Origin of the sequence: Anditalea andensis (assembly GCF_000714815.1) — a bacterium.
Lineage (GTDB): Bacteria > Bacteroidota > Bacteroidia > Cytophagales > Cyclobacteriaceae > Anditalea > Anditalea andensis.
This window is the reverse complement of record NZ_JMIH01000024.1, coordinates 1-230,686: the sequence shown is the minus strand read 5'-3', so window position 1 is coordinate 230,686 and position 230,686 is coordinate 1. Positions and strand designations below refer to the sequence as shown.

At 38.3% G+C, this 230,686-nt stretch carries 174 protein-coding genes, 1 tRNA gene and 1 pseudogene (1 of these 176 cut by a window edge); 77 read left to right on the top strand and 99 right to left on the bottom strand.

What is annotated here, in order from left to right:
* Positions 1–1,275: the 3' portion of a DUF4394 domain-containing protein gene (locus tag EL17_RS17385; RefSeq protein ID WP_035076964.1), read on the top strand. 249 nt of this gene lie to the left of the window's left edge; 1,275 of the gene's 1,524 nt are visible here — the last part of the coding sequence; its start codon lies beyond the left edge, outside the window; the stop codon is at positions 1,273–1,275.
* A gap of 184 nt (positions 1,276–1,459) precedes the next feature.
* Here EL17_RS17385 and EL17_RS17380 read toward each other — a convergent pair whose 3' ends face one another.
* The gene (locus tag EL17_RS17380; RefSeq protein ID WP_035076962.1) at positions 1,460–3,118 is read right to left on the bottom strand and encodes a M28 family metallopeptidase; all 1,659 of its coding nucleotides are present in this window, start codon (positions 3,116–3,118) and stop codon (positions 1,460–1,462) included.
* A gap of 347 nt (positions 3,119–3,465) precedes the next feature.
* Here EL17_RS17380 and EL17_RS17375 point away from each other — a divergent pair, with 347 nt between their 5' ends.
* The 3 genes from EL17_RS17375 to EL17_RS17365 all read left to right on the top strand — a co-directional run bounded on the left by EL17_RS17375 (position 3,466) and on the right by EL17_RS17365 (position 5,233).
* Positions 3,466–4,494 (top strand): alpha/beta hydrolase, encoded by a 1,029-nt coding sequence (locus tag EL17_RS17375; protein WP_035077649.1) that lies wholly within the window; start codon positions 3,466–3,468, stop codon positions 4,492–4,494.
* A 111-nt stretch (positions 4,495–4,605) separates the two neighbouring features.
* Positions 4,606–4,687, top strand: a tRNA-Leu gene (locus EL17_RS17370).
* Positions 4,688–4,849: 162 nt separating this feature from the next.
* Positions 4,850–5,233 carry a methionine-R-sulfoxide reductase gene (locus EL17_RS17365; protein ID WP_240486013.1) on the top strand — a complete coding sequence of 128 codons (384 nt, stop codon included), beginning with the start codon at positions 4,850–4,852 and terminating at the stop codon, positions 5,231–5,233.
* A 165-nt stretch (positions 5,234–5,398) separates the two neighbouring features.
* Here EL17_RS17365 and EL17_RS17360 read toward each other — a convergent pair whose 3' ends face one another.
* The 4 genes from EL17_RS17360 to EL17_RS17345 all read right to left on the bottom strand — a co-directional run bounded on the left by EL17_RS17360 (position 5,399) and on the right by EL17_RS17345 (position 11,763).
* Positions 5,399–6,001 carry a ribonuclease HII gene (locus EL17_RS17360; protein ID WP_035076958.1) on the bottom strand — a complete coding sequence of 201 codons (603 nt, stop codon included), beginning with the start codon at positions 5,999–6,001 and terminating at the stop codon, positions 5,399–5,401.
* Entirely contained in the window at positions 5,973–8,642 is a 2,670-nt protein-coding gene (locus EL17_RS17355) for an MGH1-like glycoside hydrolase domain-containing protein (RefSeq protein WP_035076956.1), read from the bottom strand. Before EL17_RS17355 ends, EL17_RS17360 begins: the two co-directional genes overlap by 29 nt.
* A gap of 405 nt (positions 8,643–9,047) precedes the next feature.
* Positions 9,048–10,391, bottom strand: coding sequence for a sensor histidine kinase (locus EL17_RS17350; RefSeq protein WP_035076954.1), 1,344 nt, complete (start codon positions 10,389–10,391; stop codon positions 9,048–9,050).
* Positions 10,381–11,763: a sigma-54-dependent transcriptional regulator gene (locus tag EL17_RS17345; RefSeq protein WP_035076952.1), complete on the bottom strand. Its 1,383-nt coding sequence runs from the start codon at positions 11,761–11,763 to the stop codon at positions 10,381–10,383. The genes EL17_RS17350 and EL17_RS17345 overlap by 11 nt, the downstream gene beginning before the upstream one ends.
* 219 nt (positions 11,764–11,982) lie before the next feature.
* On the opposite strand from EL17_RS17345, the gene EL17_RS17340 reads away from it, so the two are divergent.
* A complete protein-coding gene (locus EL17_RS17340) occupies positions 11,983–12,411 on the top strand; it encodes an FKBP-type peptidyl-prolyl cis-trans isomerase (RefSeq protein WP_035076950.1) in 429 nt (142 codons plus the stop codon).
* A gap of 49 nt (positions 12,412–12,460) precedes the next feature.
* Here EL17_RS17340 and EL17_RS17335 read toward each other — a convergent pair whose 3' ends face one another.
* The 5 genes from EL17_RS17335 to EL17_RS22740 all read right to left on the bottom strand — a co-directional run bounded on the left by EL17_RS17335 (position 12,461) and on the right by EL17_RS22740 (position 16,007).
* Positions 12,461–12,889: a hypothetical protein gene (locus EL17_RS17335; protein WP_035076948.1), complete on the bottom strand. Its 429-nt coding sequence runs from the start codon at positions 12,887–12,889 to the stop codon at positions 12,461–12,463.
* A 73-nt stretch (positions 12,890–12,962) separates the two neighbouring features.
* On the bottom strand, positions 12,963–13,784 hold the full coding sequence (locus tag EL17_RS17330) for a hypothetical protein (RefSeq protein WP_035076946.1): 822 nt from the start codon (positions 13,782–13,784) through the stop codon (positions 12,963–12,965).
* A 32-nt stretch (positions 13,785–13,816) separates the two neighbouring features.
* Positions 13,817–14,581, bottom strand: coding sequence for a UDP-2,3-diacylglucosamine diphosphatase (locus EL17_RS17325; protein WP_035076944.1), 765 nt, complete (start codon positions 14,579–14,581; stop codon positions 13,817–13,819).
* Between the two features lie 174 nt (positions 14,582–14,755).
* Positions 14,756–15,241 carry a methylated-DNA--[protein]-cysteine S-methyltransferase gene (locus EL17_RS17320; protein ID WP_051720085.1) on the bottom strand — a complete coding sequence of 162 codons (486 nt, stop codon included), beginning with the start codon at positions 15,239–15,241 and terminating at the stop codon, positions 14,756–14,758.
* A 193-nt stretch (positions 15,242–15,434) separates the two neighbouring features.
* Positions 15,435–16,007 carry a DUF3244 domain-containing protein gene (locus EL17_RS22740; protein WP_051720083.1) on the bottom strand — a complete coding sequence of 191 codons (573 nt, stop codon included), beginning with the start codon at positions 16,005–16,007 and terminating at the stop codon, positions 15,435–15,437.
* A 610-nt stretch (positions 16,008–16,617) separates the two neighbouring features.
* On the opposite strand from EL17_RS22740, the gene EL17_RS17305 reads away from it, so the two are divergent.
* Positions 16,618–17,088: a hypothetical protein gene (locus EL17_RS17305; protein WP_035076940.1), complete on the top strand. Its 471-nt coding sequence runs from the start codon at positions 16,618–16,620 to the stop codon at positions 17,086–17,088.
* A gap of 273 nt (positions 17,089–17,361) precedes the next feature.
* Entirely contained in the window at positions 17,362–18,369 is a 1,008-nt protein-coding gene (locus EL17_RS17300; protein ID WP_084166255.1) for a polysaccharide deacetylase family protein, read from the top strand.
* 9 nt (positions 18,370–18,378) lie between these two features.
* Here the strand turns inward: EL17_RS17300 and EL17_RS17295 are convergent, their stop codons facing one another.
* The 7 genes from EL17_RS17295 to EL17_RS17265 form a co-directional block, all read right to left on the bottom strand.
* The gene (locus EL17_RS17295) at positions 18,379–20,469 is read right to left on the bottom strand and encodes a S9 family peptidase (protein ID WP_035076939.1); all 2,091 of its coding nucleotides are present in this window, start codon (positions 20,467–20,469) and stop codon (positions 18,379–18,381) included.
* A complete protein-coding gene (locus EL17_RS17290) occupies positions 20,466–21,374 on the bottom strand; it encodes a serine hydrolase (protein WP_035076935.1) in 909 nt (302 codons plus the stop codon). The genes EL17_RS17295 and EL17_RS17290 overlap by 4 nt, the downstream gene beginning before the upstream one ends.
* A 59-nt stretch (positions 21,375–21,433) precedes the next feature.
* On the bottom strand, positions 21,434–22,951 hold the full coding sequence (locus tag EL17_RS17285) for an N-acyl-D-amino-acid deacylase family protein (protein ID WP_035076933.1): 1,518 nt from the start codon (positions 22,949–22,951) through the stop codon (positions 21,434–21,436).
* A gap of 8 nt (positions 22,952–22,959) precedes the next feature.
* Positions 22,960–24,189, bottom strand: a complete 1,230-nt coding sequence (locus EL17_RS17280) for a D-alanyl-D-alanine carboxypeptidase/D-alanyl-D-alanine-endopeptidase (protein WP_240486012.1) — start codon at positions 24,187–24,189, stop codon at positions 22,960–22,962.
* 164 nt (positions 24,190–24,353) lie between these two features.
* Positions 24,354–25,778 carry a SusD/RagB family nutrient-binding outer membrane lipoprotein gene (locus tag EL17_RS17275; RefSeq protein WP_035076929.1) on the bottom strand — a complete coding sequence of 475 codons (1,425 nt, stop codon included), beginning with the start codon at positions 25,776–25,778 and terminating at the stop codon, positions 24,354–24,356.
* A 13-nt stretch (positions 25,779–25,791) separates the two neighbouring features.
* The gene (locus EL17_RS17270) at positions 25,792–28,935 is read right to left on the bottom strand and encodes a SusC/RagA family TonB-linked outer membrane protein (RefSeq protein WP_240486011.1); all 3,144 of its coding nucleotides are present in this window, start codon (positions 28,933–28,935) and stop codon (positions 25,792–25,794) included.
* A 432-nt stretch (positions 28,936–29,367) separates the two neighbouring features.
* Entirely contained in the window at positions 29,368–31,581 is a 2,214-nt protein-coding gene (locus EL17_RS17265) for a sodium-translocating pyrophosphatase (RefSeq protein ID WP_035076925.1), read from the bottom strand.
* 389 nt (positions 31,582–31,970) lie between these two features.
* Between EL17_RS17265 and EL17_RS17260 the strand changes: the two genes are divergently transcribed.
* Both EL17_RS17260 and EL17_RS17255 read left to right on the top strand, forming a co-directional pair.
* Positions 31,971–32,951: an NAD(P)H-quinone oxidoreductase gene (locus tag EL17_RS17260; protein ID WP_035077627.1), complete on the top strand. Its 981-nt coding sequence runs from the start codon at positions 31,971–31,973 to the stop codon at positions 32,949–32,951.
* Positions 32,952–32,961: 10 nt separating this feature from the next.
* Entirely contained in the window at positions 32,962–33,396 is a 435-nt protein-coding gene (locus EL17_RS17255; RefSeq protein ID WP_084166254.1) for a nuclear transport factor 2 family protein, read from the top strand.
* Positions 33,397–33,476: 80 nt separating this feature from the next.
* On the opposite strand, the gene EL17_RS17250 is transcribed toward EL17_RS17255, so the two are convergent.
* Together EL17_RS17250 and EL17_RS17245 are read right to left on the bottom strand one after the other, a co-directional pair.
* A complete protein-coding gene (locus EL17_RS17250; RefSeq protein WP_035076923.1) occupies positions 33,477–34,568 on the bottom strand; it encodes a glycerate kinase family protein in 1,092 nt (363 codons plus the stop codon).
* The gene (locus tag EL17_RS17245; RefSeq protein ID WP_035076921.1) at positions 34,565–35,920 is read right to left on the bottom strand and encodes an alanine/glycine:cation symporter family protein; all 1,356 of its coding nucleotides are present in this window, start codon (positions 35,918–35,920) and stop codon (positions 34,565–34,567) included. Before EL17_RS17245 ends, EL17_RS17250 begins: the two co-directional genes overlap by 4 nt.
* Before the next feature lie 209 nt (positions 35,921–36,129).
* Here EL17_RS17245 and EL17_RS17240 point away from each other — a divergent pair, with 209 nt between their 5' ends.
* A complete protein-coding gene (locus EL17_RS17240) occupies positions 36,130–36,903 on the top strand; it encodes an ion transporter (protein WP_035076920.1) in 774 nt (257 codons plus the stop codon).
* A 197-nt stretch (positions 36,904–37,100) separates the two neighbouring features.
* Here the strand turns inward: EL17_RS17240 and pgi are convergent, their stop codons facing one another.
* From pgi to EL17_RS17165, 14 genes are all read right to left on the bottom strand, one after another.
* Entirely contained in the window at positions 37,101–38,741 is a 1,641-nt protein-coding gene (pgi, locus tag EL17_RS17235) for a glucose-6-phosphate isomerase (RefSeq protein ID WP_035076919.1), read from the bottom strand.
* A gap of 326 nt (positions 38,742–39,067) precedes the next feature.
* A complete protein-coding gene (gene acnA, locus EL17_RS17225; RefSeq protein ID WP_035076917.1) occupies positions 39,068–41,848 on the bottom strand; it encodes an aconitate hydratase AcnA in 2,781 nt (926 codons plus the stop codon).
* Positions 41,849–42,022: 174 nt separating this feature from the next.
* Positions 42,023–42,835, bottom strand: a complete 813-nt coding sequence (locus EL17_RS17220) for a carbonic anhydrase (RefSeq protein ID WP_240486010.1) — start codon at positions 42,833–42,835, stop codon at positions 42,023–42,025.
* Between the two features lie 198 nt (positions 42,836–43,033).
* Positions 43,034–44,008 (bottom strand): MlaD family protein, encoded by a 975-nt coding sequence (locus EL17_RS17215; RefSeq protein ID WP_035076916.1) that lies wholly within the window; start codon positions 44,006–44,008, stop codon positions 43,034–43,036.
* Positions 44,005–44,757, bottom strand: coding sequence for an ABC transporter ATP-binding protein (locus EL17_RS17210; RefSeq protein ID WP_035076915.1), 753 nt, complete (start codon positions 44,755–44,757; stop codon positions 44,005–44,007). Before EL17_RS17210 ends, EL17_RS17215 begins: the two co-directional genes overlap by 4 nt.
* Positions 44,758–44,759: 2 nt before the next feature.
* On the bottom strand, positions 44,760–45,560 hold the full coding sequence (locus tag EL17_RS17205) for an MlaE family ABC transporter permease (protein WP_035076913.1): 801 nt from the start codon (positions 45,558–45,560) through the stop codon (positions 44,760–44,762).
* A gap of 72 nt (positions 45,561–45,632) precedes the next feature.
* The gene (locus EL17_RS17200) at positions 45,633–46,001 is read right to left on the bottom strand and encodes a response regulator (protein ID WP_205623575.1); all 369 of its coding nucleotides are present in this window, start codon (positions 45,999–46,001) and stop codon (positions 45,633–45,635) included.
* Between the two features lie 828 nt (positions 46,002–46,829).
* Positions 46,830–49,706, bottom strand: a complete 2,877-nt coding sequence (locus EL17_RS17195; protein WP_316932674.1) for a PD-(D/E)XK nuclease family protein — start codon at positions 49,704–49,706, stop codon at positions 46,830–46,832.
* Positions 49,707–49,883: 177 nt separating this feature from the next.
* Entirely contained in the window at positions 49,884–51,197 is a 1,314-nt protein-coding gene (locus tag EL17_RS17190) for an MFS transporter (RefSeq protein ID WP_035076911.1), read from the bottom strand.
* A 188-nt stretch (positions 51,198–51,385) separates the two neighbouring features.
* Positions 51,386–52,102, bottom strand: coding sequence for a hypothetical protein (locus tag EL17_RS17185; protein ID WP_164675136.1), 717 nt, complete (start codon positions 52,100–52,102; stop codon positions 51,386–51,388).
* Positions 52,103–52,224: 122 nt separating this feature from the next.
* Positions 52,225–55,425 carry a UvrD-helicase domain-containing protein gene (locus EL17_RS17180; protein WP_035076907.1) on the bottom strand — a complete coding sequence of 1,067 codons (3,201 nt, stop codon included), beginning with the start codon at positions 55,423–55,425 and terminating at the stop codon, positions 52,225–52,227.
* A 540-nt stretch (positions 55,426–55,965) separates the two neighbouring features.
* Positions 55,966–58,914 (bottom strand): FAD-binding and (Fe-S)-binding domain-containing protein, encoded by a 2,949-nt coding sequence (locus tag EL17_RS17175; RefSeq protein ID WP_035076905.1) that lies wholly within the window; start codon positions 58,912–58,914, stop codon positions 55,966–55,968.
* Positions 58,915–59,019: 105 nt separating this feature from the next.
* Entirely contained in the window at positions 59,020–60,159 is a 1,140-nt protein-coding gene (locus EL17_RS17170; RefSeq protein ID WP_164675135.1) for a DUF4221 family protein, read from the bottom strand.
* 403 nt (positions 60,160–60,562) lie between these two features.
* Positions 60,563–60,772 (bottom strand): PLDc N-terminal domain-containing protein, encoded by a 210-nt coding sequence (locus EL17_RS17165; protein WP_035076900.1) that lies wholly within the window; start codon positions 60,770–60,772, stop codon positions 60,563–60,565.
* A gap of 250 nt (positions 60,773–61,022) precedes the next feature.
* Between EL17_RS17165 and EL17_RS17160 the strand changes: the two genes are divergently transcribed.
* The gene (locus EL17_RS17160; protein WP_035076898.1) at positions 61,023–61,793 is read left to right on the top strand and encodes a YdcF family protein; all 771 of its coding nucleotides are present in this window, start codon (positions 61,023–61,025) and stop codon (positions 61,791–61,793) included.
* Positions 61,794–61,799: 6 nt separating this feature from the next.
* Here EL17_RS17160 and EL17_RS17155 read toward each other — a convergent pair whose 3' ends face one another.
* Positions 61,800–62,261, bottom strand: a complete 462-nt coding sequence (locus EL17_RS17155; RefSeq protein WP_035076896.1) for a CBS domain-containing protein — start codon at positions 62,259–62,261, stop codon at positions 61,800–61,802.
* A gap of 181 nt (positions 62,262–62,442) precedes the next feature.
* On the bottom strand, positions 62,443–64,257 hold the full coding sequence (locus EL17_RS17150; RefSeq protein ID WP_051720078.1) for an OmpA family protein: 1,815 nt from the start codon (positions 64,255–64,257) through the stop codon (positions 62,443–62,445).
* 80 nt (positions 64,258–64,337) lie between these two features.
* Between EL17_RS17150 and EL17_RS17145 the strand changes: the two genes are divergently transcribed.
* Positions 64,338–64,556, top strand: a complete 219-nt coding sequence (locus tag EL17_RS17145; RefSeq protein WP_035076892.1) for a PspC family transcriptional regulator — start codon at positions 64,338–64,340, stop codon at positions 64,554–64,556.
* 1 nt (position 64,557) lies between these two features.
* On the opposite strand, the gene EL17_RS17140 is transcribed toward EL17_RS17145, so the two are convergent.
* Positions 64,558–65,562 (bottom strand): glycosyltransferase family 2 protein, encoded by a 1,005-nt coding sequence (locus tag EL17_RS17140; RefSeq protein WP_035076890.1) that lies wholly within the window; start codon positions 65,560–65,562, stop codon positions 64,558–64,560.
* A 79-nt stretch (positions 65,563–65,641) separates the two neighbouring features.
* The gene (locus EL17_RS17135) at positions 65,642–65,977 is read right to left on the bottom strand and encodes a YbaB/EbfC family nucleoid-associated protein (protein ID WP_035076888.1); all 336 of its coding nucleotides are present in this window, start codon (positions 65,975–65,977) and stop codon (positions 65,642–65,644) included.
* Positions 65,978–66,178: 201 nt separating this feature from the next.
* Here EL17_RS17135 and EL17_RS17130 point away from each other — a divergent pair, with 201 nt between their 5' ends.
* Positions 66,179–66,466: a hypothetical protein gene (locus EL17_RS17130; RefSeq protein WP_240486009.1), complete on the top strand. Its 288-nt coding sequence runs from the start codon at positions 66,179–66,181 to the stop codon at positions 66,464–66,466.
* A gap of 62 nt (positions 66,467–66,528) precedes the next feature.
* On the opposite strand, the gene hisS is transcribed toward EL17_RS17130, so the two are convergent.
* Entirely contained in the window at positions 66,529–67,893 is a 1,365-nt protein-coding gene (gene hisS, locus EL17_RS17125; RefSeq protein WP_035076886.1) for a histidine--tRNA ligase, read from the bottom strand.
* Between the two features lie 451 nt (positions 67,894–68,344).
* Between hisS and EL17_RS23595 the strand changes: the two genes are divergently transcribed.
* A complete protein-coding gene (locus EL17_RS23595) occupies positions 68,345–68,491 on the top strand; it encodes a hypothetical protein (RefSeq protein WP_164675134.1) in 147 nt (48 codons plus the stop codon).
* Positions 68,492–68,545: 54 nt separating this feature from the next.
* On the opposite strand, the gene EL17_RS17120 is transcribed toward EL17_RS23595, so the two are convergent.
* A complete protein-coding gene (locus EL17_RS17120; protein WP_035076884.1) occupies positions 68,546–69,046 on the bottom strand; it encodes a metallophosphoesterase family protein in 501 nt (166 codons plus the stop codon).
* Positions 69,047–69,118: 72 nt separating this feature from the next.
* Between EL17_RS17120 and EL17_RS17115 the strand changes: the two genes are divergently transcribed.
* The 3 genes from EL17_RS17115 (at position 69,119) to EL17_RS17105 (ending at position 71,989) form a co-directional block, all read left to right on the top strand.
* Complete coding sequence (locus EL17_RS17115) at positions 69,119–69,523, top strand: rhodanese-like domain-containing protein (RefSeq protein WP_051720076.1); 405 nt, start codon at positions 69,119–69,121, stop codon at positions 69,521–69,523.
* A 1-nt stretch (position 69,524) separates the two neighbouring features.
* Positions 69,525–70,892: an NAD-dependent succinate-semialdehyde dehydrogenase gene (locus EL17_RS17110; protein WP_316932673.1), complete on the top strand. Its 1,368-nt coding sequence runs from the start codon at positions 69,525–69,527 to the stop codon at positions 70,890–70,892.
* Positions 70,893–71,008: 116 nt separating this feature from the next.
* A complete protein-coding gene (locus EL17_RS17105) occupies positions 71,009–71,989 on the top strand; it encodes a pyruvate dehydrogenase complex E1 component subunit beta (RefSeq protein WP_035076882.1) in 981 nt (326 codons plus the stop codon).
* Positions 71,990–72,169: 180 nt separating this feature from the next.
* Here EL17_RS17105 and EL17_RS17100 read toward each other — a convergent pair whose 3' ends face one another.
* Entirely contained in the window at positions 72,170–73,909 is a 1,740-nt protein-coding gene (locus tag EL17_RS17100; protein WP_035076880.1) for an L-aspartate oxidase, read from the bottom strand.
* A 365-nt stretch (positions 73,910–74,274) separates the two neighbouring features.
* Here EL17_RS17100 and EL17_RS17095 point away from each other — a divergent pair, with 365 nt between their 5' ends.
* From EL17_RS17095 to EL17_RS17085, 3 genes are all read left to right on the top strand, one after another.
* On the top strand, positions 74,275–75,699 hold the full coding sequence (locus EL17_RS17095) for a phytoene desaturase family protein (protein ID WP_035076878.1): 1,425 nt from the start codon (positions 74,275–74,277) through the stop codon (positions 75,697–75,699).
* Positions 75,700–75,794: 95 nt separating this feature from the next.
* Positions 75,795–76,271 carry a nucleoside deaminase gene (locus EL17_RS17090; protein ID WP_035076876.1) on the top strand — a complete coding sequence of 159 codons (477 nt, stop codon included), beginning with the start codon at positions 75,795–75,797 and terminating at the stop codon, positions 76,269–76,271.
* Positions 76,272–76,288: 17 nt separating this feature from the next.
* Complete coding sequence (locus tag EL17_RS17085; protein ID WP_035076874.1) at positions 76,289–76,834, top strand: hypothetical protein; 546 nt, start codon at positions 76,289–76,291, stop codon at positions 76,832–76,834.
* A gap of 59 nt (positions 76,835–76,893) precedes the next feature.
* Here EL17_RS17085 and ffh read toward each other — a convergent pair whose 3' ends face one another.
* The gene (ffh, locus tag EL17_RS17080) at positions 76,894–78,234 is read right to left on the bottom strand and encodes a signal recognition particle protein (RefSeq protein WP_035076872.1); all 1,341 of its coding nucleotides are present in this window, start codon (positions 78,232–78,234) and stop codon (positions 76,894–76,896) included.
* Between the two features lie 360 nt (positions 78,235–78,594).
* A complete protein-coding gene (locus EL17_RS17075; RefSeq protein ID WP_164675132.1) occupies positions 78,595–79,008 on the bottom strand; it encodes a hypothetical protein in 414 nt (137 codons plus the stop codon).
* Positions 79,009–79,586: 578 nt separating this feature from the next.
* Between EL17_RS17075 and EL17_RS17060 the strand changes: the two genes are divergently transcribed.
* The 5 genes from EL17_RS17060 to EL17_RS17040 all read left to right on the top strand — a co-directional run bounded on the left by EL17_RS17060 (position 79,587) and on the right by EL17_RS17040 (position 86,435).
* On the top strand, positions 79,587–80,195 hold the full coding sequence (locus EL17_RS17060) for a hypothetical protein (RefSeq protein ID WP_035076864.1): 609 nt from the start codon (positions 79,587–79,589) through the stop codon (positions 80,193–80,195).
* A 556-nt stretch (positions 80,196–80,751) separates the two neighbouring features.
* Positions 80,752–83,187, top strand: a complete 2,436-nt coding sequence (locus tag EL17_RS17055; protein WP_035076862.1) for a YfhO family protein — start codon at positions 80,752–80,754, stop codon at positions 83,185–83,187.
* A complete protein-coding gene (locus EL17_RS17050; RefSeq protein WP_035076860.1) occupies positions 83,171–83,887 on the top strand; it encodes a class I SAM-dependent methyltransferase in 717 nt (238 codons plus the stop codon). The genes EL17_RS17055 and EL17_RS17050 overlap by 17 nt, the downstream gene beginning before the upstream one ends.
* A gap of 19 nt (positions 83,888–83,906) precedes the next feature.
* Positions 83,907–84,929 (top strand): glycosyltransferase family 4 protein, encoded by a 1,023-nt coding sequence (locus EL17_RS17045; protein ID WP_035076858.1) that lies wholly within the window; start codon positions 83,907–83,909, stop codon positions 84,927–84,929.
* A 27-nt stretch (positions 84,930–84,956) separates the two neighbouring features.
* Positions 84,957–86,435, top strand: coding sequence for an oligosaccharide flippase family protein (locus tag EL17_RS17040; RefSeq protein WP_035076855.1), 1,479 nt, complete (start codon positions 84,957–84,959; stop codon positions 86,433–86,435).
* A 2-nt stretch (positions 86,436–86,437) separates the two neighbouring features.
* On the opposite strand, the gene EL17_RS17035 is transcribed toward EL17_RS17040, so the two are convergent.
* Positions 86,438–87,724, bottom strand: a complete 1,287-nt coding sequence (locus EL17_RS17035) for a glycosyltransferase family 4 protein (protein WP_035076853.1) — start codon at positions 87,722–87,724, stop codon at positions 86,438–86,440.
* Positions 87,725–87,854: 130 nt separating this feature from the next.
* Here EL17_RS17035 and pfkA point away from each other — a divergent pair, with 130 nt between their 5' ends.
* Together pfkA and EL17_RS17025 are read left to right on the top strand one after the other, a co-directional pair.
* The gene (pfkA, locus tag EL17_RS17030) at positions 87,855–88,829 is read left to right on the top strand and encodes a 6-phosphofructokinase (protein ID WP_035076851.1); all 975 of its coding nucleotides are present in this window, start codon (positions 87,855–87,857) and stop codon (positions 88,827–88,829) included.
* Positions 88,830–88,841: 12 nt separating this feature from the next.
* Positions 88,842–89,171 (top strand): hypothetical protein, encoded by a 330-nt coding sequence (locus EL17_RS17025; RefSeq protein WP_035076849.1) that lies wholly within the window; start codon positions 88,842–88,844, stop codon positions 89,169–89,171.
* On the opposite strand, the gene miaA is transcribed toward EL17_RS17025, so the two are convergent.
* Entirely contained in the window at positions 89,159–90,070 is a 912-nt protein-coding gene (miaA, locus tag EL17_RS17020) for a tRNA (adenosine(37)-N6)-dimethylallyltransferase MiaA (protein WP_035077604.1), read from the bottom strand. The two genes, EL17_RS17025 and miaA, sit on opposite strands and share 13 nt — an antisense overlap.
* A gap of 54 nt (positions 90,071–90,124) precedes the next feature.
* Between miaA and EL17_RS17015 the strand changes: the two genes are divergently transcribed.
* Genes EL17_RS17015 through EL17_RS16995 form a run of 5 tightly spaced genes read left to right on the top strand, consistent with a single transcriptional unit; the run spans position 90,125 to position 93,877 of the window.
* Positions 90,125–90,883, top strand: coding sequence for an Hpt domain-containing response regulator (locus EL17_RS17015; protein WP_316932672.1), 759 nt, complete (start codon positions 90,125–90,127; stop codon positions 90,881–90,883).
* Between the two features lie 5 nt (positions 90,884–90,888).
* Positions 90,889–91,269 (top strand): response regulator, encoded by a 381-nt coding sequence (locus EL17_RS17010; RefSeq protein ID WP_035076845.1) that lies wholly within the window; start codon positions 90,889–90,891, stop codon positions 91,267–91,269.
* Positions 91,270–91,272: 3 nt separating this feature from the next.
* Entirely contained in the window at positions 91,273–91,551 is a 279-nt protein-coding gene (locus EL17_RS17005; RefSeq protein ID WP_035076843.1) for a hypothetical protein, read from the top strand.
* On the top strand, positions 91,548–92,309 hold the full coding sequence (locus EL17_RS17000) for an MBL fold metallo-hydrolase (protein ID WP_035076841.1): 762 nt from the start codon (positions 91,548–91,550) through the stop codon (positions 92,307–92,309). Before EL17_RS17005 ends, EL17_RS17000 begins: the two co-directional genes overlap by 4 nt.
* A gap of 2 nt (positions 92,310–92,311) precedes the next feature.
* Positions 92,312–93,877, top strand: a complete 1,566-nt coding sequence (locus EL17_RS16995) for an NFACT RNA binding domain-containing protein (protein ID WP_035076839.1) — start codon at positions 92,312–92,314, stop codon at positions 93,875–93,877.
* Positions 93,878–94,133: 256 nt separating this feature from the next.
* Here the strand turns inward: EL17_RS16995 and pyk are convergent, their stop codons facing one another.
* Together pyk and EL17_RS16985 are read right to left on the bottom strand one after the other, a co-directional pair.
* On the bottom strand, positions 94,134–95,570 hold the full coding sequence (gene pyk, locus EL17_RS16990) for a pyruvate kinase (protein ID WP_035076837.1): 1,437 nt from the start codon (positions 95,568–95,570) through the stop codon (positions 94,134–94,136).
* Between the two features lie 12 nt (positions 95,571–95,582).
* Complete coding sequence (locus EL17_RS16985) at positions 95,583–96,011, bottom strand: IPExxxVDY family protein (protein WP_035076834.1); 429 nt, start codon at positions 96,009–96,011, stop codon at positions 95,583–95,585.
* A gap of 149 nt (positions 96,012–96,160) precedes the next feature.
* Here EL17_RS16985 and EL17_RS16980 point away from each other — a divergent pair, with 149 nt between their 5' ends.
* The 5 genes from EL17_RS16980 to EL17_RS16960 are packed head-to-tail and all read left to right on the top strand — an operon-like array spanning position 96,161 to position 101,463.
* Positions 96,161–96,397: an acyl carrier protein gene (locus EL17_RS16980; protein ID WP_010855324.1), complete on the top strand. Its 237-nt coding sequence runs from the start codon at positions 96,161–96,163 to the stop codon at positions 96,395–96,397.
* A 23-nt stretch (positions 96,398–96,420) separates the two neighbouring features.
* Positions 96,421–97,674, top strand: a complete 1,254-nt coding sequence (fabF, locus tag EL17_RS16975; RefSeq protein ID WP_035076831.1) for a beta-ketoacyl-ACP synthase II — start codon at positions 96,421–96,423, stop codon at positions 97,672–97,674.
* A 2-nt stretch (positions 97,675–97,676) separates the two neighbouring features.
* Positions 97,677–98,417 carry a ribonuclease III gene (gene rnc / locus EL17_RS16970; protein ID WP_035076830.1) on the top strand — a complete coding sequence of 247 codons (741 nt, stop codon included), beginning with the start codon at positions 97,677–97,679 and terminating at the stop codon, positions 98,415–98,417.
* Positions 98,418–98,468: 51 nt separating this feature from the next.
* Complete coding sequence (gene nadE / locus EL17_RS16965; RefSeq protein ID WP_035076828.1) at positions 98,469–100,322, top strand: NAD(+) synthase; 1,854 nt, start codon at positions 98,469–98,471, stop codon at positions 100,320–100,322.
* Between the two features lie 34 nt (positions 100,323–100,356).
* Complete coding sequence (locus EL17_RS16960) at positions 100,357–101,463, top strand: prolipoprotein diacylglyceryl transferase (RefSeq protein ID WP_035076826.1); 1,107 nt, start codon at positions 100,357–100,359, stop codon at positions 101,461–101,463.
* Here the strand turns inward: EL17_RS16960 and yidD are convergent.
* Positions 101,460–101,681 (bottom strand): membrane protein insertion efficiency factor YidD, encoded by a 222-nt coding sequence (gene yidD, locus EL17_RS24075; RefSeq protein WP_035077601.1) that lies wholly within the window; start codon positions 101,679–101,681, stop codon positions 101,460–101,462. The genes EL17_RS16960 and yidD overlap by 4 nt on opposite strands.
* A gap of 148 nt (positions 101,682–101,829) precedes the next feature.
* Between yidD and EL17_RS16950 the strand changes: the two genes are divergently transcribed.
* The 3 genes from EL17_RS16950 to EL17_RS16940 all read left to right on the top strand — a co-directional run bounded on the left by EL17_RS16950 (position 101,830) and on the right by EL17_RS16940 (position 106,376).
* Positions 101,830–103,281: a BamA/TamA family outer membrane protein gene (locus tag EL17_RS16950; RefSeq protein ID WP_035076824.1), complete on the top strand. Its 1,452-nt coding sequence runs from the start codon at positions 101,830–101,832 to the stop codon at positions 103,279–103,281.
* Between the two features lie 168 nt (positions 103,282–103,449).
* Positions 103,450–104,274: a PorV/PorQ family protein gene (locus EL17_RS16945; RefSeq protein WP_035076822.1), complete on the top strand. Its 825-nt coding sequence runs from the start codon at positions 103,450–103,452 to the stop codon at positions 104,272–104,274.
* Positions 104,271–106,376, top strand: coding sequence for a ComEA family DNA-binding protein (locus tag EL17_RS16940; RefSeq protein ID WP_035076820.1), 2,106 nt, complete (start codon positions 104,271–104,273; stop codon positions 106,374–106,376). The genes EL17_RS16945 and EL17_RS16940 overlap by 4 nt, the downstream gene beginning before the upstream one ends.
* 117 nt (positions 106,377–106,493) lie before the next feature.
* Here EL17_RS16940 and mscL read toward each other — a convergent pair whose 3' ends face one another.
* On the bottom strand, positions 106,494–106,910 hold the full coding sequence (mscL, locus tag EL17_RS16935; protein ID WP_035076811.1) for a large-conductance mechanosensitive channel protein MscL: 417 nt from the start codon (positions 106,908–106,910) through the stop codon (positions 106,494–106,496).
* Positions 106,911–107,175: 265 nt separating this feature from the next.
* Here mscL and EL17_RS16930 point away from each other — a divergent pair, with 265 nt between their 5' ends.
* The 3 genes from EL17_RS16930 to EL17_RS16920 all read left to right on the top strand — a co-directional run bounded on the left by EL17_RS16930 (position 107,176) and on the right by EL17_RS16920 (position 113,521).
* A complete protein-coding gene (locus EL17_RS16930) occupies positions 107,176–109,245 on the top strand; it encodes a S9 family peptidase (RefSeq protein ID WP_035076808.1) in 2,070 nt (689 codons plus the stop codon).
* A 292-nt stretch (positions 109,246–109,537) separates the two neighbouring features.
* The gene (locus tag EL17_RS16925) at positions 109,538–110,815 is read left to right on the top strand and encodes a serine hydrolase domain-containing protein (protein WP_035076805.1); all 1,278 of its coding nucleotides are present in this window, start codon (positions 109,538–109,540) and stop codon (positions 110,813–110,815) included.
* Between the two features lie 261 nt (positions 110,816–111,076).
* Positions 111,077–113,521 carry a zinc-dependent metalloprotease gene (locus tag EL17_RS16920; protein ID WP_035077598.1) on the top strand — a complete coding sequence of 815 codons (2,445 nt, stop codon included), beginning with the start codon at positions 111,077–111,079 and terminating at the stop codon, positions 113,519–113,521.
* A 204-nt stretch (positions 113,522–113,725) separates the two neighbouring features.
* Here the strand turns inward: EL17_RS16920 and EL17_RS16915 are convergent, their stop codons facing one another.
* Positions 113,726–115,363 (bottom strand): S8 family peptidase, encoded by a 1,638-nt coding sequence (locus tag EL17_RS16915; protein ID WP_035076788.1) that lies wholly within the window; start codon positions 115,361–115,363, stop codon positions 113,726–113,728.
* 164 nt (positions 115,364–115,527) lie between these two features.
* Positions 115,528–118,689, bottom strand: a complete 3,162-nt coding sequence (locus tag EL17_RS16910) for an AsmA-like C-terminal region-containing protein (RefSeq protein ID WP_035076776.1) — start codon at positions 118,687–118,689, stop codon at positions 115,528–115,530.
* Positions 118,690–119,088: 399 nt separating this feature from the next.
* On the opposite strand from EL17_RS16910, the gene EL17_RS16905 reads away from it, so the two are divergent.
* Positions 119,089–120,198: an alanine racemase gene (locus EL17_RS16905; protein WP_035076774.1), complete on the top strand. Its 1,110-nt coding sequence runs from the start codon at positions 119,089–119,091 to the stop codon at positions 120,196–120,198.
* A 209-nt stretch (positions 120,199–120,407) separates the two neighbouring features.
* Here the strand turns inward: EL17_RS16905 and EL17_RS16900 are convergent, their stop codons facing one another.
* The 3 genes from EL17_RS16900 to sdaAB are packed head-to-tail and all read right to left on the bottom strand — an operon-like array spanning position 120,408 to position 123,763.
* Positions 120,408–121,733: an efflux RND transporter periplasmic adaptor subunit gene (locus EL17_RS16900; RefSeq protein WP_035076770.1), complete on the bottom strand. Its 1,326-nt coding sequence runs from the start codon at positions 121,731–121,733 to the stop codon at positions 120,408–120,410.
* A gap of 4 nt (positions 121,734–121,737) precedes the next feature.
* Positions 121,738–123,084, bottom strand: a complete 1,347-nt coding sequence (locus EL17_RS16895) for a TolC family protein (protein ID WP_035076767.1) — start codon at positions 123,082–123,084, stop codon at positions 121,738–121,740.
* Between the two features lies 1 nt (position 123,085).
* On the bottom strand, positions 123,086–123,763 hold the full coding sequence (gene sdaAB / locus EL17_RS16890; RefSeq protein ID WP_035076764.1) for an L-serine ammonia-lyase, iron-sulfur-dependent subunit beta: 678 nt from the start codon (positions 123,761–123,763) through the stop codon (positions 123,086–123,088).
* Between the two features lie 168 nt (positions 123,764–123,931).
* On the opposite strand from sdaAB, the gene EL17_RS16885 reads away from it, so the two are divergent.
* Positions 123,932–124,747 carry an aminotransferase class IV gene (locus tag EL17_RS16885; protein ID WP_035077595.1) on the top strand — a complete coding sequence of 272 codons (816 nt, stop codon included), beginning with the start codon at positions 123,932–123,934 and terminating at the stop codon, positions 124,745–124,747.
* 149 nt (positions 124,748–124,896) lie between these two features.
* On the opposite strand, the gene EL17_RS16880 is transcribed toward EL17_RS16885, so the two are convergent.
* Positions 124,897–125,691: a thymidylate synthase gene (locus EL17_RS16880; RefSeq protein ID WP_035076761.1), complete on the bottom strand. Its 795-nt coding sequence runs from the start codon at positions 125,689–125,691 to the stop codon at positions 124,897–124,899.
* Between the two features lie 350 nt (positions 125,692–126,041).
* On the opposite strand from EL17_RS16880, the gene EL17_RS16875 reads away from it, so the two are divergent.
* Positions 126,042–127,055 carry an endonuclease/exonuclease/phosphatase family protein gene (locus EL17_RS16875; protein ID WP_316932671.1) on the top strand — a complete coding sequence of 338 codons (1,014 nt, stop codon included), beginning with the start codon at positions 126,042–126,044 and terminating at the stop codon, positions 127,053–127,055.
* 98 nt (positions 127,056–127,153) lie between these two features.
* Here EL17_RS16875 and EL17_RS16870 read toward each other — a convergent pair whose 3' ends face one another.
* From EL17_RS16870 to EL17_RS16850, 5 genes are all read right to left on the bottom strand, one after another.
* Positions 127,154–128,446, bottom strand: a complete 1,293-nt coding sequence (locus tag EL17_RS16870) for a nucleotide sugar dehydrogenase (protein ID WP_035076755.1) — start codon at positions 128,444–128,446, stop codon at positions 127,154–127,156.
* Positions 128,447–130,909, bottom strand: a complete 2,463-nt coding sequence (locus EL17_RS16865) for a GumC family protein (RefSeq protein WP_035076753.1) — start codon at positions 130,907–130,909, stop codon at positions 128,447–128,449. It abuts the gene before it with no gap.
* A gap of 600 nt (positions 130,910–131,509) precedes the next feature.
* Positions 131,510–132,094 (bottom strand): acetyltransferase, encoded by a 585-nt coding sequence (locus EL17_RS16860; protein WP_035076750.1) that lies wholly within the window; start codon positions 132,092–132,094, stop codon positions 131,510–131,512.
* 9 nt (positions 132,095–132,103) lie between these two features.
* The gene (locus tag EL17_RS16855) at positions 132,104–133,264 is read right to left on the bottom strand and encodes a glycosyltransferase family 4 protein (RefSeq protein ID WP_035076748.1); all 1,161 of its coding nucleotides are present in this window, start codon (positions 133,262–133,264) and stop codon (positions 132,104–132,106) included.
* 218 nt (positions 133,265–133,482) lie between these two features.
* On the bottom strand, positions 133,483–134,388 hold the full coding sequence (locus EL17_RS16850; RefSeq protein ID WP_035077592.1) for a mechanosensitive ion channel family protein: 906 nt from the start codon (positions 134,386–134,388) through the stop codon (positions 133,483–133,485).
* Positions 134,389–134,573: 185 nt separating this feature from the next.
* Between EL17_RS16850 and EL17_RS16845 the strand changes: the two genes are divergently transcribed.
* Positions 134,574–134,921, top strand: coding sequence for a hypothetical protein (locus EL17_RS16845; RefSeq protein WP_035076746.1), 348 nt, complete (start codon positions 134,574–134,576; stop codon positions 134,919–134,921).
* 649 nt (positions 134,922–135,570) lie between these two features.
* Here the strand turns inward: EL17_RS16845 and EL17_RS16840 are convergent.
* The 4 genes from EL17_RS16840 to EL17_RS16825 all read right to left on the bottom strand — a co-directional run bounded on the left by EL17_RS16840 (position 135,571) and on the right by EL17_RS16825 (position 139,566).
* Positions 135,571–136,710, bottom strand: coding sequence for a 1-acyl-sn-glycerol-3-phosphate acyltransferase (locus EL17_RS16840; RefSeq protein WP_035076744.1), 1,140 nt, complete (start codon positions 136,708–136,710; stop codon positions 135,571–135,573).
* Positions 136,711–136,847: 137 nt separating this feature from the next.
* Positions 136,848–137,459, bottom strand: coding sequence for a 3-keto-disaccharide hydrolase (locus EL17_RS16835; RefSeq protein WP_035076741.1), 612 nt, complete (start codon positions 137,457–137,459; stop codon positions 136,848–136,850).
* Positions 137,456–138,223, bottom strand: coding sequence for a 3-keto-disaccharide hydrolase (locus tag EL17_RS16830; protein ID WP_084166273.1), 768 nt, complete (start codon positions 138,221–138,223; stop codon positions 137,456–137,458). Before EL17_RS16830 ends, EL17_RS16835 begins: the two co-directional genes overlap by 4 nt.
* Entirely contained in the window at positions 138,220–139,566 is a 1,347-nt protein-coding gene (locus tag EL17_RS16825) for a Gfo/Idh/MocA family protein (protein WP_035076739.1), read from the bottom strand. Before EL17_RS16825 ends, EL17_RS16830 begins: the two co-directional genes overlap by 4 nt.
* Before the next feature lie 406 nt (positions 139,567–139,972).
* Here EL17_RS16825 and EL17_RS16820 point away from each other — a divergent pair, with 406 nt between their 5' ends.
* Positions 139,973–140,734, top strand: coding sequence for an NIPSNAP family protein (locus EL17_RS16820; RefSeq protein ID WP_035076736.1), 762 nt, complete (start codon positions 139,973–139,975; stop codon positions 140,732–140,734).
* 127 nt (positions 140,735–140,861) lie between these two features.
* Here the strand turns inward: EL17_RS16820 and EL17_RS16815 are convergent, their stop codons facing one another.
* The gene (locus tag EL17_RS16815; RefSeq protein ID WP_035076733.1) at positions 140,862–141,434 is read right to left on the bottom strand and encodes a sugar O-acetyltransferase; all 573 of its coding nucleotides are present in this window, start codon (positions 141,432–141,434) and stop codon (positions 140,862–140,864) included.
* Between the two features lie 178 nt (positions 141,435–141,612).
* On the opposite strand from EL17_RS16815, the gene EL17_RS16810 reads away from it, so the two are divergent.
* The gene (locus tag EL17_RS16810) at positions 141,613–142,377 is read left to right on the top strand and encodes an Ig-like domain-containing protein (RefSeq protein ID WP_084166251.1); all 765 of its coding nucleotides are present in this window, start codon (positions 141,613–141,615) and stop codon (positions 142,375–142,377) included.
* Positions 142,378–142,424: 47 nt separating this feature from the next.
* Here EL17_RS16810 and EL17_RS16805 read toward each other — a convergent pair whose 3' ends face one another.
* Entirely contained in the window at positions 142,425–144,779 is a 2,355-nt protein-coding gene (locus tag EL17_RS16805; protein WP_051720070.1) for a penicillin acylase family protein, read from the bottom strand.
* A 460-nt stretch (positions 144,780–145,239) separates the two neighbouring features.
* Between EL17_RS16805 and EL17_RS16800 the strand changes: the two genes are divergently transcribed.
* The 4 genes from EL17_RS16800 to EL17_RS16785 all read left to right on the top strand — a co-directional run bounded on the left by EL17_RS16800 (position 145,240) and on the right by EL17_RS16785 (position 149,930).
* Positions 145,240–145,914, top strand: a complete 675-nt coding sequence (locus EL17_RS16800; RefSeq protein ID WP_035076726.1) for a hypothetical protein — start codon at positions 145,240–145,242, stop codon at positions 145,912–145,914.
* 1,135 nt (positions 145,915–147,049) lie between these two features.
* Positions 147,050–147,646: a hypothetical protein gene (locus EL17_RS16795; protein WP_164675130.1), complete on the top strand. Its 597-nt coding sequence runs from the start codon at positions 147,050–147,052 to the stop codon at positions 147,644–147,646.
* Positions 147,647–147,844: 198 nt separating this feature from the next.
* Positions 147,845–148,609, top strand: coding sequence for a hypothetical protein (locus EL17_RS16790; protein WP_035076722.1), 765 nt, complete (start codon positions 147,845–147,847; stop codon positions 148,607–148,609).
* 424 nt (positions 148,610–149,033) lie between these two features.
* A complete protein-coding gene (locus EL17_RS16785) occupies positions 149,034–149,930 on the top strand; it encodes an SDR family oxidoreductase (RefSeq protein WP_035076719.1) in 897 nt (298 codons plus the stop codon).
* A gap of 260 nt (positions 149,931–150,190) precedes the next feature.
* Here the strand turns inward: EL17_RS16785 and EL17_RS16780 are convergent, their stop codons facing one another.
* From EL17_RS16780 to nirB, 4 genes are all read right to left on the bottom strand, one after another.
* A complete protein-coding gene (locus EL17_RS16780; RefSeq protein ID WP_035076717.1) occupies positions 150,191–150,850 on the bottom strand; it encodes a response regulator transcription factor in 660 nt (219 codons plus the stop codon).
* 14 nt (positions 150,851–150,864) lie between these two features.
* Positions 150,865–152,682 carry an ATP-binding protein gene (locus EL17_RS16775; RefSeq protein WP_035076714.1) on the bottom strand — a complete coding sequence of 606 codons (1,818 nt, stop codon included), beginning with the start codon at positions 152,680–152,682 and terminating at the stop codon, positions 150,865–150,867.
* A 201-nt stretch (positions 152,683–152,883) separates the two neighbouring features.
* The gene (gene nirD, locus EL17_RS16770) at positions 152,884–153,267 is read right to left on the bottom strand and encodes a nitrite reductase small subunit NirD (protein ID WP_035076712.1); all 384 of its coding nucleotides are present in this window, start codon (positions 153,265–153,267) and stop codon (positions 152,884–152,886) included.
* A 245-nt stretch (positions 153,268–153,512) separates the two neighbouring features.
* Positions 153,513–156,014: a nitrite reductase large subunit NirB gene (gene nirB, locus EL17_RS16765; protein WP_035077585.1), complete on the bottom strand. Its 2,502-nt coding sequence runs from the start codon at positions 156,012–156,014 to the stop codon at positions 153,513–153,515.
* Positions 156,015–156,163: 149 nt separating this feature from the next.
* Here nirB and cobA point away from each other — a divergent pair, with 149 nt between their 5' ends.
* Entirely contained in the window at positions 156,164–156,928 is a 765-nt protein-coding gene (gene cobA / locus EL17_RS16760; RefSeq protein WP_035076709.1) for a uroporphyrinogen-III C-methyltransferase, read from the top strand.
* A gap of 202 nt (positions 156,929–157,130) precedes the next feature.
* Positions 157,131–157,727: a DUF4202 domain-containing protein gene (locus EL17_RS16755; protein WP_035076707.1), complete on the top strand. Its 597-nt coding sequence runs from the start codon at positions 157,131–157,133 to the stop codon at positions 157,725–157,727.
* 1 nt (position 157,728) lies between these two features.
* Here the strand turns inward: EL17_RS16755 and EL17_RS16750 are convergent, their stop codons facing one another.
* The 9 genes from EL17_RS16750 to EL17_RS16715 form a co-directional block, all read right to left on the bottom strand.
* Entirely contained in the window at positions 157,729–158,190 is a 462-nt protein-coding gene (locus EL17_RS16750; protein WP_035076705.1) for a YehS family protein, read from the bottom strand.
* Positions 158,191–158,319: 129 nt separating this feature from the next.
* Positions 158,320–159,777, bottom strand: a complete 1,458-nt coding sequence (locus EL17_RS16745; protein WP_051720068.1) for a rubredoxin — start codon at positions 159,775–159,777, stop codon at positions 158,320–158,322.
* A complete protein-coding gene (locus tag EL17_RS16740) occupies positions 159,774–163,289 on the bottom strand; it encodes a nitrate reductase (RefSeq protein WP_035076702.1) in 3,516 nt (1,171 codons plus the stop codon). Before EL17_RS16740 ends, EL17_RS16745 begins: the two co-directional genes overlap by 4 nt.
* Positions 163,290–163,328: 39 nt before the next feature.
* Complete coding sequence (locus tag EL17_RS16735) at positions 163,329–164,663, bottom strand: NarK family nitrate/nitrite MFS transporter (protein WP_051720066.1); 1,335 nt, start codon at positions 164,661–164,663, stop codon at positions 163,329–163,331.
* A gap of 56 nt (positions 164,664–164,719) precedes the next feature.
* Complete coding sequence (locus EL17_RS24070) at positions 164,720–164,944, bottom strand: hypothetical protein (RefSeq protein WP_051720064.1); 225 nt, start codon at positions 164,942–164,944, stop codon at positions 164,720–164,722.
* Positions 164,941–166,038 (bottom strand): alginate export family protein, encoded by a 1,098-nt coding sequence (locus EL17_RS16730; protein WP_051720063.1) that lies wholly within the window; start codon positions 166,036–166,038, stop codon positions 164,941–164,943. Before EL17_RS16730 ends, EL17_RS24070 begins: the two co-directional genes overlap by 4 nt.
* A gap of 320 nt (positions 166,039–166,358) precedes the next feature.
* Positions 166,359–167,696, bottom strand: a complete 1,338-nt coding sequence (locus tag EL17_RS16725; RefSeq protein WP_035076700.1) for a TolC family protein — start codon at positions 167,694–167,696, stop codon at positions 166,359–166,361.
* Positions 167,693–168,376, bottom strand: a complete 684-nt coding sequence (locus EL17_RS16720) for an ABC transporter ATP-binding protein (protein WP_035076698.1) — start codon at positions 168,374–168,376, stop codon at positions 167,693–167,695. Before EL17_RS16720 ends, EL17_RS16725 begins: the two co-directional genes overlap by 4 nt.
* Positions 168,377–168,844: 468 nt before the next feature.
* Complete coding sequence (locus tag EL17_RS16715; protein WP_051720062.1) at positions 168,845–170,422, bottom strand: S8 family peptidase; 1,578 nt, start codon at positions 170,420–170,422, stop codon at positions 168,845–168,847.
* A gap of 553 nt (positions 170,423–170,975) precedes the next feature.
* On the opposite strand from EL17_RS16715, the gene EL17_RS16710 reads away from it, so the two are divergent.
* Positions 170,976–171,611: a sugar transferase gene (locus EL17_RS16710; RefSeq protein ID WP_051720061.1), complete on the top strand. Its 636-nt coding sequence runs from the start codon at positions 170,976–170,978 to the stop codon at positions 171,609–171,611.
* A 336-nt stretch (positions 171,612–171,947) separates the two neighbouring features.
* Here the strand turns inward: EL17_RS16710 and EL17_RS16705 are convergent, their stop codons facing one another.
* Both EL17_RS16705 and EL17_RS22730 read right to left on the bottom strand, forming a co-directional pair.
* A complete protein-coding gene (locus EL17_RS16705; RefSeq protein WP_316932670.1) occupies positions 171,948–172,460 on the bottom strand; it encodes a response regulator in 513 nt (170 codons plus the stop codon).
* A gap of 93 nt (positions 172,461–172,553) precedes the next feature.
* Positions 172,554–174,803, bottom strand: coding sequence for a PAS domain S-box protein (locus EL17_RS22730; RefSeq protein ID WP_051720060.1), 2,250 nt, complete (start codon positions 174,801–174,803; stop codon positions 172,554–172,556).
* Positions 174,804–175,610: 807 nt separating this feature from the next.
* On the opposite strand from EL17_RS22730, the gene EL17_RS16690 reads away from it, so the two are divergent.
* Positions 175,611–176,564: an alpha/beta hydrolase gene (locus EL17_RS16690; RefSeq protein ID WP_035076691.1), complete on the top strand. Its 954-nt coding sequence runs from the start codon at positions 175,611–175,613 to the stop codon at positions 176,562–176,564.
* 131 nt (positions 176,565–176,695) lie between these two features.
* Complete coding sequence (locus EL17_RS16685) at positions 176,696–177,415, top strand: DUF3784 domain-containing protein (RefSeq protein ID WP_035076689.1); 720 nt, start codon at positions 176,696–176,698, stop codon at positions 177,413–177,415.
* Positions 177,416–177,485: 70 nt separating this feature from the next.
* On the opposite strand, the gene EL17_RS16680 is transcribed toward EL17_RS16685, so the two are convergent.
* A complete protein-coding gene (locus EL17_RS16680) occupies positions 177,486–178,229 on the bottom strand; it encodes a WecB/TagA/CpsF family glycosyltransferase (protein WP_164675128.1) in 744 nt (247 codons plus the stop codon).
* Between the two features lie 963 nt (positions 178,230–179,192).
* Between EL17_RS16680 and EL17_RS16675 the strand changes: the two genes are divergently transcribed.
* The 14 genes from EL17_RS16675 to EL17_RS16610 all read left to right on the top strand — a co-directional run bounded on the left by EL17_RS16675 (position 179,193) and on the right by EL17_RS16610 (position 202,253).
* Positions 179,193–180,515: a polysaccharide biosynthesis protein gene (locus tag EL17_RS16675; protein WP_051720059.1), complete on the top strand. Its 1,323-nt coding sequence runs from the start codon at positions 179,193–179,195 to the stop codon at positions 180,513–180,515.
* Positions 180,516–180,620: 105 nt separating this feature from the next.
* Positions 180,621–181,568, top strand: a complete 948-nt coding sequence (locus EL17_RS16670) for a glycosyltransferase family 2 protein (RefSeq protein WP_051720058.1) — start codon at positions 180,621–180,623, stop codon at positions 181,566–181,568.
* Positions 181,552–182,598, top strand: coding sequence for a glycosyltransferase (locus tag EL17_RS16665; RefSeq protein ID WP_035076685.1), 1,047 nt, complete (start codon positions 181,552–181,554; stop codon positions 182,596–182,598). The genes EL17_RS16670 and EL17_RS16665 overlap by 17 nt, the downstream gene beginning before the upstream one ends.
* 53 nt (positions 182,599–182,651) lie before the next feature.
* Positions 182,652–183,734 carry a hypothetical protein gene (locus EL17_RS16660; RefSeq protein WP_035076682.1) on the top strand — a complete coding sequence of 361 codons (1,083 nt, stop codon included), beginning with the start codon at positions 182,652–182,654 and terminating at the stop codon, positions 183,732–183,734.
* Between the two features lie 46 nt (positions 183,735–183,780).
* Complete coding sequence (locus EL17_RS16655; RefSeq protein WP_035076680.1) at positions 183,781–185,031, top strand: glycosyltransferase family 4 protein; 1,251 nt, start codon at positions 183,781–183,783, stop codon at positions 185,029–185,031.
* A 5-nt stretch (positions 185,032–185,036) separates the two neighbouring features.
* A complete protein-coding gene (locus tag EL17_RS16650) occupies positions 185,037–186,398 on the top strand; it encodes a hypothetical protein (protein WP_240486008.1) in 1,362 nt (453 codons plus the stop codon).
* Between the two features lie 78 nt (positions 186,399–186,476).
* A complete protein-coding gene (locus EL17_RS16645) occupies positions 186,477–187,625 on the top strand; it encodes a glycosyltransferase (protein ID WP_035076678.1) in 1,149 nt (382 codons plus the stop codon).
* 4 nt (positions 187,626–187,629) lie between these two features.
* Positions 187,630–188,292, top strand: coding sequence for an acyltransferase (locus tag EL17_RS16640; RefSeq protein ID WP_035076676.1), 663 nt, complete (start codon positions 187,630–187,632; stop codon positions 188,290–188,292).
* Positions 188,293–188,302: 10 nt separating this feature from the next.
* Positions 188,303–189,448: a glycosyltransferase gene (locus EL17_RS16635; RefSeq protein ID WP_035077562.1), complete on the top strand. Its 1,146-nt coding sequence runs from the start codon at positions 188,303–188,305 to the stop codon at positions 189,446–189,448.
* Positions 189,449–189,813: 365 nt separating this feature from the next.
* Positions 189,814–190,629 carry a glycosyltransferase family 2 protein gene (locus tag EL17_RS16630; RefSeq protein ID WP_035076674.1) on the top strand — a complete coding sequence of 272 codons (816 nt, stop codon included), beginning with the start codon at positions 189,814–189,816 and terminating at the stop codon, positions 190,627–190,629.
* A gap of 245 nt (positions 190,630–190,874) precedes the next feature.
* Positions 190,875–191,645 (top strand): polysaccharide biosynthesis/export family protein, encoded by a 771-nt coding sequence (locus EL17_RS16625; RefSeq protein WP_035076672.1) that lies wholly within the window; start codon positions 190,875–190,877, stop codon positions 191,643–191,645.
* Between the two features lie 34 nt (positions 191,646–191,679).
* Complete coding sequence (locus EL17_RS16620) at positions 191,680–194,034, top strand: GumC family protein (RefSeq protein WP_051720057.1); 2,355 nt, start codon at positions 191,680–191,682, stop codon at positions 194,032–194,034.
* On the top strand, positions 194,027–194,599 hold the full coding sequence (locus EL17_RS16615) for an LbetaH domain-containing protein (RefSeq protein ID WP_035076669.1): 573 nt from the start codon (positions 194,027–194,029) through the stop codon (positions 194,597–194,599). Before EL17_RS16620 ends, EL17_RS16615 begins: the two co-directional genes overlap by 8 nt.
* Before the next feature lie 1,045 nt (positions 194,600–195,644).
* Positions 195,645–202,253, top strand: a complete 6,609-nt coding sequence (locus EL17_RS16610) for a malectin domain-containing carbohydrate-binding protein (protein ID WP_051720056.1) — start codon at positions 195,645–195,647, stop codon at positions 202,251–202,253.
* A gap of 214 nt (positions 202,254–202,467) precedes the next feature.
* On the opposite strand, the gene EL17_RS16605 is transcribed toward EL17_RS16610, so the two are convergent.
* From EL17_RS16605 to EL17_RS16595, 3 genes are all read right to left on the bottom strand, one after another.
* Positions 202,468–203,445 (bottom strand): phytanoyl-CoA dioxygenase family protein, encoded by a 978-nt coding sequence (locus EL17_RS16605; RefSeq protein ID WP_051720055.1) that lies wholly within the window; start codon positions 203,443–203,445, stop codon positions 202,468–202,470.
* 116 nt (positions 203,446–203,561) lie between these two features.
* Positions 203,562–204,272, bottom strand: a complete 711-nt coding sequence (locus EL17_RS16600; RefSeq protein ID WP_035076667.1) for a LytR/AlgR family response regulator transcription factor — start codon at positions 204,270–204,272, stop codon at positions 203,562–203,564.
* Positions 204,273–204,328: 56 nt separating this feature from the next.
* Positions 204,329–205,090 (bottom strand): response regulator, encoded by a 762-nt coding sequence (locus EL17_RS16595; protein WP_164675127.1) that lies wholly within the window; start codon positions 205,088–205,090, stop codon positions 204,329–204,331.
* Between the two features lie 602 nt (positions 205,091–205,692).
* Between EL17_RS16595 and EL17_RS16590 the strand changes: the two genes are divergently transcribed.
* Positions 205,693–208,428 (top strand): ATP-binding protein, encoded by a 2,736-nt coding sequence (locus tag EL17_RS16590; RefSeq protein ID WP_164675125.1) that lies wholly within the window; start codon positions 205,693–205,695, stop codon positions 208,426–208,428.
* Between the two features lie 23 nt (positions 208,429–208,451).
* Here EL17_RS16590 and EL17_RS16585 read toward each other — a convergent pair whose 3' ends face one another.
* Positions 208,452–209,930 carry an amidohydrolase family protein gene (locus EL17_RS16585; protein WP_084166248.1) on the bottom strand — a complete coding sequence of 493 codons (1,479 nt, stop codon included), beginning with the start codon at positions 209,928–209,930 and terminating at the stop codon, positions 208,452–208,454.
* Positions 209,931–210,171: 241 nt separating this feature from the next.
* Here EL17_RS16585 and EL17_RS16580 point away from each other — a divergent pair, with 241 nt between their 5' ends.
* Entirely contained in the window at positions 210,172–211,920 is a 1,749-nt protein-coding gene (locus tag EL17_RS16580) for an ABC transporter ATP-binding protein (RefSeq protein WP_035076661.1), read from the top strand.
* Between the two features lie 385 nt (positions 211,921–212,305).
* Here EL17_RS16580 and EL17_RS16575 read toward each other — a convergent pair whose 3' ends face one another.
* The 5 genes from EL17_RS16575 to EL17_RS16555 form a co-directional block, all read right to left on the bottom strand.
* The gene (locus EL17_RS16575; RefSeq protein WP_035076659.1) at positions 212,306–212,998 is read right to left on the bottom strand and encodes a head GIN domain-containing protein; all 693 of its coding nucleotides are present in this window, start codon (positions 212,996–212,998) and stop codon (positions 212,306–212,308) included.
* Positions 212,999–213,147: 149 nt separating this feature from the next.
* Positions 213,148–213,504, bottom strand: a complete 357-nt coding sequence (locus EL17_RS16570; RefSeq protein ID WP_035076657.1) for a nuclear transport factor 2 family protein — start codon at positions 213,502–213,504, stop codon at positions 213,148–213,150.
* 436 nt (positions 213,505–213,940) lie between these two features.
* Complete coding sequence (locus EL17_RS16565) at positions 213,941–214,369, bottom strand: VOC family protein (protein ID WP_035076654.1); 429 nt, start codon at positions 214,367–214,369, stop codon at positions 213,941–213,943.
* Positions 214,370–214,566: 197 nt separating this feature from the next.
* Complete coding sequence (locus tag EL17_RS16560) at positions 214,567–215,301, bottom strand: DUF72 domain-containing protein (RefSeq protein WP_035076651.1); 735 nt, start codon at positions 215,299–215,301, stop codon at positions 214,567–214,569.
* Between the two features lie 3 nt (positions 215,302–215,304).
* Complete coding sequence (locus EL17_RS16555; RefSeq protein WP_035076648.1) at positions 215,305–216,084, bottom strand: DNA-formamidopyrimidine glycosylase family protein; 780 nt, start codon at positions 216,082–216,084, stop codon at positions 215,305–215,307.
* An 855-nt stretch (positions 216,085–216,939) separates the two neighbouring features.
* Between EL17_RS16555 and EL17_RS16550 the strand changes: the two genes are divergently transcribed.
* Positions 216,940–217,554, top strand: coding sequence for a DUF1566 domain-containing protein (locus EL17_RS16550; RefSeq protein ID WP_035076645.1), 615 nt, complete (start codon positions 216,940–216,942; stop codon positions 217,552–217,554).
* Positions 217,555–217,580: 26 nt separating this feature from the next.
* Here the strand turns inward: EL17_RS16550 and EL17_RS16545 are convergent, their stop codons facing one another.
* The 7 genes from EL17_RS16545 to EL17_RS16520 all read right to left on the bottom strand — a co-directional run bounded on the left by EL17_RS16545 (position 217,581) and on the right by EL17_RS16520 (position 226,096).
* The gene (locus tag EL17_RS16545; RefSeq protein ID WP_035076643.1) at positions 217,581–219,962 is read right to left on the bottom strand and encodes an ABC transporter permease; all 2,382 of its coding nucleotides are present in this window, start codon (positions 219,960–219,962) and stop codon (positions 217,581–217,583) included.
* 589 nt (positions 219,963–220,551) lie between these two features.
* Positions 220,552–220,818, bottom strand: coding sequence for a hypothetical protein (locus tag EL17_RS16540; protein ID WP_164675124.1), 267 nt, complete (start codon positions 220,816–220,818; stop codon positions 220,552–220,554).
* A 7-nt stretch (positions 220,819–220,825) separates the two neighbouring features.
* Entirely contained in the window at positions 220,826–221,149 is a 324-nt protein-coding gene (locus EL17_RS16535) for a hypothetical protein (protein WP_035076637.1), read from the bottom strand.
* 153 nt (positions 221,150–221,302) lie between these two features.
* Positions 221,303–223,669, bottom strand: coding sequence for an ABC transporter permease (locus EL17_RS16530; protein WP_035076634.1), 2,367 nt, complete (start codon positions 223,667–223,669; stop codon positions 221,303–221,305).
* Positions 223,670–223,695: 26 nt separating this feature from the next.
* Positions 223,696–224,394 carry an ABC transporter ATP-binding protein gene (locus EL17_RS16525; RefSeq protein ID WP_035076631.1) on the bottom strand — a complete coding sequence of 233 codons (699 nt, stop codon included), beginning with the start codon at positions 224,392–224,394 and terminating at the stop codon, positions 223,696–223,698.
* A 163-nt stretch (positions 224,395–224,557) separates the two neighbouring features.
* Positions 224,558–224,659, bottom strand: a complete 102-nt coding sequence (locus tag EL17_RS24375; protein ID WP_394332176.1) for a hypothetical protein — start codon at positions 224,657–224,659, stop codon at positions 224,558–224,560.
* 186 nt (positions 224,660–224,845) lie between these two features.
* Complete coding sequence (locus tag EL17_RS16520; protein ID WP_035076628.1) at positions 224,846–226,096, bottom strand: efflux RND transporter periplasmic adaptor subunit; 1,251 nt, start codon at positions 226,094–226,096, stop codon at positions 224,846–224,848.
* A gap of 334 nt (positions 226,097–226,430) precedes the next feature.
* Between EL17_RS16520 and EL17_RS16515 the strand changes: the two genes are divergently transcribed.
* Positions 226,431–227,819 carry a sigma-54-dependent transcriptional regulator gene (locus EL17_RS16515; protein ID WP_035076624.1) on the top strand — a complete coding sequence of 463 codons (1,389 nt, stop codon included), beginning with the start codon at positions 226,431–226,433 and terminating at the stop codon, positions 227,817–227,819.
* Positions 227,767–229,161, top strand: coding sequence for a sensor histidine kinase (locus tag EL17_RS16510; protein ID WP_240486007.1), 1,395 nt, complete (start codon positions 227,767–227,769; stop codon positions 229,159–229,161). Before EL17_RS16515 ends, EL17_RS16510 begins: the two co-directional genes overlap by 53 nt.
* Before the next feature lie 55 nt (positions 229,162–229,216).
* On the opposite strand, the pseudogene EL17_RS16505 reads toward EL17_RS16510, so the two are convergent.
* Positions 229,217–229,828 (bottom strand): annotated as a pseudogene (locus EL17_RS16505) (ISAon1 family transposase).
* 367 nt (positions 229,829–230,195) lie between these two features.
* Positions 230,196–230,525 (bottom strand): ISAon1 family transposase N-terminal region protein, encoded by a 330-nt coding sequence (locus tag EL17_RS16500; RefSeq protein WP_035076620.1) that lies wholly within the window; start codon positions 230,523–230,525, stop codon positions 230,196–230,198.
* Positions 230,526–230,686 lie beyond the last annotated feature (161 nt).

Genomic DNA, 230,686 nt, shown 5'->3' with positions numbered 1-230,686 from the left:
GATTATCGTCCTGCGACCGGCCAACTGTATGGATTAGGAGAAACAAGCAGGATATACATTATTAATGAACAAACAGGAGCCGCAACGGCTTTAGGGGTATCAAGTTTTAGCCCTGCCCTACAAGGGGAAAATGCTTCCTTGGATTTTAATCCTACTGTAGATAGAATAAGAGTAGTAACCGCTTCGGGACAAAATTTAAGACTTCATCCAGAACTAGGTACAGTAGTGGCCACAGATGGAAATATTTCAGGAGGTGACCTGCCTATGATCGGAGCTGTTGCCTATACCAACAGTGTATCCGGTGCTTCTGAAACACAGTTATATGATATTGATTTTAGTAAGAATAAACTTTTTATCCAAACACCGCCGAATGAAGGCGGACTTCAGGAAGTAGGAGATCTGGGGGTAAATTTTGAAGGATCAGGTAATTTTGACATCAACCCGGATAATGCTGTTTCTTTAGCTGTGACTTATCATGATAAACAGTCCAAACTGTACATGATAGATCTTAATACGGGCAAGGCATCTTTTGTGAATAGGTTTGATCTGCCTATTATAGGTTTGGCTTTTAAAACCAATCCTGTGGCATATGCAACGGATGCTCAAAACAAATTATATAGATTTAACCCTGATGCTCCCAATATGAATGCTGTCGATCTGCAAGGTTTGGAAGCAGGTGAAACTATCGTGGGGCTAGATTTTCGACCAGCAAATGGGGCTCTATATGCTATCAGCGACAAAAGCCGATTATTGACTGTAAATACTGCCAATGGTATGGTGACTGCCATAGGGTCAGGGTTATTCCCGATGCTTACCGGATCTACTTTTGGATTTGACTTTAATCCTACAGTAGATAGAATTAGATTGGTCAGTAATCAAGGCCAAAACCTAAGACTTCATCCGGACTTAGGTACTGTGGTATTTGTAGATGGGATACTCAATCCTCACCAACCAGTAGTAAATGCAGCGGCATATACGAATAATTTCCCAGGTGCGGAAACAACAACACTCTATGTATTAGATTCCGATAACTATAAACTATTCAAACAGGATCCACCAAATGATGGTGTTTTGGTAGCTATAGGCAATACTAATATTGCCTTTGACTGTAACAATGGCTTTGATATTGGAGGACATTCAAATATGGGCTATGCCCTTCTACAAACAAACGGTAAAACAGCAGTTTATACCATCAATCTAGAAACAGGTGCTGCCACAAAAGGAAAAGAATTTAACATTAATCCAACGGCCCTGGCTGTAGGTTTGGGATTCTAATTTAGAATTACAGATTATATCTCGTTCAAATACTTTTCAATTAATTTGATTTTATATGATAAGGCGGCCAGAATCGGCAGCCTTTTTTTCTGTTTAAATCATTATTCCTAACTTGAAGGAGTTTAATCCTTATTTAAGATTTATAGGTTTTGTTCATTGCTAATCAATATTTTTTAAAAGAGTGCTATTTCCCACCTTCCATATAAGCATTACGGGTTGCTTTAAACTCCGAACCGGCTTTCCAGGTTGGCCATCTATCACTAAATGCCAATATTTTACCCACCTGATATAATAACTGCACATCATCTACTGCTCCCTCAAGATCCCACCGTGCGGCATCATACTGGTCAGAAGGCTTGTGGTAAAAATCAGCCGTATACTGCAACTGTAAAACCTTTCCATGCTCTATACCCTTCTCCATATGGTCTACCCCAGTATTGGTATAAAGTGCCGGTATTCCTATTTTTGCAAAATTAAAATGATCAGATCTAAAATAATATCCTGCAGAAGGTGTGGGTTCGGGTGAGGTATATCGCCCTACTTTCTTTGCCTCTTCTTCCAGAATTTCCTCCAATTCAGACTGTCCTTTCCCTACTAATACGATATCCTTCATTTTACCATAGGGGTTAATACCATCCATATTGATATTAGCCACTGTTTTTTCTTTTGGATATATAGGATTTGCTGCATAATAAGCAGAACCCCAAAGACCCTGCTCTTCTGCTGTTACTGCCAAAAACACAATTGTTCTTTCCGGCCGGTTCTCTGATTGGTTGAATGCTCTTGCCAGTTCCAGTAAAGCTGCAGTACCACTGGCATTATCAAGTGCCCCATTATAAATACTGTCCCCAGTTTCATCAGGTTTACCTATGCCCAAATGATCCCAGTGAGCTGTATAGATGATATATTCATCAGGCCGTTTAGATCCTTCTATCATGGCGATGGCGTTTTTACTCACATTATATTTGGTGGTGACTTCAATACCAGATGATGCATAAAGTCCCATAGAAACCGGTATAAATTCCTGTTTCCTTGCTTTGGCAAGCATTTCCCGCTCATTCAAACCTGCCAGTCCAAAAAGTTTATTGGCAGCAGGAAGGGTAAGCCAACCTTCAAAGGCAAGTTTGTAGGGTTCGTTTTCGCCTTCATCCAGATAAAGCTTGGAAGCCTCCCAGCTATTTTGAACAACATTGAATCCATATCCTGCCGGAATGGTATTGTGAACAATCAGGCAACCTAAGGCTCCCTGACGTGAAGCTTCTTCATATTTATAAGTCCATCTGCCATAATAAGTCATTGTATTTCCTTTAAAAAGACTTTCGTCATCGGTACCAAATCCAGGGTCATTGACTAATACTACTACAATTTTACCTTTTACATCAATATCCTTATAATCATCCCATCCATATTCCGGCGCCACTATTCCAAAGCCAGCAAAAATCATCTCCGCATCATCAAATGTTACTTTCGCTTCCCTTCGCTGTGTCCACAGCACATAGTCCTTAAGCCCTGCGATATCTAACTGGCCATTAGGATGCTTAATTGTCATTTTATCTGCAGGATGAGTAGTAATTTCCACCATGGGTACATCCTGAAAAAAGCTGTCATCATTCCCTGGTGTCAATCCTATAGCTTTAAATTCAGTTTCGAGATAATCCAGCGTTTTCTCTTCACCAACTGTAAAAGGCATCCTGCCCATAAATTCGTCCGAAGAAAGCATCACGATATGCCTTTCCAGTTCTGTGAGTTTTATTTTATCACTTTCAGACTTTATGTAGCTTTCCTGGCATGAGACGGTAACCAGAATGGCCAATGACAAACAAATCTTCAATATGGTCTTCATACTTTTATTATATTTCTGATGCAAAATAAATAAAAAGATTTAATTCAAAAATCTGCCCATTAATTCATCCGTCTTTTAAAACGCTAATACATAATGTGATCATTATTATCATCAATATCCTAGGTAAAAGGACCTGCTCTAATGAAATTTTGTGGGGATATGGTATAGAGCCGACCTATTGAATATAAATAAACTAATCATTATTGACGCTTGATAATAATAAAATAAACAAGATGTTCCCCCTCCTTTAAAAAAGCATTTTTATATTTACTGTGGGCTAAAGGAAATCTGATCCGTTGGATACTGTGGTAAAAGCCTTTAGTTTTGATCTTTCAAATACTGATTACATGCTTAAGAAAATAGGGATCGTTTCGATGGTCATTGCCATCCTTCTGGCAATAGGTTATATGCTGGGTCCTCGGGAACGGACAGCAGATCTGGCTGGGGAATATCCGGAAGTGCCTTTTAATCTTACAGAACTTGAAAATTACGTAAGGTTGCGGGAAGATACTGTCCGTGGGTTAAAACCTGACAATGAGGCCAAGATCGTCTGGTTGGATAGTCTCAATAAACAAAAGACAGAATATGCATTTGTTTACATTCATGGATTTGGCGCCAGTGAGAAGGAAGGCCATCCTATACATAGGGAATTAGCTCAATATTATGGAGCAAATCTTTACCTGGCAAGGCTGCCTGAACATGGTATAAAAAGAGAAGATGCCTTAAAGCACCTAACCGCTCAGGATCTTGCGGATAGTGCCAGAGAAGCATTTTCAATTGGGAAATCTCTGGGGGAAAAGGTCGTGATCATAGGAACCTCTATGGGCGGTGCGCTGTCACTCATGCTGGCATCAGAGCAGGCAGATATAGCAGCTATCGTGCTCTATTCACCTGCCATCAGGGATTTTGGTGGCAGATTAGATCTTTTTTTCAATCCATGGATCAAAAATATAATGGAAAACTATTACACCGATAATGGAGTCGTCCGAATACCACGCGAAGGGGATATGGCTAAATATTGGATGGAGGAGCAACATGTGAATGGTTTTACGAGCTTGGCTGTATTATTAAAAAGCAAAATGACTCCAGAAACTTTTAGTAAAATAACACAACCATTGTTCATGGGATATTATTATGAAGATGATGAGCACCAAGACTTTGTGGTGTCAGTTCCCGCTATGCTGGAGATGTTTGAATCTATCGAAACTCCTGAACATCTTAAGATGAAAATGAGCTTTGAGCAGGCTGATAATCATGTGATCGGCTCACAGATAACATCTGAAGAATGGGAAAATGTACTGGAAGCCACCAAATACTTTCTTTCCAATACCGTAGGCATAACAGTACCTATAGAACAAATCATTTTAACCGATTGATTCATAACACTAAAGGTGTCACCTTTCATAAAAAGGTAATATAGCCAGATATTTTTCCTAAAAGAGATTTGGACTGAAACCTATAACTTTATACTTTTGCTATCCCTTACTGCGCACGTGGTGAAATTGGTAGACACGCCATCTTGAGGGGGTGGTGCCTTCGGGTGTGGAAGTTCGAATCTTCTCGTGCGCACATACGGCCTTTAGATCTTTCTAGAGGTTTTTTTTTACCAAAACCCTTACCTCTTCTACAAAAAAAATTTGCATCAAACTTTATATAAATCTGCTTGTTATACTCATCAATGGATATGCCTTTAAATTCAGTGCTTTTTCATGAATCAATATTTGATTTTGTTTGTTAAGAACACATATGATGGACAATTACAACTCACTCACTCCCGAAGAGGAAAGGATCATAGTACATAAAGGAACAGAATATCCCGGTACGGGCAAGTACTACCTACATTCAGAAAAAGGAACATATATCTGCAAAAGATGTAATGCACCCCTTTATACCTCCCAGCACAAGTTTGAAAGTAGCTGTGGCTGGCCAAGTTTTGATGATGAAATAGAAGGTGCAGTAAAAAGATTCCCCGATGCTGATGGCAGACGAATAGAAATAGTCTGTGCCAACTGCCAAGGACATTTGGGTCACGTCTTTGAAGGAGAATATCTGACCAATAAAAACCTAAGGCACTGTGTGAATTCTATATCACTGAAATTCATACCGGGGTCTTAGCAGGCTGAATAATATAATAGCCAAGATTTTTACTGGAAATTATTTTAGGATACAGATCTTTGAAAATGGGGAGGTTACTATATTCTGTGAGTACAACGGACTTTGATTAAATTCTTTTTTTGTTTTGAAAAGCCTTATGGCTGTGGTAATTTTTGGCAATTATATTTAAAAAGGAAACTCAAGCTGCTCCGGAAGTAGCCGAAATGATTTTCGGTGCAGTGGTGTGATCCCCATTTTACCTATGCCTTCTCTATGAGCCTGTGTGGGATATCCCACATTGGTCTCCCAGCCATAGCCCGGATAGTCGATGGCATGTCTGCACATCAGTTCATCACGGTAAACTTTTGCCAATATAGAAGCCGCTGCGATGCTGGCAAATTTGCCATCTCCCTTCACTATACAGTCAAAAGGAATCCCCAGATCAGTTTTGAATCTATTGCCATCTATCAATAGATGTTGCGGTCTCTGCGCCAGTCTTTCTACTGCCCTGTTCATGGCAAGATAAGAAGCTTCAAGTATATTTATCCTATCTATTTCCTCCACGCTGGCCTGAGCGATAGACCAGGCCAGTGCATTGGATTTGATGACATCTACCAGTTCTTCCCGGTTTCCTTTGGTCAATTTTTTTGAATCATTGATAAACGCATTGGCAAAACCAATAGGAAGGATAACTGCCGCCGCAACTACTGGTCCGCATAAACATCCCCTTCCCACCTCATCACAGCCCGCTTCAATTCTATCAATTTCTAAATAAGGTAAGAGACTCATCTTCTTTCTCAGGTTCTTTGTAATACTTATGTATCATTTCTGCCACAAGGCCTGTCCAGCCTGTCTGATGGGAAGCGCCCAGTCCCTGACCTGTATCACCATGAAAATACTCATAAAATAATATGTAGTCGTTGAAATAAGGATCATGCTGCATCGCATGACAGTCACCGTACACAGGTCGCTTGCCAAATTTATCCTTTTTAAAGATACTGATCAATCTGTATGACAATTCTCTAGCGACCATGTCCAGGGTTACATATTTTCCTGACCCTGTAGGATATTCTATGGCAAAACTTCCCCCGTAGTAAAAATTAAATTTCTTCAGCGACTCAATGATCAGGAAATTAATAGGGAACCATATGGGCCCACGCCAGTTGGAATTGCCCCCAAACATAGAGGTATCAGCTTCTCCAGGTGTATATTTGATACTATAATTATGACCGTTAAGCACCAGGGAATAAGGATTGCGTTCGTGATCCTTGGAGAGTGAACGGATGCCATAAGGAGAAAGAAATTCCTTTGAATCCAACAGTTTGGTCAAAATACTCTTCATCCTATGCCCCCTTAACAATGAAAACAGACGGCGTTTATCTTTACCAGGCTGAATCCAGCTAGAGACCAGAGCAGCCAATTTGGGCTTTTCTTTTAAGAAAAAATCCAAACGTTTCTTAAATTCCGGGAGGTTTTCAAACATTTCTTCCCTTATCGCCTCCACAGCAAAAAGTGGTATGATCCCCACGATAGACTTTACCTTCATCATCTCGGGCTTCTGCCCATCCATGTGAAGCACATCGTAAAAGAAATTATCATTGTCATCCCAAAGTGTAATGTGCTCTCCAGCTATATTGGCCATTGCACCTGCTATATAAAGGAAGTGTTCCATAAATTTGGTAGCAGTATGCTGATAGACTTTATTATGATCGCATAGATCAAGGGAAATCCTCAGCATGTTCAGTGCAAACATGGCCATCCAGGAGGTGGCATCAGCCTGTTCCAGTTTACCTGCAAATTTTTCCGGATTACTCCTGTCAAAAATACTGATATTATCAAGACCTAGAAATCCCCCTTCAAAAATGTTTTTACCTTCATTATCTTTCTGATTTACCCACCAGGTAAAATTCAGCATAAGTTTATGCAGGCATCTTTCGAGAAATTCGTAATCACCTCCGTCATTCCGCATCCCCTTATCTATCTGAAAAACCCGCAGTACAGCATAGGCGTGCACCGGTGGGTTTACATCACTGAAATTCCATTCGTATGCCGGTATCTGTCCATTGGGATGCATGTACCAATCGTTCAGCAGAAGCAAAAGCTGGGCTTTGGCAAAATCAGGATCCAGCCTGGCCAGCGGAATGCAGTGAAAGGCCAAATCCCAGGCTGCATACCATGGATATTCCCACTTATCCGGCATAGATATGATATCATAGTTCTGTATATGACGCCAATGCTTATTCCTTCCCTGCTTTCTTTGCAAAGGAGGCACATATCTACCAGGGTCTCCTTCCAGCCAGCGCTCTACATTATAATAATAGAACTGCTTACTCCATAGCATACCTCCATATGCCTGCCGCTGGATGCTTTTCAGTTCTGGATCCGTCACGTTTTTCTGGATATCACTGTAAAACTCATCTGCATCCGCCTTCCTATCATCGATAATGTCTTTTACCTGCTGTACGTCCTGGGCAGATTTCTGATGTTGCATCCTAAAATCTACTTCTGAAGATCCACCAGCTGGGATAGTTATTTTATATATGGCAGCAGCCTTCGTACCTATGAAATTGGGATTTAAATGCCGATCATCTCCTGATACTACGTAGTCATTCACAGCATCTTTAAGATATTTTTTCTGATTTTCTATATTGTAAAGTTTTTCCCTATTGGTCTCATTATCGCAAAAGACCAGTTCAGGTTCATCCGAAAAAGTAAAAGTATACCTTCCAGATTTAGGCATAAAGGCCGATATTTTATTATCCCCTTCTTTGCTCATTCTAGGAATATAGGGTTCATTACCTGAAAACCAATTTTTGCGGAACCATATCGTAGGCATCACCCATATGGTAGCCTCTTCGGCACCTCTATTATGGATTGTGGCCCGCCCTACTATATCTTCTACATCATGTTTGGCATATTCTATAAAAATATCAAAATAGGCATCTTCATCAAATATGCCGGTATCCATCAATTCGTACTCGGGATCATTTTTAGTTCTTCTTCTATTCTCTTCTACCAGTTCACGGTATGGAAATTCATTTTGAGGATACTTATATAGCATCTTCATGTAACTGTGCGTGGGACTAGAATCCAGATAATAATAGACTTCTTTTACATCTTCTCCATGATTCCCCTGGTTTCCTGTCAGTCCAAAAAGGCGTTCTTTAATCAAAGGATCTTTGCCATTCCAAAATGCCCAAGCTATACAAAGCTTCTGTTTATGGTCACTAATACCTGCTATTCCTTCCTCTCCCCACCGATAGGCTTTACTGCGTGCATCTTCATGGGTGACGTTTTCCCAGGCAGATCCATTAGGACTATAGTCTTCTCGGACGGTGCCCCATTGCCGGTCTGTCAGGTAGGGGCCCCATTTTTTCCAATGTTTTTTTTTCTCCCGTTCCTCCTTAAGCTTTAATTTTTCAACAATCATGAATTAAATATTTCAAGTTAAGTAGTTCGAATTTAAGGTATTTGAAATCAAATTATACCTATTCCAAAAAATAAAAAACCAGTAAATTCACCGAAATCGATTGTTATATGAGTATATAAAGGTTTCATTTTACCGGTGGTACCCATCTTGACATAAAACTTTTTCAATATGAATATCAAAAAAAAGTTTATCAATTACATTAAAATGTTATGATTTGAATTCCTATAAAACCCGATTCTCATTATTCACTGATCATTTGCTGTATCCATATTGGCCAAGTTAAAAAATAATAATTTAAGTATAAAAACATTATCATTAATCAAGATATGCTTTCTTTTAGCTTCAAAAAGAGTTTAATTTTCAGCTGTCTGAGCTTAGGTTTTTACTACGAAAAAGCGTCCTCTGTTATCCATTAAATATCAATTTGAATACTGTACCCTCACCCAGGGCGGAACGGACCTGAATGTTGCCTTTATGCCTCCGCATGATCTGTTTGGACAAGCTCAGACCGATTCCGGAGCCTTTCTTTTTAGTGGTGAAAAATGGTATAAAGATTTTGCTCATGGCTTCTTCCTCTATGCCTTTTCCCGAATCCATAATTTCCAGAATGATCTTACCGTTTTCATCTATAAAAGCAGTAAGGGTAATTTTCTTATCCTGAATATCTTCCAAAGCGTGAATACCATTTTGAATAATATTGATAAGTACCTGTTCTATCATATTGCAATCAGCAAAAAACAGGAGATCAGCTGGATCGATATGTTTCTCAAGTTTAATCTGATTTTCATCCAGTTGATGTTGAAAGAGTATTTCCATTCTTTCAAAGAGGTCCGAGATGGATATAGCCGTAAATTTAGGTAACGGTATATGGGCCAAGCTTCTAAAATCACTTACAAAGTTTATCAGGCCTTCACTTCTTTTTTCTATGGTACTTATGCCCATAAGATAATCATCTACCTCATCTATATTGACTTCCTGATGATGCTCGATTTTATGCTGGATATCAGAACGAATGGTTGCGGCAAGAGAAGAGATGGGTGCTATAGAATTCATAATTTCATGGGTGAGTACTTTTACCAGGTTTTGCCATGCTTCCATTTCTTTTTCTTCCAGCTCACTTTGGATATTTTGCAAAGAAACCAGTTTAAATTTAACATCCCTGAGAACCAGTTCTATTACATACACAGAAAGCTGCATGATACCATCCGGATGTGCTATTTTGATCAGTTCACTTCCTCCTGTCCTGAGGCTTTGAATGGCATGGTGGAGTTCTTTGTTCACATGCTGGATTTCTCCTATATGATGCAGCTGATTGATATTGAGCATTCGTTTAGCTGCGGTATTAAGTATCTGAATGCTCCCGTCCTCCTCAAAAGTTATAAGTCCTATACTTAAATGTTGAAATACAGACCGAAAGTAATGATAGTTGGCTTCTTTTTCCGCCTGGTCTTCTTTTAATTTTGCCAAAATGGCGTTAAATTCAATATGTAGATCATCCGTCTCCGTGCCGTCAAACTTTACAGGATATGTAGTGGCATAATCGCTTTGCTTAATGTTATTAAGAAACTCACGCACCTTTTTAAAGCTGGATTCAGCGTACTTTATTAAAAAAATCAACTGGGAAATGACCAATATAATAAGCAGTGAAATGGCAAAGACGCCTCCACTGCTGAAAATCAAATATGCAGATAAAAACAAGGTGACCGATAATAAGACCACCCTGCCCATCAGTCCGATCTTATAATCCATATTTTTCTAACCTTCTGTATAAAGAAGCTCGGGTAAGCCCCAGCTCTTTAGCCGCTTTGGAGATATTCCCTCCATTTTTATCTATTGCTTTTTGGATGACGTTTTTCTCCACATCATCTAGGTTCAATGTGTTGGCATTACTGATTTTATCATTGGTAGGTTTAGAGGAAAGAAAGAAAAAGTCCCTGCTGTCCAGTTCATCTCCCTCTGCCATAATGATAGCCCGCTCTATGGCATGCTGAAGTTCCCTGATATTTCCTGGCCAGTTATAACGCTGTAACAGCTGCATGGCCGAACCTTTAAAGCCTTTAAAGCTTTTCCTGTATTTTTGAGAATATGACTTTAAAAAATGTTCTGCCAGCAATGGTATGTCTTCCTGACGGTCTCTCAGGGGCGGCAAAAAAATTTCTACGGTATTGATTCTATATAACAAATCCTGACGGAAGGCATTATCCCCTATCATTTCATGAATAGGCATATTGGTGGCGCAGATTAATCTTATATCTACGGGTATGGATTTATTGGTCCCTATCCTGGTGACTTCCCTTTTTTGAAGTACAGTCAATAGTTTGGACTGTAAGGGAAGGGAAAGATTCCCTATTTCATCCAGAAAAAGACTCCCCTTATCAGCTATCTCAAAACGGCCGGCCCTGTCTTCCTTTGCATCCGTATAAGCACCTCTTTTATGACCAAATAGCTCACTTTCAAAAAGGCTTTCAGTAATGGATCCCATATCTACGCCAACAAATATCTCTTCATTTCTATGGGACCTATCGTGTATAGCGCGGGCAATGAGCTCTTTTCCAGTGCCGTTTTCACCTAATATCAATACATTGGCATCAGTCTGGGCCACTTTATCGATGATAGAAAATACATTTTTCATGACTGAACTGCTACCAATGATGTCCGTGAAAGACTTTTTCAGATCTGCCTGCAACTGTTTTTGTTTTTTGGAAAGTTTGTCTACCTGGTTGTAACTTTCTTTTAATTTAATTGCCGAATTTAAGGTAGCCAAAAGCTTCTCATTTTGCCACGGCTTTAGGATAAAATCCGTAGCTCCCTCTTTAAGCGCCCTGACTGCCATTTCAACATCCCCAAATCCCGTAATCAATATTACAACTGCATTTGGATCTATTTCTTTTATCTGTTTTAACCAATGAAAGCCTTCTTTACCGGAAGTAGTATCTTCCGTAAAATTCATATCCAATAGAATAACATCGTAAGTGTTATTATTGACCAAAAAAGGAATCCTGCGTGGATCTTTTTCGATCATGACTTCTTTTGCATGCTTTTTTAATAACATTTTAGCAGCAAATAATAGGTCTTCATTATCATCTACTATTAGAATTCTTCCAAGATTATGCTCTTCCATAATATAAAACGTTTAATAAAAGGTTGGCTGAAATGATGCCACAAAAATATTGGGTCAATTTAGTGAAAAAAGGGCATAAACTAAGCATTACATGTCCATTAGTGAACAAATTACGCACATGATCGGACATAATATCAAATAGGTTGGGTAGGACTTTTTATCCTTTTATTATTTTGTTAACTTTGCTTTAATCATATAAATAACACAAAACATACAAAAATGTCTGTAGCAACTAAAGGAAACACCGTAAAAGTACACTACACTGGAAAATTGAAAGATGGGACTATTTTCGATAGCTCAGAAAGTAGAGAACCGCTTGAATTCACCCTTGGAGATGGAAACATGATAAAAGGTTTCGATGCAGCAGTGCACGGAATGAATATAGGTGAGGATAAAAGTATCACCATACCTTCTGAAGAGGCCTACGGCGAGAAGAAGGATGAAATGATGGTCGACATTCCACGCACCCAGGTACCTGCAGATATAAACCCAGAAGTGGGTATGGACCTATCTATCCAAAATCAAGAAGGGCAGCCTATGCCGGTAAAAGTGGTTCATGTAGATGATGAAAAAATCACTTTGGATGCTAACCATCCTCTAGCAGGCCAGGATTTGATCTTTGATATCAAGTTAGTCGAAATAGCTTAAATAAACATATCTAAAAATATAACCCGCTATTGGCGGGTTATATTTTTTATTATTCACTTTCCTCTGATTTTTGTTTTTTACCCTGAGGGGTTGCGTATATGCTTTTGGTCTTATTATATTTAGAATTACCGATTTCTACCACAAATATTTCTGAACTGGTCTGGCTCAGGTCGTAACTTTTGCGTTTACCATCAGCAGGGGATATAAAATCCTCGAGAATTAAATTTCCCAGAAAATCATAAATTTTAATTTTGGTATTGTTAATAGGTTTTTTCTCCAGATTAACATCAAATTTTTTAATACCCGTAGATTTAAGTTGGAAATCTACTTCCGGAACATTTATTTCTGTCGGAAAAGAAACCCTCGTTTCTTTATTTCTGCTAAATATCTGGGAGTAGCTGGGGTAGCTCGTACCCAATATGAGAACAAATCCTATAAAAATAAATAAGTACTGTAATGTAAGTAGAGGTTTTTCCATTAAACGGCTATTTTGCAAAAATTATAGAAGATAAAAATTAAATAGCTTTTATCTTCAGTTTGAACTTTATATCTTATCTATTGGTAGAAAATGGATTTTCATATATAGCGAATACCTGCTGATCATAAAATACTATTTGGTCAGATTGTAAGGCTATATTACCATATTTAATTCCTGATGGCAGATTAAACGCAGTTTTCATGCCCGTGTTCCATTTATATTCAATTATTTTTCCATCTTCTATATTATATATACATTCGCCCAGCACTCCAAGAGGATTTTTTCCAGGAATAGAAAGTTGTTTCAACAAATTGCCTTGTTCATCAAATATGAATACCAGATCCGGTGTTCGTAAAAAAACCATATTCTGGAAAGCTTTAATATCCATTATGTCCCATTCCTGATTTGGCAATACTAAATTTAGTACCTGATGCTGTAATAGGGCCTGTCTTCGCAAATCATATTTTTTAAGAGACATATCACTTTCATCAAATAGCCATAGCCCATAATTATTGCCCAGGGTAGCCATCGATGCCATCCCAATATCGAGATCTATCAAAGATACCTGGATAACCGGCGCTAGAAATCTATCGAATAATACAATGCGCTGAAGATCTTTATAAAAGGCAAAAATATTCATTGTTCTACCGGCTTCTAGATGTGAAATTTTTGCTTGGGATGCGACAGATACATGGTTTATACTTGCTCCTTTGGAAGAAGTCTGATAAATACTGCCATCTAACTGGGTATAGAAAATCATTCCTCTATTATCTATAGACACCAGATCGGCACCTTTTATGGAAAGGTCAGATTTCAAATCCCAAGTTATCTCCTGCGCAAAAGAAAAATGACCTATCAAACAGAGCGAAAACAAAACCCAAATCCTCCTATCCATCTGAGAGCATCTTCTATAAACCTTACAAATATCTAATACTTAAAATGCTTTAATTGAAAATTCTGACCATCAAAAACCCCATAAGTATACTGACTTACCCACTCCCCTAAATTGATATAATGAGCGCTATCTCCTACCGGCAACTCCAGCGGAAGATGCCTATGACCAAAGATGTAATAATCAAAATGCATCTGCTGCTCTACATGTTTGCAGTATTGCCATAACCATTCTTGGTCACCCTTAAAAAAGTCTTCCTGCTTTTTCTGATTGGTAATCCGGCTGTTTCCCGACCAATTTTGGGCAATACGAATTCCGATATCTGGATGTACCCATTTAAAAAGCAACTGACAGGTTTTATTGGTAAAAAATGTTTTTAAAAATTTATATTTCTTATCTCCGGGCCCCAATCCATCACCATGCCCCACTAAGAATTTTTTCCTATTGACTACTATTTGGAGGGGATGTGGGTAAACTGGAATATCCAACTCTTCAGTGAAATAATCATTCATCCATAAATCGTGGTTTCCGGTAAAAAAAATAATTGGAATACCTCTATCTCTGAGGCTGGCGATTTTGCCCAGAAATCTGATGAATCCTTTAGGAATCACTTTGTCATATTCAAACCAAAAATCAAATATATCACCTACCAAAAATATAGCGCCTGCTTCATCTTTAATAGTATCAAGCCAACGGATGATTTTTTCTTCTCTCTTTTTACTGCTAGATACATCTGGGGCACCCAAATGAAAGTCTGATGCAAAGAATATTTTCTGGTTTTCTTTAAGAATGATTTTCATAACGGCAGATCAGCTCCAAATTTAGATAAAAAAGAGCTAAGACGAAAATCATTCTAATAGGCACCTTTTATAACACCAATATGATATGGTCTTAAATACAGCCTATTACACAGTATATTAAAACAGTTTGATTAGATAAGGTAAATTTATGGGAAGCTAAAATATTCTCTGGGTTTAAAAACCCAGAGAATATTGATTGCCCGGCTGATCTCTCGCCTCGAGTTGTAGTAATTTAAGTTTTCTCCACAGCCCGCCCGCATACCCGGTTAGTTGGCCTGATTTGGCTATGATGCGGTGACACGGAATAACGATCAGAATAGGATTGGCACCATTGGCCGCACCCACTGCCCTGACTGCTTTAGGTTTGTCCAGCGAATGGGCGATGGTATGGTAAGAGGTGGTTTCCCCAAAAGGCACTTTATTGGCTTCCATCCAAACTTTCTGTTGGAAAGTACTGCCAATCAATCCTACAGGAATGTCAAACAATTTTAGCTTACCTTCAAAATAAAGTTCGAGCTGTTCTTTTACATTTAAAAGGAAAGGACTTGGGGGATTAAGTGTAATTTCTTCCTCCGTAAACTGTAAAGAAAGCAAATAGTCATCTTCGGCGATTAGTTTGATGTTTCCCAAAGGTGATTCCATTATCATTAATTCTACCATAATACTCCGGATTTAAATGAAACTACCTTTTTTTAACTTATATGCTTAAGATTTAAATGATGATTGAGTGTATAAACAGTGAACAATAAAATTTGTTGGTTAATATATATAAAAAAACGTTAATCTGTTAAAAAAAAAGGCAAAAAAAAATCCACCTCTATATTTAAAAATAGAGGTGGATTAAGGGAATAGATCAAAGTTGATATGTCTCAACATATCCATTTTTATCCGTTAAAGTAAAGTACAAACCCTGTATAGCTATATGGTTAAATTCATACTTTCTGGCAAATACGCCTCCTTCAACATATTCTTTTAATAATAGACGGTGAGATTTGTCATATACTTTCACAGTGACAGGACCGTCTTCAATCATTTCGTAGAGAGATACCTTTACAAATTTATCTCCCAATGTCTTCACATTAGCTTTAAAACTGGCCTTATTTTTTTTCTTGGCGATAGTTTCTATAGGGTATTCTATACTGGAATCTTTACTTTTGATCTGGATCGTATATTTCCCAGCTGGAAGTTCTTCCAAATTAATAGGCAATACTACATTTTCTTTCACTTTATGAGAAGTAAAATATATAGTAGAACCCTTTTCATCTTTTATTAATATTTTGACTCTCCCAAGTCCTTCCATTAGGGTGATTTTGGCCTTTTGTTCTTTAAGAGAAATACTGGACATGGTGGCTAATTCGTTTTTTGGTCCAGCGAAACTTGACAATGTGATGCCCATGGCTACTGCGAATGTTAATAAAGTTTTCATATGATGATAGGTTAAAGATGTATAATTATTTGATTTTAAGCTTTTAATCCTTATACCATCTTATATTCATAACCTGTACCACTACATTTCTTAAATTCAGATATCATTATATCAAAAGGTGCAATACCTCTTTCACTGATAATTGGCATGACCGGTAAAGTGTATCTTTTTAATACATTTTTAAAGTATTTTTGTATAAGCTGTATACTTACCGTACAGTATTTATCAGATTTTAACTATCCAAACAGTTGCATCACTACTAGTAAAAAATAAAATAATAAAAATAAAAATTTTTATTAAAAGGATGATATAAGATTTTGCAGTACACTATCGGACAGTTATTGCTCGCAAACGGATGATACAGACTTATATACCAGTAATTTTTGATGCATTGGTCAATGATGGGGCATAAATTGAAAGGGATATTTTTAAAGCTGATATAAAAGAGGAAATGAAAATTTAAGCCTTTCATCATATTTGCACCTTGGAATGATTCTACTCAGGCAAAAAAACAGTTAGCCGTAATACTTCCATATAAATTTAGAGAATAAAACTATACTGGTTTTATTTTTGCATCATACACATTTAATGACTCTTAATACTCTATCCAATGAATAATATAAAGTATATCTTTTTCCTGGCTGTTCTGTTTTTGACTTTTTCCTCATGTGAAACGGATGATGATCCTATACCAGAACAATTTGAAACCACTTTTCCAATAGAGCAAATAGAAAATTCAGGGGTTTTTGGAGAGATTACATTTTTAAAAACCGATGAAAACAGTACTTTAATCACTGTAAGGTTAAATGGTACTCAAGATGGAAATGTATATCCTGTAAGAATCCACAGTACATCCCCAGAGCAGGATGGTCCCGTAGTAAGAGAACTAAACGCTATAAATGGGGCTACAGGCATAAGCGAAACTATTGTTACCGATTTGGCTGACGGTACTTCCACTACTTATGAAGATTGGGTGGGATTTGACGGATATGTGCTAATATTAGAGAGTGAAGAAAATTTGGATGTTCAGATCGCAATTGGCCTATTAGGAGATAATATTCCAAATATACCAGGAGGATAATGCTGAAGTACATACTTAAACTGTCATATATTATATTAAAAAGAAATAAACTCCAAAAAAACCAGGTATTAGTTTTGGGTTAAATTATTTGTTATATATATTCATGAGTCTATAGTTAGTATTTATATATAAACCGGATTGTTATCGAGGAGAAAAAATCTGTTTTGATAGGACTCGGAAAGTCATAGTGGCTTACGCTATATGAAGAAATTTCATATATCAGAATTCATTTATTTTTCCATTTTATCTCAAAGGTTAACCATATAAAGTTGAATGCCACACCCACCAATCTTCATCATATCTATTGATTTTGAACTGCATTGGGGGAGGTTTGATAAAGCAGATCCTTTGAAACCAAAAAACTTTTATAAAACTACCCAAAAAGTAATTCCTAAAATCCTCTCTGTTTTTGAAAAATACCATATAGATGCTACTTGGGCCATAGTAGGTATGATTATGGCTAAAAATAAAAAAGAATGGAAAACATATGCCCCTAAAATAGTACCAGGATATGCCAACAGTGCCTTGTCTGCCTATAATTGGTATGAAAATAGGAGCATACATAAAAAAAGCCTTTTTGCTCCGGGTCTCGTCACCCAAATATTAAACACCCCAGGGCAGGAATTAGGTAGCCATACTTTCGGACATTTTTATACCATGGAAAAAGGTCAGACACTACCTGATTTTATGGCTGATTTAGAAGCTGCAAAATCAATAAGCCTGAAAAAATTTAATATACTTCCTATCTCCCTGGTTTTTCCTCGTAACCAATATAATGCTTCCTATTTAAAAAGCTGTAAAGAAGCTGGGTTTTTAGTGATACGTAGTAATCCTAAAAACTGGTTTTGGCAGAATCCGGAAAAGGAAACCCTCTTAAAGAAAATTTTTAGGACTGCTGACACCCTTTTTCCTGTTGGTAAAAAAACTTCTTTTCCACATTCCCATCTCACCATCCAGAAGGATTTACCCTTAGAAATTCCTTTCTCCAGACTATTAAGGCCAAAAATCCAATACCCGCTGTTAAATAATATCCGGCTAAACAGAATTAAAAGCGAAATGACGGAGGCTGCCAAAACAGGGGAAATATATCATCTATGGTGGCACCCTCATAACTTTGGAATTCATCCAAAGCAAAACCTCGCTGATCTGCAAACCATTTTAGACCATTTCATAACTTTAAAGTCCACCTACGGAATGATTTCCAAAAACATGGCGGGAATGGCTAAAATGATAATGAACGATCAAAATATTTTTGCATCGATCCATACTTATAATAAATAATATAGGCCTTTATTGGATTAAATGTTTGATGAGAAAATCGGCTGTGGCTTGATTTACTTTTACCATATTGGAATACTTCATCCAGTGGTGGCTATCATCTGGTATGACTAGATATTCGAATGGAAGGCCTCTTTGTTCAAACCTTCGGACCATATCTACTGTTTGAGAAAAAGACACATTTCGGTCATCATCTGCATGGATAAACAATACAGGCGATTTCCATGAGTCCAACATCGAAGCCGGAGAGGATTCCCATGCTACACGCCGGGCATCTTCCAGATCCTCTGCCTGCTCAATCCCATCGGCAGCCCTGATATACCCATCTCTTTTATGCACACCATGTATATCCACTCCTACGGCAAATAGATCTGAATCTTTTCCCAACGCTATAGCGGTAAGGTAGCCACCATAAGATCCTCCATAAATACCAATCTTACGGGAATCCACCTGAGGTAAACCTGCCAAGTATTCTCCAGCTGCTTTGACATCCCGATATTCAGAAGCACCTGCTATGCCCGCTCCCTCCGGCTTGTGAAACTGATGACCATATCCTATGCCCATCCTAAAATTCACAGATAAAACCACAAATCCCAGGTTGGCCAGATATTGGTTTAATGCATAGGTATTGGAATAATAATCCATATAACTCCAGCCTAACAGCATCTGTCTCTGAGGCCCTCCGTGCACAAAAACCACGGCAGGTTTATCCTTTCCACCGCCTGATTTTTCAAACAATTGACCATATACCAGCACACCGTCTGCTGCTGTAAAGCTTACCTGTACCGGCTTCACAAAATACTCAGCAGGAAAATCACCCGGTATTATATCTTTTGACAATACCTCTATATCCTTATTCCTTCCCAATAATACTGCGGGCAACAAAGGCTGCTTTGCATCACCGGAAAATAGGGCAAGCCGCTCTCCTTTTCCTATAAAAGTAGGGTAAGCTTCAATACCTTCTCCATCAGTGAGCAGCTGCATGTCTGCACGGTCTATTGAGACCATACCTATATGTCTTCTATCCAGATCTTCAGGCGAGGAACCTGTATTAAGCGCAAATACAGCTTTATCACCAGCTGAATTTAAAGAAATGTGTTCTAGCATAAAATTTCCTGAAGTGAGCTGTGTTGGCTTTCCTCCTTTGGAAGATATAGAATATAGATGGGGCCAGCCATCTTCATAGCTGAGATATACTATTCTTTCATTTGCTCCCCAGTTTAAATTAAAACCACCATGGGTGGTAGGAACAGATCCTGCCAAGGTCTGGGGTGCACTCCAAATTTTTTCTGCGGTACCTGAAACGACATCGGCTACCCATATTGCCCAGGGATTATGGCTTTGCCCTAATAACTTTTCCGGTGATCCTCCTCCTCCTGGAGTTCTGACAAAAACGATCTTCCTACCATCCTGTGACCATCTTGGAGAATGGTCTCTGGAAAAAGAGGGCGCTATATATTGTATTGGGGTGACCTGATCTTGATATATCCCCACAAAAGAATGATCCCCACGCAATGATACAAACAATAGTTTACGGCCATCGGGAGACCATTCGAGTGATGTTGTATTCCCTTTTGATGAGAATAAAATTTTTGCAGGTTCATTCCCATCCACGGAAGCTATCCATGCTTGGTTATTTTTAATGAAAGCTACTCTTTTGCTGTCTGGCGAAATCAAAGGTTCATCTCCTTCTGAAACCAACTGTGGAGTTCCTCCTGCGAAAGCTACTTTCCATACCTCCACTTTTGGGGGGATAGGATCACTTGCTGCATTTACTGGTACATTGGCACTTCCCCCGCCGTGATCTCCTCCCCTAACATAAACTATCCATTTACCATCTTTTGATATAGAAAGGCCGGAGATTTCTTGTCCATCGTCCCTGGTATATGCAGTAAGTGGTCTGGGATTGAAATCAGGGCCTTCTGCTACATATATGTTTCTTTTACCTTGTTCATTAAATGCCCAGGCTATCTTTTCGCTACCCTCAGAGGCTGTCAGTTCAGATGGAAAAGGATAGGAAGTGACTTGTTCCATAGAAAAATCCTGGCCACTACCAGTAAAATGAAAACCAAGTAGCAATATTAATAGTATGAATATTCTCATGATGATAGGGAATTGATATAATCGTAAATTTTTCTTGAAACTTTGGCAATAACTTGTTTACCCTGGGTGCTATCATTTAGGTTTTTTGAAAGGATAACTAATACATACTGACGGCCATCCGGCAAGCGGACTATACCAGAATCATGCTGTACACCTGTAATAAAGCCTGTTTTATGTGCTACAGTAATCTCTTCAGGTAGATCTGCAGGAATAAGGTCTCTAAAATGCTGATCAGCTAACACTTTAAACATTTCCTGATCAGCATGAGGGTCTACGGCAGTTTGGGTAGCGATAGCTTCCATGATTACCAATAGGTCATATGCGGTGGTTGTATTGTTTTTCCCTGCATCATAGGCTTTCTGATCCTCCACTCCCCTAAGTACCTGAATGTCTTTAGCTCCTAGATCACGCATAGTGTTGGTGGTGTTTTCAGCACCCACCATATCAATGAGGATGTTAGTGGCCAGATTAGAGCTTCGGGTGATCATAGGGTACACTATATCGTAAATGGTAGTCTTATTGCCTATCTGGTGATATAGCTCTTCCTCGCTATCTACTCCCAGTTCCATACTATAGGGGCTGCCATCTATGATGCTTTTAAATTCATTGTGCACTAATATTGAATCCGTTAGCATAAATTTACCCGCTGCAGCTTGTTTGTAAACTTCTATCATCACAGGGGTTTTCATGGTACTGGCCGCATGAAAATTTTCTCTTTCGTTTATATATAGGGAATGGTTGTCATTTCCCAGGTATTTGAATGCTAATCCAAAATCTCCTTCTACCTCAGAAAATGCTTGTTGGATTTCTGTTCTGAGAACTTCTAAATCATCCATTTGATTTGAAGTGTGGGAACATCCCATTATTCCCAATATCAATGAGGAAAGGAATAAAAACTGTTTCATAAGAATGCTGATTTAGAAGATAGTATATAATAACCCAGATACATCGCACCAACTATTTTCTATTTTTTTAAAATTTTACCTGCCCTTTCTTTAAAATCGGACTTTTCTTTAGCTAATTGTCCATTTACAATGACATACTTAAAGCCTTCAGCCAGCTGGTCCGGATGCTCATAGGTAGCTTTGGCCTTTACTTCATAAGGATTGAATACGACGAGATCCGCAGCCATACCCACTTCGATCAATCCTCTTCCTGTAAGCCCTACGTGTTTTGCTGCCAAACCTGTCATTTTATGAATGGCCTCAGGGAGGGTAAGGAGTGGTTCATTTATGACATATGACTCTATTATTTTGGCAAATGTGCCAAAGCTTCTGGGGTGGTTGGATGTGGGGCTTCCATCAGAGCAAATATTGACATATGGATCTTTTAAGAATTCCTTCATCACCATTTCATCCATTACAAAATAGGCGGCGCTGGTGCCGGATGGCCCTATATCATCGACTAATACTTTTTCAAATGGCTTATTTTTGACGGCAGCTATTTCGGCTAAGGTTTTTCCTTTAAATGGTCCTGTTCCGATTAATGTAGCTTCAGGACCATTTCGATGAATTACCTTATTGCGTAAATAGTCTTCCAGCTCTTTTCTTCTATCAGCTACCACTTCTTTATAATTAGCAGGTGGTTTGGCCCAGTCGGGGAAAAGAATGGATATACTCGTATAACTGGCTTCGTATGGATACAAATCAGCAGTAACAACCTTTCCAGCCCTCCTTTCATTTTCCAGTTTTCGAAGGATTTCGTGGGCACGCTCTGTCCCTTTGCCATACACTATTTTAATATGTGAAACGTGCACAGGGGAATATTCCCCTTGTGCCAGAAGTTCATCCAATGATGCTAATATATATCCATCGTCCTCGTTGCGCATGTGGCTCATCACTATTCCACCTTTTTCCCCTACTACCTTTGCCATGCGGTTTAGTTCTGCCTGATCTGCTACGTAACCAGGGTTATATTCCAACCCTGTGGTCATCCCAAAGCTTCCTGCATCCATGGCTGCTCTTAATATTTTATCCATAGCTGATAAAGCCTGTTCAGAAGGGGTTTTATCATATTTGACTCCAGATAACATTCTGACAGTGCCATGCCCGGCAAACATCCCAATGTTTACCCCAGGATGTATCTGATCTACACTGTCCATCCATTTAGATAGGTTGGTAGTGCTGGGACTAGACCCATCCTGTCCCAGAAAGATGGTCGTCACTCCCATGGCCAGAAAATTCTGAAATTCCGGGGTGTTTAGAGGATCCCCATGGGTATGCGTATCGATGAATCCCGGAGAGACTACACTGCCATATGCATTTATTATCTTTTTGGCTTTATATGAAGCAAGGGTGTCTTTTTCAATGAGTACTATTTTACCGTCTTGAACCAGTATCTGAGCAAAGTAGGGCTCTTCACCACTGCCATCTATAACCTGTGCATTTTTGATAAAAAGGTCATATTCCTGATCAGAAGAGGTTTGCTGACAGGAGAAATTTAATAAAACAAGACTGTATAATAAACCTATAATATACTTCATTTTTACACTTAATAGGTATGGTGAATCTGATATAATACTTTTTCCATTTCCTGTTTTAGCTCATTTGCGTTAAGGGTATAATTATTAAGTAAAAAACTAAAAAGGAGTGTTTTGCCACTTTTGGTAATCAGGTACCCACTGAGTGCATTACTCATAGTCAAGGTACCTGTTTTAGCATATATATAGGCAGGCATTCCCTCATCGGGTTTATAAAAATTACGGATGGTACCGGACTCCCCTCCGGCAGGAAAATACGATTTGATTTTCTCCATAGGGACCTCCTCCCGTATTTTGGCCAGTAAAGCTATGACTGTTCTGGGCGTAAACATATTTTTTGAAGACAAACCAGAGCCATCCACCCATCTAGGTTCATCTGGTAAATCCTTTAAATAGTTAGTTTTTGAATATGCAATAGCAGCTCTCATATCCAAAGAATCAAATAAGGTATCAGATACCAAATACATTAACTGCTCGGCCAAAAAATTATCCGAGATTTTCATCATTTGAGCATAAACAGAATCGACTTTCGCAGTGGGTAATTTTTTAAATGGCAATTTATGGTATCCTTTGTTATCAATAGTCTTGACAGGCTTCCCTACCTCCTTCGCCATCATATCAGCCACTATATCCGGTGAGGTGATGAATGGTTTGTCTGTAGTAATACTGAGATTATCATCTTCCCTATTGATGCCAAAATGATAAATATTGTCTTTATGCTCTCTGTATATGGAAAATTTACCTGTGGATATGTCTTCGATGATAGCCTCATCAAAATAAGCAGGATAAATACCATGTTGCTCGTTAGGTGATTTACTTAACCTTAAAACATTGCCATATACAGGAAAAGCAGATCTTTCTGTGGCATAGTAATTATTATACCAATCCCAGGACCATCCCTCACCGAAGGCGGGCACCTGAGCAAAAGTATTGACCATATAAAGCTCCTGAGGAACATTTTTCAAAAATTCGATTATAGTAGTATCTTTAAAATCCGGATGAAGAAACGTGGGATCACCTGTACCCCAAAAGATGAGAGAATCCTCTTTTTGAATATAATTCAGTCCCGAGATCAACCCATCACCTAAAGCTTTATAGCTCGTATAGAAGGTAAACAGTTTGGTATTAGAAGCAGGTATAAAATATTTATCCTCATTATGGGCATATAATGTCTTCTTCTTATCAGGATCTACCAACATAAAGCCCATATGTCCCTGGGAAAATACTCCAGAGTTATTCACTGATTTTTTTATCTTATGAACTGTACAAGAGCATAAGCTTAATAAAAAAATGCCTATTAAAAGTTTATTCATAATACAAAGGAAAAAAAGTCCCCTATAAAAGACAGGGGACTTATATAAAGTTGTTATGTTTTTATTTTGATTATCATTTAATAAAGAAATTATTATGGCCTGTCCCACCACAGGTTAGTAGATAAAGGTACCTCTGCAGGAACATTTGTTCCATTCTTAGAAATCTCACCTACTGGGTAAGCCATTCTTCTTATGAATGTATCAAGCTGGGCATTCATGGGCATCCTGAAATTTTCATACTGGTAATCATGTCTTCTGACATCATTCCAAGCCTCTGCGTTTAAATATGTAGTCACATATTTTTCTTTGAAGATCAGATTCAATGTCAAAGCATTTGCCCCTACACTTACTACAGGATTATTGATATACTCTTGGGCAGCCGCTTGGGGTACCTGCAGTTTATTCATATTTGCAGCTATACCATCAAGATAGGCCTGGTAGGCACGGGGTATATCATTTGTTCTAAAAGCTGCTTCTGCCTCAATGAATTTTGTTTCAGCATAGGTAACTATCCATAAGGGGGACTCCTCACTAGTCCAAGGTGAATTCACACTTATATATGATTCATCTCTCACGGTATTGGCTGCTGGTCCCAAATTACCCTGCCCATTACGCGTACCTTTAAATACTCCGTGAATGGTTCTATCTGTAATTTGCTCGATTCTAGGATCGAATACTCCATACGTTGTACCATTGAGATGGTTAACAAAGTTATCTGATAACCATCCTCCCAACAGGGCATTGGCATTACTGATCGCCACCTGGGCCCATGGGTTGTTACCCTGAAACACACCCATTCCTGCATCATCAGCATTAGAGGTATAAGCATTATCTAAGGCTGATAAAACTGCGTTTGGATCATATATGCTTTTTTTACTTACTTTGTTCAAAAACCTGGCCTTGATGGCATTGGCTGTTTTTAACCAAGCTAATCTGTTCCCTCCATGGATTAAATCCTGATTGACGCCTAATACTACCGCTGAATTGTCCTGGTTAAGTAAATCTATAGCTTCATTAAGTAAGTTTAAACATTCATTATATAAAGCTTCCTCACCATCATAAACAGGATTAAGCACAGAACCCCCAAACGCCTGACTATAGGGAGCAGCACCAAAAATATCAGTTATAAGCCCTAAATTATAGGCCATTAATACATTCGCCACGCCTAAATGCTCTGTGGAATTTACAGACCTGGCTAACACCTGCATGTCATAAATATCAGACATAGCCCTATATACTGAGTCCCATTGAGATGTTTGATCAGTTATCTCGTACGTATCCAAAGCACTCGATTCCACCGGACTGGCAATATACTGAGAATAATTATTCACAATATTTGCCATATTCCTACTAAATATACCTGTCTTATGTGTAACAGTAGATAGCAGTGAATTTAGAGGGGGGGCTTGAACAAAATTAGGATTTTCATTCAAATCAAAATATTCCTTACATCCAGATATCATGGAAGTAACCCCTATAAATAAAAGAAGTATGTAAATATATTTTATGTGTTTCATCTTTCAATTTTATTTAAAATCCAACATTCAAGGTGACCAAATAACTTCTTACACCAGGATAAGTAAACCCGGCAAATCCGTCTACATTCGTGCCGGCAGCAAATGAACTACTTTCCGGATCAAACCCTGAGTACTTAGTCCATAACCATAAATTATTACCCGTAAAACTGATACTTGCATTCTTTAAAGCTCTGGCTGGTATTAAAGATTGAGGCAATCTATACATTAATGAAAGCGACCTTAACCTGACCCATGACGCATCTTCAATGAAATTTTCTGAAACTCCCCGGTAATGTAACCGGTAATAACCGTCACCATAATCCCTGTTATGTATTGGATCCACCCCTTGTCCTAGCCACACTTGTTGTTCATTACGTGAGCCATCCGCTAGTACACCATCAAAAACCACATAATCATTCCTGTTTTCGGTAATAGAAGATATACCAAAAGCAGAATAAAAATTTGCAAGTTGATTATACCTATCCTGGCCTACCCTCGCATCAAAAAGAATATTTAAAGAAAAATTTCTGTAATTAAAAGTGTTATTCCATCCTGCGATCCAGTCCGGCTGTGAATCACCTATCTTTTTCTGCACCGATATAGGTTCTCGAACAGGGAAGCCGTTAGCTCCAATTACAATTGGCCTAGAAGTATCCACCTCTATAGGATCTGGTGTATCATCACCATAATCTCTCTGAAAGACTGTTCCAAATAAAGCACCATATGGCTGTCCAGGTATCAACTTCATAGTAACGGTGGCGCCTACATAACCAGATTGGGAAGCTATGTTGATTTCAGATAGATCATCCCTTATCTCCAATACTTTATTCCTGTTAGCTGACCAATTAAATGAGGTATTCCATGAAAAATCCGTAGATACTACAGGAGTTCCTGATACTGTAATTTCAAGTCCCCGATTTCTCATGGAGCCGGCATTTACCGCAGCTGTTATATATCCAGTGGCAGCAGAAACTGGTACTCTAATGATTTGATCTTTGCTGACTGCATCATATACGGTAACATCTAAATTTAATCTGTTTTTTAAGAAAGCCAGCTCTATACCAGATTCGAAAGTCTGCGTGAATTCAGGTCTTAGATTCGGATCTCCCAATAATGCCGGCCTGGTAAATCCTGTGAATCCAGTAGGTAATTGAGTATAAGATGCAAAACCTCCGCTTGTAGAATATTCTGCCGCATCCTTACCTATTTCAGCATATGAGAATTTAAATCTACCACTTTCAAATACGGATGGAAGATCAAAAGTCTCTGAAAACACATAACTCAAGCTGGCAGATGGATAGAAAAAGGAATTATTTGGCGCCATCAGAGATGACGTAATATCATTCCTTCCAGTAAAGGTCAGGTATAGAAAATCTTTGTAATCCAATGCCAATTCAGCAAATGTTCCCAACAATCTGTATTGACTATTGTTTTGAATTGCATTTAGAATATTTGCATTGCCCAGATTAAACCATTCAGGCACTGTCAGGTCAGCTCCTTCTATTCCGCTATTATCAATTCTCCTATCATACAATTCATTTCCAAGTCTCAAGGTAGCATTAAGGCCATTATTGAATGAATGGTTACCACTTACTATAAATGTGGTATTGAAAGTTCTGAATCTGGTATTGTAATCAAATAAAAGTCCTTGCCCAGGGGCGCCAAATGCTCCATTTTCATTTACTAACCTTTCTCCTTCCAAACCTCTAAAGCCTGGTGCAGTACGTAACCTGTTCTCTGTATAAGTATCTACACCTGCTCTAAAAGAGAAATCCAGCCAACTGGTAGGCTGATAAGATAAATTGGCACTGGCTATAAAACGGTTTACATCATCTTTTAGTCTATTCGTATTAGCTACATACATTGGATTGGTAGTGCCTCCATAGGATCTCATTGTTCCGTCAGGTTCTCTATAATCCCGAATATTATGCCTCGGAGACCAGTAAGTCAATTGTTCATTATATCGGATGGCATTATACCTATATCCACCGGAATTGGTAAAACTAGTATTCAAACCACCAGACAATACCTCACTTATTTTAAAAGTGGTATTTAATCTCGCTTGATACCTACTAAAATCAGTGCCAGGTAGCATACCTTTTTGGTCTAATTGGCTTAAAGAGGCTAAGAAGGTAACAGCTTTACCTCCACCTGTAACAGAAACATTATTCCTGATCTGCGTACCAGTAGTAAAGGCATCCTCCACATGTCTGTACAATCGTTCGGGATGGGTTGGATCTATTTGTCTTGCTTCAGCCACAGTAGGTCCCCATGAAGGCCAAAAACTTTCCGGATCATATTCATTTTTCCAACCTTGCGTATAGGTATCTTGGATATCAGGATATTTATTTACGGTTTCAAAGCCAACTGTACTTGAAAGGTTTACTCTCAGCTCTCCTTCCTGGCCGCTTTTAGTAGTAATCACTACTACACCATTTGCTCCACGAAGGCCATATAAAGCTGTAGCGGCCCCTCCTTTCAATACGTTTATTGATTCTATATCATCTGGATTGATATCTGCACCTCTATTTGACATACCTCTTAATTCTGCCCCACTTCCAAAAGTTGATGTACTATTATCCATTAATACGCCATCTATGACGAATAATGGTTGGTTATTCCTTCCTGGGTCAATGGAATTGACACCCCTGATTTGAATATTTGATCCTTGACCGGGAGCTCCTCCTGTAGCATTAATGGAAACCCCGGCTATTTTCCCCTGCAATGCATTTACTACATTTACTTCTCTATTGACATTTAGTTCTTCAGACCCTACCCTTTGGGTGGAATACCCTAATGATTTCTCATTTCTCTCAATACCCAAGGCTGTTACCACAACTTCTCCAAGTTGAGAAGCATCTGGTTCCATTATTATATTTATTGTGTTTCTATTCCGCACTGAAACTCTTTGCCTCGCAAAGCCCATAAAAGAAAATTCCAATGTCTGGTTTCCCGGTGGTACCTCTATACTATAATTACCATCTAAATCTGTCACGGTACCCGTGGTGGTTCCCTGTATGACCACATTCACACCAGGTAGTGGTCCTCCGTCCTCTTGGGATGTAACTGTTCCCCTTACGCTTTGCTGAGCCATAAGCGGCACCGATATCAGTAACATCAACAGTAGAAGGACTGAATTTGTAAAGTTTTTCATCATGTATTTCTTGTTTTAGCGTACAACATATATTATTGATTAGAAAGATATTAGTATAGGTAATAGTATCAGTGGTATTAGGTTATTGAGGGCGTGTAAGGCTTAAAGGCCTGTATTAATAAGCATTTGACTTCTACTAAATTTTTAAGAAACTTTAAGAAGATAATCTCAAATTTGGTTATTTTTTTTTAATATCAAAGTACTCCTTTAAAAATATGTATTCTAAAAAATACCTACTATAGGAACTAAATAAAGATACTAAGCATATCAAGCCAAATTATATATTAAAAATAACCTTAATTAAAAATTAAAAACTATCTTTAGATCTATAGCTTATTTTTATGAAAATAAGGACAATTATTGTTGCTTTAAAAAATTTATCATTAAAAAACCAGTTTCTATTATAACAACTGGTTTTTATTTAAATCTGCCTCTTTACTTAACTTCAATTATTTCCACATTTAAATCATGCCGTTTTAGCTCTACTTTATTAACCTGCACTATACCTTCTTCAGGCAAGTTATGTGTAGGATTAACAGAAATATGCGGTGCAATCACCAAAGCCACAATGGACATCAGTTTGATAAGGATGTTCATGGAAGGACCTGATGTATCTTTAAATGGGTCCCCTACTGTATCTCCGGTAACCGACGCTTTATGTGCCTCGGAACCTTTATACTGCATCACACCATCAATCATGACTCCTTTTTCGAATGATTTTTTAGCATTGTCCCAAGCACCTCCAGCATTGTTTTGGAATATACCCATCAGTACCCCTGACACCGTCACCCCAGCCAGTACGCCACCCAGAACCTCTGGCCCAAAAATGAATCCTACAAGAATAGGAACCAACAAAGCTATAGCACCTGGGGCAATCATTTCACGGATAGAGGCCTTGGTGGAAATCTCCACACACTTATCATATTCTGGCTTGCCGGTATAATCCATAATCCCTGGTATCTCTTTAAACTGCCTCCTTACTTCATTCACCATATCCATAGCAGCCCTTCCCACGGCAGCTATACATAGTGAGGAAAATATAAAGGGTATCATGGCCCCTACAAAAAGCCCCGCCAAGACATCAGCTTTATATATATCTATAGACGTAATACCTGCCAGCCCCACATAAGCAGCAAAGAGGGCCAGTGCCGTCAATGCTGCAGATGCTATAGCAAACCCTTTGCCCGCAGCTGCAGTTGTATTCCCTACTGCATCCAGGATATCTGTTCTTTCTCTTACTTCTTTTGGTAGCCCGGACATTTCTGCGATACCTCCTGCATTATCTGCTATAGGGCCAAATGCATCTATGGCCAGCTGCATAGCGGTAGTAGCCATCATTCCCGCTGCAGCTATGGCCACTCCATATAATCCCGCAGCCATAAAAGAGGTATAAATACCTGCCGCCAATACCAATATGGGAAGCACAGTGGACTCCATCCCTACTGAAAGTCCGCCGATGATATTGGTGGCATGGCCTGTACCCGATTGTTTGATAATAGAATTCACTGGCATCTTTCCCATCGCGGTATAATATTCAGTAATAATGCTCATTAATGCTCCTACCACCAGACCTATAAATACCGCTCCAAATATTCCCATCTTTGTAAAAGTAACCGCAGGATCACGCACCAGACTCAGATTACCCTCTGGAAACATGTAATCAATAAGAAAAAAAGAGGCTCCTACTGTCAATAGGATTGAAATCCAATTTCCCATATTGAGCGCATTTTGTACGCTGTCGGTATCCTTAGTGATTTTAACAAAAAAAGTCCCCAAAATGGAAAACATTAGTCCCAATCCCGCTATAACCAGAGGAAGTAGGATCGGGGCCAGACCTCCCATATTGTCATTGGAAATAATCTCTCTCCCTAAAACCATGGATGCTAATATAGTCGCTACATATGACCCAAAAAGATCAGCTCCCATTCCGGCCACATCTCCCACATTGTCTCCTACATTATCTGCTATCGTAGCTGGGTTGCGGACATCATCTTCAGGTATGCCCGCCTCTACTTTTCCTACCAAATCAGCACCTACATCTGCAGCTTTGGTATAGATACCACCACCCACCCTGGCAAATAATGCTATAGATTCTGCCCCTAAAGAAAATCCAGCCAATACTTCAAGAGCAGTTTCCATTTCTATCCCGTTGATATCGCCACCTGCTGATACCACAAACATATTATAAAACACTATAAATAAAGATCCCATGCCCAGGACGGCTAGACCTGCCACACCCAGTCCCATGACAGATCCTCCTGTAAAAGAAACATGCAATGCCTGCCTTAAACTTGTTTTGGCAGCCTGGGTAGTCCGCACATTGGCCTTTGTGGCGATGTTCATTCCTATATAGCCTGCAAATGCGGAAAGTACCGCCCCGATGACAAATGAAACAGCAATGATCCAAGATGAATTCGGCACCAGGGTTCCTGACCAAGCAAGGATCAATCCTGCTATAATGACGAAATAAATCAATACTTTCCATTCAGCTTTTAAAAATGCCATGGCTCCCTTAGCGATATGTTCTGCCAATTCCACCATATTCGGATCACCTGTTTCCTGTCTGATTACCCACCGTGATTTGATGGCCATGACAATAAGCCCCAAAATCCCAAATACTGGGACCAAGTAAATAAATACATCTTCCATATGTCAGCTATTTTGAGTAAAAATTTATATAACAAATATATTATTATTGACGGTTTTGACAATATTTTTTTCTGTCAAAACAACTTATACCAATAGTTAAGCATTGCTATATATTAATTAAAAGAATATATTTTGATAAATTGATATTAAAAGTTTCATTTTACTGACAGAAATCCTCCATTACTTCCTACTTATTATCAATTATTAAAAGGATGATTTTTATCAAAAGATTAAAATATATTTCATTAAAATAGTTTTAAACTTAGTTTTGGACACTAGATTTTTACAATATGTTATCTTTCGATTAACCAAAGGATACCTTATACGTCGGGTACTAAATACTTTCTAGAACAAAAAGAAGATGTTTTACTATATATATGATACCTATCATGAAAGCCATTGTAATAAACGAACCTGGGGATCCAGGAGTATTACAGTTAAGAGAAGTAAAAATGCCCCTCCCAGGGACTGGGGAAGTTTTGATTGAAGTAGTAGCAGCCGGAGTGAATAGACCGGATATAGCACAAAGAAAGGGTAAATATCCTGCACCAATAGGTGTCCCACCCGACATTCCAGGATTAGAGGTAGCCGGAATCGTCTCCCAATTAGGTCCAAATACTAAAGGTTTTAATGTGGGGGATGAGGTGTGTGCACTATTAGCAGGAGGAGGTTATGCTGAATATGTAGTAGCACCATACCAACAGTGCTTATTGGTTCCAAAAGGAATCAGCCTTCAGGAAGCAGCTTCACTGCCCGAAACATTTTTTACAGTGTGGAACAATGTTTTTGATATTGCGAAGTTTTCATCAGGTGAGACAGTACTCATCCATGGAGGCAGCAGCGGTATTGGTGTGACAGGTATTCAAATGATAAAAGCCATGGGAGGTAATGTATATGTCACAGCAGGAACTGATGAAAAATGTAGGGCATGTCTTGATCTCGGTGCAGATATTGCTATAAATTACAAGAAAAAAGATTTTAAACAAGAGTTGAGTAAATTAACCGAAAGTCAGGGAATCGATATTGTATTGGATATGGTTGGAGGTGAATACACTGGCAAGAATTTGAATTTACTTAAACCCTTTGGAAGATTGGTCATGATAAATGCTATGAAAGGTAAAATAGCAGAGGTAGATCTAGTTCATATCATGAAAAATAGGTTGACCCTAACTGGCTCAACGCTTAGGGCACAGTCAGCCGACTATAAGGGACATATAGCCCAATCGCTGAAAGACCAAATATGGCCTTTGTTCCCAAAAAAGATCAAACCTGTCATATATAAGTCATTTCCCTTGGCCGATGCGCCTAAAGCCCATCTTTTAATGGAAAGCTCTGAACATATCGGAAAAATATTATTGCTGCTAAAATAAATTTAGGATTATGAAAAAGTTAATATTTTTGCTCGCTATGGGCATAGCTTCATTTGATACCATCGCCCAGCAGGCTGAGGTTATAGGGCTTTCGGATCAGGAAAAGACTGCCAGAAGCCTTGCACAAGAGCAGTTGGATGCTTATAATAACAGGGACATTGATGCTTTTATGATTCCATATAGCGATGATGTAAAAGTTTATCAATTTCCGGATAGACTGCTTTATGAAGGTAAGGCCCCCATGAGAGACCAGTATGCCAGATATTTTGGAATGACACCCGATCTGCATGTGACCCTAGTAAACAGAATAGTACAGGGCAATACGGTCATAGATCAAGAGGAAGTGACCAGGGTGACCGGTGAAGAACCTGCTAAAGCTATAGCCATATATAAAATCAAAGGAGATAAGATAGCAGAGGTATATTTCATCAAACCTCTGGATTGAATTCAATACATTTAAAAGGAAAATGGAGGGGGGTAATTATCTTACCCCTTTCATTGTTACTGCATTCCGGCTGTTTAATCTTACTTTTTATTAAAATAATCACGGACTGCAGTATAAAGCAAATTTTTAGCTGATCGTATTACATCTCTTTCATCCAAAGAAGGTAAGCGTATGATGTCGTCAAAACCTTCTGCCCCATCATTACCAGAAGTAATAAGAATAATTTGTTTTTGCCATTTAGCTGCTAACTGCATGAGTTTAAAGCACCCTTTACCTTCGTCAGACTGAGTATCGTACCTACCTTCTCCTGTGATGATCAAGTCAGCCTTCCTTACTTTATCAGCCATGCCTACTTGATGGAAAAAGAATTCAGAGCCGTTCTTAATTTCTACTGGATAAAATGCACTGAGTCCAAACGCTATCCCACCTGCCGCCCCATACCCCGGAAGATCATCCAGCTTCTTACCTGATTTTTTCTGTAGCAAATGATAAAATTCCATACAGTTTTTTTCCATTTGTAAGGTTTGATCTGCCTGCAGACCTTTCTGAGGACCAAAAACAGCAATAGCTCCATTATCCCCAAAAAATGAATGATGTACATCACAAAGCAGTGTAAATTTAACTGAATGTTTCTTTATGGGCCTTTGGATGTACCTGATCTTATTCATAAAAAACGGAGAAAACATGGGAATTTCACGTCCATGATCATCTAAGAACAAAAAACCTAGGCCTCGTAAAATACCAGCTCCCATATCAATACTGGCTGTCCCTCCCAGTCCCAACACTATTTCAGCCGCTCCTTTGCTAATGGCAGCAGCTATCATCTCCCCTGTACCATAAGTTCCAGCCAAAAAAGGATCTCTGTGATCTAAGGCAAGATGCCTTATCCCTGATACAGTCGATACATCCATGATGGCCCTAGATCCATCTTTGCTTATGACAAGATATCCAGGCAATGGTCTACCAATGGCATCTAGCGCCATGAGATGAATGAGTGGCATGTCCATAGCTTTGGCCAATAAAAAACTTGTCCCATCACCTCCGTCGGCAATGGGACATAGTATAAAATCATCATCTGGAAGAATTTGACAAATGGCTTCCTTTATGATCTGAGCGGCTTCCTCCGCAGTCATCGTGCCTTTAAAAGCATTGGGAGCGATCAAAATGTTCATTTATCCTGTTCTTTCATCCTTATAAAATAATCCTTAGTGGCTGCCCTTACTCTGGGTGATAAATAAAGCGCAGATATCATAGTAGGAATGGCCATAATAGCATACATTCCATCTACAAAACTCACTACGACTTCCAGCGAAGCCACCGCTCCAGCTACGATAGTGACCAGATAGAAATAATTATAATAATCCGCCTTGTCAGCTCCAAAGAGGTAATTAAAGCACTTGTGTCCATAGTAAGAATAGGTGAACATGGTGGAAAAGGCAAAAACGAGAACCGCCAGCATCAACAGATATTTACCTAACCCAGGAAGTGCCATTTCAAAGGCAGATAAGGTAAGCCTTACCCCGTCATTTTCTGTTGATTGCCATACTCCTGTCAATAGGATGACCAGGGCGGTAAGTGTACAGACAACAATGGTATCTATAAAGGGACCTAGCATAGCGATTAAACCTTCTCGGACCGGTTCATTATTTCTGGACGCACCATGCACCATGGGTGCTGTACCTATACCGGCCTCATTTGAAAAAGCTGCCCTTCTTGCTCCGATTACTATTACGGCACCCACGGCTCCACCCATCACGGCATCGCCAGTAAACGCATCTTCTATGATCAGCAACAGCATAGCAGGTACATCTCCCATGTATTTAAACACAATGATAAATACCGTAACAAAATATAAAGCTACCATGAAAGGCACCAGCTTGGATGCTACACCTGCTATCCGTTGTATACCCCCCAAAATCACAACTGCCACTATGACCATCATAGAAATGCCCAGTATCCACCTGGTGGAGGCACCATGGTCAAGTCCATATGGCTCCAACATCACAAACCTAAATACATCAGTCAGCTGATTGGCCTGAAAGATAGCCAATAAGCCAAGAATACCAGCCACAGAGAACAAAATAGCAAGGGGCTTCCATTTTTTGCCCATGCCCTCTTCTATTACATACATAGGCCCTCCCTGTACTTCACCTGAGGAATCTTTTCCTCGATACATGATAGCAAGGCTACAGGTGAAAAATTTTGTGGCCATCCCCACAAAGGCAGACATCCACATCCAAAAGATAGCCCCCGGGCCCCCCATATTAATGGCGATGGCAACACCACTGATATTTCCAAGTCCCACTGTAGCAGCTATAGCTGCAGACAGTGCCTGAAAAGAAGTGATCTGACCGGGAATATTGGAATCATCATACTTACCCCTTACCACTTTCATGGCATGTCCCAAATGCCTGAACGGCAAAAACCGTGAATAAACCAAAAGTATCAACCCTCCCCCCATCAGCAGGATCAACATAGGGGTATCCCAAATCCAATTACTAAAACTTACTATTAAATCACCCACAATAATTAATTGATTTTCTTTAAGAAATGACTACTAAATTCAAGCAGGCTATATACTAGGATTTGAAAAATAAAACCTTTTAACTATATACTGCTTTATAATAAAAGGAATATTAACAGCTATTTTCTGTAATTGCAAATAATCTTATCTAAGGGTAGACATTATTTTATAAAAATTCCAGTACCCCTTACTTTACTATTAGAAAGCCAATGAATTCACTGCGGAAAAAAATTTTCATACTATTATCCTCACCTGATGAAGATCATACTGCCAGCTGGTATGTAAACCTTTTCCTGATACTGCTCATTTTCTTTAATGTACTTTCGATTATCCTTAGGTCTGTACGTACCTATTACGAACTGTATCCAGATTTCTTTCACTGGTTTGAAATTTTCTCGGTGGTCATATTTACCATCGAATATTTACTTAGGATCTGGACTGCTGATCTTCATGAAGATCATGGAAATGCTCCAAAAGGTAACATCCGTTTTGCCTTTACCCCTTTGATGATCATTGATTTGCTCGCCATCCTACCTTTTTATCTGCCTTTTCTCGGCATAGATCTCCGGTTTATGAGGATCCTTCGGCTGTTCAGGGTATTCAGATTGGTGAGACTAATCCGTTTTACTCAGGCTTTGCACCTGATCTACCGGGTATATGCCAAGAGGATAGAATTGTTGATAATTTTTTCAATAGCGGCGGTATTTGCCCTTGTAATGGGATCTGTGATGCTTTATTATGTAGAGCATCCACTTCAGCCGGAGGCGTTTCAGGACATCCCGAAGACGATGTGGTGGGTGATGGGCATATTGACTACTGTAGGCTTTGGTGAGATCTCACCTATCAGTCCATGGGGCAGATTTATCGTAATGATGCTCGCTTTTTTTGGTGTTTTGCTTTTTGCCTTCGCGGCGGCGGTGATTTCATCAGGGTTTACAGAGGTCATGGATGAGGTGAGGCAGGATAAGACTGAGGTCTTGTGAATAGAAGCTATTCACAACTACACTTCATCATCTAATCTTGGATTTAATGACATACGGTAAATGGTCGTGGCTAGAATGCTATTATTCAACCTAATGAATAGTACATTATTATTAAGAATAGAAAGCCAATAGTCCATAGGCCATATTATTAGATAATTTTAAAATGGCCTATGCACTATTGGCTATACATATTGAAATCAGCTCCTCATCTTTTTATAAGCATTGATCAAACCATTCGTTGATGCATCATGGCTGTTTATCTCTTCCTCATTTTCCAGCTCTGGCAAGATGCCTTTGGCCAGTACTTTACCCAGTTCTACACCCCATTGGTCAAAGCTGAATATGTTCCAGATTACCCCCTGTACAAATATCTTGTGCTCATACATAGCTATCAATGCTCCCAAGGTGTAAGGATCAATTTTCTTTACCAATATAGAATTGGTAGGCCTATTGCCTTCAAAAACCCTATGTGGGGCCAAAGTAGAAATTTCCTCTTTAGGTTTTCCAGCTTTTTCCATCTCTGACATCACTTTTTCCAAAGTCTGTCCATTCATCAGCGCTTCTGTCTGGGCAAAGAAATTGGATAGCAGCTTAACATGGTGATCACCTACTTGATTATGGGATATTGCCGGCGCAATAAAATCACAGGGTATCAAGTGAGTACCTTGATGGATAAGCTGATAAAAAGCATGCTGCCCATTGGTACCTGGTTCGCCCCAGATGATCGGCCCGGTACTGTAATTTACCTTTTCCCCATTTCTGGTAACATATTTTCCGTTACTTTCCATGTTTCCCTGTTGGAAATAAGCAGCAAAACGATGCATGTACTGGTCATAAGGCAGAATGGCTTCAGAAGTGGCTCCTAGGAAGTTGGTGTTCCAAATTCCTATCAAAGCCAGGATGACAGGGATATTTTTTTCAAAAGATTCCTGCCGAAAATGGTTGTCCATGGCATGGGCCCCTTCCAGTAGCTTTTCAAAATTATCAAATCCAATAGTACACGCAATAGGAAGACCTATGGCAGACCATAGTGAATACCTGCCCCCTACCCAATCCCAAAAGGCAAACATATTTTCGGTATCGATTCCAAATTCACTTACCGCTTGACCGTTGGTCGAAAGTGCCACAAAATGCTTAGCTACTGCAGTTTCATCCTTCGCATGTTTTAAAAACCAATCTCGCGCCGAATGGGCATTGGTCATTGTCTCCTGGGTGGTGAAAGTCTTTGAAGCAATAAAGAACAACGTTGTTTCCGGATCTACTTTTTTAAGTGTTTCAGCTATGTGCGTCCCGTCCACATTGGACACGAAATACACTCGGATATTTTCTTTTTGATACGGTTTAAGTGCTTCCGTAACCATAACTGGCCCCAGGTCACTTCCCCCTATTCCAATATTGACCAAAGAAGTAATAGGTTTGCCGGTAAAACCCAACCACTGTCCGTTGGATATTTTATCCGCAAAAGCTTTCATTTGCTCCAAAACAGAATTCACATCTGGCATTACATCTTTTCCATCTACCTGTACAGGGGTGTTTGATTTATTTCTTAGCGCTGTATGAAGCACAGCTCTGTTTTCAGTTCTGTTGATAGGCTTGCCGGAAAACATATCCGAAATAGCCTCCCCCACACCACTTTCTTTGGCCAGTTGGATAAGAGTCTGGAAAGTTTCATGGTTTACCCTGTTTTTTGAAAAATCCACAAGCATATCACCAAAACGGATATGGAATTCTTCAAAGCGGTTCTTGTTTTCAAAAAGTGACTGTATCGTCTGGTCATTAGTAGCTAGACTTTCTAATTTTTTCCAGGCTATGGTCTCACTGGGATTTATGTGCTGCATATCTAAAATTGGTTTATCTGGTTCAATAAGTAAAAATAAGATTTATATCCGTAGGTAAAAATATTAACCATATAAGGTTTGGTGCTATTCTTAAATTTATCTCCATCCTCCAAAATCAAGAACCATTCATTCTGAATTATTGATTTTGACTGATAGTCAAAACCGCCTCTCTTGATTATCCCACTAATAACAGCATCAGGTTTAAAATTAATTTCTATCCTATAATACTCCATGTCATAAATAACTGTCATTCCCAGGTGAAAAAAAATCACCCATAAAATTTATAGAAGTCATGGGTGATTTAAATGAATGATGAATATATATATCTAATCTTTCTTCAAAAACTCCCTCAAAACATAATGGAGGATGCCCCCGTTCCGGTAATATTCTACTTCTATAGCAGAGTCCAGCTTACATATTAATTCGAAGTTTTTCTTCGTACCGTCTGCAGCTATTGACTCGGCTGCAAGTAGCTTTCCGGGATGCAATCCATCGGCTATTCCACGGATGCTGAATTTTTCCATACCGGACAGCCCTAGGGATCCTGCTGTTTCTCCATTGGCATACATGAGGGGAAGTACACCCATACCTACCAGATTGCTCCTGTGAATACGTTCATAGCTTTCAGCTATTACAGCTTTTATTCCCAGCAGGCTGGTACCTTTGGCAGCCCAATCTCTAGAAGAGCCACTACCATACTCTTTGCCTGCCAACACTATCAGAGGAGTTTCTTCTTTTTTATATTTTTGTGCAGCATCATAGATGCTCATTTCTTCTTTACTGGGAATGTGGGTTGTATATCCTCCCTCTTTAGATGCCAATTGATTTTTTATTCTCACATTGGCAAAGGTACCTCTAACCATAAGCTCATCATTTCCACGACGGGACCCATAGGAATTAAAGTTTTCTTTGGGCACACCTCTTTCGATTAGATATTTACCCGCTGTGGAAATTTCAGAGAAGGATCCAGCCGGAGAAATATGATCCGTAGTAATACTGTCTCCCAGTTTTAACAGTACGTTGGCTTCTATTATGTCCTGAGAAGCAGCAAGGTCAATATTCATAGATTCAAAGAAAGGAGCTTCTTTAATATATGTAGAAGCATCATTCCATTGATAAATCAGATCCTTGGGAGCCTCCAGATTTTTCCATTGTTCATTGCCTTCAAAGATTTCTCCATAATTTTTGGCAAAATCATTAGGGGAAAGCACTTTATTAACTAGCCCAAATATTTCTTCATTGCTTGGCCATATGTCCTGTAAGTAGACAGGCTCTAGATTGGGGTCATACCCTATAGGTTCGTTGATCAAATCTATGTCTATACGGCCAGCAAGCGCGTATGCCACCACTAACATAGGGGACATCAGATAGTTCATCTTTACCTGAGGGTGTACCCTAGCTTCAAAATTTCGGTTACCTGATAACACAGAAGCTACTATGAGATCATTTTCTTCCACTGCTTTGGCGATATGCCTTGGAAGCGGACCGCTGTTCCCTATGCAGGACGTACATCCATAACCCACCAAATGGAACCTTAATGCCTCGAGATCATCCATCACCCCGGCCTTTTCTAGATAATCAGTGACTACTTTTGAACCTGGTGCCAGGGATGTTTTAACCCATGGTTTCACATCCAATCCTCGTTCACGGGCCTTTCGGGCTACCAGTCCTGCTCCGACCATTACGTTTGGATTGGAGGTATTGGTGCAGGAGGTTATGGCCGCTATCACTATTGATCCATCATGTAAGTTGAATTTCTCATTATGAAGTTTTACCGCTACCGTCTTTAACCCCCCTTTCGTCTTGGTCTCAATTTCTACCTCATCAGAAACATCTTTTTTATCTTCTGTAGGCTGGCTGGAGCCTCCTTCTTCATACCATCTGCTTACATCCCGTTTATCCATGGGGATATATTCCCTTCCATGAGCTTCCCTTAATATTTCGCTGAACTTATCTTTAAATTCCCTAAGCAAAATCTTGTCCTGTGGACGTTTGGGCCCTGCTACGGTAGGTTCTATGCTATCAAGATCGAGCTCCACCACACTACTGTAAGTAACCTGGTCTTCATCCTTTCTCCATAGCAGATTTTCCCTGGCATATTCTTCCACCAGCTTTATCTGATCTTCAGATCTATTGGTTTTTTCCATATAATCCAGTGTCCGCTGGTCTATGGGAAAATAAGTCACCGTACATCCGAATTCAGGAGACATATTGGATATCGTGGCCCTATCGGGAACAGAGAGATGGTCCAGTCCAGGTCCAAATACTTCTACAAACTTACCTACTACCCCATGACTTCTGAGCAATTGGGTAATGGTCAATACCATGTCAGTAGCCGTAGTGCCAAGCGGAAGTGAACCAGTCAATTTTAGACCGACCACTTCCGGCATGATAAAGTTTATAGGCTGTCCTAGAATAGCTGCTTCAGCTTCTATTCCTCCTACCCCCCATCCTACTACACCTATACCATTGACCATAGGTGTATGAGAATCAGTACCAACCAAGGTATCAGGGAACACCATTCCATCCCTGGTTATCACCCCTTGGGCAAGATACTCTAAGTTAACCTGATGGCAGATCCCCATGCCAGGAGGTACTACGGAAAAATTATCAAATGATTTTTGGGCCCACTTTAGTAACTGGTACCGCTCTTCATTCCGCCCATACTCCACATCCACGTTTTTCTTATAGGAATAATTAGTTCCAAAATAATCTACCTGCACTGAATGGTCTATCACCAGATCTACCGGAATAAGCGGATTTATCTTTTGTCCATCCTTTCCCTGTCTTACTGCTTCAGCCCGTAGGGAAGCGATATCTACTACAGCAGGCACTCCTGTGAAGTCCTGCATCAATACCCTGGCAGGTTTAAAGGGTATATCTTTATCAGAACCTTGGGGAACCCAGTTTAAAAGGGTTTCAATATCTTTTTTGGTTATGGCAAAATCATCAAAATTACGCAGGGTATTTTCTAATAATATACGGATCGAGAAAGGTAATTTTAAGATATTTCTACCTTTCAAATTCAACTCATTTAAACTCCAGTAGGTCATCTCCCCCTTGGGAGTATTCAACGTTTTCTTTATCTGATATGGATCAAGTGACATGTTATATTATTTATGTAAAAAAGAAATTTATTTGATATTTATGAAGATTTATTCCTAGAAAGTAGCATTCTAGCAAAATGATAGATTGCCTATTTAAATTATTGATTATATATGCATTAAGTCCTTCCATCTATACTAAAATACAGGTCTTAAATAAACAATAAAATATTTACTTTATCTCCCTGTAATATTTTCTTTACTATAGCTGGTATTGGGGAGATCTTGTAAAGTTTCTTCTAGAAATACTACCTCTCCCAAGCTCAAATCATATACTGCGCCTACTATTAAAATTTCTCCACTCTGATATTTTCTGCTTAATACCGGTTCCAGATCCCTTAGATGATTAACTTGATTAACCACATTCTTTCTTACGGCCCCTTCAAGTTTATCTTCTTCACTGCCTTCCACTGCCTGGGCAGTCCGGGCAGCGTCCTTGATGGCATTTATAAGAGTGACTACGTGCCCAGGAGGATTATCGGGTAGCTTGATAGCCGCTTGGACTGCTCCGCATTTAGAGTGTCCCAGAACTACTATCAATTTTGTACCTAACTCCAATATGGCGTATTCCATAGTACCATAAGATGACTGAGCGGTAACTTGTCCAGCAGTTCTACTGATAAACAAATCTCCAAACCCCTGGTCAAATAATATTTCAGAAGTTACACGGGAATCAGAACATCCTATTATAGTAGCAAAAGGTGTCTGGCCTTTTGCGAGGCTATATATGGCTTCTCTTTCTTGGCGTGGATAAATACTTCTATTTTCTATAAATCGTTTGTTTCCGCCCTTGAGTTTTTGTAAAGCATAATAGGGATTCGCATATGCGGAATCTCTATCAACAATATAATTGGCTTTCTTCCATGCTTCCAGATCATCTCCTTCTTCTAAGTTATCGATCCTTTTTTGATTTGAAGCGTCCTGGGCCATGGCAGGTATATAAAAATTAATGGAGATAATTAGGATCAGCGGTAATATATATCGACTCATATTATGTTGATAAGTAAGGGTTATCTATACTATTTCAACATATTTAAGCTATGAGTTGTTTATTTTATAAAAAATGAACCTATTAAATGGGATGGGAAAAATATAGCAGTAATTTACAAAAAATGGTATTGAACTGTTTGCTTTTATATCTAAACTGTAGAGGAAATCATATTAACTGAAATCCTCTACAGGTTAATTTTAATCTTGCTGGGCTTCTTCCCTAGCTTGTCTACGGAAATATCTTCTTAAAAGCCAGCTATCTTGCAAAGCCCTTAAATTTTCGTCCAGTCTTTCTGATCCTGATTCCAAATTATTCATAGTAGATCGGATATAGGAAGCAAATTCTTCATCATTTAACATCATACCAAGGGCATTGTCAGTGCTTTTAAGTTTTTCACTTGCCACATTAAAATTAGAGACTGCTTCAGAAGCTTCTTTGGTGGTATTTTCTAGCCCTTCCGCTGTGGCTCTTAAGCTTCTGAATACTGTCGTATCAGTAACTAACTGATCTAATAAAGTACCTTCCCTGTTCAAATTGGAAGAAAACCGGGAGAGGTTAGCAGTCATTCTGTTAGCATTAATGGTAGTACTTTCTAAATTGCTCAGCATATGCCTGAAATTTTCTGCTATAGCAGTATCAGTTAGTACTGCACCTATAATACCTTCTCCTTCAGTGATCCTACCGGTAAGGTGTTTCAGGTCATTGGTGATGGAGACCAGGTTTCTATTGTTTTCCTGCAAGGTTTCCATCATCTTGTCCGTATCCAGCGGCATGACTGCCTGAAGCCTGTCCTGATCTTCTATAGGAGGTGCCTGGGTGGTCCCACCATATATGACGATGATCCTATTGCCTATAAGCCCATCGGAGCTGATAGTAGCTTTAGAATCTTTTCTGATAAATTCCCTTGTCTTAGCATCGATATTCATTTCAATCTCCACTTGGGAATCGCCATAGAAGTTGATCCTTCTTACGGTACCAATTTTCACACCGGAAAACCATACATTATTACCTGTCTGAAGTCCGGACACGTCATCAAAAACAGCCCTTAGTTTAAATGTGTTGGTAAAAGCCTGGCGCTGGGCTCCCAGGGTCATGATGCCTGCTACCAGGATGATGATGCCTACTAGGGTAAATATCCCTACAATTACTGATTTTTTATTGTCGTCTCTCATTTTGTTATGAAATTATAGTCATAAAATGCCTGGATTCTTTCTTCAGAAGCTTCTTTAAATACTTCTTCAAATGTACCCACAGCACCAAACTGGCCGTCTAATAGGACAGCTACTCTATCCCCGGTATCTTTAGCACAGGTAAGGTCATGCGTAATCACTATCGATGATGTACGGTATTCATCCCTGACTTGGTTAATAAGGTCATTAATATCTTTACAGGTAATGGGATCCAAACCGGCAGTAGGCTCATCATAAAGCATAATTTCTGGCTCCAGGATCAGTGTCCTGGCTATCCCAATTCTTTTTCTCTGACCTCCTGACAATTCCGAAGGCATCTGGTTGATCGCTTGGGAAAGCCCTACAGATTCCAATACCATTTCTATTTTTTTGTCTCTTTGAGCTTTACTTAGGCTTTTTACATTCCGGATCAAAGGAAAATCCAGATTGTCCCTTACACTCATACTATCATAAAGTGCACTGTTTTGAAAAGAAAAACCTATTTTAAGCCTGAGGTCCAAAAGTTCCTTATTTGAAAGTGTACTTACTTCTTTACCAAAAACTTTTAAAGTTCCTTCATCTTGTGTAAGCAGGCCAACAATGATTTTAATAAGTACCGATTTACCAGTACCGGATTTGCCCAGCACTACTAAATTTTCTCCCTTGAATAAATCCAAATCCACACCCCTCAATACATGAAGATCGCCAAATGATTTGGTCAGTTTTCTGATTTCTATTACTGCTTCCGCCATATCTATACTCCTCTTATAAAATTAACTATTTGAAGAGAAAGCAGCTCTTCTATAAATATAAGAAACATCGCTGCCACTACAGCAGCATTAGCAGCTTTTCCCACTCCTTCTGTACCTTTTGAGGAATGATAGCCTTTATAGCAGCCGACTATACCTATTGTAAAACCGAATATCAATGATTTTACAATAGAGGAAGTCACATCCAAGAAAGTAAGTGAATCAAATACTTGGACAAAAAAGGCAATAAGACTCACACTTTCATTTTGGTTTACATTGACAAAAGCCCCCATAAGCGCTACAAAATCAACATACATTACCAATATAGGTATCATGAATGTGGCTGCAAGCACCCTTGTCACCACCAGAAATTTAAAGGGATTGGTTGCAGATACCTCCATAGCATCAATCTGTTCACTTACTTTCATCGAAGCGATCTCTGCACCTATACTAGACCCTACTTTACCGGCTGCAATAAGGGCAGTAACCAAAGGCCCCATTGCCCGCACGATGGCTATCGCTATAAGCGCAGGAAGCCAGCTTTCAGCTCCAAATTCAGAAAGAGATGGTCTGGACTGGTTAGTAAATACTATCCCCACTATGAACCCCGTAAGTGAAAGAAGTGGTAAAGATTTCACCCCTATCTGGTAACATTGCCGGAGTACTTCCTGAAACTCATAAGGAGGTACAAAAACCTCAACAAAAAACCGCTTTATGAACCTAAAAACATTCGCTAAGTCTAAAAAGAACTTATCAACTTTCTTGGATATCAGATGGTCTTTTTCTTCAACCTTGATTTTAGCCATATATTATTTAATTCTAAAATGCGAAGCTAATCAATAATCTTTGACTAACTGAAAATAAGTAATAAAAACCCTTCAATTCAAAAGCTCATCTATCACTGTATTGTTTAAAGGCTTAACCAAAAAACCACTTACCAGTTTATATTTTTTACTTTTATCTATATCTCTTGGATCAATACTCGAAGACAACATTTTTACTTCCATATTTATTCCACGTTCTGTCATAATTTCTAAAAATTCCCATCCTTTCATCTCTGGCATATTTATATCCAATAGCAAAATATCCGCTGAATTATCCTTTAGCCATTCCAATGCTTCAAGTGGATTATCGAAAAAATAAAGATTTAATGTAGGATCAAATCTGTGCAGAATTTTACGGTTGATCATATGCTGTACCTTATCATCATCCACTATCAATATAGAGCTGGTCTTCTTTAAAATCATAATCAATTATTCGGGTGGTATTCTAAAAACAAAAATCATTCTAAAATATGAAAAATCATCATGAGACTACAGAATAGATATAGGAATGCCGATTTAGACTTAACTAATATATTTAGGCTAGACTAATTTAGCCTTGCCTAATAATTAATTATATGTCTTTAAATCAATTATTTATGTTACCTGACTTAAAAGTTTATTTAAGTACCTTTAAACTAAAATGAAAAGTGGCAATTTCTTATAGATAACCTACTGCTCAGCCTTTATTACCTTTATTTATTCTGTGCTAGAGTGGTAATTGGTAGCTCAGTAGGCTCTTGGAACTCATCTGGCATGTACTCACCCAGCACTTACGCCATTATCCGGGCAACCTATTTATTGCTGTTGTAACCAGTTCAACGGGACGAAAAAAGACTGTTTAATGATACACCTATAAGATAGCATCTCCCTTTTATGCCGAAACATACAGTATGAAAAACATATCCCCTATTATAACCCAGCCCTTCCTATTCTAGGATGCTAGGCCAACAGTAGGGAATAGAATCTAATATGAATAACAACCTACCTACCGCCTTCCATAAGGCCGGCGCCTGAATAAAAATCATAAAAAATCAGAACATGGGGACATATTTGCAACTATGTATGGGCTGAAAAAATAAGGGGATATTTACCCTAAGTCTGAGACATATTTATAGCGTATCCTTTATCAAAAGGTACAATTTTATACACTACTTAGTTCTATATATTAAATCTCACATCCCTTTTTTACTGTCCAATACAATTTGGAAAAGGGAAATACAAGCAATAAAAAATACCAATAAAAAACTCTAATTACCTTCCACATATCTCACTAAAACTACAGGATTTACATTTTTCAATTTTGGCAGTCTGATCAAAGGGCACTTTTGGATCAAAAATTTCTTCCAACAAACCCTTTAGACCTAGCACAAATTCCCCATGAAATTCCATGTAATCTTCCAGCTCCATGGAAGGTTTATATTGCTCGGGTTTATGGTGTAAATAAGGGTTAAAATCATCTTTGAAAATTTCTCTTAGATTAAAAATAGCCGGCTTTAATCTGAGAGAGTTATCTGGAAACGTAGCCTGATAAAGAAATCCATAAAGCAAAGTCTGCATTGCAGCCTTATTGCGCTTGTTTGACTCTCTGTCAAAAAGTGACGCTATATCCGGAAAATTTTTCGTATCTATACCAGACTTGTAATCGATAAGTCTGATGATATCCCCTACTTTATCCACCCTATCTATAATCCCGCCCACAGCTACCTCCACATTACCAGAAGCTGTATTTATAGCCATTGAAGTTTTGTATCTTTTCTGTGCCTCAAGGGAGATGATTTCAAAAGGAGCGGTATCCTCATCTATTTTTAGTACACCTAATATATACTTCTGCAAAACATCCCTGGCAATAGCCAGCTGACCGTTCAGCTTTACCTCTACATGCTCTTCCAGATGATACTGCTCTCTGATGGCCTTTTCAATAGAAGGAAAAACATATGAGGTGAGTTCTTTAAAATCCTCTTTGTGAATAACCGTTCTTTTTTTTCTTTCCATATAGCCCCCATATAGTTTTTCTAGACTCAAATGGGCCAGATTTCCAAATACAGCAGGGTCCACCTCTTCATTTACTTCTTCTTTTTCTACTATGCCGGCAATGTACTTCATATAAAACTTCAGTCTACAGTCCAGCCATAGGTTAAGGGCTGAGGGTGAAAATGCAGTAGTATGCGCCAGCTCTCCTTTCACTACATATCGCTCCAACTGGATCATAATCTCCGGTGACTTGGGTATGCTGATCTCCCGTGCCGATGTCAGATCCACCGGCACGTAGATCACCTCCTCATTCTTATCTTCTTCCGGTAGATCCATCTCTTCCATGATCTGATGGACGTACCGGCTCCTCTCCCCCGCTTTGCCCTGATCAGCTGCCGTCGTATAGATCATATGAACCTCCTCTGCACTGTGCAGCAGCCTGTAGAAGGTGTAGGCATATATCGCGTCGTTTTGTTCCTGTACGGGCAGATTGAAAGCCCTGCGGAGGTTGAATGGTATCATTGAATTAAGCTTGCCCGCCGGGGGGAAACTTTCTTCATTCATATTACAGATGATCACCCGACGGAAATCAAGGTTTCTTGTTTCCAGTACCCCCATTACCTGAAGTCCCTCCAGCGGTTCCCCTTCAAAGGGCAACTTTACTTCCCTGAAAATTTTTCGGAATAAACTCAGAAAAAAATCCATATTCACCTGCACCTCATCCTGATTATCAAGAATAGCCTGTAGGCGGTTCAGCTGTTTAAAGGTCTGGAACAGATAACTTCGCTGAAGCGGTTCCTCTTTCTGCTGTTCTGCCAGTGCTTTGATCAGATTCCCGAGATAGGGAAAAAGTTCAGTGAGGGAGAGTTTATGAAAAATCAATTTAAAAAATGGCCCTCCCTCATGCAACCTTTCCTGGGAAACATAGACCATATTGGATTCCTGTATATCGATCAACAGTTTATTTACAAAGGCTTCATTACTGTTTTTAAGATAGACTGATGTAAGTAGGTCTATCAAGGGCTTATGGTAATAAAGGGTTTTGGTCTCTTCTGCCTTGATATATTGCTGCATATCCAGCACCGCCTCCAGAAAGGCGTATACAGGTGCATTCTTCACCGGATATCCCATAGTCACATTGACTTTATCAATACCATGTGGCAAGGTATGTAAAACCGGAAATAGTAATTGTTCATCGGGAAGTACTACTACGGTCTCTTCCATTTTTTCTTCTGGAGATATGGAATTGAGGAGTTCGCCCACCAGGTTTGCCTGGTTTACTTTTAGCGGGATAGAATAAGTTTTGATCCTGGCCCTTTTCTTCCCGATATTGGCCGGTAAAAATTCAGGAAAGGTCGGGCCAAAGATAGGATCCTTGACATAATCTCTAAAAAATAAGCCGGCTTCCTGGATTTTATCGTTTAGATAGTATTTATCAACATCCCAATAAACCTTTGCCCCAAATTGGCTGATGAAGTGTTTTAGAAGCAATTCTTCCGTTTTGGTAAAAGCATTAAAGCCGATAAATATATATTGCTTATCAGGTCTTTTTATTCTAGCTAGATTTTCAACCACCTGACGGTACAACATTCCCGAATAAGCCATCCTACTTTCATTCAGTCTTGCCTTGAAATTGCTGTAAAGAGCAATAAGCATTTGCCAAAAGTGAAGAAATTTCTCCTGATGTCCTTTATCCTGCTTTTCAAATGACTTCCAAAATTCCTTGATAAGCTGAACCTGACTTTCAGTCAAGTAACTTAAATCAGTTTCAAATTCTTTTATTTCCGAAAGGTGGTGGTAAAGTTTTTCGGCATTGACCATAAACTGATCCACATCATTGAAGTCTTTCAAAATCATTTCTCCCCAATAATAAAATTTGTCAAAATTTTCAGGATCGGGATGTAAAGATTTGTATACCTTATAAAGTTCAAAGATCAAGGTGAGGTTATCTGCCGGACGTGCTCCTGCATAACCGTAGAAAATGTCCTCTACCGTTTTGACCTCCGGCAGCCACTGTGGCTTGTCGATAAGGTTGCCCAGATGCTTAGTAAAAAATAACCCAGCCCGTCTATTGGGCAGTACGATCACCAGATCTTTAAGAAAGGGGTATATGGCTAAAATGTCTTTCGCGGTATTCTCTAAAAAGCTATTCATCATTATTTTTCTAGTGCATCAGGATAAGCAAATCACGGATTTTTTAACATGTAAAAAAAATTAATGACAGGAGATGACGCAAAAAAATCAGAATTGATCATTTGGGATAAGTAAGGAGTTACTAATAAGAATGAATAAATGCTCAGATTAAATGATAGTCAATTTGTTATGTTTAAAATTCTATCCCTGGTCATGTCTGAGATGACTCTCTGTCCTTTGTGGTTGGGGAAGTTTTAGACTGATGAGGAAAATCAGTCCCAACAGGAAAAAAATACCAAGGAATAAAGCGCTGTACCTCATGTTTCCGGTAAGATGTTCGATGAAGCCGTAGGTAAAAGTACCCAACACGATGGCAACTTTCTCTGTCACATCAAAGAAGCTGAAGAAAGACGCATTATCAGTCGTTTCCACCGGTATCATTTTTGAATAAGTTGATCTGGACTGTGACTGTATGCCCCCCATCACCAGCCCTACAACAAAGGCCAGGGAATAAAATTCATATTCGCTTTGGACAAAATAGGCTGATACGCAAATCATGACCCATATCATGATCATTATTACCAGAGAGATCCTATTGCCCAATGACTTTGAAAGATAGGCAAAAAGATAACTACCAAATATTGCGACGATCTGGATGATCAGAATGGTAATGATCAGTTTATCCCCCGGCAGACCCAGCTCTTTATCGCCAAAGGAAGCCGCGAGATACATTACCGTCTGTACTCCCATGCTGTAAAATAGGAAGGCTGCCAAAAAACGGGTCATCGCAGTAGATGATCTTACTACTTTGTAAACTTTACTGATTTCATCATACCCTTTCAACAGAAGCCTGTTTTTGACTTTTTTGCCATGGGGATTATCAGGGAGATACCGAAAGGGAATCTGCGAAAAACCGGCCCACCATATCCCGGTGATGAGAAATGACCAGCGCGCTGCCTGGCCACCATCAGATAAACCAAAGAAGCCGGGCATTTCTATCATAAAAAGATTTAATACCAATAAGACCACACTACCGATATATCCTAGGCTGAAACCTTTGGCACTTAGGACGTCCACTTCGTCATCGGTGGCTATCTCCGGAAGAAAAGCATTATAAAACACAATACTGCCGGCATACCCTATACTCGCCAACATGGCACAGATGATGCCATACTCCAGGTTATCCCCCTCAAAAAAGAAAAGACCTACACAGGAAACTGATCCCAGATAGGCAAATATTTTCATATACAATAATTTCTTGCCACTGGAATCCGCCATGCCGGAAAGCAGTGGTGATATGATGGCAATTACCAGAAAAGAAAAAGAAATAGAATACGAATAGAGGACCGTATTTATGATCTCAATTCCAAAGAACCTTACCCTGTCCCCCCACGCTTCGGAAGTCGTAACACTATTGAAATAAACCGGAAAAATGGTAGACGTGATCACAAGACTGTATACCGAATTGGCCCAGTCGTACATGGCCCATGCTGTCTGCGTTTTCTTCCTGCTCATTATGTTATGAATAATTTTCCAAAGCTAAATAATCTTTTGAAACATTTAAGAGGAAGAAAAAAATTTAAGGAAATATGCCCGAGTATTAAAAACGGAGATTGAGCTATTTGAATATCAGTAAAGAATTAAGGATGATTGGGAATATACATTCACACATAACGGATATCATACACATATACTCCACCTGATCAGTTTTTTCCCAAAAGCACCATTACACCAAAATGAACGATGGTACGATCAGTCAGGAACGAAAATCCACTTCCTTCCTGCTCAACCGGCCTTGTTATTTCTGTTTGTGGTGCATCAACATAGGTATTCCTATAATTTTCGTACTGTAATAAATTGATATTGGTTTGTATAATCCATCTATCAGTGATAAAATAACTGCCACCAAATTCCAGCCCTGCGAAGAAGTTTCTTTCCCGAAAAGTATTGTTCTCTATAAGATGTGGAGGTAGTAAAACACCCACCATTATGCCATTTGAAGCATTAGCACCTGTACCAAGACTAGTGTTTTGGTAAGTTCCCTTTCCCTGCTCAACCTGCAGATAAGCTGTAGTCTGTAAATGTAAGCGGGGGGCAATATGGTAATACTGAGTAAGGAATGATCCTATACCCAAAAGGTGGTTATTAAGCTGGTATTCATATCCAATAGGTAACTCTATAACTTCTTTCAAGCTATAATGCCGATAACTAGCAGAAAGCCCCATCATGGTCTGTTCGCCAAGCTTGAACCCGACCCTATTTCTCCATTCCATGTTTAATCCTGAGGGATTATTAAGTACCCGCTCATTTCCTGATCTCGACAGAGGAGAAATCTCGGAGGAAATCATCCAGTTGTTTGTTTGGCTATAAACCTGCAAGGTTATCATTAATGTAAGGCAAAGCAGTAGATGTTTTTTCATAAAAAATATTAAGGTGTTATAACTGTACGTAAATGTTCTCCGTTATGCGACAATTATAGTTTTTGAACATAAAAAAATGTACGCAATTAAATAATAATTAGTTTTATATTTAAGTATCCACCTTATACCTCCACTATATTCCCGCTCTCCAAATAACATAGGTATCCCTTTACAGGCTTTTGGGTAAGCCCTTCTACCAAGTACATGTATTCCTTCACTTGACTAGCATAATGGCTCCGCTCCTCACCTGTTTTAAAATCAACTACTGTAGCTTTATGATCATCTAACACCACTCGGTCTGGCCGCTTATGTTTTCCCCCTGGCAAAAGGATACCTTGTTCTGATAAGAGAATTCCCTCTCCTTCAAACCAGCTTTTGAATAGCTCCTGTTCGAATAATTTTTTTAACTGAAGCACTACTTCCTGTTGTTCAGTTTCATTGATCCTGCCTTCAAAATAAAAGGCTTCGATGTTTAAAAGCGCATCCTCTAAAGATTTGGAATGCTCCAGCACTTCATGTATGAGAAGACCGAAAGCTCTCTTGGAAATCACTGCCCCTTCTGAAAAATCACCTGCATATTTCCTTACCTGCAGCAGCTCTTTCCAATTTTTATATTCCCAACGAAGACTCTTTGGACTACTATCCTGCTTTGAAGATAATTTAGATTCCGGCCATTCCCCCAAATCCAAAGTCCTGGTTCCGGGATCAAAGAATTTGTTCAAGTTGAGCTGATCAGCAGCAAAATCCCCAGACTCGAATAACCTTTGAAGATTGATCGCCAGGTAATTATACGACTGATCTTTTTTAAAAGGCTTGTATGGACATAAACCCCAAAACACTTCTTCTGCTCTGGTAAGGGCTACATATAACATGTTCAACGCATCCAGATAGGCCATAACCACTTCATTTCCAAATGTTTCCTTAAAGACTGAATCTGCCAATTCTTTCTTTAAGGAAAGTGGCACCACTGCCGGAGGCAGGCCCTGTGCACTATAGGGTGACCAGATAACATTGTCTTTGCCCGTATCAAATATAGTCCATTCCAAAAATGGCATTAAAACCACTTTAAACTGAAGTCCTTTAGATTTATGGATTGTTAATATCCTCATGGCGTCATGGCCTTCCGGGATCTTTACTGTCCTTTTGGTTTTGTGCTCTTCCCACCAGTTGAGAAACCCAGCCAGGTCGGCCCTGTTCTTACTGATAAATTCATATACTGCCTCTTTAAAGCCGGATACATAGGCTAGTTCCTGACCTGTCTTGGCAATGTCTAAGAGATCAAGCATTTCCTCCAACATCTCCATTAAAGGCATTTGAAGCAGCGTTCCGATTTGAGTCTCCATCTGCAGAGCCTTTTCCTGCAAGTGAACAGGCAGAGAATTGATTTCAAAAAGCTCGTGGCTGATCTCTTCATCAAAGATCACTGCCCTATAATACCACATGGCTTTGTACTGGACCTTATCTTCCTGATCCAACAGGTATTTGAATGCCGCTACCAGGGCTTTGACAGAGGGTGCCACCTCCAAGAGCATGGCCTCATCAGATAGCACATCAAAGCGATAACCGGGATATAGCCCTACAGTAGCCATCATGATATCGGCTATCAGTTGACCTTCTTTTTTATTTCTGACCAGAAAGGCGATATCCTTCAGCGCATATCCTTTGTCCTGAAGATCCATAACCATAGCAGGAAGCTTCAGGGGTACCTGCTCTTTATACTTTCCCTCTTCTTCATCCTTGTCTTCCTCCAAAAATTCGATCCTCACCTTACCTTTAAATACTGATTCCGCTTTTTTTGGTGCTATTTTTTGATGCACATCTAAATAGGCTCTTGATAACACATCTGTTCCCGTTGCCTTATACGTAGTTTCCACTACCTGTTGTAATTGTGAAGGAAGCGCTGAAAAGACTGCATTATTAAAGTCCACGACATTCGGTAAACTTCGAAAATTAGTATCCAGATTACGCACATCTATTCTTTCCGTACCGATCTGGTTTTCCACTTCTTCTAAAAGTAGGTTCATTTCCCCTCCCCTCCAGCGATAGATGGATTGCTTTACATCCCCCACCAGCAGGTTGGTATGTCCATATCCAAGTGAATTCTCCAATAGGGGTTTAAAGCTGGCCCATTGAAAGCCGCTGGTGTCCTGAAACTCATCTATCAGAAAGTTCTGATATTTATTCCCTACCTTTTCATAAACAAATGGGGCGTCATTCTCCTGGGTAATTTCTTTTAGGAAATCATTGGCGTCAGATATCATCAGGATATTCTCCTCATCCTTTAATTCGGATAGTTCGTCCAGAAGATTCCTGAAAATCCCATAGACATAAAAGTTTTTTCTTATGGCATCTATGGAATTCCAATCAGTTCTTAGCAATTGAAAATTACCTAAAATCTCCCTCAAACCTTCATGGTACGCGGCAGTAATTTTATCTATTTTTTTACAGCTTTTAGAATACCATCCATTTATATCCAAACAAAGCAATTGCTGTTTTTCTGTTAAATCGGGAATTGGATATACTGGATCTCCCAGCTTATCAAACTTCTTCGCAAAAGTATTACTGGAACCCGAAAAGTCCGTCCACTCCAAACCGTGCTTTACCCTGATCTCGTTGGCCCAAATTTTTAGCTTTTCAGCCTTTAAGATAATCAATTTCCTATTGGCCTCAATAAATTTTCGCAGCTCTGCCACATTTTCTCTGTCCTTGAGGAAAATTTTAATTTCTTTCTGGTATTTTTTAAAATCCTCTTGAAATATCTGTTTACCCAGACTTTTAATGCTGCTCCGGATGTCCCAGCTTTTTCCTTCCTGAATTTTCTCCTGGGCATAATCGACCAACCATTTGTGAAGATAGGGATCATCCATTGTTTTCATAATAATGCGGTCCACTACCCTATCCAATACACCATCCTGATCCAACTCTACATCAAATTTTGCAGGCAGGTCCATCTCTCTGGCAAATGCCCGGACTACCTTTTGAAAAAAACTGTCAATGGTACTGATCGAAAAACTGGAATAATCATGTAGGATCGCAGAAAGTACTGTCGAAGCTTTAAATTTTAACTGCTCGGGAGATATAGAAAAATGCTTCAGCAGCTCATCATCCATAAAATCCCCTACAATCACTTGACGCTTCAATCTCGATAATTCATGAAGTATCCTTTCTTTCATCTCCTTTGTGGCTTTATTCGTAAATGTTACGGCAAGGATAGACTTATAGGCGTGCGGATGGGCCAGTGCCAGTTTAAGGTATTCGAGGGTAAGGGTATAGGTCTTTCCCGAACCGGCGGCTGATTTATAGATGATAAAAGGTTTCTCCATGGGGTGATTATTGAGGGTAGATTTCAGATTTATGATTTAAAGCTAACCAGCAATCATAATTAATAATGGCAAAGCAAAGGGATTTTGCTGATTTTAAAAATTAAGTGACAGAGGATGTCGGGAAAATTGATTGATGAATGAAGTTCTAACATTTCAGATTGTGGCTGGTCTTGTCCCTTCTAATAATAAATGTAACCATAGATCCAACATCAAATATTGGATTTTCCTTTGAGAGATAACTCTTTCAATTTATGCCGGAAAGCTTCCATTAAGCCATGTCAAAGAGATCTAAATCAAATTTGTCACTCCTGATATCTCTCTTGTAGAGTTCAGGAAAGCCAATATTATATGTTTAAGGCTATTTTCCTGATTTTATCCATTAAAATTGTTTTCCTGTTGAAAATTATACCCAAATCCAATTAGCTGAATAATATTGTTAAACCAGAGAAATAATGAAACTAATATGAACTTAAAATGATGGCTACGTCTGATTATAATTCTTGAAAGCGCTAACCTAAAACTAAAATAATAAATCTGAATTCATATCAAAGCTTCCCATAGTATCTCAACCGGATGCTTGGCCTTCCTGCCAGTCCCATCAGCAATCTGGTGCCTACAAGAAGTACCGGGTGCGGCTATCAATGTTTCCGCTGCAGCAGCCCTCACCGATGGGAAAAGTACCATCTCCCCTATCTGCATGCTGACGTCATAATGCTCTGCTTCATACCCGAACGAACCCGCCATTCCGCAGCAGCCTGATGGGATGATTTCAACAGTGTAGTTTTTTGGTAAAGACAACAACTTTTGAGTCCAGCTGAGGGGTGACAGGGCCTTTTGATGGCAGTGGCCATGAAGTTTTATATGCTCGCTTTTATCTGTAAAACTTTCCGCCTTAATATTACCCGAGGCTATCTCCCTGCCGATAAATTCATCGATCAAGAGGGTATGGAATTTAAGGTGCTTGGCTTTCTCTATCAGATCCTCCCCTACCAGGCGGGGATATTCGTCCCTAAAACTAAGAATGGCTGATGGTTCTATCCCGATCAATGGTGTATCCCCATCTATGAGGTCACCAAATGCCCGAATATTGGCTTCTGCATGTCTTTTAGCTTTTGGCAGTAAACCTTTGGATAAGGCTGATCTGCCGCTTTCCTCATGCTGGATTACTTTGACATCATATCCCAAGTGGACCAGTAGCTTAATAGCTTTTATACCGATTTCGGTATCGTTATAATTGGTAAATTCATCTATAAAAAGGTAGACGGGTTTAAGAACATTAGCTTTTCCAGATAAGAAAGCATAATTTTTTGCATACCATTTTCTTAAGCTTACCTTGCTGATCTTTGGCAGGTTTCGCAGCTGAGCCACCCTTAGACCGGACTTCATAATCCCTCCACTCAGTTTCCCACCTAGGAAAAAATTCGAGATGCCACTGACTTTGGAACCCATTTCATTCAATTCATTGATATAGGCAAATGCTTTTGACCTTAATGGGACACCATTGGACTTCTGGTATTGGTAAAGAAACTCCGCCTTCATAGTGGACATGTCCACATTGGAGGGGCACTCGGCTGTACAGCCTTTACAGGAAAGACATAGATCCAAAGCCTCTTTTATTTCTTTATGGTCAAACGCATTGGGCTGGATGTCACTGCTTAAAAACTCACGCAGGGTATTTGCCCTGCCTCGGGTGGAGTCTCTTTCATTTCTGGTCGCCTGATAACTCGGGCACATGGTGCCCCCACCCGAAGTAGGCAGCTTTCGGCAGTCCCCTGAGCCGTTACATTTCTCTGCCATACGCAGTATCCCTCCTACTTGACCAAAGTTCAAGATAGTGTCGTGTACCGGAGTTACCATATCCGGCTCATAGCGCAGCGATGTATTCATAGGCGCTGTATCAACGATTTTACCGGGATTGAAAATGTTTTCAGGATCCCATGTATACTTAATACGTCGAAATAACTGGTAATTTTCCTCTCCTACCATCAGCGGTATGAACGGAGCTCTCACCCTTCCATCGCCATGCTCTCCACTTAGAGAACCATTATATTTCTTTACAAGTCTGGCTGTGTCTTCAGATATTTTATAAAACTCCTCCTGGTCCGCCTTCTTTTTCAGATCAAGTATCGGCCTTAAGTGTATTTCCCCTGCACCGGCATGGGCATAATGGACAGGCTCCTGGCCATATGCCTTCATCATCTCATCAAACTCATCTATATAGTCAGCCAGGTCCACTATATCCACCGCGGTATCTTCGATACAGGCCACCGCTTTTCTGTCGCCGGGTATATTGGCCAGCAGTCCAAGACCCGCACTCCTAAGTGACCAGGCAGATTTGACAAGTGCCGGGGCTATTATTGGATACGCATATCCCAACTCGGCTTTTTTGAGATCTTCTATCAGCAGTTCACCTTTTGCCCTTGCCTCCTCTTCAGTTTTACCGGTGAACTCCACCATGAGCAGGGCCATGGGATCCCCTTCTACGAAGTATCGGTTTTTACTGTACTCCAGGCTCTCCTTAGTGCAGTCCAGGATAATCTTATCCATCAGCTCCACTGCGGTAGCAGGATGCTTCATCGCTACCTGGGCGGCTTTCATACTTCTGTGGATAGATACAAAGTGGGCCGCTACCACTACTTCCACCGGATCCGGCAGCGGGTCCAGATTAAGCTTAATTTCAGTGGTAAAGGCCAAAGTTCCTTCTGATCCTGCTAATAGCTTGCAGAAATTGAAAGGTTTGCCTACTTCGGAAAATATATCTGAATCCAGAAGATAGTCTACTGCATACCCCGTATTTCTTCTATGGATGGACTTTTTGGGAAAATGCTCGTTTATATTTTTCTGATTTTCAGCAGCTGAAAGTTCCTCCTTTACTTGGCGGTAAAGTTTACCTTCCAATGAATCAGATTTACACTTTGACTCAAATTCAGCTTTGGTCAATTCTTCAAAAACTGCTTCTGAACCATCGCTTAAGAGGACATCCAATTTGATTACTTTTTCTCGGGTGGTACCATAGACTATAGAGGTGGTTCCACAGGAATTATTGCCTACCATCCCTCCTATCATTGCCCGGTTAGCCGTAGAAGTTATTGGGCTGAAGAATAGGCCATGTGGTTTTAGGAATGCATTCAGTTCATCCCGTACTACACCCGGCTGTACCCTTACCCACTTCTCCTCTTTATTGAACTCCAGAATTTTGGTAAAATATTTGGATACGTCCACTACTATACCATTACCCACACACTGGCCGGCCAGAGAGGTTCCTGCCGTCCTGGGGATCAGTGAGGTTTTATTTTCTCTGGCAAAGTGAATGAGTTTTTTCAGATCCGAATCTGATCTGGGAAAGGCCACTGCCAGCGGCATTTCCCGATAAACAGAAGCATCTGTGGCATAAAGCGTCTTGGTCAGTGAATCATATTTTAGCTCCCCTTCCAACCGGGCCGCTAAACTATCCAGCAAAGGTAATAGGTTAGGCATCATATTAGGCATAATCCAAAAATAAGCAATTGATGCTATGCATGCCTAAATTTTTCGAAAGAATAATTACCGATTTTACAATTATCGTGTATTCCCTTTCTTTATTATCCTTAAAGTTTAATTTTTGGATAATAATCTAAATTGCAATTTGTCTTCATCCATTTGAGGATTGTCTGGGTGATCTGTAGAAAACCAAAGACCTTCGGGTGTGTCAAAAATATAATCCCCGTTAGCACCTTTTTCTGGAAGGCTTATTTCACCTAATTTATTATATTGCTCATCCAGAATGATAAGCGCCCATTTGGAAGCTACATCAGAATTCATATTATCGGATGCAGCCTCCGGAATTTCCTCGAATTTAGCTGTACGGACATAAATATGGTGCTTTGGAAAATAAGAAAATGCCATATAACTGTCCGTATGATGCATTATCCGCATTATTTCTTCCATATCATCAAACATATCCCTCTCTGATACCGGAGGAGACGGGGAAAATTCGGATAATGAAGCTTCAATTTTATCTACTTCGCCATGATGATATACATAGATATCTTTATAGTTATGATTGATTATAATTTCATCTGACTTCCCTCTTCCCAGAAAGGGCATTATAAACTTATTTAGGTTATTCCCCAGATAGGCTCTGTCATAAAAATTTAATTTTTCATAAGTCTGGTCTTGAAGATTATAGGATACAAGATTGGGTAGTTTACTGAGCTCATCCACAGAAAGGTCTGTCCACTTAAAAACCATAGGAAATGCCGGGAAATAGAATACATCCCCCACTTTTTGAAAATTATTGGGCAAAAGAGAAATGTTTTCTTCCATCAACTCACCGGTTTCAAGTGAGTGCTTTTCTAATATTTCCCCATTGGAGTTCATTTTGTATAATTGGTCAGTAGTCGTAAAAAACCAGATGTTTTTTTCATCATCTATGGTAAAATCGAGAACCCGACCATCTACCCCATTCGGACCTTCACTTTCAAAGGTTGTCAGAAAAATCATATTTTGGTTCTCTTTATCAAATGCTGCCAAGGAAAAATTATTATAATTAAAAAAATAAATTTCATCCGACAGATTTTTAAAGACCAGATTAAAGTGCCCCCAGCCATCCGGCAAATCAAAAATTTTCAAATCTTCCTTTAGCTCAAAAACCTCCCCTACATTAATATTTTCCTTATTTTGCGGGGAACTGCAAGCAAAAATTGCTACTGTTATAAAAACAATCAAGTTTTTAATTCTGATAATTTTGGCCATTTCTAAAGTCATTTATACAACACATACCAATTTAATAAAAAAAACTTAGTTACAAAAATTGGATTCATCAAAATATTCTAATCGAAGGCATGTCAGAATAATTTTGTACTTTAGTTAAAAATGACAGAGGAAGAATATTGGGATTTATCATGATCCTGTCAACTAAATCCAACAGGAACATCATGCTGGATATTGCATTTATAACTTTAAAAATTCAATTCATAACAGAATAAATTCTAAGAATTTTAAAAGAATGGCCTACCCTAGGTATCGAGACGAAAACAAGCCGATACTTTAAAATTTACATTAATATAGCAATATCTATTATAAACATCTTGTTTTGTGGGTTTAATTAAATTAAAAAATGACAAACTTGCATTGCTTGGACACGAGGCAGTTGAAGTCACTTTCCCTCCCTTCCAAACACCATAAACAACAAGGGTCCTAATATAGGCAATAGAAATGTACCCCATATCCATAGCATTTTTTCTCTGGTAGGTAATTTCCTATTGGATAGGATCATTACCAAAGATACCATAAAGAATATCAGAATAATTACCGCGGCTATCTGCCAGATCATAAATAAGAAAGGGGGTAAATCAAAATTTTTCATATTTCGGTTGTTTTGATCTATCCAAAAATACTTATTATTTTATTAAAGTTAAAAACATCAGCATATTTTAATATGTAATTATAAAATATCTAATTTTAAAAAGGAATTGAGAAAATTTAAAAGAAATTATACTTTGACCAAAATGCGGAAAATCGTGAATATAACTTAGACTTGATCCTATAACTGGACAACTTCCATTAATTGCGATTGAACCAATTTTAAACTTTTGTAACAAATAGATAATAGTGCTATGGTCTATATACTCTCCCAGTTATTCAGTTTTCTGATATTGCCGCTTACCCTCGTAATGGTACTATTTCTTCTTGGCCTCGTTTTTATCAACAGAAGAATAGGGAAAAAGCTTTTGGTAGCTTCATTTATCTTACTCTTCTTATTGAGCAACAGGTTTTTGGCCAATAAAGCTGCCAATGCATGGGAGCCAAACTATGAAATTATAGAAACACTACCCGTATATCCAGTAGGCATAGTATTAACAGGCGTAACCAATATCAATAAAACAGCATCGGACAGAACATTTTTTGACAGAGGTGCGGACAGGGCCACGCATGCCATGCAACTCTACAAACTCGGAAAAATCAAAAAAATATTGATCACTGGAGGAGAGGCTTTTAATAATGTTAATGATAACAAGGAAGCAGAACTGCTCGCTCATTTCATGTATACGGCTGGTGTACCTAAAGAAGATGTTATTATTGAAAGCCAAGCTCTGAATACCCGTGAAAACGCTGTGCTGGCAAAAGAAAAACTAATAGAAAAAGGTTACGGCCTAAATGACCGATACCTGATCATTACTTCAGCCTTTCATATGAAAAGGTCAAAGGCCTGTTTTGACAAAATAGGTATGCAAACAGACACCTACCCTGTTGATTACTATGGTACGGACAACAGCGCAAACTGGCAGTCACTCTTTCAACCATCATCTGATTCCATAAACATATGGCAAAAGCTGGTGAAGGAATGGGCGGGCATGATCATTTATAAAATTTTGGGATACATATAAAAAGGTCTACCATGTGGTAGATTTCATTTTTTGAACCCCTTTTATAATATCGCTTATACTGATCTGACCTATAAGGTTACCATGGCTCATAACCGGAAAACGGCGTATTTTCATATTGAGAAATTGTCCAGCAGCATCAAAAATATTTAAATCAGGATTCATAGTCAGTACATCTGTGGTCATATGCTCTTTAACTGTACCTATTAAACTTGGGGTATTGCTATATTTACCTTTGATGATTTCCTTCAGACAATCCCCTTCGGATATCATCCCTATCAGTTTCCCATTTTCATCTACTACAGGTCCACCTGATATTTTTTTAGAGGTCAGCATTCCTAGCACATGTTCGATACTGTCATCTGGTTTAAAGGTTATTAGATTAGTTGCCATATAATCTTTCACACACATGGGTTGGTTAAAGTATTTTTTATCCTCAACTACTCTAACCCCTTGATAGCTCTTTACCATATCTTCTTTATTTGGTTCAAAAATTTAATATACTATTATATTTACATAAATCAAAATTTTACACATATATAATCGACCATATATAGAACAATAAAATGATTTTATGAAATTTAGCACATCAAAAAAAGCCCAATGCTATCATTGGGCTTTATATATTATATATCAAGAAGTATAAATTAGGCTACCTGATGGCATTTCTGAATTCAGAAGAATCCTTAATTTTTCTAAACTCTAGATCTGTTGCTGCTCTTCTTTTTAACTCTGCGCTTCTTTCTGCAGCTTTTTTAATGTTTTCATTGGCAACTGGTGCATCTTCAGCCCTTGCTGCTATGATGGCCAATCCATAGTACCCATATCCGAATTCCCTGTTTACCATCACACTTTCTTCAAAAGCATTGGTCGCATTTCTATAGTCTTCGGCTAGCAAATAAGCTAAGCCTTTGTTAAAGAGGTTCACTTCATTCTCGGGGGCATTATTAAGACGTAGCGTTGCTAATTTATAGTCACCATTCAAAATATCAACAGCTCCTCGAATCCCGTCATTAACATGTTCAAAATTATCATCCTCCGTACTCATAGTTGAAGCATCTGATAAATGCTTATAGGCTGTCTGATAATCTCCTCTTAATAAATATACCTGACCTAAATTATGTGTAGCATACCCATTTTTACCTTCAGCATTCGCTGCTTCAAAGGACCTGATGGCTTTATTAAGCAAATCATTTCTTTCAGATGATGAAGCCGATCTTCTGGCAAGGTTAAGATATACCACACCCAGATTATTGTGCGCCATCGGCGAATTATAGGCCTCAACTTGCTTCTCATATATTCGCTGCTTGGTGATAAGGCTAGGTTCCAATGCAGCAGCATAGCCCATTTCATCTTCAGTGAGTTCTTCGGCAGTTATGCTACCTCTTACAATTTGATTGCTCAAACTGGAAATTTCAGCTTCTGACTTTTTGTCTTTAGTAGTAAGGATTTCCGTTTTGGCAATTCTCATTTGAGGATACAAATCATTAAATACTGTTCTGTAAGACGGCAGGCTCTGCATGGCCCGTTCTTTAGCATCAAAATCCCCGGACCCTCCTATTATCTCAAAGTAGGCTTCCTTTTCTCCATCACTGATCCCATCATAATCATCAAGCAATATCCTAAAGTCAGACCAATCATCTACCACTGGCTTGATAATAAACTGGACTTCCTGAGATTCAGCTCTATAATCATATCTTTCCATCTCAGCTCTATAAAATCTCTCTATTTGCTGAGCTCTATTTTTAGAAAGGTCTCTATTTATTCTTTCACTACCTTCAGGAGAATGTGTTCCCGTTATTGTTACCGTTTTGGTAATATTATTGTCAGCTATAAAAGCTTTTAGGTATTTTCCTCTTTCAGAATTAGTTTCACTTGGACGGAGTGTAGATTTCCCCTGTTCAAAATAAAATTCTACTTCTGTAGGTTCTATTTCCGCTAGATCGGAATAACTATGCCCCATAAACATGCCAAGCATGGGTATATCACCTTCTCCGGTATACTGTCCTACCCTGGTAAGCCTGGATGTAGTGATGATACCATCCGCCACTTTGGTACTGCCGGAAGAAGCCGTCTTATCTTTTTTCTTGTGGGAAACCCTACCTACTACATTTAAATTTCCATTTTCCATTCCTTCCCTGAAAGGAAAGCTCATGGTCTGAGATCTTTCCGGTGTTTCATTTCTGCTTACACTGGCGCCATCAAAAACGATCTGACCATTCACCTCCTGAAAACGATTCTGATATTCATACTGCGGCTCTATGGTATAGCTGACGCTATTATTCATCATACGCTGTGGTAATCGGGCTTGCAAGTCAAATTTTACTGAGTCGCCATGCAGTATTAGTGGATCTGGGTTTACTGTAATTTGCTGATTGGCAGATTTGTTCACGATTGATTGTAAATTAGAGCAAGCGGTCAACACCATCACTCCTCCCAACATCGTCAAAATAGTAGCCTTGTTCATAAACATATCGTTAGGATATTTGATTTTTTAGTAAATACCGAATAAATTCACTTAATTGTATTTCCAACGGACTATTGAATATGGAAAAAGTTAAAATATTCTTTGAAAACAGGGCATTCGGCGTTTGCTCCAAACTAGGTGAAAAACTGCATTTCCCCATTGATAGCATAAGATTGTTTTTTATTTATTCTTCATTCATCACGCTGGGATCTCCTGTGATCCTCTATGTCAGCATGGCAATGATGATGAAAATCAGAAAATATTTCCGTAAAATGAATAATCCTGTTTTGTTCGACTGACTTAGCGTCCAGAGAATATCTTTTTCTTTCTTATATAGTAAGTCCATATTATAGAAAAGACTTTCTTTTCTCTGGGTGCGAATGACAATTTTGATGCCAAATAAGGCTTTTTTTTCACTACCCTTCTTTCCTTTAAAAATTCGCTGTATGCCTTAATAATGGCTACACTATGATCTTTCCCATGTGTCAGCAGCATATGAAGGGCTGCTCCTGCATCTAACAGGATTCTTAGAAGAAAAATTAATAAAAATCGGATTTCAGTAGTGTTCCGGTATAACATAAACAAATTATTCCTAAAATTCAGAAAGGTTTTATAAGGGTCTGCTTTTGAAAGCGTTCCCCCGCCTAAATGATATATTACACTTTGGGGAACTACCATAAACTTCATCCCTTGGTCTCTCACCCTCCAGCATAAATCGATTTCTTCCATATGGGCAAAAAACTTTGGTTCAAACCCACCCATGTCCATAAAAACCTTACTTCTAATAAAAAATCCAGCTCCTGATGCCCAATCTATTTCTATAACATCATCATATTGATTGAGATCCTCCTCTACAGTGTGGAGAATTCTGCCCCTACAATAAGGATATCCCAGCATATCCAAAAAACCACCACTGGCTCCGGCATAATCGAAATATGACCTATTAATATATGAACAAATTTTTGGCTGGGCACCTGCTACCTCTGGATGATCATCTAAAAAAGATAGGACGGTACTGTCCCAGTTCGCCGTGACTTCTACATCTGAATTGAGTAATATAAAGTATTCATACTGATCACCTAACTGGAATAGCCCTTGGTTATACCCCCCCGCATAGCCCTCATTTCTGGAATTTAATATGATCCTAATCTGTGGATATGACATTAAAAGAAAATCAAGCGAACCATCTGTACTTTTATTATCCACGATGATGACATCTGCAGATGAATGCTTTATTACCGAAGGAAGAAATTGCCTGAGCATTTCCTTCCCATTATAATTAAGGATAACTATAGCTGCCTTCATAAATGGTCTATTTGGGCACCTATAAACAGCCTGCTTTTAAATATCTTCTTTACCAATGAATAGCGGAGTTTGGGCAATATTAAGAAAACATGTTTCCCAGATCCATACCAGGTATATTGGGCATCATGCCATCTGTGGCATTTTTCATTTCTTCTTTGATTTTAACTTCTATAGCTTCAAAAGCCTTATTTGTAGCGGCCACTATGAGGTCCTTCAGCATATCTTTATCATCTGGATTGATAAGGGTTTCGTCCAGCTGCATGTCCAAGACTTTACGGTGACCATTCACTATCACCTTGACCATACCTCCGCCGGACTCCCCTTCAGCTGTTAGGTGCACCAGCTTAGCCTGAGTTTCCTTCATTTTGGCCTGAGCTTCTTTCACCTTATTCATAATATTCATGAAATCGAACATAGTTTCTTTTTTTAAATGACAAACAAAGATAATTATTTCAGACTACACGTGATTGATTTTAAAAAAAATATTATTTTGATATATAAACAAATAAAAAAATTTTATACTACCATAAAATTTTAAATAGATCAATTCGTTAATATATATAACAAATTTTAGTATTTTGTGTTTAAATTAAAAATCAGGAACAAATCGAAATTTATGAATATGAAAACATTGGAGAAAATCAATAAGGAGAATATAAAAGACTTAAAATTCACTTTGACAGATGTCCTTGATTCCCCTGAAGCCAAAAAAATGAGGGCCGCCGATCTACATCGTGCATTGATTCTCGGGAATTTATTACAAAATAAAGTTCAAATAGTTTTTGAAGACAAATATCAAAAATTATATGAAGTCGACACTACCGTATGGGCCGTAGGAGACAGGTTTATCACATTAAAGGGTGGCATGCATATTCCTATCAATGCGATACACGGTATTAATTAAATCCCACCTGCACCATAATTAAATGTAAAGCACCATATGAAAAATGGTGCTTTACTTATTATTTACCCTTTTAAGATTTTGGAAACTTCTTCCAGTGTTAAAAGCGTTTGGATTCCTGATTTCATATCCTTTAAAGTCACTTTTCCCGAGGAGATTTCGTCTGATCCTACTATAATTACAAAAGGAATATTTTTCTTGTCGGCATAGTTAAACTGTTTCTTAATTTTGGCAGACTCTGGATATATCTCAGCACATATGCCAGCTGATCTCAAAAAAGAAAGGACCTTTAAACCATACCCCAGCCCTTCTTGGTCAAAATGGGCAATCATAACTGCTGTGGTTTCTAGACTATCCTGTGGAAATAGGTTCAATTCTTCTAAAACATCATATAACCTGTCTACTCCGAAAGAAAAACCTACTCCCGAAACGCCTTCCAGACCAAACACACCAGTAAGATTATCATACCTCCCCCCTCCACTCACTGACCCAATGGATACATTATTTACTTTGACTTCAAATATAGCTCCGGTATAATAACTAAGGCCTCTTGCCAAAACTACATCAAAATCCAAATGCTCTTCAGACGCACCGGACATTGTCAGTAATTCATATACATCTTTTACTTCCTTGAGCCCCTGTAGACCTACTGCACTCAGGTTAAGGAAATCAGCCATATAGCTGAATTTATCTTCTTTGGGCAGATGGATAATGGGTTCTAACCTGGATATTGATTCCTCGCCAAAACCTTTCTGGATCAGTTCTTCCTGAACCTTTGCCCAGCCTATTTTATCCAGCTTATCTATGCAGACACACAGCTCGCTTTCCTTGCCTGGCTCCCCTATCACCTCGGATATACCGGTGAGAATCTTTCTGTTATTTATCTTTATGCTATAATCCGTCAACTTTAATTCCTTGAATACTTTTTTGATCATTAATATGATCTCCGCCTCACATATAAGACTGTCTGTACCTACTACATCCGCGTCACATTGATAAAATTCTCTATACCGGCCCCGCTGAGGCCTATCTGCTCGCCATACCGGCTGGATTTGAAATCTTTTGAACGGGAAGGTGATGTCATTTCTGTTCATTACTACATACCGAGCAAATGGCACAGTAAGGTCGTAGCGCAATCCCTTTTCAGCAATTTTGGGTAATACCCGATGGCTTCCATCCATCATATCTTCAGCCCTGACGTTTTTAAGAAAATCGCCACTATTGACTATTTTATACAGCAGCTGATCCCCTTCATCACCATATTTACCCGTCAGAACGGAGAGGTTTTCCATAGATGGCGTCTCAAGCTGCTGGAAACCGAACAGCTTAAAAGTCGACTTTATAGTATCAAGTATGTAATTTCTTTTTGACATGATTAGGGGGCCGAAATCTCGCGTTCCCTTGGGCAATGAAGGTTTTTGAATGCTCATTTGTCTCAATTTTGCCCAAAGTTAAAAAAAATGGCGTATAAATATAGGTTCATCTATGCAGCTGACAACCTTTTTCAGGATATGTTTCATGTATGATCCACTGAACAGTTCTTTTATGCCCTATGGTACATAAATTCGATTTTCGTTTCAGTCCAAAATACTGAAGGCATATAGGCTATTAGACCAAACGCCCTTTTTAAAGAAATAGCAGAAGTCAATTGAACCTACACTGTATCATGTAACGACATGCATCATTCGAGGATATAGCTGCTCCCATACCATAGGCTTTACCATAAAAATTCACATTATTTATCCGTAAACAAATCAATTGATATCACATCTCCTGAGTCTTATTTTGGACTACTAAAGATATTTTATCAATAAAGTCTTATTGTTCAGAGATATTATTTATATTTGCACCTCAATTTGAAAAATATAAACAGGAATAAAAATGGCTGTTACTACATTAAAAAGAAAATTAAAGAGAAAAAGACAATCTCAGACTACTAGAGTGATCAAGATCAAACAATTGAATGCCAAACCGGTAATCAAAAATGTAGATATTGAGGAATTAAAAAGCCAGTTTTCTGATAAGTAATAAATTGTCTCTCTAACAAGATATAAAAAGGGCAATGTCGAAACATAGCCCTTTTTATTTTGCCCTTTTACCTAGTTCTACTGCTATCAGATTTTTTATTTCTCCATCTTCCAGTTCAAATTTAAGCATCGTCCTGACCTGATGAAAACCCTGTACGCCTATAGCACCTGGATTCATATATAAACTTTTAGTAGTTTGGTCAAACTCCACCCTGCATATATGGGAATGACCACAAATAAACAATTTGGGTTTGATCTCCAGAATTCTTTTTTTAATCCCTTTTGCATAGCGGGGGGGAGTTCCTCCTATATGCACCATGTAGACTTTAACCCCCTCAATTTCAAATACTTCTTCCTCCAAAAATTTTATCCGGGCAAACTGGTCATCTATATTGCCAAACACCGCCCGTAGCTTTTTATCCCCTGGTAAAAGATTTAAGATAGCCATATCCCCTACATCACCGGCATGCCAAATCTCATCGACATCAGCCAGATGCCCGATGACTTTCTCATCTATATATCCATGTGAATCGGAAATCAAACCTATTTTTTTCATATTATATCAAACAATAGTATTACAATATCTAGTTTACATTACAAAGATGAAAAAAATTTAATGCTTCTAAAGATGAAAGAGCCGTTTTCCATATTTATGTCCTGCCTGCTCTTTCTACTGGGCTCCTGCCATTCATCTTTTATGAGCAATGAGGAACTATTGGATCCGCAGGAGTTTGAAAGTGGTTTGAAAAAGAACATCAATGCGGTACTCATAGACGTAAGGAGCACAGAAGAGATAAAGTATGGTCATATGGAAGACGCTATTTTTATCAATTGTATGGATGAAAGCTTTGAAACATACCTGAATTACCTGCGAAAAGATCTTCCCTATTTTATATATTGCAATACAACTGAAAAAACCATTCCTGTATCCAGAATTATGAAATCTATGGGTTTTACCCATGTATATATACTCAAAGGAGGACTACAAAACTGGCGTCAGAAAGGAAAAAAAATAGTGCACCCCCAAACATAAAATGATGAAATCTATAAATCCCTATAATAACGAAACATTAACAGAGTATAAGCCGCACACCAAAGAACAGGTGATGATTAATATAGATAAAGCTCAGAAAGTTTTTTTGGCGTGGCGAGAAACCACTTTTGCTGAACGTAGCCGTCTGATGACTAACGCCTCGAATGTGCTGAAAGTAAACAAAAGAAAATACGCTGAAATCATTTCTTTAGAAATGGGTAAAGTCATAAAAGAAGCAGAGGCAGAAGTAGAAAAATGTGCCTGGGTCTGTGAATATTATGCTGAAAAAGCAGAAGGATTTCTCAGTGATGAAACATTGGAAATGCCTGAAAACAAAGAGGCTAAAGTGGTATATGATCCCCTGGGTATCATCTTGGCAGTGATGCCTTGGAATTTTCCCTTTTGGCAGGTTTTCCGTTTTGCCGCTCCTAATTTAATGGCTGGAAATGTAGGTATTTTAAAACATGCTTCAAATGTCCCTCAGTGTGCTTTGGCCATCGAAGATGTGTTCAGAGAAGCAGGATTTCCTGAAGGCTGTTTTCAGTCCCTACTGATATCCTCTGATCTGGTGGAAGACATCATCAAACATAAAGATGTAAAAGCAGCCACTCTTACAGGAAGTGAAAATGCAGGTCGGATCATTGCTTCCCAAGCAGGTGATCAGCTTAAAAAAACAGTTTTAGAACTTGGTGGAAGTGATCCATTTATTGTGCTGAAAGACGCTGATATAGAAACAGCCGCCAAAACAGCTGCCAAATCAAGGATGGTCAATTTTGGACAAAGCTGTATTGCGGCTAAAAGATTTATAATAGAAGCATCCGTCTACGATCAATTCCTGCAGTTGTTCAAAAAAGAAATAAAAGGCATGAAGCAGGGTGAACAATTGGATGAAGATGCCCAATATGCATGCATGGCGCGACGCGACCTGGCAGAAGAGCTATACTCACAGGTAAAAAAATCCATAGACATGGGGGCGGAAGTTATATTAGAAGGAGAAAAACCGATAAAAGGCAGTGCATTCTTTAAACCCTATATATTAGGAGGAATATCAGAAGACATGCCCGCTTATAAAGAAGAACTATTCGGTCCGGTAGCAGTGATGTTTAAAGTCGATGGAGAAAAGGAAGCGCTGCGGATAGCCAATGATACGGCATTTGGGCTGGGAGCGTCACTTTGGACCAAAGATAAAATAAAGGCAGAGAAAATGGCCAGAAAAATAGAAAGTGGAGCCGTTTATATCAATCAGATCGTGGCTTCTAGCCCCTATCTTCCCTTTGGTGGAGTAAAAAACTCAGGGTATGGCAGAGAATTGGCAGAAATGGGCATCAAAGAATTCGTAAATAAAAAGACAGTATCTATAGGGGAATAAATCAAGTATTTAAAAAAACAGTAAGATCTATATTGTAATGGCTACTCATTTTGATTTAGCTTTGGTATTTGGAGATTAACTTTATATTTTTACGCCTATAAAATTTTGGCATATACATGAGAGAAATACAATTTAGAGAAGCTTTGAGAGAGGCTATGTCCGAGGAAATGCGACGTGATAAAAATGTTTTTGTCATGGGCGAGGAAGTAGCAGAATATAATGGTGCTTATAAAGTTACCCAAGGTATGTTGGATGAGTTCGGTCCCGAAAGGATGTATGACACCCCTATATCCGAACTTGGTTTTACCGGTTTGGGAGTAGGAGCAGCCATAAACGGACTCCGGCCCATCATCGAATTTATGACCTTTAACTTTTCATTGGTAGCCATCGATCAGATTATAAATTCTGCTGCTAAGATCTTAGCTATGTCAGGTGGTCAATACCATTGCCCTATTGTATTTAGAGGTGCTACCGGCAATGCGGGCCAGCTTGGTGCCCAGCACTCTTCTAATTTTGAAAATTGGTATGCCAATACGCCTGGACTAAAAGTAGTGGTTCCTTCTACTCCATATGATGCCAAAGGACTTTTGAAGGCGTCCATAAGAGATAATGACCCTGTGATCTTTATGGAGTCAGAACTTATGTACGGTGATAAAGGTGAAGTACCAGAAGGTGAATACCTGCTTCCTTTAGGAGTAGCTGAAGTAAAAAAGAAAGGTAAAGATGTCACTATAATCTCTTTTGGCAAAATGATGAAAGTAGCTTTTGAAGCAGCTGATATCGTAGCTAAAGACGGAATAGATGCCGAAGTCATTGATCTAAGGACTATCAGACCAATAGATTATCCTACATTAATCGAGTCGGTAAAAAAGACCAATAGGTGTGTCATAGTGGAAGAAGCAAATCCGGTGGCCTCTTTGGCAACTGATCTGGCATTTAATATACAAAGACATGCTTTCGATTATTTAGATGCTCCTGTTCTTAGGGTGAACAGCATGGATATACCGTTGAGTTATTCCGGTCCTTATATCGAAGCTACTTTGCCAAACGCTAAAAGAACGGTAGATGCTATCAAGCAGGTTTGTTATAAGAAATGATGCTTAGGGTCTTATCCGCATTCTTATAATCCACGGATAAACTCATAAAAAATATATAAAAAGATGCCTTAATGCTTTACAAAGTATATAGGCATCTTTTTATGCTTAGGGTCGCTATTAATATTAGAATTATTTTTTCAGCGTGTTTCAGCACGCCGCTTCTGAAATCGGCGTGAATGACTACTCCAGCTGGTGATAGTCCAGTGAATGATTCTCATCCAAAGCTTCTTGAACACCCTCACTGATTTTTCCGGACGGTTTGGTTTCTATAGTAATTTCATTGTTTTTGTTTTTAAAACAGATTAAATTTAACTGATAGTCATCTTCTGTATCAGGATAATCTTCTCTATAATGAGCCCCTCTTGATTCTTTCCTGATCAATGCAGCTTTAAGTACCAACTCAGATGAAATAACAATATTTATCAGATCGAAATTCAGCCACCATTCTTCAAATGACAACTCTGAACCTGATATAGAATGAACCCGGAATTCGGATTTGATTTTTTCCAGTTTTTCTATACCCTCGTCCAATAAACTTTCATTTCGCAATATGCCAGCATGCTTCCACATCATGTCTTTGACTGTGTCCATCATATCCTGAGGCCTTTTTAAATAGTTTTTTTTCATTAAGCTGTTTTCCAAAGATTCCAGAAGGCCCGATGGATAGTCTATATGGGTATCTGAACGGAAAACTTTAGCTATGTTTTCGCCGGTTAGCTTCCCGAGCACTACCGTTTCTATAAGCGAATTTCCTCCCAGCCTATTAGCACCATGTAAACCACTGGTAGCCTCCCCTACTGCATACAATCCAGCCACATTGGTAGCTCCATTTTCAAAATCCACTTCTATTCCCCCCATAGAATAGTGACTGGTAGGGGCTACTTCCATTGGTTCTTTGCTTATGTCAATATCTAGCTCCTTAAAGCGTTCATACATTTTAGGCAATCTGGACTTAATAAAATCCTCATTTTTATGTGAAATATCCAGATAGACTCCCTGATTTTCCGTACCGTTTCCCTGGGAAATTTCTTTGGCTATAGCACGCGCCACTTCATCCCTGGCATCCAGTTCCATCATTTCAGGTGAGTATTGGGTCATAAACCTTTCTTTATGCTTATTCAAGAGGTGACCCCCTTCTCCCCTTACTGCTTCTGTCACCAGTTTTCCTAGATATTCTTCTGGATAGACCATGCCCGTAGGATGAAACTGCACCATCTCCATATCCTTAAGCCTGGCGCCTGCTTCATAGGCTAGTTGAATGTTGTCGCCTATGTTTTCATCCTTTCGGGATGATGATTTATTGTAAATAGAAGCATATCCTCCTGCAGCGAGCACTACATATGAAGAATGGAAGAAGGTAACTTCCTGATTTTTTTTATCCAGACCCAGTGCGCCTATAACTTTTCCTTCTTTATGGACAATTTTAAATATATAAACTCCGTCAAGGCAGGTAATATCTCTTTTTTTTGCCTGATCCACGAGAGTATCCAAAATGGCCCTTCCTGTTTTATCACCTACAAAACAGGTTCTTCTAAAAGATTGAGCTCCGAAAAATCTTTGGTTGATTTTACCATCCTTTGTTTTATTGAAAGGACATCCCCATTCTTCCAATTCCTTTATAGCTTCCACTGCATTTTTACATACGGATTCTACTGCCTTCGGATCATTAATAAAATGGCCCTCTCTTAGAGTATCTGCAGCATGGATTTCCCATCGGTCCTCATTATCCAGGGTGCCTATAGAAGCATTGATACCACCTGCTGCCATCCAGGTATGGGCATCGCCAAACTCACGTTTGGAAACTAAAATCGGTGATATTCCGTGATCTTTAAGGGCTATTGCTGTGCGTATCCCAGCAGCCCCAGCCCCTACAATCAGGACTTCCGTTTTGATTTCTTTTGATATTTTAAATGAAAACATGTCTATCTACAAATTTCAATTATTCAACCTATACATACTAATAAGCATTCTCCAGCCACTTTGTTTTTATAGCATGATGAACAGCTGCAAATCACCTCCTTATATTTGACACAGTGAAACGTATTATACATAGTAAAATTAATTCAATTATTTATTTGGAAAACCTCATTGGCATGGTCTGCTCTATAAATAGTAAGACTACGTGGTCATATGGGAAAACAACATTTTTTTATACCTGATTACCGACTGTTAATATTCGAGGGTTTAATACTTTAAATACCACTTCGCAACCTAAACTAACAGGATAACATCATAGCTGTAACATTGCATGATAATTGAGGTTAGATACCTATAAAACAATATAAATGAGCAAACAACCAGAAGCCATAGTCATAGGAAGCGGTCCAAATGGACTTGCAGCAGCCATACATTTACAGCAGAAGGGAATTCCTACTGAAATTTACGAACAGGCCCATGAAGCAGGAGGGGCGACCCGATCAGCAGAAATTACCCTACCTGGATATATCCATGATCTGGGTTCTGCCATTCACCCATTATGCATGGCTTCGCCTTTTTTCAAACAGCTGCCATTAAGTGAATTTGGCCTTGAATGGGTATTTCCGGAGATACCTTATGCACACCCATTTTCGGATGGCACCGCTATAGCTGGCTATCAGGATATCGAGCAGACGGCCAGACAACTGGGCAGAGACGGTAATTCCTATTATCAACTTATGACAAAACTGGTAGAGGACTGGCCAAAATTAGAAGGCACATTATTAAATCCTATCCAGATACCCAAACATCCCATAAATCTGGCATCATTTGGTTTAAAAGCACTTATGCCTGCAAAAGCTTTTTCAAAACTATATTTTAAAGATGAAAAAACACGAGCTTATTTTTATGGTTCTGCGGCTCACTCTACTTTACCACTTACTAACTTAGCGTCGACATCTTTCGGATTGGTTCTGGGGATAATAGGGCATAAATACGGATGGCCATTTCCAAAAGGAGGAGCAAAAAGCATCCCTGAAAGCCTTTCAGCCTACTATAGATCAATCGGTGGAAAAATCCATTTCAACAGAAACATCACCCATATGGGTGAACTACCCAAAGCCAAGGCCTATCTATTTGACCTGACTCCGAAGCAACTTTTGAAAATCGGGGGTACGGACTTTCATGCTAATTATAGAAACAGAATGGGCAACTACCGATATGGACTGGGAATATTCAAAATGGATTTTGCACTTGATGGTCCTATTCCTTTCACCAATCCTTTATGCAGAAAAGCGGGGACAGTTCACCTTGGCTTCACTACCAAAGAAATGGAATCCAGCGTAAACCATGCCTTTAACAACCATATTTCTCCTCGACCTTATATCATTTTAGCGCAGAATTCTGTTTTTGACTCCAGCCGGGCTCCCGAGGGGAAGCATACGGTCTGGGCCTACTGTCATGTTCCCAACGGAAGTAAAACCGATATGTCTCCCTATATAGAAAATCAAATAGAGCGGGCAGCACCTGGGTTTAAAAGCATGATATTGGCTAAAACAACCCATAACACCAGCCAGATGGAAGCATTTAACCCAAACCTGGTGGGAGGAGATGTAAATGGAGGGATACAGGATATTACGCAGTTATTTACGCGACCTATAGCGAAATGGTCTCCCTATAATACTTCAAACAAAAACATTTATATTTGCTCTGCTTCTACCCCACCTGGCGGAGGGGTACATGGTATGGGCGGATTCAATGCAGCAGAAAAAGTACTGGCTGATCATTTTAAATGAATTTGTAACCCCATAAATATTCTAAATAAACAGTATAAGTATTTTTAATTTTTATAAGGACTGATTTTTGTATTAGTTATTAAAGCGTTTATATTATGATTCACTCACATACTGATTATATGCAAATAGCCATAGACCTTTCCAGAAAGGGGATGTCAGAGGGTAAGGGAGGCCCTTTTGGCTGTATTATTGTCAAAGATGGCAAAATCATAGGCCAAGGCTATAACAGTGTACTCTCTACCAATGACCCGACTGCCCATGCAGAGGTGGTAGCTATACGAGATGCATGCAGTAACCTGGGCCATTTCCAGCTGGATGGTTGCGATATTTATACTTCCTGTGAACCCTGCCCCATGTGTTTAGGGGCCATTTATTGGGCCAGACCGAATAAAATCTTTTATGCAAATGACAAAAATGATGCTGCCCTGGCAGGATTTGATGATGATTTTATCTACCAGGAACTGGAAACCCCGCCTGCAGAAAGAAAAATACCACTGATAAGATTAAACAATTCTGAAGCTGTAAAAGTATTTAAGGATTGGGTGAATAAAGAAAACAAACAGGTTTATTAATTTAAAACATTACTATTATGAAAAAAATGATTTTATATCTATTTGTTTCGGCCATTTTTCTGGCCTGTACTACTCCTAAATCTGAAGAAGATAGGTTTGTATATGAAGAGGACAGAATAGTGGATACAGAAACTGGTGACGAATATACCTTAGAAGATGAATCCTCATATGTGGTCACCCATCCAGATGGTGAGCAAGAGGTAGTAAGCCGCGAAGAAGCTCCATTTTATGGGACAGAAGGACTGGATGAATACATGAGACAGTACAGTGATAGATTAGCAGAGAGAAAGGAAGCAGCAATGCTCGAGCACAAGAATCAGATCAAAGCTGCCCGGGCAGAAAGGTATTCTGAGTATTCAGATGATCAGCTCCTAGAAAGATTTAACAGGCTGCATAATGAAAATGCTCCTTACGAAGAACAAATGGATGTGATGGCTGAATTGGTAGAACGGGGTGTTGTGGGAGAAGATGATGCTCCAGGACTTTTGGAGGTAGATGCAAGGGAAATAGATTTTGATATATCATATGACCCTTCCGAGACTGCCCCTACTTATCCCAATTAAATATTTCATCCTATTTTAATTATAAAAAAGGTGACTGCTCATTGAACAGTCACCTTTTTTTATTTCCTTCCCTGCATTTTTGGGCTAAGCGCTTTAAGCGCATTTTGAGCTCCTCCCATTTTATTCATCTGCTTCATCATCTTACGCATATCACTAAACTGCTTCATCAGATTATTAACCTCTTGGATGGTCCTTCCGCTTCCAGTTGCTATCCGTTTTCTTCTGCTGCCGTCAATCACATCGGGATTTTCTCTTTCCAATGGGGTCATGCTTCTGATAATTGCCTCTATAGGTTTGAAGGATTCATCATCTATGTCTATTCCTTTCATAGCTTTGCCCATACCTGGGATCATACCCATAAGATCTTTCAGATTCCCCATTTTTTTAATCTGTTCCAGCTGAGAAAGGAAATCTTCAAAATTAAATTGGTTTTTTCGAATCTTTGCATTGATTCTTTTGGCTTCATCTTCATCAAAAGTCTGTTGGGCTCTTTCTACCAAAGAGATTACATCACCCATACCCAGTATCCTTTGGGCCATACGATCTGGATAGAAGACATCCAGATTTTCCATCTTTTCACCTGTAGAAATGAATTTTATAGGCTTATTGACTACGTGCCGTATGGAAATGGCTGCCCCACCCCTGGTATCACCATCAAGTTTGGTAAGCACTACTCCATCAAAGTTCAAACGTTCATCAAACGTCTTAGCCGTATTGACCGCATCCTGTCCGGTCATAGAATCCACCACAAAAAGTGTTTCAGATGGATTTAACTGAAGTTTCAGCTCAGCAATCTCATTCATCATCTGCTCATCTACCGCTAAACGGCCCGCTGTATCTACTATAACAGTCTTCTTACCTGATTTTTTGGCATATTCTATGGCCCTTTCAGCGATTTGGAGGGCATTTTTATTTTCAGGCTCTGCATAAACCTCTACTCCTATCTGTTCACCCAATACTTTGAGCTGGTCTATCGCAGCAGGCCGGTATATATCGCAGGCTACTAATAAAACCTGTCTGCCTTGTTTTTTTAAGTAGGAAGCTAATTTACCCGAAAAAGTAGTCTTACCAGACCCCTGAAGACCAGAGATTAGGATTACTGATGGATCTCCTTTTATATTGATATCTTCTTTTGATCCGCCCATTAAGGCAGTCAATTCTTCCTGGGTAATCTTTACCAATAGCTGTCCCGGAGATACGGATATCAACACATCTCTACCCAGGGCTTTTTCCCTGATAGAATCAGTCACCTCTTTGGCCACTTTATAGTTTACATCCGCATCGATCAATGCTCTTCGGATTTCCTTTACCGTGGAAGCCACATTGATTTCAGTGATGGTACCGGTACCCTTAAGGGTTTTAAAAGCTTTATCTAATTTATAACTAAGATTATCAAACATGCCTGTATATCTATTTTACTGACAAAAATAAAAATATATCTTCATTAAGGACTATAACTTCCCATATTTTCTAAGATATTCTGATTTATTACATAAAATGAAGATATAAGGCTCAACTATACTTGGTTTTTTTTAATCCCAATACATACTTTATGAAAGCTTGCTCATTAAAATATCAAGCTTTAAAAATAATATATGAAAAATCTTAAAAGCCACTCTAGTTTGATGGCACATCATATGGCTTATCCTACAAAACCCCTTTATTAAAAAACAAATTGAAAAAACTCATTAACCATAATGAAAAATGGCCATCCCCTGAAGGGATAGCCTTAAAAAATCAAAACCTATCTATAAATCTCATTAATCAATAGAAGAATGGTTGATAAGAATGGATACCCGCTTATCCTTTTCAAATGATACCAGCCATTCCTGTGTAGTGTTTCCCATCCAGTCCCCGACGCTTACCAGAATCTTTTCATCTTCACCAATTTTCCAGGTCCCTTCATAGTCTTGGGTTATAATGGGAGGCGTACCGCACCATCCGGAATTCATTCTGGCCACCATAGTGCCATTAGTATTGAAAACATATCCATATATATTTTTTTCCAGGTTATTCACTTTGGACATCGTCATTCCCAACTCATTGTATTCAATATTTGACCATGCACCTATTAGTTCATGGTCAAACTTTAATTCATTTTCATTAAATTCCATGCATCCGGCTAAAAAAAGTATAATGGAAAGCCCAACTAATGTAGATCGTAATGTTTTCATAAATGGTCCTGTTTTTGTTTTAATACTAGACGGCATTCAATTAAATAATGTCCCAACTATTCAAGAAAATTTTGATTCCGCGTTCATAATTTATATTTTTATGAATCTATGTATTTTAATTTTCATATGTTCAATTAATTTTAACCATTAAACACAATAAAATCCATGAATAATTTCTTTAAAGCATTAATAGCAGGATGGGGAGCCAGCAAACTTGGTGGAGGCTGTCTAGGTACAGTAGTAGTTTTTGTTATCATCTGGTGGCTATTAGGGCAATGCAGTTAATTTTTGTAGACCTATCGACAGTTTGAAGTTAGCCTTTACTATCTTTTCGGAGGATTTATAATGAATCCTCCGATTTATTTATGGTAATTTAAAAAGTTTGATGATTCAAAAATTAAGGTATAAGATCTTAAAAAAAGGAATAGCATATATTTTTCAGATAATTATCCTACAATTTTATATTGTCCATTTTTTTACTCAATTTTAGGCGCAATTTATTTTTAATTAAGCAATAAAAAGCTTATTCTAGTGTTAAACCTTATATTAAGTCTGTAAACCAACCTAATCTGCATATCATGAGAAAGACCTACCTCCTTCTATTTCTTGCCTCCATATTAATGTCAGCACCTAGTTTTGCCCAAACTACAAATTCGGAAGAAGGCAGTTTAAATAGTGGTACCATCTCTAGTCAATTTGATTATCTTCACTCCGTATCCAACAATTTTCAGGAGTATAAAGTGGTGAAGAAAACCAACCTGGACAAAATTCAAAAGAATATTACTGATTCCCTAAATGTGTATAAAAACCAGATCAGTGAAATCAAACAGGAATTGGCAGCCCAAAAGACTCAAATAGACCAATTTGAGAACAGAATATCCGCTGCCGAAATTGAGAAAGAAGCTGCTTTGGCGGAAAAGGATAACTTTGCAGTATTCGGTATGCCCATACATAAAAACAGCTACAGTAATATGATGTGGGGAATAGTCATTTTGCTCGGTCTGGCATTGATTTTCTTTCTTTATCAATATAAGAAAAGTCATAAAGTCACTTCAGAAACGCTGCGTACTTTAGAAGAAACTAAAGAAGAATTTGACCAACACCGTAAAAACACCCTAGAAAGAGAACGTAAGTTAAACAGGCAATTGGTAGATGAAATGAATAAACGCCAGGTGCGGGTGAAATAACTGATTCAGGAACAGTATCATGCTGTATACTAAGTTATTTTAATGGTTATATCTTCCCCAGGACCATAGAGGTAGGGAATGTCGCGAGTTGAATTAGTAAATATCTAGCTTGTCTTCCACTTCTATCTGGTAATCCCAGGGCCTGATGATTCGTTCAAGCCCGATTTCATCTATTTATATTTGTTTTGTTTTGAATGTTCAGAACCTGTCTCATACCGGAGGTCGTGGTGGAATCTTGCATGCTTATAATCATCCCAGTGTGTGTGGTTTTCCTCATGCTCTATTTCATGTGTTTCTAGTTTGTTTCCCAAAGGTTATAACCTGTCCCGTACCGAAGGTCGGGATGTTATCTCACTTGTTTAAAATCATCCCAATGCATGAAGTTTACTTCATACATGATTTCATCTGTGCCTTTTTGGCAAATAAATGCAGGTTTGTACTGGCTGTGGTATATGACTTGTAAAGTTATTTTAGCGGTTTCCTGTCATTTAATTGTTGTATATGTTTTTAAATTTTTAATTTGCACCTTATCTAAGGGGTACTAAACTTACAGTGCATGCATATTGACTTTCGAAGAGAAATCCTTCCTCACTTGTTAGGAATTATATCTTTTTATTTGATCGTAACGGTATACTTCTCACCTATCGTATTTGATGGTAAGATGATGTTCCAAAATGACATCCTGCAGTGGGAAGGGTCAGCCCGTGAAATTTTGGATCATAGGTCAACTACCGGTGAGGAGCCACTTTGGACCAACCGTATGTTTGGAGGCATGCCAGCTTACCTTATCAGCACTGAATTCCCCGGGGACATAAGCAATATCCTCATAAAAGTGCTTACCTTAGGACTTCCCCATCCTATAAATTCACTCTTTTTAGGAATGGTGGGCATGTATATTCTTCTGTTAAGCTTTCGAATTCGTAGTGCGATAGCAGTGGCAGGTGCATGGGCTTTTGCCTTTAATACCTTCCATATCATCAGCTTGGAGGCCGGTCACAATGCCAAGATCTGGTCTATATGTTTGATTCCTTTGATTTTGGCCGGAATCCATCTGGTATTTACGCGACGCGTCCTGTTAGGTGCAGCTATTTTTGCCCTGGCACTGATGCTGCAGCTTAAATTTAATCACCTACAGATCACCTACTATACTTTATTGATAGTATTCATATATGGCATTGGACAGCTTATCGGTTTTGCCAAATCACGACAAATGCCTGATTTTGGAAAAGCAGTAGGAATATTAACATTAAGTGCTTTACTGGCTATAGGTGCCAATGCTGGTAGACTGTATACTATATATGAATACGGAAATTATTCGATCAGAGGTGCTGCTACCCTTAGCGGTGATGACAGAGCTGGAGATGGCCTAGGTAGAGATTATGCGTTTCACTGGTCCCAGGGAAAGCTTGAAACCCTGACATTTCTTATACCAAACTTTTATGGTGGCGGATCAAGAGAGGATCTCGGTCAAAATTCCCAGTCAGAAACAGTATTGCATCAAAACGGTGTACCCGCCTCCCAAATCCGGGAATTTACCAGGAATGCTCCTACTTACTGGGGAGATCAGCCAGGTACAGGAGGACCTATTTATGGTGGGGCTATTATGGTGTTTCTATTTGTTTTGGGCCTTTTATTTGCACCAGTTAAATATAGGGTCATTTTTCTTGCCATTACTTTCCTGTCATTTATGCTCGCATGGGGAAGTAACCTAGCCTGGTTTAACTACACTTTATTTGATTACCTTCCTGGATACAATAAGTTCAGGGCTGTTTCCATGGCTTTATGTATGGCCCTATTTAGTATCCCTGTATTGGGAGCTATCGGACTTGAACGTATACTTAAAAGTACCCGCAATCCAAAAGTGGTAAAATCTTTGGGTATTGCTTTCGGTATTGCAGGTGGCCTGGCTTTGATTTTTGCTTTGTTTCCAGGCCTTTTCGGTTATAGGGCACCTGTGGATGAGCAGTTACCTGACTTTCTAAGAGACGCTTTACGTACGGACAGAAAAAACATGCTGAGATCGGATGCCTGGAGAACCTTTATACTGATAGCATTAACTGCGGGACTTATATTTTCTTACCTTAAGAATAAAATAATGGCTAATTATGCGGCTATAGGAATTGCTGTATTGGTACTCCTGGATGTATGGTTAGTTAATAGAAGGTACTTAGATAATGACAGCTTTGTTCTAAATCCCAGGGCCCAGTTCTTTGCCCCTACTCCCGCAGATGAGAGAATAATGGCTGATGACAGTTATTTTAGAGTATTGAATCTGGATAATCCTTTCAATGAAGCTAGGACTAGTTATAGGTTCAACAGCATAGGTGGCTATCATGGTGCCAAGATGAGAAGGTATCAGGATCTGATAGAAAGGGTATTGTCCGGTGAAATGTCACGATTTATCAGTAGGGCCCAAGAAGGAAACTTTGACTTTACGGATCTAAACGGGCTCAATATGCTGAACACTAAATATTTTTATATAGGGACTTCAGAGAATCAGGTTTTTAGGAATGATTATGCCATGGGCGAAGGGTGGTTTCCTGAAAACATCATTACTGTCAATAACAATGATGAAGAGATCACTCTTTTAAACGAAGCGAATATTAGAAATTCGGCCACACTTAATACCCAGGAATTTGGACAAGCACACAGTGGAATAGGTGAAGTAAGGCTCAAGCATTACCAGCCAAATCAAATTAGTTATATAATAGAAGCCAGTCAGGGAGGATTGGTGGTATTTTCCGAGATCTATTACCCTAAAGGCTGGAAGGCTAGTATAAATGGAAATGATGTAGAAATTCTGCGGGTAAATTACTTGTTAAGAGGCCTTTCTGTACCGGATGGATCTTCAGAAGTCATATTTCGTTTTGAACCTGACGGGTATTATACCACTACTTCATTAATGGTAATACTACAGTACATTATCCTTTTGCTACTGATAGGTAGTATCATAGTGAATGTAAAGCAAATTAAGAATGGCAGAGAAGGATAAGGTAGTCGATTATTATGACCAGTTTGTAACCGAACAGGAGAGAAGAGGAGTAAACTCCAGGCACCTACATATACTTGATAAACTGATAGCTGCTGGTCTAAAAAGGCATCACCATGTATTGGAAGTAGGATGCGGGATAGGTACTGTAAGCCACCTGATGGCTATAAAAGCAAAAAAAGGTTCGGTCTTAGCTGTAGATATCAGTCCTGAAAGTATAGAGAAAGCTAAGATACTGTGGAAAAAGCATAAAAACCTTACCTTTAAAGTATCAGATATGCAGGACTTTAATGAAGAAGGTAGGAAGTTTGATTTTTTTGTATTTCCAGATGTACTCGAACACATACCGGTAGAACAGCATTACAAACTATTTGAAACGGTAAAAAAACATGCGCATACAGATGCTGTCATATTTATTAACATTCCTTCTCCTAGATTTTTACAGTGGATGATTCAGCACGAACCACAAAAGCTCCAAGTGATTGACCAACCTTTGGACACTGCCGAACTTATCCATAATCTAAGCCAAAACGGGTTCTATCTGCACAAAATGGAGACTTACAGCGTTTTCTATGAGGAAAATGATTATCAATACTTTGTCTTAAAAATTCAAAAACCTATTGAAAAAACAACATTAAGGAATAAGCTGGCTATTTTGACAGAAAGAATTAATATCAGGTTAAGAAACGGATTTAAGTATTAATATCTTCTCCATACAGGCTATGATCATATATACTTATCCGATTGAAACTGCTTTTATAAAAAGAGATGTGGAAATGCTATCTCCACAGTTCAAAATCAAGACCTTAGAATTTACAGATGACCCATTAAGACTCCCATTTTACTTTATTTTACAGTTTTTTCAACTGTTATTTTATTTGCCCAGAACATCTCATTATCTATGCTTTTTTGGGGGCTATCACAGTGTGCTTCCCGTTATGTTTGGAAAAATCTCCAGAAAGAAGGTTTATATACAATGTGGCGGCACCGATGCCATGCATATGCCCGAAATCAACTACGGAAACTACCGCAAAAAATGGCTACGGGAAAGCACCATCTTCAGCTTTAGGAACTGCACTAAAATATTACCAGTCGCTAAAGCACTTATAGATCAAGAGTACAAATACTCGTCTATAATAGCTCCTGATCAAGGTATAAAAAATTTAGTGCCTTACCTGACTACTCCTATAGAAGTGATTCATAACGGCTTTGATAGCCAATACTGGGTAGACAAGGGAGCATTCCGGGCCGAAAATTCATTTATTACGGTAGCTACAGGCACTTCCAAGCTAAATAGGGCTATTATAAAAGGGATGGATTTATTGGAACAGATGGCAGAAGCCATACCTGATGCGTCTTTCACCATAATCGGTGACTCAGATTACTCCTCTACCCATTCTAATGTCAAGGTAATAGGGAAATTATCTCAGGAAGAATTATTGGATATGTATAACAGCCATCAATTTTACCTCCAGCTATCAATGTCCGAAGGTTTTCCCAATTCACTGGCGGAAGCTATGCTTTGCGGCTGCATCCCCATAGGGACAGCTGTAGGTGCTATTCCCGAAATTATTGGAGACGCTGGTTTTTTATTGGAAAAAAAAGATACAGCACTGCTGCTAAGATTGGTAGAAACATCCAAAAAAGCCAATTTACAAGCATTGAGGATTTTAGCTCCCTTCCGTATCAAGTCCCTTTACAATTATGAAGATAGAAAAAATGCGCTTCTTTCATTATTTAAATAAAAGGATCTGTAATTTTATCCCTATTAAATGGGAAAAGTAGCCACACAAAGTATTCTCACGACCATAAGCTCCTATTTGGGGGTTTTGATTGGCTATATCAATATCCTGTGGCTCCTACCTTATGCCCTAAGCCCCCAACAGATGGGAACTTTCAGAACCATACAGGATATGGCCCTTTTATTGGTACCCTTTGCACAGCTAGGACTTGGCCATGGCATTACCAGATTTTTTCCTCAGATCAAAGAATATAAATTCACCTTCTTTACCTATACCCTTATCCTTTCTTTCATAGGTTTTGGCATAGTGGCCTTTTGTTTTATATTATTTCAGGATGCCATAGTAAAAGCTTATGCTGCAAATTCCCCTGATATTATTACTTACCTTGGCATCGTTTTATTAATCACTTTTTTAGCGGTGCTCAATTCTGTTTTTGAATCCTTCGCCCGATCTTTTTTAAAAATTGCCATCCCTACCTTTATTCGGGAAGTACTGTTACGATTGCTTATCACGGGGTTGATTTTAAGTTACATTATGGAATGGCTCCATTTTGACCAAATCATGTGGGGTCTGGGCGGTATCTATTTTATAACATTGGCAACTATAATTGCCTATTTGCTATACCTAAAAATGTTCTCCTTAAATTTTTCTTTTGGATCACTTTCTTCAGGTTTCAGGAGTAGTTTTTTAAGATTCAGTCTGATTACCTTTTTGGGTACGGCAGGCTCTATACTGATCATGAAAATAGATAGCCTGATGGTGGCAGCCATGATCAGCCTGGATGCCAACGCTATATATACCATAGCATTTTCAATAGCAGTGGTCATCGAAATGCCCCGAAGAGCCATCAGTCAGGTGGTCATGCCAATTATAGCCGAAAAGTTTGCTGAAAATAAATTAGATGAAATCAATCAGCTTTATAAAAAAGTAGCTGTCAATCAGTTGCTGATATGCCTTCTTCTATTTATAGGTATTTGGATAAATATAGACAACCTCTATTACTATGTTCCCAATAAGGATATATATGAAGCTGGAAAATGGGTAGTCTTAATCATAGGATTGGGCAAGCTTTCAGATATCCTTTTTTCGATAAATGGGGAAATAATAGTCTTTTCCAAATTTTACACATTTAATATAACTGCTACATTGGCCATGAGTGTGGTAGTCATCCTATTAAATATAGTGCTCATCCCACCTTTTGGAATAGAAGGAGCGGCACTGGCATCTCTTGTAGCTATGGTTTTATATAATATTATTAAATATCTATATATTAAAGTAAAGCTTAAATTCAGTCCATTCAGTCCAGCACTTTTTAAAATCCTGCTCATCGGAGTGGTGGTAGTAGGTTTTTCACAAATACTAATCCCGTCGTTTCAACTTGTCCTACTGGATATTGTTTTCAGATCTGTTATAGTGACTATTTTATACGGGGGGGCTATTTATATCTTTGGTTTAGCCCCTGAGGTTACCGGTATGATTGAAGATCGGTTCAAAAAATCAGCTTCCTGAAACTAAAGATCATCTAACAGCTTTGCCAGCTTTTGGGTCAAATATTTCCTTTCAAAAGGATTAACATTACCATTTTCTTTGATGGCTGGAATATATTGTAAGCTGTCCAGAAGAAAATCCTCCATCCCTTTATGGTCAGTATGCGAGAAAACGTGGCCTGCTTCCGCTTCATTTATTATCTTTGCGGTATCACCTTCAGGATCTCCTAAAGCTATTATCGGTCGACCAGTGGCGATATATTCAAATAGCTTGCCTGGAATATTGCCTTTAGCATTTTTGGTATTGGTGAGTATTAATAAGAGTAGATTTGCTTTAGCATAATAATTAAAAACCTCCTGATGGGAAACGTATCCGGCAAGTGTAACATGGTTTTTCAGCCAAGCGTCATATCTGATATGATCTACTACTGTATCACTTACTTTTCCTACAAAAATGAGGTTTACTTTTATCGGAAGTTTTTCAAACGTGGCCCTGAATGCGAGTAAAAACGGCAGAGGATTCCTAATGGAATCAATTATGCCTGTGTAAACGATATTAAACGCATCATTGACGAATGAATATGCGGGAAAGTCCGATGGCAGGTCAGTGCTGTCAAATCCATTGGTGATGAGTTTTATTTCTCTATCAGCTATGATTTCGATTTCTTTTTGAAAGGTTGGAGAAATGGTAACCACCGCATCAGCTTCTTTCAAAACGGACGCCTCCATCTTCAGGTGCTGATTTCTGACAAATCTATGCATGGGCAGGACATCCAGAAATTCCCAGGTACTCCATGGATCTCTGAAGTCTGCCAGCCACTTGATACCTGTTTTTCTTTTAAGTTCAAGTCCTATCAGGTGCATGCTGTGTGGCGGACCAGTAGTAATAATGGCTTCAAATTTATTAGCTTCATTAATCTGTCTTAAATATTCTACAGATGGCTTCACCCAAAACACGCGCGGATCAGGCACTAGTAAATTGGCTCTTAACCAAATAGCCAACCTATCCAAAGGCTTCTTCTTTTCTTTTTCAAGGATTTTAGCTGTATCGTTGATTTTTTCTTTTTTAAGCTTTCTAAATAAGGCATAGGGCTCCCATATAGGAAACTTGAGGACCTCCAGATCAGCGGGTAATTCTTTCAATAAGCCAGGGTCCTGGAGTTCAAAGTCGGGGTTTTCAGGTGTGAAGATTACTGGTTCCCACCCATATAGGTTTAAATATTTTGCAAACTTCAACCATCGCTGGACACCGGATCCTGCACTGGGTGGCCAATAATAAGTGACTATCAAAACCTTTTTTAATCTCTGCATGAGCCAAATATAAGAAATATTGGGAAGCCCTAGATTTAAATACTCCCGATCTCTTTTTTAAATCTTTTAATAATATATACCCAGCATAAAAGATTAATAATTAATTTAGAGTTATAAAATTTATTTACCAATGAAGAAAATTGCAGTTTTTACATCAGGAGGAGATGCTCCGGGAATGAATGCATGTGTCAGAGCGGTAGTTCGTACCGGAATATATCATGGCCTGGAAGTCTATGGTATCATGTATGGATATGACGGAATGATCAATGGGGAAATCAAAAAGCTTCAGACCCATTCTGTCAGCAACATCGTACAGCGGGGAGGAACTATACTTAAGTCAGCCAGAAGTGATGATTTCAGAACCAGGGAAGGAAGACAAAAAGCATATGAACAGCTTCAGAAGCATGGTATAGAAGGATTGGTAGCCATAGGAGGAGATGGTACTTTTACAGGAGCAGATCTTTTTGCCAAAGAATTTGGCATGAAGGTAATCGGCTGTCCTGGAACCATAGACAATGACATATACGGAACGGATTATACCATAGGTTTTGATACAGCGCTCAATACTGCATTGGAGGCAATAGACAAAGTACGGGATACAGCAGCAGCACATGACCGGATATTCTTTATAGAAGTGATGGGCCGTGATAGTGGCTATATAGCAGTAGAATGTGGCATAGGCGGGGGAGCCGAACTGGTCATGGTGCCAGAAACCAAAACCACCATTTCAGATGTGGTAAAATCACTTAAAGGCCTAAGAAAAACTAAAACATCAAGTATTGTCATCGTGGCCGAAGGTGATGAAGAAGGTGGAGCGGCCGAAGTGATGTCTAAGGTAAAAAATGAAGTAAATGATGACCGTATGGACTTTAAAGTCACCACATTGGGCCATATACAGCGGGGAGGTAACCCTACTGCTAAAGACAGGATTCTCGGCAGCAGGTGTGGACTGGCTGCAGTAGAAGGGCTAATGGAGGGCAAAACCAATTGTATGGCCGGCATTATACATGATGAAGTAGCGTATACTGATTTTCAGGATTGTATCAATAAAGACAAGCCTCTTAACAAAGATTACCTGAGACTGGTAGACATCTTAAGCATTTAAATCTATACATAAATGGGATTTATTCCGATTTTTCTCACTTTGGGAGGATTTGTATTTCTGTTTACCATAGTGGTTTCTACCAGTATAAAAAACAAAAGAAAGGCATTCGATATGAGTTTTGATAAACTTAAAGAATCCCTCTCCCTCAAAGAAGATATGATCGCTAGCCGAGAAAGCCTTGTCCGATTGGAAAATGAATACCTTAGTAAAAAAGAAGCTGACCGTATACCTTCAAAAGTTGCACTCTCTCAAACGAAGCTTTACCTGTTCCAATACAACAGATTACTGAAGAAAAGGCCATATAGCTTTGTAGCATCTTTGATAGGGTATCATCCTATCTGATCAGCTATGAAACCTATTATCTGATCATTTTGGGAGGGATGAAACCACACATATGATTCATCTCTCCTAAACCAGGTCATCTGTCTTTTGGCGTACCTTCTAGAATTACGCTTTAAAAGCCGAATAGCTTCCTCTAGGTCGTATCTACCTTCTATAAAGTCAAATATCTCTTTATATCCGACAGTTTGTAAAGCGTTCAAATCTTTAAAAGCAAACAATTCTCGCGCCTCCTCAAAAAGACCCTGCGCTATCATTTGGTCCATCCTCATATCTATTCGGGCATATAGTTCTGCTCTATCCCGGTATAAGGCTATCTTGATGATCTTAAATGGACGGTCTACCCTCTTCTTTTCCCTGAAACTACTGAAAGGTTTTCCTGTTCCTCTAAACACTTCCAATGCACGGATCAGACGGTGTGGATTATTTTTATCTACGGTTTCAAAATATTCCGGATCCACTTCCGAGAGTAGCCTTTGTAAACTTTCAATGCCGGAGGTCCGGTACAGCCTGTTCAGTTCCTCCCTGATCAGTGGGTCTATATCTGGCATCTCATCAAACCCCTGACACACTGCATCTATATACAAACCTGACCCTCCGGTCATAATAACACATTTATGGTTCTTAAAAAGATTCTCCAACAACTGAAGGGTTTCCTTTTCAAAGATACGGACGTCGTAAGGGTCATGTATAGATAAGTGATCAATAAAATAATGTTTGGCTTCCATCAGTTCAGAAACAGTTGGTTTTGCAGTACCTATGTTCATTTCTTTAAAAAATTGTCTACTATCTGAAGAAAGTATAGAAGTGTTAAATTTTTTGGCTAATTTTATGCATAAATCCGTTTTCCCTACCGCTGTAGGACCGGCAATCACGATCAAGAAGTTAGTTTTATGAGTCAATTGGATTATTTTTTTTTTGATGATGAAACTACACGCTAAATTTACAGAATATTCATGATGAAAGACAAAAAGGTGCTGATAGTAGATGATAATGCCTTGAACAGAAAAGTTTTTGAAAACATCATTAGGCATAATTATCTTTTTGATACTGCCGAAAATGGTCTCATAGCACTGGAAAAATTGCGGATTGATCATTTTGATATCATACTGATGGATATCCAAATGCCTAAGCTTGACGGAATCTCTACATTAAAAGCGATAAAAGAAGAAAGCCTTTCGTCTAGTCCGATCATTGCTGTGTCTGCTTATTCAGATCAGAGTGACCGGGATTATTTTTTAGCTACAGGATTTGATGAGTTTATAGCCAAGCCGATCAAACCTAAACATTTATTGGAAACCATAGAGCAACAGCTTCATGACCCCTCCCCTACTACCGTACCTCTGGGTGACATGGAAGTAGAGGAGGACAATACCATAGAACTTGATGAAGGGATAGTAAAAAGATTACTTAAGTATAACACCCCCGAAAATATAAGAGAGGTATATCTGGATTTTATAGAAGAAGCAGAAGAGCTCACCTCGGACATAAAAAAAATTATAGATGAAAAAAATTACCCTGCAATTGGTGAAAAACTACACATCATTAAGGGTAATTCAGGCACATTAGGTGCCAATAGAATTTATCATTATAGTGCTTTCTTTGAAAAAAACATTAAAAACTCTAATTTCGAGAATATTTCCAAGGATTATTTGAAGCTGAAGCGAATGTTGGATAACTTTCGCGTATATTTTGGGGAACAAAAAATTATTTAATTATCATGAGCGAAATGAAAAAAGTTTTGGTAGCTGAAGACAGTTCAGTTATCATAAATTTAACGAAGAACGTACTTACTTTTGAAAATTTCCATATCACTTCCGTCAAAAACGGAAAACAGGTATTAGCCAAGTTGGAAAACGAAGATTTTGATTTAATCTTGATGGATATAAATATGCCCCAAATGGATGGAATAGAATGTACAAAAGCTATCAGATCGCTGCCGGATAGCAAAAAAGCTAAAATACCCATTATAGCCATTACAGGAAATTATAAAAATTATACCATGGATGATTTTAAACAAGCCGGCCTGGACGATTATATACAGAAGCCTCTTGACTATGATGTTCTGGTAGCCACCGTAAGGAAGCACGTGATCAAATAAAAAATGGCCATAAAGTATACCAAATCATATTTAGAAAAGATAGAAAATCTTTTCGCGGAATCTGATTATATACTTCGATATGAAAAAGGTAATTTTAAATCAGGGTACTGTATACTTAATGATACTAATGTCGTAATTGTAAATAAATACTATACTACAGAAGGTAAAATCAATACACTGTTAGACATATTGAAAGAATTAAATTTCAATCCCAAATCTTTTGCTTCCAAAAAGAATCAAGATTTTTTGGGTGAACTTCAACAAACCACTCTGAAACTTTGAACATTACTTTTCTAGGAACCGGAACATCCCAGGGAGTCCCCGTTATCGGATGTAATTGTGAAGTATGCAGATCTTTGGATTTTCGTGATAAACGCCTTAGGACTTCTATCCACCTTTTGGTAGATCATAAAAATATAGTAATAGACACAGGGCCTGATTTCAGACAACAAATGCTTCGGGAAGATATCACTGATCTTGATGCAGTAGTATATACACACGAACACAAAGATCATACTGCAGGATTAGATGATATTCGCCCTTATAATTTTAAGCATCAAAAAGATTTGCCTATTTTCGGCCGAAACACTGTCATAGACCAGATCAAACAGGAGTTTTCCTATATATTTTCTGCCAATAGCTATCCTGGCGTCCCCAGAGTAGTAGTAAATGAAATTAATAACAGCCCTTTCTATGTGGAAGGTATCCCTTTTATACCCATAGAAGTCTACCACCATAAGCTACCTGTATTTGGGTTTAGGATCAAAGATTTTACCTATATAACTGATGCCAATCATATAGCAGATGAAGAACTTGAAAAGATCTACGGCACTAAGGTACTTGTATTAAACGCTCTAAGGCTAAAACCTCACATTTCTCACTTTACCTTAGAGGAGGCCATAAACTTGATTAAAAAAATCAAACCTGAGCGGGCATTTCTTACCCATATCAGCCATCAGATGGGTATTCACAGAAAAGCTGAAAAACTTCTGCCAGAGGGCATTCACTTGGCCCATGATGGCCTGAAGATAAACCTCTAATCATGCACCTAAATTATCATTTTTTTAAATTTCTTTGTCCAGAATTGGATAATGAGTATCGAGGATTCGAACTCCTGGAGGCATTCAGCCAAAACAAAAACGAACTTATCCTGGCTTTTGAACGGGATGGAAAAGAAAAATATATCAGAGCAAACCTGCTACCTGCCAATACAGTCATAGATTATCCCCAAACTTTTGCCAGATCACTCAAAAACAATGTAAACCTTTTCAATCAGCTGGTAGGAGAAATCGTATCAGCTGTCTGCCCCTTTCTAAATGAGAGGGCATTTTACATCCGCTTCCAGTCCGGTCTTAGATTAGTGTTTAAAATGCATGGAAGTAGGAGCAATATCCTGTTATATACAGATAATGAAACCACTCCGGTTTTGTTATTTAGAAATGAGCTTAAGGATGATTTTGAATTGAATTTTAAGCACTTTGACAGATCATTGGACCTAAGCTATGAAAAATTTATAACACTGGAAGGAAACGTATCCCAATTCCTGCCGACCTTAGGTAAAGTACCCAGAGACTGGCTTAAAGAGCGGGGATACCTATCAGCAGGACTTCAGCGAAGATGGGAACTCATCATAGAGCTTCTGGACATGCTGGACAGTCCTATATATTCTATTGTGAAAGAAAGCAATGCATATCACCTTACCCTCTTGCCGGTGGAAGAAAGTATATTCCAATCTTCCTCCCCTATAGCAGCAAGTAACGCCTTTTTTAAACACGCTGTCATATATAGTGCTTTTGAAAAGGAAAAAGGAGTGCTTCTAAAGGCCATGCAGGAACAGATGCGCAAAACCGAAGCTTATATTAACAAGACGAGTGAAAAACTAAAAAGCATGGAGATGGATACTTCTCCACATCAGTTGGCAGATATTATTATGGCTAACCTGCACCAGATCCATTTACAGTCCGAAGAAATCACCCTGTATGACTTTTACCAGAACAGAGAAGTCACCTTTAAAATTAAGAGAGGTACCAGTCCACAAAAACATGCTGAAAACCTATATAGGAAAGGAAAGAACCGAAGGATAGAATTAGAACAGCTAAATAAGAACCTTCAAGATAAGCAAAATCTTATTCTCGCTCTTGGAAAACATGTAGAGGAACTAAATGGGATTCAAGATTTTAGGACACTTAGAGCTTATCAAAAGCACCATACCTTAACCCCCAACTCCAAATCACAAATGGAGCAAGTCCCATTCAAAAGGTTTGAAATAGAAGGGTTTACCATATTGGTAGGTAAATCAGCCAAGTCAAATGATGAGATGCTTAGAAAATACACGTATAAGGAAGACCTGTGGCTTCACGCTAAAAATGTGCCCGGATCACATGTCATCATCAAAGCTCAGGCCAACCGAAAATTGCCGAAAACCGTACTGGAAAAAGCGGCCGAGCTGGCTGCCTATTATTCCAAATACAGAACAGATGGCCTGGCACCGGTCATCTATACCCCTGCCAAATATGTCAGAAAAGTAAAAGGTTCAGCCCCCGGCGCAGTAATGGTAGATAAAGAAAGTGTCATCATGGTCAGACCCAATGGCCCTAAAGATGATTAAGGAGATAGCTTATCTGCTTAGTTCAGCAGATAAAACCTAAGTCCTTCCTCACTATGAGAAAAGGCCAGCAAGCCCTGGGTAATATAATAATGTAACCCCGCTTATCGTAAACTGTATTACAATATGTAGGGGCTAACTGCATTTTATATTTGCTCTTTATATTTAAAATCTCATCTATGGAAAAGTAGTAAAAAAAGCAAAAGCTGATCCCTAGTGGAATCAGCCTTTAAATTATAGTGTTTGTTTATTTTTGAACTTATTCTACTACATGTAACTTAAGCATATTTGTTTTGCCTTTTGCTTTGAGTGGCATGCTGGCGGTGTTGATGATGATATCTCCTTCCTTTACAAAACCGTCCTTTTTTAATTGCTCTTCTATATCAGTAAATGTTCCGTCTGTAGAAGTTTGGTTTACCCCATCATAAAAATATGCTCTGACTCCCCATACCAGACTTAGCTGTGTGATCAGACTTTTACTATTTGTAAAAATAAACATATTGGCCAAAGGCCTATGGGAAGCTAGTCTAAATGCAGTAAAGCCAGAAACAGTAATCCCCACCAAAGCCTTAGCTTTGACATTTCTGGATAGTCTGGATGCCATAAGCAATAGATTATTGCTTAAGAAAGTTTTATCATCTTCTGGGATCTTATATAAATTGTGATAGACTTCTGCATTTTGCTCTATATATTCTATCACACTGCTCATAGCTTTTACAGTTTCGACAGGATAATTCCCTGAAGCAGTTTCAGCTGAAAGCATCACGGCATCTGCTCCATCCAAGACGGCATTTGCCACATCATTGGTTTCGGCTCTGGTGGGCCTAGGGTTTACTATCATGCTTTCCATCATTTGCGTAGCGATGATCACCGGCTTGCAGGCAAGTTTGCATTTTTCCACCATTCTCTTTTGCCATATTGGCACCATCTGCATAGGAACTTCCACTCCTAAATCGCCACGTGCCACCATGATGGCGTCTGTGGCTTCTATGATCTCATCGATACATTCAAGTGCTTCAGGCTTCTCGATTTTGGCTACAATACGGCATGCTTTACCTGCTTCCTTGATTCTTCTCCTAAGGTCATAAATATCTTCAGCTGAACGTACAAATGACAAGGCAATCCAGTCCACCTCATGTTCTAAACCAAACACCAGGTCTTCCAGGTCCTTTTCGGTTAAAGACGGTGCACTTACTTTTGTATTAGGAAGATTGATTCCTTTTTTGGACTTAAGTATTCCGCCATGGACCACAGTACAGTGTACATTATTTCCTTCGGTATTGATGACGACCAGTTCCAGATTGCCATCATCAATCAGGATACGGTCACCTTCACTGACGTCATTAGGTAAGTTTTGATAAACGGTACTTACAAGAGTTGCATCACCTACTACAGGATCATTAGTAATAGTGATTTTATCTCCAGAAATAATCTTCACACCGCCATCCTTCATCTCACCTACGCGTATTTTAGGTCCCTGTAGATCCTGAAGGATCCCTACATTAAGATTAAGTTTTTTGTTGATATTTCTGATATGTTTTACCACTTCTGCATGACCTGTGTGGTTGCCATGGGAAAAATTGAGTCTAAATACTCCTGCTCCTGCCATGACAAGCTGGGTTAGGGTTTCTTCACTATTGCATGCGGGGCCCACAGTGGCCAAGATTTTTGTTTTATTAAAAACAGGTGTTTTCATTACTATATTTTTTTAATAGGTTAATAGGTTTTCTTTAGATTTTAATTTGGACACGTCCAGTCTGACCACGTTCTGGATCAAGGGATTTTCGGAAAGCTCCTCAATATAATCATTAATATTTAATTCGAAGGTATAATCCTGCAAGACTAAGAAGTAATCAATCGATTTAAGCTCCGGAACGAGGTAAAGCGCCTGATGTAAAGGGGAGAAAGCCTTATTTTTTAATAGCTGAATAAATCCGTGTTCTTTTTCAAGAATAAATTGTGAAATAATCAGCCGGGGCTTATTTATAAAATCCACTTCATAATCTTTGGTTTTTGATAGCTGAATCCCTAAAGATTTATTTATCAACCAGGCCATTTTATAGTCCTTAATGGGAGCTACAAGCCCTATAAGGTCAAATTCGTACTCATGTATTACCTGGAGTTTGCTTTTCTTCATTCAGGAAGAATTTAAAAAAACAAAGGTAAAAATATTCCATCAACTTCCATGTTTGATAAGAATATCTTAAATTTAGTTTCCTGTTTTTTTTGGCAATAAGGTATTTAATATATTTCTTTGCGGAGTGTTAAAACTAAACTGATCACAAAATGTCTGAAATTGCACAAAAAGTAAAAGCCATTATCGTTGATAAGTTAGGCGTAGAAGAATCTGAGGTAACTCCAGAGGCTAGCTTCACTAACGACCTGGGAGCTGACTCTCTAGATACCGTTGAGCTTATCATGGAATTCGAAAAAGAATTCAACATCTCTATTCCAGATGACCAAGCTGAACAAATTGGCACTGTAGGCCAAGCGGTGAGCTATTTGGAAGCTAACGTGAAATAATATTTATCACTGAAAATTCATTTATGAATTTAAAAAGAGTTGTAGTAACAGGATTAGGTGCCCTTACACCAATTGGCAATACCGTTCCAGAATTTTGGGATGGCCTGACAAATGGTGTAAGTGGTGCTGCTCCTATTACAAGATTCGATGCCTCTAAATTCAAGACGCAATTTGCCTGCGAACTTAAAAATTTTGACGTAGAGCAATTTATCGATAAAAAAGAAGCTAGAAAAATGGATCCATTCTGCCAATATGCTATGATAGTAGCAGATGAGGCCGTTTTGGATTCCGGACTTGATCTTGAAAAAATCGACCTGACCAAAGCCGGGGTAATCTGGGGATCTGGTATAGGGGGATTAAAAACTTTTCAGGATGAAGTAACCTCTTTCGCACATGGAGATGGCACTCCAAGGTTCAATCCCTTCTTCATACCCAAGATGATCGCTGACATCAGTGCAGGATTTATATCGATCAAGTATGGCTTTCAGGGACCTAACTTTGTCACCGTATCCGCTTGTGCATCTGGCACTAATGCCATGATAGACGCTTTTAATTATATTCGATTAGGCAAAGCTAATATATTCATCACCGGAGGATCTGAAGCCGCAGTAACTGAGGCCGGTATGGGAGGATTCAATGCAATGAAAGCCCTATCACAGAGAAATGAATCCCCGGAGACAGCATCAAGACCCTTTGACAAAGACAGAGATGGCTTTGTTCTGGGAGAAGGTGCAGGTGCCATTATACTTGAAGAGTACGAGCATGCCAAGGCCAGAGGAGCAAAAATCTATGCAGAAATAGTAGGTGGCGGAATGACAGCAGATGCCTATCATATCACCGCTCCACATCCTGAGGGACAGGGAGCTGGGAATGTTATGAAATTTGCCCTTGAAGACGCCGGATTGCAGCCCGAAGATATAGATTATATCAACGTGCATGGTACATCTACCCCACTGGGAGATGTAAGTGAAGTTAAAGCCATCCAGCGAGTTTTTGGTGATCATGCCTATAAATTAAACATAAGCAGTACCAAATCGATGACGGGACACCTATTGGGAGCAGCAGGAGCGATAGAAGCCATAGCATCTATCCTTGCCGTACAAAACGATACTGTCCCTCCTACCATCAATCATTTTACCGATGATGAAGGGCTGGATACAAAGCTGAATTTAACTTTCAATAATGCCCAAAAAAGAGAAGTTAGAGCTGCTCTAAGTAATACTTTTGGATTTGGAGGACATAACTGTTCCGTCATTTTCAAAAAAATCACCGAATAGCATTGAAAATAATAAGGCTACTCCGGTTACAAGAGCTTATTTATAATACTAAAGAAAGAAGGCTTGCTGCTGCTATCAAAATGATAGTAGGCCGCAAGCCTTTGAATTTAGCACTCTATAAGCTCGCCATTAAACATGCTTCTGCGGCAGAAGAAATAGGAAATGGCATAAAAATATCAAATGAAAGATTAGAATATCTCGGTGATGCCGTCCTGGGCACGATCATAGCCGAACACCTTTTCCTTAAATTCCCTTACAGAGATGAAGGTTTTCTTACTGAAACCCGATCCCGAATCGTAAACAGAGAATCACTGAACCAAATAGGGCTCAAGATAGGGCTAGAAAAAATAGTAGAGTCTGAACTATCACAAAAGGGCCTTTATCTACATAAATCTATTTACGGGGATACCTTTGAAGCCTTAGTGGGTGCAGTATACCTGGATAGAGGGTATTATTTTACCAAACATTTTATTCTCACACGCATACTCACTCATTTCGATCTGGACAATATTATAAAGACCACCATCAATTTTAAAAGCAAGATCATAGAATGGGCCCAAAAATATAACCACCAAATCGAGTTTTCTTTGTCTACAGTCAATGGCAATAAGAGATTTAAAGAGTTTGTAGTAAATTTAACCATAGATGGCGTCGACGCTGTGGAAGGTAAAGGGGCCACCAAAAAAAAAGCGGAACAGGAAGCTGCCAAAGCTGCATGCGAAAAGTTAAACATTCCCCTCTAATATCGCTTGTGACATATATATTGGCATTTTAAGCAAATAAATTTCTTTTATATGGCAAACATAAAAATCGGTGGGGTCACTGTGAATCAGACTCCCTTGGACTGGAAAGGGAATTTTAATAATATCATAGACGCGATATCAGAAGCAAGATTATTAAGGGTGGATATCCTATGTTTTCCAGAATTGGCCATTACAGGTTATGGAAGCGAAGATTTATTTTTAAGTTATTGGTATCCACAGAAAGCTTTAAAGCAAATCCAAAAACTTTTGCCTTACAGCCAGGATATGACCATATGCGTGGGAACACCTGTGAGGGTTCAAGAATTGGTGTACAACTGTATAGCGGTATTAGAAAACGGCAAATTAAAAGGGCTGGTGGCCAAGCAGTGCATGGCCATAGATGGTGTACATTATGAATTTCGCTGGTTTACTCCTTGGTCAGCAGGAGAAATTATATCATTTGACTTTTTTGGTGAGAATGTACCTATGGGTGACATCATCTTTAATAATGGTGAATATAAATATGGCTTTGAAATTTGTGAAGATGCATGGAGAGGGGCTGCCAGACCGGGATATAGGCTCAAAGATAGAAATGTAGATTTCATCTTTAATCCCAGCGCAAGCCATTATGCTATGGGAAAAAGCAGATTAAGAGAAACCCTTATCAAGGAGAGTTCTAAAGAACTCAATGCCATATATTTTTATGTCAATTTATTGGGAAATGAAAGTGGCAGGATGATTTTTGATGGGGAAATTATGGTAGCCAAGGATGGAAGGCTGCTTGAAAAGAACCAATTATTAAGCTTTAAGGCCTATCAAATCCTTACTTTTTCCACGGAACAAGAAATAACAGCATCTATAGGCAATCCTCAGAAATATAAGAAAGAAGAAGAATTCAGCCAAGCAGTGAGTTTGGCCCTGTTTGATTACCTAAGAAAAAGCAGGAGTAAAGGCTTTGTCCTTTCACTAAGCGGAGGTGCAGACTCCTCCTCCATCGCCATCATGGTAGCTGAAATGGTAAGAAGAGGCATTTTGGAGCTTGGATCGGATCTATTTCTTCAAAAGTTACACCTCGATATAGCATTAGTACCAGGTGAACCTGAGAAACAGATCGTCCATCAATTATTGACCACCGCCTATCAAGGGACAAAGAATTCATCCAAAGACACATTAGAAAGTGCCAAAAAGTTAGCGGAAAGTATAGGAGCTGTATTTTATGAGTGGGAGATAGATGAAGAAGTAAATTCGTATACGGCAAAAATAGAAAAAGCCATCGGGAGAAGCCTTACATGGCAAAAAGATGACATCACCCTGCAGAACATCCAGGCAAGGTCCAGATCACCCATTATCTGGATGCTGGCCAATATAAATAACGCACTCCTTCTGACTACATCAAACAGAAGTGAGGGAGATGTGGGATATGCTACCATGGATGGGGATACCAGCGGAAGCATCTCACCTATAGCAGCCGTAGATAAGACTTTTATCATTAAATGGCTAAAATGGGCGGAGACTTCATTAGGATATCAGGGTCTGCAATACGTAAATGCACTGCAGCCCACAGCAGAATTGAGACCTCAGGACAACAAACAGACGGACGAAGACGATCTGATGCCTTATCCTATCCTGCTTAAAATTGAACAGAATGCGATCCGGGACAAGCGTTCTCCTATGGATATATATTTAATTTTAAAAGAAGAAATAGATATTGCCCCTTCTCTTCTAAAGAAATACATCACCAAATTTTTTAAACTTTGGTCGAGAAACCAGTGGAAAAGAGAAAGATTAGCACCTTCTTTTCATCTTGATGAATTTAATGTTGACCCGAAGACCTGGTATAGGTTCCCTATTCTATCCGGTGGGTTTATAGAAGAATTAGAAGAATTGGCGTCATTAGACGAATAATAAATATAACTTAGTAAAAATTTTGATATAAGGAATGTTTGAGATCCCATTATTGTATACGGTCTGGAGTCCGGATCCTATAATATTTACCCTTTTTGATACGATCAGTTTAAGATGGTACAGTTTGTTTTTTGCCTTAGGCTTTATTATTTCCCAGCAGATTATGGTCTATATCTTTAGGGCAGAGGGGCATCCAGAGACATTGGTGGACAGATTGACCATTTTTATGGTGGTAGCCACTATAGTGGGAGCCAGGTTAGGTCATGTCTTGTTTTATGAACCTGAAAAGTACTTGAGTGACCCTTTAAGTATTTTGAGAGTATGGGAAGGGGGTCTGGCCAGTCATGGAGCTGCTATAGCCATTTTGATTGCTTTGTGGCTATATGTAAGAGGAGTACCTGCACAGAACTACCTCTGGGTGGTGGATAGGATAGTAATAGTAGTAGCCCTTACGGGAGGTCTAATCCGCATGGGAAATCTTATGAACTCTGAAATAGGGGGAAAGCCAACCGGAACCGACAGTGGATTTGTCTTTGCTAGGGATACTGAAGAATCACTGAGTACGTTAAAGATACCGATCACAGACGTTATTTCCTATAAGCCCGAAAACCGGTCACAGGACCAAAAGGGATCAGGAATAGTCCCCATAAATTTCGATATCAGTATATCCAAAGGAGGATATGAAGAAAATGCGCTCAGACAGGCCTTGGAAACTGATGTGAAATATGTTCTGACCCGATTCAGAAGTTCTCAGAAATATCTTGCCGAAAACCCGGAATCCCCGTTAAATTATCAGCTTCAAGATAAAGGAAGTTATTATATAGCTACTATAGAAACATATGGTATCGTAAGGCACCCTACCCAGATTTATGAGTCAGTGTCTTATTTTCTGATATTTATAGGATTATTTATAGGATGGGTAAAATATAAAGAAAAGATTCCTGAGGGGCTTTATCTAGGTATATTCCTGGTCTCTGTATTTGGGATGAGATTTATATGGGAATTTCTCAAAGAGTCCCAGGTAGATTTTGAAGAAGATTTAGTGATAAATATGGGTCAGCTTCTGAGCATACCTGCTGTAGTGGGTGGATTGGCACTGATCATATTTGCCTTGAGCAAAAACAGACAGAAAATCAATTAAGGTACGGGATCATGGCCGTGCCCACCAAAGGGGTTACAACTGATTATCCGTTTAAAAGCTAACCATCCGCCTTTGATGACACCGTGCTTAAGTATAGCTTCTTTTGCATATTGACTGCAGGTAGGTGTATACCGACACATGGCCGGCAGCAGGGGAGAAATGAGATATTGGTAACACAAAATGGGAAAGATGAATACTTTTCTGATAATAGTTTTCAAATCAATTATATATAATTTACTGTGGATAAAATTTACTTGATCTGTACCACCTCTTAATCCGGGGGTATTGATTAACTTTAGCTTGGAATGCCATGCTTGTGGCAAACGTAAATATAGTCCCAAATAATAATAATCTCTGTAATACGGTTTGAAAATAGATTCATCATATATAATACCTTTGCTTTTGTGCCTGCTGCTATTGATCCATCCTGCTTTAGGACAGGATACAAGGACTGATAAATATTTAAGTGAAGACTTTAACGCCCCAGATAAAATAACCATCAATAATATCTTTATCATAGGTAATGAAAAGACTCGTAAAAATATCATTCAGAGAGAACTGAATCTGACAGCTAAAACTACATATGACTGGGAAGAATTTATTTCATTTTTGGAGGAGGACAAAAAAAAGATTTATAACCTGCAGCTTTTTACCAGTGTAGAAGTCACCCCGCTTTTTACGGAAGATGATCAGGTAGAAATCCTCATATCCGTAAAGGAAAGATGGTATGTAATGCCTGGGATTATATTCCAGCTGGCAGACAGAAACTTTTCAGAATGGTGGGTCAATCAGAATAGGGACCTTTCAAGGGTAAATTATGGGGTAAAACTAAACCATAACAATGTAGGAGGAAGAAATGAAAAGCTTAAGGTCCTGGCACAGTTTGGTTTTACACAGGCTTTTGAAGTCACTTATTCTAAGCCGTATATAGATGTTAAGCAACAGCATGGCATAGCAGCTCAGGTAACTTACTTCTCCAACAGGACCATACCCATAAGGTCTATAGACAATAGGCAGGTGTTTTTTACCAATGAGCAGGAAGATATACTTCGGAGAAACTTAAGTGCTACACTTCAATACACCTTTAGAGGAAGTTATTATAATTTTCATAATGTAAGCTTGGGGTTTAATCGGACAGATATTCATCCGGATGTATTGCAGGCCAATCCGAACTATTTCTTAGATGACGATGTCCAGCTACATTATTTTATGGCAGGATATAGCTATAGGCATGATAAAAGGGATAATATAGCTTATGCTACTGAAGGACAAGTTTTAGCATTGGGAATTAACCGATATGGTTTGTTTACCAATGATGATGTTAATGAAACCGAGTTTGCGCTAATGGTCAATAAATATCTAAGGCTAAACAATAAATTTCACTATGTAACCGGATTTTCAGGATCTAGCTACCTCAGCCCGCGCCAACCTTATATATTGGTAAGGGGTGTCGGTTATAATCCGAACTTTATCAGAGGATATGAACTTAATGTAATAGAAGGACAGCAGACTGTGGTCCACAAAAATAGCATTAGATATGAACTATTAAATGCTAATCTGGACCTCTCTCGCTATTCACCAATTGATGCTATATCTTATTTCCCAATACGAATGTATATAAGCGGTAATTTTGACCATGGCCATGTAAGAGATAGAAATTTTATTCCTGAAAACTCCCGTCTTACCAATAAATATTTATTCGGATATGGAGTTGGTCTTGATTTGGTTACTTTTTATGATAATGTATTCCGCTTTGAATACTCCATTAACGATCAGGGCCTGGGTAATTTCTTTATCAACTTCACCGCCCCACTGTAGAGGCGATACAATGCTACCCGGTGAAGAACATATGAGTTTTTAAGCTCCGACTATTAATAGGATCATTTTTTGGACACCCTAAAAAAAATACGCTTAATTCATTAGTAGTATTTTATTTTTTTTATTAAATTCAAATTCAATATTTTTTATTTAAACTACTTTTTACATATGGTAAAATATGTTTTTGTCTTTGGTATTCTTTTAGAGTTTATCAGTTTTTTTTCAATTGCCCAAAATGGCATGGACGCCTATCCTACAGGAGGAAGAAGTATAGGAATGGGCAATGCTAATGTGACTTTGGCAGATGGGTGGAGTATGTTCAACAATATAGGGGGCTTGGGAAGGATAGAACAAACTCAGGCGGTATTTGGATACGACCATAGACTTAATATGAATGAACTTACTACCTTGGCAGCAGGACTAGCCCTGGTACAGCGATGGGGAAATTTAGGACTAAATGTAAGCCACTATGGGGGCACACTTTTTAACCAGCAAAATATCGGTATAGGATTTTCTAACACACTAGGCATTACCAGCTTTGGCTTAAAATTAAATTATCTGCAGACCAATATTGAGGGCTTTGGAAGAAGTGGCTCACCGATCATAGAATTTGGAGGAATAGCAGAACTGACACCTCAACTATTCTTTGGGGCCCATATCTATAACCTATCAAGATCCAAATTGAGCAAGCTTTCTGAAGAATACCTGCCCATGACCATAAAAGCAGGTCTCTCTTACCGGCCTTCTGAATTTTTGATGCTGAATATGGAAGCTGAAAAAGAAATCTTACTCGAACCCATATTTAAAGCCGGTCTGGAGTACAATTTAAAAAACAGAATATGGGGAAGAACAGGATTTAACACCCAGCCAAACAATCTTTTCTTTGGACTTGGTTTTAAACCTAGGCGCTACCACATAGATTATGCTATGGGACAAAATTATCGACTAGGTTTCACACATCATTTTTCATTCAATCTTTTATTTAACGAATGAAAAGGCGGCTGGTCATCGGCCTTATAATATATTTACATGCCGGTATAATCTATGCCCAGACCTTTCGGAGGAATGATATCGATCTGGAAGCTTTGATAGAAGAGCTTTTCCCTATACAGGATGATGAAGATCTGGACTATGAAAATATATATGAGAATCTTTTGCAGCTATTTCTAAACCCCCTTCCACTAAATAGAGCTACTGCCGAGGAGCTCCAATCGTTATACCTTCTTTCCCCTTTACAGATTAATAGTATAATTGAGCACCGAGATACTTTTGGACCTATGCTTTCCGTGTACGAACTACAGGCGGTGCCAGAGATGGATCTTCAAACGATCTATAGGCTAATCCCATTTGTGACCATAGCAGATGGGGAATCCTATCTGACGGGCTCATTATGGAAAAGGATCACCCATGAAAGGGATGCTTATCTAATCATCAGACACCGGAGGGTATGGGAAACCAGAAAAGGATATACGGCACCGGATACATTGAGTAGCGGCAGACTGACCAGCAGGTATATGGGGGATCCTAACGACCTATATGTTCGGTTCCGGATACAACACGTAAAAGATTTCAGCTTGGGATTTACGCTGGACAAAGATCCAGGTGAACAATTTATATGGGACCCCTCAACACACCGTTACAAGTTTAATTTCGTCTCTGCGCACTTTACAGTCTATAACAAAGGTAAATGGAAAGCCATAAGCATTGGGGATTTTCAGATGCAGTCAGGTCAGGGCTTGGTATTTGGAGCTGGATTTTCGGTGGGTAAAGGTGCTGAGACAATTACCACTGTAAGAAGAAGTACCATAGGGCTTAGACCTTATACATCAGTATTAGAATACGGCTTTTTCAGAGGGGCAGCAGCCACTTATAGCCTCGAAAGTATAAATGTTACAGCCCTCGCCTCCTCGACTCCGCGGGATGGAAGAATAGAAACCATACTGGATACCCTAGAGAGGCAAGATGCTTTTATCTCTTCCCTTATGCTCAGCGGCCTACATAGGACCCCTACCGAAATAGCCAATAAAGCCCAAGCCAGAGAACAGAACCTAGGCATTAACCTACATTACCAATCCATAGGGAGGAAATTGCAGGTTGGTATGAACGCTCTATTAACCAGCTTCAGCCAACCGTTTATCAGGTCGCCCAGAATATATAACCAGTTTGAATTTAGGGGACAGTACAATCATATTAAAAGTGCTTACTTTAGCTACAATCTGCAAAATTATTTTTTCTTTGGAGAATCAGCTATTTCCAAAAGCGGAGGAACAGGGACGGTATTAGGCCTCATGAGCAGTTTAAATCCCAATGTGGATCTTTCTGTACTGTGGAGAAAGTATGACAGGGATTTTCATTCGTTATATGGCAATGCTTTTTCGGAAGGTACCAGGCCGATAAATGAAACAGGGCTATACCTAGGACTGAATATTAAACCTTTAAGAAAGGTCAACTGGAGTGGATATTATGACCAGTTTAGATTTCCCTGGTTGCGTTTTAGAGCATATGCTCCCTCTGAAGGTTATGAATGGCTCCAGCGACTGGCTTATAATCCAAGTAGGCAGTTGATGCTTTACTTACAGGTGAGAGAAGAGACCAAAGATCGCAATACATCTCTAGAAAACACAAATGGACATGGATATAACTTGAGACCAGCTAAACGACGAAATTATCTCGCCAATTTAGATTTTGCCATAGATAAGCAGTGGAGCATTAAGTCAAGGGTACAATTCAGCACCTTCGAATTCGAAAAAAACCAAACCAGTGGCTTTGCAATCATCCAAGATCTAAACCTCAATATGGATAAATGGAAATGGAGTGGAAGGATTGCCTTATTTGATACAGAAGATTATGAAAACAGACAATATGTTTTTGAACGCAATGTACTTTGGGCCTTTTCCATCCCACAGTATAATGGCCAGGGGGTTAGGTATTATCTTTTGGGACAATATCGGCTTTCCCCGAAATTAACATTTTGGGGGAGAATGGGTCGTACCACCTACACAGATAGGGAAATTATCAGTTCAGGACTCCAAGAAATAAACGGGCACCGGTTGACCGAGACCACTTTTCAGATGAGGTATCAATTCAATAGATAATGAAAACTTATGATAAAATGTCATACTCCAAAATGGGTGTAAAATAAATTTAAATCATCATAAATCACAAAGGAGACACCTAAAAATAAGCGCATTACTAAATAGATAAAGCTTTTCCTACCTATTCTTAAGCAAATCGCGGATTTCTTCCAATAACTTTTCCTCCCTTGATGGAGCTGGAGGTATAACCGGTTTAGCCTCTTCCTTTTTCTGCAATCGGCTCATGGCCCTGATGGCCAAAAATATAACAAAAGCTATAATGAGGAAATCGATTATAAACTGGATAAAATTACCATAATTAATAGTTACAGCATTAATTTCCACTCCCGATGGATCAAGGTATGCCTCACGAAGTACAAACATCAAATCTTTAAAATCAACACCACCTATAAGCAATCCTATAGGAGGCATGATGATATCATTAACCAAAGATGTCACGATCCGACCAAAGGCTCCGCCGATGATCACGGCTATGGCCAAATCTACCACATTCCCTCTTACAGCAAATACTTTAAATTCTTTTATAAATGACATATTTAATGATTTTAAAGGTTTTTAATTCAAATATGCTATTTATAACAATTTAATCCTATAATTAGGCTATTTTTTCCCTATAACTATTACTTTTAAATCAAGTATGTTATTTTTCAATATTATAGAAATAATTGATCTCGTGAAGTCTTGTTGTGATGACCAGAGGATTAAACTTCTCTTTTGCATGCAAACAAAGTCTTACCTACTTTTGCCCGAACTAATTCAGGGTCCTCTTTTGTTTAAAAAAGTCATTTTATAATATTCTATGGATTTAGCAGCAGCTTCAATACTAAAAATACCGAACGCCAAAAAAATTGTCCAAAAACTTACCTCCCACCAACACACCCGTATTGATCATTACTATTGGATGAATGATCGGAGCAATCCTGAAGTCATCCAATATTTAAACGAGGAAAACCAGTATCTCGAAGAAAAGCTGGCAGATACCAAGGAGCTTCAGGAAAAACTGTTTTTAGAAATGAAGAGCAGGATCAAGGAGGATGATGAAAGCGTCCCCTATTTTAAAGACGGTTATTATTATTATACTAAATATATAACCGGCGGAGAATATCCACTTTTCTGCAGAAAAAAAGAAAGTCTGGACGCCGTGGAAGAAGTGATACTTGATCAGAATATCCTCGCAGAGGATTTCGATTATTTTAATGTCAGTGCTATCGGGATTTCACCTGATCAGCATATACTGGCCTTTGCACAGGATATCATCGGTAGAAGGATATATACCCTGAGATTTAAGAACTTACTATCCGGAGCTTTCTTAGAGGATGAAATAACAGAGGTTACCGGTAACTTCGTATGGGCCAATGATAACCATACCTTATTTTATTCAAAACAAGATCCCAATACGTTGAGGTCTTTTCAGATTTATAGACATATACTTGGAACTGATCAAGTCGATGACCTCCTAGTATATGAAGAAAAAGACGATACATTCACTGTATCCGTAAGCAAATCCAAATCCAAAAAATATATTTTTATTAATGCCAATAGCACCGTATCTTCAGAAATAAGGTACTTAGATGCAGACGATCCATACGGTCATGTACATTTGATCCAAAAGAGAGTGAGGGACCTGGAGTATGATGTGGAGCACTATGACGGCCACTTCCTGATCCTGACCAATCTCGAAGCACAGAATTTCAAACTGGTAAAAACACCAATTTCAGCTCCGAAAATTGAAAATTGGGAAGAAGTAATTTCCCACCGTGAAGATGTGCTTTTGGAGGGATTTGAAGTTTTTAAAGACCATCTGGTATTGGAAGAAAGGGCTGAAGGCCAGACGAGGATCCAGATCAGAAACTGGCACACTGAAAATCATCATTTTATCGAAATAGATGAGGCTGCATATGCTATCTGGGTGGGTCTAAACCCAGAATTTGACACCGAGTATCTACGTTATGGCTTTAACTCCCTTACTACACCTGCTTCTACCTTTGATTACCATATGCCCAGTAGGAAGAAGCTGCTCTTAAAGCGACAGCAGGTATTAGGAGACTTTGACAAGGATAGGTATTCATCTGAGAGGATCTGGGCCACTGCTGCTGATGGCACCAGGGTCCCGATCTCATTGGTCTATAGGAAAGATCTCTTTATCCGGGATGGCAGCAATCCTATGCTGCAGTATGCCTATGGATCATATGGTTACAGCACTGACCCTGTATTTAGTTCCAGCAGGCTTAGTCTGCTGGATAGGGGCTTTGTCTTTGCCATAGCACACATAAGAGGTGGTCAGGAGATGGGCCGAAAATGGTATGAGGACGGCAAGATGCTTAAGAAAATAAATACCTTTACAGATTTCATAGCCTGTTCCGAATATCTGATTTCAGAAAAATACACAAGCCCTAATAAGCTATATGCCATGGGTGGAAGTGCCGGCGGTCTGCTGATGGGAACGGTCATTAATTTAAGGCCTGATCTCTATCACGGCATCATCGCAGCTGTCCCTTTTGTGGATGTGGTCACCACTATGCTTGATGAAAGCATCCCGTTGACCACAGGGGAATTTGATGAATGGGGAAACCCAAAACACAAAGAATATTATGAATATATGCTGTCTTATTCTCCATATGACAATATAGAAAGCAAAGCCTACCCTCACCTACTGGTCACTTCCGGACTTCATGACAGCCAGGTACAATACTGGGAACCTACTAAATGGGTGGCCAAGTTACGTGATCTTAAAACGGATGATAATCTCCTACTGCTCTATACCAATATGGATGCTGGCCATGGTGGGGCCTCGGGAAGGTTTAATTCACTCAAAGAACTGGCTATGGAATATGCTTTTATATTAAAACTGGAAGGAATTAATATTTAGAATATAATTCTATTAAAACGCTGGGGCACAAAAAAAGCCGCAGCGTTTTTTTTATTTGAAATATATGTTTTACCTCTCTAGAAAATGGAAGAATATTTTGCTGAAATCACTCTAAATCATATCCACTTTTCTGCATATTTGGTAATCTGAAACTCTTTATTATATACTTTCCCTCCATATCTAAACTCAGATACTTATTAAAAACCAGAAAAAAATGCTCATTTTCCTCATAAATATTATGATTTCATCCTTATGTTTGCAGATATAGCTGCAACACAAATAATAAACCCCTTTGCAAAACTTACAATTTAATCGGCTTAAGTATATTTCCTTTTTACTTTGCTATTTCTTATTTATAGCTTGCCAGACAACTAAACTGGAATCAGAAAATTTTGAAACAAGAATCGATCAGGACTCTCTCCTGAAAGCCGCTGAGGAAGCGACCCGTCAGAAAATTGACATTCCGTCTTCTTTTAATACGGACAGTGTTAGAACCCTTAATAGTGAGCTGGATTCTATATTTGCTTTTTTACATAAAAAAAAGGGTTTTAATGGCACCGTTCTATTAACAAAATATGATCAGGTAGTTTATAAAAGCGCCTTTGGTTATGCAGACCTTCAGCGCAAAGAACCTTTAAAAACAGAAACAGCATTTCAACTGGCCTCTGTATCAAAGCAGTTTACTGCTATGGCCATTATGATATTGAAGGAGCAGGGAAAGCTGGCATATGATGATCTTGTCCAAAAATTCATACCTGAATTTCCATATGTGGACATCACCGTTCGGCAGTTGCTCACTCATCGGTCAGGTCTATCTAATTATACCTACTTCAGCGATGAGCTGTGGCCGGATAGATCCATACCTATAACCAATGATGATGTTATCAACCTAATGGTACGACACCAGCCACCTGTCTATTTTAAACCAGACTCGAAATTCAATTATAGTAACACTGGTTATTTCCTACTGGCTTCCATAGTAGAAAAAGCATCAGGAATACCCTTTCCTGATTTTCTGCAACAACATATTTTTGACCCTTTGGAAATGGACCATACCTTTACCTTTAGTACGCAGCTCCCCTCTCAGGACATTGCTGTCGGACATACCAGAAATAGGAGAAAACGTACCCCTGATTATCTCGACACGGTATTGGGAGATAAGGGGATGTATTCCTCAGTAGAGGATTTATATAAATGGGATCAGGCATTATATACTGAAAAACTGGTTTCCAAAGCTACCTTGGAAGAAGCTCTTACGGGGTTTCATGCCAATAATAAAAAGGTTAAAGAAGATTATGGTTTTGGATGGAGGATAAAAGCTCTGAAGAATGGGGATCCTGTCTGGTACCATGCAGGATTATGGCATGGCTATAATACTTATCTGCTCCGCAATCCAAAAGACCACAGTACCATCATCATACTGAGTAATGTAGCCAATGGCAGCCTTAAATTCCTGAATGAACTGCAGGATTACTTATATCCCACACTCCCTCCCACAAAAACTGCAGATAATCAAAAAGAAATAAATAAGGTAGCCAGCGAATCCACCAATAATTCTTGGGAAGGGTAAGCTGATTTTTTTATAGCATTCATTAACCCCGGTATTTTTCGGAGGGTGGAAAATATACGATTAAAAACTATTGATAATATTTTTTTCAAAACATTCCTGTTGGCCTTTTTTACACACTTTCATCTCCAATTATTATGGGAAAGCTTTAAAAAAGTTTATTTTTTTTAACAGTTTCGGGCTAATATTCAAAATATTTACACGATCGGCACCACCATCTATTCAAGTTTTTTTTATCTTTTGATTTAGAAAATGGATAACCTTATGCGTAAACTTTTACTTACTCTTATTACCCTTACAATATCCTTATCTGCATACCCGCAGTCGGACGGAAAAAAACATCTTGAAGGATATATTTCTGTACACACCCATGAGGAAAAAGGGAAGATCTTTTTAGAAATTTCTGACCTCGATAAAGAATTTCTTTACGTCAATGCTCTCGTAGCCGGAGTAGGTTCAAATGATCTGGGACTGGACAGAGGACAATTAGGTAATACTCGGGTAGTAGAATTCAGAAAAGCGGGAAATAAAATCCTGTTAGTAGAAAAAAACATGAACTACCGTGCCATCAGTGATAATGAGGATGAGGTAAGGTCAGTACAGGATGCCTTTGCTGAATCCGTGCTTTGGGGTTTTGAAATTACTGAAAGCAAAGGAGGGAAACATATGGTAGATGCTACATCTTTTTACCTTCAGGACGCCCACCAGATCGCCGAAAAACTGACCAAAGCCAAACAGGGATCCTATAAATTGGAGGCATCACGGAGTGCCATCCACTATCCCATGACCAAGAATTTCCCCAAAAACACAGAAGTTGAAGCGATCATTACTGTGGTCGGCAGCCCTACAGGAAGACATATAAGTTCAGTCACTCCCTCTGCGGAATCTGTGACGGTAAGACAGAGGCATTCATTTATCGAACTCCCGGATGATAATTATAAACCAAGAGCATTTGACCCTAGAGCAGGTTACTTCAGCATCAGTTATATGGACTATGCCACGCCAATATCTGAACCTATCATGAAAAGATTTATATCTAGACATAGATTGGAGAAAAAAAATCCAGAATTGGAATTGTCGGAAGCAGTAAAGCCGATAATTTATTATTTGGACAGAGGCACACCAGAACCTATTAGGTCTGCTTTAATAGAAGGAGGAAATTGGTGGAAAGATGCTTTTGAATCAGCTGGCTATAAAAATGCTTTTCGGGTAGAACTCCTTCCAGAGGGTTCTGACCCTATGGATGTCCGCTATAATGTGATCCAGTGGGTTCACCGATCCACCAGGGGCTGGTCCTATGGGGCATCAGTGAGAGATCCGCGAACAGGAGAAATTATAAAAGGCCATGTATCTCTTGGAAGCTTACGTGTTAGGCAGGATTATCTTATTGCACAGGGGCTTTTGCAGCCATATGGTGAAGGCAAAGAATATGACAGCACGATGCTAAAAATGTCTTTGGACAGACTCAGACAGCTATCTGCCCATGAAATAGGGCATACTATCGGACTTGCACATAACTATTCAGCATCGCCAAACATGTCTTCGGTCATGGATTACCCCTACCCAAATATACAATTGACTGCAAAAGGAGATATCGACTTGAGTAACGCCTATGACCAGCATATCGGGGAATGGGATAAATGGGCCATAAAATATGGTTATGTCCATTTTGAAAATGAACAGGATGAAAAAATAGGGTTGAAAAAAATCTTAGAGGAAACATATGATGAAGGCTTTGAATTTATTTCCGACCGGGATGCCAGGTCACCGGGAGGCAGCCATCCCAGAGCACACCTCTGGGACAATCATGCGTTACCACAGCAGGAACTCCTACGACTACTTAAGATCCGGAACAGCAGGCTAAAAACATTTGGAATGAATGCTATACCGGAAGGTACGCCTTTGGCTACACTGGAAGAAGTCCTGGTACCGTTATATCTCATGCACCGATACCAGCTGGAGGCCACTTCTAAGCTGATAGGGGGAGTAGACTACCGCTATAAGATAAAAGGGGACAACCAAGCTGAACAGCAAACCGTATCTGCAGAACAGCAGAAACAGGCGCTGGATGCTATATTGACCAGTATACAGCCAATTCATCTCGAATTGCCTTCAGATATTTCAGCACTTATACATCCACGGCCTTTAGGTTATAATGCGCAGGAGACCTTCTCTTCCAGAAACGGGCTAAATTTCGATCCGCTGGCACCAGCAGAGAATCTTGTGAATATGACCCTAGATCTTTTGTTTGAACCTAGTCGGGTGAATAGACTACACCAGCAGGCGCTTTTGGACAAAGCATTACCTTCCTATAACTGGATGCTGGAGGAATTGATCAGTAAAATCAGCAAAACAGATAATAAGGCCGGATGGCATCAGGAAATTCAGATGATGTCTGAAAGAATCTTAATTGAAAAAATGATTTCCCTTTCAAAAAACCCCGACGTTTCCTCCACAGTCCGTGCCCTGACCCGATCTAAATTGCAGAATATATATACTCCCCTCTCCGATAAAGCAAATATAAACAGATCAATAGTCCATAGAAAAGACAAAACTCCTGATTCTGTTAGAGCATCCCATGACAACTATCTGGCGAACAGAATCCATACATTCTTATCTCTACCGGAGACATTAGAACCTATTAAAACATTAGAGATACCAGATGGCGCACCTATTGGCAGTAGAGAGCTTATCTATTGTGAGCATTGATAAAAAAATGCCTGACTTTCCCGGGCGTTTTTTTATATTAATATACGATAAGTTATTACTAGTAGAGGTAAATCAATAAAAAAGACAGCTAATATCAGTCTTTGTTAAGCAGCCCAAAAACCCCTTAAATCAAATATATAGAATTTGATTCCATCATTATGGGAAATCATATTGTATCATTTATCAGATGAAAATCCGACATCTCTATTTCTTTATCACCCTTACCCTTTTGACTTCTTTTGCTGTTCTGACTTCCAATACATATACTCCTGCCAATAAGGCCGGGATGTGCATAAGAAAAGGTTCTCCTTCAGTTGTCCTCATCAACATCTTACTTGATATTAATCTTCCACTGATATCAAAAAAGAATACCTGTAATTCTTTTTCCGTCCCAAAATGGATATTTAGTACATCTCCCATCATGGGATTAGGATACGCCTTAACCTGATAGAAATTCTCAGTATCTGGAATTTCCAATGATGGTTCATCATATGCCATCACAAAATTTGGTACACCATGTCCTATTAAGTTATCAGGGGCCTCTGCTTGGGAAGAACTTCTTAAAAGATTGTCTATCAGCTTATCCTTACTCCAATCAGGTTTGGCTTGCCATAGTCCTGCAGCGAGTGCTGCTATCTGTGGTGCAGCAAATGAGGTACCTTGCGAGAAATATCCTTTACCATCCGGACCAAGTAAAAAAACTGATTCACCAAGTGCGGCAAGGTCAGGTTTTATCCTGGCATCAGCCGTAGGACCTTGAGAACTGAATATAGACATCTCTATCTCTACATTCACTGCTCCTACGGAGAGAATTCCTTTTGCATCAGCGGGTGCTGTTATAGAGGAGGAACCTCTCCTTCCATAATTACCTGCACTATTGACCACTAATATTCCTTTATCGGCAGCTATACCAGCTCCTTGGGTGATTATGGCTGTTTTGCCATCTAGATCTCCAGCTGTATAATCCATCCGTGGATCATCAAAATCCATATACCCCAAAGAACTGTTGATGATGTCCACTCCTAGACTGTCAGCATATTCTGCAGCCTTGACCCAATTATACTCCTCTATTTTATATTCGCTATTGATATCTTCCGTGATGCATAAAATATATTTAGCTTCGACTGCTCCTGAGATTATCTGCGGAAGATTGTATGCAGCCATTAAAGATAGTACATTGGTACCATGGTGGTGACCGGTATAAACATTTTTACTATCGAGTTCCACCATATTTCGACCCACTACTTTATTTAAATCGAAGGCCCTGTAAAAGGCCTTGATGGTGTCGGCTCCTATAAAACCTGCATCAAATACCGCTATGGTGATTTCTTTTCCCCGATATCCTGCTTCTATCATTTTATCTATACCCAACATAGCATTTTGAACCTCATTGGATATAATCCGGTCGGTAGGAATGGGAAGATAGTTTATATTACTTAATTTATCAGATTTTCTGACCAGCCGTTCTCTGGATTGGGACCCAGGTTTTATAAAAACTACCTTTTCGACATAAGGAAAGGTCCTGATAAGTGCAATTTCTTCAGGATCAGCTATGACTATGGCTGCATTTAACCAGTTGCTGTTATATATATTCCTTTTTATAAGAGGTTGTAGTGCAGAAAGGTATCTTTCAGAAACGGGTAGATCCAAGCTATCCAATTTAACATTGAACCTAACTTTTCTTGCCAGAGATTCATGTGTCAAAAATTTAGAGGGTTGATCAAGCCTGTAATTACCTTGTGGTTTATATTTAAAATGGATAGCAAAATAATCCTGACTATAGGCAGTGCTTTGAAGACAAACTAAACTGCATATAAGCAAAATAGATGTAAAATGCTTCATGTTAAAAATTCTAGGTATTGTAGCTGATTATTAACTATTAAATATAGCATATAAATACGGTACCACTTCCGGAAGTCATATTATATATTATCCCTGAATATAATGCATCTCTTACCTCGTTCACAACTCATTTTGTAATAAATCCTATAGGTTATCCGGGATTTTTACCTGCCGCTTTTATCTTTTCCCAGAGTCACCTGAATGTCATCCGGAGTACCTTTCATATTAATGTTCACAAAACGCACCCGCTTATCAGCATCTCTATATACGATGGCATCTTCCTGATCTGGATCTATTTCCCCCTTGCTTTTACCCCCGAAAAGTGACCTAAAACCTACCTGGGTCACTAATCCCAGTGGGACCCTGATGAAATAATCCATAGTGAGATCCAAACGCTGTCTTCCTGACAGTTCAATGAAGCCCAAACTGGAATTGATATTCATACTGGGAATAGATAAAACGCCATCTTTTAAATCCATAGCATTTTGTAAAGTATCGAATCTTACTAGATTTAGGTTTTTATCTTTAAAAAAACTCCCCAAAGCCTGTAAAGGAGCAAATTCCACTATACTTCCCTCATATATCTTCATATCCAAATGTGCTTCACTCTTATCAATAATAGGAGTAAAATCCGGGTAAACCAGAAAATTACTGGTAATAGTCCCACTAACTTTACCGTGAATATTATCATTGATAAAATAATCCTGACCAAAATTCTCAAACTTGATCAGAAGTATATCTAAATCGAGCTTATAAGCTTTCATGGTACTGTTGAAATATATATGCTTTGGATCAGAACCATTAAAGTAACCTTTTAGACCTAAATTCCCATCTGCCACATTGACGCTAAGGGTATCTAGATAAAGGTAATGATTTTCAGTTATGCTACCTTTCAATTTAAAATTATCCAGCCAGAAAGTATGGTAATTCATCTTGGCGATATCAGCGGTAAATCTCATATCAGTAAAAGGAATGTCGAATATATTAAAGGCTTCTTCATGGGCAGTGTCCATCTTTGAATTTATCTCATAATTCATCAAAGCATCTAAATCCAAAGATCGGGATTTGAATGCAAAGAAATTAGCACGCTTTTTATCGGTTGCATCTTCCCCTAGGTAATATGCCAAATCCACCATGAAATCACTCCCACCCATTTTTCCCTGAAGCTTTTCTACTTGAACATGTTCATCTTCAAAATGTACACGTCCATTTACTGCATGCAATCTTAATGGGTGGATTTTCATCTTTCCTTCTAGATTTTCTAAATAAAGATCTGCAGATCGGAAAATACTGTCGTAGTGCAGGTCCAAGATCCCTTGAGCTTTTAAACCCGTAATTACCTCCTGTCTATAATCTTCCGGAAGGTAATTTTGCCCATCATAACTCAAAAGATCCTCAAGTCTTAGATTTTCAGAAGTAAAATCAAATGCAAATTTGGTATCTCCTATTTTTACATCTTCAAACCATTTTGGATAATTGCTTAGCACACCGGTAAAATGAAAATTACTGTCATCAATATCACCAGAAAAATTCTTCAGTTCAAATGCATCCTCTGTGATAGTCATATCTGCAGTGAAATCATGTAACTTATGGGGATAGTTTTTCAGCTTTGCATAAAAATCTCTGATGAAAAATTCACCTTTAGGAAGGTTTTTAAAATTGGCCAGCTCATAGGCACTTGCCTGAAAAGCTAAGTCAATACTAAAATCTTCAATGACCTCATCAGTGATTGCAGCCAGTTCTTTGTCATATGAAAGCAATTGCGGAATGTCTATCTTACTGGAATTAGCTACTAATGTCAATGCTACTTCTTTCTCATATTGATGAAAGACCGCAGGAAAATCACTTAAACTCATCGTAAATTTAAAATCAGAACCTGCTACATTAAAGGACAGGTTATCCATCAGGATGCGGCCATTTTCCATTACCGCATGACCATTCGCATTTCGTATAGCATGGGGATAATCAGGAATGTTAAAGCTTAAATTTTTGATAGTAAGCTCACTATCTATTCCTGATTTTAGCTGCGCTAAATTTTCTCCCGGAAGCTCCAGGTCCACCAGTTCATCAAAATCCATATCCAAAAGGATTTGACCTTTTAATCTTTCCAGCCCCTCTACCTGAAGGAATTGCCCAATAAACTCTAGGTCCAGATCAGCATGTAGATTTACCTTTATATTGGGATCTTTAAAATTTTTCACTATCATCTTACCTTCAAAAATCCCTTCTGCGGGTCTGGCGGAAAATTTCTGTAACCGAAGTTCCGAACTCTCTAATGTTCGCTCTTTACCATTGGTAAAATAGCCTGCAAAAGATAATTTATCAACTTTTTTGTCCATTTCTGTATTCAAAAAATAGGCATCATCGGCACCGAATTCTACAGAAATGGCCGGTATATGGTCATTTACTGATTTGCCCCTGACACTTCCAAGGAAATATATCTGACCTTCATTCTTATATCGGTGAAGGGCCTCTCCTATTTCCTGAGGAGCAAATGCTGCGAAAATATTAAAATCGGGTTTCTCCCCATAAAATTTCAGATCCATATCCAGATCATTTTCTAAATCCACCGTTCCTTCTACAGAAAGCAATGCTTTTTCCAGGTATAATTTACTGGGAATTACCTGAAGATTTTTATTTACTCTATCATAATCCAGTTCAAGATCCAGTTCAAGGTGCTTATTAGTAAAAAAACTGGGTTGTCCATCATGGATGATATCTATGTCCAGACTGGATATCAGATCTATAAAAAAATGATCTTCACTTACACTTATTTTAGAATTTAGATCATTGATATGGCCAAATACTTCATTCCCTGAAGCTTTATCAAAATATTGAAGATCAAAAGCTTTTATAGACAATGATGCTAATTCAATACTGAATTTATCTCCATTTTTATCTTCAACTTCCGAATCGTCAATCCCCTTAGCCAACAGTAGATTGATTTCTCCATTTTGATATTTGATAATATCCAGATGCCCATTGTTTATCTTTATGCTTTTGACCTTGTAATTGCCAGCAAAAATGTCCCAAAGATCAAACCCTACATAAAGATCCTGTGCCGTATATAAAGGTTTGGTGTTTCTATGCTTGTTTTCAAAAAACGATATGTCTTCTAAATCAATGGAAATATAGGGGAAATTAGCAAAAGGAGAAATATGGGTACCGGAGATGACCAACTCTCCTTCAAATGTTTTATTAACAGCTGCAAGACCTTCCTGAACAATCCTACTTTGATTAAAATACACCGCCCCTATCGCTATCACCATTACAAATACTGGTAGTATCACCAGAACCAATAATCCAATTTTTATACGCTTACCCATAATATAATCCTACTCTCAATAAGAACGCAAATAAGGAATAAAGCAGACATGATCTTAAAATTTTAATTAAAATTAACAAGGGTTTAAACAGTATTTAAATCATATCTCCTCCTACCCATTTTTGACTTATAGTTAAAATTCTCATAAAAATTGAAGTAACAGTAAATATCTCACATCATTTACATAATGGGGTTCAACCTAATATATGCAACAGATCTCATCCTACATATAGCGACATGATAAAATTCATGAACGATAGGTTATTTTCAAACGATTATATATCTTATGACCAAAGTCTATGAAGGATAAGTCAAAGGTAATATTTATAAATATGATAGAATTTAACTAAACTTTATAAAGACATTAGATTAAATAAATACAGTACAATCCGATACATAAATGGAAAAATTAGAAGTGAAAAATCCTACGTTGATTCTTGACGAAAAAATCTGCCGGCAGAACCTTTCAAATATGGCTGAAAGAGCCAAAAAGCATGGGCTAAAGCTCGTCCCCCATTTTAAAACCCACCAATCATTACTCATAGGCGAATGGTATAAAGACTATGGTGTTCAGGAAATTACGGTAAGCTCATTTAAAATGGCCTATTATTTCAAAGACAAGGGATTTTCAAACATACATATAGCTTTTCCTTTTAACCCACTGTTGATTTCAGATCTGAATGGGATACAAGATCAATCTATATCCATTCAGCTGGTAAATGAGGAAGTCACCAAAGCTTTGGCCACTGACCTGACTAAAGAAACCGGATTTTTTATAGAGATAGATACAGGGTATGGGAGAACCGGTGTGCCTATAGGCAAACTTGAAGAAATAGATGCTATTCTTAGGGAAGCCTCCTTCAGTCACAAATTAAAATTCAAAGGCTTTTATATCCATGCTGGACATAGTTATTATGCAGATTTGGAGGGTATCCATAAGATACAAAAAGAGATTCAGGAAGCTTTCAGAATTCTTAAAGCAAAATATAAGTCCCAGTATACCGAACTCGTCTGCAGGTCAGGGGACACCCCTACCTGCTCTATTATGGATGATTTTGAATATATAGATGAAATAGGTCCCGGTAATTTTGTTTTTTATGATATAACCCAAGCAGAAATAGGAAGCTGTAGCCGAGAGGATATTGCGATAATACTGGCTGCACCTGTAGTAGATATCAAAAAAGGTAATAATGAAATTTTAATCCACGCAGGAGGTGTGCACCTTTCTAAAGATGTACTAAATCTAAACGGTCATAAAAACTTCGGAGAAGTCGTTTATTTAAATGAATTAGGTTGGGAACATCCTACAGCACCCTCATATCTTAAAAGCATATCCCAAGAGCATGGTACCATACATGCCAGCGCACAACTGATGGACAGTATAAAAATAGGTGACATTATCGGCATACTTCCTATCCATAGCTGCATGACAGCAGATTGTATGAAAGAATACAAAACACTGAATGGCAGGATGGTAGACCATCTAGAAGGTAGAGGAATTACCGGATAGATATTGATACTCGTATACTCCAGGATAGGCTATAAAAAGGCTTTATATTTTAATTTTGAAATTTAAATAGAAGCAGGTCGTATTCAAAAAACCACGTAAGCCAAGATAGCCCTTATCAAGGCATATATTTTCGTGTTTTGTAGTTGATTAAAACGGAAATAGAAGACAGCAGCCTTCTATTTCCTTTTTAACAAATTTATGGGATAAGATTAGCGTGCAGCTACACTTTCTGTATTGGTATTGGCCTGTGGAGGTGTGGTAGACTTAACCAAAACACCATCAGAGAGTTGCTTACTGACTAAGAAATAGGGACCGCTGATCACCTTTTGACCTGGTTCTAAACCGGATAATATTTCAATATTATCATAATCGGATATACCTGTGGTAACTGCCACTCTCTTTGCCCTGTCTCCTTCCATCACAAATACCAGCTCCTGCAGCCTACCAGAGTCATCTCCTTCCCTCACCTGTCCTTCTCTGGTGGTTACTGCCGCTAATGGTACCGATAGCACATCATTCTTTTTATTGGTGATGATTTCTACACTGGCAGTCATTCCGGGTCTAAAAGGATACCTGTTTCTTTCTGATATCAGATTCTGATATGATTCATTGATGATCCTAATCCTAACTTCAAATTCAGTGACCGCATCCTGGCTGGCTTTTTCATTAGCAGAATTAGCTATTGAAGTAACGACTCCTTTAAATTTCTTCCCACTATTAGAGTATGAGTCTACATCTATGATGGTAGTATCACCCAGTGATATCCGGACAATATCATTTTCATTTACATTTACCCTAACTTCCATTCTCGAAAGGTCTGCTATCCTGAGCATTTCTGTACCTGCCATTTGTTGAGTTCCAACTACCCGTTCTCCTTTTTCTACTAAGAGTTTGGATACTGTGCCGCTCACCGGAGAATAAACATTTGTTAACCTTAGATTTTCTGCAGCTTCATCTACAGTAGCTTTTGAACTTTTTACGACATACTCGGCAGCTATTACATTTTGTTTGGCTGCTTCCAGATCGCTTTGGGCAGAATAAAAATCGGCACTGGCCTGTTCAAAATCAGCATCTGAGATCACTTTATCCTCATAAAGTTTTTTATTTCGGTTAAATTCTAGTTCGGCTCTATTAAACTGGGCTTCAGATCTTTTCAAGCTGGCTTGAGCCTGTGACACATTAGCCATCTGCTGGTTTAGGTTGGCTTCACTTCTTCCCAAAGCTGATATAAGATTGTCAGGTCTTATTTTCACCAAAAGGTCATTCATTTTTACAGAATCACCTTCTTTTACATTGAGGGTAATGATCTCCCCTGCCACATCAGGACTGAGTTTGATCTCTATCTCTGGCTGGACTACTCCTGATGCACTTACCTTTTCTATAATGGTGCTTTTACCGGCATCGGCTGTTTCTACTTCCATTTCTTTCTCACCGCCTATCCATCCTGCTGCTCTTCCGATGACGATAAATAGTATGAGAAATCCCACTACTCCTAGAAGGATATAAATTAATTTGTTTGATTTTTTCTTGGCCATGGTATTATAATGTAACTGGTTTACCTAAATAGAAATCCAAAACTTTAACTCTAAATATATATTCGTATTTGGCATTTAAAAGATCTGCCTGGGCATTAAAAAGATTGTTTTGGGCGACTTGGAAATCAACTGAATTCACCGCACCGACATTGAATCTTTGCTGGGACATTCTAAATGATTCCTCAAGAGCAGCTACCCTTCTCACCGATGCATTATAAGATTGTCTTGCCGCCAATGCATTGGTATATCCGGTCTCTATATCCTGTAATAGTTGATTGCGCGTTTCCACTTGTTGCAGTTCTTGTTGCCGGGTTTGTACCCTAGCCCGCTGAAGATTCGCCGTATTTCTGAAATTTGATAGAATAGGAATATTAAGATTCACCGAAATGGATGGCGCTAAGTTGCCCTCTAACTGAGTAAAAAAGGGATTAAATGGTAGCTCGGGCCTAGATACTACCCGGGCATAATTTGAAAAGGCACTTGCATTGGCAGAAATGGTGGGCATAAAAGCTCCTTTAGCTATTTTCTCCCCGTACTCAGCACTTTCTAGGCCTAATTCAGCAGCTTTGATCTGTGGCAATGTATTCAATGCCACCGCAAATATCTCGTTCACACTTTCATCGACCATGGCATAATTTTCTGCTTGCAGATCCGGAAAGCTAATATCAAAATTTTCAGCAAAAGGAATTTGGAGCAATTGAGAAAGGTTTAACTTGGCTATTCTTAAATTATTTCGGGCATTGATTACCTCAAGCTCGCTTGTCGCTTCCTGTGCTTCAAGATCCAATCTGTCAGCGGTAGGTAAGGTACCAGCTTCTACCAGCCTTCTGGTGCGGGCCAGTTGCTCGCTATTGGTCTGAAGCTGGGTATTGGCTATATTTACCTGCTCTTTGGCAAAGACTATATTCACAAATAAATTGATTACCGACAACGAAATTTCATTCTCAGATGCGGCGACATCGTATCTGCCGGCTTCTACCAATAGTTTGGATTGCTTTACCGTATTGGCTATCCGCCTTCCTTCAAACAAGGTAATACTGGAGTTGGCCGCAACATTCATCGTATTGAGGGTGTTGGACTCTTCATACAGGTTGGTAACCGGATTGAGGTTCCTTCCCCATCGTCGGGAGGGTCCTACCCCCAGACTTAAGGTAGGTATCATATTTCCCCTTGCTTCCAGCAAACCTGCCTGAGTACTTAACAGGTTCAACTGCGTCCTTTGAAGGTTGATGTTATTTTCTAAAGCAATGTTGATACTTTCCTGTAAAGTCAGACTCGATATATCATATTGCTGTCCAAAGCTTGTCTGTGTTATGCATAGATAACACAGTAAAAAGTAAATTTTCTTCATCTTATAAATCTATATCTGGTATGTAAATAAGTTCGGAGATCCAGGGCAGGCTTTTTAGATATTCTATGGTAATGGCCTGAAGGCCAGAATCCATTTCAATCACATGGCAAGCTTTATCATTCTTCCCTTTTCTGGAAACGGACATGGTGGCAATATTCGTTTTTTCTTGGGCGATCACACTGGCTATAAAAGCTATCGCTCCCGAAGTATCGTCAGCTTTGATAATGAGGGTATGGGCTTGTGCAGAAAAATCAGCATTAAAGCCATCAATGGTAGAAATATTGATCAAACCGCCTCCAAGACTTTCTCCCAGCACCTCTACTTTCCTATCACCTTTGACGAGGTTAAGTTTTACAGTATTGGGATGGTAAACTGAGGCGTTGCCTATTGATTTGAATGAATATTTCAGTCCCTTTTCCTTGGCTATCTCGAAGGCCTGCTTGATATTGGCATCATCTGTCTTCATATCCATCAGACCACCTAATATGGCCCGGTCACTCCCATGCCCTTCGTATGTGCGGGCAAACGAATTATAGAAAGTTACCGTAGCCTCTTCTGGAATGCCTCCCAATACGCGAATGGCAGCCCTTCCTATCCTCACTACGCCTGCTGTGTGGGAAGAAGACGGACCTATCATTACAGGACCTATCATATCAAAAACACTGCTTTTATTTGCCATTGCTTACCTCTTCAGACTAATATTATGCTAATCTACTAACTAACTCCTAATTAAGTAATAAAAATCAAGTAATCAGCAAAGACTGTATAGAATAAGATAAAAATTTATTTATTTTTAACAAATACTAATTTTCTCCTTAAATAATATTGTCCATAAATGAACATAAAAATGAACGGTAACGATACATCGTGGCTCCGACTGTCTTATAATGGACAATTCATTACCGAAGAAGCTGATACAATTAACAGAGGGATTTTGTTTGGCGATGGGCTATTTGAAACCATGATTTATTCCCAAGGAAAGTTTCGATATAAAGAGGCCCACCTGGCTCGCCTCCAAAAAGGCTGTGAACTGCTTTACTTTGAAACAGAAATTGTAAATATCTTAAACCACATCGAAAAATACCTTACCAATACTTATCAGCCTATGGATGAGATCCGCGTAAGGTGGAACGTATATAGAGCAGGTAAAGGGAAATATACTCCTGAGACAAACCAGACTTCCCATCTTTTGCAGTTACAAAAACACCATTATGTTCCCCCTGTTACTAAGAAGGCCTATGTTAATACAACCTTACAGGTACCTTCTTTACCATGGAGTAACTGTAAAACCCTAAATGCACTGGTATACGTAATAGCAAACCACGAAAGGCAAAAAAAGAATTTTGATGAAGTCATCCTTCTTAACAGTGAGAACAATATATGTGAGGCAGGTGCTGCTAACCTTTTCTGGGTAAAAAATAACGTTTTCTATACCCCCTCTTTAAGGTCAAACTGTATAGATGGTGTAGGCAGAAAAGCGATCATCAAAGCATTACAATGTAATAATTTATCGATCATGACGGGAGAGTTTACGGTAGCAGAACTATTATCCGCAGATCAGGTATTTACTTCCAATGTCACCGGAATAAATTATATATCTGAAATAGATGATATTAAGTTTCATACAAGCTCCATTCCCTTTTTAGATAATCTTTTTAAATAAAGCCATTAAATGCTCATGTGATTACAAATTTATATATTAAATCATAGAACCAATTACCGTCTTATAGGTGGTATTTCTGCTTATCTTTGATAACCATATGGCGCTGATTTATAAAACGAGCCATATGCTAATTTCACCTCCCCAAATCATCAAACTGCCACAGGAGCTTTGATATGAGGGTGAGGATCATAATTTAGCAATTCAAAATCTTCATATCGAAAATCAAAAAGATCTTTTATCGCTGGATTAATCTTCATCTCGGGCAAAGGTCTACACGCTCGGCTAAGCTGCAAATGAGCCTGTTCCATATGATTACTATACAAATGGGCATCTCCAAATGTATGGACAAACTCTCCTGCCTCTAGTCCGCACACCTGAGCCACCATCATGGTAAACAAGGCATAGCTTGCGATATTAAAAGGAACTCCTAAGAAGACATCAGCACTTCTTTGGTATAGCTGACAGGAAAGTTTGCCATCGGCTACATAAAATTGAAACAAGCAGTGACAGGGAGGAAGTGCCATCTGCTCAACATCTGCTACATTCCAGGCGCTCACCATTAGCCTCCGGGAATCAGGTTTAGTCTTGATCTGATGGATCAGTTCTTTTATCTGGTCGATCTCTCCACCTTTCCCATCCGGCCAGTGTCTCCACTGATAACCATAGACCGGACCAAGGTCACCGTCTTCATCAGCCCATTCATCCCAAATAGACACCTTATTTTCCTTTAGGAAAGCTATATTGGTATCACCTTTAAGAAACCACAGCAATTCATAAATAATAGAACGTAAATGGCATTTCTTTGTAGTAACCAAAGGAAAACCATCCTGCAGATTAAATCTCATTTGGTATCCAAATACACTGGTAGTACCGGTCCCCGTACGGTCTCCCTTTATTGTACCATGATCAATTATATGCTGGAGTAACTGGTGATATTGTTTCATTTTATAAAATGTTAAGCATGCTATATAAAGCAACCCCGTTTATTTAAGAAGAAATTCAGAACAAAGATAAAAATTTATTTAAGGTGAGGTTAACATTACCTCACCCTCTTATTTAAATTGATTGATTTTACTTTTTTTTCTTCTCTAAATCAAAGATTATCATTTAACTTTGGGCACTATGAATGCTGCAGCACAGTATTCATTTAATGCAAATACTGAATATACCCCATTTAATAAATATCTGTGGTATACGCATTCACCTATTTATTCGTTTTCTTAAATATCAAATTACCTATATGCGGCTTATAACCTACGCAGTATTTTTTATTTCGATTATCTTATTTTTAAGTGTGAGGTTATCACCAGAGGTGCTTCCCTACACGGGAATAATGCCTATGCTGATTCCCGCATTTCTTGTTATTAATATTCTATTGTTTCTATTATACCTATTGAGAGGAAAAAGATTACTAGTTATCCCTTTAGTAGCATTAATCATAGGTTTTAAGTTTTTTGCCCTCACCTTCCAATATAATACTCCGGAAGAAAACCCAGAAGGGATCTCTGTTTTAAGCTATAATGTTAGGCTATTCAACTTTGGTATGGAACAGGATGAGAAAAAAAGTCTAACTAAAAATTCTATCCAATGGGTAAGGGATCATCCTGCAGACATCAAATGCCTTCAGGAATTTTACCAGAACTATACCATACCTACTTATAATTCTATTAAGCAGATCAGTGATGGGGGTAGGTATGAATATAAGTATGAATTGATGGAAGGCACGGCCAAAAGAAACAGCTATGGTCTGGCTATTTTCAGCAAATACCCCATTATCAACGGTGGAAAAGTTTTTCAAAACAACTGGACAAACGGTGCTATTTTTACAGATATCAATATAGAAGGAGACACTGTGCGGATATACAATACCCATTTGGAATCCATGAACATTAAAGCAGATGATCTAAATAATATTGAAGGTATTAAAGAAAATTATAGAGATACTTTCCGTAAGCTCAAAAGCGGGACTCAGACCCGGGCCAAACAAGTAGAAATATTAAAAGACCATATAACATCCAGCCCTTATCCAGTGATAGTAGCAGGAGATTTTAATGATGTTCCTTATAGCTACACCTACTTTACTATGAAATCAATTCTCAATAATGCTTATGAAGCAGCCGGAAGGGGATTTGGATTTACCTATAATAGGGTATTGTTCTTTCTTAGAATAGATCAGCTCTTCTTCGATAATGGATTTACAGCGAAAAATTTCAATACCTACAGGGAAGTAGATTACTCTGATCACTACCCTATTTCAGCCATCTTTCAGCTCCTTCAGCCGAGGCCTGTGGCCACTGACGAGAATTAAATAAAATCCCACTTAAGCAGCTCGGTTATTCCCTTTATAATCATTGTTAATTTCCAGCATATTAATTACCATGAGTCATACTTTAAAGAGGATGACAGCTATAACCTCGCATCAACTGCACTTTTATCAAGTATGGATTTCACGTCATAAATCACCCCCTTATCAGCTTTCAGTACCGCAATATCTTTCTCTAAAAATTGTCGGTGAGACACGGCCAATATGACCGCTTGATATTCTGACCCAGCTATAAATGGATCCTCTATCAGCATTATACCATACTCATCATAAACCTCATACTTATCAGCCCAGGGATCATATACCTCTACTTCTATCCCGAAAGCCTGTAATTCAGTAATCACGCGCAGAACTCCAGTATTCCTTACATCTGGGCAGTTTTCCTTAAAGGTAATTCCCAAAACCAGGGCTTTGGATTTAGCGATCATATGTTCCTTTTTAATCAGCAATTTGATGACCTCATCAGCCACGAATTTACCCATGGAATCATTCACCCTTCTCCCTCCTAAAATAATTTCTGGATTATAACCTATCTCAATGGCTTTCTGCGCCAAATAAAACGGATCCACTCCTATACAATGCCCCCCTACCAAACCTGGTTTAAAAGGCAAGAAATTCCATTTGGTGCCTGCCGCTTCTAATACCTCCAAGGTATCTATCCCTAATTTCGAAAAAATTTTAGCAAGTTCGTTTACAAACGCTATATTGATATCCCGCTGGGAATTTTCTATTATCTTAGCAGCCTCTGCTACTTTGATAGAAGGGGCCAAATGGGTGCCCGCTATTATGATATCTTGATAAAGCTGATCTACCAGCCTTCCTGCTTCAAAAGTACTTCCGGAAGTCACTTTTTTAATGGAAGTGACAGTATGTGTTTTATCTCCAGGATTAATCCTTTCTGGTGAATATCCAGCATAAAAATCCTGATTGAATGTTAACCCGCTGACAGCCTCTATTACAGGAATACAGTCATCTTCTGTACATCCAGGATATACGGTGGATTCATATATGACTAAATCTCCTTTTTTGATAACCTTGCCTACCGTATGACTTGCTTTGGTCAACGGGCCAAGGTCTGGCCTGTTGTGCCTGTCTACTGGGGTAGGTACTGTAACTATAAATACCCTGCAAGTGGCTATATCAGCGTTTTGGTCTGTAAAAGAAAGCTTAGACTGACTTGAAACTGTAGCCAGATCATTATTATCTACTTCCATAGTTCTGTCAAAACCCCTGGAAAGTTCTTCTATCCTTCCTTTATTGACATCAAATCCTACTACTTTATATTTTTTTGCGAACTCCACCGCTAAGGGCAGTCCTACATAGCCTAATCCTATAATGGCGATACCACTTCTTTTTATTTCCTGTATATCTATCATTTAAAATTTACTTCTTTTTGTGATGGAATCTATCCATTTTTTAAACACCCTATGGTGTTGTAAATCGTGATCTTCATAATACTCTCCTGAATATTTACTATCTTTAGTATACGAATAATTATATCCGTAACCATAATTATATCCTGAGTAATCATATATATCTCCCCCTCCTTTAAAACCATTGAATATTGCATAAAAATCAGAAACATGGTGATGCCTATACAGGTCATTGATCATCAGCAGATGCTTTTTATGGGTATAGTGCTGCCGGACAATATATAAATTTACATCTGAAAACCTTAATAAATCCATGGTTTCTGACACCAGCCCTACTGGGGGAGTATCCATGATAAGCACATCAAAATCACTTTTTAGCTTATTCATAAAGGCTGTTAAGGAGTCTTTCAATAATAATTCAGAGGGATTTGGGGGAATAGGTCCTGAAGGTATTACATATAAATTATCATATCTGGTAGGCAAAACGATATCATCTTCTACAGTCGTGCCCACCAAAAAAGACGATAGACCTACTTTATTAGATACATTGAGCACTTTACAAACTTTAGGTTTTCTCATATCCATCCCTATGATACATGTTTTTTTGCCACTTAGTGCCATGGCTGTGGCAAGGTTTATTGAAACAAATGATTTCCCTTCCCCGGCTACACTCGATGTGACCAATATACATTTACATTTTCTTTCACTGGCTATGTAAAACAGCGCTGATCTCAAGGATCTGATTGATTCAGATACCATTGATTTGGGATGTTCAGCTACCAGCAAATCTGTTTTTTTAGTGTTAAAGCCAATAGTAGATAACAAAGGTAATCTAATTGTGCTTTTTAACTGTATCTGGTCGACAATTTTATTGTTCAAATAATGATAAATGATCAAAAACAAAAAAGGCACAAAAAAACCCATACCTACTGCCATACTATAATTCTTCCTCCTGTTGGGATAAATATGATCACCTTCTTTAGCATAGTCTACTATCAGATTATCTGATACATTGGATGCTTTGGCTATCCCGGCTTCTGCTCTTTTTTCTAATAGATAGGTATATAGATTTTCCCGTAATTTAAACTCCCTAAATATATGGGTATAATCAGATTCTGCCTTAGGGAGATTGGTAAACTGGTTATCAAAAGCAGTTAGCTTTTCATAGGTGTCTTGTTTTTTATTCTCTGTATTAAATACCAAATTCTCAATGTTTTCAATGATATTTTGTTTAATATGAGCTATCTGAAGGTCTAGCTTATGAACATAAGGATGATTTTCCTTCACCATCGATAGCAATTTACGTCTTTCCAAAGACAATTGAACCAGATTTTGAACCATTCCATTCAACAGCTGATCAGATATGCCTACCAGTGAGGGTGCCATCACTTCAGCATAATCATTGCCTTTATGTAAAAGATAATCCCTGAGAGATGTATAATATGCTATCTCATAATCAAACAGGCGAACTGTTTCGCTTAACCCTTCAATTTTTGTAAGCAATCCACTATACTCTTTATCCACATCGAGAAGTTTATTGGCAACTCTAAAATTCTGAAGCCTTCTTTCTACCATCTTTAGAGAATCTTCTATAATAAATAGTTGTTCATCAATGAATTGCAGTGCATTTTCGGATATTCTATTTTTTTCATAAAGGTCATATTCAAGAAAAGCATCCATTAGTGCATTTACATAATCTCGCCCTTTTTCTACCACGGTAGTAGGCATACTCACCTCCAGCACTGATCCAAAACTATTCAATGGTTTAACTGTAATCAAGTTGGCGTAATGCTGAATTAGGCGATAGGGATCATTGATTTGAAATTCGATCTGATCTCCTACTTGATCGGGATTTAGCAGATGGGCAATAAACTTCACCTTACTGCTTTCGACCATATCCCCAAACCTATACACCTTCCCAAAAATACCATCATCTCTATTTAACTGGAATGAGGACTTAAATACATAATCCGTAATTTTTTGTTCAGGAGCACTGAGTATATAAGTCTCCGAGGTCAGAATAGTCAGTTGGACTAGACCAGTCATTCGCTGGGGAAATGCCCAGTCGACATCTATGAGCACCGGAGATTTGTCGTATAACTCTATTTGTTTTATATGGGTATCGGCATAGTAGGATACGTCAAAATGTAGCCTTTTTAGAGCTTCCGCGGCTAAATTTTTTGAAGAAAATAAGAATACATCATTCTCCAGATTATTGTTATCTGTAAAAAAATTTGATCTGTCAAAAATCCTAACTTCAGGAGAAAGGCTTTTTTTTATCAATATGCTCCCTTTGACCTGGTATTCTTCGACGGTATATCTATGAAATAGAAACATCATAATAAGCGCCAAGATGATACAGATCAAATACAGGGGCCAGTAGCGAAAATACTTGGTAATATAATATTTAATATCTATCGGTTTACTTTCCTCTTCAAATTTAGAAAGGTCTATATCTTCTATCATAATAGCCTACATAAAAAACAATACAAAGATTTATGCACTAGTAATGGTTATTATTTATCATGAATGTGGGAATATTGATCAGATCATCTTATTCTATATAAAATCGAAAAAAATATTCCCCATTAATCATGGTGCTCCGAAAAGTACCTCTATAAACTCTGACTACCCCATTGAGGGTTTATAAGAATATAAACGCGAAATCCTATAGAGATCATTATTCCCTTTTTATTGTGGATTCAGGAATTTTTAAAACCAGTTCCTCCCTTATTTGAACTATTAAAACTAGCCTTTTGAAAAAAGATTAAAAACTGGCCAAGTTTCACCAAATCACCATTATAAAAAGCAGAAAAGCTTTTCCTATCCCTTATAAGTGGCAAAATACGGCAATTCAATTTGACACTATATCAAAACTAATTAATCCGATATTAAATTAATCATTAAATTTTAAATTCCAAATGTTTTTTAATGGTTATGAACTACTTTAATAAAAATACAAAAAGCAAATAGAGATATGGAAGGTAAAAAATCATCAAGGGCTCAACCCCCTGAGGAGTGTATAGGCCTCTATATATACCGGAAGTATTATTTTGCCTTTCGATGCTACTTTACTATACCAGAAACATGCTCACCATTTGCTATGTTTCTCAAAATTACGGACCCAGCCCCTACAGTACAATTGTCTCCAATTTCTATACCTGGTACAAGTATAGCTCCTGCTCCTATAAGACATTCCGCACCTACTTTAGCTCCTCCACATAATGTTACATTAGGTGCAATAAGAGAATAATCACCTACTATACAGTCATGATCTACAGAAGCGTGGGTATTTATAATTACATGACGGCCAATTTCCACATTAGCCTGGACCACAGCACCGGCCATTACACAAGTACCCTCACCAAGTACGGAATATTTACTGACGGTGGCTGCGGGGTGTAGCACCTTTCCCCAGCTGACTTTGCAATCGAATAACAGCACTAACTTTTTTCTCCATTGAATATTTCCGATAGCTATAAAAACTACCTTTTCATAAGCAGGAATAAAATTTTCCATCGATCCAACGGGGTAATCCAGACAGGTTTTTACATCCTTATTTTGATCAAATACACCTTCTATTTTCTCCCCTACTGATTCTAAGGTATCGATAATAACCCGGGCATGCCCAGAAGCGCCTATGATATACATGAAAATTCTTTAGGGATTTTTTATAGTTAGCAGCCGTTCGTATTCTTCTTTAAGTAGGGCATGCATTTTTTCTCTGCTGAATGTAGAGGTTATTTCCCCATAAAGATTCTGAGCATAACAGTACATTACTTCACGCTTAACATAGGCAAATTCCAATGCTTCCTGAAGTGCTGTAACATTACGAACGGGGTAAATAAGCCCTGTCTTCTGCTGGGAAATAATATCGATATTACCGATCACATCTGAACAGATTACCGGTAGATGCATCGCTCCTGCCTGCATGATGGCATTGGGACAGCCTTCCCTATGAGAAGCATGAACCAGTACATCTGAAATCGCCATGTAATGCTCCACATGGTCTGACCAGTCTATATGCACTATTTTAGGATGATCTGCTATTTTGCGAATGATATCGTCTTCTAGGGGGTTAAGCTCCTGTTCCAAGGGACCCAGTAATACCAATTTAGATTTATTGACTATTTTAGATTGGAGAAAGGCCTTTACTAAATCTTCTATCCCTTTATCCCTCACCAGTCTACCTACTGCCAAAATTACAAATTCATTATCTCCGGGCACTACTCTCATCATAGCGGCCACTAAGTGGTTTTCTTTTAGGGACTCCCTGCTGAATTTTTTCAGATCTACTCCGTTTGAAGACCCCTCCCCCAGCACTTTAACTTTAGCAGGTTCTACCAATTTTTCCCTTAATATAAAATCCTTTAAAGAAGGAGAATTGGGCCAAACTTCATGGGCCAACTTAAAGGTGAGTTTCTCTGTAAATATAAGCAACTTGGCTTTTTGTTGGGTAGCTGCCATAGATGGCATACCTGCTAATGTATGAACCCTTATTTTCACTCCACACACCCAAGCAGCCAACATACCCAATAACCCTGCTTTGGGAGTATGGGTATGGACTATATCCGGTTTTTCTTTATTGAACAGCTGGATGAGAAGCCATAAACAATATATATCGTGAAAAAATGTAACTTTTCTGGTAAATGGAATGACAATATGTTCACACCCTTCGGTTCTCTTTAATTCATTTACCTCTTTACCATCTGCACTTACCATCTTTACATCCCAGCCTGCTTCATTAAAATATCTCATCTGCCCAGTGAGCAGTAACTTTAATGACATAGGGACTGTGGTAATCCGAATTAACTTTGGCATGTATTACTTATGTTTTTTCAGCTTAAAAATGCAAAGATAACTTTTCTACTATCAAATCCTGATCTGAATATGGAAAATCCCATAAGAACTGAAGTCCATAAGAATATTTTTGCATCTGGTCAAAGATAAATGAATATTGGATATATAAATCGTCCCTTTGTTAATATTTTCCTATAATTTCCCAGGGTGATCCTATACATAACCCATCTGAAGTGCCTTTATTCGGTAAAATTATTAGTTCTGTTTTCCATAATGATAGAAGTGATAGGATACACCATTTTGATATCACTGGCTTCTTTAAACTGGTCTAATATAGCTTCAGTCAACTGATGCTGGAGTACCCTGCGTTTACGGGGAGGACATAGGTACCGAAGCGATAGCTGAATTCCCCTCTCGTTTATATTTATATAAACAGTAGGCGTATAAAAAATAAATGAAATCAAGTGTTTCTTTTCCGCCCTTTTAAAAGCCTTCTCTATTTTCTTAAACTCATCCTTTAACTGCTCATTCATGATGTCTAAGAGAATTTTTTGAGCTTTTTTATGGTCACTTTCAAGACTGATATATAGGTGCTGCTCATTCCATATGTAGTCAAAACCCTGACTATAATTAGCCTGGGCATCCATGAAGACCTTACCGTTTGGGATATGAATGATCCTACCCGTGCTTTGTTCAGCATCCACCCAGCAACCGACCTCTAAAATAGAAAACTGAAAAAGCCGCAAATCTACCACATCACCCTTATGCTCGCCTATCTGTATGCGGTCTCCTACATCAAATGGTTTTCTCCAATAGATAAATATCCATCCAGCTATATTTACGAATATATCTTTTAAGGCTATAGCTATACCTGCTGAAAGCAACCCTAGATAGGTGGTAATAGACTGGAAATTACTGAACCAAATGCTCCCTACCAAGAGCAGCCCTATGATCACCAGGGTGTATTCTATGGCCTTCTGCCAATGGTACTGTCTTTTTAGAGGACCCACCAAATTATGGCTCACCAGTTTGATGGCTCCTTTTTTGATCAGCCACAAAACCAAAATAATCACTGCTGTCTGTAAAATATTGATCCTTACTTCGTAAGGAACGTAATCATCCAAATAGTCAAGCATTTGTTCCATAGTATCCAATAATACACCTAAACTAAGGCTACTATTCGTTAAATCAAATTAATACCTTTGCTTTCTCTATTTAAAAATTATATTCTAAATAACGACTGATTGCTATCCATTTTTTATAAATATGCATGGTTTGTGCTATTATACTTTTTCATCAAATTACAAACTCATTCATTTGAGTCATAGATATGGAAAACGCACTCGTCATTCTTGTAATAAGCATTTTACTTCTAATAATTTCCATTCCTTTTTTATTCTTTTTTCGAAGGAGTTCGGATATACGCCTGGAAAATGACCATTTGGTTTTTAGATATCCATTTTCAAAAAAGGAAATAACCCTTAACGAAGAACTAAAAAGCTGGCAACTGCAGGAAGCCTATTTTTTAAGATTAGGAAAAACATATGCGCTCAACCTCGAAATGAAAAACGGGAAGTGGAAATCCGTCAGCTCCCGGTTTAATGGTGATACTTTTCAGGAGATATTCCAATATTTAGACACCCAGTATGGCCAACTCAGAAAATCCGATAACCGGTAAAGAGTTATCATCATCTAGAATTAAACAAAAAGAGAAAGTTAGAACCTGATTTTCCGATAATAAGGTTGGATAGAATATACATCCAATAATGATCGATACTTTTACCATCATGTGCAGGATTTAGGCTAGCTTATGGTTCCAATGGCTCTTGGTTGGACCTTTCATCTAATAGTAGCTGCCATACTTTAAGGTATTGAATACTTTGTTATTTGTTTCTTTCTGAAAACTCATGCTCCTCTATGTGTATTGATCCTGTCATGGATTTTTATTTAAAGTGTACTCGTTGTAGCGGTGCCACCCCATGCAGTAGTAGTCAAGTATTGTATGGGTAAAAATCACCCCAGACATCAATTCCAATATGGCTTTGTGACCAGCATAAGGTTAGTGAATGAATAAGGCTCCCATTTTTTTATACCTGTATAGCTATAAGGATAAAGGTATCACCATATATGGTTGATAGCCGGAGTTTTGATTATTATTTCGAATAACATGATATGCTCCTACATTCGGTTAATGGATAACTCGATATAATCAATATGTTACTCTGCCTCTGATTATGTATAATCAATATTATAATACTTCCCTGTCTTATGGGATATGGTCTTCAGGCAGATTATATATCCTGCAAAACAGATAATAAAGACATATGCTAAGCCTGTGAGGTTTTTAAAGCCGTTTGGTTCGTCACCGGATTTGCATACATGGCTAAAAAATGTTTGACTGCCATTTCATCTGAAGTATCCACTCCTTCATATAAGCGCTTCTCAAATGCTTCCTTTTCGTCTGCTGTATAATAAGTATTGTATTGATTAGACTGATAAAGGAGGTCGTGTGCTATATAATTGGTAGGCCACAAACGATAATTAGCATGAATGACTTCATCTATTATATCACACAATGCCTGAAGCTGTTTGTTTGTAGAAGGATGCTTTAGTACAATGTCATCTATTTCATCGTCCAATACTTTACCTACATGGATATGAATGCCTTTTTTTTGGCCCATTATCCCACTCCTAAGTGTGACAAAGTCTTCATTTGGGTTTTTTACATATGGTTCTGTTTTTGATCTGGCCAAGAGTTCGGGCATTTTTAGGATATCTGTAGGGTCTAATTCGTACGAAATGGATACGGGTACTATCTTCAACCTTTTGAAATATTCCATATCAGTCATGCCATCCTTAGCCATAGCAATCATCTTCAGCACCCCTTTGTGTGTAGCATCATTTCCATCTTTAGTTCGGCCCTCACGTTGCGCCATCCATACAGATCTATTTTCATGCATGATCGAATCCTTTATAAATTCTGACATCAACTTTGAGCTTTCCAGCAGTTCTCTTGATGGCAATCCCCTTTTGACAATAAAATTTCGGGTTACCCTGGAAAGAGTAAGCAAGAAAGGATTTTTCACCAAATTGTCTCCTATGGCTGATGTGGTCATCTTAAATCCATTTTTGTAAAGAGAATAGTTTAATAAAGAAGTATCGAGAATTATATCCCTATGATTGGAAATAAAAAGGTAAGCGGTGTTTGGTTTTAAATTTTCAAACCCCGAGGTAGTGAGGCCATCTGAACTTTTGTTTAATACCATATTGATGGCATGGTAAATAAAATTGATCTGAAAATCCCGAATAGAATGAGTCTTATACAACTGTTGGATCCATTCTTCATCTGTCATATCGGGAAAAGTAAAATTCATGACCGCCTTCATAATAGGATCACGAGCCACTTTACGCAGCGCATCATTTACTTCAGTATCATAAAAAGGTCTTATATCATCAAATTTGGACATTTACTTAGTTTTTTGGACAGTACGCAAAGAAACAAAATTTTATCCAAATACGCCCAATAATTATATCGTGTAGAGTGAAATGGACTTTAAATAAGAATAAACAAAAAAAGGCAATGTCATTGCCTTTTTTTGTTTATTCAATCTAAATTCTTGATCCGAATATCTTTCCAATATACTTTAATACCACCACCGTCATGAATCTGAAGAGCAATCCCACCTTCACCTTCTCCGATCTTTTGGTCGGTGATGTTTACCATTTCCTCTCCATTTAACCAGGTGACCACATGATCATCATGGACCCTAATCTTCATAGTATTCCAGTCTCCAAATTTTAAGGCCCTTTCATTTTCCGGCTGGATCAGCCACCCTCTTCCATATGATTCATAGATTCCTCCTGTATGGAGCCCCGGAGGTGCCACCTCTACCTGCCATCCTGAAACCGTGGTACCTTCTACTGTAGACCGGAAAAAAACACCACTGTTGCCATCTGCTTCTTGCTTGAAGTCAAGTGTAAGTTCGAAGTTTTTAAATGCTTCATCCGTACCCAAATATCCGTATTCTTTATCAGGACCACTTTCTGAAACCAGAAGACCATCCTCCACATACCATTTTTCTGTGCCATATATCTGCCAGCCACTGAGATCTTTACCATTAAAAAGCATTGTTTCTTCCGTTTCAGTAGATTCCTGACAGCTTGAACCAGCAGCGACAAGCAGCGCCAAAGATATTGTTCTTATCGATGATATCATAATTCTCTAATTTTGATGTTTTTAAACCAAATAAAACTGCCGTGATCCTGAAGGCCGATGAGTCCTGACCTGGCCTCTCCATAATCAGGGAAATCCTTCCATTTACCTTCTTCCTTTCGCTGTCTCCAATCCTCTGACCAAGGCTGAAATTCCACTGTTTTTTTGCCATTCAAATAGTATTCAACTTTATTTTCAGAAAATATTATCCTGGCATTATTCCATAAACCTGCAGGCTTCATGGCCTCTTCATAGTCAGGATCATACATACCGTAATCTCCACCTAAAGATTGCCAAGGCTCTAATTTTTCAGGAAATCCCTCCTGATCTATCAATTGAAATTCTGGCGCAGTATGGTATGCCGTCTCATATTGATCACCTTCGACTATATGATAAAAGATTCCGCTGTTACCGCCTTCCTCAATCTTCCAGTCCAACGATAGTTCAAAATTTCCAAATTCCTGGAGATCATATACAATATCTCCCCCTATATCTCCCCCTTCTCCCAGAGATTTGAGGGTACCTTCTTCTACTACCCAACTTTCTGGTAAATTTTCCTGGTTATAACCTCTCCAACCGTCTAAATTTTGACCATCAAATAAGAGCTTCCACCCTTCAGCCTTCTGAGCATCAGTCAGCGTATTGTCCTGGAAGGTAGGTTCAGCAGCGGCCTGGTCAGCAGTACCTTTTCCCTCATTACATGCAGTTGACACTATCGTAATAATCAGTGCTGATGCTAATATTTTATTCAGGTTATTCATTTTCATACAACTTTCATTTTTATTGGGTCCCATTTTATAAATTTATCCTGAAAATAACTGTCGTTACAGAGTAAAGCCGGAGCTGCTGCCCTGAATGCAAACTCGGGATCTTGGACCACTCTGCCGTTTTCTCTTATAGCATGAAAGAAATTGGCGAAATGATCAAAGTGTGCCCCTTTGTAACCTCTTTCAGCTGCATATACGGTTTCGTTTGGAGGGAGGATTTTTTTCCGCCCTTCATTACCTCTCAATCTGGCCTGTTCTTCTAAGAAAGGATCATCTGAAGGTCCCTGTCTATTGGTCTTTACCACCACTTCGTCCCATTTGACATCCATGGAACCATTACTACCTACTATTTTTAGATAAGTAGTGCCCGAAGTCCCATCCACAAAATTGCAGCGCAGTGACAGGTTAAAAGCTGCATGCTCTTCTGTGCGGGGGTAATCAAACATGCCCAGAAGAACATCCGGCACTTCCCGACCATCTTCCCAATACCGGAGTCCTCCCATTGAGGAAACCTTATTAGGACCTTTAGAGTCCGTGATAAAGTGCAAACTGGAAAATAAATGCACAAATAAGTCACCTGACATGCCCGTACCATAATCCAGATAATTTCTCCACCTGAAAAAACGTAGCGGATCAAAGGGCCTGTCTTTTGTATTAGCAATATAGGTTTTCCAATCCACCGTTTCAGGGGTACCGTCCAAAGGCACTTCATACTGCCATGCCCCTTCTGGTGAATGTCTAGCCCAAAATCCTTCCGCATAGTTGATATCACCTATAACCCCAGCAGCTAATAGTTCTTTGGCCTTTTCATTACCTAAAGAAGATATGCCCTGACTGCCTACCATGTAGATTTTTCCCGATTTCTTCCAAGCATCTATTACCTCCTGTCCTTCTTTTACTGAATGGACCATAGGCTTTTCACAATATACATGCTTGCCAGCAGCCAGAGCGGCTACACTGATTTCTTTGTGCCAATGGTCAGGAGTAGCGATGATCACTACATCTATTTCCTTGTTATTTAGTATTTCTTTATAATCTTTGGTCAATATGAGATGGTCTCCCCATTCTGCTTTGGCTCGTGCCAGCCTCCCATCATATAAGTCACATACTGCCATAAGGTCTATGCCTTGATGCATCAGAGCAGTTTTGGTATCTTCTCTTCCCATTATACCGGCACCTATTAATGCTAATTTTAGGGTTTTGGCATTTGATAAAACTTCAATATTAGATCTTCCTAATAGATGAGGTTCCGCTTTTTCGCCCGCATATGCTAACGGGTTTAAACTTGCGGCCAATCCGGTGAGACTAAGTTTTTTGAGGAATACCCGTCTATTGTTTTTCATATCTACGACTGACACTTATTATATTTTTTTTATTAATTGAAAAAGATAAGTAAATTTTTTAAAAAAGCACAAATAGGAATTTATTTTTACACAATAGGTATTAATCCTAGTTTAAAGGAGTATAGTTTTACCGAAATTTCATTTGGTAATAATCAATATTATTAATATTCTTTAAAAGCAAATATATTTCGATTGTAATCCTATCAGAAAATATATTTTTATCGTTTATTCCGGACGCTATTACTTAAACAAGGTAGAGGCTGTTGATGTCATAATAAAAACCAGATTATATTAGATTATGTACATTAGCTTCAATAACTTTACCATAGCTCCCACTAGCATTTATTCTATTATATTCAAGTGGCAAAGTCATATTTCAAACTTTTAAAAACTATTACCTAACAGTATGAATGCAAAACATTTTCTAAGCATTTTCCTTCTGATCTTAACTTTTCCATTTGCTCACGCACAGCAGCCTGACCAAGAATATTATGAAATAAGGACATATACGCTTTCTTCAGCTGATCAGCTTCAATCTTTAACTTCTTATTTTAAAACTGCAGCCATTCCTACCTTTAATAAAATGGGCATACCTGCTGTAGGGGTTTTTAATGAAATGGAAAAAAGTGATCAACTCAAACTTTACGTGGTCATACCATATAAGACATTGGAGCAATACGACGCAGTACAACGACATTTCCTACAAGAAGAATCCCATCAAAAAGCTGGTAAAGCACATTTGGAAGCTCCTTTCACAGCTCCGGCGTATACCAGGGTGGAAAGCTCCCTCCTGCGGGCATTTTCACATCTTCCGTTTATGGAAATACCGGATAGGGCTGAAAGAATTTTTGAATTAAGGATCTATGAAAGCCACAGTGAAAAATTTTCTCAGCAAAAAATCAAGATGTTCAATGAAGGAGGTGAAATAGATATTTTCAGGGAAGTGGGATTACAGCCGGTTTTTTTTGGCGAGACTATAATAGGCGCTCATATGCCCAATCTGACTTATTTGGTCACCGCTCCCAATATAGAAGCTCATAGAGAAAATTGGAAAAAATTTGGCGGACATCCTGACTGGAAATCCCTTAGCAGCCTTCCAGAATATAAAGATACCGTTTCAAAAATCCATAGCATATTCCTGATACCTGCAGAATTCTCACAGATCTAATTTAAATAACTGTAAGTATTATTAAGAAGACCGGGATACACTTAGTCATCAAATTGTAATATTCAGTAATGAATTAATATTTGTTTAAAACATCAAATAATCAAGAAACGATTTGGATATATTTTTTTTAACAATTTCCTCCCTCATTTAATTTCCTGATTACTTTACAGGGATTGCCTGCTGCAAATACGTCTGCAGGGATATCTCTGGTAACCACACTTCCTGCACCTATGATGGTACGGTCCCCGATGGATACCCCTGGACAAATAACTGCACTCCCACCTATCCAGACGTCTTTTCCTATGGATATAGCCTTTGCATATTCTAATCCAGAAGCTCGTTCATGATGATCCAACGGGTGAGTGGCAGTATAAATCTGAACATTGGGACCAAACAGGGCCCTATCTCCAATATCAACCTTCATCACATCCAGCACAACACAGTTGAAATTAAAAAACACCTTATTACCTGTATAAATGTTACTGCCATAATCACAGAAAAAAGGAGGCTGGAGCCAAAGATCTTCTTTAGCATTCGGCATCAGTTGTTTTATTATACCCGTTCTTTCATCAGGCTGATCTTCCCTGCCATCGTTCAGCGCTTTTAACAGAAGTCTAGTTTTTATTCTTTCATCTACCAAATCAGGAGCTAAAGGATCATAAAGCTCTCCATTTAGCATTTTTTCTTTTTCGGATTTCATATATTGCTGTGCTAGTTCAAATTACACTATAATTTACAGAATAATCCCCCATACTCCAATATTAACGGACCCAGATTATAGCAAAGGCAAATAAAGTTAAGTTCGTGAAAACTATTTATTGTTTTAAACAGGCTTATTAGCTACTTTTAATAGTTTGATTCACACCATAAAAAAAGACATGACGAAGACAGTCCTTAATTCACTGATATTACTGGTATCGTTGATTATGTTTTCCTGCGGAAAAGAAGATCCACAGGATGAAAACATAACGATAAGCCATACTACTATCGATATAGATTTTGAAAATACATTTCGATTAGATGCCACTTTTATCAGAGACGGATATTCACCCTCCGATTTTATATGGGAAACATCAAATCCTGCAATAGCGGAAGTAAGTAACGACGGCACGGTGACCGGATTAAGGGTGGGGAGTACTACAGTGACAGTCTTGACAGCAGACCGTTTATTTTCGGCGGAATGTGAAGTGACTGTAAATCCTACCAATTTTCTCTATAGGGAACCTTTATTTAATTTTGGGCAGAATAAAACTTTTATAAGGACAAACGAAACCAGATCTTTTTTAGGAGAAGATGATCTTTCCTTAGTTTTCCGAGGAGAAAATCCCTTCATCATTGGCATAGCTTATCTATTCCCTAATACCTTATATGATATGTCTTATGTGTTTTTAAATATTCAGACTGAGGCTGAATTATTAAATTTAATCGATTTCCTTTTCCAACGGTATGAGCTGCTCGGTGATGAGGAAGAGTTTATATTTTTTGGAAACGAAGAGGTAATTTTGGGACTTACACAGGATGAAGATGGCTTCTTAGTCATTTATATTCAAAACGAGGATTCGACTGGACCTGACAGCCGCAAGGATAAACTTAGAAAGTTCAATAAACTTCCTAAGTTGAACAAAATGATTCATTCAAAATAATATATAAAAAGGCTTATATCAGTGGCAGGCGTATCGCCGGCCACTTTTTATTGAGGTCTATATTTCACTTTTATAATTGCTTTATCTTCTACGGCTTGTTTATCAAAACTGACTTTAAAATAGTCGTCATCGGCCCATTTTTCAAAAAGATTTTTATAAAATTCACTTTCTGGATCACCGCTCTGACCTGGAGTGTTTATGCCCATGGTACTTTCCCAATCAGCGGTATCTACTATTATTCTAAATGAGGCTCCGGTAGTATTATTATCACCATAGGCATTAGCACTCGGCGTAAAACTATATCCTCCACGGGCTACCGGACCCACGTCTAATTTGTCATGGTATGCAGAAGATACTGCAGCGCTTAAAGGATGCCGTATATGGGCTTTTTTATACGCCTCTTGCCCATATCTCCAATCTTTCATTTCCGGTCCAAGTTTTTCCTCCAATGCCACAATGGCATCTTCAAAACTTTCTTTTAAAACACCATCTCTTCCCTCCTCCCCAAATATGCGGTCTTCTTCTATCCACTGAAGTACCCTGGTCATTTGCGCGGAACCTACATAGGGTCTCGCCTCCTCTGGTACCGTCAAGGCAAAGACCTTAGCCCTCACTATCCTTTCCCACATTACATATATTGCTGCCGCGACCGAATTTTTATCCAGGACATGGTCCCAGTCTTTAAGGGATTCCTGGGCAGATAGGACTTTAAGGTTCTCAAAATTCAGATTTGCAAGGTAAGGCGTCAGCTGTCTGGCTGGTATTGATAGATAATCATTCTGTAGCGCAGCCATATCTTCCAAGGTGAATTTCTTACCAGATGAAAGCACCTCTCTGATCCGGTCCCCTCGGAAAGCATCAGCCCATTCAAATCCCAAAGTATTGGGATAGGCATAAGTAATATCAGTTACATTCTCATTGGCTGTAGCAATATATCCAATACTGGGGTTGACTTCATGGGGCCTGTCCAATATAGGTAGAAAACCTCCCCATTCTTTGCTTCCATCCCCCGGAAGTGCCACCAGACCGGAAAAGCCCGCTCGGATAGGAGCTATTCCAGTGGCCTGCCAGCCTATATTCCCTTCATGGTCCGCCCATACCATATTTTCGGCAGGGATATGGTTATAAGCACATGCTTCGCGAAACCCCTCCCAATCTTCTGCCTGTCCCATACGGAGACTGGCCAGATAAGGCGCCCCTCCTACCTCCAGCCACGCAGCCTGTATGGCTACTGCTTTGTTTAATTCCCGGTCTATAAATGTCACTGGTCCATGATGTGTATAATAATGATCTATTAATAGTGGATCAACCTGCCCTTTTACATATACCGTATCATTTATCACCTTCATATCTACCCATTCTTCCATATACCGGTACTGATACGGATTTTGGGGATTGATATCATATATTCTCAGATCTTCACTATCTGTTTCAAATATGGTAAGGCCCCATGCTCCATACTCATTGTGACCTATAGATATTCCTGGAATAACCGGTTCGCCTGCTCCTATCACATTCCACCCAGGAGCATTTAAATGCGCCCAGTATCTCAGCGAAGGAACGGCATGTCTTCGATGTGGATCATTGGCCATCATCGGATATCCACTTTGTGATAGTTCTCCGCTGATTACCCAGTTATTACTACCTATTGCAAATCTTTCATAATTTAAAAAATCTTTTAATATTGCCATTTCCTCTGTACTGGCGGCTTGATAAGCATGCTGCTCACGCTGTGCAGATGGTATGATATCTTCCGGCCTAAAAATCAGGGGTGACCGGAAAGCTTCATAGGGAGCGATGATGTCTTTGAATATAAGTTCACGAGATATACATTCATCTATAGTAAGGTCAGGCTCAAAAGGATGGAAATAAAAGATTTCTTTGGCTTTTTCCTCTCCCAATAAATAAATAGATCTGGTATAATCCAGTTCCAATTTTACATTTTCCAGCAAACCTTGATGTCTGGAGATCACCACTTCCCAGGTCCATGGCTCTGGTAGGATATTTAGCAAATGAAATTCTATTGGAAGGTTTTCTGGTTTGTTCCTTACTTCTTCTATATAAGCATTGATTCCTTCTACGAAAGCATCTACTATTTCTACACCATTGGGGTGATAATGGGTCAGCTCCCGCTCTTTGGTTCCTCTAAATTTAAAAAGCCTTACTCCGATATCTCGGTCTAACTCCCTATCTCCCAAAATCTCAGCCAATGTACCTGTAGCCTGTCTCCTCCAGATCTCAAACTGAAACAATCTGTCCTTTGCGGCCAAATATCCTTGGGTAAAGAAAAGGTCATGTTCATTTTTAGCAAAGATGTGGTTGATCCCCCATTCATCTCGCATCACTTCTACTTCTTCATGAAGCGCTTCTATAACATCCTGTGCAGATGCTATGTGCACCATACCAAAGGTTATGAACGAAATTAATAAGAAAAATAATGTATTTGATTTGAACGTACTCATGGACAGTTTTTTATTTTTATGGAAAATAATTATAAACCATGTAAAATCCGAACCCTATCAAATTCATTTTAACAGAATATAACTGACACTTAAAAATCCGTAGTAAAGGTTAAACAGTAAAAATGTGGGTTATTAAAAAATTTATAACAGGTTCGGCCCTAAACCTTCCCTATATTTTGGAAAGTGTGCGGCCATGACACTGCAAAAAACGCTTTCAGGCATCAGGAAAAACAGTATAAGGAGAAGTCCAAATAGAAAAACAACTATCTCTCGGTTCTCCCGTATTACAAACCATGCATTCAGGAATACCTAAAACATTATGGAGAGCACTTTCTTTGGTGACAAGAAACCGGAAAGCGGTACCATATAATGGATGATCTTTTAAAATAAATATAAACAGATGAAAAAGTATTTTTTAGTCATGCTCCTGTATATAAGTTGGGGCACGTTGTCCGCTCAGGGATTTATAGGTACGTTAAATGCCAAGGGAGGCATACCTATTAGTGATTTCAGGAATACTGTGGGAAATAAGCTTGTGCCTGAATTAAGCTTTCTCACTATGTACCAATTACCCGAATACCCTATACTAGTAGGACTGGAACTTGGATATAGCCGATATGGAACCCATTTTTCCAAAAGAGATGATGTCCTTGGTGCTAATAATCAAACCATGCGAATCAGGAGAAACAATAATTTGATAAGTCTAATGGGAGTAATCCGTTTGGTACCGGAAGTACCTACAAAGGTAAAACCATTTTTGGAAGGACAGGTAGGAGCATATCACCCATTTACCGGGGTGACTATTAAAGAAACTGTCTTTTCAGAAGCTTTCGTAGCCGGAACGGAGTTCTATGATTGGGCTTTGGCCTATCAGGGAGGGGGAGGATGTTTTATCCCCATTGGTAAGGATATGTTTATGGAATTTAAACTTAATTATATATATACCAACCGCATGGAGTACCTAACTAAGGAAGACGCTACTTATTTACCTGATGGTGAGGTAACTTTTACTCCTAGAAGATCATCCTTCAGCATGATTCAGCCGAGTATTGGAGTGAGCTTTTTTCTGGACTAATTTTATTTCAAATATAACAAAGGGGTAATTTTTTACCATAATTGGCAATAATTAATCCAGAACCTAAAGTAAATAGGCTTTAAGTTCTATTTGAATCTAAAGAGTATAAGAATAAGAAATAATATCCCTTATTTTTCATCCTAAAAAAAATGGCAGTATTCCTGCCAAACCGAAAGACCTTTCGTCTATCTTATCTTAATAATGGCCGTAGCCAGTGGTTAAAGTTATTTGCTGTAGGAGAAGGATTCGAACCTCCACGGTGCAGTTGGACAAAAATACGAGCTCGCTATTTTGCTTTATCCTGTGATCACCACCCCCGAGACAGGAGGGCTTGTCTGCCAGTTTCAACATCCTACAGTATTAAAGACCTTTACGTCTTCGTTTCAATACGATAAAAGTAATACATTAAAAATTAAATTAAAAATAATTGAATAAAAATCAAAAATATTTACAGTATCCACAAACAAAACACTTTTTATTTGTAAAATAATCAATAGAAAGGAAAGATTGGCTAGGCTTTTTAACAGTTTTTTAATAGAAGTGTAATAATATACTGTCACCAATAATTATTTCAATATTTATTATCTACGCTTATACCCATACCAAAATTTTAAGCCAATCATATATCACTTTTACATCTATCTACCTATATCAATATAAGTAAATTCAAACTGATAATTTTCTCCATGAAACCATGGCTGGGTATAGACTTTTAAAATCGACACCATAGATTTGGTGAATTTCTAAACTTTTTCTAATAATGTAATAAAGCTGATGTCCACCTAAACAGAAGAATTTAAAGGTAAAAACATATAAATTCATCTCACTTATGGAAAAAAATTGGTTTTACTTAAAAAATAATAAAAAAAATTTTTGAACTACACAGTGCTAAAAATGCAGTTACAAACGTTTGTGGTTTCGTTTGCACAAATCGCAAACGTTTTCAATCCGTATTACCAAATCATTAAGAATAAATATATTTGGTTGAAATATTTGCAAAGAACAAACCCTATTTTTACATTTGTAATGAATTAAAGATCAATAATTCATCCCGCCCAAAATATTCCTCTGATAAATAATAAAATAAGAGGTCTTATACTTAAAAATCATTATTGAAACAAAAAAAGAAGAAACTATGAAATTAATGAACTTAATGATCGTATTCTTGGGCGTTTCTATCAACGTGATGGCAGCATCAAACGACACCAGTGTTGTAGAACGTAAACCAATCGAATTAAAATTAGCTGGACCGGATAAAGTACAGCTAGTGCATAGGGCAAACCCTGAGGGCTTGTTATATATAAAAATATATAATGATAAAAATGCTGTGGTGGCAAATGACCGCATCTCTAAAAAGAATCCATTTACCAAAAAATATGATTTCAGTCAAATGGATGCCGGTAAATACCAAATAGCCCTTTATGATACTAAAGGAAAAGAAGTGGAAAGTATGGAAATAGATCTTAACCCAGCCTCTACAGGTAAATTGGTTGCTACTAGGGTGAGATTGGTAGGCGAAAACCAATATAAGCTGCTCGTAAGTGCTGCCAATCCCTCAGATATGGAAGTTTATATCTATGAAGACGGAAACCTTTTGCATGTAGAGAAGTTTGAAAATGCACTTGGGATCCATAAAATATACACCATACAGAATTCAAAGTACAAAAGTCAGATAGAGTTTAAGGTCAAAACGGACGAAGGATTTTCTAATCTTATCTCTGTTGTCAACTAAAACTCCATCCACTTCATGAAACCAATTTTAACTTTACTAAGGGATGAAAAGTTGATTTTTAGATCCCCTTCAGCCAAGCTGAAGGGGATTTTTTTTTTATACAGTAAAAATTAAAATTGCCTCATTCAATCTAATTGTCGCATATTTGCAATAATTAGCGTCTTATATTATAACGGAACATCGATTCCGTTCTATCATATGAAAAAACATTTATTTGTCATACTTTTTATCTGGCTTTGGCCTGTAATTAATGTCAGTGGCCAGACATCTGAATCCCAATGGGTATTGTTTTCAGAATTTTCCCCCTATTCCAGGACAGGAGAAAACCGAATCCTTCCAAACTCCCGTGAGCATTCTAATTTAGAATGGAGAAACAGGATAGGTAAAATGGTGAATAGCCATACCGCTTTGGGTTTAATATTAAATTATAGACATTATAACTATAATGAACCGGTCACTTATCTTCTCGAAAACCCATCTTCCTCTTTTTCTTACCAATACAGTGTTAAAAATAGTCTCTTGGGGACAGGTGCATTTATGACACGGTTTTTTCAGATCCATAAAAGAATTCAACTTCAGGCGAGTTTATATGGGGTATATGAGTGGGGAGAGGGCAGTTATACCATGACCCTCCAGGACTATCAGTGTGCAGGTTGTTTTACAAACGGTCTTAATTTCGGAGTAAGGACTGGAGATATAGAAAACCAAACGCTAAAAGAGCGAAATTTTTTCGGGGGATTGGATTTCAGTGTTTCCTATGCCATCAGTCCCAGAATAAATTTACTCACGGGGATCAATCTGCTCCAATATGAAAACTATTCCATTTCTGAAGGCAAGCGTATTGCCCCTACCCTGGGCACTTCTGTCCTTTATAGACAGCTGAATGTAAAAGAATATGGTATCAGCACTATCTTTGATAGGCCTATTATGCACTTTGGGATAGTGGTATCGCTGCCAAAATAGATGTGAATAATTCTTAAGTCCTATCTTGTATCTTTTGCCCAACCATCGGCTTACATACCTGGATTGTCTTCAGCCTGCGAGCAAGAAGTCTCATATTTAATAAAAAAGATACTCTATTATTTCTTATTGCTATCAGGAACATGACATGGAAGGTGATAAGCCTTTGTTCTAAGCACACTAATGCTATAAATTGCAACATTTTTAAATCAATCCGTGGCAGTATATTCCCAAATTATACTTCCCCAGATAATTTTCATACCCCATTTTTAATAATGTATTTTATTGATAGCGGAACTAAGCTATTATCACTTTTTACTTCCTTCATTTTTATCAATTAATTTAATATTGGTACGTACATTGCAAAGTTGGTGGTAACAAAGTTTTTTTTACTTTAAATATAATACTATACTAAACCACAACACCCATGACACCAATAGATGATAACAACAACATGCAGGATCCTCAGAAAAAATATGACACACCTCCCTATCCTGCAGACCCTCAAGATGAACCTGGACTGGAAAGCAGACTCCATCCAGCGGCGGATCATGGAGAGGAAAGTTATAAAGGCTCTGGAAAACTTATAGGAAAAAAAGCCATCATAACCGGAGGTGATTCAGGGATAGGAAGGGCTGTGGCGATTGCTTTTGCAAGAGAAGGAGCAGACGTGCTGATTTCCTTTTTAGAAGAAGTGGAGGACGCCAAAGAAACTGCCAAATATATAGAAGATGCCGGCCAAAAGGCAGTCCTTGTAAAAGGTGATATCAGCGACGAAAACCATTGTAAAAGAATAGTCCAAATGGCCGTAGATGAATTTGGACAGGTAGATATATTGGTCAATAATGCCGCCTTCCAGATGGCTAGAGAGTCTCTGGAAGAAATCCCAAGTGATGAATGGGATTACACTTTTAAAACTAATATACATGCGATGTTCTACCTTTGCAAAGCAGCTAAACCGCACATGAAGCCTGGAAGCACCATCATCAATACCACTTCAGTAAATGCCTATAACCCCAAGCCTATCCTTTTAGCTTATGCCGCCACAAAAGGGGCAATCCAAAATTTCACCTCTTCTTTGGCGCAGTTACTAGCTGAAGATGGCATACGTGTAAACTGTGTCGCTCCTGGACCTATCTGGACACCGCTCATTCCTGCCACTATGCCTGAAGATAAGGTGAAGGAATTTGGAAAAAGCACACCTATGAAACGTGCCGGCCAGCCTGTAGAACTATCTGCATCATATGTTTTGCTAGCTTCGGAGGGATCTAGCTATATGACTGGAGCTACCATTCAGGTAACTGGTGGCACACCTACTATATAATGGGTAAAATCCATCAAACAAAGCCCTTTTGCATATCGTAAAAGGGCTTTTTAATATTCATCTTTAAAATATTAAAGTATATATTCGTTGGGCTAGCTTTCTGTTAAACTAGAATCAAATGGTCGTAATACCGTTAAATCGTTTATGACAATATCGATAAGTACCTTCCCGATATAGGCATTATTTTTTATCAACCGATTTAATACTTATATCGTAAAATTATCTTTGAGCTGTCTTATCCATGAGTCAATTATTGCAAATTAAAGAATGGATGCTTCTTCTACCTTTTTGATCAATTCCACCACATTATTTACATTGAGCTTTTTCATGATATTAAAGCGGTGGGTTTCTATGGTCCGGACACTTTTTCCAAGTTTATCCGCTATTTCTTTATTGTTAATTCCTACTATGATCAATTCAAGGATTTCTTTTTCTCTTTTGGTAAGGTCGTATTGCTTAGTAATATCTGAAGATTTGCTATTCTTATTACTTTTGACATTAAGATATGAATTTACTAAAATATTACTGATGTCTCCGCTAAAATATTTTCCTCCTTGATGAACACTATGGATGGCTTTAATAAATTCTTCTTTGCTCGTATCTTTTAATAAGTAACCCGCAGCACCTGAATCCATAGCCTGTAGGACATATTCTTCATCATTGTGCATAGATAGAATCAGGGCTTTAGTTTTGACAGAATAAGAGCCCAGTTGACTCGTAGCTTCCAGACCATTCATAATCGGCATCCGTATATCGACTATAAGTACATCAGGCTGAAGCTCTCTGACTACATCTAGCGCCTCCTGCCCGTTGGAAGCTTCCCCTATTACCTTAATCTCTCCTGCACTTTCAAGCAACATCTTGATACCGTTTCTGACCACCACATGATCATCAGCTAATACTACTTTTATATCTTCCATTTATTTTGTTGGGTTTATGTGTCTAATGGCAGATCAATCTTAATGGCAGTACCTTGACCCGGAGCTGTATCCACTTGTACTACCCCTTGGATAAAATTAACCCTTTCTTTAATATTAAAAATACCATGTCCAGTAGCTGTAAAATAGCCCTGTCGGTCCAGTGCTTCATAATCAAATCCAACACCATCATCTCTGATCTCTAGGTGTAGAAACTGGTCATTATGAGACAGCAGAATTTTAATTTCTTTGGCTTCTGAATACTTAATGGCATTATTTACTGCTTCCTGGACTATTCGGTAAAGATTATTTTCAATCTTTGCCTCCAATCTGGCATGAAAACCGGTTATGTTTTCGAAATAAACTGGAATTTTGGAAATTTTACTCATTTCCTCCCCAAATTTTTTCAATACGGACACAATCCCATAATCTGATAAAGCAACAGGCGTTAAATTGAAAGATATTCTCCGTACTTCCTTAATTATATCCTGCAGTAATTTTTTAGCATTTTCCAATCTATCCTTTTCGGATTTGGCTTTGACAGCTGAAATGCCCTCCAGGTTATATTTAAGCGCCGTGAGGTATTGACCAATGCCGTCATGCATGTCTCTGGATATCCTACGCCTTTCCTCCTCCTGGCCTTCCAATATAAGTGCAGAGCGGAACTGCTGTTCTTTCAATTTTTTCTCCATCCTTTCTTCATGCAGCTCCTGTGACCGGTACTGTGCCTCCATGATCTCGGATTCATCCACGCTCACCAACATTAGCTCATGTACCTGTCGGTTTACATCCAGTATAGGTATCAGATGAAGCTTGATCCAAACAAAATCTCCCTCATTATTAGTAAGCTTCAAATCACCTTTCCAAGTCTGCCCCTTTTGAACATTCATATGGATCTGACCCAAAAAAGTAGACTCATACCCCTGCCCCCCCAGCCAATCAAAAATATTAACTGGAGAATCCTTTCCAAAGGCCATTATTTCCATAAATTTATCGGAAAAATAATGAAACGTACCGTTCGGAGAGCATTTAGCAAAAACTGTAAATTCTCCTAATTCTATTTCTATTTCGGCTAAATTTTGAAATGATTGTTCTAGAGATTCATAAAGGGCACTGATTTCCAAAGCCATTTTTTTGGCTTTTATTTCCTCATTCTGTAAATATTGGGTGTTCTTTTTCACCATTTTGGCGGATGGTATGAATATAAACCTCACTTCCAAAAAAATCAGGAACAGGGCAAATGCCAACAACCCAATTTCTATTCGCCTGAGTCTGTTAATCTTTATTTGGGCCTCCTTATCATATTGAAAAACTATTCTGTCCATACCAGCCAAAAATTGGGATTCGTGGGCCAGTATCCTATCAATGGCCAGAACCAGTGCCTCTTCTGTTGTATCTTCTGCCTCAGCTATGGAAATCAAACTTCTCGATCCCAATACAATTTCTGAGAAATAAGGAGCAATTTCTTTAAACATAGAGCTGACCAAAGGACTATTATTTCCAGAGACGCCTAATGTAGGATCCCCATTTTGAAGGCCAGCATGGGCTTGCTCCCATTCTAAAAGACTGAGTTTTAATTCTGCCAAATAGGGGGCCCGTTCATCAGGTTGGAGTTTACCTATCAATACGGCTGCCTTACTGATCCGCTGGCTCAGCATTCTCTGCCTTCCTGAAAGATTTACTTCTATGGAATCATCCTCTTGTTGGGAGATATTAAACTGAAGTATGATCTGACTGATGATAATGGTGGTGGCAATAGCAGAAAGAGCCAGGATATACCTAAGCCCTAAACGTTCAAATTTTTTGGCACCAAAATCACTTTTTTCCAGATCCATAAGTAGTCAATCGCACCTAAAGATACGTATTTGTACTTATTTATCATTAAAAAACGATTATAAAAAAGAAATCCCACGGCAGGTTTTCAATACAATAAGACCAGTTTCAAAATCTAAAACTTTATGCAGTGATGAGATGCTATATTGTTTTAACTAGTTTGCCACCATAATCATTTAAATAAATGATTATTTACTCCTTAATTAGAACACTTCATTAAAACCTATGTAAACAAACCCTTCTTCTATTTTTACAGGATAGGTAGTGATATCGCAGGTGTCGCCGTTTATATTTTTCCCTGTCTTGAGTGAAAATGTTTTTTTATGAAATGGGCAGGCTACTTTCGGCTCTTCCCCTGTACTTCCTATCATTCCACGGGAAAGAATCATCTGCATTTTATGGGGGCATAAATTTTGGCAGGCGTACCATTCTCCCCTTCTGGTAAAATTAAAAACGGCAATCTGAAGATCCTTATATTTTACACATGCCCCCCCGTCTTCTGGAAATGCCCCAACAGTGGCTGCACGGTACCAAAAAGTTACATCTTCCGCCTCTACTTTTTTATATTTTTCCAATTCTGTCATCATGGTTCATGAGTGGTTAAAATGGTTAATGAATAGGTATTTTGGGTTATTGCTAATTGGAAATATTGCTTCTGCTTCAATTCTCTTTAATAAAGATCAGATAGAAGCATCGCTAGTAAATAGGGTTTATCATTAATTTATTGTTTTATTCCAAGGACTGCAACCCGCTATATTTCGGAGACGATATGCCTATAGATAATTTCAGTGTTTCTTATATCAATAAAACCATCGCTCCTATAATAGTAAATTTATTGACCGTGCCATTCGACGGGGATTTTTTGGCCTCGTAAAGGTTGAAATGCCATAGCAGGATCATTTTCTTCTGTATTAACGAAATGTTTAAATTTAGCCCGTAGCACTGGGTTATTGACTACTTCCTTCCATTCGCATGCATAAGTATCTACCATAAAATCCATTTCCCGTTCCAGTTCCTCCCCTATTCCCAGACAATCATTTACCACCACATCCCTAAGGTAATCCAGTCCGCCTTCTAGTTTATTCAGCCAGGTGGCAGTACGGTTAAGCGGTTCGGCTGTTTTAATATAAAACATCAGAAAACGGTCTATGTATTTGATACAGGTTTCACTGTCTATATCATTGATCAGCAGCTGGGCGTGCTGTGGCTTAGACCCTCCGTTTCCGCAGACATAAAGGTTCCATCCTTTTTCGGTAGCTATAATGCCAAAATCTTTGCTTTGCGCCTCAGCACATTCACGGGTACAGCCAGACACAGCTCCTTTCAGTTTATGAGGTGAGCGTAGCCCTCTATAGCGTTCCTCTACACGAATGGCATAGGATACAGCATCTTGAACACCAAACCTGCACCATGTGGATCCTACGCAGCTTTTGACTGTACGAAGCGATTTACCATAGGCATGTCCGCTCTCAAATCCGGCATCTATCAGCTCCTCCCATATATCTGGCAACTGATCCACCCTGGCTCCAAATAAATCTATCCGCTGACCACCCGTTATTTTGGTGTACAATCCATATTTTTTGGCCACCTGTCCTATTACGATGATTTTATCTGGAGTAATTTCTCCGCCCGGTATCCTGGGAACTACCGAGTAGCTGCCCCCTTTTTGGATATTGGCCAGGTACCTATCATTGGTATCCTGAATGGTATCCTGTTTTACCACTAATTCATTCCAGGTACTGGCTAGAATAGAAGCTACCGCGGGCTTGCATTTTTCGCAGCCGTCTCCATGCCCTACTTCATCCAATAGCCTGTTATAGGATTTTATTTCTTTGATTTTTATGATATCCAACAGTTCTTGGCGGGTATAGTCAAAATGTTCACATATTACATTTTTGACTTTCTTTCCCAGGTTTTTCAGCTCATGGTTTAAAAGATCCTGAACCATCGGCACACAGCCTCCACATCCTGCACCTGCTTTGGTACAGGATTTTAATGCAGATATATCTTCGATTCCACCTTCAGTGATCGCTTTACATATGTCTGACTTTGTAATGTTTTCGCAAGAACATATTTGAGCACCTTCAGGCAGCGCAGCTATACCAGCACCTGAAGGCTCTTTGCCTCCTCTGCTTCCCAGTATCAGATCTTCAGGTTCAGGAGGCAGCGGCATGTGATTCTGTACCATCTGCAATAGCATATTATACGCTGAAGTATCACCTATAAGAATACCTCCAAGAAGTTTTTTACCATCTTTAGAAATGTTGATCCGCTTATATAGCCCTTTGACCTTGTCTTCAAAGACTATCGACTTACAGGGCTCTATGTCTCCAAAAGGATCACCAAAGCTTCCTACTTCTACACCGATCAGCTTCAGTTTGGTGGACATATCAAAACCCATAAATGGTTTCACTTCCTTACCCACCAATTGATTGACTACCTGTGTGGCCATTTCATATCCGGGGGCCACCAGTCCATAAACCAATTCCTTATAAGCAGCCGCCTCACCTATAGCATATATAGAAGGATCAGTGGTCTGCATGAATTCATTTATCACTATGCCGCCCCTCACATTTGTCTCCAGCTGACAATCTCTGGCCAGTTCATCCCTGGGCTTGATACCGGCAGAAATCACAAGCATCTCTACATCCAGTTTGGTGCCATCGGCAAACTCCAACCCAGTGAGTTTACCGTTTCCGGATATTTCCCTGGTATTTTTGGAAAGATGAACGCCAATGCCCAGGTCTTCTATCTTAGATTTCAGCAATGCTGCCGCATTTTCATCAAGCTGCCTGGGCATAAGCCGAGGCGCAAATTCCACCACATGTGTCTTCAGACCCATATCATAGACTGCTTTGGCCGCTTCCAGACCTAATAAACCACCTCCCATGACTGCGGCAGACTTTACTTTTTGGCCATACGCTATGATGGCATCCAGATCTTCTAATGTCCGATAGACAAAAACCCCTTTTTTATCCACGCCACTGATAGTAGGTACAAATGCACCGGAACCAGTAGCTAAAATCAGGAAATCGTAAGCAATACTATTGCCCGTATGGCTATGGACAGTTTTACCGATTCTATCTATTTTTATAATCAGTTCATTAGTCCTCAAATCTATATCATGCTCATGATACCATGATCGGGGAGCCATCATAAGTGTATCTGCATTAGCTCCTGAAAAATAAGAACTGAGATGCACCCGATCATAAGCAGGCCAAGGTTCTTCACCAAATACCGTCACATCAAAAATTTCGTTGCCCTCTGCTGCCCTAAGCTTTTCACAAAACTTATATCCCACCATTCCATTTCCGATCACAACTATTTTTTTCATATCATTTCCCGATTTAGACATTCATTGATTAAGTAATTCTTCTTAATTATAATCTACTGGTGATTCAAATATAAAATATTTAAATTATAAATACGTATTTTTACTTAATTATTTTACGTATTTTTATTTCTGAAACAATATGATTTAAGATGAGAAACTCACAGCCTAGACTTTCTTTGGTGGGAGCAGGACCAGGAGATCCTGACCTTATTACTCTCAAAGCTATTAAAACCTTACAATCCGCAGATGTTATTTTATATGATGCTCTGGCCAATATCGCACTTCTGGATCATGCACCATCCAGCACCTTAAAAATATACGTAGGAAAAAGGGCAGGCCTTCATTCACAACAGCAGCAGGAGATCAATAAAATGATCGTCGGATATGCCCAAAACATGGGACATGTGGTAAGATTGAAAGGAGGAGATCCTTATGTATTCGGGAGAGGACATGAAGAACTGGAATACGCCCGCAGTCAAGGGATACCTGTATCTTATGTCCCAGGAGTCAGCAGTGCCATAGCTGTGGCAGGGATAGAAGGAATACCATTGACTAAAAGGGGTGTGAACGAAAGCTTTTGGGTCATCACTGGCACGTTAAAGGATGGCTCCCTAGCCAAAGATTTACATTTAGCAGCCCAATCCAGTGCTACAATAGTAATATTAATGGGCTTAAAAAAAATCAAGGAAATAGTGGCCCTGTTTCAAAAGGCCCGTGGCATCAATGAACCTATGGCCATTATTCAAAATGGAAGCTTAGACTGTTCTACATGTTTGATAAGTACATTGGGAGGTATAATGGATGAAAACGAGCTGGGGAGACTATCTGCTCCGGCCATCATCGTAATCGGAAAGGTAGTAAATGAGAAAAAGGAAACGATTTATGCTTCGCTTAAAGAGAATATCTCCTTATGAATAGGAAAAATTCTTTGAAAACCATAGAATTTTCCTTACAGTAATACAAGAGGCGCTACCTTGGTTTTTAATTTTTTGCGTATCAATCCATAAATGTCTTACTATCTATCACTCATTTTAGTGAAGATTACTTACAAACCATTTGATCATTTATCATATAATGCCTATCTTAAAATAAGCAATAGATAAAACTTCACTTACCATGGATAATAGATTTCACATTACCATAGCAGATATAGATGCCTTAAATAGCCAAGATCCGCACTTGGATGTCTTTGAAGGGAAAAAAATCCCAAAAGAACTGCTTTATAGTCAAAGGATGACGGATATGCTCCATAGATTTTGCCCCGACGCGTCCGAAAATCTGCAGATTGCCATTAGAGCCCAACATATACAGCGATTTACCCATCCAAGAGAAAAGTATCCTATGGACAGAATAGGATATTTACAGTGGCGAACAGAGCTGAAAAAGTTTCATGGAGAAAAAGCTGCTGGAATAATGCGGGCAAATGGATATGCAGAAGAAGACATCCAGAAAGTGGACGACCTCATTAATAAACGGCGGCTTAAAACCGATCCTGAAGCCCAAACCTTAGAAGATGTCGTATGCCTGGTATTTCTTCAATACTATTTTGATGAATTTATCGTCAAACATGTGCACGAGGAAAATAAAACGATAGACATAGTGCAGAAAACATGGAAGAAAATGTCTGACAAGGGCCATGCCTACGCCTTATCCATGACACACTCAGATCAGGCATTAAATGTGGTAAACAAAGCCTTAGCTCAAAATACGTGATTTAATTGCCTCTATACTTTATCTGCAAACCATGAAGAAAATTCCTAAGAATCTGGTCCAGTGCAGGACGGTACTGGGGCTGGCCTGGCTTCCGGAAAAATGCACTTAATTCATGCTTGCTGATGCGACGGTCTACCGATTCTAAGATGGAGAGCATATCTTCATCTTTTAAATTTAATGCAATTTTTAATTTCCTTAAAATATTATTATTGGTCAGCCTCTCTTCTGCCTCCGGTTGGACACCCTCTTTTTTACCTCGTTTTTCATTGATAAAACCGTTCAGAAATATGGCCAATTCCCTATCATTCATTTCCTGAAAATCAGGATCATCATCCTTTTTTAGCCAATTGCTCACTTCAGATCTACTGACAGTCTGATCGGCCTGGGCAAATATCGCCATCATTTGAGCATCCCCCAAGTCAAAGGTATATCTTAAGTTACGTAAAATATCATTGTTGGTCATACTGAATAGCCCTCTGGTTTGTAGTAAAGGTGCAATTTAGGATTTATATTATGTATCTTCTTCATTTACCGTTAATTTCTGGCATTAAACAGATCCATATTATATCACCCAACGATGGACAATGCTGATTTATATAAGCCTGTAAGCTGACTTCGGGCTTTCACAAACCGGACAGGTATAGGAATTATGTAATTTTTGAAACGAGGTTCCGGGAGCCACATCAGATGAGGGATCCCCTACATTTTCATCATAAATGGTCATGCAGCTGGAACATTGATATTTTTTATGCTCAACCGGTTTAAAACCTACAATGGGTTCAGATATATCATGTCTATTGGTATCAAGCTGATCATAGTACTTATAACTTAGTTCTATAAGTAAGGGAGGGATAGTTTCCAATGTTACTTCCTTCACATAATGGTAGTACTCAGAAAGATTTGGAAGGAAATCTTTAGAATAAAGTATATTAAAGGTATCCTGCTGTTTATCATCAGTAGAAGGATTTTTTTCAATGACTATGGATGTAAATAGAACCATATGCCTGATTTTGACAGAAAAGGACAAACCATAGGTACTGATATCCTGCTTATCCAAAGCCCTTACCAGATAATTCTTAATTTCCAAAGCTTCTTCATCCAATACCGGTAAATGCCAGTTTAGCTCCAACGAACTGTGACGGATATTGATCCCATATTTTCCTAAAAGCTTTTCCCAACTCATGCGGTCCTTTTCAGTAATACCCCTCACAATAAGCGATTTCCAGGGAGTCAGGCTTAACTTACCTATATTAGTTTCTAGGCACAACTGACACAGAGCTTTTAGAAAATTAATGCTAAACTTATTGTTTCTCCAATATAAGCCCAGCCAGTATTTACCTCCAGCTATCCTGTTCATTCCTTCATAATAAGGGGTATGGCCTTCTGGATAAGTAAGGTCATGGGTTAAAGCTTGGGTATTCAAGGTAAGGTTTTTGACAGCTTTGGTATAGATTTCCGTATAAGTATATTTTCCCTGCAGCGGATTAAGTTCTTCTATGGCTTTGGCCACTTTGGCCAGATCATAGCCAAAAATGAGCTCTGGTGCACACCACGGCTTATTATCTATTTCTGAAAACCTCAAATATAGGTACCAAAAATTATCGTGTGTCGAAGCCACAAAGTTAATATTTCCAGTAAACAAGGGTACCAAACTTTGGACGGGGTCAGTAATATTTACCTTTAGCTGTGGTTTATAATCAAAGGTATCCAATATATAATGGTAGATATGAGAGGCCAGCCAGTGCGTAGTGGGCATCACATCCAATGCGGTATAAGAAGACACAATATTGTGAAATTCTTCACCATCTGTATCAAAATCTGTCTGAATAGATTCAAATGTATCTTCCAGTACCTTAAGGTTTTTATTTTTCAGTGGAAACAAAATATCCTGCCTTGACCCTAAATGAATGTAGGATGTTCCAAGTTCATTAGCAGTATGGATGATCTTCTGAAAATCTCCGGGGGAAATGATCCCTCCTTTTACAAAAACCCTTACAAGGTCGGACTTTTTGAAATGAGTGGAACTGGGTTTGATGGCTGTTTTAATCATAACGGTAAAGATGCATGCAATTTAGTGAATCGGTTTAAAATATGTTTGATTTCCGGTTTGCAGCTTCCGCACCCCATACCTGCTCCAGTCTGCTGACATAGCTGCCTGAAATCAGCACATCCGGCGCTTATCTGCTTCTCCAGATTCCCTGTGCCGACATTTCCGCAGGAACAGACCAAATTACCTATCAAAGCCTCTTTATTTGATTTCCCTCTTAGAAGCTCCTGCCTTTTATCTGAAAGTTCTGTTTTCTCTTCTATCAAATTTTTAAATTCAGCAAACTCTGTTTTATCCCCCATCAAAATTGCCCCTACCAATCTGTCCTGATAAACGATACATTTTTTATAATAAGTCTGGGCTGTATCTATCAGCAGTATTTCTTCGTAACCGGTAGCATTTACCGGGATCTCAGGCATGCCTATGGAACACAGATCCAGATCCGCAAATTTCAGTATGTTCATCAATACAGAACCTTGATAAATGCTCAGAAGATCCCCATTTATGTATCGGGCGGCCACATCTGCCTGGTGTTCTGCTGCTGCAGTGATTCCATTTAACTTCTGCCGGTGTTCTGCTATCTCCCCCATCGCAAATATATGGGGATCACTGGTCTGAAGGTAGTCGTTTACCTTTACCCCAAACCCACAGGCAATGCCTGCAGATTTAGCCAGTTCTATATTCGGCCTGGTCCCAATAGCATATACTACCGCATTACATTCTACGGTGGCACCACTTTTCAGATTGGCCTTCATCCTTTCCTCTCCCAAATAAGGGACCAGCCGGTCGACCTGATTGTTGAGATAAAGGGTTACGCCCATTTCTTCTATTTTCTCTCTGAGCAGTGAGCTTGATGTCTGATCCAGCTGTCTTTCCATCAGCCGGGAGGCCAGCTGCACGATGGTCACTTTGATAGCAATCTCCCTGAGAGAGGCGGCCAGTTCCAACCCCAATAATCCTCCCCCTACAATCAATACATGTCCCTTTCCACCCATGTATTCTACTAAATCATCTGCATTTTTTTTATTCCTCATCGTAAATACGCCAGGCAGGTGCATAGGCGCATCTGCCGGTATAAAAGCCCGACTCCCTGTCGCCATTACCAACAAATCATAGTGGTGTATCCTGCCTTTCTCGTCAGTAACCGTTTTATTGGTCTTATCTATGGAGGCTATGCCATTTTTCACAAACAAGTGTATGTCCAGCTTTTCGAGTTCCCCCGCTTTGAATTTCTGTAAATCCAGCCAAGATTTATGCTGGTTTACATAGTCAGGAAGCAAAACCCTATTGTAAAATGGATGCTTTTCTTGGGAAAAAACCTGAATTTCATCTTCCAGATTTAGCTCCCGATAGGTAGTGATGAAGCGATATGCAGCAGCACCAGCTCCAATGACGACCACTTTCTGTTTAGGTTTAGTGTATTTCATTACCTCCACAGCTGAATATTTGAAGTCTGGCTGTTTAGATACTGGATCTATCGCATTACCTGTAAGGTTATTGACCATAGCAAAATCCGCCCCTAGGATTTTGCCCCAGTGCATGGGCAAAAAAACTACACCTTCCCTTATAGACTCAGATACCTGTGCCCGAACCCTCACTGTCCCCCGTCGGCTTTTGATCTCTACTGTGTCTCCATCCCCGATTTTTCTTGAAATGGCATCCTCGGGATGGATCTCCAATAATGGTATGGGGACATGTTTTTTTAACTTATTGACTTTACCTGTCCGGGTCATGGTATGCCACTGATCTCTGATCCTTCCTGTAGTAAGAATCAGCGGAAAATCAGGGGTTAAAGCTTCCAAGTCAGACTGGGGGCCTGAAATTTTTATCTGTGCTCTGCCGTTAGGCGTATAGAATATTCTGTCTTCAAAAAGCCTTGCTTTACCAGACTGAGCTGACGAAACAAATGGCCATTGGGCTGTACCATGGGATTTAAGGTATTCATAGTCCAATTCAGAAATATCAATATTGGTACCTTTGGTAAGTGCAGCATGCTCTTGAAATACACTCCCCATATCTTTGTAATCAAACCCTGAAAACCCCATTTTTTTTGCAAAACGGATGATTATTTCAGCATCGGGTATAGCCTCTCCAGGAGGGGCTACCGATTTATGGAGGTAGCTGATCCTTCTTTCAGAGTTGGTCATCGTCCCTTCTTTCTCTGCCCATCCTGCTGCAGGAAGTACCAGATCTGCAAAAGGTATAGTAGCTGCATGCAGGGAAATATCCTGAACCACTACAAATTTAGCCTTTTTGAGGGCATTCTCTACCCTTCTTGCATCAGGAAGGCTGATCATCGGATTGGTACAAATGATCCAGATGGCTTTCATGGTACCTTCTTCCAAAGCCTCCACCATTTGGGTGGCTGTCAATCCGGGCTTTGATGGCAAATCTTCCACCCCCCAAAAATCAGCTACTTCTTTTCTATGGGCAGCATCATGTAACTTACGGTGGGAAGAAAGTAAAGTGGACATTCCCCCCACTTCTCTTCCCCCCATAGCATTGGGCTGACCGGTAAGAGAAAAGGGACCTGATCCTGGCTTTCCTATATGACCTGTAATAAGATTTATATCAATAAGAGAAAGGTTTTTATTAACACCATCAGCACTTTGATTAAGCCCCATGGCCCACATAGATAGAAATCCCTTTGACCCTGCAATGTAAGTGGCCGCCTGAACAATCTGATCTTCTGGGACACCACACATCTGAGCAGCATCGGCCACTGACACCTGCATCACCTGCTCCTGATAAGCTTCAAATCCATCTGTATGGTTTTTGATAAAAGACCAATCGATATTACCCCCTTCTATCAGACATCTGCCTATAGCCTGAAATAATACAGTGTCTGTACCGGGAAGGATCTGCAGATGTAGGTCAGCTAAAGCACAGGTTTGCGTTTTTCGTGGATCCACTACAATGATCTTGGTTTCAGGGTTCCGTTCTTTCTGCATTTCCACTCTCCTCCAGATAATAGGATGGCACCAGGCGGGATTAGCACCTGCTACTAAAAAGCAGTCCGCTAATTCAATATCTTCATATGCGACCGGAACCGCATCTTCCCCCAAAGTCTGCACATAGCCCATCACCGCAGAACTCATGCAAAGCCTGGAATTGGTATCTATATTATTTGTTTTTAAATAGCCTTTAGTCAGTTTGTTAACCAAATAGTATTCTTCTGTAAGGCATTGGCCTGATACATAATAGCCTACTGCATCCGAACCAAATTTTTCGATCATAGATTTAAATACTGCAGCTGCTCTTGTTAAGGCTGTATCCCATTCCACTTTTTCCAGTGCATGACCTTTCCCCCAGCGCATCTGTGGATAGAGCAGACGGTCTGATTTGTCCTCCACTACATAATGGAGGTTCATCCCTTTTGAGCAGAGCATTCCCTTATTTACTGGGTGTTCTGGATCTCCTTCTACTTTTATCTTACCTTTCTTATCCTTTGATATAAGGACTCCACATCCTACACCACAGTAAGAACAGGTGCTTTTCTTTTTTTCCAGTATCATGTTTTGGTCATTATTGGCTATGAAAACTTAAGGGAGCTGTTATGCCGGACTTAGTTCCATGGCCTTATCTTCCAGTGAGTTTTTCAATTCTACTTCCGCTACCTTTTCGTCTGCCTCCGAGAACCTTACGATCAAAGAAAGTACACTTATACCCGTGACTACCAGTCCCAGTATAGATAGCCCCTCTGCATACGACAGATTTTCCATTTTAAATAAGAAACCTGCCATCACTGCACCGGCATTCCCACCTGCGCCTACTATACCCGACACTACTCCAATGGCCTTTTTATTAATAAAAGGCACTACTGAATAGGTAGCCCCCTCTGCCATCTGGACAAACAGGGAAAATACGATCATGGTACCTATAGCCAGAGGCAATAAAGTCATCTGCGAAAAAACCATCAGCGCTATCCCTTCTAAAAATAAGATGCTGCCCATCAGCCAAACCCTACCTTTAAGACCCCATTTCAACCCTGCTTTGTCTCCTAAAAAACCACCGGTAGATCTAGCAAATATATTCATCAACCCAAACAAACCTGCAATCAGCCCGGCTGTCTTCAGATCCAGATTAAAGTAATCATGGTAGTAGATAGCTGCTATGTTATTAATAGTCAACTCCACCCCAAAACAAGCTCCATAGATCAGAAACAAGGCCCATACTCTTCTGTCTTTTAGTGCCGTTTTGAAAGCACCTTTGCTGTCGTTTTTTCTTTTTAAAAATGCAGGATCAGATTGTAGCAAATCTTTAAGATTACCCTCGGGAAAATCAGTGGTCCATCTATAATATAATATACCGCATAGGATCATAGCTACCCCGGGTACTATCATGGCATACCGCCATGCCTGCTGGTCCAAAAACCCCAACGATACAAATAATGCAAATATCAAAGGCATGACCATCTGTGTTACTCCTCCCCCAAGGTTCCCCCAGCCTGCCGTGGTGGCATTGGCAGTACCCACTACATTAGGGGCAAACATCACAGAAGTGTGGTATTGGGTAATGACAAAAGATGCCCCGATAGCACCTATCGCCAGCCTGAAAATCAGAAAGGACTCATAGCTATTGCTAAGCCCGATAAACATCACCGGAATAGCCCCTAATATCAACATATAAGTATAGGTGATCCTAGGACCAATCCTATCACAGAGCCAGCCTATAAATAGCCTAGCGATTACCGTAATCGCCACTGATGATATGATGATATTTCCTACCTGGGATTTGGTAAGGTCCAGTTCATCACGTACCACTGCCATCAGCGGAGCAATGCCAAACCATCCAAAAAAACATAAAAAAAAGGCTACCCATGATAAGTGAAATGCCCTCATATGGGGTGTCTTAAAATTTAGCAGTTGAATTTTTGTTGCTTTTTTCATTTTAAATTTGGTTTAGGTTGATAGTATCAATGAATAGGTTATTTGAAGGATTATGATTATAAGTCACTTAAATCCTTATTCATAAAGGTTGGTTTTATAGTAATCATGGCCCATGCCCAGTATTGAAGATCCGCCGGGTTTGATTGGTTCTTCACAGCTCTCAAAGATGCTGTTCCAAACATTTGGGAATAACCTAAATTAAAGGCGACATCTTTATTCCATTGGGAAGTCCATACCAGGTCTATTTCCTCTCCTAAATGAGAGGTGCCCGAAACCATCATCTGCTCGTCTGCAAAGACAGTAACAGGGGATCGGAATGGTGAAAATGTAGCAGCACTCTGTTTTTTGAATTAATGGCTATATTTGTTTTGAGAAATAAATCCTGAAGTCCGGCTGTTCTCCCAGCATTGCCATGATTGCTTCCGACATAGAAGTAATCCATCAATCCATAAAACTTGTGATTTGTCCCATATAAAGGTTGAAAGGAGGTGTTTATAGTGGTGCCCGGGCCCGTTCCGCTAAGATAATCGTAACCTAATGTCAATGGGCTAAGTCGGGTTTTATAAGTCATAGCCGTAGAAAACAGCCATGCAGATACCTTTACACCCTGTGGATCCCTACCGCCCTGATAATATAATTCTACATTACCGTCAAGAAGTGATGAAAGCCCTTTTTGGCCTACAAAACCATAAGTCTGCCTGAAGAAAACCTGGGTAGCCTGGTTTATAGCATTCACATATTGCCTTCCATCGTTTAGCAGTAAAATGGAGAAATCTGAAGTTGACAGTCTTTTATGGATCCAAGCGAACTGCATTGTTTTGTAATTATCCAGCCCTTCATACACAGTACCTGACAACTTACTTGGTTCTAAAGGTACATTTTGATTAAATGCTGCCCCTACATGAATGTCTATATAAGTGGAATCTTGGTATTTAAAAAGCAAGAGATCATGGCTTCGGCCTTGTTGGGCCCAATCCAGGTCACCTAAAAATCTAGCATTATCATAATTGAGGGCTTGGCGGCCGATACGAATTGCTGTTTTTTCTGAAAAAGAATATTCAGCCCAAGCTTCATAAGCATTGATTACCGCTGGATCATATTTATAAATCTGGGATGTATTCCCCCATATCCTTACGTCCTGAGCTGAAATATAAAATTGAAGAGCTTCTTTTGTATAGCTGAAGTTAACCCTTGACCGTTGCTCTACAAAAAAAGCAGGATCGGTCCTCTCGGGTATGAGGGATTTAAATCCATGACGTAGCTCTGCTCTTGGCCTGATCTCACCGCTTATAACCAACTGTGCCCCAACCCTTTCTTTTTGCAGCATATAGAAAGCCAGAAAAGTTAATAGGCATATTTTAGGATTTGTTTTCATACCCAAATTTTATTTTAATATCCTTTCATTATGTAAATCAGAAATTTTGGGTGAATTGTACTACTGAATTATTATCAGCAATATAAAATGATTTTTTAATATATCTAAGTAATAATACTTATTTATTTTTATAATATTTACGTATTTATCCTCAAAATAAGATGAATAATTAAGCAGAATTCAAAGGAAATACTTAAAAACGGGAGAATATGGTTAAAAATTAAACCTGATATACCTTTACCTTATATCAAAAAAATATCCCCGGAAATTGTTTTCTAGGGATAGTGTACAAAAAAATGATAACAATAGACAACTGGCTATTATAAGCTTTCTACTTCTAAAATGCCCAAGGTATACCGTAATATTACTTCTTGAAAATAGTTAGTATAAACTGCCTGAGTATAATCAGACTGTGCTTCTACTAATTGTTGGTTGGCCTGTGCTAAGTCCACAAAATTACTAACGCCCAATCTAAACCTTTCAGCGATCACCTTTTGTGCTTCTTCGGCTGCGGAAAGTTGGACCTTAGTCGCTTCCTCCCTTCTAATAGCAGCCCGGTAATTATCATAAGCCAGTTTAGTCTCCTGAGTGAGCATCCTTTCCTGAGCCTTATATTCGAGTTGTTGGTTTTGGTAGGCCACCTTACTTCGGGTAACTAATACCTTGTTTTCAAAATTGTTAAAAATAGGGATCGTCAATGATAAGCCTATCGTGCTTTGTGGATAAATCCTTAAAAATTGATCGGCAAATGACCTCTCATCAAGTGTAGTAGCAAAAGTGCTATAATTGAAATAGGCACTTAATTGGGGATAATAAAAGGATCTGGAAACAGACAGCATCCTTTTATGCCCCTGCTCCATTGATTTTTGTTCCAATAAGTCCCGCCTATTGTTTAAAGAAATTTCATATAGCTCAGGTAGTGATAACTCCATGAACTCGCTCCGCTGGGCATCCATATTAACCGGTTCTAGCATTGGATAGCTGCCTGACTCCAGCTGCAAAGTCTCAGCAAACAGCCATAAGTCTGTTTCCATTTTTATCTCCGCATCCAAAACGACTGTCAGCAATCTAGCAACTTCGGACTGCTGGTTATACTGGTCAGATAGGGTGCGGATTCCTGCCTCTACAAAACCTTCTATCTGTCTTAATTGCTGCTTTTGGTTTTCTAGATTTTCCAACGCTATAAGATATAGTTCTCGGTCTAGTAAAACCTGTAAATATTGCTGTGCTATATTAAAGACGACTTCCTGTGCAGCCCGGTGTAAACCGTGCTCCCCTGCATCTTCATAAAGGCGTGTAGCCCTAGTGGTATTGAGCCTCCTGCCTGCATTTACCAAGGGTAAGGTAGCATTGATATTTGAAGAGGCTATATCATTAGTGACATTCGTGACTATCAACTGACCCTCCACCTGCTGGTACTGCTGACCCATCTGGCGGTAAAAGCTGTTGGACATGTTTACCCGGGGCAGATGTCCTAATAAGGCCGCCTGCCGCTCTTTTTTTAATATTTCTTGCTCATTGATCTTGGTCTGAAACATTAGATTCTGGGAAAGCCCAATTCTTATTGCTTCCGAAAAGTCGAGTAAAAGTGTATCCTGGGAATAAACATTGGGAACAAACGCGCCCATTAGAAACATGATTGCTATAAAAATCTTCATTTTATCAGGATTTCCATATCACTGTAAATTTTGCCATCTAGCATTTCGATCAGCCGGGTTCCATAATCTGCATTTTCACGGGAATGTGTGGCCTGTATAATCGTAGTCCCCTCCCGGTGAAGATCCTGAAATACTTCCATGATCTCCTTTGCCTGGGCAGAATGTAAATTCCCGGTAGGTTCATCTGCCAATAAAATTCGCGGTTTGCCTGCGATGGCCCTTGCCACACCGACCAACTGCTGTTGTCCACCCGACAGCTGTTCAGGAAATAAGTCCTTTTTAGCCACAATATTAAACCTATCCAATAATTCTGCTATGATGCTTTTACGTTCAGAGGATGATACATTCCTGTACAGCAGTGGTGTTTCGATATTTTCATAAACCGTCAGTTCATCTATCAGGTGATAGGCCTGAAAGATATAGCCAAATTCACTTTTATGAAGAGCATTTCTGTTTCGCTCCTTCATTTTTTTAATTGGATTTTCATCTAAAACATAGTCGCCCTCAAAATCTTCATCTAGAAGGCCGATAATATTCAGTAAGGTAGACTTTCCTACACCGGAGGGCCCCATGAGGGTCACAAACTCCCCCTGCTGTATGGTAAGGTCTATACCTTTGAGTATAAATACTCTCTGAAATCTTGATTCAATGTACTTATCTATATGATTTAGGTGTATCATGCGATGATTTTATAAGTAAATAAAAATTATAATAGCCTGTGCTGTCCCTACCATCAATTCCACATCTATGCCATTGAAAACACCCTTTAAATAAGCGCTCTATAACGCTATACCATAAATCCGGCATTTTTTTCGAACATATTTGTTCGCTGACGGACGATATGTGTATCGAAGATCACGAATGTTAATGTATTGAAATTATAAATATAGGGATATCCCGACAGTCCGTCGAAATCTCAAGAGATCTGCTACTATATATCTATAGTCCTATAAGCTTTTGATGAACTTACATATCAAACCACAGCCACTACCTTTATAAGATTTAAGTAGAACCGCCACTATAAAATAAAGAAAAATTAAAAGCCTGCAGTTAAAATAACCACAGGCTTTATAAATCCCTAATCCAATTTTTAAAAACAAAATTAGGGTTGATGTATAAGTTTGCTACCCTTTGGCCAACTGAGTAGTTTACCTATAAACTCCTGCTGCTTTAGCTGCATTTACAAACCCATGTCCATAAAACTCATCATTGCCTGGCTTGCCTAAGTCTGTAGAAGACTGTTTTAACCTGGCGGCAACTTGTGCGGGATTTAATCTTCCGCCATTGACCTGCATCATCAAAGCCACCACCCCTGCAGCTGCAGGTGAAGCCATAGATGTACCTTGAGACCAGCCATAGTTACCATCAGAGGTACCTCTGGTAGTACTGAATACTTGATCAAAAACATAACATGGCTGAGTGGCAGTTCGAGTAGTCCCTACTATAGTACATGGTGAGAAATTACCATCTACTGCTGCTAATGCAGCATTCCCACCTGGAGCGGCAAAATCAACCAATGACTTGCCATGATCTGAGTAATAGGCTAACAAGCCAAAATTATTGTTACCCAAAACCCAACCTGTAGGACCTGTGGCACTGATAGAAATGACATGTTGGTTTTGTGCAGGCAGTTTGAATAATTCTTTTGCAACGTCATAATTGGTAGCACCGTTACCTGCTGAAGCGATCACCGTCACCCCATTTTGAAAAGCATACCTGGTAGCTCTGTCATAGGTTTTTTGCAAATCTCTAAAGTATTCCCTGAAGGCTTTATCCTGCCAGTTATCTCTGTAATTTATAGTAGCACCTAAACTCATATTTATGATATCTGCACCAGCTCCGCCTTTAGATTTGGGAGTAGCGGCATATAAGATACCCTCTAATATCCATTCGAAAGCACCTGATCCATTATGTAATGATTTCACACCTATAATGGTAGCTTCAGGAGCTATACCTACTATACCGAACCCAGAAGCAGCGACTATACCTGCCACATGAGTACCATGCCAGAACGTACCTGTATCTTCATTAAAATTAAAACCTGGTACAGTAGATATAGAGCTTTCTATGTCCATATTAGGAGCTAGGTCCAAATGTGTAGCATGAAATCCTCCATCAATAACAGCTACTCTGACACCCTTCCCGGTCACACCCGCTTCCCATGCAGCAGGAGCACTTATGGCTGCAGGAGCCCACTGCCATCCATTAAATATAGCACTCTGATAATCAAACGGCGCACCTATGGAAGTGGTACCTTTTGATGATCTTGACCTATTGCTTTCAAGCACCATATTATTAGCAGAAACTTCAGGCTCCTCGGTATAATCTAGTATCAAATCTGGTGTGACGGATTCAATCCCATTGATTCGCCCCACCTTAGCATAAAAATCTGATGAACGCGCCACTGCCACAGCCACTCCTATTTCCGGGTAGGTTTTTACGAGTTCTCCCCCTGCATTCTGGATGCTCTTTTCCAAATTATGTGGTAAGTTTGGACCTTTACTTAGAATTAAAAACCTTCCGGTAAAGTCACCTTCCCTCATATTAGAAAAATCCGTCATTTCACCCAATTCGGTAAAGTTAAATTGACTCAAATCTGAATCACTTTCCTCGTTTGCTACCTCTACAGTAGGCTCTACATCTATTAAATTACTTTCGCAACCAGCAAACAGTAAGGCTACTGCTACAAATAAATGCGGGATTTTAGTTTTGTTTAAATATTTCATTGTGTGTGTTAAATGTTTAAATGGTTGATTTAAAACCAATTGTGAGTAGTGTTTTTTGAATAAATTTTTAAATTATAAGTGGCTGTTTGTGAATCTTTTGGCCTAAAGATAGCTCAAACTTAAATATGAGAACTTTTAAAACTATTGAATATTTCTCAATATCCAATAAAAAAGATTTATTTATAGAATAAAAAATAACTAGGGCACATTGTATTTTGACAAGTATTGATTCCCCCAAAGATTATGAATCAGTTCTGTTATTGCTTGCCCTTTATGATGAGCCTTACAAATAGCCTTTTTTATTTCTACATAATAAATCCATTTAATCCTATATGGATATAAAGCAATCAACCTTGCCAGTATCATATTTTAAAAATGGGAATTGCAGTATGACGGCAAGGTTTAATGCCATGTTTTATCGCCAAGAGGCAAAATTAAACTTCCCATACCCTCCACTAGTCGAACTGTTTATTGGGTTGGCCGAAAATCAACCTTCAAGAAAAAGATGTTATATAAATTAGTTTTTATTCTTCACCCTAAAACTAATTCTAACATGATGACAAAGCCCTTACTGACGAGGCAATTAGAGTTCAACTCGGAAGAGAGAGCAAAAAGAATATTTGATTTTTTGTTTGCTCTTCTTGTCGTAGTGTTTTTGCTCAGCTGGATCATACCTATTGTGGCTATCATCATAAAAATAGACTCTCCTGGGCCAGTATTCTTCAAACAGCAGCGTTCTGGCAGGTACAACATACCTTTCTATTGTCTGAAATTCAGAAGCATGAAAGTCAATGCTGCATCAGATATTTTACAGGCTAGTAAGGAAGATGATAGGATTACCCGAGTGGGTGCATTTATCCGAAAAACAAGTATAGATGAACTTCCCCAATTTCTCAATGTTTTGATGGGGGAAATGTCAGTAGTAGGACCACGTCCCCATATGCTGAAACATACGGAAGAATATGCGCAATCCATAGAAAACTTCATGGATCGTCATGATGTCGCACCGGGGATTACAGGATGGGCACAGGTAAGTGGACATAGGGGTGAAACCAAAGAAATCCAGGCGATGATCAACAGGGTAAATGCAGATATATGGTATCTGCACAACCGCACTTTCTTTCTAGATATTAAAATAATATTTCTAACCGTCTGGAAGTTTACCAAATTAAATCATAATGCTTTCTAGTGCAGCTTATAACTGAATTGAGGACCGATAGCAAATCAAGGATGCAATAACCTCACTGAATTTTTCTTCCAAGATTCAGGCTATATACAAGATAGCATATATAAGTTTAAATTCAACAAGCAACTTCACCCAGCTCATAAAAAATGTCGTGCTGCAAAAAAACCACCTGTTTATTGGTTGCCTACCCTTTTTCCATAGGAGACTGATCCTGGATTAAGAAAATATAGATTATATAGTACTCCAGTATTAAATATCAATAAAAAACTAATAGTTATCTATAAATGGCATTCTCTAAATAACAGCATACTGTTTCTTAGAGAATAAAAAATTAAATCCTTAATCTGCTAAAGTAGCTACCTGAAACCAGAATTCTTCAATCTTTACAATAGCTTCAAAAAATTCCTCCATATCAAGTGATTTCATGATGTAGCTGTTGCTATGGTTATCATAAGCTCTTTGTATGTCGGTATGACTGGAAGATGTTGTAAGCATTACTACTGGTATTCTTTTTAGATCCGAATCTTCTTTGATTAGTTGTAAAACTTCATGTCCATTGAAAATCGGGATATTGATGTCCAATAAAATCAAGTCTGGCTTTTTTACATTTTGATATTTCCCCTTTTTATATAAAAATTCAAGTGCTTCCCGACCATTCCTAACCACACTTACTTCTGTTTTTGCTTTGCTCTCTTCAAAAGCTTCCAGTGTAAGCACAATATCGCCTTCATTATCTTCCACAAGCAAAATATGCGCTGATTTTAAGTCCTTATTTTTCATTGGTATAGAATAGTATAATATAGAAACAGAATATAAAGCTAAGAAAGTCCATTTGGGTGGAATAATTTCCAAAAATCATGCTGCTTATGCTCTATAAATAAAAATAATAGTTTGTACAAATAAATTTTAACAATAGAATTTCAGTTAACCCCTCACCTATGCAGCTTACTTTGGCAATGTAAAAAAGAAAACACTTCCTTTTCCCTCTTCTGATTCAAGCCATATCTCCCCACCTAGATGGTCTATAATTTTTTTAGTTAGGGCCAGACCAATACCGGTACCTGAATATTCCTCCTTATTATGGAGCCTTTGAAATATTGCGAATACTTTATCATAATGAGCCTCATTGATTCCTATTCCATTATCCGAAACTGAGATTATCCATTGCTTTTTATTATCTTTTACCTCAATTATAATATGTGGAATGACCTCTTCTGCTGTATATTTTAGTCCATTGCCAATCAGATTTTGAAATACCTGGTTTATAGGTGCTTTTTTTGAGCGGATAACAGGAAGTTTTTCATATTGAACTATAGCTTTCTTCTCTTCGATTTGGCTTTTTAGCAAAACTTTTATCCCTTCCATCACTTCGCTCAAATCTACTTCCACTGTCGCTTCATTGGTTTTACCCACTCTAGAATATTCCAGCATATCCAGGATAATCTGCCGCATCCGCTTGGCACCGTCTACTGCAAAATATATATATTGTTTTCCTTTATCATCCAGTACATCTTTGTATTTCTTATCCAACTGGCTTAAAAAGCTGGTAACCATACGCAGCGGTTCCTGTAAATCATGCGAAACAGCGTAGCCGAACTGCTCCAGTTCTGCATTTATAAGCTCTAACTCCCTTGCTTTTTGTTTTAGCTGCATTTCGGCCACTTTTTCAGCAGTGATATCATAGGCTACCCCATATATCCCAACCGGTACTTTACCAGTATGGTCAAATTCAAACTTAGTTTTAGAAGATATATGCTTCACTGTGCCATCCCTCAATAGGATGCGATGAGACATACCTGAATCACTGAATGTTTTCTGAGATTTTTCTATTTCTGACATGACATACGTCATATCATCAGGATGGATAAATGATAACCATGTTTCAAATGATTGACGGTTGTCCTCCACAGGCACACCATAAATCCTACAGGATTCCTCAGACCACAAGGATTCACCAGTCACTAAATCCAGTTCCCAGTGGCCGAGTTTGGCTAAAGCTTGGGATTCTTTTAAACGGGTTTCATTCCGAATGCGCTCTTGTTCCACTTTCTTTATCTCGGTGATGTCCTGAGAATGGCATGCCACCCCTATGATGGCATCCTCTAAGCGAATGGGGTGAAACGATACCTGTAACCACATTTCTCGGGGAAAATTAAAATGGTCAACGACAGAAAAAACTTCTCCTGACAACCCTCTCCGGTGATATTCTTTATACCTAAACACTAAGTCTTGAGATATTTCTGAAGGCATATCCATGGCAAAAATATTCATTCCCCTCTCAACTTCTTTGCCTGTAAAATTGCACACCAAATTCCTAAATGGCTGATTATATGTTATCAAACCGAGGTTACTATCCATACTCCACATAATATCTACCGTACTATTGATCAGTGCATCCAGATTGTTTTTATCAAACCTACGCCTTTGCTCTGCTTTTTTTATAGAGGAAATATCTTTTGAGTGGCATGCAGCACCAATGACGGTATTGTTATCCCAAATAGGGTAATATTTTATTTCAGACCAGCCCTCTATGGGCTGATCTCTATATTCTACTTCCTTAATCACTTCTCCTTCAAATACCCTTTCAAAAATTTTTTTATATTTATCGTGTTGATCTTTTGAAAATCCGTCTATAAATACTGAGTCTCCCCTACTTACAGAATTTCCGGTAAATTTTTTAATTACTTCCACAAAAGCATTATTGGTGGTAATCAGTTTAAAATTTCGATCAACACTCCACATAAAATCATGTGTATTATTGATCAGCGCTTCCAAGTTGTTTTTATCAAACAAGTTTTGATTTGTTAAAGCCACACTGTCTGTTATGTCCCTAAAAGATTGTAGAACGCCATTTATATCCAAGTGATGTAATAAATTAGTTATCGAAGATGCTATCCAGCGCCATGTCCCATCCCGGTGCCTTATACGACAGGGCTGCACCGAAATAGCTATGCCGACTGTATTCAGCATTTTATTCCATGCCTCTATTAAAATAGCCTTCTCATCTGGATGTGTAAGTGTGTGCACATCTAACATCATAGCCTCATTGTCAGAATATCCCAAAACTTTCCCTATGGATGGTGAAACATACACATACTTCCCTTCAGACGAAAGAATAGATATTACATCATTACTATGCTCCACGATCGCTTTAAAGCATTTTTCATTGTTATTGTTCAATACTTCACTGTTCATATGATACGGTGCTATGCTGATTTGAAATTAGGAGGATAATTTGTTTAGAATGATATTTGAATTTTATTCCAAAGGAATCTTCATTACAAAGTTTTGCTACCCCATATAAACTGTTCCTTTTTTAAATCCACTTTGGATAATCAGATCATGACTCCTATTTACATGTAAGGATAGCAAAAATTTATTTATTAGAAAATTCGGCGCTAAACCATCATGATAAAATATTATTTTAAATATCAAGATTATATTAATCATATACATTAATTTGATTATATAATACATTTATCAAAATAAATTTAGAACAAGAGAATTAAAAGAATTTTTAAGATATTTAGTCAGAAGGTTTATTGAGTAAATATCGCTGATGGTGACTACAGGACGAATACCTTCCTGTTATGAGCCTATAGTGGGATTAAGTTCAGATTAAAGAAAGTACTGATAATTCATGTAACAAACATTTTATTCACCACCCCCCTATGATATATGGTCTATTGAGAAGTTATTATTAGATCACTTAGAAATTTATATTACTCTATTTGTCAAACCTAAATAAACACTCAATTAAAATTACGCAGTTCCATTTTATATCTATATTAAATTTTTAATTTTATCCTATACCATTTAATCATAGGCGTTTTATTTAAATAAAATTTATCCTTATCTTTATTTTAATATGATTATCTATAGGAAGTTGATGGTATAATTGCCAATAGAGTTCCTTAATAGTTTTCAATAAAAAAGAGACATCATAATAAAAATACATATAGCATACTTTAAATATCCGAAATCATTATTATAAAGATCAAAATGAAAAAAGCAATTATTGTTTTAGTCCTATTTTTAAGTTCATCATTTCTTTACGCATCTATTAAGGACTCCAATGACACCGTTTTTATAGAAACGAAAATCACCTTAAAAACAAAAACGGGAGATATTTTCGGTACATTGATGACACCTGAAAAATCTGAAAACATACCTGTGGCATTGATAATAGCGGGATCTGGACCGACCGATAGAGACGGAAACATTCCAATGATGAAAAACAATTCGTTGAAAATGCTTGCAATTGCCTTATCACAATACGGCATTGCGACGTTAAGATTTGACAAGAGGGGAATTGCGGAAAGTAGGCTAGCTGGAAAAAACGAAGTAGATATTCGATTTGAAGATTATATAACTGATGCAAAAGAATGGATATCCTTGCTAAATGAAGATACGCGGTTTTCGGATGTCGTTGTTATCGGACATAGTGAGGGTTCTTTGATTGGTATGATAGCGGCCACTCATGCAGACAAATTTATCTCTATCTCTGGGGCCGGACAGTCTGCAGACAAAATCTTAAAAGAACAATTAAGCGGCCAACCGAAGGAAATCCAGGATGCATCCTTTCCTATTATTGACAGTTTAAAAAGTGGGAAAACAGTAGAAAATGTGAATCCCATGTTATATTCATTGTTCAGGCCAAGCGTACAGCCATACATGATTTCTTGGTTTAATTATGACCCATTAAATGAAGTAAACCGACTTCCCATTCCGGCCCTTATAATACAGGGAACAAATGATATTCAAGTATCTACAGAAGAAGCTACATATCTTTCAAAGGCAAACCACACGGCCCAATTGGCTATTATTGATAATATGAACCACATTTTCAAGATAGTAGAGGGAGACAGACAGGCCAATATAGCTACTTATAACAATCCTACTTTACCCATTTCGGATGAATTGATAAGCGTAATAAAAGACTTCATCAAAAAATAATCTGTAGGTAAAAACTCTAATATTATCAGTAATACTGAAATGATGTTTTAAAATCCAGATTCAAAAAAAACCAAACCAGTGTTCTCAATTTTTCAACACCTTTACTTTACTTCACATTTAATCATCATATAATGGATTTAACAGGGTTAATAGCAGGCATGTTGATAATTGGTACAGGTTTTTTCGTGAAATTATTCCCTAACCTCATCTCAGGGTACAATACGATGACCAAAGCCCAAAAAGACAATGTGGATATTGAAGGATTATCGACCTATATACGCAATGGATTTATTGCCATAGGATTGATAATCATTTTTGGATACTACACATTTAAATGGATAGGTATGATTATGATAGCCAATACCTTTATTCTTATCGTAATATTAATTGGCATTATGTATATCGTAATACGAGCTAACCGTTTTGACCAAAATAAAGATAAAGATACAAAGTCAAAGCTAAAAAATTATTTTGCTGGGTTTGTACTTGTATTTTCAATAGGAGGTATAGGCTACGGATTAATCCCCTCCAGCGTTCATTTCCATCAAGATTCAATAAAATTCACCGGTATGTACGGTACAGAAATAGACTATGCTAAAATAGAAAATGTCAAATTGACCGGCAAAAGGCCCGGCATTAGGGGCCGCACAAACGGGTTAAGTTTAGGACCTATAAGAAAAGGTTTTTTTACTGTTGATGGATTCGGCAAAAGCCGGTTACTGGTCCATTCAAAACAAGGCCCCTATTTGATCATTTCTACGATAGATGAAGAGATAATTATAATCAATTATATGCAACAAAAAGATACTGAAAGTATTTTTGAGCGCTTAGCTGCCATAGTAGAAGAGTGATCATATTTAATACCAATTTTATCAGTTTAGATGATCAACTATTATAGGGATTATTATATTTTTTATGCTATCAATTAATCTGAGTTTTAGGATTATACTGCAACATAATAGTCACAAGTTTTAATGCATTTATATATCTGGGTACAAATTGTTTAGGTTTTTCTATACACCTCATCAGCCAGCCCAGAAAAAGTTTATCGGCCCAATAAGGGATATGTGCCTGTTCACCGGTAAGAAAAGCAATGGCCGCACCTGTACATATTATAGCAGGTTTATAACTGAGATTGTTTTTCAGGTATGCACCTAGGATTTCCTGGACCCCTCCACCTAGATTTATGATTACATATCTTGGTTTTTTTTCTTCCAATAACTTCATCAAAGCTTCATCCTCTATATTTTCTTTTCCGTAAATGGGGGCTATATAAGAGTTTTCTTTCGAAACACTAAACCCATTACCGTTTAAATAGGACAAATTAAGCGCAGCTTCAATTTCTCTTGGATTAACTAATAAAATATCAGAATCCTTGCGAATCTCTTCATCAGAAAAAAATGTGTTTAAAAATTCAAGTCCAGATATTCTATTCACCTTTTTAGAATGGGTGGTATTCCATATCAATGCCATATATCCACTATCGGCAATTACTACATCAGCTGCCTTTAGCGATCTATAATAGGTGATATCACTTGATATAGAGGCCAGACCAGGCCCTGAAGGAACCACCAAAAGTCCTCCTTTTTTTAAATTCTCGACTACCTCTTTCACATGTCCATTAAAAAAATCAATTCCTAAAATATTTATAACGTTGGATTTCATAGGCTTGTCCATTTTTATACATGTCAAACTTATGTTTTAGCCCACTTGCAAAAAGGAATTTTCGATGAGTTGCCATTATCATTATGCGAATTAGGGAGAAATAAAGTCAAGCAATCTTGTAGAAAATCTACCCCATGAATCTACTTAATGAATACCCAAACTTATGGTATATGGATCTTTTACTTTAGTTGAAATTTTCAGGTTTAGCAATGGCAGTATGTCTCAGATTAAGATGTGAGAGGCCTATATTTTATTTCAATTAAAAAAACATGCTACATACTTGGTCATGTATTGCTTCTCGCGTAGTATGGTCAAATATGACTGACTAAAAAAAACTGACATTAATAATTAATACTAGTCACAAAGGCCTGACACCTTACTTCACTTAGCATACCCTTACCATATTACTACTAAAACTGATCTTATTCCATGAGAGATGGTAACGAAAATACTGCCCATTGATAATATGGTGAGTTTATTACCCATAGATATTTAGAGATATTTTGATAGTGGTAATCACCTGAAATATAATATTTCACCGTAGAGATACCCTCACTGGTCTATAAATTAAGCCCACTTACCGAAAAGAAATGATTAAATCTAAAGTTATTTCCAATTTTAAATCCATATAATATAAAATAAAATGTATTTCGTATTATAATTTTTGACTTACATATCAATTAACAGCCCAAAATACCAACATTCTTATTAGAGAGACCTAAACTGGTATCCCTAACACGTAATATTACCTTAAACAAAAAGAAAATTGTTAAGGGTACTATTTATATCAGTCCATATTTAATTATTAATCCCGACCTAAAATATCTGCAAAATGGTATTGACCGGGCGAAGCTGTAACCCATAGTACCCCCTACCTAAAAATAGTAGCTTCTTATTCAGCAAGGTCTCCTCTGCCCAATAAGTGTGAAGTAAAAATTCTCAAAACTTTTACGAATAAAAGACTTGTTTAAGGAAATCGTTAACACACCGGTAATCCAAAGCAAAAGAACGATCAATTATCACCAATATGGTAATTTGATAAAATTGGTTCTATTTACCGGAGGAGCCCAAGGACTCATCCAAGCATTGGGGTTAATTTGTGGGATTATAATAATCCGCATGCTTTCAATTGAAGAGTATGCCTATTATACCCTGGCAAATACCATGTTAGGAGCCATGATAGCATTAACTGATGGCGGCATATCAGCAGGTGTAATGTCTGAAGGAGGAAAGGTTTGGCAAGAAAAGTCCAAATTAGGTATCGTACTGCAGACGGGTTTAGCATTACGCAGAAAATTTGCATTTGTGAGTTTAATGATAGCAGTTCCAATACTACTATACTTACTAAGAAACCAGGATGCTTCCTGGGTGAATACCTTTTTAATCATAGCTGCCATACTACCAGCATTTTTTGCAGCATTATCTGGCTCGCTGCTCAATATCATACCTAGGTTAAATCAAACCGTCCAGCCATTGCAAAAAAATCAGATAGGAGTCGCAGCGGGGAGGCTTCTAATGACAGTTTCCATAATTTTTATTTTCCCCTTTACAGCTGTGGCTATAATCGCCAGTGGCATACCACAGATCATAGGAAATATTGGTATAAAAAAATTAGCCTATCAAAACGCGGAGGAAACAAAAGAAACCAGTATTCAGATAAGAAAAAAAATTTTACAGAAAGTTAACAGAATGCTACCCGAAACGATCTATTATTGTTTGAGCAGTCAGATAACCTATTGGATAATTTCATTTATAGGATCCACAGTAGCCCTGGCTAGTCTTGGTGCTTTGGCCAGAATCGGTACCATAGTAACTGTTTTTATAATGATATTCAATATGCTTTTCACACCGAGATTTGCCCGGTTACCTGAGTCCAAGATAATACTGAAAAAATATCTACTATCGGTTTCGGTATTGTTGATCGTATTAGTTATTTTGATACTCACTACAGCCTACTTTGGTTCATCACCCATACTTTGGTTATTAGGCGATGAATACAAAGGTTTAAACAAAGAATTGCTTTTATCGATTGGGGGAAGCTGTGCTTCTTTACTCACCCAGTGCTTTTTTGCCTTAAATACCAGTCGAGGTTGGATCATTCATCCAATGATTTATATCTTGATAAGCATCATCTCGACTACAGTTTCAATTATTGTTTTCGATATGGGTACTTTGCAGGGCGCTTTATATTTCGGAATAGTAGTGGCATCTACTCAAGCCTTGACTTTAATTGTCTATTGTTATAACAAAACCCTTAAAAGTTCCACATTGCCCTATAGGACATAGTGAACTATAGCTAAGCATTAAAAGAAAGAGCCCAAGCATAGCCTATAATAACTTCAGTATAAAATTATAATGTTTTTCAAATGATCGTCTTAAATATAGGGTTTCATGACTATAAGTATTTGTATTCCTACATACAATCGACCTGATTTTTTGATCCGGGCTATAAGAAGCTGCCTAGATCAAACATTTTTGCCTTCAGAAATTATCATAGGTGATGATTCGAAAAATGAAGCCAGTAAGCTATTGGTAGAACAATTGGTGCAAACCAATCATCTGCCAGTTAAAATCAATTATCATAAACATCCTGTGTCTAAGGGCCAGGCCAACAATGTAAATGCCCTCATTGCCCTTACACATAGTGAATGGTTTGTTTTGCTTCACGATGATGATATGCTGGTGAATACTGCCTTGAAGGATATGACAGATTATATATCCTCCTACCCACATATAGATATGGTATACGGAAAACAATATCTTATAGATGAGTCAGATAAAATTGATTTGGAGCATTCTGATTATTTTAATAATCTTTATTTCAGGACACCAACATATGAAGGAAATAATATCAATAGTTTTGAAGCAGGCCTTATCCAGCAAATCCCAAACAATGGATACTTACTTAGGACGAAAATTGCAAAACAAATTTCCTATCGAAACGCACCTGAAGTGGGTGATGCCTGTGATTTTGATTTTGGTTTTAGAATAGGATTAGCGGGATACAAACTTGGCTATTTGGACAGGTTCACCTCTAAATACAGATTAACAAAAAATTCCATATCCTTATCAAATACAGATTTTGCATATCGGGCTTATAAATTAATATTGCCCTACTACAGGTCAAGCCTGGACAGGGATAGGCTGGTACAAATAGCTTTATCCAGAAAATCTGCTCCTGCTGTAGTGGAAGCTATCCAAAAAGGGAAGGTATCTGATGGCTGGTCCATCTATTTTTCTCCGTTTCACCGGGATAAAATTTTTACTTTGGGTGGATTTAAAAGGATCATACAACTGATCTATGCTTCTTTAATGCTTATTCATGGAAGAGCCAACTAAAGTAAAACTCCTTATCATAGGAGCATCACAGGGTGTCTATGGTGGAATAGAAGCATTTATGATGACGATAGCAAAAGCAGCCTGTGAGTGGACAGAATTTGAGGTATGCCTTTGCTATAAAATGGTCAAAGGAGCTGTGCCTAACCCACATCTTAAGCAAATGGCTATAAAGGCCTGTCCAAATACGCAGTATGTTCACCGTGGTACAAAAAACTTGTTTAATTTGATCAAATGGGCGGATGTGGTCCATGCTCAAAACATGCCACCCGATATAATAATCCCTGCGTATTGTAGGCAAAAAAAAATATTCTTGACAGTACACAACAGGAAAATGGAAGGAATAAGCCTTCATTCGATGCTTTGGTCATGGACCATTAAAATGGCTACCCAAAGATGGTTCAATTCCCATTTTGTATGGAATAGCTGGGAACCCAAACAAAAAAGTTTGAAAAGCAGCTGTATACCTACGGTCTGTAACCTACCTACGAAAGAAGCTCCTATAGAAAACAGGAAAGGATTTATTTTTGTGGGAAGATGGATTAAAAATAAGGGAATCAAGGAAATTTTGCAGGCATATGCACTTTCAAATTTTGATAAAAACGAACACCCGCTGACAATCTTGGGAGATGGCCCCTTAAAAGAAGAGGTACTAGAACTGGTTAAAGAACTCAAAATAATAGTTTCCTTACCCGGGTTTGTATCAGATGAAAAAAAATATAAGTTTATAGCAAACAGCAAGTGGTTACTGGCCCCAGCAAATACCCAGGAGGATCTGGGATTGACTCCAATTGAAGCCAGAAATGTGGGAGTTCCTGCCATAGTAACTATAGATGGCGGCTTACCAGAATCGGGGGGGCCTAGTGCCCTCCTTGCTATCCCGGGAGACGTAGAAGATCTAAAACGCTGTATGCAGATAGCTGCCAGTATGAATGAAGAGGAATATGGTAATGCAGCAATGTTAAGCAAAGAATCATTAAAACATTTTTTAAAAGACATCTCATTTTATAGAAATGCTTTTCTCACATCATAATCCTAGTATTAAGCCAAGTAATTTTTTATACCATTCTTTCCCATATCAATTGCATGAAAAATCTAATTGTATTATCTAGGTCAGCGCCTCCTGAAGTTTGTGGAATGAGTGATTATTGCTATAATGTAGCCCTTCAACTTCAGACATATTATGATAAAGTTGAATTAGGAGTAGCACTTCTACCCATGAATTTGACTCAAAAAGGAGGGCCCATAATCGAGCATTGGGAAACCTTGCTGGATCGCGCGCTATCTTCCAATACTCCCCATGATATCATGCTTAATTACACACCTACTGCCTACCAAAGCTTTGGTATGCCTATAAGCTTATTAAAACGTTTAAAAAGATTGAAAAAAGAAAATAAGTCTAACAGGATATATGTGCTTATTCACGAATTATGGAACAACTCGATAGATTTAAAAATACACCATAAAATCCTAAACAGTTTGTACTCAATAAGTGGCAAATCCATTCTTAAAATGGCAGATGATGTGGCAGCATTCACTGCAGACCAGAAAAACCTTATATCTACTATCAAGCCAGGCAAAGAGGTACATAGAAGTATCATCGGAACAAATATTATCCCTAACGAATGCCATATGGCATTCAAACATGTACGTAAACCCGGACAATGGGTGGTTTTTGGATTACCTCATACAAGGTTATGGACGATCGATAAATTTAAGAACATTCTGTATGATTGTCATAAGTCTGGATTTATTCATCAGCTGATAGCTATTGGCCCAATAGATACTAAATATAGCCAACAAGAACTAAATATAGCCAATACCATATTTGGAAAAGGCGTCCTTATCCAGACTGGACCATTGTTTGGAAACGATATCACAGATTACTTTTTAACCTCAGAGGTGGCTTTGGTTGGCCAAAATGCCGACAGCTTGAGCAAATCAGGATCATTTGCTTCATTGGCGGCCCACGGTGTGCCTGTAGTTTGTGAAGTACCACTAACATTAGTAGATCCACCTGGTAAATATATCATAAGACCTGATGAACTCAAACATGAATTAAAATCAGGAAGCATTTCAGAAAAAAGTCAGGCATTGTACGATTGGTTTTGGAAAAATAGAAGTTGGGAGGCCATAGGAAAGGATTTCAATTCATGGATGAACCCTTAACTAATATTTGACTTTTTTATATCTATGTCCGCCATTCCGCTGTAATATGAATATCTATGTCACCCATCCTACGGGAAATAGTAATGTAAGAGCAATATTGGAAGCTTTTAATCAACAAGGAATATTGTCCGGTTACGCCACTACTATTGCACCAGATAGAAATGCATCTTATCTTAAATTACTGCCCTATAAGATCAGAACCGAATTACTGAGAAGAAACTTTGATATACCCGGCGAAATGATAACTACTTTTCCCATGCTGGAATTAGCACGGCTACTCTTCCCCAAGCTTGGATTAAAATCTTTGGTAAAGCATGAAAAAGGATTGGCGTCCATAGATGCGGTATATAAAAATCTCGACCTTAAAGTTGCAAATACACTTGAACGGATGCATCATAGCAAAAACATAGATTTCGTTTATGCTTACGAAGATGGTGCTTTAGCCACTTTTACTGTAGCCAAAAAACTTGGCATTAAGTGTATATACGATTTACCAATAGCCTATTGGGAGTTTTCCAAAAAATTGCTGGAAGAAGAAGCTGATAGATTACCTGACTGGGCCCCTACGCTTGGCGGTGGTATCCTAGACTCTCCAGCGAAATTGAAAAGAAAGACTATGGAGCTTCATTTAGCTGACGTAGTGGTAGGGCCTGGTTCTTTTGTGTTAGATTCTCTGCCTATAGGAATTAAAAGCAAAAAAATTATTATGTCTCCCTTTGGTTCACCTTTATCTTATACTCATTTGAAATTAAAGGAAAGTAAAAATTCCAAACTCAGGGTTTTGTTTGTAGGTGGAATGGGACAAAGAAAAGGCTTGGGGGATTTGTTCAACGCCATAAAAAAGCTCAACCGGGTAGATGTTGAATTAATCGTAATGGGTACACTATTGACAGACATGTCATTTTATAGAAAGGAATTTTCTTCCTTTACCTATGAGCCCGGCAGGTCGCATCAAGAAGTTTTGGATCTGATGGGTACCTGTGATGTTTTTTGCCTTCCTTCAATAGTAGAAGGTAGGGCCCTTGTGATGCAGGAAGCCATGAGCAGAGGATTGCCATTGATCATCACACCAAATACAGGTGGAGCTGATTTGGTTATTGAAGGCTTGACCGGCTTTATGGTTCCTATCCGGTCTCCGGAGAAAATAGCAGAAAAAATAGAATGGTTTGCAAATAATAGAAATAAGGTATTGGAGATGGGAAACCTCGCCAGGCTTCATGCAGAAAAGTACACATGGTCTGCATACGGGAATAAAATCGTATCAGAGATAAGGAATATGAGCCACCTAAACTATTAGAAAGTGTGTTAAATACCATTGCCTACGCCGATCAAAAAAATGAAAAAACTTCATTCAGTCAATCTGGAAATGAAGATTCATCTGTATCTTCTATTAAGTATGCTATCTGGATTTACATCGGTTTACTCCTATTTGAAGGTGCTTTAAGAAAATGGATACTTCCTACATTGTCAGGCCCCTTACTTCTCGTAAGAGAACCGATTGCCATTTACATTCTTTACCTAAGTATAAAAAAAGGGTTTTTATATGCCCATAAATATGTATTGCTAACTTGGTTGATAGGGTATATATCCTTTATAGCTACTATGATATCAGGTCATGGCAATTGGAGTGTCGCTATCTTTGGACTGCGTATATTATGGATCCAGTTTCCTTTACTATTCATCATAGGTAAGGTATTCGATAGAAAGGATGTAGTCCTGTTAGGAAAATTATTACTATATGTCTCTATACCCATGACGGTTTTAATGACCATTCAGTTTTATAGTCCACAATCTGCCTGGATAAATAGAGGTGTAGGTGGAAATGAAGCCGGTGGAGGATTTGATGGGGCTATGGGATTTTTTAGACCTCCGGGCACTTTTTCCTTTATCAATGGCCTCTTTTTGTTTTACGGATTGACAGCAGCCTATATTTTCTATTTTTGGCTATCTTCAAAAGATTTAGTCAATAAAAAAACACTCATTTTGGCAACTATTTGTCTAATGGCGGCAGTGCCATTATCCATAAGCAGAACTTTGCTATTAATGGTAGGAATTTGTGCTTTTTTTGCGCTGATAGCAGCTGCTTTCAATGCCAAGTACCTTCCTAAAATAGTACTGGCAATGGTCGGTCTTTCCGTATTGTTTATGGCTTTGAGCAATGTAGGTTTCTTTAAGACAGCTTTAGAAGCCTTCTCAGTAAGAATGGAAACGGCCGGTGCGGTAGAGGGAGGTGCTAAAGGAATATTCTTGGATAGATTTTTAGGAGGCATGCTCAATAGTTTATCCGATACAGGGAAATTACCTTTTTTTGGTTTAGGATTAGGCATGGGTACAAATGCTGGCACCCAGTTATTGACTGGAGGGGTAAACGAGTACCTTATCGATGAAGGAGAATGGGGAAGACTCATAGGTGAAATGGGATTCTTATTTGGGTTGGCAGCAATAATCATTCGCCTCGTGCTAATAGGGGAATTCGCAGTAAAAACATTCAAATGTGTAAGAGCAGGAGATTTTCTTCCTTGGCTCCTTTTTGGGAATGGCTTTATGCTTATTTTACAAGGTCAATGGGGGCAACCCACAAGTTTAGGATTCTCAGTATTGATCGGGGGATTGATCATAGCATCCTATAAAAAGAGGCCGGATGAGACTATTCAGTATTTTTAGGATACAATTCAAATAGACATTTCAGATGCTATTGGGTTTGAATAAAAAATAATAAAGGTATTTATATATGAATCAGCAATGAAAATCATTTTGATAGGGAATTATACCAGAGATAGGCAGGAAAGTATGAACCGATTTGTTCATTTATTGGCAAAAGGTTTTGGATCCCAAGGCTTATCGACTGAGATATGGATTCCGGCCTCATTTTTTGGTAAGTTTTTTACGCATACCAATACTGGATATAGAAAATGGTTCGGGTATATTGATAAGTGGATTGTATTCCCTATCATTTTAACCTTCAAATTATCATTTACAAAGTATAAACGTAAAGATTATTTTTTCCATGTGGCCGATCATTCTAATTCACCATATTTATCTTATCTCCCTGCAAATCGAAAAGCAATTACCTGTCATGATGTACTGGCTATCCGAGGAGCATTTGGACACAAGGATGCTTTTATATCATCTACCAGAATGGGGAAAGTATTGCAGAATTGGATATTACAAAACCTATTAAAGGCGGAGCGGGTAGTTTGTGTATCAAGTCTTACGAAGATTCATTTGGAGGAACTTAGAATTAATTATGAAAAGGCTAAAAATAAAGGTAAAACCACAAAGTTAGAAGTGATCTACAATTCATTTAATAATGAATTTAAACCCCTGAAAAAACAGCCTTCCTTACTTTCAGATTGCGGAATAAATACTTTTTCACCATATATTTTGCATGTAGGCTCTGATTTGCTCCGAAAAAACAGAAAATTGTTATTAGACATGGCTATTACGCTTAAGGATGATTGGACAGGGTATATCTGTTTGGCCGGTGATCCTATAGAAGATGAACTGAAGGCCTATGCCAAAAAAAATGGTATATATGATCGACTTATAGAAGTAATCAAACCTGATCACGAACATTTATTAGCCTTATATTCATCATGTGAAGCTTTTATATTTCCATCATTTTCGGAAGGCTTTGGATGGCCTCTTATTGAAGCACAGGCATGTGGTGCACCGGTGATAGCAAGCGATATATATCCTATGCCAGAAGTAGGAGGAGAAGGAGCCCTTTATAATTCCCCTTATGATGCAGTAGGATTTGCCAAAGCCTTTAAACTATTGTTAAAAGATGATTGTCTAAGACAGGAACTGATCAATAAAGGATTTAAAAACACACTGCGGTTTGAAACTAGGATAATGACTGAAAGGTATTTAAAAATATTTAGGGCTTAAAATTATGGTAAAAAAAATTATAACACTGCTGTTGCCCTGGACACTGAGAAGAAAGGCTTTAAATAAATGGTTTGGATATCAAATAGACATAAGTGCAAAAATAGGAATGGCATGGGTTTTTCCGAAAAATCTTATCATGAAAGCCGGTAGTAAAATAGATCATTTTACAGTTGCCATCCATTTAGATAAAATCCATATGGAAAAAGCAACTATGGTAGGAAGAAGCAATTGGATAACAGGTTTTCCATCTGGGTCAGACAGTCTTCATTTTGCCCACCAATATAGTAGAACTTCAGAATTATTCTTGGACGAAGAATCAGCCATAACCAAAAATCACCATATAGATTGTACTAATTCGGTATACATTGGCAAATATTCGACCATTGCTGGATATTATTCACAGATACTCACTCATTCTATCAATATCATGGAAAACCGTCAGGATAGCGCACCGATTCATATAGGAAATTATTGCTTTATAGGAACCAATACGGTCATACTTGGAGGGGCTGTACTTCCAGATAATAGCATATTGGGAGCTAAATCTCTTCTTAATAAAGCTTGCCGTGATTCGTGGAAATTATATGGAGGAGTGCCGGCAAAGCCTATATCTGATATTCCCAAGACCGCTAAGTATTTTTTAAGGAAAGATGGATTTGTTTACTGATTTCAAAAAAATGAAGGTATTACATATAGTTTCAGGAATGGGGATAAAAGAAGGCGGTGTAGCTACTTGCACTTATGAACTTGTAGCAGGTCTACGAAAATCAAAAACAGAAACTGAAATACTTAGCTACGAACCGGCTAAAGGAGATAGGCTGATTAGTGAAGAAGATTATATACTCTCGGTAAAGGGCAAGAAACTAAAATTTTACCTTTATTCTAAGCAGTTCAAAAAGAAAATAGACAGCCTAAATGACTATCATCTATACCATGCCAATGGCGTTTGGCAATATCCATCTCACATAGCAGCAGTAATAGCAAGAAAGAAAAAAATACCGCTTGTAATAAGCCCCCACGGCATGCTTTATCCACAGGATTTGCAAAAACGAAAGTTTTTCAAAAAAATTTTATGGAGATGGTTCTTGAAAAAAGATTTAAATAATGCCACTTGCATACATGCAACATGTATGGAAGAAATGAATCATTTAAGATCTTTAGGTATAAGTGCCCCTATAGCGGTCATACCCAACCCAATTGGGATAATAGATTATAATTTCAATAATCTTCAATATCAGTTGAACAAAAAACGATCTATTGGCTATTTAGGCAGATTAGATCCGCGTAAAAATGTGGAATGTCTCATATATGCCTGGTACAACTTAAAAGATCAGATGCAAAACGAAGAGTTGGTTATCATCGGTTCTGGGGATATTAAGTATGAAAATTTTCTAAAAAATGAAGTCCAAAGGCTTCAATTGACCAATGTGCTGTTTACAGGTTTTTTAAGTGGAAGGGAAAAATATGATCGAATAGCATCATTGTCCTACCTGGCTGTACCCAGTCATTTCGAAAACTTCGGAATGAATATAGCTGAAGCCCTGTCATTTAAAGTACCGGTATTGGCTTCCAAAGGTACACCATGGGAAGATCTCATTACAAACAACTGTGGCTGGTGGATAGAAAATGACATCCAATCTTTCACTACTGCCATTCATGAAGCTATGAGATTATCGGAATCTAAAAGATTGGAAATGGGTGAAAATGGATATAACCTTATCAAAAATAAATATGCTACAGATAAAGTAGTCTATAAAATGAACCTGTTATATAAGTCAATAGTAAAAGGAGAATTTTCTTCTGAAATGAACTTCGTTTATTAAAAATCGAAACCGAATAGCAAAAAACATAATATAACATTAATGACATTCCTTATTAAATTAAAAAATAATTGGTCATTTATTCCATTATAATATATACCATTATTGGATATCCATGGCTATTATTATATTATTTATTTGCCAAAAATAAACACCAAACATAACATACAAGACAAACGGAACCATCTCATATTCTTACTTTTTAGCCTGTATTCAGTAATTTTTACTTCATGATAGCAGGTACACATTCGATTTAATATATTATATAATCTATATAGTAATGTACATAATTTATATATCTATATCCCTATAATACCTGGATTTACACCCGATTTAAAACTAACATCATTACAAACAACTAAATTAATATGGTTTCAGTTTTAATTTTAACCAAAAATGAAGAGCAGGATTTACCTGGATGTTTAGATTCAGTGTCATGGAGTAACGATATTCATCTCTACGATTCTTTCAGTGAAGATAATACAGTGCCGATAGCAAAGGCAGCCGGTGCAAAAATAACTCAACGAAAATTTGATAATTGGTCAACCCATCAAAATTGGGGCTTGTCTAATATTCCCTTCCAAAATAAATGGGTTCTTTATATCGATGCAGATGAGCGAGTTTCTGATAACCTGAAAAAAGAATTATTAAAATTTGATTTCACCCAATCCAAAGCTGTAGCATATGAAATTCAAAGACGTGATTTTGCTTGGGACGGCACGTGGCTCAAACATTCCCAGATATCCCCCTACTATTTGCGCCTATTTATTCCGGGTAAAATGCGTTATGAACGGTTAGTCAATCCTGTTTCAATACCTGATGGTCCAATTGACCGCATGAATGGATTTTTAGACCATTATCCGTTCAGCAAGGGATTTCGGTACTGGATACAGCGACATCTAGGCTATGCTGACATGGAAGCTGAGACACGGACCAGGGACCTACAGGAAAAAAAAGAATTCTCCATAAAGAAAGCCATATTTAGTAAAGATTTTACTGAAAAGCGCTATCATCAAAAAGGACTGTTTTATAAACTCCCCGGTAGACCTTTCATAAAATGGTTTTATATGGTCATTGTAAACAGGGCTTTTTTGGATGGCAGAGCGGGCATAACATATGCTACTTTACAATCGATTTATGAATATTTTATAATCATCAGAAGCAATGAGATAAAAAACAAATAGAAAAAAAACCCATTAAATAAACTATAAAACACTTAATATAAACCCTCATTTTTTGACAATCTTTCTCACCTCAAAATTAAATTTTAAAAAATATACCACTGATACTAATACTTTAACAAAACTAATATGATTTTACACAACACAACTTATCATAAATATAATTATTAAAATCAAAACATTCGATCCTAGTCATTAAAGGGGAATTCCAATACCTATATAATGTTATAAACATTAACTTTTATTTTATGAAGAAAACACTAACCTATTTTATAATATCCCTAATAATGCTTAGCTCTTGCCGAAGCAGTAAAAACATACCCTACTTTAAAAACATACCGCTGTCAGAATACAGTAAAATAACTCAATCATCATTTACAGAACCGATAATCCAGCAAGATGATGTTCTTGATATCATCATTCAAACCACAGAACCATTAGCATCACTTTCTGTCAAAGCGGCAGCAGTGGAAGCTCCTATACAAAGTCCAGGGGGACAAGTTCGGGTACCCGGGTTTATTGTAGATAAAAACGGGGAAGTAGAAATGCCTGTAGTAGGAACCGTCCGGCTGGAAGGGCTCACCACTTATGAAGCCAGGCAGGTGATAAGAAAAAAAGCGGCTAAATTTTATGTGGACCCTGCAGTACAGGTTAGATTTTTGAATTTTACTATAACTGTCATAGGAGAAGTAAATAGGCCCTCCAATTATACTGTCCCAAATGAAAAGGTCAATATACTGGATGCGATAGGGATGGCCGGGGATTTAACCATTTTTGGCAAACGCGAAAATGTCCTGCTCATAAGAGAAGGTAAAGACGGCAAAGAGATGGTAAGGTTTAACTTGAACGACGCCGAAGTTTTTAATTCCCCCTATTATTTCCTTCGTCAAAACGATATAATATATGTAGAGCCCAGCAAAGCCAGAATTGCTTCCACGGACGCTACCAGATTAAGTGCCTTGGCTATCATAGCCACGATTATATCCAGTTCAGTCCTGGCAGCATCTATCCTATTATAATATATAATGATCATATACATAAACATTTTTCATAATGGAAAAGGGCAGTAAATACCGGCATCAGGAACAGTTGGGACTAGATTATATGACATATATACAAAGTTTAAAAGACAGCTGGATATTGCTTTTGGCATGCTTGGTAATTTGTCTTACCTCAGCATGGCTTTACCTACGGTACGAAGCTGTACCTAGTTACTATACTCATGCAAAAGTACTTTTTGCCGATGCAACTCAGAGCAATTCAAGTGGAGGTGCGGGGGCACAATCGCCCTCAGATGCCTTTATGCTGATGGGAAATAGAGGTTCTATAGAGAATGAGCTGGAGATATTACAAACCAGGACATTAATGGAAGAGCTAGTCAGAAATCAAAGGCTGAATCTTATATGGTATCATATTGGAACTTTACGTGAAGTTGAAATTTTTGAAACACCGTATGTTTTAGAAATGACAAAAACGTTGGAGTCACTTCAGCAGGACAACTTTTATTTTCAACAGGTCTCCTTGAGTGAGTTTAGGTTTGAGAAGTCTAAAGAAGACTTCGAAAAAGGGGTTCTATATCAATTCAACACTCCTTACATAATAGGAAACCTGGGCCAGTTTTCAATCAAAAAAGCTAAACCATCAGATATTGACAACAATATTTACAGAATAGAAATAAACAGTATTCAAAATAGTGCCGCTGATTTACTATCCCGACTGACTGTTCAGCAGGGCAACAAACAGTCCTCGGTTATAGACCTAAGACTAAGCAGCTCCAGCCCTCCCAAAGGAGAGTATATTTTGGAGGGTTTTATAAGTGAATATATACGACAAAATATTATTAATAAAACCAAACTGGCGGAAAACACCATGGCGTTCATAGATGAACGGATACAGTTTGTCAGCGCTGAATTAGAAGGCATCGAGGGCAATATACAGAATTTTATGCAAGGCAGTGGTTTAGCTAATATTTCCGAACAGTCTAAACTGCTGTTGGAAAGAAGCACTGAGAGCTCTAAAGAACTTGCTGAAATAGAATCTAGGCTTTTAATCGTAAGTGGGTTTGTTGACAAACTTAATGAAGATGGAACAGCAGAAATTATATCAGGCTCCGTTATAGCTGATGACCCTGGTTTCAATACACTGATAGCCAGTTATAATTCATTGAACTTAGAGCGTGAAAAACTTTTGCTCTCCTACACTCCCAATAATCCTTATGTACTCAATGCCAACCAGCAACTATCCTCTATCAGAACCAATATATTAAATTACTTGAGAGACATGAAACGCCGTTTGCAGACGCAGCGGGATATGATCGAAAAGGATACGCGTAAACTTGATTACAACATAAGAGAGGTACCTGCTAAAGAAAGAGCATATTTAGACTTATCACGGCAGCAGCAGCTCAAGCAGGAATTATACATTTTTTTATTGCAGAAAAGAGAAGAAACAGCAATAGCAAACACTTCAAATTTGGGAAATATAAGAGTCATTGACAAACCCCTATCAAACAGGTGGCCACACAGTCCACAAACTAGGGTAATTTGGATAATGGCATTTTTTATAGCCTTCACCATACCTATTTTAAAAGTATATTTAAAGGAAGTGACGAAAAGTAAAGTAAGTGAAAGAAGGGATGTTGAAAAACGGACTTCTATAAACATAATTGCTGAATTGAGTCATTACCCTAAAAAAGATAAAACTGTTGAATTTAAAACTTCTAGATCTATCCTAGCCGAACAATTCAGATCCTTGCGTACAGATTTACAGTTTTTATTGCCTTCTGCCCACCAGAAAGTAATTATGACCACTTCAAGCATATCTGGTGAAGGAAAATCGTTTACTTCTATAAATTTAGCTAAGGTATGTGCTATTTCAGATAAAAAAGTTTTGTTGCTAGAGTTTGATTTACGCAAACCTTCTATTTCAAATTATCTGAAATTAAAAACCCAGGTAGGAATCTGTAATTTTATCGTAAATCGTGATTTGACATTTGAAGACATTGTCATCCCCTTAAATGAATATGGCAATCTACACTTTATCCCTTCCGGACCAATCCCTCCAAACCCCTCAGAGTTAATACTAAATAATAGAGTGGAGGAATTATTCAAATATGCAAAAATGAATTATGATTATATTATTGTAGATTCTCCCCCTATAGGTATCGTGACAGATGCTGATTTACTTTCCAGATTTTCGGACACCATATTATATATTGTGAGAGTAAATCATTCACCATTACATTTTTTATCTAAGTTGGAAAAATTATATCATTCAGGTAAAATACCCTATGTTTCTATAATACTGAATGACATAAAAAATCTAGAACACAGTTATTATAATTATTATTCAGAAAATACGAATACATCAAAATGGTGGAAAAGTAGTAAATCCAAAGTTTATGGTTAATCAAGATACATTGACAGGCCCCTCTTTTTCACTTTCCAATCGTTTGGCCCGTGTTAGCTGGAATATTACTTATATGATATTCTTTAAATATACTCCTCATCCGTTTTTTAAGTGGAGGTCATTATTGTTAAAACTATTCGGGGCTAAAGTTGGTAAGGGTGTGCATATATATCCAAAAGCCAAAATCTGGGCCCCCTGGAACCTTGAAATCGGAACACAAAGTTCAATCGCAAATGGAGCGAATGTATACTGTCAAGGACGTATAACTATCGGCGACAGAACAATCATATCGCAGGGAGTTCACCTTGTATCTGGTACCCATGACTATACAGATTATGGATTTCCACTAATAACTAAACCAATACACATAGGGGATTTAGTATGGATTGCTTCCGATGTTTTCATACATCCAGGCGTAGTCATAGGTAACGGATGCGTAATAGGTGCCAGATCAGTGGTCAATAAAAATCTACCAAGTTGGATGGTTTGTTCAGGTCACCCCTGTATTCCTATAAAAGAAAGGAAATTATTTAAAAATATACCGAAAGAAGCACTATTCTATTAGCCGCTTATTTTTTTTTAATTTCCAATGTTCAAAAAACTTACTTAAATGTATAACATATGGATATAACCCCAACTTCCCGCACCCCTCTTTTTATCAAAATTAGTTCTTTTATATAAGATCAAAATATGTAAGCAATCCCTAAATAAATAGACCTTCCCGCATTTATCCGAAATTTCATAAAATTCATAAGGTGCATATAAATAACTTATATAATATCAGTTCCTCTAAGAATCCATTATCTTTTCATTGACATAAAGTCATTTTTTCCATAACCGATACAGAATCTGTAAATAAATACGGCATAACATAATTATATTTAATCTACTAATAGTAAATGTGTTATTTTTAGCATACATGAACTGATTCGACAGATTTTTTACCACCTTATATTTTATAATAATTGGTTTCCCTTATATAATTACCTCCCATAAAATCATTCAAATAAAAAACCCTAATCAAGATCTAGATCAAATGAATCTCAATACACATCATCTCTTGGGTTCTTCTCAGGGCTAAGCTCAGATAAAAAAAAATCAGGGGTCTGAACCCAACACCCAAAAATAAAAATGCTTCAGTATTATGGGCGCTGTTGACCATACATAAACATAGGACGAAATAGTGTATGAACAGAAGACAATTAATTTGAGGTGATTATCAATCAATAGAGCCTATTGTAATTCATTCATAACAGGGAACACGACCTATCTATAACCATAAACTAAGTATACCCAATATATCTAACTTTACTTTTTACTTATAAAGCAGCCAAATAATCTATTTAAATAAAAAATAAATTTAAAAAAAATATTTTTTTGAATCATATAAATAATCAAAAATGAATTATTACATTTGATTGATTACTTTTGAGTTTTTAATTGATTAAGTACCGCTATTTAGCCTTGTAATAAACAATTACTATTGATTAACTATCCCACTAACCAATAGTAAGATTATAATTATAAAAATATTTATTATTTACCTATATTATTTAATTAATATATTATTTCCGGATATAATTTTATCTTAATTTTTAATATATATTATTGTGAAACATCGATTCATTCCTTCACAGCGATTTTTTTCCTTAAGCATTATAGTAATATTATTTATTACTCATCATACAGGCTATGGACAAAATATTAATTTCAACCAGTCATCATTAAATTTTAAAAACTTCAGCCAGATTTCCAATGGCACTTCGCTTATATTTGGTCCTGATGAACGTTTGTATGTGGCACAAATAAATGGTGAAATAAAAATTTATACCATAACGCAAGCAGGGCCCAACCAATATGAAGTCATAGATCAGGAAACTATACTTGGGATAAAGCAAATACCCAATCATGATGATAATGGTCAACCGGCCTTTGACAATCGGTCCAATCGCCAGATCACAGGCATCACAGTAAGCGGATCAGCATCTCATCCAATAATATACGTAGGATCAAGTGATCCAAAATGGGGCGGCCCCAGTGGTGATAAGGTATTAGATACGAACTCAGGAATAATTACAAAACTTACATGGACAGGGACTTCATGGGATATGGTGGATCTAGTCCGTGGATTACCCAGATCGGAAGAAAACCATTCCATCAATGGATTAGAATTCACCATAATTAAAGGTAAGCCCTACCTACTATTAGCCAGTGGTGGATTAACAAATGCGGGAGCACCGTCCAAAAACTTTGCCTACATCACCGAATATGCCCTCAGCGCGGCTATAATCAGTATAGATCTGGAAGCGATAGAAGCTATGGAAACTATTTCGGACGCTGCAACGGGGAGAAAGTATAAATATGATCTACCAACATTGGATGATCCGTCCAGACCTAATCTCAACCATGTGTACGATCCTAATCACCCTGCCTATGATGGCATAGATGTGGGAGATCCATTTGGGGGAAATGATGGTCTAAATATGGCTATGCTCATAGCCAATGGACCTGTAAAGGTTTTTTCTCCTGGATACAGAAATGCCTATGATCTTGTAATAACTCAAAGTAAAAAAGTATATGTTACCGATAATGGAGCTAATGGGGGCTGGGGAGGTTTACCGGAATTTGAAGGTGATCCATTAAATGTAAATAATAATTATTTGCCTTCCGAACCGGGAGGAAGTGCTGGCCATCCAAGTGCATCCGGAGAATATGTAGACAACAAAGACCAGCTCCTGATGATTACTGACAATATAGAAGATTATACATTTGGATCTTTTTACGGGGGCCACCCTACTCCCATTAGAGCAAATCCTGGCGTTTCATATCCAGGGCTCCTTAGTTTCCCTTATAATCCTGGAGGTGCAGGTTTATATACCAAATTTATAGGAGACGATGACAATTATAAAAACATAGTTCCTATTTTTAATCCCACTGATAAATTCAGGACCGAAATCTATCAACCTATACCGCCAGGAGCGCCTGGATTTGATTTTTATGCCAGTAACAGTTTGCCTGCAAACTGGCCTCCGGTCTCACCTTCTCTTTCCAATGGTATAGAATCAGACTTTATAGGTCCTACAACTATCAATCCCAATGGACCCCAACCAGAAATCGTAACCATATTACCCGTAAACTCTAATGGTATAGATGAATATAAAGCTTCTAATTTTGGAGGGTCAATAAAGGGATCTTTAATTATAGGACAGAGCAGCGGGGAACTACATTTGATCAATTTAAACCCAAATGGCTCTTTAAAAAATGCTGAATTTGCTAAATGGAACCTAAATGGAGGAAATGCCTTAGGTATTTCCTGTAATGGTGATGATCAAATATTTCCTGGCACCATATGGGTGAGCACTTTTGACAATAGAATCATGGTATTGACACCAGGAGATATGTTATTGTGCATTGATGCCCACGATCCTTTATTTGACCCACTGGATGATTATGATTTTGATGGGTACACTAACCAAGATGAAATAGACAATGGCACAGATTACTGTTCCGGAGCCTCTATACCCAATGATTACGATAAAGACTTTGTATCAGACCTAAATGATCTGGATGATGATGGAGATGGAATAATAGATGAATCTGATCCCTTTCAAATCGGTGAGCCTAGAAATCTGCCCATTAACAATGAACTTTTCTCTAACCAATTAGACAATTTGGGTAGGCAAAGTGGCTATTTAGGTTTGGGCTTAACAGGCCTAATGAATAATGGTTTCCCAAATCCAAATTGGCTAAACTGGCTAGACAAACCGACTCAAAGACCTGGAGACCGGGATATATACGGAGGTGCAGCAGGAGCCATACAGGTAACTATGGTAGGAGGCACTGCCAATGGACCAAGTAATAACCAGGAAAAGGGGTTTCAGTTTGGTGTCAATGTAGGTATTGAAACCGGTAAATTTAATATTTCATCCGGAATGATAGGATTAAATTCCAATGGCCAAATATATAATTTTGATGGTAACGGAGAGATTGGAATCCAAATGGGTGATGGCACACAAAGCAATTTTATAAAACTGGTGGTCGCTAAGGACCATATAATGGCTGCCCAGGAACTAAATGATGTCCCCGACAGTGATCCTTTGATAAAAACATTGTCCATCCATGAAAGACCTGGTGCAGAACAATTAGTTGAGCTGATTTTTGAAGTGGATCCATTGGAAAGTACCGTAGAAGCATTTTATAAATTCGGGAATAATCCTAAAGTTTCATTAGGTACAATAAAAAGTGAAGGAAAGATAACACAGGCCATAAAGGATATGGAAACTCCCCTCGCAGTTGGTATAATTGGAACTACAAATGATGCCACTAAAACATTTTATGGTGTATGGGATTATTTCCGAGTAACAGGTGATCAACCCTATGTCATCAGAAAATTACAGAACTTAGAAAAAGCGACCAATGCCCCTGATCAAATCATTGATTTGAGTGAATATTTCGGGGATAATGATGGCGTTGAAAATTTGATATTCCAAGTTAAAAACAATACCAGTACAAAACTTGGTGCATCAATCATAGGCAGTATATTAACCCTAACATTTCCTGATGCAAGTACCCTTGCTGACCTCACCATAAGTGCTACCGACGCTCATGGTTATACTGTGGAACAGACTATTACTGTAAAAGTAGTACCGGATCAAGAGATAGTTCTGCGAATAAATGCGGGCGGAGCAAGTATCACTGACCAAATAGGTAACCCTGACTGGTTGCCTAACAATACAAATGGCTTAATCTCCAATTCATTTTACAGTGTCAATACAGGTACTAGTTTTAGTCCCGATTTTTCTGCCACTTCCAGACATTCATCAATACCTTCCTATATTTCAGAACAGATGTTTGGTCAAATTTTTGGGACGGAAAGATATAGTAATTCTTCATCAATGCAATTTAACATCCCTTTGGCTAACGGCAATTACCTCATTAACCTATATGTGGGCAATGGCTATGAAGGCACTTCCAACCCAGGTCAAAGAATATTTAATGTAGCAGTAGAAGGTATAACCCGCATATCTAAATTAGACCTCTCCGCAAAATACGGACATAAAACCGGGGCAGTCGAACAAATACCAATTACGCTAACGGATGGAATGCTAAATATAAATTTTTTGAATGATGTAGAAAATCCTCTAATAAACGGGATAGAGATAGTTAAATTACCTCAAACAGTTATTCATAATCCAATAATATTTACCCCTATTACTGATCAAATCAGCTATCCAGGAGATGAACTGGATGGAAGCTTAACAGTGGAAGCTTCTGGAGGTGATGGCAACCTTAAATTCAGTGCTGTGGGACTTCCTCCTGGTATATTGATCGAACCCACTAATGGTGTGATCTACGGGAAGGTTTCTGAAAATGCTCTTATGAGCGATCCCTACTACGTTACTATTACTATAGATGACATGGACGGAACCACTACAGATGAGGTTAGTTTTAACTTTAACTGGACCATAAGCCCACCGTTATCCAACCAATTATGGAAAATAAAAAATGAATCGAACGCCTATACTGGGCGACACGAAAATTCATTTGTACAGGCAGGTAACAAATTCTATTTAATGGGTGGAAGGGAAAACGCTAAAACCATTGATATATACGACTATGAAAATGATAGCTGGAAATCTTTAAATAATAACAGCCCATTTGATTTTAATCATTTTCAGGCGGTAGAATACCAAGGATTGATCTGGGTAATCGGAGCATTTAAAAACAACAATTTTCCAAATGAAGCACCTGCTGACCATGTTTGGGCATTTGATCCTACCACAGAAGCCTGGATACAAGGCCCAGCTATTCCAGAGGGAAGAAAAAGAGGCTCGGCAGGTCTGGTTATCTACAATGAAAAATTCTATTTAGTAAATGGAAATACTATAGGCCATAATGGAGGATACGTCAATTATTTTGATGAATATGATCCTAAAAATGGCCAGTGGACAATATTGGAAAATACTCCCAGAGCAAGGGATCATTTCTTTGCCACAGTAATAAACAACGAACTATATGTGGTTTCTGGAAGGTTATCCGGAGGAACAGGCGGCACATTTGGTCCGGTGATACCCCAGGTAGATGTTTATAATTTTAGTACGAAAACATGGAAGACATTGCCTTTTGAAAGCAATCTACCAACACCCAGAGCAGGTGCAATAGTAAATAATTATCTAAATAAGATCATAGTAGCAGGAGGAGAAGTACCCGATTCATCTCTGGCCCATAAAACCACAGAGGTGTATGACCCAACTTTGGGCAAATGGTTTCTCTCCAACCCTATGAATTTTGCAAGGCATGGTACACAAGGTATTGTATCAGGAAAAGGTCTTTATGTATTATCCGGATCACCATACCAGGGAGGTGGTAATCAAAAAAACATGGAAGTTTTTGGTTTTGATGAACCTTACGGGGCACCACTGATACAGAGTGACTTGCTTTCGGCTGATTCTCTAGCACTTATTTCTGATGATATTGCTAATTTATCATTAAATGTAAAAAATGGAAATACCGGTATCTATATAAAATCAATATTAATAGGTGGCCAAAACGCTCCAGATTTCATAATTGAAAAAGGATTAAATAAAGACTTTCTACTTAATGCAAATGTAAATTACGAACTAGAGATCAGGTATACTGGAATAAATGATAGTGCCAGTGCATTTTTGGAGATCAAATATGGCCATTCAGGGATTAAAGTGATTCCACTTAAAGTCAAAATAGGGGCATCCCAACTTCCTCCTAACCTTAATATCCCTATACCGGATCAAACTGTTTCCATCGGGGGCACCTATAGCTTTACTTTTAACATTAACACTTTCTCAGATCCTGATGGAGATCTTCTCACCTATACCGCCACGATGGACAATGGCGGCCCATTGCCTTCCTGGCTCTCCTTTAATCCGAATACCAGGACCTTATCGGGAATACCCAGTGAGGACAATTTGGGCAACATCATTATCCAGATAACGGCAAATGATGGTAAAGGCGGAACGGCCAGTGATCAGTTCAATTTGACAGTAATACAGTCCCCTCCTGCTAACCAGCCACCTGTGCTTTCCAATCCTATCCCGGATCAAAATGCCACGGTGGGTACATCCATTAATTTTACCTTTGCTGAAAACACCTTCTCAGATCCTGATGGGGATGCGCTGACCTATAGTGCAATCCTGTCCAATGGCACCGCTCTGCCCTTATGGCTCTCCTTCAACGCCAATACGAGGACTTTTTCAGGGGTTCCGGGACCAAGCGATGCGGGAACCCTCAATATACAGGTAAATGCCTCTGATGGAAATGGCGGCTCTGTGACTGATAATTTCCTGCTCCATATAACAAACAGCACACCTGTTCCTGCAGTAGCGGTAAGGATCAATTCGGGAGGGAACCAGTTCATAACAGACAGTGGATTAATCTTCACTGCAGACCAGGCATTCAACGGAGGCCAGGCATATGCCATCAGCAACATCGCCAATATTTCCAATACGGTAAATGACGAACTCTATAGATCCGAAAGGTATGGCAACTTTGGTTACAGCATTCCAATAACCCCCGGAACTTACTCAGTAAGATTACACTTTGCTGAAATTTATTTTCCTTCAATAGGAGATATAGGAAAAAGAATCTTTAACATAGTTGCCGAGGGTCAAACCATATTCTCAGCATTTGACATTTTGAAGGAAACGGCCCCCATGGCTGCTCTGGTTAAGGAATTTGATGTCAATGTTACTGATGGGGTCTTAAACCTGGATTTTATCAATATTGAAAATTTCGCTAAAGTTTCTGCCCTTGAGATCATCTCAAAAACGGTAATTAACAATGCTCCTGACTTCTCTAACCCTTTCGCCAATCCAAAAACAGCTGCTAATGATTTACAAATTATTGATAATTCAAAGCAAAATGTTACAATAGATAGCATTTCTACCAATACTGCACCGCTGTGGAATGGAATGGATAAAACATTGAACGTATATCCAAACCCTTTTGAAAACTATATAACTATATCCATTAATGCAGAAGAAAAACATGAATATAGGATTAAAATTTACGACTTACTTGGAAAAGTACACTTCACTTCGACATTTAGTTCTAATCCTTCCAATGCAGAAACATTTACAATTAATTTAACAGATCATGCCTTCAAACCGGGAGGCTTATACTTAGTGTTAGTGGAAGACAGTGCGGGAAGTTATCATAAAACTTTTAAAATGATCAAAAAATAAATACTGTTAAAAATGCTAATGATCTTATTAAGCATACACTCAGATCATCTTCTAACTTTCAGTTCAGGCTGGATGTGTATTAAATAAAATTAAAGGAGCTTATAAATTTCAAATTATCAAATAGGCGACAAATCTACTTTCACTGTTTCTTAAGAAATAATTGGATAATTTAATAAATCCATCTTTGATATAAAACCTATTACACTGTACCCCCCTAGTATTGCAGGGCAGGTCTTCCAGTTATTTCATGATACCTAATACTATTCTTTCCATAATAATGCAGCACCATGCTTTTTCTAGATAAAGAAAGGTCATTAACTTTACTACCACCGTGAAGCATATTAGCATGCCAGATCAAAAGATCTCCCTTAGATGCTAAAAAAACTTTTTTTTCACAGCGGTTTTCAATAATTACACTTTCTATTTTTTTAGAATAAGCCTGTTTATTATTATAACCCCACCATTTATGACCTGAAGTTATATAATCTTCATTCATTATATAAGGTAACTTATGACTACCAGGATAATAATATAAAGGGCCATTATCCGAATTAATGTCTTCTAAAGCAATCCATACCGCTATTAAATATCCATATGGAAATGTGCTCATATGTATAAAATCAGAATGAGGGGGATCTTCACTGCCTTTTAAAAAGTTTACACTCTGAAACAATTCCATTTCTGTCCCCATTATTAAATTTAAAACTTTTAAAAGTTCTGGAGCATTTACAAGATTTTTCAGTTCTTCCGAATACCTAATGGCATGCATAATCTTCCTATTAGCCTTTAAATACAATTTATTCTTATTAAGTAATTCTTTTAAGATCTCATTGATTCTTTCTACTTTTTCTTCATTAAAATAACTTTTAAAAATTGCAAAACCGTTTGAAGACCACTCTAGAATTGAAAGCTGAAGTTTCACTGGCAATTTTTTAAAATCCTCATTATGTATAAGATTAATAACTGAGTTTTGTTGGTCTAACCATGGATGGTCGATAATGGTATCTGGAGGAAAATCTTTACTAGATATTAAATTGTAATACTTTTTCCTTATTTGAAATTTTTCATAAAGCGCTTCCTGATATCTAAGTTTATTTTTGTTTAGAAAATTATATAGCGCCAAAATTATTTTTACTCTTTTTAGGGTATTCATCATTTGGAATAAGATAGGTCTGATATTGAGTAGTTTCATGTTCTTGAATTTTTTATTGATCAGACCTACCTGAATGCCGAATGACTGCTATAGTCTAGCGCTGCATCCTACAGGGGGCGGGACGTTGTATATAAAGTATTTCAACATGTTCAAATTCATGACAATGTATTAATCTTAGACAAAAGATTTGGCCTGTAGCTATTACTTATTGGAAGTACTTTCTTGCCTACTTCCAGATTGGATGGATCGATATTCTTGATTTTATCCAGTCTTACGATAAATGATCTATGAATCCTAGCAAAATTATTTCTTGGCAATGCTTCTTCTACAGTTCTTAACTTTGCATGTACTACAAATATTTTATGCTCCGTATGGATCTTTATATAATCTCCAAAGGCTTCAATATGGAGTATATCATTTAAATTAAAATTTACCAAAAGGGAATCAACTTTGATAAACATTTGGTCCGTTCCATTCAGTACATGCTCTATTTCTGGTTTTTCTAAATTTGCTTTTGCCTTTCTTACTGCTTTTAGAAATCGGGAGTAGTTTTCTATTGGTTTTAAAAGAAAATCAGCCACATCATAATCAAAAGCATCTACCGCATAGTTATATTTAGATGTAGTAAGTATGATTTGTGGAATTTCTGACAGCGTATCTAACAGCTCCAGTCCCGTCATCTCAGGCATCTCTACATCCAAAAAAAGAATATCCACCTTCTTTTCAGAAAGGGATTTAAATGCCTCAATAGGGTTATCAAACATTCCTTCCAATTGTAAAAATGGTGTCTTACCTATCAGGGCCCTCAAAATTTTTAAAGACATAAGATCATCATCTACCAAAACACAGGTATAATTTCTATTCATATAAAATTAATTTTCAGAATAATTAGGCTTTCAAGCTTACAGGACATCTATATTATTTAACCATTTATCTTATTTACAATTACTGATTTTTTTTTCTTTAATGCACTAATCGCATTTTTGGTTACGATTTCCAATTCAATGATTTTAGGCAAATATGATTCAGGATATAAATTTCTTGATATAAAAATTTCCAGTTCTCCCAATATAACTTCATGAGCTTTTATACCCACATATGAGTAGTTTGCCTTTACTTTATGTACCAGTTTTTGTAAGCTCACCCAGTCCTCTATAAGGCAATAGCTTTTCATCAAATGAAGGTTTTTAGGTGATTCATCTATAAAAACATCTATCAATTCTACCATCAAATCCTTATTGGAATTTGTGATACGCTGAAGATAGCTGGTTGATGCTGCATTCTTCACGCCTATATATTGGTCATTATTCAATAGTTGCTTTATCGTTCTGGATAGAATATCATATTGGATGGGTTTTTTTAAAAAACATGAAATACCTAAACCTTCAAATTGTGTTAGTTTTTCATGATTTGTTTCCCCAGTCAACATGATAACATGCATATTAGTATCGACATTTACTCCATTTTCTATCATCTTTAATGTTTCCATACCATTTAATACGGGCATCTGAAAATCAAGAACGAGAATATCATACTTATGTAAAGTCAACTTCTCTAATACTTCCATTCCATCAGAAACCATAGTCACTTCATGACCCAAATTACTGATAATTGATCCCAGCAGCTTTTGTGTCATAACATTGTCTTCCGCAATCAAAATTTTCCCATAGCTTTCTTCTTTCATTTTATCATACTTAAGGAAGTTCAAGGATCCTCCGATTTAGGTTTATAATTCCTTAAATGCAGGCCATATTATATAGCTTGATAAATTTAATCGAAAGTTATTTTACTTTTAAAAAGATTCGGTCACATATAACATTTTACTGCTAAACCATGGGTAATAGTCGTTTAATCTACCTTCAAAATAAAATTCCCTTTCAGAACCTGGTTTTATTTACTTTATATATAAATAAAATGCTTAAAATAATAAATAACTGTATTCTAATCGAATACCAATTTACAAGCTGATTTTTTCAGTATGTTTTTTCTTTCAATTTATATAAAATCTTTGTAATATTAAAAGTTAATATAATTATTTATGTTATTTGAATATAGATAATATCATTTCATGCTTTCACCTTGATCTATAAAAAGATTTATATTTTATAAACTAACAATAGCGATCTGATTAACCTGTAAAAAGACTATCCACTATTACATAACGGTTCCCATGGATAGGCTGATTAACTTTTACATACTGTATAAACCTTATCTATAAAATCCTTTTTGAAGTATATAATGGAAGACCTTTATCAAGATTTTTGGAAAAAAAAGAGCTTCGAATTAATGAAGCAAGCATTCATAAAATATCCAATTAAGGGTAATCTCAATGATTTGGCTATGGAAGCAGCCCATATAGCTGAAGCAGCTACTGCAATACTTCTTTATATAGAGGAGCCTAATAATGCATATGTAGAGACCGGAATGGCTCCCTTCAATCTCAATCCTGCAGGCTCATTTTTTGATGTCAGCCACATTTCAAATCTTCAAAAGCTAGCTCTCATAGAAAACAACGAATTTCAAGGCTTTTTTTCTAGTCCATTTATTTTAATTATACCTTTGAGTCTGACACATTCCAATAAAGTTTTATTGTTGGGATTTGAGATTAGCCCTAAAGACAAGCATGGGTTAATCCAATATGCAGAAAATGCCCAAATGATTTTGCTGGCCGCAGATAAAAATAGGCCTACTACATCCATCAATAAGAAAGTCAAATTCCCGCTTACGCCAGAAGAGAGAATGACCGGGATTTTGCAACATGTACAGGAAATTTATTTTTCTATAGATTCAGATTATAATTTGACCTGTATGAGCCCCTACCTTCAAAGATTGATCTTGGAGATATATGATACTACACTAAAAGTAGGCGACGGTATCCCTGTTGATACTTTTTCTGATTTACTCCTGCCAAATTTGAAGGATTTGATCCATAAAGCATTTTTAGGAGAAAGAAAAAACGCGAAAATTAAAAGTGTTTCATTTGATATAAATTCGTCTTATGTTTTCAATATCCTACCGGTAAAAAATGCCAATGATGTTATAGTAGAAGTAGCCTTGACGGGGAGACCCGTTCCACTAAAGTCAAAATATAAAACTATCTCCCGTCAGAAAAACTTAGTCTTAAAAGGAATATTATCAAATCTTCCTGTCATCATGTATAGGATAGATGTCAATGGAACTTTTATGGAGCTAACAGGGGCAGGTCTGAGAAATCTTAATATACAAAATGACGAGATGGTGGGAAAAACAGCCCTAAAAATCTTCCCTGATCTTAAGGAGTTTATTCCTACCATTACCAAAGGCGTCAGCCAGAGATTAGTTATAAAAAGAGCAATAGATAGTCTGCCCCGGGTATTTAAAAATTATACTTTCTCTGATCAAAACCATGAAGGAGGTATGTTAGGTTTTGCCATAGACATTACTGAGCAGGACTTGTGCGAACAGGAATTAATTAGGTCCAAAGCCTTAGCAGAAAAAGCCAATCAAGCCAAATCTCATTTTTTGGCCAATCAGAGCCATGAAATACGAACACCCATAAATGCTATCCTTGGATTTGCCCAATTGATCAAAAACAATATGTATGCTTCAGAAACAGAAGAATACCTTAACTATATACTTTCTTCAGGACAAATATTGCTAAACTTGATAGGTAATGTCCTGGACCTTACCAAAATAGAAGAAGGGAAACTTGATTTGGTAGAAGAACCTTTTAATATGCAAGAATTGATTACTTCAAATCTTCACCCCTATATTTTCCAGGCCAAAGAAAAAGGAATAGCATTCACAGTGAATTTTGATCCCAAGCTTCCTAAATATATTCGTGGGGATGCAGGAAAAATCATACAGATTATCATCAATCTTATAGGAAACAGCCTGAAATTCACTAATAAAGGAAGGATAGAGATCGAAATCAAAGCTTTAACAGAACCAATTGAGGGAGAAGTATTCAATATTCAATTTGCTGTTTCTGATTCTGGGATTGGAATTCCTAAAGAAAAACAACTGTATATTTTTGATTGTTTTACTCAGGCTGATGCTTCTATAGGAAGAAAATATGGAGGGTCTGGGCTAGGTTTATCTATCGTAAAAGCACTTACCGATTTGATGCAGGGGAGTATCAAAGTGAAAAGTCCGGGAAAAATAAAATCAAAAAATGGATCTATAGGAACCACTATTTACATTGAACTACCTTTAAGGGCAGCATACCCCCCTTCAGTAGAAATAAATGAGGAACCTGAACATGACATCAATTATAACGGACACCTCAGAATATTGCTGGTAGATGATAATTTTTTGAACTTAAGGCTAGCAAGTACCATGTTAAATAATCTGGGATGTACAGTCACTGTTACTCATAACGGTAAGGAAGCTATTAATGAATTGGCTCAGCATCATTTTGACCTCGTTTTCATGGACGTCCAAATGCCTGTTTTGGACGGGTTTGAGACTACCCAGTATATCAGAAATATTTTAAACATGGATATTCCTATTATCGGCCTTAGCGCAAATGTATATAAAGAAGATATAGACCTATGTTATGAAATGGGTATGGATGATTATTTATCAAGGCCTTACACTATTAAAAATTTCCATGAGAAAGTTTTTAAATGGGCCCCATATAAGTTACACCAAGAAGTAGAAGTAGAATACCACACTATAAATCCCCCCAGCACCAAACTAACTCAGTTGACCTTTTTGCATCAGGTTTTTAATGGTGATAACATGAAAATTACCGAAACGGTGAAAGACTTTTTAGAACACAATGAGAAATTAACCAGTGATTTGGGAGAGGCTATACAACAACATGATTTTACCAAAATAGCCTATGTGGCACATAACATGCGATCATCACTCCAAACGGTAGGGCTTGATTGTTTATATGAAATTTTAACTGATATAGAACTTATATCTAAAGATAACAAAAACATTACCCTACTGGAAAAATATTTTATAGGTGTAAAAGAAATTAGCCGTAGAGCAAATTTAGAATTGGAAGAAGCTATATGGATCAGAGAAAAATAAAAACCCTTCTATAAGTCCGAGCCTTATTTTGATTTTTTTATAATTTCTTTATAGGACCTGGTTGCCTTCCTTCCCACCTCTTCCACAGAAAGATGGGTCAAATTTCCTTTGTGTTTCAGAAGCCTTCCATCTGCCCATACGCTATGGACATTGGCTGGCTGAGCGGCTTCTACTAAAAGATTTACTGCATCAGTCATAGGCTGCATATTGATGGCAGTACCATCTACCATGGTGATATCAGCCCTTTTACCTGGCGATATGGACCCTGTGATATCTGCTATTCCCATAGATCTTGCCCCGTCTATGGTAGCCATTTCAAGTACTTGTCTTGGAGAAAGCTTAAATTCGTCCTGTTCCAAAGCATTGGTTATGTTTAAAATATTTTTCATAATAGCAAACATATCCGAATTTCCAGACAAAACCGTAGTATCAACTGACAACCCTATGGTAGCACCTGCCCTGACCAGCTCTGGCACTTCAGGAAAACCATATCCTATCCTCAGCTCACTAAAAGGAGATAGAGAGATAGGGGCTCCCGCTTTTACCATACTTTCTATTTCCTGTCCGGTAGCCTGCATGCCATGGACGATAAGCATATCAGGCCCTAGAAGTCCAGCATACGCCAATCTGCCAATTATCCCTGCCGAACTGGCGTGAACAGTGACAGGTAAACCCATAGACCTTACTTTATTCAATTCAGCTTCCCCCACTTTAATATTTCCTTCTATTCCTCTCCATGCAAATCCCAGTGCTATTAAACCTTCATTGGAATAATCTTGCCAGTTGTCCGCCAAATGTTCCAAGGGACCAAACATTACTGGTTCTTCATCATCCAGTCCTACTGGATTTCCAAATGAAAAACGGGCTCTTATTCCAGCATCTTTGATTGCCTTAATACTATATTCAGCATGTTCCAGACTCCTGATGTTATGGTTCCAGTCATGAACTGTGGTGATTCCCGAAAACAAAGCTTCAGTAACTGATAAGAGATTTCCATTATACATATCATCCGGAGTAAAGTGGCCCCCTATCTCAGTTCGGGTATCGAAATACCCCTCTCCGGGATCATCAACCGCCATACTTCTAAAAATCGAATTCCACATGTGCCAGTGGGTTTCTATAAACCCCGGAATCACTATCATACCTTTGGCTTCTATGATTTCTGCAGCTTCAGCATTTATATTTTCCCCTACCGCTTTGATTATTCCATTATTAAGATGTAGGTCACCATTTGGAAAATCTCCTATCTGATCATCCATCGTAATGATATGTGCATTTTTTATCAAATAATTACCCCTTAAAGGCAATCCGGATAATAAAGGCTTAGCTGAAGGCATTCCTTGTCCTGATAATGACCCTATGCTTAACAAACCTCCACTCATACCCAGTACGCTATAAAGTAAAGAATCAGTCAGAAATTTCCTGCGGTTGATTTTTGACTCAAATAACTTTTCATTCTTTGACGTACTGCGAAGATTATCTATTGATTTAGTTAAAGACATAAAGAAGAGTATGTGATTTCATTTAGTAAACTTATTTTTTATTTAATTGTTAAAAAAAATGCTTTGCCAGAGAGTATATTTTAAAAGTGGATTTCAAACCATTATCCTAATAGAACAGTCACCACCAGTAAGGGGGGACATAAAATTAAACAAAAGAAATCTTTATTAAAATATATAAGCATTCACGGGAAACTTCACCTAATACTGGTAATTTTACATGATTTTTCATTTTATATAAATCATGTCTGTTAATAAAAAAGAGTCTAAAGTCACTATTGGCCATGTATTCAAAACGATCATATGGCCACGAAAAAAATACTTAATAATTGGACTCATACTTATAATCATAAGTAGGCTGTCCGGCTTGGTATTACCATATGCCAGTAAAATTCTTTTGGATGACGTGATTCCGCAAGGAGATATGGATAAGTTAAAGTGGCTGATCATAGCCATTGTGGTAGCTATAGTAATCCAATCCATCACTTCATTTGCCCTGACACAGATCCTTAGCGTAGAAGCGCAAAATCTTATAGCACAGCTCAGAGTAAAGGTTCAAAAACATATTATCAGGTTACCTATAAGTTTTTTTGACAATACTAAAACCGGAGAACTTGTTTCTAGAATCATGTCAGATGTGGAAGGGGTGCGAAACTTGGTAGGGACAGGCTTTGCCCAGATGATTGGCGGTATATTTACTTCGATAATATGTTTGGTCCTTCTTATATTGATAAGTCCGTGGATGACTTTATATGTTTTGTTGCCAGTGGCTATATTTGGAATGATATCTTTAAAGGCTTTTGGAAAAATCCGGCCCATATTTAGGGAAAGAGGTAAAATCAATGCCGAAGTTACCGGCAGGTTGACAGAAACATTGGGTGGCATCCGAGTGATAAAAGGTTTCAATGCAGAGGAACAAGAGTCTAGGACATTTGAAATGGGTGTCAACAGGCTTTTTCTCAATGTCAAACAATCATTGATCACCACAAGTTTGGTGACCAGCTCAGCCACCTTATTATTAGGTCTGGCATCTGCAGGCATTATGGGCATAGGAGGCTATATGATCATGAATGAAGAGATGACCTTTGGGGATTTTCTGGCATTTACACTGTATTTGGGATTTTTGATCGCTCCTATTTTGCAGATGAGCAATATAGGCAGCCAGCTTACAGAAGCCTTCGCAGGGCTAGATAGGACAGAAGAGATCATGAATACCCCTCCAGAAGATGATGACATAAACCGCAACTTTAGGATAAACAATTTAGCAGGTGATATCATATTTGACCGCGTGTCTTTTTCCTATGAAGAAGGTAAAGAAGTGGTAAAAAACATCAGCTTCACCGCTCCCGCGGGTACTGTGACCGCTCTAGTAGGTACTTCCGGCTCTGGCAAAACTACCATAGCTGGTCTGGCAGCATCCTTTTTAAATCCAGAAAGCGGGCTGATTACCATAGATGGCCACGATCTGCAGCAGATAAGTTTAGAAAATTATAGAAGCCATCTTGGAGTAGTCCTTCAGGACGATTTCCTATTTGAAGGGACTATAAGAGAAAACATCCTTTTTCCGAGGCCAGGTGCTACAGAAGAGCAACTTCAGCAATCGGTGCAAGCTGCACATGTTCAAGAATTTACAGATAGATTTGAATCTGGACTGGACACGCTTATAGGGGAAAGAGGTGTAAAACTGTCCGGAGGCCAAAGACAGCGGATTGCTATAGCCAGAGCAATACTTGCTGACCCGAAGATTCTTATATTAGATGAAGCAACTTCTAATCTTGATACAGAAAGTGAAACACTGATTCAAGCCAGCCTAAAAGAACTCATGAAAGGCAGAACCACTTTTGTAATAGCCCATAGATTGAGTACTATCCGCCAAGCGGACCAGATACTTGTCATCGAACAAGGACATATAGCAGAACAGGGCAGACATGATGACCTCATAGAAAAGAAAGGAAGGTACCATCAGCTATATACTTATCAGGCGAGGATATAAAGATAGATACTGGAATCATGTGACTAGTGGAAATGAAGACCGAACCAGCTTACGGGCAAGAAAGAAGAGAAAAAGCCCTAAGCATGCATCCGTAAGGTAGGGCGAAGACTAGAGAATTTATATTTTTTTATCGTTTTCAATATCTTCATTCATCTACTGACTATAAAAACAAAGCGCATATTTATACACTGTATTCAAGATTTATCTACAAAAAACATACTATAAAACCTCCAAGTGAGGAAAGGGAAACAGCGAAAAAGAGGATGTTCCCTACTTTACTTAGATTCATATATGATTGGTACCAGAACTAACAGCTAATATACACTCAATATCACTTCGTGAATATTAAACTTACTGGATAGGTATTGGGCGTCGATAATTATGTTTAACGCTTGGCTACTCTTCCAGAACCGGTAAACCTTACATCTCGGTGCTCCGCACTACCTTTATAATCTATATTCCCGCTGCCTGAAGAACGTACAGAAAGTGAGTTATTAGCAGTTAATGCTGTGTTTCCTGAACCGGATTGATTGACTTCAGCATCTTCCGCCTGGAAATCCAAACCTCTATAGTTACCTGCTCCGGATTGTTTTATGGTCAGATGTTTTACTGATCCTCCCGCTATATCTATATTACCAGATCCACTCATACTCACTAATACTTTATCGGCGGTGATATTTTGAAACTGCGCATCTCCAGACCCACTTATGCTGATCACTAAATCATCGGCTACAATATCACTGTTGCTTTTTATAGTTCCAGAACCCCCAGATTTAATAGATTCGAGTTCAATATATGTCACATAAACTTTAAAATTTACATTTTTATAATTGCCCTTTTCCAAATCAATGTGTAAAGTATTATTTTTCACTTCTGTAACCACTTTATTCAGATCAAAATTTTTAGTTTCAAGCCTGACTTGTTCTTTGTCACCCTTTTCAAGGATTACATCCCAGCTTCCTCCAGTTTTGATAGTATTAAATGTACCCACATTTCGAATTTCAGATGTTTGGGCATGGAGAACTGATGCGAATATAGATAGCACCAAAATTAATGAGCAAGTTCTTATAATTTTCATAACATATGGTTTATATACTTAATAGCTTAAATACAAACACCAATTATATGCCAGCCCAAAACATAAGCTAAGGATACTGAAAAGCACATTTCTCCAACCGACCTGTCCGATTCATTAAAATATTGTTCTACAGCGGACATTTTTATTTGTTATGAATTTGGTATTTCTATCACATATGAGGTAAGACTTTTGATTTCCCCCCCCTCCTCTGTCTCAAAAGTATAAAGATCACAAAAAGCATACATATTACCACTAGGTGAGGTCATTTGCCCTTCCAACACTGCAAATGACCCATTTATCACCGGAAGACCGAGTGTTAGGCCCATTGATTCATGAGTGGCCATTTCTTTGATATAAACGGCAAAGTTTTCCTTACCTTTTACTAGCTTATCTCCCTTTATATTCCATATAATATTATCGCTGACATAATTTAATATAGTATCTACATCGCCTTCAGCAAAAGCCTTATTGAATTTTTTGAGTATTACATTTTTATCACTTTCCATATTTTTAAATTTTTGTTAAACTTTTATCTTTACATTTAAAAAATCCCATATCCAAATCTTTTGAAATTTGACTTGTACTCTCCTCACAAGCTTTCTCCAAGAGGAATTTTAAATCACCTACTACCGGCCATCTTCATTAACAGGCCATAACTTTAAAGAATATCTCTTGCTGAATCCACCCTCAGAACTATCACAATATCGCTATCATTCCCAATCACTGCAGGATTTATATTGATAGCTATAATTGACAATTTACCTGACTTCAAAATGGAATGGTGAATTTGACCATCTTTTGCTGTGAGGCATTGAGAGGATATTTAAAATTCACCAAATGTTTAAAATCTTATTCACTACAGTACAAGTTTGACAAAAAGCCATCACATCTCTGCATTCTCCTACCAAATCCAAAGTAGGGGTTTATAGTAAGATATCTATTTTATTGGTTTTCAAATTCACCTTCAGATTTTTCTATATAAGTTGGGTCCATCCAGAAAAATTCCCATATATGGCCATCTAGATCATTTATAGCTGTACCGTACATAAAGCCATAATCGGATTTTGGTCGGGCTTCAGTAGCTCCGGCATAATGGGCAAGGTCAGTAAGCTCATCTACCTTATCTTTGGTCTCAAAAGCTAATGCATTCATTACCTGTGCATGGGTATGTGAATTAGAAATAGCCTTGGTGGTAAATGACTGGAATTTTTCATGGGTAAGCAGCATTACCATAATTTCTTCGGAATATACCATACAAGCTGCCGTATCATCGGTGAATTGCGGATTATTAATAAATCCTATTGTATTGTAAAATTTCATTGATGCAGCCAGATCAGCTACAGGAAGATTAATAAAAACAATTGGTTTCATGATTATTTAAATTTGATTTAAACGTTTTATTCACAAATGGTTATACCAAATTTAATGCTTTTATTTTTCTTTAAAACATGGTATTACGACAAACTAATGGGTAGATTACGACAAGCAAAAAGTTATCTAAACGATAAAGTAAACGCTTTATTCAAAAAAAAATTGGATTAAAAACAGAAGTTATAGTTTAAGTCCATCTAATGATGGACCATTTCGATAAGCGTTTTTGCATTAAATGCGGCATATCCTTCCTGATCATTATCAAAGTAAACGAACACATCCTTTCCTTCATTTTGCCATCCTCTGCATCTATCGGCCCAGGATTGCAGTGTAGCATGATCATAGCTCCCCTGATATTTGTCCCCGGGACCATGTAACCTTATATATACAAAATCTGCAGTAATTTCCATCGGAGATATATGACCGGCCAATTCATAGATGCAGAATGCACAATTATTTGTCTTCAGTAGATCGTATATCTTCTCATCATACCAGGTGTCATTTCTGAATTCAAAAGTGTATCTATAATCCTTAGGTAGCTGTCCTAAAAAATCCTTCAGCCTTTCTGCATTTATTTTCCAGCCAGGTGGCAGCTGGAAAAGAATGGGCCCGGCCTTTTCTTCCAATCTGTCTGTGCCATTAAAAAATTTTTCAATGTTTTCCCGCTGCACTTTTAACTTTTTCATATGGGTGATAAAGCGGCTGCCTTTGATGGCAAAAATAAAATCATCAGGGACTGCCTCTTTCCACTTTTCAAAAGTGGTGGTTGAGGGTAATTTATAAAAGGAATTATTGATCTCTACGGTATCAAAATGCTGCAGATAATATTCCATCTGCTGGGCATCTTTCGTGCCTTCCGGGTAAAAAGTGCCCTTCCAGTGCTTATAGTGCCAGCCCGAGGTTCCAATATACATCTTACCTTTCTTAGCCATGCCTCATTTATATAGTTTCTGTTCTTCACTATAGTAGGTTTTTCGAGAACCTACCTTCTCTACCTTAATTTCATATCCATTTGGGCTCTCACTTTTATTGGGATTATGGATGAGAAGAAAATCCCTGATTTCTCCACTGATGATGTCCGGATAGTTTTCAGTGATTTTTTGCTCTGCTGATACCAAAACCTCCTTAATGGATTTGACTAGATCCTCTACTTTCTTTGGCGGGATTTTACTGCAGATGGAGAAAGGCGATATGCGTGCTTCCCATAAGATCTCATCCGAATAAGCATTGCCTATTCCTCTGATCACTTTCTGATCCAATAGAAAATTTTTAACAGAAGCCTGCTTGTCCTTCATCACCTCTTTTAAAAATGGAGTATCTAAATCTTTTGATAAGGAATCAATACCATCAGCATGCGGAGGGTTTAAGGTGGGTTTTGCCATACCTCTGGGATCAGCCATGAGCAGGCCACATCCATCCGTGAATCTTATTTCTAGTATAGCATATTTTTGATCATGCTTATTTTCGAAAAGGTGCATTGACCCGTTAAGCATGAGGTGAAGGTAAAGACTATTGCCATTCGGGAAATCAATGACCAATTCTTTGCCATCCCTTCTTACTTGTTTTATCTTTTGGTCATGCAAGGCCTGCTGAAGTTCCTTTTCCGTCACATTAAGCTTCTTAGCGCGATGAACGGTTACTTTCTTCACGGTTTTTCCACTTATCTTTTCGTGAAGGTTTCTACTGAAAACTTGTAAATCTGGCAGTTCTGGCATAGCTTGACTATTTCTAATAGTTCAAACTATTTCTATGCCAACTGATGTTTTTTCCGGGTCATCCCGCTACTTTAAGAATATCCTTAAACAAACTGACGACTGTAGAATTGACTGTGAAAAGCTTTTTTAAAACTTCCATTTTTAGTCGGCTTATCTGGTAAAACATGGCTATATTTTTCAAAAAGCTCCAACTAAGTATCCTAAAATACCTCACCTGGCGGTTTGCTGTTCACATAAGATATAGTCGATCTTTTAGGAGAAGAAGGCATTACAATGTGGGCCAGCTTATTCTGCCAGGCCAGAAGTCCAGTGGAGAGCTCTCTGAGTAATGTAGCCCCACTTAAAGAACAGTATAACCTGGTGACCAAATGCTGCTAGGTGTCAAATTTCTTGTAATATCTATCAGATTGATGTTTTGCTTTGACCTTAAAATTGACTTATCTACCAAAGAGAAGCTAAGAAAAAATCGGCTGTCCAAAGAAATGTGTATTTTTAGCCATGTGTACTTTATGTTGTTGCAAACACAAAACACAAAAAAACAGGGCAGGTTCAAATCACAGAATCTACCCTTATTTTAAAATCGGTTCTCAGACACTAGTGATTTTTTATAAGGACTCCTGTAGGTATGTTTTGTTATAAACAGAAATTTTTGCGGACAAAATTTGGCACCATCGACCATACATATTCAATTTATTACCGTACTCTTAGCTAGCACTAAAGGTGCTGATAAGTAATTTCAGTCAAATAACCTTTTTAAATATTTAATTACATTTATTTATAAACAAACTACAAAAATCATAATAAATATGAATTAAATTATTTAACTTTCCAGCCAGAACTTAAAAATACCCATAAATGAATAATCAGTTTAAAAATCTGTTTTTCCTATTTCTTCTTTTCTGTACTTTGGTCAGCTGTAAGGAAGAAGAAAGTCCAGAAACAAGTCTCCCCGCTGTAGGCACAGAAATGGAAGGTGGAATATTAGCTTATTTATTTACGCCTGCAGATGCTGGGTACAGAACAGGAGAAGTACATGGAATAATAGTTGCCATAGAAGATTTTCCCACTGATACACAATGGGGATGCCGGGGTTCTGAAGTAGGGGGTACTTCCCGGGAAATAGGCAATGGAAGGACCAATACCAGTACAGTGGCTGCATTTCATGACAACCTGCCTGATTATTATAATAATCCCTCCCAATGCCATCCTACAAATGACGGAACCGTAGCTGCTAAAATAGCTCAAGATTCTGAATATAATGGATATAATGATTGGTTCATACCTACCAGAGGCGAAGCACTTATCCTATATTCAAACCGGGAACAAATTGGAGGATTTTCAGAAAATGATTATTGGAGTTCGTGTGAATCGAACAGACAAGATGCCTGTGCCATGTCATTTGTCACAGGAGCTACCTTTTCAGCAGATAAAAGCATTAGAAAGAAGATCAGATTAATACGGTATTTTTAATTTAATGATTTAGCAGAAAAAACCTTTTATTCATTTCTAAGTGATTTAACAGGATTCATCATTGCGGCTTTTGAAGACTGAAAACTGACCGTGATCATCGCCACCAATAAGGTAATCATACCCGCTCCACAAAAATACCACCATTCCAAATTAATTTTATAAGCATATTGGCCCAGCCAATAGGCTACTATAAAATAGCTAATAGGAAGTCCTATTATCAAAGCCATCAATACAAGCTTAGTAAATTCGGAAGTGAGTAACCACGCGATTCCCAGTTCACTGGCCCCCAACGTTTTTCGGATACCGATCTCTTTTGTCCTCCTTTCGGCAGAGAATGCAGATAATCCAAACAATCCCAGACAGGAGATAAGGATTGCCAGTCCTGCAAAATATTTAGATAGTACTCCTACCCTTTCTTCTGCTTCATATAGCGCCTGATATTCGGCATCTATAAAAGTGTATGCAAACTCATAACCCGGATTGTATGACTTATAAAAGCTTTGTAAAGCCGCCAAGGTTTCTTTCTCTCTTCCTGACTGAATCTTGACAGCCGCTTTTTGCATACCGTTTCCCCAGTCATCTAATTTAAAGAAAGACGGTTTGACAGTCTCTTGCATTGATTCAAAATGATAATCCTGAACTACTCCTATTACTGTCCTATCCTGTCCCCATAGATTCACGCTGGCACCTACCGGTTCTTCGAGACCCATTATAGCCACAGCTTTTTCATTGAGGACTAATGCTGAACTGTCAGAAGCTACTTCTGCTGATAAGGTTCTTCCAGCTACTACCGGAATTCCAAAAACTTCAATAATCCCTGGACTTACAGTAAAATTTGCAAACTCTATTGTTTCCTCCGGATTTTTCCCATCCCAATGGACACCCACTGTTCTATTGGCATTTCCTATCATTCTTTGTTGCATACTGCCGGCATGAATTATTCCTGGAATTCTTTCTAGCTCTGACAAAAAAGTAATTGTGTTCAATGCTACCTTCCCTTCTACAGGAAAAGTCAGTACATTTTCTTTATCAAATCCCAGATTTTTGTTCTGGACATATTCGATCTGTAGATAAACTACAATGACAGAAACAATCATTACTACCGACAGTGCAAACTGAAAAGCTACCAAACCCTTTCTTGCCAGCAGTTCTCTGAAAGAACTTTTCATATTTCCCTTTAAAATCGAAACAAGATTGAATCCGGAAAGATAGAAGGCAGGATAACTTCCAGCCAACAGACCGGTAATTAGGGTGATCAATACTACCATCACAACCATAGAAGCATCAAGTCCCAATGACAATGCTTTACCCGTCACTACATTAAACTGCGGCAGTGCGAGAACCACTAGCAGTAAAGCTACCAAAAGAGAAATGAAGGCCATCGAAAGAGATTCTCCTAAGTACTGAAATACCAACACACTTTTATTAGCACCGATAGCTTTCTTAATGCCTACTTCCTTCACCCTTCGGGAGGCTTTGGCAGTAGATAAATTCATAAAATTAATACAGGCGATCAGGAGGATAAAAACCGCTATAAGTGAAAAAAGCTTGACATAAGATATCCTGCCGCCGGCCTGCTTCCCATTTTCATACAATCCATATAAATAAACATCTGCATTCGGTGTGGCAAATAGACTTCTAAAACCGGTTTCATCACTTTTGGTATGTAGGTAGTTTTCTATTTTGGAATTGAAAGCCTGTTCATCCGTTCCCTCTTCCAAAAGCAGATAAGCATGTGGCCCGGAATTACCCCAATGGACTACTGATGGATTGATTTCTTTGAAAGCTTCGAAGTTCACCAAAAAATCAAACCGTTCGGAACTATGGCGAGGTAAATCTCTCATCACCCCGGTAATCGTAACCGCATGGGCATATTGCATAAGGTTCACTTCCAAGGATTTCCCCACTAACCCTTCACTCGTATTGAATAATTTTTCAGCTAATGATTCAGTAATTACTATGGCATATTTATCATCAAGTACCTGATCTTTATCTCCCTCTACCAATGGGTAAGAGAATATCTTTAAGAAATCCTTTCCTACAAACTGTCCTTTTGATTTAACATGGTCGGCGCCTTCAACCTTCAGATTAAAATCTCCAAACCACTTCGCCGGAGCCACTGTGGCAGCATAAACCACTTCAGGAAAATCCTCCGCCATAGATTCGGCCAATAATCCTGCAGTATTAGGAATGGTATTGATATCTGCTCCAAGCCGGTGATTTTCCATCACCTGATAGATCTGGCTTTGCTTATCATGAAACCTATCCATTCTCAATTCATCCATCACCCAAAGAAAAATAAGCAGGGAGCAAGCCAGACCGGTTGACAAACCGATAAGGTTGATAAAAAATGAGCTTTTGAAGCGCTTAAAATTTCTGAAGATGAGTATGATATTATGATGCAGCATGATTTTCTTTTTTGTATTTTAAGGTATAAACTATTTTTATACCATTTGAAAACATTCATTTAGACCCTCTTGATCATGGTTTCTTTATCCTACACAGATCCGGATCGTACAAATATGTCCGCAAACGGCCGAATTTGATGTATGTTATTAAATGCATCGCTGTTGACCAATACATAAATCCAAAGATATATTCTGTTCCTCTGATCCCTCTGAGTTGTTCATTTCTATGGGATAAATCCAAATCCCCATACCAATTCTGAAAATTTCTGCCCAGCAAGGATGGTCACTCCTTTCGGCTCACCGGAAGCGAAGGTATTTACTTCTCTTTTTCTATCAAATCGCGATATTCTCTATAAATCAATATTATGTTTGTAATAATACCAAAAGCACCATATCATAGTGCTCGCCCATTTTAAACATGTACCAAATGAAATCAGGAGGGACAAAAAATTTATATCTATGATGTAGGATGTGAAAGAATATCTATTAAGCTAAACAGGTTACACCCATCTCAAACTTCTCATGGGATAACACTGAACTATATTAAAATGCTATCCTATTCTATTACTGTATTCGCCTCTAAATATATTCAATCATCAATTCCTTTTATCTTAACAGGCTCGCTAAACAAGCCTTTTACTACCCAACGCTCATCGTAGATTGAGGCGTATTCTATTTCTATGGCTATATTTTCAGAAGCAAAAAGATCATCCCATATATGAGGCCTCTTACCTTTATTTATTTTCATATGTATAATTTCTCTACCGGCCGGTATTACAAAACCAGCCATTAAATTAGAATAAATATCCCTTTGCCCATCATAAACTCCTTCATCGGAGAGGATAATAAAAATCATGGGATAATCAGTATTTTGATAAAATGCTATCTTTATAATGAACTTGGACATTTTTAATAAAGGCCGGTCCTATACCAAGATTTTCTACAGTAACAGTAAATTCATCTTCACTCATATAACTTGTGGCTACCAGCAAATAAGGCATCACCGAAGCCAATTGTTGTTTCTGCTCCAGATCAAACTGCTTGGTGGCTAAACTGGTCTGGTAGATCAGAATAAATAAGGTAACCGCACTGATAAACATCGCAGAAAAACTCAGTAGCCTGTTACTGTCTTTCCAAAATTTAGAATTGTCCCTATTTTCTTTAGGTAATTCAGTTTCCTCTTCCATTCTCCTCAGAAAATTACAAATACTTTTTTAATGTGTTCAATATATAAAATAACTTTCCTATTCCGTCAATCTGGCTTTTAAAAATATCAGGATTTCAATAATATGTATAAATGTACTGCCTGTAGGTCAGTTCACATACAGGCAGGACATTTCTTATTCCGTCTTTAAAGAATTGACAGGATTAACCCGCGCCGCCCTGAAAGACTGAAGCGTGACTGTCATATAAGCTATGCTCAAAATAACCATGGCCGCCAATGGAATAAACCACCATTCAAATTCAATGCTGTAAGCATAACCGCTTAGCCAGTCCTGCATGAACCAATATGCCATTCCCGAACCGATAGCGATCGAAATCAAAACGATGATCAAAAATTCTTTGTTAATCACATTTAAAATGGATAAAGTAGAAGCTCCCAAGACTTTTCTGATGCCTATTTCTTTGGTCTTTTGCTCAGCTATATGGGCGGATAAACCTAATAAACCCAAACAGGAAATCAATATGGTCAAAATACTAAAGTATTTGGCCAAATCTCTTAGCCGGACATCTTCACTGTACATTCTTGCATAGTTATCGTCCATAAAACTATACTGAAAAGGAAAATCAGGATTGATTTCAGCTGCTATATTTTCTATGGATGCGAGGGTGTTTTGGATATTCGCAGTATTCAGGCGGATAAATCCCTGGCCCGCATAATCAGGCCCTAATAGGAAAATAACAGGCTCCATATTTTCATGCACACTTTGGAAGTGAAAATCCGCGACCACCCCTGTGATGTTTCTCTCTTCATCATATAGACTGAAGGACGTAGCATCAGGATTTCCCTGCGTGATCAGCTGGTATGCTTTTTCGTTGATAATGGCTCCCTGTAACGAATCAGCTCCTTTATTGATATTGAAATCCTCACCTTTTACCAATTTCATTCCCACTGTTTCAATGAACCCATAGTCCACAAACATGATTTCAAAGAGCGCGGTGAAGTTTGGGTCTTTTCCCTCCCAGCTTACACCTCCTGTGTTTGAATTGCGTCCTAATAGATTATGGGTAGATCGGCTTACAGATTTTATTTCCGGATGTTGTTCCAGCCTGGTTTTGAACGCGTTAAAATTAGCGCCAATCTGTCCTTCTAAAGGCATGGTCAATAATTGCTCTTTCACATAGCCCAGATCTTTCTGAAGGGCATAATTGATCTGCTGATAAATCACCACCGTAGAAACGATCAGTGTGGTAGCCAGGATAAATTGCGCCAGTACCAATCCCTTTCGGGCCCACACTACATTTTTACCGGCTTTCATATTGTTTTTAAATACTGCCACTACTTTGGTAGCGGAAAGATAAAATGCCGGATAACTTCCTGCTACAGTCCCAGTAAAGAGAATAATGATCAGTAAATACAGCCAAAATCCTCCTTCCGAATAAGGTATGGAAAGCGTTTTTCCTGTCAACTCATTGAAAACCGGCATGGTAATGATCACCAATAGTAAAGCAAATAATGAAGCAATAAACGTCAGTATGAGGGATTCGCTTAAAAACTGGAATATCAGACTACTGTTTTCTGCCCCCACGACTTTTCTTACACCTACTTCTTTGGCTCTTTTCTGAGACTTGGCTGTAGAAAGGTTCATAAAGTTAATACAGGCAATCAATAATACGAAGATCCCGATTATCGAAAACAGTCTTACATATTCGATCCTTCCTCCCTGTTGCTTTCCATCTACGAATTTACCACGTAGATACAGTTCCTTCTGTGGATAGGCAATTAATGTTACATTACTGTTTTCATATCGCTCTTTTACAAATCCCGCAATACCTTCAGAAAAAGCTTCAGCATTAGTATTAGGACGCAATCTCACCAAAGTGTTGGGCCCATTGCTATCCCATCGTCGCATCCATTCATTATTTGGATGATCAAAGGTAACCTGATAGGGCAGTATATATTCAAATTTCCAAGTACTATTGGAAGGGAGGGTTTCCAAGACAGCCTGCACATAAAAGCTCCTCACCGTATCGTCCTTCATAACCAGTTCTTCCCCCAATACATCAGTCCTGCCAAACAGTTTTATAGCGGCCTCTTTGGTCAGGACAATGTTGGATTTTTCGGTAAGGATCTTCTCCCTGTCCCCGTGAAGGAGCTCATATTGGAGGATGTGTAGATAATCAGGTTCAGCGTAAAAACCTTCCAGCTTCACTCTGGTATCCTCCTGAACAAAGAGGTTTTTTTCCATCCAGGTAAATGTAGTGGCTAATTCTACTTCTGGCTGTACTTCCTTTAGTTCCTTAGCTAATACCCCCGGAGTAGAGGCAAAAGTATAAATCTCGTCGCCGTAGCGCTGGTGTCCCATCACCCTGTAGACTTGATCGATATCTTTAAAATCACGGTTCATCGACAGTTCATCCTGTACCCAAAGTCCGATGAGCATGGCTACCCACAAGCCCAGGGCAAGGCCGAAGAGGTTGATAAAAAAGGTCAGCTTGTGCTTAGCAAAGCCCCTGAATGCTATTTTGAAATAGTTTTTTAACATGGGATTAAAAATTAGTCAGATTGACATCAGACATGGAATTGCTCCTTGATATTTTCAGTTACTACCTTACCATCAAACAGATTGATGATCCTATGGGCATAATTGGCATCATGAGGAGAGTGGGTTACCATCACGATGGTTGTGCCTTCATTATTTAGCTCCTCTAACAGCCGCATTACTTCTTCACCATTTGCAGAATCCAGGTTACCTGTAGGCTCATCGGCAAGGATGACAGATGGTCTGGCTACTATAGCGCGGGCTATGGCCACCCGCTGCTGCTGTCCACCGGAGAGCTGCTGCGGGAAGTGATCCTTTCGGTGCATGATGTTCATCCTGGTCAGCACCTCTTCTACCCTTCTTTTGCGTTCATCAGAAGGAATCTTAAGATATAACAGTGGAAGCTCCACATTTTCATAGCAGGTAAGTTCGTCGATGAGGTTAAAGCTCTGGAAGACGAAGCCAATGTTTCCCTTCCGTAGCTGTGACCGCTGCCTTTCTGAAAACTTAGCGACTTCATGATCAATGAAGTGGTATTCACCGGAGTCCGGATTATCAAGAAGTCCTATGATATTCAAAAGCGTAGATTTACCACAACCTGATGGGCCCATGATGGCTACAAATTCACCTTTTTTAATCTCTATCTGAATATCATCCAGTGCGGTAGTTTCTACCTCCTCAGTGGTGTAGAGTTTTTTAAGATTGACGGTTTTGATAATGTTTTGCATGTGATGTGATTATTATGAAAATTAAATTATAAGTCAGATGACCAATGATAATTCTACTAATTGATTTTTGATTTTAAATGATGCTATCATGTCCATTAAATGAAATGCTTCTGCATATTGAATATCAAACTCTTCTCTAGAGATATATTTTTTTCGCGTGGCTTTATGTAAACATGTAACTACTTAGGGCTATAGAATCCACAGCTCCTCTAATTTGTGAAATTAAATTATAAATTTCTACTTTGGGGAATTTCGAACTTGCCATAAATATATCTTCTCCAAAATCTATTGCCTTTTGCCAGATCAATAACTTTTCAAATTTAAATTGCATGGAGTTTTTTAATTAAGTTTAGAATATATAAGAGATAAATAATGATACGATAATTTTTATATGTTCTATTCTTAATTTCCTATCTAACGCAAACACCTCACTTCCTGGTCATCTGTCATCTCACTGCAGATTCAGCACCTCATTTCTGCCAAAATTTTCGTATCCCGATATGATGACCCGTTCGCCTTTAGATAGACCATCCAGCACTTCATAGAATTCAGGGTTTTTGCGGCCCAACCTGATGTCGCGCCTTTCCGCTCTACCATTCTTTTCATTGATCACAAATACCCAGTTACCTCCTGTATCTTTATAAAAGCCTCCTGTAGGGATTAGAGTTGTCTGCTGACTTTCACCCAGCTCCAACCTGATCCTTACAGTCTGCCCCCTTCGGATACCGGAGGGGGCCTCATCGGTAAAAATCATATCTACCTCAAATCTACCACCGGTCACATTAGGATAAATCTTATTGATTTCCAGTTCATACGATCCACCAGAAAAGGTAAAAGTTCCTTTCAAACCTGTATTTACTCTAGGCAAATAGAGCTCATCTATGGGAACCCTTACTTTATACCTATCCTGAATATCTATCTGGCCATAACGCTGTCCGGCACTGATGGACTGGCCCACTTCTATCTGCTCAGTAGCAAGCTGTCCGGATATAGGTGCACGGACTACCAAATTATCTAATATATGTCCAACCCCCGACAGTGACTGCTCCATTCGTGTTTCAGAATCTCTTAATTGACGTTTTTGGACAGATCGTGCTATAGAATCATTTAAATATGAAGCATAAGTCAGTTTTTTTCTTTTCAGGTTATAATCATACTGCTCCTTAACCTCCTCCAGCTCTCGATCGGAGATGAGCTTTTTGCCATGCAGCTCTTTGAACCGCTCGTACTGAGGCTTTAATAGGTTGATCTGGTAATCAATTTCAGCCAGCTGTGCCTGCTGATTAAGGTCGTTTTGATCCAAAAGTAGCCTGGTCTGTCTTAAATTATTGATCTGAAAATAAAGATCTGTCTCCCGCTGCATCACGTCCAGTTGCAGGTTGGAATTGGTCAGGACCAAAATAGTATCGCCTGTATTGACCATAGCACCTGATTCCCTGACTATACGCTGAATATTCCCTCTTTCTATAGCATCTAAATAAAACACCTCACCCGGTTCTATGCTGCCACTCACAGGTATATAATCAGTAAACTCTCCTTGGGTTACTGTAGCTATTGTGATCCTATCACTACTGACCCGCATAGACGATCGGCTGTCTGCAAAAACCAACTGGTATACTACTAAACTTATTATCAAAACACCCCCAGCTATCATGCTGATAAATTTTGGTGTCCATGTTTTTTTCTCTAATTTCCGATCCATTTCTTCTAGTCACTGATTATTCTCTGTTCTGATTATGCCAATATATATGCCATGGCAAAACAATCGAAATTGGTCTATTGGGGGCCAATTTCCCCTCCTACGGATCATTTTATCGAACATTATTGTCCGCATTCGACCAAAACTGTAATGATGTGAACAAATGATTCTATATTTTAACAGAGTAGAAAAAAATTAAATAACCTAAATTTAATGGATAGGGCATCTTAAACTGCATATTAAACAGCGACCAAAGAAAACGGTATAACTTTAGTCATATAAAGACCGGGAATTCTAGTTTGAATTGCGTAAATTTTATTTGGGATAATAAATTAACATGAAAGAGCAAAAATCCGGTAAGATCTTAATTGTAGATGACAATGAAGATTTATTAAAAGCTGCAAAGATTTTTTTAAAAAGAAATTTTGGCCAGGTCGATACAGAAACCAACCCTGACTTATTGCCTATCCTTATAGTGAACGAACAGTATGATGTCATCATGCTGGACATGAATTTTACCAAAGATGTAAGCAGTGGTCAAGAAGGCTTTTATTGGCTGGATAGAATTCTGGAACTTGACTCCTCGGCAGTGGTGGTTATGATCACTGCCTATGGAGATGTCAATACGGCTGTGAAAGCAATCAAAGAAGGGGCTACTGATTTTGTTTTGAAGCCCTGGGAAAACGAAAAGCTTTTGGCCACTCTCAATGCTGCTTTACGCCTGAGGCAATCTAAATTAGAAGTATCAGAGCTAAAGACGCAGCAGCATCAGCTTTATCAGGATATCGACAGTAAATTCAAAGATATCATCGGGCAGAGCAGCGCGATGCAAAAAATATTCGAAACTATAGAGCGGGTAGCCGTGACAGACGCCAATGTATTGATATTGGGAGAAAATGGTACCGGCAAGGAACTCATCGCCAGAGCCATCCACAGAAACTCAAAAAGATACCGAGAGGCTTTTGTCGGGGTAGATTTGGGTGCTATTACTACTACTCTGTTTGAAAGCGAGTTATTTGGGCACAAAAAAGGATCCTTTACTGACGCTAAAGAAGATAGAGCGGGGAGATTTGAACAGGCAAATAAAGGTACCCTTTTCCTAGATGAAATAGGGAACCTCCCCCTCCCCCTTCAATCTAAACTTCTCGCTGCTCTTCAAAATAGAGAAGTAACACGTGTAGGAGCAAATAAACCCATCCCTGTCAATATCAGGCTGATCTCTGCCACCAATATGCCCATCCACCATATGGTATATGAAAATACTTTCCGGCAGGATCTACTTTATAGGATAAATACAATCGAGATAAAATTACCATCTTTAAAAGAAAGACTTGAAGACATACCGTTGCTAGCAAACCATTTCATAGACACCTATTCCAGAAAATACAATAAGGATATACGAAAAGCAGGAGAGGCATTGATCAAAAGAATGCAAAAATATCACTGGCCAGGTAATATCCGAGAGCTTCAGCACAGCATAGAGCGGGCAGTGATCATGACCAATCACAGTGTACTGCAGCCTGAAGACCTCTTTTTTCAAAAGAATGTCCTTCCGGAAAAACAGGATGAAATGGTGAGTATAGATCATTTGAACATTGAAGATGTGGAGAAGATCCTGATCCGAAAAGCACTCCAAAAGCATAACGGACACATCACCCGGGCAGCTGAAGAACTTGGGCTTACACGATCTTCCCTTTATAGACGCCTGGAAAGATATGGGCTTTAAATCATTTGCTTTTGGTGTCATCTATAGGGTTATATTATTGGTAGGGGCTGCTTTCCTAGGTACAACTTTATGGATAAACGACAGTTCATATCTATTAGCTTCAGTCATCATTCTGATTTTAGGCTTTCAAACATATAACCTTATTGAATATGGAAATACTACTAATAAGAAAATAACAAGGTTCTTAGAATCGATACGATATGCAGATTTTTCTTCATCATTTACTAAAGACAGTCCGTTAGGCAAATCTTTTAAAGAAATGAACATGTCCTTTAATGAGGTCATTAAAGCTTTTAAAAAAACTAGAGCTGAAAAAGAGGAACAAATGCTTTTTCTTCAAATTATGATCCAACATATCAATACCGGAATCATATCCTTTGATCATACCGGAAAGATCGGGGTCATCAATGGAGCAGCTAAACAACTGTTGAAAATCCCGCAATTTAAAGATATCTATGATTTTGGTAAGTTGTCAAGATCGCTTTTGGAGAAAATTCTCCAAATAAAACCTGGGGGTTCTTTTGCTATAAAGATCAACCATGACTTACATCTCAATTTCCAATCAGCGTCATTTAAAATGGGTGGTGTCAGTTGGACACTATTATCTTTTCAAAACATCCAGTCAGAACTACAGAAAAACGAGTTAGAGGCTTGGCAGAATCTAACTAAAGTGCTGAGACATGAGATTATGAATTCTATGACCCCTATAGCTAGCTTGGCCAATTCCCTAGGCATCATCTTAGAAGAAGATGTATTAGAAGTAAATGAAGAATTGGTCATCGATCATGATGGCTTTGAAGACCTACGGGAAGGACTGAGTACTATAGCTAAAAGAAGTTCGGGCCTTGTAGACTTTGTGAACGCATACAGGGATTATACCAGTATTCCGCAACCGATTTTAAAAAACTTTACGGTTAAAGTTCTATTTGAAAATATTACAGTACTCCTAAAAGAAGAAATGAACAAATCTGAAGTTTGCTTGATCTATGATATAAGCCCGGCAGACCTTGAAATCAACGCAGATCAGGAACTTATTCAGATGATTTTAATTAATCTGATAAAAAATGCTAAAGAAGCATTGGATAAATCAAAAGATAAAACCATTAAGCTAAAAGCAGGATTAAATACCCTTTCCCATCCATATATCAAAGTCATAGACCATGGAGAAGGAATAGTACCGGAAGCACTGGAAAGAATATTTGTACCTTTTTATACAACCAAAAAAACCGGTAGTGGTATTGGTCTATCCATATCCAGACAGATCATGAACCTTCATAAGGGATATTTGGAAGTCAATTCCATTCCTGATCAGGAGACGGTGTTTACTTTAAGTTTTGTTTAACTATTTAATCTATTACAGAGTATCAAAAAAAGGATCAGTCCGAATTTCTGGGGATTTAGTATTTTAAACATAGATGTTTGATAGCCTGAATAGGAAGAACTCGACATTGGTTACGCTTCTGAACTGTGCTCTGAATGTTTTTTATTTTAGCGTTGAATGATTCAGCCGAAGCATTTGTACTTCTTTTGTCAAAGAAGTTGAGAATAGAGGTGTAGTGGTTTTGTATGGTTCTAGCAACTGTGTTGAATGATTTGAATCATTCCACTTCATTGTACCACTGAGCCAGTTTAGTGAAAGCGATTCCTTTTATCTTGCTAGTTTGGTAGATTCTAGCTAAAGATCTTGAAAGTTTGTACGCTTTTACCAGATCTGGGTAACGCTTGAAAAGAATTTCAGCACGGTGGACCTGAGAAACCGTCCATTTGTCCTCTCCTTTAAACAGCAAGTATCTACTTCTAGGCAGCAGTTGTTTTTCTGTATCTCCATTTTCAAGCTTATGGGGGATAAAGGCCTTTTTGCATTCCCTGCTCAGTTCTATTTCTTTGTTTTCCTGCTCAATGGCATTTATCCGCATTTCCTGGACTGCGTCATAGACCAGTTTTTGGACGTGAAACCGGTCTGTAACCTGCTGGGCTTTAGGGAAGCTACTGCGCACGATCTTTTCCATGCTTGCTGCCATGTCCAGAGTCACTTCCACGAGTTTTTTTTTCTTCGGGCAGCTTTTTGAGGATAGCGCTCACACCTTCACTATCTGTGCCTTTTATCATGGCCACCATACTACCTTTTCTCCCTTTTGCTGCTTTATTGGTCACGATTGTATATAGTTCTCCCTGAGATAGGGCCGTCTCATCGATACTTAGATGCGTCCCAAGGTTTTCAGGCAAAGTATCCTATCTTTTGCATGATCCTTTTGATGCCAGTCCATGAAGTTACTTAAGTGGAAGACATACTGATGTTCAAGCACTTTTCCGTTTAGGTGGAATGTGTCAGCCAGGCTTTTGCCGCTTACGGGAGATGAGTCCAATCGTTCCTTTTTAAAAAAACGCGAATTCCTCTGTCATTCGCGTTCCATTTACTACCAATTTCCAACCTCTGCTTACGTTATTGCCTGTGTCCTCATTTAGCCATCTTCTTCTCTTAATTTTCAGAAAACATGCTTTGCCACGAAGCGGAAAATCCTGAATGGTCACTTCATCATAAAAACCTTTGGAAGAAAGCTTCACCCCTGGAAGATGTTCGGGATGGATGTTTAGTTCCTCCAGGTAAATATGATTGGCACCATCCTTACGACCTGCGGAAGTAACCTTAAAAAAGTCAAGTAAACCTGACGGCAATAGCAAGCTGAGAAAGTCTGTCTGTTCCAATTCTTTTTTTTACAAAGAAAATCAATTCAGTTAGAACCCCCAACTTTTAGGACTGGTCCGAGAATAGGAGGATACACTCCGCAGTCATATAAATAAACCATCTCCTTATCTGGTAATCCGTGGTGCCATTTCAGTTACCCCCAAACGCAAAAAAGCCTTCA

Excerpts from the sequence above, each read along its gene's own strand:
- EL17_RS17380 (WP_035076962.1), bottom strand. The coding sequence starts at position 3,118 with ATGAAGACCATATTGAAGATTTGTTTGTCATTGGCCATTCTGGTTACC.
- EL17_RS17375 (WP_035077649.1), top strand. The coding sequence starts at position 3,466 with ATGCTTAAGAAAATAGGGATCGTTTCGATGGTCATTGCCATCCTTCTG.
- EL17_RS17360 (WP_035076958.1), bottom strand. The coding sequence starts at position 6,001 with ATGAGTCTCTTACCTTATTTAGAAATTGATAGAATTGAAGCGGGCTGT.
- EL17_RS17355 (WP_035076956.1), bottom strand. The coding sequence starts at position 8,642 with ATGATTGTTGAAAAATTAAAGCTTAAGGAGGAACGGGAGAAAAAAAAA.
- EL17_RS17350 (WP_035076954.1), bottom strand. The coding sequence starts at position 10,391 with ATGGATTATAAGATCGGACTGATGGGCAGGGTGGTCTTATTATCGGTC.
- EL17_RS17345 (WP_035076952.1), bottom strand. The coding sequence starts at position 11,763 with ATGGAAGAGCATAATCTTGGAAGAATTCTAATAGTAGATGATAATGAA.
- EL17_RS17340 (WP_035076950.1), top strand. The coding sequence starts at position 11,983 with ATGTCTGTAGCAACTAAAGGAAACACCGTAAAAGTACACTACACTGGA.
- EL17_RS17335 (WP_035076948.1), bottom strand. The coding sequence starts at position 12,889 with ATGGAAAAACCTCTACTTACATTACAGTACTTATTTATTTTTATAGGA.
- EL17_RS17330 (WP_035076946.1), bottom strand. The coding sequence starts at position 13,784 with ATGGATAGGAGGATTTGGGTTTTGTTTTCGCTCTGTTTGATAGGTCAT.
- EL17_RS17325 (WP_035076944.1), bottom strand. The coding sequence starts at position 14,581 with ATGAAAATCATTCTTAAAGAAAACCAGAAAATATTCTTTGCATCAGAC.
- EL17_RS17320 (WP_051720085.1), bottom strand. The coding sequence starts at position 15,241 with ATGGTAGAATTAATGATAATGGAATCACCTTTGGGAAACATCAAACTA.
- EL17_RS22740 (WP_051720083.1), bottom strand. The coding sequence starts at position 16,007 with ATGAAAACTTTATTAACATTCGCAGTAGCCATGGGCATCACATTGTCA.
- EL17_RS17305 (WP_035076940.1), top strand. The coding sequence starts at position 16,618 with ATGAATAATATAAAGTATATCTTTTTCCTGGCTGTTCTGTTTTTGACT.
- EL17_RS17300 (WP_084166255.1), top strand. The coding sequence starts at position 17,362 with ATGCCACACCCACCAATCTTCATCATATCTATTGATTTTGAACTGCAT.
- EL17_RS17295 (WP_035076939.1), bottom strand. The coding sequence starts at position 20,469 with ATGAGAATATTCATACTATTAATATTGCTACTTGGTTTTCATTTTACT.
- EL17_RS17290 (WP_035076935.1), bottom strand. The coding sequence starts at position 21,374 with ATGAAACAGTTTTTATTCCTTTCCTCATTGATATTGGGAATAATGGGA.
- EL17_RS17285 (WP_035076933.1), bottom strand. The coding sequence starts at position 22,951 with ATGAAGTATATTATAGGTTTATTATACAGTCTTGTTTTATTAAATTTC.
- EL17_RS17275 (WP_035076929.1), bottom strand. The coding sequence starts at position 25,778 with ATGAAACACATAAAATATATTTACATACTTCTTTTATTTATAGGGGTT.
- EL17_RS17270 (WP_240486011.1), bottom strand. The coding sequence starts at position 28,935 with ATGATGAAAAACTTTACAAATTCAGTCCTTCTACTGTTGATGTTACTG.
- EL17_RS17265 (WP_035076925.1), bottom strand. The coding sequence starts at position 31,581 with ATGGAAGATGTATTTATTTACTTGGTCCCAGTATTTGGGATTTTGGGG.
- EL17_RS17260 (WP_035077627.1), top strand. The coding sequence starts at position 31,971 with ATGAAAGCCATTGTAATAAACGAACCTGGGGATCCAGGAGTATTACAG.
- EL17_RS17255 (WP_084166254.1), top strand. The coding sequence starts at position 32,962 with ATGAAAAAGTTAATATTTTTGCTCGCTATGGGCATAGCTTCATTTGAT.
- EL17_RS17250 (WP_035076923.1), bottom strand. The coding sequence starts at position 34,568 with ATGAACATTTTGATCGCTCCCAATGCTTTTAAAGGCACGATGACTGCG.
- EL17_RS17240 (WP_035076920.1), top strand. The coding sequence starts at position 36,130 with ATGAATTCACTGCGGAAAAAAATTTTCATACTATTATCCTCACCTGAT.
- pgi (WP_035076919.1), bottom strand. The coding sequence starts at position 38,741 with ATGCAGCACATAAATCCCAGTGAGACCATAGCCTGGAAAAAATTAGAA.
- acnA (WP_035076917.1), bottom strand. The coding sequence starts at position 41,848 with ATGTCACTTGATCCATATCAGATAAAGAAAACGTTGAATACTCCCAAG.
- EL17_RS17220 (WP_240486010.1), bottom strand. The coding sequence starts at position 42,835 with ATGAGTCGATATATATTACCGCTGATCCTAATTATCTCCATTAATTTT.
- EL17_RS17215 (WP_035076916.1), bottom strand. The coding sequence starts at position 44,008 with ATGAGAGACGACAATAAAAAATCAGTAATTGTAGGGATATTTACCCTA.
- EL17_RS17210 (WP_035076915.1), bottom strand. The coding sequence starts at position 44,757 with ATGGCGGAAGCAGTAATAGAAATCAGAAAACTGACCAAATCATTTGGC.
- EL17_RS17205 (WP_035076913.1), bottom strand. The coding sequence starts at position 45,560 with ATGGCTAAAATCAAGGTTGAAGAAAAAGACCATCTGATATCCAAGAAA.
- EL17_RS17200 (WP_205623575.1), bottom strand. The coding sequence starts at position 46,001 with ATGATTTTAAAGAAGACCAGCTCTATATTGATAGTGGATGATGATAAG.
- EL17_RS17195 (WP_316932674.1), bottom strand. The coding sequence starts at position 49,706 with ATGATGAATAGCTTTTTAGAGAATACCGCGAAAGACATTTTAGCCATA.
- EL17_RS17190 (WP_035076911.1), bottom strand. The coding sequence starts at position 51,197 with ATGAGCAGGAAGAAAACGCAGACAGCATGGGCCATGTACGACTGGGCC.
- EL17_RS17185 (WP_164675136.1), bottom strand. The coding sequence starts at position 52,102 with ATGAAAAAACATCTACTGCTTTGCCTTACATTAATGATAACCTTGCAG.
- EL17_RS17180 (WP_035076907.1), bottom strand. The coding sequence starts at position 55,425 with ATGGAGAAACCTTTTATCATCTATAAATCAGCCGCCGGTTCGGGAAAG.
- EL17_RS17175 (WP_035076905.1), bottom strand. The coding sequence starts at position 58,914 with ATGCCTAATATGATGCCTAACCTATTACCTTTGCTGGATAGTTTAGCG.
- EL17_RS17170 (WP_164675135.1), bottom strand. The coding sequence starts at position 60,159 with ATGGCCAAAATTATCAGAATTAAAAACTTGATTGTTTTTATAACAGTA.
- EL17_RS17165 (WP_035076900.1), bottom strand. The coding sequence starts at position 60,772 with ATGAAAAATTTTGATTTACCCCCTTTCTTATTTATGATCTGGCAGATA.
- EL17_RS17160 (WP_035076898.1), top strand. The coding sequence starts at position 61,023 with ATGGTCTATATACTCTCCCAGTTATTCAGTTTTCTGATATTGCCGCTT.
- EL17_RS17155 (WP_035076896.1), bottom strand. The coding sequence starts at position 62,261 with ATGGTAAAGAGCTATCAAGGGGTTAGAGTAGTTGAGGATAAAAAATAC.
- EL17_RS17150 (WP_051720078.1), bottom strand. The coding sequence starts at position 64,257 with ATGAACAAGGCTACTATTTTGACGATGTTGGGAGGAGTGATGGTGTTG.
- EL17_RS17145 (WP_035076892.1), top strand. The coding sequence starts at position 64,338 with ATGGAAAAAGTTAAAATATTCTTTGAAAACAGGGCATTCGGCGTTTGC.
- EL17_RS17140 (WP_035076890.1), bottom strand. The coding sequence starts at position 65,562 with ATGAAGGCAGCTATAGTTATCCTTAATTATAATGGGAAGGAAATGCTC.
- EL17_RS17135 (WP_035076888.1), bottom strand. The coding sequence starts at position 65,977 with ATGTTCGATTTCATGAATATTATGAATAAGGTGAAAGAAGCTCAGGCC.
- EL17_RS17130 (WP_240486009.1), top strand. The coding sequence starts at position 66,179 with ATGAATATGAAAACATTGGAGAAAATCAATAAGGAGAATATAAAAGAC.
- hisS (WP_035076886.1), bottom strand. The coding sequence starts at position 67,893 with ATGAGCATTCAAAAACCTTCATTGCCCAAGGGAACGCGAGATTTCGGC.
- EL17_RS23595 (WP_164675134.1), top strand. The coding sequence starts at position 68,345 with ATGGCTGTTACTACATTAAAAAGAAAATTAAAGAGAAAAAGACAATCT.
- EL17_RS17120 (WP_035076884.1), bottom strand. The coding sequence starts at position 69,046 with ATGAAAAAAATAGGTTTGATTTCCGATTCACATGGATATATAGATGAG.
- EL17_RS17115 (WP_051720076.1), top strand. The coding sequence starts at position 69,119 with ATGAAAGAGCCGTTTTCCATATTTATGTCCTGCCTGCTCTTTCTACTG.
- EL17_RS17110 (WP_316932673.1), top strand. The coding sequence starts at position 69,525 with ATGATGAAATCTATAAATCCCTATAATAACGAAACATTAACAGAGTAT.
- EL17_RS17105 (WP_035076882.1), top strand. The coding sequence starts at position 71,009 with ATGAGAGAAATACAATTTAGAGAAGCTTTGAGAGAGGCTATGTCCGAG.
- EL17_RS17100 (WP_035076880.1), bottom strand. The coding sequence starts at position 73,909 with ATGTTTTCATTTAAAATATCAAAAGAAATCAAAACGGAAGTCCTGATT.
- EL17_RS17095 (WP_035076878.1), top strand. The coding sequence starts at position 74,275 with ATGAGCAAACAACCAGAAGCCATAGTCATAGGAAGCGGTCCAAATGGA.
- EL17_RS17090 (WP_035076876.1), top strand. The coding sequence starts at position 75,795 with ATGATTCACTCACATACTGATTATATGCAAATAGCCATAGACCTTTCC.
- EL17_RS17085 (WP_035076874.1), top strand. The coding sequence starts at position 76,289 with ATGAAAAAAATGATTTTATATCTATTTGTTTCGGCCATTTTTCTGGCC.
- ffh (WP_035076872.1), bottom strand. The coding sequence starts at position 78,234 with ATGTTTGATAATCTTAGTTATAAATTAGATAAAGCTTTTAAAACCCTT.
- EL17_RS17075 (WP_164675132.1), bottom strand. The coding sequence starts at position 79,008 with ATGAAAACATTACGATCTACATTAGTTGGGCTTTCCATTATACTTTTT.
- EL17_RS17060 (WP_035076864.1), top strand. The coding sequence starts at position 79,587 with ATGAGAAAGACCTACCTCCTTCTATTTCTTGCCTCCATATTAATGTCA.
- EL17_RS17055 (WP_035076862.1), top strand. The coding sequence starts at position 80,752 with ATGCATATTGACTTTCGAAGAGAAATCCTTCCTCACTTGTTAGGAATT.
- EL17_RS17050 (WP_035076860.1), top strand. The coding sequence starts at position 83,171 with ATGGCAGAGAAGGATAAGGTAGTCGATTATTATGACCAGTTTGTAACC.
- EL17_RS17045 (WP_035076858.1), top strand. The coding sequence starts at position 83,907 with ATGATCATATATACTTATCCGATTGAAACTGCTTTTATAAAAAGAGAT.
- EL17_RS17040 (WP_035076855.1), top strand. The coding sequence starts at position 84,957 with ATGGGAAAAGTAGCCACACAAAGTATTCTCACGACCATAAGCTCCTAT.
- EL17_RS17035 (WP_035076853.1), bottom strand. The coding sequence starts at position 87,724 with ATGCAGAGATTAAAAAAGGTTTTGATAGTCACTTATTATTGGCCACCC.
- pfkA (WP_035076851.1), top strand. The coding sequence starts at position 87,855 with ATGAAGAAAATTGCAGTTTTTACATCAGGAGGAGATGCTCCGGGAATG.
- EL17_RS17025 (WP_035076849.1), top strand. The coding sequence starts at position 88,842 with ATGGGATTTATTCCGATTTTTCTCACTTTGGGAGGATTTGTATTTCTG.
- EL17_RS17015 (WP_316932672.1), top strand. The coding sequence starts at position 90,125 with ATGATGAAAGACAAAAAGGTGCTGATAGTAGATGATAATGCCTTGAAC.
- EL17_RS17010 (WP_035076845.1), top strand. The coding sequence starts at position 90,889 with ATGAGCGAAATGAAAAAAGTTTTGGTAGCTGAAGACAGTTCAGTTATC.
- EL17_RS17005 (WP_035076843.1), top strand. The coding sequence starts at position 91,273 with ATGGCCATAAAGTATACCAAATCATATTTAGAAAAGATAGAAAATCTT.
- EL17_RS16995 (WP_035076839.1), top strand. The coding sequence starts at position 92,312 with ATGCACCTAAATTATCATTTTTTTAAATTTCTTTGTCCAGAATTGGAT.
- pyk (WP_035076837.1), bottom strand. The coding sequence starts at position 95,570 with ATGAAAACACCTGTTTTTAATAAAACAAAAATCTTGGCCACTGTGGGC.
- EL17_RS16985 (WP_035076834.1), bottom strand. The coding sequence starts at position 96,011 with ATGAAGAAAAGCAAACTCCAGGTAATACATGAGTACGAATTTGACCTT.
- EL17_RS16980 (WP_010855324.1), top strand. The coding sequence starts at position 96,161 with ATGTCTGAAATTGCACAAAAAGTAAAAGCCATTATCGTTGATAAGTTA.
- fabF (WP_035076831.1), top strand. The coding sequence starts at position 96,421 with ATGAATTTAAAAAGAGTTGTAGTAACAGGATTAGGTGCCCTTACACCA.
- nadE (WP_035076828.1), top strand. The coding sequence starts at position 98,469 with ATGGCAAACATAAAAATCGGTGGGGTCACTGTGAATCAGACTCCCTTG.
- EL17_RS16960 (WP_035076826.1), top strand. The coding sequence starts at position 100,357 with ATGTTTGAGATCCCATTATTGTATACGGTCTGGAGTCCGGATCCTATA.
- EL17_RS16945 (WP_035076822.1), top strand. The coding sequence starts at position 103,450 with ATGGTAAAATATGTTTTTGTCTTTGGTATTCTTTTAGAGTTTATCAGT.
- EL17_RS16940 (WP_035076820.1), top strand. The coding sequence starts at position 104,271 with ATGAAAAGGCGGCTGGTCATCGGCCTTATAATATATTTACATGCCGGT.
- mscL (WP_035076811.1), bottom strand. The coding sequence starts at position 106,910 with ATGTCATTTATAAAAGAATTTAAAGTATTTGCTGTAAGAGGGAATGTG.
- EL17_RS16930 (WP_035076808.1), top strand. The coding sequence starts at position 107,176 with ATGGATTTAGCAGCAGCTTCAATACTAAAAATACCGAACGCCAAAAAA.
- EL17_RS16920 (WP_035077598.1), top strand. The coding sequence starts at position 111,077 with ATGCGTAAACTTTTACTTACTCTTATTACCCTTACAATATCCTTATCT.
- EL17_RS16915 (WP_035076788.1), bottom strand. The coding sequence starts at position 115,363 with ATGAAGCATTTTACATCTATTTTGCTTATATGCAGTTTAGTTTGTCTT.
- EL17_RS16910 (WP_035076776.1), bottom strand. The coding sequence starts at position 118,689 with ATGGGTAAGCGTATAAAAATTGGATTATTGGTTCTGGTGATACTACCA.
- EL17_RS16905 (WP_035076774.1), top strand. The coding sequence starts at position 119,089 with ATGGAAAAATTAGAAGTGAAAAATCCTACGTTGATTCTTGACGAAAAA.
- EL17_RS16900 (WP_035076770.1), bottom strand. The coding sequence starts at position 121,733 with ATGGCCAAGAAAAAATCAAACAAATTAATTTATATCCTTCTAGGAGTA.
- EL17_RS16895 (WP_035076767.1), bottom strand. The coding sequence starts at position 123,084 with ATGAAGAAAATTTACTTTTTACTGTGTTATCTATGCATAACACAGACA.
- sdaAB (WP_035076764.1), bottom strand. The coding sequence starts at position 123,763 with ATGGCAAATAAAAGCAGTGTTTTTGATATGATAGGTCCTGTAATGATA.
- EL17_RS16885 (WP_035077595.1), top strand. The coding sequence starts at position 123,932 with ATGAACGGTAACGATACATCGTGGCTCCGACTGTCTTATAATGGACAA.
- EL17_RS16880 (WP_035076761.1), bottom strand. The coding sequence starts at position 125,691 with ATGAAACAATATCACCAGTTACTCCAGCATATAATTGATCATGGTACA.
- EL17_RS16870 (WP_035076755.1), bottom strand. The coding sequence starts at position 128,446 with ATGATAGATATACAGGAAATAAAAAGAAGTGGTATCGCCATTATAGGA.
- EL17_RS16865 (WP_035076753.1), bottom strand. The coding sequence starts at position 130,909 with ATGATAGAAGATATAGACCTTTCTAAATTTGAAGAGGAAAGTAAACCG.
- EL17_RS16860 (WP_035076750.1), bottom strand. The coding sequence starts at position 132,094 with ATGTATATCATAGGCGCTTCTGGGCATGCCCGGGTTATTATCGATACC.
- EL17_RS16855 (WP_035076748.1), bottom strand. The coding sequence starts at position 133,264 with ATGCCAAAGTTAATTCGGATTACCACAGTCCCTATGTCATTAAAGTTA.
- EL17_RS16850 (WP_035077592.1), bottom strand. The coding sequence starts at position 134,388 with ATGGAACAAATGCTTGACTATTTGGATGATTACGTTCCTTACGAAGTA.
- EL17_RS16845 (WP_035076746.1), top strand. The coding sequence starts at position 134,574 with ATGGAAAACGCACTCGTCATTCTTGTAATAAGCATTTTACTTCTAATA.
- EL17_RS16840 (WP_035076744.1), bottom strand. The coding sequence starts at position 136,710 with ATGTCCAAATTTGATGATATAAGACCTTTTTATGATACTGAAGTAAAT.
- EL17_RS16835 (WP_035076741.1), bottom strand. The coding sequence starts at position 137,459 with ATGATATCATCGATAAGAACAATATCTTTGGCGCTGCTTGTCGCTGCT.
- EL17_RS16830 (WP_084166273.1), bottom strand. The coding sequence starts at position 138,223 with ATGAAAATGAATAACCTGAATAAAATATTAGCATCAGCACTGATTATT.
- EL17_RS16825 (WP_035076739.1), bottom strand. The coding sequence starts at position 139,566 with ATGAAAAACAATAGACGGGTATTCCTCAAAAAACTTAGTCTCACCGGA.
- EL17_RS16820 (WP_035076736.1), top strand. The coding sequence starts at position 139,973 with ATGAATGCAAAACATTTTCTAAGCATTTTCCTTCTGATCTTAACTTTT.
- EL17_RS16815 (WP_035076733.1), bottom strand. The coding sequence starts at position 141,434 with ATGAAATCCGAAAAAGAAAAAATGCTAAATGGAGAGCTTTATGATCCT.
- EL17_RS16810 (WP_084166251.1), top strand. The coding sequence starts at position 141,613 with ATGACGAAGACAGTCCTTAATTCACTGATATTACTGGTATCGTTGATT.
- EL17_RS16805 (WP_051720070.1), bottom strand. The coding sequence starts at position 144,779 with ATGGTGCACATAGCATCTGCACAGGATGTTATAGAAGCGCTTCATGAA.
- EL17_RS16800 (WP_035076726.1), top strand. The coding sequence starts at position 145,240 with ATGAAAAAGTATTTTTTAGTCATGCTCCTGTATATAAGTTGGGGCACG.
- EL17_RS16795 (WP_164675130.1), top strand. The coding sequence starts at position 147,050 with ATGAAATTAATGAACTTAATGATCGTATTCTTGGGCGTTTCTATCAAC.
- EL17_RS16790 (WP_035076722.1), top strand. The coding sequence starts at position 147,845 with ATGAAAAAACATTTATTTGTCATACTTTTTATCTGGCTTTGGCCTGTA.
- EL17_RS16785 (WP_035076719.1), top strand. The coding sequence starts at position 149,034 with ATGACACCAATAGATGATAACAACAACATGCAGGATCCTCAGAAAAAA.
- EL17_RS16780 (WP_035076717.1), bottom strand. The coding sequence starts at position 150,850 with ATGGAAGATATAAAAGTAGTATTAGCTGATGATCATGTGGTGGTCAGA.
- EL17_RS16775 (WP_035076714.1), bottom strand. The coding sequence starts at position 152,682 with ATGGATCTGGAAAAAAGTGATTTTGGTGCCAAAAAATTTGAACGTTTA.
- nirD (WP_035076712.1), bottom strand. The coding sequence starts at position 153,267 with ATGATGACAGAATTGGAAAAATATAAAAAAGTAGAGGCGGAAGATGTA.
- nirB (WP_035077585.1), bottom strand. The coding sequence starts at position 156,014 with ATGAAAAAAATAGTTGTGATCGGAAATGGAATGGTGGGATATAAGTTT.
- cobA (WP_035076709.1), top strand. The coding sequence starts at position 156,164 with ATGAGAAACTCACAGCCTAGACTTTCTTTGGTGGGAGCAGGACCAGGA.
- EL17_RS16755 (WP_035076707.1), top strand. The coding sequence starts at position 157,131 with ATGGATAATAGATTTCACATTACCATAGCAGATATAGATGCCTTAAAT.
- EL17_RS16750 (WP_035076705.1), bottom strand. The coding sequence starts at position 158,190 with ATGACCAACAATGATATTTTACGTAACTTAAGATATACCTTTGACTTG.
- EL17_RS16745 (WP_051720068.1), bottom strand. The coding sequence starts at position 159,777 with ATGATTAAAACAGCCATCAAACCCAGTTCCACTCATTTCAAAAAGTCC.
- EL17_RS16740 (WP_035076702.1), bottom strand. The coding sequence starts at position 163,289 with ATGATACTGGAAAAAAAGAAAAGCACCTGTTCTTACTGTGGTGTAGGA.
- EL17_RS16735 (WP_051720066.1), bottom strand. The coding sequence starts at position 164,663 with ATGAAAAAAGCAACAAAAATTCAACTGCTAAATTTTAAGACACCCCAT.
- EL17_RS24070 (WP_051720064.1), bottom strand. The coding sequence starts at position 164,944 with ATGATGGTTTCGGGCACCTCTCATTTAGGAGAGGAAATAGACCTGGTA.
- EL17_RS16730 (WP_051720063.1), bottom strand. The coding sequence starts at position 166,038 with ATGAAAACAAATCCTAAAATATGCCTATTAACTTTTCTGGCTTTCTAT.
- EL17_RS16725 (WP_035076700.1), bottom strand. The coding sequence starts at position 167,696 with ATGAAGATTTTTATAGCAATCATGTTTCTAATGGGCGCGTTTGTTCCC.
- EL17_RS16720 (WP_035076698.1), bottom strand. The coding sequence starts at position 168,376 with ATGATACACCTAAATCATATAGATAAGTACATTGAATCAAGATTTCAG.
- EL17_RS16715 (WP_051720062.1), bottom strand. The coding sequence starts at position 170,422 with ATGAAATATTTAAACAAAACTAAAATCCCGCATTTATTTGTAGCAGTA.
- EL17_RS16710 (WP_051720061.1), top strand. The coding sequence starts at position 170,976 with ATGATGACAAAGCCCTTACTGACGAGGCAATTAGAGTTCAACTCGGAA.
- EL17_RS22730 (WP_051720060.1), bottom strand. The coding sequence starts at position 174,803 with ATGAACAGTGAAGTATTGAACAATAACAATGAAAAATGCTTTAAAGCG.
- EL17_RS16690 (WP_035076691.1), top strand. The coding sequence starts at position 175,611 with ATGAAAAAAGCAATTATTGTTTTAGTCCTATTTTTAAGTTCATCATTT.
- EL17_RS16685 (WP_035076689.1), top strand. The coding sequence starts at position 176,696 with ATGGATTTAACAGGGTTAATAGCAGGCATGTTGATAATTGGTACAGGT.
- EL17_RS16680 (WP_164675128.1), bottom strand. The coding sequence starts at position 178,229 with ATGAAATCCAACGTTATAAATATTTTAGGAATTGATTTTTTTAATGGA.
- EL17_RS16670 (WP_051720058.1), top strand. The coding sequence starts at position 180,621 with ATGACTATAAGTATTTGTATTCCTACATACAATCGACCTGATTTTTTG.
- EL17_RS16665 (WP_035076685.1), top strand. The coding sequence starts at position 181,552 with ATGGAAGAGCCAACTAAAGTAAAACTCCTTATCATAGGAGCATCACAG.
- EL17_RS16660 (WP_035076682.1), top strand. The coding sequence starts at position 182,652 with ATGAAAAATCTAATTGTATTATCTAGGTCAGCGCCTCCTGAAGTTTGT.
- EL17_RS16655 (WP_035076680.1), top strand. The coding sequence starts at position 183,781 with ATGAATATCTATGTCACCCATCCTACGGGAAATAGTAATGTAAGAGCA.
- EL17_RS16645 (WP_035076678.1), top strand. The coding sequence starts at position 186,477 with ATGAAAATCATTTTGATAGGGAATTATACCAGAGATAGGCAGGAAAGT.
- EL17_RS16640 (WP_035076676.1), top strand. The coding sequence starts at position 187,630 with ATGGTAAAAAAAATTATAACACTGCTGTTGCCCTGGACACTGAGAAGA.
- EL17_RS16635 (WP_035077562.1), top strand. The coding sequence starts at position 188,303 with ATGAAGGTATTACATATAGTTTCAGGAATGGGGATAAAAGAAGGCGGT.
- EL17_RS16630 (WP_035076674.1), top strand. The coding sequence starts at position 189,814 with ATGGTTTCAGTTTTAATTTTAACCAAAAATGAAGAGCAGGATTTACCT.
- EL17_RS16625 (WP_035076672.1), top strand. The coding sequence starts at position 190,875 with ATGAAGAAAACACTAACCTATTTTATAATATCCCTAATAATGCTTAGC.
- EL17_RS16620 (WP_051720057.1), top strand. The coding sequence starts at position 191,680 with ATGGAAAAGGGCAGTAAATACCGGCATCAGGAACAGTTGGGACTAGAT.
- EL17_RS16615 (WP_035076669.1), top strand. The coding sequence starts at position 194,027 with ATGGTTAATCAAGATACATTGACAGGCCCCTCTTTTTCACTTTCCAAT.
- EL17_RS16605 (WP_051720055.1), bottom strand. The coding sequence starts at position 203,445 with ATGAAACTACTCAATATCAGACCTATCTTATTCCAAATGATGAATACC.
- EL17_RS16600 (WP_035076667.1), bottom strand. The coding sequence starts at position 204,272 with ATGAATAGAAATTATACCTGTGTTTTGGTAGATGATGATCTTATGTCT.
- EL17_RS16595 (WP_164675127.1), bottom strand. The coding sequence starts at position 205,090 with ATGAAAGAAGAAAGCTATGGGAAAATTTTGATTGCGGAAGACAATGTT.
- EL17_RS16590 (WP_164675125.1), top strand. The coding sequence starts at position 205,693 with ATGAAGCAAGCATTCATAAAATATCCAATTAAGGGTAATCTCAATGAT.
- EL17_RS16585 (WP_084166248.1), bottom strand. The coding sequence starts at position 209,930 with ATGTCTTTAACTAAATCAATAGATAATCTTCGCAGTACGTCAAAGAAT.
- EL17_RS16580 (WP_035076661.1), top strand. The coding sequence starts at position 210,172 with ATGTCTGTTAATAAAAAAGAGTCTAAAGTCACTATTGGCCATGTATTC.
- EL17_RS16575 (WP_035076659.1), bottom strand. The coding sequence starts at position 212,998 with ATGAAAATTATAAGAACTTGCTCATTAATTTTGGTGCTATCTATATTC.
- EL17_RS16570 (WP_035076657.1), bottom strand. The coding sequence starts at position 213,504 with ATGGAAAGTGATAAAAATGTAATACTCAAAAAATTCAATAAGGCTTTT.
- EL17_RS16565 (WP_035076654.1), bottom strand. The coding sequence starts at position 214,369 with ATGAAACCAATTGTTTTTATTAATCTTCCTGTAGCTGATCTGGCTGCA.
- EL17_RS16560 (WP_035076651.1), bottom strand. The coding sequence starts at position 215,301 with ATGGCTAAGAAAGGTAAGATGTATATTGGAACCTCGGGCTGGCACTAT.
- EL17_RS16555 (WP_035076648.1), bottom strand. The coding sequence starts at position 216,084 with ATGCCAGAACTGCCAGATTTACAAGTTTTCAGTAGAAACCTTCACGAA.
- EL17_RS16550 (WP_035076645.1), top strand. The coding sequence starts at position 216,940 with ATGAATAATCAGTTTAAAAATCTGTTTTTCCTATTTCTTCTTTTCTGT.
- EL17_RS16545 (WP_035076643.1), bottom strand. The coding sequence starts at position 219,962 with ATGCTGCATCATAATATCATACTCATCTTCAGAAATTTTAAGCGCTTC.
- EL17_RS16540 (WP_164675124.1), bottom strand. The coding sequence starts at position 220,818 with ATGATTTTTATTATCCTCTCCGATGAAGGAGTTTATGATGGGCAAAGG.
- EL17_RS16535 (WP_035076637.1), bottom strand. The coding sequence starts at position 221,149 with ATGGAAGAGGAAACTGAATTACCTAAAGAAAATAGGGACAATTCTAAA.
- EL17_RS16530 (WP_035076634.1), bottom strand. The coding sequence starts at position 223,669 with ATGTTAAAAAACTATTTCAAAATAGCATTCAGGGGCTTTGCTAAGCAC.
- EL17_RS16525 (WP_035076631.1), bottom strand. The coding sequence starts at position 224,394 with ATGCAAAACATTATCAAAACCGTCAATCTTAAAAAACTCTACACCACT.
- EL17_RS24375 (WP_394332176.1), bottom strand. The coding sequence starts at position 224,659 with ATGGCAAGTTCGAAATTCCCCAAAGTAGAAATTTATAATTTAATTTCA.
- EL17_RS16520 (WP_035076628.1), bottom strand. The coding sequence starts at position 226,096 with ATGGATCGGAAATTAGAGAAAAAAACATGGACACCAAAATTTATCAGC.
- EL17_RS16515 (WP_035076624.1), top strand. The coding sequence starts at position 226,431 with ATGAAAGAGCAAAAATCCGGTAAGATCTTAATTGTAGATGACAATGAA.